We start from the raw sequence: 224,784 nt of genomic DNA on the forward strand, positions 1-224,784 counted from the left end.
TTTGTGTTCGTCACCGGCGGTGTGGTGTCCTCCTTAGGCAAGGGCATTGCTTCTGCGTCACTGGCTGCGATTCTTGAATCGCGCGGCCTCAAAGTCACCCTCATCAAGCTCGACCCGTACATCAACGTGGATCCGGGCACCATGTCGCCCTTCCAGCACGGCGAGGTCTTCGTCACCGACGACGGCGCCGAAACCGATCTGGACCTGGGTCACTACGAGCGTTTCATCGAAACGCGCATGAAGAAGACCAACAACTTCACCACCGGCAAGATCTACCAGTCGGTGCTGGAAAAAGAACGCCGCGGGGACTACCTCGGCAAGACCGTGCAGGTGATCCCGCACGTGACCAACGAAATCCAGGAATTCATCAAGCGCGGCGCCGGCCTTGTCGCCCCGCAGGGCGTTGATCCGAAATCGTTCACGCCCGACCCCGTGGACGTGGCCATCGTGGAAATCGGCGGCACGGTGGGCGACATCGAATCCCTGCCCTTCCTCGAAGCGGTGCGCCAGATGAGCCTGCGCATGGGCCCGAACAACTCGGCCTTCGTGCACCTGACCTACCTGCCCTGGATCGCCGCGGCCGGCGAGCTGAAAACCAAGCCCACACAGCACACGGTGCAGAAGCTGCGCGAGATCGGCATCCAGGCCGACGCCCTGCTCTGCCGCGCCGACCGCCGCATCCCCGAAGAAGAGCGCGCCAAGATTTCGCTGTTCACCAACGTGCCCGAATGGGGTGTGATCTCCATGTGGGACGTGGACACCATCTACAAGGTGCCGCGCATGCTGCACGAGCAGGGCCTGGACGGCCTGATCTGCGACAAGCTGCGCCTGAACACGCCACCCACCAGCCTCAAGCGCTGGGACGAACTGGTGCACGAAACCGAGCACCCGCAGGGTGAAGTCAAGATCGCCATGGTCGGCAAGTACGTCGACCTGTCGGACAGCTACAAGTCGGTCAACGAGGCCCTGCGCCACGCCGGCATGCGCAACCACGTGCGCGTGAAGATCGACCACGTGGATTCCGAGACCATGGAAGGCGCCGATGCCGCGGACAAGCTCGCGCAGTACGACGCGATTCTCGTGCCCGGCGGCTTTGGCCTGCGTGGTGTGGAGGGCAAGATCAACACCGCCCGCTTTGCCCGCGAGCACAAGGTGCCCTACCTGGGCATCTGCCTGGGCATGCAGGTCGCGACCATCGAATACGCGCGCCACGTGGCCGGCCTCGAAGGCGCCAACAGCACCGAGTTCGACCCGGCCACCCCGCACCCGGTGATCGCGCTGATCACCGAATGGAAAGACGCCGACGGCAGCATCCAGACGCGCAGCGCCAGCTCCGACCTGGGCGGCACCATGCGCCTGGGCGCGCAGAGCTCCGACGTGCAGGCCGGCACCCTCGCCCACAGCATCTATGGCGACGTGGTGACCGAGCGCCACCGCCACCGCTACGAAGCGAACGTCAACTACCTCGACCAGCTGCGCCAGGCCGGTCTGGTGATCTCGGCGCTGACCCAGCGCGAGCAGTTGACCGAAATCGTCGAGCTGCCCAAGGCCGTGCACCCCTGGTTCATCGGTGTGCAGTTCCACCCCGAGTTCAAGTCCACGCCCTGGGCCGGCCACCCGCTGTTCAACGCCTTCATCAAGGCGGCCGTGGAACAGCACGGTCGCCAGAAGCTCAAGGCCGTGGCCTGATCGGACGCTCCATGAAACTCTGCGGATTCGATGCCGGTCTGGACCAGCGCTTCTTTCTGATCGCCGGTACCTGCTCGATCGAGGGCTTGCAGATGTCCCTCGACGTGGCCGGCCAGCTCAAGGAGGCCTGCACCGCGCTCGGCATTCCCCTGATCTACAAGGGCTCGTTCGACAAGGCCAACCGGTCCTCCGGCACCACCCAGCGCGGGCTGGGCCTGGACGCGGGCCTGAAGATCCTGGACGAGGTGCGCCGCCAGCTCGGCCTGCCCGTGCTCACCGACGTGCACGAAGCGTCCCAGGTGGCCGAGGTCGCCAGCGTGGTGGACGTGCTGCAGACCCCCGCCTTCCTGTGCCGCCAGACCGATTTCATCCGCGCCGTGGCCCAGTCCGGCAAGCCGGTGAACATCAAGAAGGGCCAGTTCCTCGCGCCCTGGGACATGAAGAACGTGATCGACAAGGCACGCGCTGCCGCCAAGGAAGTGGGGCTGTCCGAAGACCGCTTTCTGGCCTGCGAACGCGGCGTGAGCTTTGGCTACAACAACCTCGTGGCCGACATGACCAGCCTGGCCGAGATGCGCAAGTCCGGCGCGCCGGTGGTGTTTGATGTGACCCACTCGGTGCAGAAGCCGGGCGGCCTGGGTGGCGCCAGCGGCGGTGCCCGCGAGATGGTGCCGGTGCTGGCGCGAGCGGGTGTGGCGGCGGGTGTCGCCGGCCTGTTCATGGAAACCCACCCCAAGCCCGCCGAAGCCTGGTCGGACGGCCCGAACGCCGTGCCGCTGAAACACATGAAGGCGTTGCTGGAGACGCTGGTGGCGCTCGATACCGTCACCAAAAAGACGCCTTTCCTGGAAGACCATTTCAACTGAGCTGCTTCGCGCTTCAACGGAAGCCCCTGCAACCGCGAGACCCCATGACCGCCGCCTACATCATCGTCAACATGCAGATCTCCAACATGGAGCAGTACCAGCAGTACATGGCGGCGGCGCCCGCCGCGGTGGCGGCTGCCGGTGGTGAATACCTGGTCCGGGGCGGCCGCTTCGAAGTTCTTGAAGGCGATTGGCAGCCGGCGCGCATCGCCATGCTGCGCTTTCCCAGCTACGAGCAGGCCAAAGCCTTCTACGACAGCGAGATGTACCGGCAAGCGCGCGCCAAGCGGGCCGGTGCCACCGAATTTTTCAACCTCGTCCTGGTGGAGGGCGTGAGCGCCCCCGTCATCTGAATATCCACATCGAAAGGAAACCATGAGCGCAATCGTTGACATCGTCGGCCGCGAAATTCTCGACAGCCGCGGCAACCCCACCGTCGAATGCGACGTGCTGCTGGAAAGCGGCGTGATGGGCCGCGCGGCCGTGCCCTCGGGCGCCTCCACGGGCAGCCGCGAAGCCATCGAGCTGCGCGACGGCGACAAGAGCCGTTACCTCGGCAAGGGCGTGCTCAAGGCCGTCGAACACATCAACACCGAGATCAGCGAAGCCGTGCTGGGCCTGGACGCCTCCGAGCAGGCCTTTCTGGACAAGACCCTGATCGACCTGGACGGCACCGAGAACAAGAGCCGCCTGGGCGCCAACGCCATGCTCGCCGTGTCCATGGCCGTGGCGCGTGCCGCCGCCGAAGAAGCCGGCCTGCCGCTCTACCGCTACTTCGGTGGCATGAGCGCGGTGCAGATGCCGGTGCCGATGATGAACGTGGTCAATGGTGGCGCGCACGCCAACAACAATCTGGACCTGCAGGAGCTGATGATCATCCCCGTGGGCGCGCCGAGCTTTCGCGAAGCCCTGCGCTGGGGTGCCGAGGTGTTCCACGCGCTCAAGAAGATCATCCACGACAAGGGCATGAGCATCGCCGTGGGCGACGAAGGCGGCTTCGCGCCCAACGTGGCCAACCACGAAGCGGCGATCCAGATGATTCTGGAAGCCATCGGCAACGCGGGCTACACCGCTGGCGAGCAGATCGCCCTGGGCCTGGACTGCGCCGCCAGCGAGTTCTACAAGGACGGCAAGTACCACCTGGGCGCCGAAGGCTTGGTGCTGTCCGCCGAGGAGTGGACCAACATGCTGGCCACCTGGGTGGACAAGTACCCCATCATCAGCATCGAAGACGCCATGGCCGAAGGCGACTGGGACGGCTGGAAGCACCTGACCGAGCGCCTGGGCAAACAAGTCCAGCTGGTGGGCGACGACCTGTACGTCACCAACACCAAGATCCTGAAGGAAGGCATCGACAAGGGCATCGCCAACTCGATCCTGATCAAGATCAACCAGATCGGGACCCTGACCGAAACCTTCGCCGCCATCGAGATGGCCAAGCGCGCAGGCTACACCGCCGTCATCAGCCACCGCTCGGGCGAGACCGAAGACAGCACCATCGCCGACATCGCCGTGGGCACCAACGCCGGCCAGATCAAGACCGGTTCGCTGTCTCGCTCGGACCGCATGGCCAAGTACAACCAGCTGCTGCGCATCGAGGAAGACCTGGGCGAAGTGGCCGTGTACCCGGGCCGCGCGGCTTTTTACAACTTGAAGTGAAGCCTCTGGCGCCTGCCGCCCTGGGCGCTCACTAAACTCGCGCCATGGCCAACCGCTTCATCCCTGCCCTGCTGATCGGACTGCTGCTGGTGCTGCACGCCCAGCTGTGGTTCGGGCGGGGCAGCGTGCCGAAGGTGGCGAGCATGAAGCTGCAGCTGACCGAGCAGGAATACCGCAACCACGAGGCCCAGCAGCGCAACGACCGGCTGGCCAGCGAGGTGAGCGATTTGCAGGAAGGTCTGGACATGGTCGAGGAACTCGCCCGGCAGGACCTGGGCATGGTCAAGCCCAACGAGATCTTCGTCCAGATCGCGCAGAGCAAGCGCTGAGCGCGTGCCAGCCGGCCTGCCCAGCATTTGACCGTCTCCCCCCGCCTTGCGCTGACACCGCCCGTGGCCCTCACGATCACGCTGCTGGGCGGCGAATCCTCCGGCAAGACCGCCCTGGCGCGGGCGCTGCACCAACACCTCAACCAACAGCTCCAGATCCGCACGGCGCTGGTGCCCGAGCAGCTGCGGCTCTGGTGCGAGGGCATGGGCCGCGCACCCCGCGCCGAAGAGCAGGCCGCGCGCGCCGCCGAGCAGAGCCGCTGCATCGAAGAGGCCGCGCGCCAGGGCGGCGTGGAACTGGTGATCGCCGACACCTCGGCGCTCGTGATCGCCGCCTACAGCGAACTCTATTTCCAGGACACCTCGCTGTACCCCGAGGCCCGGGCCGCGCAACAGCGCTACGACCTCACGCTGCTGATGGGGCTGGACCTGCCCTGGGTGCCCGACGGCCTGTTCCGCGACAGCCCGGCCGTGCGCGAAGCCACCGACACGCTGCTGCGCCGCGAGCTGCGCACCGCCAGCGTGGCATTCCAGACGGTGTATGGCCAGGGCGAGGCGCGCCTGCGGCAGGCGCTGCAGGCGATCGCAACCCGCCTGGGCCGCCCCCTGGTGGCCGACGACCCGGTGCTGCGCCAGGGCCGGGGGCGCTGGGTCTGCGACAGTTGCAGCGACCCGGACTGTGAACACCGATTGTTCAGCCAGCTTCTGACCCCCGACCACTCCAAGGACCCGCCACCATGATCCCGGCACAACCCCTGCCCGACTTCCGCTCACCCGATTTCCTGCGCGCCCACATCCGCGACAGCATGGCCTTCTACCACCCACGGGCCATCGACCCCAGCGGCGGTCTGTTCCATTTCTTCCGCGACGACGGTGAGGTCTACGACCGCCACAACCGCCACCTGGTCAGCAGCACCCGCTTCGTCTACACCTACGCCATGGCCGTGCGCTCGGGCGCCGATGCCTCGCACCGCCAGGCACTGTCCCACGCCTTCGACTTCCTGCGCCGCGTGCACCGCGACCCGGCCACCGGTGGCTACACCTGGCTGCTGGACTGGCGCGACGGGAAAAGGACCGTGCTCGACGGCACCCAGCACGCCTACGGTCTGGCCTTCGTCCTGCTGGCGCACGCCCACGCCTTCATGGCCGGGCTGCCCGAGGCACACGCCGGCATCGCCGAGACCTTCGAGCTGCTGGAGCGGCGCTTCTGGGAGCCCAACCACGGTCTCTACGCCGACGAGATCGGCCCCGACGGGGTGCTCAGCGGCTACCGCGGCCAGAACGCCAATATGCACCTGTGCGAGGCGCTGCTCGCCGCCTTCGACGCCACCGGCGAGACCCGCTACCTGGTCCGCGCCGAGCGGCTGGCCGACCACATCTGCATCCGCCAGGCGGCGTTGGCCGATGGCCTGGTGTGGGAGCACTACCGTGCCGACTGGTCGGTCGACTGGGACTACAACAAGGACGACAAGAGCAACATCTTCCGCCCCTGGGGCTTCCAGCCCGGCCACCTGACCGAATGGGCCAAGCTGTTGCTGCTGCTCGATCAGCGCCGCCCACGCGCCGACCACCTGCCGCGCGCCCGGTTGTTTTTCGACACCGCGATGGCGAAGTCGTGGGACGCGCAACACGGAGGCCTGTTCTACGGCTTTGCGCCCGACGGCAGCGTGTGCGACAGCGACAAGTATTTCTGGGTCCAGGCCGAGTCGCTGGCCACGGCGGCGCGCCTGGCCCAGGCCACCGGCGAGGCGCGCTACTGGGCCGACTACGACCGCCTATGGGCCTACGCCTGGCAGCATTTCGTGGACCACCAACACGGCGCCTGGTGGCGCATCCTGCGCGCCGACAACACCAAGATCAGCGACGAAAAGAGCCCCGCTGGCAAGGTGGACTACCACACCATGGGGGCTTGTTACGACGTGCTGGACACGCTGGGCCAGGGCGCGCGGCGGATGCTCGTGCCGGCCTGACCCTGCCCGCCGCTCACTGGAGATTGGGCGTGGCGGGCGGCTGCGTGTGCGGCTGCAGAAAGACCTGCGCAGCGTCCACCGGATCGAACCGGTACTGCGCGCCGCAGAAGTCGCAGCCCACCTCCACCTGGCCCTGCTCGGCGATGATGGATTCGATCTCGTCGCGCCCCAGGCTGCGCAGCATGTTGCCCACGCGCTCGCGCGAGCAGGTGCAGGCAAAGCGCGGCCCTTCGTCGCCCACCAGCGGGTCGAAGCGGCGCACGTCCTCTTCCCAGAACAGGCGCCGCAGGATGGTTTCGGCGTCCAGCTCCAGCAGTTCCTCGCGCTTGAGGCTGGCCGCCAGGATGGCGATGCGGTTGTAGTCCTCGTTCAAGCCGATCTGGTCTTCGTCCTTGGCCACCGCGCCCGCACCGGCCAGGTTGGCCTCGCCCTGCAGCGGCAGGCGCTGGATCAGGAGGCCCGCGGCCACCTTGTCGTTGGCGGCGAGCACCAGGCGCGTGTCGAGCTGCTCACTTTGCAGCATGTAGTGCTCGATCACTTCGCTGAGCTTCTCCAGCTTTTCGCGCCGGTCGCCAAACAGCGGCACCACGCCCTGGTAGGGCTGCTGGCCGGGCAGGCGGTCTTTCGGGTCCAGCGTGATCGCGCAGCGGCCCGCGTTGTTCACGTTGACCATGTGCGACAGCGGCGCATCGGCCGCCACCTCGCCCACCACGGTGGCGGTGGCGCGCAGGCTCAGGTCGGGCTGCACCTCGGTCACGGCGAGTTTCACCGGGCCGTCGCCCATGATCTGCATGATCAGCGCGCCGTTGAACTTGATGTTGGCCTGCATCAGCGTGGCCGCCGCCGTCATCTCGCCCAGCAGTTCCTGCACCGCCGCCGGATAGCCGCCGGCTTGCTCCCGCCGGTGCAGGATGTCGGTCCAGGCGTCGGTCAGGCGCACCAGCATGCCGCGCACCGGCAGGCCTTCAAACATGAATTTGTGGAGTTCGGACAAGGGGTTCTTTCGGTTCGGTCAACGCTGGCAGATCGGGATCAGGCGACTTTTTTCAAGCCGTTCCGGAAGCGCTGCGCGTTCGCCACGTAATGTTTCGCGCTCTGGCGCAGGCCTTCGATCTGCTCGGGCGTGAGCTGGCGCACCGCCTTGGCCGGGCTGCCGATGATCATGGAGCCGTCGGGAAACTCCTTGCCCTCGGTCACCAGCGCGCCCGCGCCCACCAGGCAGTTCTTGCCGATCTTCGCGCCGTTGAGCACGATGGCGCCAATGCCGATCAGCGACTCGTCGCCGATGGTGCAGCCGTGCAGCATGACCTGGTGGCCCACGGTCACGTGTTCGCCAACGGTCAGCGGCAGGCCCATGTCGGCGTGCAGCACGCTGCCGTCCTGGATGTTGCTGCCGCGCCCGATGCGGATCGTGTCGGTGTCGCCGCGCACAGTCACGCCGAACCACACGCTGCAGTCTTCGCCGAGCTCCACATCGCCCATGACCTGGGCGTTGTCGGCCACCCAGGCCGACGCGGCCAGGCGCGGCGCGGCACCATCGAGTTCGTAGATCGCCATCGGGGAAGTCTCCTGGGGTTCGGGGTCGGTGGCCGGCGGCTGGCGCCGACGCGAAACCTAGAATTGTAGGGATGCAAGCCCGCGCCGACCGTCCCACGCCACCCATGCCCCGCCCCAGCCTTCGGGCTCAGGCGCTGCAGGCGCTGGGCATCACCGACCCGGCCACCAAGGCGCAGGCGGCGCACCGCCTGCTGGACGCCCTGCGCGAGATGCCGCCCGGGGACGAAGGCTTGCACTGGCTGGAGCCGGCCGCCGAGCTGAGCGCGGCCCCCGACATCCCCCTGCCCGGCCGCCCGGCGCGGCCCCCGCTCATCGCCCCCGCCGACGTGCCGCAGCGCTCACCCTTCACCCCGGAGGGCATGGCCGCGCTGCTGCACGCCATCGCGCACATCGAGTTCAACGCCATCAATCTCGCGCTCGACGCGGTCTGGCGTTTTGCCGGCATGCCGATGGACTTCTACCGCGACTGGCTGCGGGTGGCGGCCGAAGAAGCCACCCACTTCGGCCTGCTGCGCAGCCACCTGCAAAGCCTGGGCCACGACTACGGCGACTTTCCCGCGCACGACGGCCTGTGGGAGATGTGCGTGAAGACGCAGCACGACATCACCGCGCGCATGGCGCTGGTGCCGCGCACGCTCGAAGCGCGCGGGCTCGACGCCACGCCGCTGATCCAGGCCCGGCTGCGCAAGGTCAACACCCCGGCCGCGCTGTGCACCATCGAGATCCTGGACGTGATTCTGCGCGACGAGATCGGCCACGTGGCCATCGGCAACCGCTGGTACGGCTGGTTGTGCGCGCAGCAGGGGCTGGACCCGCTGGCCCACTACCGGGTGCTCGCGCGCCGGCACGAAGCCCCGCGCCTGCGGCCCCCGTTCAACGACGCGGCCCGCCTCGCGGCGGGGTTCAGCCAGCAGGAGCTGGACTATCTGCTGGGCGCCTGACCCCGCCCGCGGTGCGCCAAAACCGCAATGGATCACATACATCTGGTGACAAACCGCTTAGTATTTGCCAATGCCTCACAAGCAAATACGACTCGACGAGTACCTGGGCCAGGCGTTTGACCGCATCCCGGTGGCGATGGTGGTGGTCAACCAGCAGGGTCTGATCACGCGCCTGAACCGCCTGGCCGAAACCACCTTTGGCTACGCGAGCGAGGAGCTGCTGGGCCAGGCGGTGGAGATCCTGGTGCCGGTGCGCTACCGCCATGCCCACCCGGGCTACCGCCAAGGTTTCGTGGCCGAGACGGTGGCGCGGCCCATGGGCGCCGGGCGCGACCTCGCGGGCCTGCGCAAGGACGGTAGCGAATTCCCGGTCGAGATCGGCATCAACCCGGTCGAGACCGGCGAGGGGCCGATGGTGCTGTCTGTGATCCTGGACCTGAGCGAGCGCAAGGAGAGCGAGAAACTCGTGCACGCCGCATTGCAGGAAAAAGAGCTGCTGCTCGAAGAGGTGCATCACCGCGTGAAGAACAACCTGCAGGTGATCCACAGCCTGCTCGACCTGCAGGCGCTGAAGATCGACGACCCCCAGGTGGTGGGCATGCTGCGCGACAGCCAGAACCGGATCCGCTCCATGTCGATGATCCACCAGACGCTGTACCAGTCGCACGACTTTGCGCAGGTCGATTTCCAGCAGTTCCTGGGCGAGCTGCTGCCCACGATGATGGAGTCCTACGGCACCTCGCCGGGCCAGGTCGACGTCCAGATCGACGCCAACCACGTCAAGCTGCCGATCAACGAAGCCATCCCCTGTGGCCTGATCGTCAACGAACTGGTCAGCAACGCCCTGAAACACGGCTTCCCGGACCGTCGCCGCGGCACCGTGCAGGTGGGGCTGCTCCAGGATGCAGAGGGCAACGTCGAGCTGTCCATCGGCGACGACGGCGTCGGCTTCGCATCCGAGCAAAGCCTCGAACGCCCGGGCTCTCTGGGCCTGCAGCTGGTGAATTTGCTGACCCGGCAGTTGCACGGCACCCTGCAGGTGCAACGCGAAGCCCCCACCCGTTTCACCCTGCGATTTCCACTGGCGCGAAAACCATGAACAAAGCAGCACGCATCCTCGTGGTCGAAGACGAAAGCATCGTCGCCTTCAACCTGCAGCAACGCCTGGAGCAGATGGGCTACGACGTGCCCGCCGTGGCGGTCTCGGGCCCCGAGAGCATGGAAATGGTGTCTCGGCTGATGCCCGACCTGGTGTTGATGGACATCCACATCCAGGGCGACATGGACGGCATCGAAGTGGCGGCCCGGCTGCAGGAAACGCATGCGATCCCCGTCATCTACCTGACCGCGTATTCGGAAGACTCGACCCTGGAGCGCGCGCGCAAGACCCGGCCGTACGGCTACCTGCTCAAACCATTTTCCGAGCGCGAGCTGCACGCCACCATCCAGATGGCTTTTGAACGCCACAAACTGGAAACCGAGCTCACGCACAACCAGCGGTTGCTGCAGCATGCCCTGGACGCCGCCAGCATGGGCGTGATCGAGCTCGACACCACCACCTGCACCATCACCGCCTCGGCCCGCACGGCCGACCTGCTGGGCTGGCCCGGGCAACAGACCCTGTCGGTCCAGGAACTGCTGTCGCGGGTGGACGCGAGCGACCGCGCCGCCATCGAAGCCCGGTTGACCGAAAACCTGAACGACCTGAAACAGTTCAGCGAAGAGTTCCGCGTGCTCACCCAGGGCAACGGGGCGCGCTGGCTCCGGGTCGAAGCCGCGCGCTGGCCCAGCCAGCGCTTCACCGGCGTGGTGCAGGACGTTTCGGACCGCAAACACAGCGAAATCCGGCTCAAGATGCTCAACGACGGTCTGGAAAAACTGGTCACCGAACGCACCGCCGAACTGAACCTGAGCATCAAGGAGCTGGAGGCCTTCAGCTACTCGGTGGCGCACGATCTGCGCGCGCCCATCCGGGCCATCGTGGGCTTCAGCAAGGAACTGATGCTGCAGCACCCCGCGGATCTGGGCGAGGACACCCTGGCGCTGGTCGAGCGCATCTCGGCCGCGGGCCAGCGCATGGGTGCGCTGATCGACGCCCTGCTGAACATGTCCCGCCTGACCCAGGCGCCCCTGCAGTTGGGCGTGGTCCCCATCAGCGAGATCGCCAGCGACATCGCCGACCAGCTCATGCGCGCGGAGCCCGACCGGGTGGCCCAGGTCCGCGTGGCCCCGGGCCTCACGGCCATGGCCGACCTCGCACTGGTGCGCAGCGTGGTCGACAACCTGCTGCGCAACGCCTGGAAATTCACCGCCCGGTGCGAAGTCACCCGGATCGACGTCGGCTCGGAAACCCGGAACGGCGAAACGGTCTTTTTCGTGCGGGACAACGGCTGCGGCTTCGACATGGTCCACGCCACCCGCCTGTTCGGCCCGTTCCAGCGCCTGCACCGGGAGCAGGAATACGCCGGCACCGGCATCGGCCTGACCATCGTGCAGCGCATCGTGATGCGCCACGGCGGCCGGGTCTGGGCGGTGGCCGCGCCCAACCAGGGCGCCACCTTCTACTTCACGCTCACGGCCTGAATCCGCTGGCGGCAACCCCGGTCGCCCGCTGAAACCGGGCGCGTGCCGATAATCGGGGATGACCCATTCCGCCCCGACCCCTTCCGCCGCCTCGCCCACCGGCGATTTCAGCACGCTGCCCCTCTCGCCCGCCACGCTGGCCAACCTGCAGCAGCTCGGCTACCTGGCCATGACGCCCATCCAGGCCGCCAGCCTGCCGCCCGCCCTGCTGGGCAAGGACATCATTGCCCAGGCCAAGACCGGCAGCGGCAAGACCGCCGCCTTTGCCCTCACCCTGCTGGCCAACCTGAACCCGCGCCGCTTCGCGGTGCAGACGCTGGTGCTCTGCCCCACGCGCGAGCTGGCCGATCAGGTGACCACCGAAATCCGCCGACTGGCGCGCGCCGAGGACAACATCAAGGTCGTCACGCTGTGTGGCGGCGTACCGCTGCGCGGCCAGCTCGCCACGCTGGAACACGGCGCCCACATCGTGGTCGGCACACCCGGCCGCCTCATGGACCACCTGGAGCGCCAGAGCCTGCAGCTCGATGCGCTCAACACCCTGGTGCTCGACGAAGCCGATCGCATGCTCGACATGGGCTTCTTCGACGACATCGTGAAGGTGGCGCGCCAGTGCCCGAAGGAGCGCCAGACCCTGCTGTTCTCGGCCACCTACCCCGAAGGCATTGCCAAGCTCGCCGCGCAGTTCATGCGCGAGCCGGTCACGGTGAAAGTCGAGGCGCAGCACGCCGGTGGCCAGATCGAACAGCGCTGGTACCAGGTGAAAGACAGCGAGCGCCTGCACGCGGTGAGCCAGCTTCTGCTGCACTTCCGCCCGGCCAGCACGCTGGCGTTCTGCAACACCAAGGCCCAGTGCCGCGACCTCGTGGGCGTGCTGCAGGCGCAGGGCTTCAGCGCACTGGCGCTGTTCGGTGAACTGGAGCAGCGCGAGCGCGACCAGGTGCTGGTGCGCTTCGCCAACAAGAGCTGCTCGGTGCTGGTGGCCACCGACGTGGCCGCGCGCGGGCTCGACATCGCCAGCCTGGCCGCCGTGATCAACGTGGACGTGACGCCCGACCCCGAGGTGCACATCCACCGCATCGGCCGCACCGGACGCGCCGGCGAAAGCGGCCTGGCGCTGAACCTGGCCAGCATGGACGAGATGGGTTATGTGGGCCGCATTGAGCAGCTGCAGGGCCGCGAATCCGAGTGGCACGAAATCGCCGAGCTCACCCCCACCGGCCAAGGCCCCCTGGTGCCACCCATGGTGACGCTGCACATCCAGGGCGGGCGCAAGGAAAAGATCCGCCCCGGCGACGTGCTGGGCGCACTCACCGCCGACCTCGGCTACACCCGCGAACAGGTCGGCAAGATCAACGTCAACGAATGGTCCACCTACGTCGCGGTGGACCGAGACATCGCCCAGCAGGCCGCCAGCCGGCTGAACGACGGCCGCATCAAAGGCAAGAGCGTGAAGGTGCGGGTGCTGGAGGACTGAAAAGCGGAGCGCCCGAAGCCGCGCTCAGGTTTCTTCCCGGACCTCGATGCACAGCTGCTGAACGCTGGCGCCGTGCACCCCGGCCACGGCGCGCACACGCAGTGCCCGGCCCGCCTCCAGCGGGATGCGGCGGTGGTAGTCCAGGCCGTCGGTGAAGCCGGGGCTGGCGCTGGGGATGCGGCGCGACCACTGGCGTTTGCCGTCGATCTCCACCGTGAGTTCGTGCCAGGGCCCGTCAAAGCCGGCGGGCACGCGCACGATCAGGGTGACGTCCACGTCGAACACGCGGCGCCGGTCCAGCGCGTCGGGAACGTCGATCACCGCGACCGAGCCGCTGCCCACGTCGCAACGCCAGTGTTCGGGTGCCGTATTGTTCGATGAAAAGCGTTGTTTCATGGGCCGATTCTGGCAAAACCTGGGCAGGCCCTGACCGCGCAGGGGCACAAGTGCGCTACCGCACAGACCGGCACCCGCCGCGCTTTCGATACTTGCCCCGGTACGCCAACAGGGCCGGGAGGGCGGCCTGCCCCACAGGGCCGGCAGCGGCCTGTCCGGGCGGCTTGGGCGCGCCTGTCCAGCATCACCCGGCCATCGGTGGGCAACAACACAACGATGACACACAAAAACGCTCGAATGCCCATACCATGGTGCACGGTCGCATCTGGATTTCTTCATGTCTGAAGAGCGCATCAGCGAGGCTTCTCCCACCGCGTCGATCGGCAACACGCCCGATCAGCGGCGCTGGGCGGTTTTGCGCCGCCACCCGCGCCGCGCGGCGGCCCTGACCCTGGTGCTGCTGTGCGGAGCGTCGGTCCTCTTCGTGTGGCATGAGGCGCAGACTTCCGACCTGCAGGCCAAAAAGCTGAGCCGCTACGCCGCCGCGCTGGGGTATGAAATGGCCCCCGGCCCGGCCGAGGCCATCCGCTTTCCCACCCACGGCCCGTTTGACCAGCGGATGGGCTACACCCGCATTCCGGCCTTCGTGGCCAGCCTCCAGTCGCATGGGTTCGAGGTCACCGAGCAGGCCCGCCAGAACGACGCCTTGCAGGCCCACCTGGAACGCGGCCTGTTCGCCCCCTATGTGGAGAAAACCCACACCGGCCTGACGGTGCTGGACTGCGGACGCACCGCGCTGCACCGCTTCCGCTACCCCTACCGGCGCTTCGAGCACTTTGAGAGCGTGCCGCCGCTGGTGGTCCAGGCGCTGCTGTTCATCGAAAACCGCGATCTGCTCGACCCCGAGCGCCCGCACCTGAACCCGGCGGTCGACTGGCCACGTTTTACCCGCGCGGTGCTCGGGCAACTGGGCAACAAGATCAACGACGACATCGACACCCAGGGCGGCAGCACGCTGGCCACGCAGATCGAGAAATACCGCCACTCGCCCGACGGCATCACGCACGACGCGCGCGAAAAACTGCGGCAGATGGCCTCGGCCGCGGTGCGCGCCTACCGGGCCGGCGAAGACACCCTGGCCGCGCGCCACCAGCTGGTGCTGGACTACCTGAACACGGTGCCGCTGTCGGCCGCGCCGCGCCACGGCGAGGTGCACGGTCTGGGCGACGGTCTGTGGGTGTGGTTCGGCACCGACCTGGAGCAGGTCCGCACCCTGCTGCAGCCCACTCCCGGCCCGGTGGAGCAGCCGACGGCACGGGCCCAGGTGTTGCGCCAGGTGGTGGCCCTGCTGATCGCGCACCGCCGGCCGTCGTGGTACCTGGCCCAGGGGCGCGAAGACCTGAACCAGGCGACCGACGCCCACCTGCGCCTGCTGGCCGCGCAGGGCATCATCGAGCCCGCCTGGCGCGACGCCGCCCTGCAGCAGAAGCTGCGGTTTCGCAACATGGCGAGCAGCCCGCCGCTGCCGCCGCCCCACCCGGACAAGGGCAGCGCCGTCCTGCGGGTCCGTCTGGCCAGCATGCTGGGCACCTCCCTGTACGAGCTGGACCGGCTGGACGCGCGCGTGGGCACCACGCTCAACGGCAAGCTGCAGGACACGGTCGACGACTACCTGGCCCGTTTGACCGACCCCGCGTTCGCCCGCTCGCAGGAGCTCATCGGCGAGCGCCTGCTGCAGCCCGCCACGTTGGGCGCGGTCCGCTACAGCTTCACGCTGCTGGAGAGCACCGACCAGGGCAACATGATCCGGGTACAGACCGACACCACCCGCCAGCCCCTGGACATCAACGAAGGCAGCAAGCTGGAGCTGGGCTCCACCGCCAAGCTGCGCGTGCTGGCGACCTACCTGGAGCTGGTGGCCCAGTTGCACGACAAGCTCGCGCCACTGGAGCCGGCGCAACTGAAGGCCACCCCGATCAGCCGCCAGGACAGCCTCTCGCGCTGGGCGGTCCAGTACCTGTCCGCCAGCAGCGACCGCAGCCTGAGCGCCATGCTCGACGCGTCCATGGAGCGCCGCTTCTCGGCCAACCCGGGTGAACAGTTCTTCACCGGCGGCGGCCTGCACAGCTTCCACAACTTCAACGACGACGACGACCCCCGCGAGTTTTCCGTGCGCGAGGCCATGCAGGCCTCCATCAACCTGCCCTTCGTGCGGCTGCTGCGCGAGGTGGTGCGCCACACCATGTACCAGGTGCCCGGCAGCACCGCCCGCCTGCTGGAGGACGACAGCGACCCCCGCCGGGAAGCCTACCTGGCGCTGTTCGCCGACCGCGAGGGCCAGACCTTCCTGCGCCGCTTCTGGCGCAAGACCGACCAGCGCACCCCCGACGAGCTGCAGGCCGTGCTGCTCGACGGACTGCGCCCCAGCGCCGACCGGCTGGCCGCCGTGTTCCGTTACCTGAATCCACAGGCACCGCCCGAGGCCCTGGGCGCCTACCTGGCGACGCGCCTGGGCGAGCGGGCGCCCGACGCGCGCCGGGTGGCAAAGCTGCACCAGCGCTACGCGCCCGAGGCCTTCGACCTGCCCGACCGCGGCTACGTGGCCCGCGTCCACCCGCTGGAACTCTGGCTGGTGGCCTACCGGGTGCAGCACCCCCAGGCCACCCTCAGCGACGCGATCGCCGCCAGCGCCGCCGAGCGCCAGGCGGTCTACCGCTGGCTGTTCCGAACGCGCGCCAAGGATGCGCAGGACTCCCGCATCTACACCATGCTGGAGGTGGAGGCCTTTCTGGACATCCACCGCCGCTGGACCCGCCTGGGCTACCCCTTCAGCCACCTGGTGCCCTCGCTGGCCACGGCCCTGGGCAGCTCGGGCGACCGGCCCGCCGCGCTGGCGGAGCTGATGGGCATCATCGTCAACAACGGCGTGCGCCTGCCCACGCACCGCCTGTCGGACCTGCGCCTGGCCGAAGGCACGCCCTGGGAAACCGCGCTGAAGCAGACGCAGGCCCAGGGCGAGCGGGTGATGGCGCCCGAGGTGGCCCAGGCGCTGCGGCGCGCGCTCTCCGAGGTGGTGGAACGGGGCACCGCCCGGCGCCTGGCGGGCAGCTTCCGCACGGACTCCGGGGAAGACCTGTCGCCCGGCGGCAAGACCGGCACCGGCGACAACCGCGTGGTGGTGCGCGGGCGCAGCACCACCGCCCTGAACCGCACCGCCACCTTCGTGTTCTACCTGGGGCCGCGGCACTTCGGCACCGTGACCGCCTACGTGGTGGGGCCCAACGCCGCCCAATACCGATTCACCTCGGGCCTGCCGGTGCAGATCCTGCGCTCCATGGGCCCGCTGCTGATGCCCCATCTGGACAGCACACCCGAGGGCGGCTGCCCTCAGGCCCCTTGAAGGACAACACCCCCGCCGCGCTGCGCGCGACCCCCTCAAAGGGGGCGGCACTGGCCGTCCGGCAAAGCCGGCCCGGCGGTGCCCTGGGCTGGACCGTTTCACGCGTTGCGGATCGCGCTCCGGTGCCATGAAAGACGGGAAACGTTCTGCCCATACGCTTGGTTGGGAAGTGGTCGAAAATAGCCCCATGAACGAACCCCAAGCCCTCACCCAACCACCCCTGCCCGACCACCTGTCCATCGACCCGCGCAGCCCGCACCACGTGGCGGCCGTGTTCCAGCACGACATCGGCATCCGCTTCAACGACCAGGAGCGCTTTGATGTCGCCGAGTACTGCATCAGCGAAGGCTGGGTCAAAGTGCCCGCCGGCAAGACGCTGGACCGCAAGGGCCAGCCGCTGATGATCCGGCTCAAGGGCAAGGTCGAGGTGTTCTACAAATAGTCGGACACACCGCCCCGGACCTCCCCCACATACAAAGACACGCCATGCAACTCATCGGAATGCTGGACTCCCCCTACGTGCGCCGCGTCGCCATTTCCCTGCACCTGCTGGAGCTGCCGTTCGAACACCAGCCCCTGTCCGTGTTCAGCACCTTTGAGCAGTTCCGGGCCATCAACCCGGTGGTGAAAGCGCCCACCCTGGTGTGCGACGACGGCTCGGTGCTGATGGACTCGTCGCTGATCCTGGAATACGTCGAATCGCTCGGTGGCCGCAGCCTGATGCCGAACGATCTGGCCGCGCGCCGCGAAGTCCTGCGCCTGACGGGGCTTGCGCTGGCCGCGTGCGAGAAGTCGGTGCAGATCGTCTACGAGCAGCGGCTGCGGCCGGCCGAAAAACAGCACCAGCCCTGGCTGGACCGGGTGCAGGGTCAGTTGCTGTCGGCCTATGGGTTGCTGGAGCAGGCCGTGGAAAGCGCCCCGCCGCCGCTGGCGCCACAGCAGATCAGCCAGGCGGGTGTGAGCGTGGCCGTGGCCTGGGCCTTCACCCAACACGTGTTGCCCGGTGTGGTGTCGCCCGAGCGCCATCCCGCGCTGCAGGCCTTCAGCGAACAGGCCGAGCAACTGGCGGCGTTCCGGGCCTGCCCGCAATGAGCGCTGCCCCGGCCCCGCGGGTGCGGCGGCAGAGCCACTGAAGGAGAGCACGGATGCGCCGCCGATTTTTTCTGCCCACCGTCCTTTGCGGGGCACTGAGCCCGCGGGCCTGGGCCGCGCCAGCCGACGCCGAACCGCAACCCCCGACCGCGCCCCGCTACACGGTGTCGCCCGATCAATTGCAGAGCGCAGTGGCGCAGCGTTTTCCCTTGCGTTACCCGATACCCGGTCTGCTGAACCTGGACCTGCGCACGCCGCGCCTGCGCCTGCTGTCCGCGCAGAATCGCCTGGGCGCCGAGATGACGGTGGACGCCGCCGGCCCGGCCCTGAACCGCAGCCACCGGGGCACCTTCGAGGTCGATTTCGCGCTGCGCTACGAGGCCAGCGACCGCACGATCCGCGCCCACCAGCTGCGCTTTTACCGCCTGCGTTTTCCCAGCCTGCAACCGGGCGTGGTGGACATGCTCAACACCTACGGCCCCACCCTGGCCGAGCAGTCGCTGCAGGAACTGGTGCTGCACCAGCTGCGCCCCCAAGACCTGGCCATGGCCGACGTGCTGGGCCTGCGCCCGGGCAGCATCACGGTCACGGACGAAGGCCTGGTGATCGGCTTCGTGGTGAAACCGCTGTAGGCGCCCGGCGCCAAGCCCCAGCGTCTGCGCGGGCGGCCGCCCTGCGGACGTGGTCCCGGGTGCGATACTTCGCCCCATTCAAGAACTCGACATGGAACAGGGACGACGGATGCGCACGACCACATGGACCTTGCGGCGGATTCTGAAATGGGCCGGGTTCGGGTTGCTGGGGCTGATCGTGGGTCTGCCCACCGTGCTCTACCTCGCCTTCCTGGGCATTCAGGAAGCCAGTGAACGGCAGTGGCTGGGCAAAGCCCCCACGCACGAAGCCATCGACGCGCGTTCGCGCGAGCCCCACCCGGTGGCCCTGCTCGACGTGGGGTTCGACTCGCTCGCCGCGCGCATGCGGATGATCGAGGAAGCCCGGGAATCCATCGAACTCGAGTTCTTCATCTACGAGATCGACACCGCCAGCCGACTGGTCACGCAGGCGCTGGCGCGCAAGGCGCAGCAGGGTGTGCGGGTGCGCATTCTGGTGGACTTCGCGCTGCCCATCTTCAAACTGGCGCCGCAGTACGCCGAGACCCTGAAGGCCGCGGGCGTGGAGGTGCGGTACTACAACACCGCGGGCATGGCCCGGTTCTTCGCGTCGAACCACCGCACCCACCGCAAGCTGCTGGTGGTGGACCGCCAGAAGGCGATCATTGGCGGGCGAAACATCGCCAACGACTACTTCGACCTCTCGGAGGCCTACAACTTCCTCGACAGCGACATGCTCATCCACGGCCCCATCGTGGGGGCGATCGCCGACAGCTTCGAGCTGTACTGGCGCTCGGACTGGGTGGCCCGGCCCGAGGACGTGACGCCGGACGCCACCCCGGGCACGGGGCAAGGCCTGCTGGGCGGCGCGTCGCCACAGGAAGAAGCCCTGGCCGCCGAGCTCCGGCAACACCAGCCCCAGCACCAGATGTCCACCTGCAACGACATCCACTTCGTCACCGACTACCCGGGCTCCGGCGTCGAGCGGCGCAAGGTCTATCTGGAAATTGCCCGGCTGGTCCAGGAGGCGCGCCAGCAGATCATGGTGGAGAGCCCCTACCTGGTGCTGCGCGACGACGGCATGGCGCTGCTGCGCGGCGTGGTGCAGCGGGGCGTCAAGCTGCAGTTCCTGACCAACAGCCTGCATTCCACCGACGCCTACTACACCGTCGCCAGCCTGGCCCATTCGCTGGACGCGCTGAAGATGCCCAACCTGGAGGTCTGGGCTTACCAGGGCAACCCGCTCGCCAGCGGGCTGCGACCCTCGGCCTCCCGACGCTGGGGCGTGCACGCCAAACGCGCGGTGTTCGACGACCACACCGTGGTGGTCGGCACCTACAACATGGACCCGCGCTCGGCCAACCTGAATTCCGAACTGATCGTGGTCTGCCGCAACAACGCGTTTCTCGCGAAGACCATGATCCAGGACATGCAGGCCCGCATGGCGCAGTCCCGCGCGATCGTGGGCACGGCCGATGCCGGCGGGCTCGACGCCCTGACCGACGGCGCCGACGACGAGGCCATCTCCCGCATGCGCCGCATCGCGCCGATCGCCAACTGGCTGGATTTCCTGATGTGACGCCCGGCGCCGCTCAGCCCCGCGGGTGGTGCTGGGCCACGATGCTCTTGAGGCGTTCGCGCGCCACGTGGGTGTAGATCGTGGTGGTGGAAATGTCGGCGTGGCCCAGCAGCATCTGCACCGCGCGCAGGTCGGCGCCGTGGTTGAGCAGGTGGGTGGCGAAGGCGTGGCGCAGGGTGTGGGGCGAGAGCGGCGTGGTGATGCCGGCCTGCTGGGCGTAGCGCTTCACCAGGTTCCAGAACATCACCCGGCTCATGGCCTCGCCCGCGCGGGTGCCGCGCGAGGTCACGAACAGGTCTTCGCTCTGTTGCCCGCCCAGGATCTCCTTGCGCCCCTGCGCCAGATAGCGCTGCAGCCACTGGCCGGCGATCTGGCCGAACGGCACCAGGCGCTCCTTGTTGCCCTTGCCGGTGATGCGCAGCACGTGTTCGTTGTGGCCCACGTGAAAGGTCTTGAGCTGCACCAGCTCGCTCACGCGCAGGCCGCTGGCGTACATCAGCTCCAGCATGGCACGGTCGCGCTGGCCCAGCGGGGTGCCGGTGTCGGGCGCGTTGAGCAGGGCCTCCACCTGGGCCTCCGACAGGGTCTTGGGCACCCGCATGGGCTGGCGCGCGGCCACCAGGCGCAGCGTGGGGTCGGCGCTGATGAGGCGCTCGCGCAACGCCCAACGGAAGTAGCGCTTGAACACGGTGAGCCGCCGGTTCGCGGTGGTGGCGCGGGTCTGGGCGTGGCGCGCGGCGAAATAGGCGTTGATGTCGGCCTCCGCGGTCTGCGGCAGGGCCTTGCCGTGTCCGGCCAGCCACTGGCCGTAGAGCGTGAGGTCGCGCCGGTAGGCGTCGAGCGTGTTGCGCGAGAGACCTTCTTCGAGCCAGAGGGCGTCGACAAAGGCCCCGACGCTCGCCTCGCTGCTGGCCACCAGGGCGAGGTCCATCAATCGAGCTTGAGCTTCTGTTTGGTCACCACGTCCTTGTAGACCTCGAACTCGGCCTTGATCTGAGCGGCAAACTGATCGGGCGTGTTGGCCACGATCAGCGAACCCGTGTCTTCAATGCGCTTTTTCACCGCTGGGTCGGTCAGCGCCTGCTTGGTGGCGTTGTAGATTTTGTCAACCACGTCCTTGGGCAGGCCCTTGGGAGCGATGATGCCGTAATAGGCCATGCGATTCACCGGCTCCAGGCCCACTTCCTTGAAGGTGGGGACGTCCGGCAGCGAGGCCACCCGTTGGGGCGCGGCCACCACCAGCGGGATCAGGCGGCCGGCCTTGATGTGAGGCAGTGCCGACGGCAGGTTGTCGAAAATGATCGCGACCTGCCCACCCACGGTGTCGTTGAGCGCTGGGCCCGCCCCCCGGTAGGGAATGTGCGTCATGAACACACCCGCCAGGTTCTTGAACAACTCGGTCTGCAGATGCCCGATGCCACCCGTGCCCGAGCTGGCGTAGCTGTATTTGCCCGGGTTCTTCTTGAGCTCGGCCAGAAAGGTCTTGTAGTCCTTGGCAGGAAAACTGGGGTGCACCGCGATCACGTTGGGCGTGGCCGCGATATTGATGATGGGCGTGAAGTCGGTGAGCGTGTTGTAGGGGATCTTGGGATTGATGGCGGGGTTGGCGGCGGTGGTCGACACCGTGGCCATGCCCAGGATGTGACCATCGGGCACCGCGCGCGCAAGCTCGCTGGCACCGATCACGCCACCGCCACCGGCCTTGTTCTCCACGATCACGCTCTGCCCCAGCGCCTTGCCCAGCGGCTCGGACATGACCCGGGCGATGATGTCGGTGGTCCCTCCGGCGGCAAATGGCACCTGCAGCCGGATCGGCTTGCCAGGAAATGCCTGGGCCCAGGCGCCCCCCGCCACCGTTACAGAAGCGGCAACCAAGCCCATGGACAACAGCTGACGACGACAAACCATAACGCGTACTCCTCAAGTGGATGGAACAGAACGGGGAACCGATTGGACGGCGCAGGTCATGCTTCCCACGCTTTTTTTGGGCTTCCGATACCCGAGCCAGTGACAACAAACGGCACCGCCCGGTTCAGGCCCTCACTGTAGACAACGAAAAGTCCCCTGACCATGGGGAGATTACATAAGTACAAACCCCCGGACTTCTTCCGCTCAAACGCTATGCTCCCCCGGTGAACTTCGCCCAACTCCTCTTCCCCGACTTCTCGCTCATCCTCTGTGGCTACCTGGTCTGCCGCTTCACCGCACTCAACCGCAAAGTGTGGGAACAGGTGGAAAGCCTGGTCTATTTCTTCCTGTTCCCGGTGCTGCTGTTTCACTCCATCGTGAAAAGCCCGCTCGATCTCTCGGCCGCGTCCAGCCTCATGGGTGCCGGTCTGGCGCTGGGGGTGGGCGGCATCGCGCTGGCCTATTCGCTGCCGCACTGGCCCTGGCTCGGCCAACGGATCGACGTGCGCCTGCACGCGGCCAGCGCCCAGGTCGGGTTCCGTTTCAACTCCTTCATCGCGCTGGCGCTGGCCGAGAAACTGGCCGGGCCGCCCGGCCTGCTCATGATCGCGGTGCTCATCGGCGTGTGCGTGCCCCTGTTCAACGTGGGCGCCGTCTGGCCCATGGCCCACCACGCGGGCAAAGGCTTTGCCCGCGAGCTGCTGCGCAACCCGCTGATCATCGGCACCGCCAGTGGCCTCGTCGCCAACCTGCTGGGCTTTTCCATGCCGGTCTGGCTGGAACCCACCGTCAACCGCATCGGCCAGGCCTCGCTCGCACTGGGCCTCATGGCCGCGGGCGCCGGCATGCAGTTCGGCAGCCTGGCGTCGGCCAAGACGCTGGGCGCCGGGGTACTGGCGGCGAAACACCTGGGCATGCCGCTGCTGGCCTTCGGCCTGGCCCGGCTGTTCCGGCTGGACCCCACGCAAACCACCGTGCTGCTCATGTTTTCGGCCGTGCCCACCGCATCGAGCTGCTACGTGCTGGCCGCGCGCATGGGCTACAACGGCCCCTACGTGGCCGGGCTGGTCACGCTCTCCACGCTGCTGGGCATGCTGAGTCTGCCGTTCGCGCTCGGTTTGTTGAACTGAGTTGCGGGCCGTCGCGGCAAGGGCGTCGGGGCGCCGACCCGGCCGGGCGACGGGTGGCGTTGTGGCAAAATTAGCCGGTTTGTAGCACTGGAGCGGCCCGCCCCAGCCCCGTGTCGTCATCGCAGCACGGGGTGTTTTTTTGCTCCGTCGGGCCGTCCTGGCGCATCCAACCTTCCCCATGTTCGGCACGTGGCGGTGATGGCACGGAGCGTCAGCGCTGCTCATGCCGATGCAACACACTTTCCTCACCGCCCATTGCGCTGCGGTGAATCAGGGATTCGTTTATGAAAATCGCGGTCGCAGGCACCGGGTACGTGGGACTTTCAAACGCGGTTCTGCTCGCGCAGAACCACGAGGTGGTGGCGCTGGACATCCTCCCGGAAAAAGTCCGGATGATCAACGCCCGGCAGAGTCCGATCGCCGACGCCGAAATCGAGGACTTCCTGGCGCACCAGCCACTGAACCTGCGGGCCACGCTGGACAAGCACGAGGCCTATGTCGGCGCCGACTTCGTCATCATCGCGACGCCGACCGACTACGACGCCGAGACCAATTACTTCAACACCGGTTCGGTCGAGGCGGTCATCCGTGACGTGATGCGCATCAACCCAGACGCCGTGATGGTGATCAAGTCCACGGTGCCGGTGGGCTACACGGCGCGCATCAGCGCCGAAATGGGTTGCCACAACCTGATGTTCTCGCCCGAGTTCCTGCGCGAAGGCAAGGCGCTGCACGACAACCTCTACCCCTCCCGCATCATCGTCGGTGAGCGTTCGGCGCGGGCCGAGGTGTTTGCCGGCCTGCTCCAACAAGGGGCGCGCAAGAAGGACGTCAAGGTCCTGTTCGTGGATTCCACCGAAGCCGAGGCCGTCAAGCTTTTCTCGAACACCTACCTGGCAATGCGGGTGGCCTATTTCAACGAGCTCGACACCTACGCGGCCACGCACAACCTGGACTCGCGCCAGATCATCGAAGGCGTCGGGCTCGATCCCCGCATCGGCGACCACTACAACAACCCGTCGTTCGGCTACGGAGGCTACTGCCTGCCCAAGGACACCAAGCAGATGCTGGCCAACTACCGGGAAGTGCCGCAGAACCTGATCCAGGCGATCGTGCAGTCGAACACCACGCGCAAGGACTTCATCGCCGAGAGCATCCTGCGCAAGCACCCCAAGACCGTGGGCGTGTACCGCCTGATCATGAAGGCCGGCTCCGACAATTTCCGCTCGTCGAGCATCCAGGGCATCATGAAACGCCTGAAAGCCAAGGGCGTGCACGTCATCATTTACGAGCCCGGACTGAGCGAGCCTGAGTTCTTCCGTTCGCCCATCGTCAACGACCTCGACACCTTCAAGCGCGAGGCGGATGTCATCATCAGCAACCGCATGACCGAGACCCTCGCCGACGTGCGGGACAAGGTCTACACGCGCGATCTGTTCGGCAGCGACTGACCCCGGCTCCCGCCCACTTTCGATTCTTTCACCCAGCATCAACCCGTTCCCGGCCACGCCATGAAACCTGCATCCACCCTGTCATTGACCGTGATCTGTGCCAGCCTGATTCTCGCTGGCTGCGCCAGCTCGGGCTCATCCGCCCCCGGCGTGGCCAACCCCTTCAGCACCGACAACAGCAGCAGCCTGGCCAGCATCAAGGTCAACACCATGCGGGTGTTCGGCGACAGCTACTCCGACCCGAACTTCACCAGCTCCATCGGCACCATCAACTGGGCCCAGCAGCTGCAGGCCCGTGGCACGGTCACCCAGTCCAGCATCTACGCCATCGGTGGCGCCCGGGCACAGTCGGGCGAACTGCGGGCCTTCGATCAACAGATCAACAAGGCGCTCAACAGTGGCAACCCCATCGTCGACCGCGACCTGACGGTGGTCTACCTGGGGCACAACGACATCGGGCGCACGGGCAGCCCCGACGGCCTGACCCGCTCCACCACGGGCTACAAGACCGGCGTGGACCGTCTGATCGAGGCAGGCGCCGCCAACGAAAACCGCCGCCTGTTCGTGACCCAGCTGCACGCCTGGGGTCGTGGCCCCGGCGTGTCGGACGGCGTCGATCACCAGGTCCGCGCCTGGAACACCATGCTCGCCGGCATCGCCAACAGCAACCCCAACATCATTGCGGTGGACATGTACACGGCGTTTGAACGGGTCTTCAAGGACCCGCAGGCGTACGGTTTCACCAACGTCACCACCGCCGACAGCTCGCGCTCGTCCGTCGATGCGCTCTACCACGACGCCACCCACTTCGGCAACCGCGGCCAGGAGATCATCACGCGGGTGTACCAGCACTACCTGAGCCGGGGCTGGGACTGGGCCAACAGCGTGAGCGCCGGCGCGGGCGCGGCGGAGCAGCTCAACAAGGACATCGACAATGGCACGCTCGTGCTGAGCATGGCGGGCCAGAAACGGCTGCAACCGGGCTTCAGGCTGGTGGCGCTGGGCATGGACCAGAGCAAGCCGTTCAGCTTCAAGCCACTCAACGGCAAGGTGTTCCAGCCCTTCGCCGCGACCCGGCAGCAGGACCAGCAGTCTCCGAGGGGCCTGGCCCTGGACATGAACCTGGGCTCCGAGGACAACCCGAGCAACAGCCGGCTGGGCGTGGCCGTGTTCCAGCACGAGCAGCCCGAACTGCTCGAAACGGCGGCCCAGCGCAATTCCCGCCGGTTCACCTCGGACGCCGTGTCGCTGTACTGGCACAAGCCGGTGTCGGGTTTTCTGCTGAGCAGCCAGCTCTCGCACATGGCCCTGAATTTCAACAGCTATGCCCAGGACAGCATGGTCAACCTGACGCTGGAGAACACCAGCAAGGGCGACACCTGGTCGCTGGAGAACAAGCTGCGTTACCCGCTGCGCAGTGGCGCCATGAACGTGACGCCCTGGGTATCGCTGACCAGCCAGTCCCACAGCATGGACCCCGCGCTGACCCGGACCCTCTACACCACCGACGTGTTGTTCAGCTCTTCCCGCATGAACGAGCTGCTCTCGGGCCTGGGCCTGGACTTTCAGGCCGACCCGATCCACCTCGCTGGCAACAAGCAGCTGCGCCTGGGTGGCAGCCTGTCCCACGTGCAAAGCCTGCACCGCGACTCGGTCATGGTGTCGATGCAGGAAGCGGGCACACCGGGTGTGGTGCAGCGCGAGCTGTTCCCCTCCGCCAAGATCAGCCGCACCCGGCTGGGCCTGCAGGCCGCGCTGGACGTGGCGAAGAACCTGCGTTTCAGCGCCACCTACGGCACCCAACTGCAGGACGTCAAGAACACCTCGAGCCTGCTGCTGCTGGCCAACATCCAGTACTGATCACGCCATTCATGAAAATTCTGTATGTCGCCGGGCGCGAAGAGGCCTATTCACGCACCCGCATCGTGCTCAACGCCCTGCGACACAACGGCTACGAGGTCGTGGCCTGCCTGCCTCCCGACAAATCGTTCAAACACTACCCCCGCCTGCTGCTGCAGACACTGCTGAAGGCCCCCGGCTGTGATCTGGTGCTGGTGGGTTTCTACGGCCAGCTGCTGACCCCGCTGATCCGCTTGCTGACCTGGAAGCCGATCGTGTTTGACATGTACATCACGACCTACGACACCATGGTGTTCGACCGCGAGAAGGCCGCACCGGGTTCGTTGAAGGCGCATATTTACGGTCTGAGCGACTGGCTGTCCTACAAGGCCGCCAGCCTTTCCATCCTGGACAGCCACCACGTGATCGGGCACTTCGGCCGTGTCATCCACACCGAAACCAGCAAGTTCCGACGCCTGTTCCTGGCGGTGGACGACGCGGTCATCCGCCCGGGCTCGGCGCGCGAGCCCGATGGCCGCTTCCTGGTCCACTTCCATGGCGAATACATCCCGTTCCACGGCGTGCGGCACATCCTGAAAGCCGCCAAGCTGCTGGAAGACCAGAACGTTTCGTTCCAGATCGTCGGCAAGGGCATCACCTACGACGAAGACATGCGGCTCGCGCGCGAGCTGGACCTGAAAAACGTCAGCTTTCACGCACCGGTGCCCTACGCCGAACTCGCGCGCTTCATGGCGCGCGCCGACGTCTGCCTCGGCATCTTTGGCGACAACGCGCGGGCCGATCTGGTGCTGACCAACAAGGTGATCGAAGCCATCGGCGTGGGCAAGCCGCTCATCACCCGGCGCAACGCGCCGGTGCAGGAGCTGCTCCAACACGAAGAGAGCGTCTATCTGGTGGACCCGGCCAATCCGCAGGCCCTGGCCGACGCGATCCTGCGGCTCAAGAACGACGATGTGCTGCGCGAAAAGATCGCGCGCAACGGGCACGCGATCTTCCAGCGGTTCTGCACCATCAAGAACTTCGGCGCCGAGCTCAAGGCGCTGCTGGACGGTGTGATGGGTCGCAAACCCGCGCCCTAGACACGGCAGGACGCGCCCGCGATCCCTCGCGGGTCCGCTCTTCCGGTCGATTCCTTTCCTTTTGCCGCACCGCACCCCATGACGCCTCGCAAGCTGCTCAAGCCCATGGCCTACGCCCTGGTCGCTCTGGCGTTCTATTACTTCTTGAGCGAGCTCTACAAGCGGCTCGGTGACATCCCGCCGATCCACTGGGATGCCTACGGCGTGCTGGCCGCGCTCGCCTCGGTGCTTGGCGTGGCCGCCACCATTGCCCTCAACGGCTACATGTGGCGCGCCCTGCTGCTCGACCAGGGCGTCGCCCCCTCCTTGCCCAAAGCCATGCAGATCATCGCGATTGCACAGTTCGGCAAGTACCTGCCTGGCAACGTGGGCCATTACGCCGGGCGCGCGGCGCTGGGCAGCGCCGTGGGCATCCCGGTGGCCGTGACCCTGAGCACCATCCTGGTCGAAACCGTCTGGAACCTCGCGGTGGGTGCGGGTTTCGCCGCACTCGCCCTGTTGCTTTTTTCGAGGGCGCTGCTGCCGATGCTGCCGTATTCGCTCGGTCCACTCGGGTTGGGCCTGCTCACGGCCGGCCTGCTGGTGGTGCCGGCCATCGCCATTCGCCTCTTCAACCACTTCTTCCCCGCGTTGAGCCAACGCCTGGGTGGGGGCAAACCGCTGGCCACCAGCTCGTTCAAGACCTCGCTCATGGTGGGCGCCGTGGTGCTGCTGGGCTTTCTCATCCTCGGCGGCGTGCTCAAGCTGCAGGCGATGTGGCTGTTTGGCATCGACGCGGGCCACTACCCGACCATGACCATCCTGTTCGCTGCCTCCTGGCTGGTCGGCTATGTGGTGCCGGGCGCACCCGGCGGCGTGGGGGTGCGCGAGGCCATGATGGTGCTGCTGTTCACCCCGGTGGTGGGCGCGGGCGCTGCCGTGGGCCTGGGGGTGAGCATGCGGCTGGCCACGATGCTGGGCGACAGCCTGGCTTTCGGGCTGGGTCTGATGAGCCGCAAAGTCTTGTGACGCCGCGCTAAACGCCATGCACGACCTGCCACCACCCCGTATCCACATCCTGCTGGCGAGCTACCAGGGCGCCGCCCACATCGGCGCGCAGCTCGACTCCATCGCGGCGCAGGAGCACCCGAACTGGACCCTGAGCATCAGCGACGACGGATCGAGCGACGACACGGTGGCGATCTGCCAGGCTTTTGCCGCTCGGCACAGCAGCCACACCGTGCGCCTGCTGCAAGGCCCCCGGCAACGCTCCACCGCCAACTTCTTCCATCTGCTGCAAGCGGTGCAACCCTTGAGCGAACACGACCTGATCGCCTTCAGCGACCAGGACGATGTCTGGCTGCCCCAAAAGCTCGGCCGGGCCGCGCAAGCCCTGGCGCAACTGCGGCCGGCGCCCGGCCAGCCCGCGCTGTATGCTGCGCGCACCCGGCTGGTCAACGAGCAGCTGCAACCCATCGGGCTGAGCCCCCTGCCCGAACGCCCCCTCGGTTTTGGCAACGCCTTGCTGCAAAACGTGTGCAGCGGCAACACCATGGTTTTCAACACCGAACTGCTGCGCTTGCTGCGCCTGATCCAGCCCTTGCACTCGGTCTGGCACGACTGGTCGGCCTACCAGGCGGTCACCGGCTGCGGCGGCACGATGCGCTTCGATCCCGAACCCTGCCTGCTGTACCGCCAGCACGCCGGCAACCTGATCGGCTCGCAGGGCCGTTCCTGGGACAAGCTGCAGCGCGTGCGCCTGCTGCTGCAGGGCCAGTACCGCGCCTGGGGCGACCAGACCGAAGCCGCGATGAACGACCTGTCGCCCCATCTGAGCGTCGAGGCGCTGCGCCAGTTCGACAACTACAAGGCCATGCGCCGATGCCCCGGCGCCCTGGCGCGACTGCGCGCCTACCGCTCCAGCGGCCTGTGGCGCCAGACGCGCGCAGGGCGCGCATCGCTCTGGCTCGGCCTCCTGCTCAACCAGATCTGAACCCGATGACCGACGCCACCTCCCCAACGCTCCCGCCTGGCACCGTGCTGGTGCTGCTGCCGGTCTACAACGGCGAACGCTTCCTGGCCAACCAGATCGACTCCATCCTGAGCCAGGAGCGGGTCCAGGTTCTCCTGCTGTGCCGCGACGACGCTTCTTCGGACCGGTCGCTGGACATCCTGCGTGACTATGTGGCGCGCTATCCCGGGCAGGTCCGGCTGCTGGAGGACCAGCGCGGCAATCTGGGCGCCAGCGCCAACTTCTCGGTGCTGATGCAGGCCGCCCTGGCCTTCGAGGCCCCCGCCGCCTTGCAGGGCCAGCCGGTGTATGTGGCCCTGGCCGACCAGGACGACCACTGGCACGGCGACAAGCTGGCCACCGGTGTGGCGCGCATCCGCGAGCTCGAAGCGCAACACCCCGGTCTGCCGGCGCTGGTGCACAGCGACCTGCGCGTGATCAACGAGGACGGCGGCGAGATCGCCCCCTCCATGGCCCGCTACCAGGGCCTGCAGGTCCAGCGCAGCGGATTTGCCGCCCAACTGCTCAGCAACACCCTCACCGGCTGCACCAGCTTGATGAACCGCGCGCTGCTGCACAAGAGCCTGCCGGTGCCACCGCAGGCCATCATGCACGACTGGTGGTTGTCCCTGGTGGCCAGCGCGCTGGGCAGCCGCGACTACCTGGACCAGGCCCTGATCGACTACCGGCAGCACGCCCACAACGCCATCGGCGCCAAAGCGCAAACCGAACCGGTGGTGTTCCGCAGCTACTTTCACCGCCTGTTCGATGACCGCCATGGCGAGATCTTCCAGCTCAACGCCCGGCAAGCCCGCGCCTTCCTGGAACGCTACCGCGCCGAGCTGACGCTGCGCCAGAAGTTCTGCCTGTGGCTGGCCAGCGGCCTGTCGCTGCGCCTTCCGCCCCTACAGCGCACGATCTACCGTGTGCTGAGGTTGTTATGAGCGCAACACCGGGCCGGTCCCAAGCCAGCTCGCACCACAACCCGCAGGGCGAAGGCACCCCAGCGGGCATCCGCCTGTCCGTGGTGAGCCATCAGCAGGTGGCGCTGGCCAACCGCTTTCTGGCCGATCTCCAGGGCCTGGGCAGCGTGACGGAGCTGGTGTTCACCCACAACCTGCCCGAATCCGGCCTGCGCCTGCCGGAAGGCATCCCCGCGCGCGAGCTCACCAATGCGCAGCCTTTGGGCTTCGCCGGCAACCACAACCAGGCCTTTGAAGGCAACGAGCAGACCTTCTATTGCGTCGCCAACCCGGACATCCGCCTGATCGGCGACCCCTTCCCCGGCCTGCTGGCCTGCATGCAGGACCCGCGCGTGGGCGTGGTCGCTCCGCTGGTGCTCAGCCCCGCGGGTCGGCCCGAAGACAACGCGCGGCACTTCCCCACCCCCTGGAACCTGGGACGAAAACTCCTGGGGCAGGACGACGGCCGCTACCACCTCCAGCCCACGGAGCGTTCCGACCCGCAAGACGTGGAGTGGGTGGCGGGCATGTTCCTGCTGTTTCGCGCGGCGGCATTTCGGGATGTGGGAGGCTTTGATGCTAAATTCCACCTGTATTACGAGGATGTCGACATCTGCGCCCGGCTGTGGAAATCGGGCTGGAAGGTGGTGTGCGATCCCGGGGTCACCGTGATTCACGAAGCCCAGCGCGCCAGCAGACGCAACCCCCGGTACATGCGCTGGCATGCCGCGAGCATGGCCCGCTACTTCTTCAAGCACCTGGGCCGCCTGCAACGCCCTGACCAGACCGGTGGCGCCCCACCTGGCCGATGATGCACAGACACCCTTGCCCCGATTGCCCGCCAAGCCCCACACGGGCCGGGCGAGCGGCTCACCCTCACGCTGAAACGACCCTCTAGGAGACTTGGATGATTCTCGTAACCGGTGCCGCCGGCTTCATCGGCTCGAACTTCGTGCTCGACTGGCTGGAGCAACACGATGAACCCGTGCTGAACCTGGACAAGCTCACCTACGCGGGCAACCCCGAAAACCTGGCCAGCCTGCGCGACGACCACCGACATGTCTTTGTGCAAGGCGACATCGGCGACCGCGCCTTGCTCGACCGGCTGCTGGCCGAGCACAGCCCCCGCGCGGTGATCAACTTCGCCGCCGAAAGCCATGTCGACCGATCCATCCACGGCCCGGAAGACTTCATCCAGACCAACGTGGTCGGCACCTTCCACCTGCTCGAAGCGGTGCGTGCCCACTGGGGCTCGCTCGACGGCGAGGCCAAGAGTGCCTTTCGCTTCCTGCACGTGTCGACCGACGAGGTCTATGGCACGCTCGGCCCGGGCGATGCGCCCTTCACCGAAACCACGCCCTACACCCCCAACAGCCCGTATTCGGCCAGCAAGGCGGCCAGCGACCACCTGGTGCGCGCCTACCACCACACCTACGGTCTGCCGGTGCTCACCACCAACTGCTCGAACAACTACGGGCCCTACCACTTCCCGGAAAAGCTCATCCCGCTGATGATCGTCAACGCGCTGGCCGGCAAGCCTCTGCCGGTCTATGGCGACGGCATGCAGGTGCGTGACTGGCTGTATGTGAAGGACCACTGCAGCGCCATCCGCCGCGTGCTCGAAGCCGGCGCCCCCGGCGAGACCTACAACGTGGGCGGCTGGAACGAAAAACCCAACATCGAGATCGTGCGCACGGTCTGCACCCTGCTCGACGAACTGCAACCGCGCGCCGACGGCCAGCCCTACAGCAGCCAAGTCAGCTACGTGAAAGACCGGCCAGGCCACGACCGCCGCTACGCCATCGACGCCAGCAAGATCCACCGCGAACTGGGCTGGAAGCCCGCCGAAACCTTCGACAGCGGCATCCGCAAGACGGTGATGTGGTACCTGGAGCACTCGGACTGGGTGGCGCACGTGCAGAGCGGCGACTACCGCCACTGGATCGGCCAGCAGTACGGGGCGCTTGCATGAACATCCTCCTGACCGGCAAGAACGGGCAGGTCGGGTTTGAATTGCAGCGCTCCCTGGCCCCTCTGGGCAGCGTGCATGCCGTGGACTCGGGTGACTGCGATCTGGCCGATGCCGATGCGTTGCGCGCGCTCATCCGCGATGTTCGCCCTGGGCTGATCGTCAACCCCGCGGCCTACACGGCCGTGGACCGCGCCGAGAGCGAGACCGCGACTGCCATGGCGGTCAATGCCCGGGCGCCGGGCATCATGGGTGAAGAGGCCGAACGCCTGGGCGCGAGTGTCGTTCACTTCTCCACCGACTACGTGTTTGACGGGCGCAAGCCCGCCCCCTACAACGAACAGGACCCCACCGGGCCGCTGGGCGTCTACGGGCAAAGCAAGCTCGAAGGCGAGCGGGCGCTGGCGCGCGCAACACGCCGCCACCTGATTTTCCGCACCAGCTGGGTGGTGGGCGCGCACGGCCACAACTTCGCCAAAACCATGCTGCGGCTCGCCACCGAACGGACACACCTGAACGTGGTGAACGATCAGCTGGGCGCACCCACCTCCGCCGCCCTGCTGGCCGACCTAACCGCCCACGTGGTGCGCCAGCTGCAAACCGATGGACCGCAAGAGTTCCCCTTCGGTGTCTACCACCTGGCCGCCAGTGGCGAAACCAGCTGGCACGACTACGCCTGCCACGTCGTCGCCGAGGCCCAGGCGGCCGGCCTGGCGCTGAAACTCACGCCCGACAACATCCAGGCCATTGCAACAGATGCTTACCCGACGGCCGCCCGGCGTCCCCTGAACTCCCGTCTCGATACTTCACAATTCCAGGCCACGTTCGGTCTGCGCCTGCCCTCCTGGCGGCAAGGCCTGGACCACATCCTGCAACAGATCCTGTGAGCACCATGCAAAGAAAAGGCATCATCCTGGCCGGCGGTTCCGGCACCCGGCTCTACCCCGTGACCCAGGCGGTGAGCAAACAGCTCATGCCGGTGTACGACAAGCCGATGATCTACTACCCGCTGAGCACCCTGATGCTCGCCGGCATCCGCGACATCCTGATCATCTCCACACCGCACGACACGCCGCGCTTCAGCGAACTGCTGGGCGACGGCAGCCAGTGGGGACTGAACCTGCAGTACGCCGTGCAGCCCAGCCCGGACGGCCTGGCGCAGGCCTTCATCATTGGTGAAGACTTCATCGGCAACGACCCTTCGGCCCTGGTGCTGGGCGACAACATCTTCTACGGCCACGACTTCGCGGCCCTGCTGCACAACGCCACCGAACGCGCCGACGGCGCCACCGTCTTCGCCTACCACGTCAACGACCCGCACCGCTATGGCGTGGCCGAGTTCGATCCGACGGGGCGGGTGTTGAGCCTGGAAGAAAAACCGGCCCAGCCCAAGAGCAACTACGCCGTGACCGGCCTCTATTTCTACGACCAGCAGGTGGCCGCACTGGCCAAGGACCTCAAGCCCTCGCCGCGTGGCGAGCTCGAGATCACCGACCTGAACCGCCTGTACCTCGAAGCCAACCAGCTGCACGTCGAAGTCATGGGCCGGGGCTACGCCTGGCTCGACACCGGCACACACGACAGCCTGCTCGAAGCCGGCCAGTTCATCGCCACACTGGAAAAGCGCCAGGGCCTGAAGGTGGCCTGCCCGGAAGAGATCGCCTTCCGCAGCGGCTGGATCAACGTCGAACAGGTGCAAGCCCTGATCCAGCCACTGGCCAAGAACGGCTACGGCCAGTACCTGCAACAGATCCTCAAAGAAGCGCTGCGCTGACCCATGAAAGCCACACCCCTCGCCATTCCCGAAGTCATCCTGTTCGAGCCCAAGGTCTTTGGCGACGACCGTGGTTTCTTCTACGAGAGCTTCAACCAGGCCCGCTTCGAGGAAGCCGTGGGCTACCAAGTCGATTTCGTGCAGGACAACCACTCCAAGTCCCGCCAGGGTGTGCTGCGTGGCCTGCACTACCAGATCCAGCAGGCCCAGGGCAAGCTGGTGCGCGTGGCGCAGGGCGAGGTGTTCGACGTGGCGGTAGACATCCGCCGCAGTTCGCCCACCTTCGGCCAATGGGTGGGCGCCATCCTGAGCGCAGAAAACAAGCACCAGCTCTGGGTACCCAAGGGCTTTGCCCACGGCTTCGTGGTGCTCAGTGAAACCGCCGAATTCCTCTACAAAACCAGCGACTACTACGCGCCGGCCCACGAGCGCTGCATCGTCTGGGACGACCCCGATCTGGCGATCGACTGGCACACCCCTGTCACCCCATTGCTATCGGCCAAGGACCAGGCTGGCGCCTCTTTCCAACAAGCCGAGGTCTTCGCCTGATACCCATGAAACTGATCTCAGTCGTCCTTTCAGGCGGCGCCGGCACCCGCCTGTGGCCGGCCTCACGCCAAGCCTACCCCAAGCCCTTCATGAAGCTCGGCGGCAGCGCCTTGCTGGAACAAGCCATCACCCGCGGCCAGGCTTGCGGCACCGACGATCTGCTCATCGTCACCAACCAGGACCACCTGTTCCTCACCCAGGGGCTGCTGTCGGACATGGCCGACCCGCCGCGGGTGCGCTACCTGCTGGAACCCAAAGGCCGCAACACCGCCCCCGCCATTGCACTGGCGGCACTGGACTGCCAGGCCACCCACGGCGACGACGCGGTCATGCTGGTGCTGCCCGCCGACCACCTGATTCCCGACACCGAAGCTTTCGTGGCCAATGCGCTCGAAGCCGTGCGCCAGGCCCAGAAAGGCCAGTTGGTGGTGTTCGGCATCCAGCCCACCAGCCCGGAAACCGGCTTCGGCTATATCGAAGTGGCCAAGCTGGGGCGGGACGTGCAGCCGGTGCTCAAGTTCGTGGAAAAGCCCGATCTGGCCACGGCGCAGGAGTATCTGGCCACCGGGCGCTTTTACTGGAACAGCGGCATGTTCTGCTTCACAGCCGGCGCCATGCTGGCGGCGCTGACCCAGCATGCGCCCGACGTGCTGCAGGCTGCGGGCAAGGCCCTGGCCCAGTCCACCACCCAGGCGATGTCGTTGCCCGACGAACCCAACCCGCCCCACGTCACCCGCTTTCAGGCGCACAGCTTCGGCCTGCAGCCCGACATCAGCATCGACTACGCCGTGATGGAGCGCGCCAACAACGTGACCCTTGTGCCGGCCCGCTTCGGCTGGAGCGATGTGGGGGCCTGGCCCGCCGTGGCGCAAGCCCACACGCCCGACGCCAGCGGCAACACCTTGGGTGCCGCCGACGGCGCCGACTGGGTCGCCGTCAACACCACCGGAACCCATGTGCACGTTGACAGCCACTGCCACAAGGTCGTGGCCACGGTGGGGGTGCAAGACCTGGTGGTGGTTGACACCCCCGACGCCCTTCTCGTCACCACCAAACGCGAGGCACAAAACGTCAAACGCGTGGTGGACGCACTCAAGGAACGCCACATCAACAGCCCGCACCACCAGAGCACCCTGCTGCCGCCCGCGGTGCACCGCCCCTGGGGCACCTACGCGACCCTGAAGGAAGAAGATGGCTACAAGGTCAAGCGCATCACCGTCAAGCCCGGCCAGAGCCTGAGCCTGCAGTACCACCACCAGCGCGCCGAACACTGGATGCTGGTGCACGGCCGCGGCATCGTGCAGATTGGCGATGTGGAGTACCCCACCGTGCCCGGTGAATACCGCTACATCCCGTTGAAAGAAAAGCACCGCTTGACCAACACCGGCCCCGATGAACTGGTGCTGATCGAAGTCCAGTGCGGCGACTACCTGGGCGAAGACGACATTGTTCGTCTGTCCGACACCTACGGGCGGTTGTGATGGACATGATCCGGGCCCTGTGGGCTTACCGGGGTTTCATTCTCGGCAGCGTCAAACGCGAGTTCCAGACCAAATACCGCAACTCCCTGCTGGGCGCGGCGTGGAACATCATCAACCCGCTGTCGATGATCGTGGTCTACACGCTCATCTTTTCGCAGCTGATGAAAGCCCGGCTGCCGGGCGTTGAGAGCACCTACGGATTCAGCATCTACCTCTGCACCGGCATCCTGACCTGGGGCCTGTTCGCCGAGATCACCACCCGCGCCACCGGCATGTTTCTCGAACATGCCAACCTGCTGAAGAAACTGAGCTTTCCCCGACTGTGCCTGCCAGTCACAGTGGTCAGCAACGCAGTGCTCAACTTCGGCATCGTCTTCGGCCTCTTCACCCTCTTCCTGCTGCTGTCCGGCAACTTCCCTGGTTGGGCCGTCCTGGCGCTGGTGCCTCTGCTGCTGCTGCTGGTGCTGTTTGCCATCGGCATCGGCATCACCCTGGGCGTGCTCAACGTCTTCTTCCGCGACGTGGGCCAGTTCTTCGGCATCTTCCTGTCCTTCTGGTTCTGGTTCACCCCAATCGTTTACCCCATCAGCATCCTGCCCGACTCGGTGAAGTTCCTCATGAACTTCAACCCGATGGCGCGGCTGATGGCCGCCTTTCAGACCGTGCTGATGACTGGCGAGTGGCCGAACTGGACCAGCCTGTGGCCCGTGGTCGTTCTGGCCACCGCTCTGTGCATCTTCGGTCTGCGCCTGTTCCGCAAGCGCTCGGGCGAGATGGTCGACGAACTCTGAACAAGCACCGAGCATGGGTACCATCACCGTCTCCAACCTGGGCAAGGCCTACAAACAGTACCCGACACGCTGGGCGCGTCTGGCCGAATGGCTCATTCCGTTCCACCCCCAACGGCACACCCTCAAGTGGGTGTTGCAAGGCATCAACTTCACCGTCACCCCGGGTGAAGCCGTCGGCATCATCGGCATCAACGGGGCGGGCAAGAGCACCCTGCTCAAGATGATCACCGGCACGACCCAGCCCACCACCGGCAGCGTGCGCATGACCGGCCGCGTGGCCGCCATGCTGGAACTCGGCATGGGCTTCCACCCGGACTTCACCGGGCGGCAAAACGCCTTCATGGCCGGCCAGCTGCTGGGCTACACGGTCGAGGAAATCGCGCGGCTGATGCCTGGGATCGAAGCCTTCGCCGAAATCGGTGACTACATCGACCAGCCCGTGCGGGTCTACAGCAGTGGCATGCAGATGCGGCTGGCCTTCAGCGTGGCAACCGCGCACCGGCCCGACATCCTCATTGTGGATGAAGCGCTTTCGGTCGGCGACGCGTATTTCGTGCACAAGAGCTTTGCGCGCATCAAGCAGTTTCGCGAAGAAGGTACGACCCTGCTCATCGTCAGCCATGACAAGCAGGCCATTCAGAGCATTTGCGACCGTGCCATCCTGTTAAATGCTGGGCAACTGGTCATGCAGGGTGAACCCGAGGCGGTGATGGACTACTACAACGCCTTGCTCGCCGACCATCAGAACCAGCAAGTCACGCAAGAGGTAAGAGAAGACGGCAAGGTGCAAACCATCTCGGGTACCGGTGAGGCCACAGTTACCGCCATTGCACTGGTTGATGAAGCAAACCGGCCTCTAGAGGTGGTTGACGTTGGGCAGGCCGTGCGTTTACGCATCGAAGTCACCTCGCACCGAGCCATTGACCGCTTGGTGCTGGGCTACGGCATCAAAGACCGCTTGGGTCAAGTTATTTACGGTACCAACACCCACCTGAAAAATCAGCCGCTGCTCAACGTTGCGGCTGGGGAGCGGTGCTTGTTTGACATTGCTTTCCCAGCCAACCTTGGGCCTGGTACTTACTCGGTGCAAACCGCCATTGTGAGTACCGACACCCATTTGTCCAACAACTACGAATGGCGGGACTTGGCCTTGGTCTTCAATGTGGTCAACATGAACAAGTCGCATTTTGCCGGCTGTGCTTGGATAGACCCAGTCATCGGAATCTCCCGTACATGAGCATTATTTCCTACGCCCAGAACTTCGAAGACGTCATGCTGTGGCGGGCACTCGGACATGTTTGTGACGGCTTCTACATAGATGTCGGCGCTCAGGATCCATACCTGCATTCGGTCAGTCTCGCCTTCTATCAACAGGGATGGCGAGGTGTGCATGTTGAACCGACGCAGCAGTACTCGGACAAGCTACGCTCGGCACGTCCCGATGAGTTGGTGCTGCAGGTAGCGCTGGGCAAGGCAGAAGGAATCCTGACATTCTTCGAGTTCGCGGACACCGGACTTTCCACTGCAAGCGCCGAAATTGCCGAGCAACACCGATCCAAAGGCTTCAACTCCAAGAAGACCTCTGTACCCGTCTTGACCCTGGACACGGTGCTGACGTCCCAGGGAGACCGAGACGTGCACTGGTTAAAGGTAGACGTGGAGGGGGCCGAGAAGGATGTGCTTGCGGGCTGGAAGTCTTCACTGGTCCGCCCATGGGTTGTGGTCATCGAAGCGACCCGGCCCTTGTCGGCCACCACAACCCATGAAGAGTGGGAACACCTGATCCTCCAAAAGGGATACACATTCGCATACTTTGACGGACTCAACAGGTTTTACGTATCCAGCGCGCACAGTGAGCTGATTGAAAAATTCAGATCTCCGCCCAACGTATTTGACCCGTTTGCCCTGGCTGCGGACCATCACCTGTGCCGGCTGGCAGTCCACGAGACCCACAAGGCGCGCGAAGAAACCCTTCGCAGCGCCAGCCTGGTTCGTCAGTACTCGGAAAGCACTCGGACGCTTGAATCCAAGCTAGCTGAACGCAATGGGTACATACGTCAGTTGGAGGCGGCCCACGCCAGATTGAGCAATGATTTGCTCGCGGCACAGAACACCTGGCGGGAGCTTGCCCAATCGATGATCGCCATGCGGACCAGCGCTTCCTGGCGCCTCACGGCCCCGATGCGCTGGCTGAGCATCCAGATGCGCTTGCTTCTGATCCACGGCTTTCGGCGGCGGTTGACGATGGCGATCATCAAGCTCCGGGGCGGGGAGCCGCCGCACACCGAACGGAGCCATGCCAGTGCACCGGCCGCTGAACATCAGACAGCCACAGGGAATGCGGGGAGCGACGCCGATCCAACCCCCCGGACCCGACAGATACACCAGATTCTGATCAACGCGAAGAACCAAGAATAGGCTCAACACACGATGCGAATCGTCATTGATCTCCAAGGTTATCAAAGCACGGGCTCCAGAAGCCGAGGCATTGGGCGATATTCCAGTTCCCTCACCACCTCCTTGCTGAAGCACTCGAACGGGCATGAGATCGTTTTGCTCCTGAGCGGGCTGTTTCCAGACACAATCAAACCTATTCGGGACCAGTTCAGCCAACTGGTGCCGCCGCAAAACATCAAAGTCTGGCACTTTGATGGCCCGGTATCGAGCGACGATTCGCAGAACGGGGACCGAAAGGAACTTGCCGAGCTCACGAGACTGGCCTTCCTTCATGCACTAAAGCCGGACATTGTCCTCGTAACGAGCCTGATTGAAGGACTGGGAGATGACGCCGTTACGAGCATTGCCAAGCCGTCCCCGTTCCCGACCGCCGTCGTGCTGTATGACCTCATTCCGCTCATTCATCATGAGGTCTACTTGGCCAATCCGGTTGTGGACAACTGGTACAGGGAGAAACTCGGACACCTGAAGCAAGCCGACCTGCTCCTATCAATATCCTCATCATCTGGAAGAGAGGCCATCGATTGGCTGGGGTTTTTAGCAAACCAAGTGGTCAATATTTCCACTGCGAGCGAAGTACAGTTCTCACCCCATCCACTTTTAATATCCGACCAAGAACGCCTGGTAGAACAGTATGGGTTGGTTCGTCCATACATCATGTATACCGGCGGGATAGACCATCGCAAGAACATTGAGGGCCTGATCAAAGCCTACGCAAGACTCCCGGCATCCTTGCGTGAATTTCATCAACTGGCCATCGTCTGTTCCGCAAAAAAAACAGACCGTGATCGACTCCATGAATTGGCGCGCAGCCAAGGGCTTTTGCCTGACGAAATGATCATGACTGGATTTGTGTCCGAAGATGATCTCGTCAGGTTGTACAACGGCTGCAAACTCTTCATATTTCCGAGCCTGCACGAAGGCTTTGGCCTGCCGGCGTTGGAGGCCATGCAATGCGGCAAGGCAGTCATCGCATCAAACACCTCCAGCATCCCTGAAGTAGTCGGGCTGGACGACGCATTGTTTGACCCCTACAGCATCGAATCCATCACGGACAAGCTGATTCAGGCCCTGACGGACCAGGGGTTTCATCAAAGGCTTGAGGCGCACAGCGCACAGCAATGCAAGAGGTTCAGCTGGGACACAACAGCACAGCGGGCCATCGTTGCCATGGAGAACTGTATCGCCCAGCATGAGGCGCCAGCGCCCCTGCCCGCCGAACGCCCCCGGCTGGCGTACATCTCCCCGCTCCCACCAGCCCGCAGCGGCATCAGCTATTACAGCGCGGAACTGCTCCGTGTGCTGACGCACTGGTACGCCGTGGACGTTGTGATAGACCAGGGTGAGCTGGACGACGCATGGATCAACACCCATTGCGGCGTGCACAACATCGAATGGTTTCAATCGAACCACAACAGCTACGACCGTGTGATCTACCACTTCGGCAACTCACACTTTCATGCCCACATGTTCGATCTGCTGGAGAAGTTCCCCGGCGTTGTGGTGTTGCACGACTTCTTCCTATCGGGGGCGCTAGCCCACCGGGACCTCACGGGATTGAAGCCTGGTGTGTTTGCCCAGGCTCTGCACGCAAGCCATGGTTATCGCGCGGTTCAACAACGTTTTCAGCAACCCGACATCGACGTCGTCATGTGGGATTACCCCTGTAATCTGACGGTTCTGCAGGCCTCACTGGGCGTCATTGTGCACAGCGAATGCTCCAGACGACTCGCTGACCAGCACTATGGCAAGGGAAGTGCAGCCGAATGGGCGGTCATCCCGCTGTTGAGAGCGCTACCTGCGGGTATCTCGCGAGAGCACGCCAGGAGCCGCTTGGGGATTTCAAACTCGGATTTTGTGGTTTGTTCGTTTGGACTGCTTGGACCGTCCAAACTGAACCACCGACTGCTGACCGCATTCATGGAATCTTCGTTGGCGAAGTCAGCGACCGCACATTTGATATTTGTAGGCGAAAACCACGATGGCGGGTATGGCAGCGCGCTGCTGGCAGGCCTCGAAAACAGTGGACTCGCCGATAGGATCCGAATCACGGGCTGGACCGATGCAGAGGAGTTCCAATGCTATCTCGCTGCTGCAGACGTGGCGGTTCAGTTGCGTGCACGTTCGCGCGGCGAGACATCTGCGGCCGTCCTGGACTGTATGAGTCACGGATTGCCGACAGTGATCAATGCCCACGGGAGCATGGCAGACATCGACCCCCAGGGGGTCTGGATGCTGCCCGATGAATTCGAGGATAGTGAACTCGTCAATGCACTTGAAACACTCTGGGCACACCCCGAAAAACGCACGACCTTGAGTAGAGATGCGCGACGAATCATTGAAAACCATCACGCACCCGAGAACTGCGCGAATCGGTATTTCACGGCAATCGAACATTTTTACTGTCAATCAAAGACCGGGCTGCAAGGCGTATTGAACCATTTCTCAAAATCGGCCAGGGGCGGGCAAGAGCTAATGGCATTTGCCAGCATCATGGCCAGGAATTTCCCGCCGGAACCAAGAAAGCGACAGCTGCTGCTGGACATATCGAGCCTGTATCAACCACATCTATCCCGAACAGCCAGACAGGCCATTCTGTCCTTGATCCAACATTGGTCAACCGAAGCACATTCGGAATGGCAAATCGAGCCGATTTATGCCCCCCCCGGTCAGCGAGTGTTCCGTTACGCACGACAACTTGTCTGTCAGACCTTGGGAATTGTCGATACCTGGACGCAGGATGAACCAGTCGATGCCTGGAGCGGCGACAGGGTCCTTCGCCTGTTTCCGCCAACGGAGAGCACGGTTGAGCAAGAGGCCGTCTTAAGCGCCTGGCGCAACAGCGGTGTATTCGTGCAATGTCTGGCCATGGCAGCCCCGACTCCGGCGGGAGATGCGCCCACCAGCTCAGAAAGAGACATTGGCCACGTCGATTGGCTGGTCTTCGATCCAGACGCCGACGACATTCATTCGCACGCTTGGAAACACAAGTCTGACCAAATACCCGACTTGTTTGGAATCACCATGACCAGCTCACCCGAGAAAGGACTGACAGCATGAAAACCGCAATCATCACCGGCATCACCGGTCAAGACGGTGCCTACCTCACCGAACTGCTGCTGAACAAAGGCTACGTTGTCTACGGCACCTACCGCCGCACCAGCTCGGTCAACTTCTGGCGCATTGAGGAACTGGGCGTCCAGAACCACCCCAACCTGCACCTGGTGGAATACGACTTGACCGACCTGGGCGCGAGCATCGCCATGGTGCAAAAGGTCCAGCCGGACGAGATCTACAACCTGGCGGCGCAGAGCTTTGTGGGCGTGAGCTTCGAGCAACCCAGCACCACGGCGCAGATCACCGGCATCGGAGCCCTGAACCTGCTGGAGGCCATTCGCCTGGTCAACCCCAAGATCCGCTTCTACCAAGCCAGCACGTCCGAGATGTTTGGCAAGGTACAGGCCATCCCGCAGGTGGAAGACACGCCCTTCTATCCCCGCAGCCCTTATGGCGTGGCCAAGCTGTATGCGCATTGGATGACGGTGAACTACCGCGAGAGCTACGGCATCTTCGGCAGCAGCGGGATCTTGTTTAACCACGAAAGCCCGCTGCGTGGGCGCGAGTTCGTCACCCGGAAAATCACCGACAGCGTGGCCAAGATCCAGCTGGGTCAGCTGGATTGCCTGGAGCTGGGCAACCTGGACGCCAAACGCGACTGGGGCTACGCCAAGGAGTACGTGGAAGGCATGTGGCGCATGCTGCAGGCCGACGAACCCGACACCTTTGTGCTGGCCACCAACCGCACGGAAACCGTGCGCGACTTTGTTCGCATGGCGTTCAAGGGCGCTGGCATCGCTGTGGACTTCCGTGGGCAGGCCGAAAACGAAACCGCAGTGAACAGCGCCACCGGCAAGACCGTGATGCGCATCAACCCGAAGTTTTACCGCCCCGCAGAGGTTGAATTGTTGATCGGCAACCCGGCCAAGGCCAAAGCCAAACTGGGTTGGGAACCCGCGACCACGCTGGAGCAACTGTGCCAGATGATGGTGGAGGCTGATCTGCGCCGCAATCGGGCAGGTTTTTCGTTTTGAGCGTCGCTATTTGCAGGAGGCTCCAGGTTTGAAAATTTCGCATGGCTTGCAGGAAAACGGGGTGATCGTCGGCAACGTGTTCGACAAATATGAATCCCGCAACCCTCTGGTGCGCGAGATCATGCGCGGGTTCAACAATGGTCTGGCATATCTGGTGTCCAGAGCGGCTCCGGCCAACGTCCATGAGTTGGGCTGCGGAGAGGGCCACTGGGTGCTGGAGTGGGCCCAACAAGGCATAGCCGCGCGAGGCAGTGATTTCTCTGAAAAGGTGATCGCCATGGCGCGTGACAATGCCGTCAGCGCCCAGTTGGACCCGGGCATGTTTTCTGTGCGCAGCATCTACGATATTGCGCCAGACACCGACAGCGCCGATCTGATCGTTTGCAGCGAGGTGCTGGAGCACCTGACCGATCCCGTGGCTGGTTTGGCCGCGATCCAGAAAGTGGCCAGTCGCCACGTCATCCTGACGGTGCCGCGCGAGCCCATATGGTGTGCCATGAACATGGCGCGCGGAGCCTACCTGCGACACTGGGGGAACACACCGGGCCATCTGCAGCACTGGTCCACCCGGCAGTTCATTGCGCTCGTCGAGCGCTATTTTGAGGTGGTTGCTGTCAAGACCCCACTGCCCTGGACCATGCTGCTGTGTCGGGTGAAAGACTAGGCGAGTGATCCAACGCCCTCACCTCAAACGCTGGTTTCACACCGCCAGTACCCTGCTGGCTCTGGCTGGGGCCGCCTTTGTGGTCTTGAAGATTGCAGAGCACTCGGCACAGATAGATGTATCGCATTTCGGGACCTCCGCTTGGGCGGCTCTGACCCTTTTGGTGGTGGCCTACGGTGCATCCAATGCCTTGTTGGCCAGGGCCTGGTGGCAACTGCTGAATTATTTCGAGCTCCAGGCGACATGGCCTTGGACGCTGAAGACCTACGGTGTGTCGCAGATCAACAAATACATCCCGGGCAACATCTTTCACTTGGCAGGGCGCCAGGCACTGGGTATGTCTGCTGGCATGGCGGCCCGCCCACTGGCACAGTCTGCCCTGTGGGAACTGGTCATGCTCGCCATGCTAGGCCTTCTGTATGGTGCGCTGGCTACCCCTCTGGGTTGGCCCCAGATGTCAGTCACCGCCGCCACCGTTTTGTGGGCATCGCTGCTGGCGTGTGGATACGCAACCCTCCACCGCCTTGGCGCCAGGCCGCTTGCCCTGGCCATGTTCTGGCAAGCCAGCTTTCTGATGGTGTCGGGAGTGGTGTTCATCGCGGTGCTTCTGGCAAGCAGTGGCACATCGGCTGTGGCCTACTCCGCGCTGCCTGCCGTGTGTGGTGCCTATGTGCTGGCCTGGCTGGCGGGCCTCGTGACTCCAGGGGCTCCGGCCGGAGTGGGTGTGCGCGAGGCCGTGTTGTTGCTCTTGCTGGGCGGACTGTTCGCGCCGGCAGACCTGCTCGTGGCGGTGGTCCTGGGGCGAGCGGTGACGGCCTCGGGTGACCTGTTGTTTTACCTGTACGCACTTTCCATCAGGACGAAAGCCCATGGCCAAGTTTGAGCACCCACTCACCTCCCGTCGGGCCTTCACACCACTGCTACTGCTCAGCGCCTGGTGCCTCATGCTGGTGATGCATGGAGCCGTGCCGTTTCTGCTGACCCCCACGCTGGGCCAGGCCATCTGGTCCACTGGTTTTTCCCAGTCGTTCGTCAACCAGTCGCTATGGACGGTGTACGCAACCAATTTCGGCGCCCCCGAGCCCGCAGCCATGGCATTCGGTTTGCCCGGCGCTTGGCTGACCGCCCTCTATATCCAACTGGGCTTGCAACCACCCGATGCCTACAGCGCCATGGTGGCCAGCTGGATGACGCTGGCCATGGGTTCGGCCTACGCAATGGCCCGGCACTTTTCGGCCAAACCCGCGCTGGCGGTTTTGGCAGCCCTGGGATGGATGAGCATGCCTGCCACTTGGGCACACGCTGGCTATTCCATGTTATCCATCGGCATAGCCTTGCTGCCGCTGTACTTCCTCTGCTCGTTGAAATTGCTGCAGCAATGCGCGCCAGCCGATGGTGATCCGGTTGGCAACCACTTTTGGTGGAAGCTTACCTATCCGCTGGTGTGCATCCTCGCCGTGTTCATGGACGGCTACAGCTTCATGTTTTTTGCGGTTGGAGCAGGTCTGCTCGGTGGTTGGTGGTGGCTGAAGACCGACTCCATTGGACGAAGGCGTCTCGCCTTGGTGGCATTGCCACTTCATGTACTCAGCCTGCTGGCAGGCTACCTGCTCTACAGCACTTTCGTGGGTAAATCGAGCTATTCGGCCGCATCTCTGGATTTCTTCCGAGGCTGGGGTGCCGATCTGACGTTTTTCGCCCGCCCCACACTGGGCATGCACTGGTTACCGGATGTATTGGGCTGGAGTGTGGCCCGTTCCGATCAACAGTATTTTGGTGACGCCTCGGTCTGGATCACGACCTTCTGCATCCCTGTGACCGTTGGAGGCATCTGGGCGGCGTGGCGCATGGCGCGCGTACAGAGAGCAGCGCTGGGGCTGCTGTTGGTAGCGGGCTTTGGCTTCTATATGGCCATGGGGCCATCCATCAAACTGAACTCGGTGAAGCCAGAAGGAGCGACCTTGGGGCCACTCATGCCCGCTGAAGCCGCTTTGGCGCCCACTGGCTCGGGCTTCCTGTCCGAGAAACTGCCGGGCTTCAATGGTATGCGCGCCAGCTACCGCTGGACAGCCCTGGGCGTGTTCGGTGCCTGGGGCGTGCTACTGCTTGCCCTGTCAACTCGGAATCAACGAGATACACAACTGTTCGCAGCTTCACTAATGGCGGGCGTGATTCTGCTCAATCTGCCCGATTTGCCGAAAAAATGGGCAGAAGACGTACAGAACCGTGCAATGTTCTTTCAGATTGAGACGGATCTGGTTGACGACATGCGCCTGGTGTTGAATGCAAAGGAGCGGGTGGCTTTTCTACCCTGGCGCAACGATTTCCTGGTGAACTATCTTGCCTCCCGCCTGAACGTCGTCAGCTTCAACATTGGCGGAGATAAAAACCTGGAAAGTGCCAGGGTCCGCTGGCCCACTTGGATGCGTGGGTTTCAATATGGGCAGATTGACGCGCAATTTGCCAACCGCATCGTGATGTTGCTCACCAGCAAACAAGCCGACGCCGTGGTACTCCCCTACAGCGACATGCTGTGGGCCGCACACAGGTGGCCATATCTACAAGAGTTCAGGGACCAGATGCTTTCCATAGCACAGACTCTTGAGCACCTGGACATGTTCGAAATCACCGCACGTGAACACTACATAGTCGTGCGCCTGAATCCCGAATATCGAAACGCACCAAGTTCAACCAATACATCGAAGCTGCAGAAACACGCCTGCCTATCTCCACTTTGCCTGAAGCAAGAAGGATTCAATCAAACCGTCCAGACACAATCCGGCACCCTCTCAGGCAAGCGTCTGGTCACCCGCGGTCAACAAGGCTTCCTGCTGTACGGCCCGAATGTGGAAATGAACCCCGGTGAATATATCCTTACGGTGTATGGCAGCAGCTCGGTGCATACGGGCACATGGATTGATGTCGCGTCAAACCAGGGGAAGACCCAACACGGACGGTATGCACTGATGCCCCACGGCGAGCACCTGCTATTGGAAGCCCGCGTAACGCTGCCCGCAGCAGTACAAGATCTGGAGGTTCGGGTTTTTGCTGGCCCGCAAGATCAAGTGCAGCTGGACGGCTACAAGTTGCAACCCGTCACGCCAACCTCATCAAGCGGTCCACCCTGAACCGTTTCACGGCCACACCGAGCCATCGGTGCAGCCAACCTCACGCGACCTCGAACCGGGAGGCGGCTGAGGCGAAAACCCCAATCATTCTTTTACGCTGAAATCGACACGATGCAATGCCGTCTTCGCTTCGGCAGACTGATTTGACAAAAACTGCGTATAAGCCGCTTCAAGAGCAACCAGGCGCTTTTCGACCTCGGCAGCATTTGCCATGGTGGTTTGACGCTTGATTTTTTCCAACTCAATCTTCTGCCGATGAATTTCTTCATCCTGCTGCTTCACCGCCTCCAGCAGCACCGCCACCATGGCAGAGTAATTCACAGCACCGGGGACTGCGCCGTCCATCTCCACCAACTCGGGATAGACCTTCACCACCTCCTCAGCGATAAGACCGATCGAAGGGGCTCCGGTTTCTTTCCAGTTGAATTTGACGCCACGCAATTGCTTCAAACTCTCAATGGGGTTTGCCAGAGTAAGAACATCACTCTTGAATCTAATGGAACTGGTTTGCGCAAAAGCGGGCGCACGCACCACGCCGGTAAAATGTGTTTCCCCACCTGAAGTAATGGTCATCCTTCTCGCCGAAGCACCACTTGTGGATGCACCGAGATCGCTGATCATGAATTCCCCGTTTCCCGGCGCCGAAGCATTCACACCCACCACGTAAACCTTCATGGGGTTGTAACTCGAATCGGTACGCGCAATGATGAAAGCCGCCGTATCCGCAGGACGGTCCATGCGAAAAACGGCGTTGGGGCCGCGAAGGTGCAGCAGCCGATCGGGTGTCGCGACACCGATGCCGACCCCGGTGGGCTCCACATAAAGCTCATTGGCATGAACGCTGGCCATCGCGGCACCAGCCAACGACAAAGCGACCAAACCTTTTTGGGTGATTCCAGCAATTTTCATAAGACCTCCTGAGTGTCCAGTTAGATGATGTTCAATGTGTATGAGTTAAATGGAGCGGGCGAGGATGCCCGTCATTGCATGTCTGGGTAAACGCGGGCCCAGAGGCGCCCGCCAGCGGAAAGGCGGAAACCGGTTCGAAGCTGGATGCCGGTACCAGCATTCAGCTGCAGCACCCCCGTGGACGACACGGCCGTGCTGGTGGCATTCGACAGGATGGTGCCGCAGGTTGAATGTTCAGCCGCCCCCCCCACGGAGCTGGGCAGCACGATGTTGGACGAACTGGCGCAACCCACATCGAAGTCTGCGCTCACGGTGACACCGGAGTAGGTGGACGGCGCGTGCAACATCACGTGGTAGGTACCCGCTGTGGGTGATGCAAAGGAGCAGGCTTCCGTGGTTCCGGCATTTGCGGAACTGCAGTCAAAAGACGCTTGGGTAGGGCGGCTGCCCCGTTTGACATACATGTTGGGGTTGCCGGTTCCGCCGGTGGTTTGAATGCTCAGATTGCTCGCCCCCGATGGCACAACCACCGTGTAATAGCTGAACTGACCGGTCGTACCGGATTGGCCTGCATGACTCCCTCCGTTGGAGATTCGCGTCAGGCTGTCCAAGCCCGACATGGCCTGATCCACACGGATGCGGGATCGAAGCAGTTGGTTGCGGCTGTCCACCACGCCAAGCCCTGTGTTTTTGAGCATCGCAAGCAGGGTATCCACGCTGGCCTGCGGGTGCTGCTCCTTCAGAGCGGCGATGGCGCCCGCGACCATGGGTGTTGCAAATGATGTGCCGTCGCCAGTCAGGTACGAACCGGAGAGGTACGTGGAGGTGATGTCATCTCCCGGTGCCAGCAGTTGCAGCATCGAAGCGCTGTTGGAGAAGGCCGAGACGGTATCCCCATCCGTGGTGCTGCCCACGCTGATCACATTCGACAAACATGCTGGAGCAGAAAGCCTGGAGCTTTGATACTCATTGCCGCTCGCCACCACCGTCGCAATGCCGGCCAGCCGCAAACTGGCGACGATCGGAAACTCAGGTTCAGAGTCACAGTGAGAGGAATAGGCCCCGCCCCCCAGGCTCATGTTCACTGCCGCGATGCGGTAGCTGGAACGCAAAGCGTAGACACGCTCAAGGCCCTGTATCTCATCAGACAGCCACGTAAGAATGCACGGCGGCGCCCCACCACACATCGTCGAATCGTCAATACGGCTGTAGATCTGGATCGAAATCAGCTCCGCAGACCGAGCCATGCCGCCGCCATAGCTGGGGTGGGTGTTCCCAGCCACAATTCCCCCCACCATGGTTCCATGGCCACAACCATTGATGGACGATGAGCAATCCAGACCCGAATTGACTGCAGTGGACGAAGACGCGCCACCCGGGCACAACGAAGTGCTTGCGTCGCCGGCATCGGTCGTCGAGTAACAAGCCTCCGAAACCACGCGACCAGACATGTAGGGGTGGGTCTTCTCGATACCCGAGTCCAGGACGGCAACCACTTGCCCAGCGCCGGTACGCCCTTGAAACGCACCAGACACCATGCCCACCCGTGCCGTGGCGTCGAGCATCACGGGCTTTCGAAGCACGTCCTCGTGCACACGGAGAACCTCGGGGTCGGCCAGCAGCGCCTGCACGTCTTGTGCCGAAGCGCGCAGCGACATACCCGGGAAATAGCTGAATCGCTTGAAACGGGCCACGTCCTGCGCCGATCTCAGGCCCGCATTGGAGCGCGCAGCCACCAGGCGCGACAGCACCCGATCCTGGGCCACACGAAGGTCTGCGACCTGCGCCGGTGTACCCTGCTGAACGCGTAGACTCTCGCCAGCAGCCCTTTGCGGGGCCAGTTCAACGATCACAGGCACCGAGCCTCGCGCCGAAGCGGTTTGAACCAGGGCGCTGTGACGCTGATGGTCTGCGGCACTGCGCGACACCGGACCAGACTGCGCCAGCGCCGCCCCCGCAACCAACACCGTGACCGGAAAAAGACGGCGAACCCAAACGAGCGGAGACACCCGTTTTCGCGCCGCGCTTTGCGTGCCAAGCACACGCTTCCTACCAACCAATAGATTGAACATGTTGACCTCTCCCAACTTGTTTGCGTTCAACACGCCGGATGCTGCATCCAGCGGGGGCCGTATCATCGCACAACCCCAGTGAGTCCCCCGGCGCCATATTGACCAATGGCATGAAAGCACCTCCTGGTGGTCGCCTGACCCCAGAGGTATCGCGTATCAAAAATCCAAAACTGCAACGGATTTTCATTCTTGCCGCGAATGCAACCGTTTGTCTTTTCCGCACAACAAACACCCCTTATGTCTTCCATTTTGCTAACGGGCGCCGCCGGCTTCACCGGCCAACACTTCACGAAAATGGCCGAATCGCGTGGTCACCGCGTTCTGGCGCTTCAATCCGACCTGAACGATGTGCATGCAATGGAAGACGAGTTGAATGGCCAACGCATAGATAAAGTTGTTCACTTGGCCGGCATCAGCTTTGTCGGTCACGCGGACGAAACTGCGTTCTACAAGGTCAACGTCATTGGCACGGTCAATTTGTTGAAGGCGCTGAAAAACCATCAAAAGCACTTGACCGGCATCCTGATCGCCAGCAGCGCCAACGTGTACGGCAATTGCGACGCATCACCCATTGCCGAAGATCAACCCCCGGCCCCCGTCAACCATTACGCCATGAGCAAACTGGCCATGGAACACATGGCGCGGACCTACTCGGACTGCCTGCCTCTGTTTCTGGCCCGGCCCTTCAACTACACCGGCCCGGGTCAATCGCCCAGCTTCCTGATCCCGAAGCTGGTGGACCACTTTGCCCGCCGGGTTCCCCAAATCGAATTGGGCAACCTGCACGTGGAGCGCGAGTTCAATGACGTGCGCTTGGTCTGCGATGCCTATCTGGCGCTGTTGCACAAAGGCGTGCCGGGTGAGGTGTACAACGTGTGCTCGGGTCAACCCTATACCTTGCAGGCGGTGATAACGGCTCTGGAAGAGCTGACGGGCCACCACATGCAGGTGAACGTGAACCCGGCCTTCGTGCGCGCCAACGAGGTACACCGCCTCTGCGGCAACCCGGACAAGCTCAGGGCCTGTACCGGGCCGCTGCCGGCCTACGCTCTGAAGGACACCTTGAGCAGCATGCTGGCGGCCGCGCGCGCCAGCTAAAGGCGCCACCCGGTGCGCAAGGGGTCGCGCTGGCGGCAAATCTTATAATGCGGGGTGGCAGGACATGCTGACCTGCCACCTGGACCGCCGGACGGTACACGCCCAGAACACTGGCAACGGGCCCGATCAGCAGACATCACCGCAGGACGCCCGTGATCCCCCACACCGACTGGCTGAAACAGGCCCCCGAGAATCCGGCCGACAGGGCCTTTGCCGTTCCGGCAGGCATTCGCCTGCTGCTGGGCATTCGCCCCGACATTGCCCACCTCAAGACCGACAGCTTGCTCGACCGGATCGCCGTCTACGCCTGGTGGGAATCGGACAGCCGCAAAGACTACGCCGAGATGGAGTGGACGCTCACCCCTGCGGACCTGGACACGCTCCGGGGTCTGGATGCCGATGAACTGTTCGCCCAAGGCGGCCGTGGCTTCACCCGCATGCTGCGCGGCAACTGGCCCAGCGTGTTGGACCTGGTGCCCCGCTTCACGGCCCGGACGCGCGAGGTGGTGGTGGACGAAGCCTCGATCACCCAGGCCCTGCCTCAGCCCTTGCGCCTGATCTGGGCCGACCGGCCCGATCTGCAGGCCAGCTACGACATTGCCCACGTGTCCGGCCGCATCGGTTTGCTGATGTGGTGGTTCGGCTTTGGCCACCAGGAATACGTGCGCGTGGCCTGGCGTGTGGACGCCTCGCTGCGCCAGCTGCGCGCCCATGGCCCGCAGGGTGCATTCCCTCTTCCACTGTTCCTCTCGCTCATCGTTCAGGGGCGCGACGATCTGCGGAACCTGTACCCGCTGGACAGCGAAACGGGCTGTCTGGCCGCCCTTATCTGGTGGGAACAGAACGGTTTTCACGAATTCGCCGTGCCGTCCTGGTCGCTGCGCAACCACATGGAGCTGCGCAGCCAACTGGCACAAAAAAGCGCTGCGTTCGATACCACGCGCCACATGGCGCCCACCTCCTGCGCCCGGCCACTGCCATATCTGCCCTGCCTGATCTGGAGCGCGCGCGCCGATCTGAAAGCGGCGTTCGACCTGGGCAGCGCTGCGGGCTGCAACGGGCTGGAGGCCTGGTGGAAGGCCAATGGGCCAACCGAATACGCGGCCGTGGCCGGCCTGTTTGAGGACCCGGCAGAACAACTGCCGGGGCTGAACATCGTCGGGTACGCCCAGTCCGTCATCGGCATTGCGGAGGATGTGCGCATGGCCGCACGCTCGGCCCAGATCGCCGGCCTGCCGTACTGCGTGATCGACGCCCCCATGCCAGGCCCGGCCCGGCTGGACCACACGCTGGACGCCCAGCTGGTGGCCGCGCCGGTGCATCCGGTCTCCCTGTATTGCCTGCCCCCCACGGAAATGATCCGCCTGGGGATGGAGGGCGGGCGCTCACTGCTGACGGCTGGCACCTACAACATCGGGGCCTGGCACTGGGAACTGCCCGCCTGGCCCGGTTACCTGGCGGGTGTGCACCAGATGGTCGACGAGATCTGGGTGTTCAGCGAATACGTGGGCACCGCCTTCGCCAGCCTGGGCGACAAGCCGGTGCGGCGCATGCCGCTGGCGGTGGAACTGCCCGCCATCACGGGCCCCGACCGGCGCGCGTTGGGTCTGCCGTCCGACAAGTTTTTGTTTCTGGTGATGTTCGACGGCAATTCCTGGCTGTCGCGCAAGAACCCGGTAGGCGCGGTGCGCGCCTTCAAGACCGCCTTCCCCACCGACCCCGGGGTCGGTCTGGTGATCAAGGCCATGGGCCAGGGAAGCAACTCCGCGGGCTGGCAAGCCATGCTTGCCGAAATCGAGGGCGATGACCGGGTGGTGGTGATCGACCAGACCCTCTCCCGCCCCGATGTGACCCGGCTGATGGCGTCGTGCGATGCCTATGTTTCGCTGCACCGCTCCGAAGGCTTCGGCCGCATCATCGCCGAGGCCATGCTGCTGGGGATTCCCACCGTGGTGACGGACTTTTCGGGCAACGTCGACTTCTGCACGGAGGACACCAGCTATCTGGTGAGCGGCGAGCGGATTCCGCTGGACAAGAACGAATACCTGTTCGCCGATGGGCAGTTCTGGTGCGACCCCGACATTTCGCTGGCGAGCCGGCAGATGGTCCGGCTGCGAGAAGACAAGACCGAACGGGCGCGGCTGGCTGCCAATGCCCGGAAGAACATCACCGAAAATTACTCGATTGAGGCCGTGGCCCGGGCCTACAAGACCCGCCTGCAGCAACTGCGCCAAGACAACCGGATTTGAGATCGAACTTTGAACATGCCCATCACCACAGACCCGGCCCATGCCGTTGCCGCGCCCGCGGACACCAGCGCCCAGCAACTCAACGAGCTGACCGAGGCCGTCAAGGACCGCGACCAACAGCTGGTCGAACTGCTGCAGGACTACACCGAGCGCAACTTCCAGTTGATCTCGGCCTACCAGGTCATCTCCTGCCAGAACCAGGAAATCCTGTCGCAGCAGGCGTCCGTGAAGGAGACCCAGGCCCAGATCGACCGCATGTACCGGTCGACCAGCTGGCGTGTGACGGCGCCGCTGCGCGCGGTCAGCGTCGCCATCCAGAACCTCAAGCACGCCCTGCGCGTGTTCAAGGACGGTCTGCGTTCGGGCCGTGGCGCGGGCCTGGCCACCCGGCAGGCGCTGCACGCGTACGCGCCCGGTGAAGGCGTGGACGCGCAGGCCGCCGACCACGCGCCCAAGGTGCTGGACCTGCGCGACTACCAGGAGTGGGTGCGCCGCTACGACACACCCGACGCGGCCGCCCTGGAGGTGATGCGTCAGCAGGTGGCGGCGCTGACAGCGTCGCCCAAGGTGTCGGTGGTCATGCCCACCTACAACGCCAACCTGGTCTGGCTGGGTGAGGCCATCCAGTCGGTGAAGGACCAGCTCTATCCCCACTGGGAACTGTGCATCGCCGACGACGCCTCCACCGACCCCGCCGTGCGGCCGTTCCTGGAAAAGCTCGCGGCCGAAGATGCCCGCATCAAGCTGGTCTTCAGGGCAACGAACGGCCACATTTCGGCCGCGACCAACAGCGCGCTGGAAGCCGCCACGGGTGACTGGATCACCTTCCTCGACCACGACGACCTGCTGCCCCCACACGCCCTCTTCTACATGGTGCGCGCGATCGCGGCGAACCCCGATGCCCGGATGCTCTACTCCGACGAGGACAAGCTCGACGAGCAGGGCCGGCGCTACGACCCCTACTTCAAGAGCGACTGGAACCTGGACCTGTTCTATTCGCACAACCTGGTCACGCACCTGGCCTTCTACCGCCGCGACCTGATCGCCCGCACCGGGGGCCTGCGCGACGCCTACGCGGGCGCCCAGGACTACGATCTGGTGCTGCGCGCCATCGAGCACATCGAGCCGGCCCAGATCGTGCACGTGCCGTTCATCCTGTACCACTGGCGCGCCCACGCGGGCAGCACCGCCACGGCCGATCTCAACATCAAGCCCTACGCCATGCTGGCGGGCGAGCGCGCCCTGAACGACCACTTCAAGCGCATCGGTGCCCGCGCACGGGCCCAGTTCGTGGGGCACGGCTACCGGGCGCGCTACAAGCTGCCCGACGTGCCACCCCTGGTCAGCATCATCATTCCCACGCGCAACATGGTGCACCTGGTGAAGGTGTGCATCGAGAGCATCAAGGCCAAGACGCGCTACAAGAACTACGAAATCATCCTGATGGACAACGGGTCGGACGATCCGGCGGCGCTGGCCTACTTCGCCGAACAGGCCCAGGCCGACAACTTCCGCGTGATCCGCGACGACTCGCCGTTCTGCTATTCCGCCATCAACAACCTGGGCGCCCGCGAAGCCCGGGGCGAGGTGCTGGTGTTCCTCAACAACGACATCGAGATCATCACGCACGAATGGCTGGACGAACTGGTCAGCCAGGCCTGCCGTCCCGGCGTGGGCGCCGTGGGCGCGCGGCTGCTCTACCCCAACGGCATGCTGCAGCACGCCGGCATCGTGCTCGGCATCGGTGGCTGGGCTGGCCACTCGCACAAAGGCTTCTCGTCGCTGGCCCACGGCTATGTCGGCCGCGCCTCGCTGATCAGCTCGTTCAGCGCCGTCACCGGGGCCTGTCTGGCGGTGCAGAAACAGCATTTCATGAAAGTGGGCGGCTTTGACGAGGTGAACCTGCGCGTGGCCTGCAACGACGTGGACCTGTGCCTGAAGTTCACCGAGATCGGCCTGCGCAACATCTACACGCCGTTTGCTTCCCTGTTCCACCACGAGTCGGCCACGCGCGGCTACGAGGACACGCCGGAGAAGATGGCGCGTTTCCAGAAGGAAGTGAGCTACATGCGTTCACGCTGGCCCACGCTCATGGCCAACGACCCGGCCTACAGCCCCAACCTCACGCTCGACCACGAGGACTTCGGCCTCGCCTGGCCGCCCCGTGTGGCCCATGCGTACGCCAACGCCAACACCAACGCATGAAACAGTTCGTGACAGTGCAACGGATTTTCATCGAGGCGGTATGGCCCCATTTCTGAACGGCATGGACCGCAAGAAGGACCTGCTGCCCGCCTTGCTGCTGATCGTCTTCTTGATGCTGCAGGCGGTGGTGTTCGCCCGCAACACGCCGCTGAGCTACCCGCCCGACGAAATGTCGCACCTGTCGTACGTGTGGGACAGCATGCATTCGGCGTTCCTGCTGCCCAACTACGGCAGTGGCACCATCCTCGGCTTTGGCAGTCCCAACTACCTGAGCCACCCACCGCTGTACTACTCGCTCCTGGGAGCCGCAGGCAAGCTGTTTTCGCTCGACCCCAAGCCGGACTACCTCACCTTCCGGCTGTTCAGCGTGGCGCTTTATGGCCTGGCGCTTTTGTTCTCGGTCCTGACGGCGGACCGGCTGGGCGTTGAACGCAGCGCCACCTGCATCAGCCTGTTGGCCTGCTCGGCCATCCCGATGATGGGGTACCTGGCGGGCAGCGTGAACAACGACACCCTGCTCTACCTGGGCTTTGCCATCACCTTCTACGGCATGGCCCGGATCGCGAACGACCCCCATCAGAAGCTGCCCCGCTCGCTCGCATGGGTGGTGCTGGGCCTGCTGATCGTCTTCCTGACCAAGGCGACTGGCATGGCCATGCTGGTGTTTTTCGGGCTGGTCTACGCAGCCCTCAACGGGCAGCACCTGCGCAGCGCGCTCGCCACCCGCCCAGCCTGGATCGCATTCGCCGTGTTTCTCGGGGTCACGGGCGCCTACTACGCGTTCACCTACCTGACCCATGGGGCGTTCTTCCCCAAGGCGGGAAACCTGTATCAGGTGACCGCTGTTGAAAACCCGATCAGTCTGTCGGCCTATGCCATGGATTTCTACCATTCCATGGCCCGCAGACTGCCGATCATCTTTTCGCACCTGAGCGTGGCCCCCATCCCCGAGGAACTGACCGCCGTCTTCTTCGCCATGCTGGGCCTGCCTTTGGCCGGCTGGATCGTGGTCCGGTTCTCACCCGACATCGCTGCCGCGAAAAAGCCCTTCGTCAAGCTCTTCGACGCGCTGGCGATTTCGATCGTGCTGATGCTGGCGATCCACATCTATCTGGGATACAGGGCTTACACCCAGACGGGTGTGCTCTCCGGTTTCCAGCCCCGGTACTACCTCTTCCTGATTCCGCTGGTGTGGTTTCCCTTCTTCTCCTTGTGCCGGCCGGGCTGGTTCAAGCAGCTCATGACCGGGGTGTTCGCGCTGTTGACCGTGGTGGTGTTCTGGTCCTCGGTGCCCTTCACGCAGCAGAAACAATACGAGGCGCTGCAGGAACTGGGGCCGACCTTCGAATACACCGAGCGCACCTATGAGAACTTTGGACCGCTGCGCATCGCCCGGCGCAACGAGGTGGTCGGCAGCATCGACGGGCTCACGCTCGAAGACGGCCTGCTGAAGGCCCGCGGCTGGGTGTTTGACACCGTGCACCGTGCCCGCGTCCAGCGGCTCTGGGTGCTGGCGCGCGAGGACTACATCACGTCGGTCAAACCCGGCGCCCAACGACCCGACGTGGCCAAGGCGCTGGGCATCGGCGCGGCGGCCAGCTCGGGCTTTGCCTTCGCCATCAGGAACCTGCCGAAGGACCTCCAGCCTTGCGACATCCGTTTGCTGGTGGAGTTTCACGACGAAACCCTGGGATACCTGAAGTCCGCTCAGTGCAATCACTGAAGCCCACCACAGCCCCCGTCCAGTCACCCATTTCCCGTCTTGTCTTTTTTTTGTCCGGAGCGCCAGATTGAAACTCATCATCCAGATCCCCTGCTTCAACGAAGCAGACACCTTGGGCATTGCCCTTGCGGCCCTGCCGCGCGAGGTTCCCGGTTTTGACAAGGTCGAATGGCTCATCATCGACGACGGCAGTTCGGACAAGACCGTTGAAGTGGCTCTGGCCCATGGGGTGGACCACGTGGTCCGGCACACCCGCAACCAGGGCCTGGCCCGCGGGTTCATGAACGGGCTTCGGGCCTGCCTGGAACAGGGCGCCGACGTCATCGTCAACACCGACGCCGACAACCAGTACAACGCCGACGACATCCCGCAGCTGACCCGCCCCATCCTGGACGGCAAGGCCGACATCGTGGTGGGCGCGCGCCCGATCGAGGCGATCGAGCACTTCAGCCCGGTCAAGAAGCTGCTGCAGAAGCTGGGCAGCTGGGTGGTCCGGGTGGCCAGCAAGACCGACATCCCCGACGCGCCCAGCGGCTTCAGGGCCATGAGCCGCTCGGCCGCACGGCGCCTGACGGTGTTCAGCGACTACACCTACACACTGGAAACCATCATCCAGGCGGGCCAGAAGAACATGGCCATCACCTCGGTGCCCATCCGCGTCAACGGCGATCTGCGGCCCTCTCGCCTGGTCAAGAGCATTTCCTCGTACATCCGCCGCAGCATCGTCACCATCGTCCGGGTTTTCGTCATCTACCGGCCGTTCCGCTTTTTCGGCTCGATTGGCCTCACCCTGTTCGCCATCGGGTTCGCCATCGGCCTGCGGTTTCTCTACAAGTGGTTCACCACGGAAGCCGGATACGACGGTCACATCCAGTCACTGATTCTGGCCAGTTCCCTGCTCATCATCGGGTTCCACACCATCCTGATCGCCTTCGTGACCGATCTGCTGTCGGCCAACCGGAAACTGCTGGAAGAGATTCGCACCATGACCCTGGAAAACCGGGACCTGGGCAAATAAGCCTTGACCATCGGCCCCGGCAACCCCATCGCAAGCATGACCCGCACCCCTGTGTCCGACCAGGCATCCGCGACCCGGATCCAATGGATCGACGCGGCCAAAGGGCTGGGCATCATCCTGATCGTGATCGGGCACCTCTATTCGGTGGCCGAGCCCTCGGCGTTTTACGTCTTCCTCTACGCCTTTCACGTCCCGCTGTTCTTCTTTCTCTCGGGCTGGACCTTCAAACCGGGTGCCGAACCTCTCCAGGGGTTTTTCCAGAAGAAAGTGCGGACCTTGCTGGTGCCGTACTTCTGTTACGCCATGTTGGGGTTCCTGTTCTACCTGGCCGGTTTTCTGGCGGCCAGGCAGATGCACCTGCAGATCGAACAGTTCAACTACGGCCTGCTGCCGCCGCTGATCGGCGTTTTCTATGGCTCGCTGGGCGACGGCCATCTGGTCAACACACCGGTCTGGTTCGTGATCGCCCTGTTCTGCACCGTCATGGTCGGGTACGGGGTCAACCGGCTGGTGGCATCGGACGCGGCGCGCATGGGGGTCGTGCTGTTGCTGGCCGCGGCGGGTTATGAAGCGGCACGCTTCGTCAAGCTGCCGTTCAGCCTGTCTTCCGCGTTGATCGGGCTGGTGTTTTTCCAGGCGGGTTACTGGTTGTCGCGCCACCGGCCGCAAACGACCATGTCTCCTCTGCGGCAGGTGGCCTTGTTCGCCCTGCTGCTGGCCGTGAGCCTGCTCAGCCAGGTCAACGGCTTCGTCACCGTGGCGGAAGCCCGCCTGGGCCATCCCGCGCTGTTTCTGGTGTTCGCTTTCAGCGGCACCTTCATGCTCATCCTCCTGGTTCAGCTGCTGGGGAAGAACGCGCGCTGGCTGGCCTGGATCGGCCAATACAGCCTGTCGATCATGCTGATCCACATGCTGGTCATCAAATCGGTCAAGGTCTTGCTGGTGGCGGCGCTGTCTCTGAGCCTGCAGGCCATCGACCACGACGTGGCGCTCGGCCTGCTGGTGCTGGCCGTGACCGCGGTCCTGCTGGTGCCCACCGTGTACGTGATGGAGCGCTTCCTGCCTCAGAGCCTGGGGAAGCCCGCTCGCACGCGTGCGCTGATGCCCGTTCGAGGGCTTCCATGATTGCGGTCACCGGCGCCAACGGCTTTGTCGGGCAGGCCCTGTGCAGCAGCCTGCTGGCCCAGGGCCGGGCGGTGCGGCCGCTGATGCGCACGGCAACGCCGGCCGCCCGAGCCATCGCCGTGGCCGACATCGGCCCGCAAACCGACTGGTCCGCCGCGCTGTCGGGGGTGTCGGCCGTGGTCCACTGCGCGGCGCGCGTGCACGTGATGCGGGACAGTTCCGGGGACCCGATGGCGGCGTTTCGGCATGTCAACGTGGCGGGCACACGCCGGCTGGCGCAGCAGGCAGCTGCCCTGGGCGTGCGCCGGCTGGTGTATCTGAGTTCGCTCAAGGTGCATGGGGAACACACCCCACCCGGCACCCGGTTCAGCGTGCAGGACGCGCCCCACCCGCTCGATGCCTACGGCCTTTCCAAATGGGAGGCGGAGCAGGCCCTGTGGGAGGTGGCCCGCGACACCGGCCTGGAGGTCGTCGTGGTGCGCCCCCCACTGGTGTACGGGCGGGGGGTGAAAGCCAACTTCCTGAGCCTGATGCAGCTGGTGGCGCGGGGCGTGCCACTGCCGCTGGGCCGGGTGGACAACCGCCGCTCGCTGCTGGCGCTGGACAACCTGACCGACCTGCTCACGCGCTGCCTGGATCAACCCGAGGCCGCCGGCCAGACGTTTCTCGCCTCCGACAACCACGATCTCTCCACCGCCGAGCTGATCCGCTTGCTCGCTTTGGCCATGGGCCGGCCGACGCGGCTGCTGCCGGTGCCTGTGGCGTGGCTGCACACCGCCGGCCGACTGACGGGGCGCCAGGGGCAGATCGAGCGCCTGACCGGCTCGCTTCAGGTGGACATAGGGCATACTACGAAGGTTTTGGACTGGACCCCGAGGCTGACGGTGGAGCAAGGCCTGAGGATGGCGGTGCAGGATGTCGTGAAATGAAGCGCTTGTTCGATATCTGCCTCGCCGTCGTTGCCAGCCTGGTTCTTCTGCTGCCCATCGGCTTGTTGGCGCTGCTCGTGCGATTGACGTCGAAGGGGCCCGCGCTGTACTGGAGTGATCGAGTGGGGCGTGACAACCATGTTTTCAGAATGCCAAAATTCCGCAGCATGCGACTGGACACCCCGGCGGTGGCCACGCACCTGCTGCAGGATCCCCAAGCGTATCTGACCCCCATGGGAGCCTTTCTGCGCAAGACCAGTCTCGACGAACTGCCGCAGCTGTGGTGCATCCTCAAGGGCGACATGAGTTTCGTCGGGCCACGACCCGCGCTGTTCAACCAGGACGACCTGATCGAACTGCGCACACAACACGGCGTGCACCGCGTGGTGCCCGGCCTGACGGGCTGGGCCCAGGTCAATGGCCGTGACGAGTTGCCCATCCCTGAAAAAGTCGAACTCGACCGGGAGTACCTGCGTCGGCGTTCGTTCTGGTTCGACCTGCAGATCGTGCTCATGACCGCGTGGCGAGTGCTGCGTCGGGACGGTGTTTCGCACTGAGCCCTGAAACAACGGAGAAGCGTTCAAATGTTGAATCGTTTTGCCCTGCCCATCCTGGCCATGCCCCGCCCCGCCAAGCGCGTGGTGGTGCTGGCGGTCGATGCCTCGCTGTGCGTGCTCACGGTCTGGCTGGCCTACTACCTGCGTCTGGGCGACTGGGTCAAGCTGTCGGGCGACGCCTACTGGCAACCCATGTGGGCGGTGCTGGTCTCGCTGGTCATTGCCTTGCCCATCTTCGTGGTCAACGGTTTCTACCGCGCCATCTTCCGTTACTCTGGCCTCTCGGCCCTGATGACGGTGATGAAGGCCATCGCCGTCTACGGCCTGCTGTTCGCGACCGTGTTCACCGCCATCGGCATCGACGGGGTCCCCCGCACCGTGGGCCTGATTCAGCCCATGCTGTTGCTGCTGACCGTGGGCGCCTCGCGCATGCTGGCGCGCTTCTGGCTCGGCGGCCTGTACCAGAACCAGCTCAAGATGGGCTCCCTGCCCCGGGTCTTGATCTATGGCGCGGGCAACGCGGGCCGGCAGCTGGCCGCGGCCATGTCGAACAGCCACGAGATGCGGGTGGTGGGTTTTCTTGACGACGACGACCGCCTGCATGGGCACGTGCTCAACGGCTTGTCGATCTACAGCCCGGCGGATCTGCCGGGTCTGGTGAACTCCCTGCAGATCTGCACCGTGCTGCTGGCGATCCCGTCGGCCAGCCGGCATCGCCGCAACGAGATGATCGAGCAGATGCTGAGCGCCCACGTCCAGGTGCGCACGCTGCCCAGCGTGAGCGAGCTGGCGCAAGGCACCGTCAGCACCTCGGACCTGCGCGAACTCGACATCGACGACCTGCTGGGCCGCGATGCGGTCAGCCCCAACCACATCCTGCTGGGCAAGAACATCAAGGACAAGGTGGTGATGGTGACCGGCGCTGGCGGCTCCATCGGGCGCGAGCTGTGCCGCCAGATCCTGGCCGTGGGCCCGGACACCCTGCTGCTGATCGAGCAGAGCGAATTTGCGCTGTACGAAATCCACCAGGAGCTGCAGGACAAGCTTGACGGATCCGAGACCATTCTGGTCCCGCTGCTCGCCTCGGTGCGCGACCCGCAGCGGCTGCGCGAGATCATGTCGACCTGGAAGCCGGACACCGTGTACCACGCGGCGGCCTACAAGCATGTGCCGCTGGTGGAACACAACCCGGTCGAAGGCATCAAGAACAACACCCTGGGCACCCTCACGGCGGCCCAGGTCGCCGCCGAAGAAGGCGTGTCGGACTTCGTGCTCATCAGCACCGACAAGGCGGTGCGCCCCACCAACATCATGGGCGCAAGCAAACGGTTGGCCGAAATGGCACTGCAGGCCCTGGCGGTCACCCGCCCGCACACCCGGTTTTCCATGGTGCGCTTTGGCAATGTGCTGGGCTCCTCGGGTTCGGTGGTGCCCAAGTTCCGGCGCCAGATCCGGGATGGCGGTCCGCTCACGGTGACCCACCCGGAGATGACACGGTATTTCATGACCATCCCCGAAGCGGCGCAACTGGTGATCCAGGCCGGCGCCATGGCCAAGGGGGGCGACGTGTTCGTGCTGGACATGGGCGATCCGGTCAAGATCCTGGATCTGGCCACGCGCATGATCGAACTCTCGGGCCTGTCGGTGCGCGACGAGGACAACCCGACCGGTGACATCGCGATCGAGATCACCGGCCTGCGCCCGGGCGAAAAACTGTACGAAGAACTGCTGATCGGCAACAACCCCCAGCCCACCTCCCATGCGCGCATCATGAAGGCCACCGAGGACTTCCTGCCCTGGGCGGTGCTGCGTGAGAAACTGGTGGTACTGGAGAAAATCCTCGACGACAACGACGCCGAAGGCATGAAGGTCCTGCTGACCGAGCTGGTGTCGGGTTATCAGGCCCACCACGAGTCGGTCGATCTGGTCAACATGGACAATCTGGGAGCCGCGCGCTACTGCAGCTGACCGCCCGGCCCACGGGCGCTCTGACCCACCAGGCCCGGTCGCAGGACCGCAGGCCCTTTTCGAGAACCGTCACACAAGAGCTCGACACCACATGAACACCGTCAAGAAACACCGCATCGGCCTGTCCGGCACCGGCTTCATCGCCAGTGGCTTCGCACGCCTGATCCACAACCACGCGCCCGACCTGAGCCTGACCTCGGTGCTGACACGCCGCCCGCTGGAGCAGGCCGGGAGCTTTCCCTTTCCCGAGCGACTGACCCACTCGGTGCAGCAACTGATCGACACCTGCGACATCATCGTCGAGTGCAGTGGCGACGTGCTGCACTCCACCGATGTCATCGACCAGGCGCTGCGCGCCGGCAAGCCCGTGGTCACGATGAACTCCGAGTTCCACATCACCACTGGTTCCTGGTTCGCCGACAAGGGCCTGCTCACCGAAGCCGAGGGCGACCAGCCGGGCTGCATCGCCGCGCTGCACGAAGAGGCGGTGATGATGGGCTTCAAACCCATCGTCTACGGCAACATGAAGGGCTTTCTCAACCACCTGCCCAAGCCCGAGGAAATGGCCTACTGGGCCGGCAAGCAGGGCATCAGCATCGAACAGACCACGTCGTTCACCGATGGCACCAAGATCCAGATCGAGCAGGCCTTCGTGGCCAACGGGTTTGGCGCGACCATCACCCGCCAGGGCATGGAAGGCCCGAGCGCGGTGGACGTCAACAAGACCGCCATCGAGCTGGCGCGCTTCGCGGCCGAGCTGGGCCAGCCGATCGCGGACTACATGCTCGCCCCGGGCAAGGCGGGCGTGTTCGTGGTGGGCACGCACGACGCCGATGAGTGGAAGGCGCTCAACTACCTCAAGCTGGGCGACGGGCCCTACTACGTCCTGGTCAAGAACTTCCACCTCTGCCAGTACGAGATCGTCAAGACCGTGCGCCGCGTCATCAACGGGGGTGGTGTGCTGCTCAACAACTCCACCCACCCCACGCTGTCCATCGTCGGCATCGCCAAGACCGCATTGCCGGTGGGGACCCGCATCGACCGCGCCATCGGCGGCTTCCAGGTGCGCGGCGAAGCCGCCCGCATCCAGGATGTGCCGGGCCACGTGCCCATGGGGCTGATCCAGAACGCGGTCATCACACGTCCGGTGGAAGCGGGCCAGATCCTGAGCTTCGACGACGTGGAGCTGCCCGATTCGCTGGCGCTGGACATCTCCCGCAAGCTCTACGCCTGAAACCCGGTGCCCCGCCCGTGGCGGCCGGCGCAAAGCCGCCGCCCGGCACCCGGTTGACCCGCCCTTGGCACGCCCGCGCATGTGGGCCCAGTGTTCCCCTGCATGACATCGAGCCCCCACACCGCCCACTACCGACCTGACATCGACGGTTTGCGAGCCATCGCCGTGGTCGCGGTGGTTTTGCACCACGCCTTCCCGGAGCACATCCAGGGCGGTTTTGTGGGTGTGGACATCTTTTTCGTCATCTCGGGCTACCTCATCAGCTCGATCATCCTGTCGGGGCTGCAAAAAGGCCGGTTTGGTTTCGCCGATTTCTACGCCAAACGGGTCAAGCGCATTTTCCCCGCCCTCTTCCTGGTGTTGGCCACCGTCATCACCCTGGGCTGGTTCAACCTGACGCCGGTGGACTACAAGCAGCTGGGCAAACACGTTTTCGCCGGCAGTGCCTTCATCTCCAACTTTGCCTTCTGGCGTGAAGCGGGCTACTTCGACGCCGCCTCGGCCAACAAACCCCTGCTGCACCTGTGGTCGCTGGCGATCGAAGAGCAGTTCTACATGTTGTGGCCGCTCACCCTGTACGCGCTGCACCGCTGGCGCGTCAATGCACTGCGCTGGATCCTCATCCTCTTGCTGCTGTCCTTCGCGCTGAACCTGTCGCTGGTCAAAGGCCAGCCCACCGCCGCGTTCTACAACCCGGCGGCACGTTTCTGGGAACTCATGGTGGGCGCCATGCTGGCGGCCATGCACGTTCACCGCGTGGGCTGGACAGCGGTGTTCCTGCGCGACCGCTGGCACAGCCCGCCCAACACCACGCCACACCACAGCGGCCGGCACGGCAATGTCTACGGCTGGGTCGGCTTGGCGCTGGTGCTGTTGGTCCTGGTGCGGATCGACCCGGAGCGCAGTTTTCCCGGCTGGTGGGCACTGGCGACCACGCTGGGCAGCGTGCTGATGATCGCCGCGGGGCCCCATGCCTGGGTCAACCGACACGTGCTGGCCAGCAAGCCCTTCGTCTGGATCGGCCTGATCAGCTACCCGCTCTACCTCTGGCACTGGCCGCTGCTCTCTTTCGCGCACATCCACGCTGGCGAACTGCCGCCCGTGGCCACCCAGCTCGGCTGGGTCGCACTGAGCGTGTTGCTCGCCTGGCTGACCTACCAAGCGGTGGAAAAGCCGATCCGTTTTGGTCGCTTGAACCGGGGCGGCATCACGGTGGCCCTGTGCAGTGGCATCGCGCTGGCGGCGGGTCTGGGCTTCACCACCTACCAGCGCGACGGATTCGATGCGCGCTTCCCGGAAATCGTGCGCAACATGATGAACAAGGGCGGCAAGGACGCCGTCATCGAAGGCTGGCGCGACAAGGACTGCATGCTGGACTACAAGTACCCGGCTTCCAGCTACAAGGACTTCTGCATCGAGAAGAAGCGCCCCCTGGTTTTCCTCTGGGGAGACTCCCACGCAAGTTCGCTCTACCCGGGATTCAAGGCGTTGCAGGACAGCGGCAAGTACCCGTTCGGTCTGGGTGAGCGCGGTGGCGCCATTTGCCCGCCCATTCTGGGCATCGAGCCCCGCCCGCTGTGCAAAAGCCTGAACGACGACACCATCCGCGCCATCCGCGCGGCCAAACCGGATGTGGTCATCCTCTACGCCTGGTGGCACCACCGCCGCTACGACCTGACGAACCTGGAAGCCACGGTCGCTGAACTCAAGAAGGCGGGCGTCCCCCGCATCATCATGCTGGGGGCCGTGCCGTACTGGCAGAAGCCGCTGCCTCAGTTGCTGATGGACGAGTGGAAGAAGGGCCCACCGCTCAAGCGCCCGCCCCTGCGCTTGAAAGAGGGTCTGGACCCGCAATTGCGCGACGTCACGGAGAAGATGCGTGCCCGCGCCAAGGCCATGAACATCGAGTTCATTTCAGGCATGGACTACTTCTGCAACCCGGACGGCTGCCTGACACGGCTGAACGAGAACGCCACGCAACCTCTGTCCTACGACTACGGCCATCTGTCCACCGGCGCGGCCGTCTACTACGTCGAGCAACTGGCACCGCTGATTTTCAAGCCACGCTGAACCGTCGCGGGCCTGCGCGTCAATGGAGGCAAGGGAGTTCCTAGGTCCCCCCGCCGCCGGATGCGGTGTCACCTGGAAAAGGGATAAGGGCCCCATCGGGCCCGGTGGTCACTGCAGCGTTTCCTTGAGCATGGGCAGGTACGGCAGCGCCATCACATCGATGCCCTCCTCGATCAGCTCCTGGGCCACCTCGGGGCTGGTGCTGCCCCGGATGTTGCGCTGATCCGCTTCGCCGCTGTGCATGGCCCTGGCCTCGTCGGCAAAACGCTCGCCCACGTCTTCGGTGTTGGCCATCAGCTCGCGCAAAGCCCGCAGCCACCGGGCTTGCGGTGGCAAGCCTGTCGCCGTGACGCCCGACTCCGGACCGGATTCGAGAGATGCGGTAGACACTCCCAGGTCGGTTGTGGCGGTGTCGTTCCGGCCCGTGCGCAGGTTCAGACGCGGCGCGGACAGCATCTTCTGGATCTGCGTGTCGCCACAGAGCGGGCAACTCACCAGCCCGCGCTCAAGCTGGCCGGTGAAATCTTCTTCCGAAGCAAACCAGCCTTCAAACCCGTGCTGGTGGGCGCATTGCAGGTTGAGGACCTTCATATCGCCAATTATCCCGCAGCGACCCCATCCGTGCTGGCGCCCGGCTCCCCCGACCAGTCAAGCGACCAGATGCCGTCCTGCACGTTTTGCAGCCACATCGTGCCCACCAGCGTCTTGCCGTCGATCACCTCACCCCCGCGGCACCAGGCCTGCAGCTCGGGCAGCGTCGCGGTGAACACGTCCAGGTGTTCGCCCTCGTCCAGCTCGCGCTCACCCAGCGTGAGACCGCGCGCAAACCAGATGTCGATGATCTCGGTGGAGTAGGAAATCGTCGGAGCGAGCCGACCCGCAAAAGCCCATTCGCGCGCGCTGTAGCCGGTCTCTTCGTGCAGTTCACGCCGCGCGCAGGCCAGACTGGCCTCGCCCGCGTCGAGCTTGCCGGCCGGGAACTCGATCATCACCTGCTGCAGGGGATGGCGGTACTGGCGCTCCAGCACCACCCGTGCGTCGTCGAGCAGCGCGATCACCATCACGGCGCCAGGGTGCAAGACATATTCACGCGTGGCTTGCGCGCTCGACGGCAAACGCACGGTATCGCGCACCACATGCAACAGCTGACCACGCAGCAACTCGGTGCGGGACACCGTGGTTTCACGCAAATGGCGGTCGTCGTCCATGTCCAGCTCCCTCGGGGGATGGATTGCTACCTGCGGCGCAGGAAAAGGTAGCGGTACACGAAGCCGGGAAACGCGAGCGTGAGGAACAGAGCCCCGGTGGCGGCATAGAACTCCCAGCCCTGGGGTGCGATCTGGCCGGCCGCCTGCTCCAGGCCCAGGCCCAACGCGCCCACCAGCAGGTAACACACCACCAGTTCACCCATACGCATCCACAAGGTCTTGGGTTCCTTGCGGGGAATCACGCCCAGCCAGCGATCGTTGACAAAGGGCAGGTTGGCGGCGATCAGTGCGGTCACCAGCACCAGCCAGACAGAAACGGTATGGGTCATGGGGGGAGGATGGGGCCCGGGTGACCGGCCAGTTGCAACCGACCGGTTGAATACCCGGGCTTCAGGCGAGCAAGGCCGCCACGGCCTGCGCGCACAGTGTCATCAGGCCACCGGGCACGATGCCCAGCACCAGCACCAGCGCACCGTTGAGGGAGAGCACCGAGCGCGCATCGGCGCCAGCGGCGATGTCGGCGGTTTGTGTGGGCGCATCAAAGTACATGACTTTGACCAGGCGCAGGTAATAGAACGCGCCGATGAGCGACATCATCACCGCGAACACCGCCAGCCCGATGTAGAAGGCACCGCTGGACGCCAGCAGCGCCTGCAGCACGGACAGCTTGGCGTAGAAACCCACCAGCGGGGGCACGCCCGCCAGCGAGAACATGCAGATCGCCATCACGCCCGCGTACAACGGACTGCGCTGGTTCAGACCAGCGAGGTCGCTGATGTTTTCCGACTCGAAGCCGCTGCGCGAGAGCAGCAGAATGACACCGAAGGTGCCCAGCGTGGTCAGCACATAGGTGATGACGTAGAACATGGACGAACCGTACGCATTCGCAGCGTTGCTGCTGTCGCCCGCCACCACACCCGCCAGCAGGCCCAGCAGCATGAAACCCATCTGCGAAATGGTGGAAAACGCCAGCATGCGCTTGAGATTGGTCTGCGCGATGGCGGCCAGGTTGCCCACCAGCAGCGACGCCACGGCCAGCACGGCCAGCATCTGTTGCCAGTCCACCGCCAGTGGCTGCAGACCTTCCACGAGCAGGCGGATCACGATGGCGAACGCCGCCAGCTTGGGCGCGCCACCGATCATGAGCGTGACGGCCGTGGGTGCACCGTGGTACACGTCGGGCACCCACATGTGGAACGGCACCACGCCCAGCTTGAACGCCAGACCGGCCACCACGAACACCAGACCCAGCGTGAGCACCTGCGGTGAGCCCTTGAGCGTGGCCTCACCGCCCGCGATGGCCTTGACCACCTCGGCCAAGTCCAGCGAGCCGGTGGCGCCGTACACCATGGACAGACCATAGAGCAGGAAACCGCTGGCCAGCGCCCCCAGCACGAAATACTTCATGGCGGCTTCGGTGGCCTGCACGTCGTCGCGGCGCAAGGCAACCAACGCGTAGCTGGACAAGGTGAGCAGCTCCAGGCCGAGGTAGATCATCAGGAAGTTGTGGCCCGAGATCATGACGAACATGCCCAGCAGCGCGAACAGCGCCAGCGTGAACAGCTCACCGCCCCGCAGCATGCCGCGATCTCCCGCGTACACGCGGCCATAGACCAGGGTGACCATCATGGCCAACGCGGCGAAACACTTGAGCCAGTTGCCCATGGGGTCGCTCACGACCATGCCGCCCCAGGCCAGGGTGGCCTGGCCGGTGCTCGCGTACATGCCCTGCAGCAGGGCCACCACGGCCAGCGTGAGCAGGGTGAGCAGGTAGGTGGCCCCACGCAGCGGGGTCTTGACGCCGAGGTCCACCAGCGCGATCACGCAGGCCATCACCAGCAACAGGATTTCAGGGTAAGCCGCGACCCAGCTGAGGTTGTCAATCATGTAAACGCTCTCTTGTGTTTTTGGCCGGTCACGGGATCAGTTCAGTTTGGAGATGGCAACGTGGCGCAGCAGTTCGGCCACGGAGGCGTCCATCACGTCGGTGAAGGGCTTGGGGTACACGCCCATGAACAGCACCGCGATGCCCAGCGACGCCATCACGAGGAATTCGCGGGGGTTGATGTCGATCAGCGCCTTGACATGGCCATTGCCCGGTGCGCCCAGGTACACCCGCTTGAACATCCAAAGCGAATAGGCTGCGCCGAAGATCAAGGCCGTGGCAGCGGCGGCGCCGATCCAGAAGTTGGCCTTGACGGCGGCCAGGATCACCATCCACTCACCGACGAAACCAGCGGTGCCCGGCAGACCGCAGTTGGCCATGACGAAGAGCAGCGCGAACGCGGTGAAATTGGGCATGGTGTTGACGACACCGCCGTAAGAGGCGATTTCCCGCGAATGCACGCGGTCGTACAACACACCGATGGCCAGGAACATCGCGGCAGACACGAAGCCGTGCGCGATCATCTGCACGATTGCCCCCGACACGCCAAGGTCGCTGAACACGAAGAAGCCCAGGGTGACAAAACCCATGTGCGCCACCGACGAATAGGCGACCAGTTTTTTCATGTCCTGCTGGACCATGGCCACCAGACCCACATAGACCACCGCCACCAGGGACAGCGCGATCATGAGCCAGGCCCACTCGTGGGAGGCATCGGGCAGGATGGGCAGGGAGAAGCGCAGGAAGCCGTAGGCGCCGAGCTTGAGCATGATGGCCGCCAGCACAGCCGAACCACCGGTAGGCGCCTCGACGTGCACGTCGGGCAGCCAGGTGTGCACCGGCCACATCGGCACCTTCACCGCGAACGCGAAGAAGAACGCGAAGAACAGCAGGGTCTGGGCGGTGCCACCCAGCGGCAGCTTGTACCAGTCGGACAACGAAAAGCTGCCGCCGGCCTGTGTGTACAGGTAGATCAGTGCCACCAGCATGAGCAGCGAGCCCAGCAGCGTGTAGAGGAAGAACTTGAAGGCGGCGTAGATCTTGTTCGGACCACCCCAGATACCGATGATGAGGTACATCGGAATCAGCGTGGCTTCGAAGAACACGTAGAACAGCATCGCGTCCTGCGCGGCGAACACGCCGATCATCAGACCCGACAGGATCATGAAGGCGCCCATGTACTGGTTGACGCGGCTGGTGATCGACTCCCAACTGGCCACCACCACCACCACGTTGATGAACGCGGTCAGCAGCACCAGCCAGAGCGAAATGCCATCCACGCCCAGGTGGTAGTTGACATGGAAGCGCTCGATCCAGGGCCTGATTTCCACGAATTGCATCGCGGCCGTGCCCAGTTCAAAACCGCTGTACAACGGCACCGTCACCGCCAGACTCAACACCGCACCCACCAGAGCGATCCAGCGCACCACGTGCGCCTGATCGTCGCGGCCCAGGGCCAGCAGCACGACGCCAAAGGCAATTGGCGTCCAGATCGCAAGGCTCAGCAAACCCATCTTGTTCTTCCTCTTAGTGGGCGAGCCACACGAAATACGTCATGAACATCAACACGCCCACGATCATCATCAGCGCGTAGTGGTACAGGTACCCGGTCTGTGCCTGACGCACCACCGCGGACACCACACCCACCAGCTTCCAGCTGGCGTTGACCACACCCGCCTCGATCACGCCGCGATCGCCGCCCTTCCACAGACCGATGCCCAGACCACGCGCGCCACGGGCGAGCACGTTTTCGTTGAACCAGTCCATGTAGTACTTGTTTTCCAGGATGGTCACAATGGGTTTGAAGGTGCGCGCAATGCCTGCCGGCAAGGCCGGGTTGACCATGTACATGTACCAGGCCACCACGGCGCCACCCAGCGCCAGGTAGAACGGCGCAGTGGAGAAGGCGTGCAGCGCCATCGCCAGCGGGCCATGGAACTCTTCGGCAAACTTCTCCATGGCCGGGTGCAGTTCGAGGTTGATGTGGATCGCGTCCTTGAGGAACTCGCCGAACAGCATCGGCTGAATCGTCATGAAGCCAATCACCACCGACGGAATCGCCAGCAGCAGCAGCGGCACGGTGACCACCCAGGGGGTTTCGTGCGGCTTGTGATCGCCATGCCCATGGCCGTGATCGTCGTGGTGGTCGTCATGCCCATGGTGCGCATCCGGGTTCTGGTCGTAGCGTTCCTTGCCGTGGAACACCAGGAAGTAGAGGCGGAACGAGTAGAACGAGGTCACGAACACACCGGCCAGCACCGCGAAGTAGGCGAAGCCGGAGGCCGGCAGGTGGCTGAAGTGCACCGCTTCGATGATGCTGTCCTTGGAGTAGAAGCCCGCGAACAGCGGCGTGCCGATCAGGGCCAGCGTGCCCAGCAGCGAGGTGATCCAGGTGATGGGCATGTACTTGCGCACGCCGCCCATCCAGCGGATGTCCTGGTTGTGGTGCATGCCGATGATCACCGAGCCGGCCGCGAGGAACAGCAAGGCCTTGAAGAAGGCGTGTGTCATCAGGTGGAACACCGCCACCGAGTAGGCCGAGGCACCGAGCGCCACCGTCATGTAGCCGAGCTGGGACAGCGTGGAATAGGCAACCACACGCTTGATGTCGTTCTGGATGATGCCCAGGAAGCCCATGAACAGGGCCGTGATGGCGCCGATCACCATGATGAAGTTGAGCGCGGTGTCCGACAGCTCGAACAGCGGCGACATGCGCGCGACCATGAAGATGCCGGCCGTCACCATGGTGGCGGCGTGGATCAGGGCGGAGATCGGGGTCGGGCCTTCCATCGAGTCGGGCAGCCAGACGTGCAGCGGGAACTGGGCCGACTTGCCCATGGCGCCGATGAACAGGCAGATGCAGATCACGGTGATCAACAGCCAGTCGGTGCCTGGGAAGCCCAGTTGGCCCAACTCGGGCGCCTTGGCGAACAACTCGGTGTAGCTCAGCGTGCCGGTGTAGGCCACGATCAGGCCAATGCCCAGGATGAAGCCAAAGTCGCCCACGCGGTTGACCAGGAAGGCCTTCATGTTGGCAAAGATCGCCGTCGGTTTGTTGAACCAGAACCCGATCAGCAGGTAGGACACCAGACCCACCGCCTCCCAGCCGAAGAACAGCTGCAGCAGGTTGTTGCTCATCACCAGCATGAGCATGGAGAAGGTGAAGAGCGAGATGTAGGCGAAGAAGCGGTTGTAACCGTCGTCCTCTTCCATGTAGCCGATGGTGTAGATGTGCACCATCAGCGAGACGAAGGTCACCACGCACATCATCATGGCGGTGAGGCCATCGACCAGGAAACCGATCTCCATCTTCAGGCCACCGACCACCATCCACTCGTAGACGGTCTGATTGAAGCGCGCCCCATCGACCGCCACGCTCTTGAGCGTCATGGCCGAGAGGATGAAGGCGATCAGCACGCCCAGGATCGTGAGGGAGTGCGAAGTGCGCCGACCAATGACGTTGCCGCCAAACGTGGTTCCAAGGATGCCGGCCAGCACGGCGCCCGCCAGCGGGGCCAGCGGAACAGCCAGGAGTGTGCTTGCAGAAAGGGTTGTGCTCATGGTGTGAAAGGCCTTAAACCGACCGCCGGGCCGCCCCAGGGGCGGTTTGTGCCCCCTCGGAGGGTTGCGAATGCATGAAATGACGAGCGTGCGGGCACATGGTCATCAACCCTTGAGGGTGTTGAGTTCTTCGACGCTGATGGATGCCTTGTTGCGGAACAACAGAACCAGGATGGCCAGACCAATCGCCGACTCGGCAGCCGCCACGGTCAGGATGAAGAACACGAAGACCTGGCCGTGCATGTCACCCAGGAAATGGGAGAACGCCACGAAATTCATGTTCACGGCCAGCAGCATCAGCTCGATGGCCATGAGCAGCACGATGAGGTTCTTGCGGTTCAGGAAGATGCCGATCACCGAGAGGGCGAACAGGACCGCGCCCACGGACAGAAAGTGACCCAGTGTGATGCTCATGCCTTGCCCTCCTCGATGGCGGCCGCGTCAACCAGGGGCGCGGATTGGGTGGCGGCCATGGGCAGCACCACCAGACGGTCGCTGGCGCGCACGTGCACCTGCAATCCGGGGTTGATGGCCTTGCTGTCCTTGCGCTGGCGCAGCGTCAGCGCGATCGCGGCGACCATCGCCACCAGCAGGATCACCGCCGCCACCTGGATCGGGTACAGGTAGTCGCTGTACAGCAGGCGACCGAGCTCCCCGGTGTTCGAATAACTCGCAGGCATCGGTGCAGAAGACGCCATAACGATGGACGGGAAACCGGCCCACAAAACGGCGATGATCTCGGCCGCCACCAGGGCGCCCAGCGCGGCGGCGAGCGGGAAGTGTTGCCAGAAACTCCAGCGACCGCCTTCGAGCTTGATGTCGAGCATCATCACCACGAACAGAAACAGCACCATGACGGCACCGAGGTACACCAGCACCAGCGTCAGGCCCAGGAACTCGGCCTTGAGCAGCAGCCACAGGGCCGCTGCCTGGGAAAACGACAGCATCAGATAAAGCACCGCATGCACGGGGTTGCGCGCGGTGATCACGCGGAAGGCCGCAAACAGCAGCACCGCCGCGAACAGGTAGAAAAAGCCGGTCTGGTAGTCCATGGAATGGTTCTTCGGTCGAGGGGCAACCCAGGGTCAGCGGTAGGGCGCATCGGCCGCCTTGGCCGCGGCGATCTCGGTTTCGTAGCGATCGCCCACGGCCAGCAGCATCTCTTTGGTGAAATAGAGATCGCCGCGCTTTTCACCGTGGTATTCGAGGATGTGGGTCTCGACGATCGCGTCCACCGGGCAGGCCTCTTCGCAGAAACCGCAGAAGATGCACTTGGTCAGGTCGATGTCGTAGCGGGTCGTGCGGCGGGTGCCGTCTTCGCGTTCACCGGCCTCGATGGTGATGGCCAGGGCCGGACACACCGCCTCGCACAGCTTGCAGGCGATGCAGCGCTCTTCGCCGTTCTCATACCGGCGCTGCGCATGCAGGCCGCGAAAACGCGGCGACAGCGGGGTCTTTTCTTCCGGAAACTGCACCGTCACCTTGCGGCGCAGCGCGTAGCGTCCGGTCAGGGCCAGGCCCTTGAACAGCTCGACCAGCAGGAAACTCTTGAAGAAATCGCGCAGGGAAAACGGCGCGACAACGGCCGTGGTGGCAGAGGTGGTAGACATGGTGGTTCGCCCTGCTTATTTCCAGATGTTCCACGGCGTCTGCATCAGACCGCCCACGAGGAGCAGCCAGATCAGCGTCACGGGAATGAAAATCTTCCAGCCCAGACGCATGATCTGGTCGTAGCGGAAGCGCGGGAAGGTGGCCCGGATCCAGATGAACATGGACACGACCAGGAAGGTCTTGAGGCCCAGCCAGATCCAGCCGGGAATCCAGTTGAAGAGCGCGCTGTCGATCGGGGGCAGCCAGCCCCCCAGGAACATCAGCACACCCAGGATGGACACCAGCCACATGCTGGCGTATTCGGCCAGGAAGAAGATGGCGAAACCCATGCCCGAGTACTCGACCATGTGGCCAGCCACGATCTCGGCTTCGCCTTCGACCACGTCGAAGGGGTGGCGGTTGGTTTCGGCCACACCCGAGATCAGGTAGACGAAGAAGATCGGCAGCAAAGGCAACCAGTTCCAGGACAGGAAGTTCAGCCCCATGCCGGCGGCCATGCCGCGGCTTTGCGAAGCCACGATCTCGCCCAGGTGCAAGCTGCCGGCGGTCATGATGACCACCAGGAAACAGAAACCGATGGCGATTTCGTAGCTCACCATCTGGGCCGAGGCGCGCAGCGCGCCCAGAAAGGCGTACTTGGAGTTCGACGCCCAGCCGGCAATGATCACGCCATAGACCTCGATCGAGGTGATGGCCAGAATCACCAGCAGGCCGGCGTTCACGTTGGCCAACACCGTATCCGGTCCGAAGGGCACCGCCACCCACGCGGCCAGCGCCGGCATGATGGCCATGATCGGACCCAGGCGGAACAGCCCGCTGGCGGCGGCGCTGGGGCTGATGATTTCCTTGGTCAGCAACTTGATCGCATCGGCGATCGGTTGCAGCAGACCGAACGGGCCGACCCGGTTGGGGCCCAGGCGCACCTGCATGAACCCCAGCAGCTTGCGCTCCCACAGCGTGAGGTAGGCGACCGCGCCCATCAAGGGCGCCAGCACCACCACGATCTTGATCAGGATCCAGAGCACCGGCCAGGCCGCCGTGGTCCACCACGGCGCGGCGATCAGGCCCATGCCACCGTTGTACATCGCGTCGATCATGCACTTGCTCCTTCGACCTGGGCGTTGCCCGTCCGTGCATCGTTCGTGAGTTGCAGCGAGGTGGCGCGACGCACCAGCGAATCGAGCTGGTAGATCGAGGCCACGCAGGGCCGGGACTGGGCAGGTCCGAGATCGGCAGCGGCCGGGCCAACGCCCGCGTCGGCATTCGACAAACGGGCAGTGGCCACCAACGCCCCGGAAGCCACACCGGGCAGCACCGAAGCCAGCACCGCCTGCGAGGAGTCGGCATCGAAACCCGACAGGCCCAGCAGATTGCCCAGCACGCGCAACACTTTCCAGGCCGGGCGCGTATCGCCCAGCGGACGCACGACGGCATGGAAACTCTGCAGCCGGCCTTCGGCGTTGACGAAGGAACCCGAGGTCTCGGTGAACGGCGCGATGGGCAGCAGCACATCGCTCAGGTCCAGGTTGGCCTTGAACGGACTGAGCGTGACGACCATGCCACCACACGAACGCAGCCCCTGGGCGCCGACCGCGCTGTCGAACGCCGGCTCGGTGTTGAGCAACAGCGTGGCCTTGAGCGCACCACCCAGCATCTGGCCCGCATGCAGACCACCCTGCCCCGGCACCGCACGCGCCAGCTGGGCACCCACGGTATTCGCGGCCTCGGTGAGGTAGCCGACCGTCGCACCGGTTTGCTGAGCGATCCAGTTGGCCAGGGAGAGCAGGCTGGAAGCCTTCTCGTGGTGGGCCGCGGCATTGCCCAGCAGGATGGCTTTCTGTTCACCACCCAACAAGGACCGGGCCACGGCGCGGGTCGTGTCATTGACTTCGCCCGCGATGGGCGTCTGCACACCGGTTTCGGCGGCCACGGCGGCGGCGATGCCCGCGAGCGCCATCACCCAATGATCGCTATCAACCGTCACGGCGTTCGCGATCGGCATCGCCCAGTCCTGCGCCTGGTCGTTGACCACGTTCACCTGGGCGCCTTTGCGGGCGGCCTGGCGAATGCGCTGCGCGAACAGCGGATGGTCTTTGCGCAGGTTGGAGCCGACGACCAGCACGCGCTGGAGCGAGGACAGCGCGGCGATGGGCATGCCCAACCAGCGAGCCGACCCGGCTGCGGCGGTATTGCCGAAGTCCGTCTGGCGCAAGCGGCTGTCGATGTTTTCACTGCCCAGGCCACGCACCAGGGCACCGGCCAGCGCCAGTTCTTCCAGCGTGCTGTGGGGGCTCGCGAGCAGGCCGATGGCGCCAGCGCCGTGTTCGGCCTTGAGCTGCTTGAGGCCGTTGGCCACGTATTCGAGCGCGGTCTGCCAGTCCACCGTCTTCCACTCGCCGCCCTGTTTGATCATGGGCGCGGTCAGACGGTCTTCGCTGTTGACGGCTTCGTAGGAGAAACGGTCACGGTCGGCGATCCAGCACTCGTTGACGGCATCGTTCTCGAACGGCACGACACGCATCACCTTGTGGTTCTTCACCTGGACGATCAGGTTGGCCCCGGTGCCATCGTGCGGACTCACGCTCTTGCGGCGCGAGAGTTCCCAAGTGCGGGCGCTGTAGCGGAAAGGCTTGCTGGTGATCGCACCCACGGGGCAGATGTCGATCATGTTGCCCGACAGCTCGGAATCCACCGTGCTGCCGACGAAGGTCTCGATTTCGGCATGCTCACCGCGGTGCGACATGCCCAGCTCCATCACACCTGCAATCTCCTGGCCGAAGCGCACACAGCGGGTGCAGTGGATGCAGCGGCTCATCTCCTCCATGGAAATCAGCGGCCCCACCTCCTTGTGGAACACCACGCGTTTTTCTTCTTCGTAGCGCGAACCCGAACCGCCATAGCCCACCGCCAGATCCTGCAACTGACACTCACCGCCCTGATCGCAGATCGGGCAGTCCAGCGGGTGGTTGATGAGCAGGAATTCCATCACCGACTGCTGGGCCTTGATGGCCTTGTCGCTCTTGGTGCGGACGATCATGCCCTGCGTGACCGGCGTGGCGCACGCGGGCATGGGCTTGGGCGCCTTCTCCACGTCCACCAGACACATGCGGCAGTTGGCCGCGATGGAGAGCTTCTTGTGGTAGCAGAAATGCGGAATGTAAGTGCCCGCCTTTTCGGCGGCATGCATGACCATGCTGCCCGGTGGCACTGCGACCTTCTGGCCGTCGAGTTCGATTTCAACCATGGTGTGTCCCGCTATCAGACCGTGGCCGGGGCCGACTGCGAAGCAGCGGCATCGGCTTTGATCATGGCCTCGAACTCGGGCCGGAAATGTTTGATCATGGCGCGCACCGGCATGGCGGCCGCGTCGCCCAGGGCGCAGATGGTGCGGCCCATGATGTTCTCGGCCACGTTGTCCAGCAACGCCATGTCGGCCGGCCGGCCTTCGCCGCGGTGGATGCGGTCCACCAGGCGCCAGAGCCAGCCCGTGCCTTCGCGGCAGGGTGTGCACTGACCGCAGCTCTCGTGCATGTAGAAGTAGGACAAGCGCTTGAGCGATTCGACCATGCAACGCGAGTCGTCCATCACGATCACGGCGCCCGAGCCGAGCATGGAGCCGGCCTTGGCAATGGAGTCGTAGTCCATCGTGCATTCCATGATGATGGATGCGGGCAGCACGGGCGACGACGAGCCACCGGGGATCACGGCCTTGAGCTGGCGACCGGTGCGCACACCGCCAGCGAGCTCCAGCAGCGTGGCAAACGGCGTGCCCATGGGAACTTCATAGTTGCCCGGGCGCTCCACGTCACCACTGACCGAATAGATCTTGGTACCGCCGTTGTTGGGTTTGCCGCATTCGAGGTAGGCCTGGCCGCCGTTGCGGATGATCCAGGGCACGGCCGCGAAGGTCTCGGTGTTGTTGATGGTGGTGGGCTTGCCGTACAGACCGAAGCTGGCCGGGAACGGCGGTTTGAAGCGCGGCTGGCCCTTCTTGCCTTCCAACGATTCGAGCAGCGCGGTCTCTTCACCGCAGATGTAGGCGCCGAACCCGTGGAACGCGTGCAACTGGAAACTGAAGTTGCTGCCCAGAATCTTGTCACCCAGGAAGCCCGCAGCGCGCGCTTCTTCCAGAGCGGCCTCGAAGCGGTCGTAGACCTCGAAGATCTCGCCGTGGATGTAGTTGTAGCCCACGCTGATGCCCATGGCATACGCCGCGATGGCCATGCCCTCGATGACGATGTGCGGGTTGAACATCAGGATGTCGCGGTCCTTGCAGGTCCCCGGCTCGCCTTCGTCCGAATTGCACACGAGGTACTTCTGACCCGGGAACTGACGCGGCATGAAGCTCCACTTCAGACCGGTCGGGAAACCCGCACCACCGCGTCCACGCAGCGCGGACTCTTTCACGGTGGCGATCACCTGATCCTGCGTGAGGCCCTCGGCGCCGTCCTGGCCCAGCACCTTGCGCAGGGCCTGGTAGCCGCCACGCGCCACGTAGTCCTGCAGCGACCAGTTGTTGCCGTTGAGCCCGGCATAGATCTGCGGATTGATGTGGCGGTCGTGGAAACAGGTCTGCACGCCGGTGGCGCGGAACTGCGAAATCACCTGTTCTGCATTCATGCCTTGGCCTCCGCGGCCTTCAGACCGTCGATCAGCTGGTCGAGTTTCTCGTTGCTCATGAAGCTGCACATGTGGCGGTCGTTGACCAGCATCACCGGCGAGTCGGCGCACGCGCCCAGGCATTCGCTCTGCTGCAGGGTGAACAGGCCGTCGACCGTGGTTTCGCCCATGGCAATGCCCAGCTTGTGCTCCAGATGGGCCAGCGCCTTGTTGCCGTCGCGCAGTTGGCACGGCAGGTTGGTGCAGACGTTGAGCTTGTACTTGCCCACCGGCCGCTGGTTGTACATGTTGTAGAAGGTCGTGACCTCGTGCACCGCCATAGGCGCCATGTCGAGGTAGGCGGCGATCGCCTTTTCAGCGGCCAGGCTCACGTGGCCCTGCTCCTGCTGCACGATGGCCAGACAGGCCATGACGGCCGACTGCTTCTGGTCCGCGGGGTACTTGGCCACTTCGCGCGCAAAGCGCTGCAGCGTGGCGTCGGCGAGCGTCGCGGCGCTCACGGCTTGGGTCTCAGAGATCATCGGTCAATCTCTCCAAAAACGATGTCCATGGTGCCGATGATGGCGACCGCGTCGGCCAGCATGTGACCTTTGGCCATCTCGTCCATGGTGGACAGGTGGGCAAAACCGGGGGCGCGGATCTTCAGGCGGTACGGCTTGTTGGCGCCGTCGCTCACGAGGTAGATACCGAACTCGCCCTTGGGATGTTCGACGGCCGCATAAGCCTCGCCTTCAGGCACGTGAAAACCTTCGGTGAAGAGCTTGAAGTGGTGGATCAGCTCTTCCATGCTCGACTTCATCGCTTCGCGAGAAGGCGGTGCCACCTTGTGGTTGTCGGTGATGACCGGACCCGGGTTCACGCGCAGCCAGTCCACACACTGCTTGATGATGCGGTTGGACTGCTTCATCTCTTCCATGCGGACGAGGTAGCGGTCGTAGGTATCACCGGTCTTGCCGACCGGGATGTCGAAGTCCATGCGGTCGTACACGTCGTACGGCTGCTTCTTGCGCAGGTCCCAGGCGATGCCGGAGCCGCGCAGCATGGGGCCGGTCATACCGAGGTTGAGCGCACGCTCTGGCGTCACCACACCGATGCCGACGGTGCGCTGTTTCCAGATGCGGTTGTCGGTCAGCAGCGTGTGGTATTCGGCCAGGTAGGTCGGGAAACGCTGCGTGAAGTCGTCGATGAAGTCGAGCAGCGAACCCTGGCGGTTCGTGTTGAGCTCGGCCATGGCCTTGGCATTGCGGATCTTGCTGTGCTTGTACTGCGGCATCGTGTCCGGCAGGTCGCGGTACACACCGCCCGGACGGAAGTAGGCCGCGTGCATGCGCGCGCCCGACACCGCTTCGTACATGTCGAACAGGTCTTCGCGCTCGCGGAACGCATAGATCAGGATGGTCGAGCTGCCGCAGTCGTTGCCGTGCGAGCCCAGCCACATCAGGTGGTTGAGCAGACGGGTGATCTCGCTGAACATCACGCGGATGTACTGCGCGCGGATCGGCACTTCGATGCCCAGCAGCTTCTCGATGGCCAGGCAGTAAGCGTGCTCGTTGCACATCATCGAGACGTAGTCCAACCGGTCCATGTAGGGCAGCGACTGGATGAAGGTCTTGTGTTCGGCCAGCTTTTCGGTGGCGCGGTGCAACAGGCCGATGTGCGGGTCGGCGCGCTGCACGACCTCACCATCGAGCTCCAGCACCAGGCGCAACACGCCGTGCGCGGCCGGGTGCTGCGGACCGAAGTTCAGTGTGTAGTTCTTGATTTCAGCCATGACAGGGCTCCCGCCGGGCCGCCCCAAGGGCGCCCTGCGCCCCCATGGGGGGCAGCGAATACATGAAGTGATGAGCGTGGGGGCGGTTCATGTCAGTGAAGTCCGCCGTAGTTGTCTTCGCGAATCACACGCGGTGTGACCTCACGCGGCTCGATCGTGACCGGCTCGTAGACCACCCGCGCGCGCTCGGCGTCGTAGCGCATCTCGACGTGGCCCGACAGCGGGAAGTCCTTGCGGAAGGGGTGGCCGATGAATCCGTAGTCGGTCAGGATGCGCCGCAGGTCGTTGTGACCTTCGAACACGATGCCATAAAGATCGAAAGCCTCGCGCTCGTACCAGTTGGCCGAAGCCCAAAGTTCCGACACCGATGCCACGACGGGGAAATCGTCTTCGGGACAGAACACGCGAACCCGCACCCGATGGTTGAGGCTGACGGACAGCAGATGCACCACGACAGCGAAACGCGGCCCCTCCCAGCGGCCGTCGCCATAGGTGGAGTAGTCCATGCCACACAGATCGATCAGTTGCTCGAACCGGGTTTGCGGCGCGTCACGCAGCGTCTGCATCACCGCCTGGTAGTCGGCAGCGGCCACCACCAGCGTGACCTCACCGCGTTCAACGTCGATCGACTGCGCCCGCTCGCCCAGCAAAGCGGTCAGTGAAGCCTGGATGGCCTCGGGGCTGGTTGTGTAGGTCGTGGCTGTCTCGCTCATGAACCGTCTTTCTGGACTTGAACCCGTGGACCGCAGCCGCTCAGGCACGCGCGATGGTGTTGGTGCGGCGGATCTTCTGCTGCAGCTGGATGATTCCGTACAACAGCGCTTCGGCCGTGGGCGGACAGCCCGGCACATAGACGTCAACCGGCACGATCCGGTCGCAACCGCGCACCACCGAGTAGCTGTAGTGGTAATAGCCACCGCCATTGGCGCACGACCCCATGGAGAGCACCCAGCGCGGCTCGGCCATCTGGTCGTAGACCTTGCGCAGCGCCGGCGCCATCTTGTTGCACAGGGTGCCGGCCACGATCATCAAGTCGGACTGGCGCGGACTGGCACGAAACACCTCGGCGCCGAAACGCCCCAGGTCGTAACGCGCGGTGGCCGCATGCATCATCTCCACCGCGCAACAGGCCAGACCGAAAGTCATGGGCCACAGCGATCCGGTCTTGGCCCAGTTCACCACCGAGTCATAACTCGTGGTGACAAAACCTTCCTTGAAAACGCCTTCAATCATGAGCTGCTCCGGTGATCCCGCACGTGTTGCTATTCATCATTCCCAATCCAGCGCACCTTTTTTCCACTCATAAGCAAAGCCTACGGTCAGAATGGCCAGGAAGACCACCCCCGCCAGAAAACCGGTGACGCCGATGTCGGAAAAGGCCACGGCCCAGGGGATGAGAAACGCGATTTCGAGATCGAACAGAATGAAGAGAATGGCCACCAGGTAGTAGCGCACATCGAACTTCATGCGGGCATCTTCGAAAGCCTCGAAGCCGCATTCGTAAGGAGAGTTCTTTTCCGCGTCCGGGCGGTTGGGGCCTAGGATGTAGCCCAGGACCTGGGGGATGATCCCGATAGCGATACCCACCAAAATGAACAAGAGCACGGGAAGGTATTGTTCGAGACTCATCTTGGGTAAGTTCCGCTGACATGGCTCACGGGCCATGTTGTCCAAAGATTGGTGCCGACGGCGAGACTCGAACTCGCACAGCTTTCGCCACTACCCCCTCAAGATAGCGTGTCTACCAATTTCACCACGTCGGCTGGGTCTGCATTGTCTGGCTCACGAGGGTCGGTGTGAGCCTTGCTGACAACCCATAGAGTTTACCCTGAATCCACCTTGATTTTCGGGGGCACACCATGGTTTTTCAAACCGTATCGGTAGAGTGGCGCGGCGGGAAAGCCGCCCTATACCACCGATCGATTTCGCAAGAATTACTTGCCTGGAATCTGCGCGGCGCCAGTGCCCGCGGGTTGCGCATCCGCAGCAGGAGCCGGGGCCGCTGGCTGACCCGGCTTGGAGTCGGGAATCTGGGCCGCGGCCGGCTGCTGCGCGGGCACGGCTGCCCCCTCCAGCACGCTGCCCGAACTCGGCGCCTCACGCAGGTTGCCGAAGTAGGCCAACCCCAGTGTGCAGGAAAGGAAGATGCCAGCCAGCACGGCCGTGCTGCGGGACAGGAAGTTCGCCCCTCCGGAGGCGCCGAACAGGCTGGCCGAACCGGCGCCACCACCAAAGGCCGCGCCCGCATCGGCACCTTTGCCGTGCTGCATCAGGATCAGGCCGATCATGCCGAGCGCGGAAAGAACCTGCACCGCGAGGAGGATGGTCAACAAAACATTCATTTATTTCTCCGGAATGGTGGGAAACGTGTCCAGGGCTCAACGCGCCGCGGCCACGATCTGCAAAAAGTCCGCGGCCTTGAGCGACGCACCGCCGATCAGACCGCCATCGATGTCGGGCTGCGCCAGCAGGCTCGCCGCATTGGCCGCATTCATGCTGCCGCCGTAGAGGATGTGCACGCGCTCGGGGTGTTGCGTGGCCGCCGAAAGCTGGGCCCGCAGCACGGCGTGCACTTGCTGGGCCATCTCGGGCGTGGCGGTCTTGCCGGTGCCGATGGCCCACACGGGTTCGTAGGCCACCACGATTTCGCTGATGCAGTGGGCCACCGTGTGGATCACCGCCGCCAGCTGCCGCTTGACCACGAGCTCGGTCTGGCCCGCTTCACGCTCGTCCAGGGTTTCACCCACGCACACGATGGGCGTGACGCCGGCCGCCAGCGCGCGCTGCGCCTTCGCCGCCACCAGGGCATCGGTCTCGCCGTGGTACTGGCGGCGCTCGGAGTGGCCGACGATGGCGTAGCGGCAACCGAAGTCCTTGAGCATGGCCACGCTCACCTCGCCGGTGTACGCACCTTGCTCATGGGCCGAAACGTCTTGTGCACCCCAGGCCACGGGGCTGCCCTGCAGCAACGACTGCAGCTGTGCCAGATAGGGAGCGGGGGCGCACAAGGCCATGTCGGCCGCGGGCTCAGAGCCCTGCAGACCGTCGAGCATGGCCTTGACCAAGGCTTCGTTGGCGGCCAGCGAGCCGTTCATCTTCCAGTTGCCAGCGATCAGTTTTTTCATGGGATTCACTCCAGCTTGACGACGCACACCGGTCACGCCCAGGTCAGGACGAGCTTGCCGATGTGGCGGTTGGATTCCATCAGTTCGTGCGCGGCCGCAGCGTCACCGGCGTCAAACACCCGGTAGATCACGGGCTTGATGCGACCACTGGCCAGCAACGGCCAGACGTGTTCACGCAAGGCACTCGCGATCGCCGCCTTGAAGACCACCGGACGCGGACGCAGGGTCGAGCCGGTGATGGTCAGCCGGCGCCGCAGCACCGTGCCAGCGTTGATCTCGGCTTTGACGCCACCCTGCACCGCGATGAAGACCAGCCGGCCATCCTCGGCCAGGCAGTCCAGCTCACGCGCCACGTAGCTGCCGGCCACCATGTCGAGCACCACGTTGACGCCGCGTCCTTCGGTGAAGTCAGCCACGGCGCGCACGAAGTCCTGCGTCTTGTAATTGATGGCGTGGTCGGCCCCCAGCGCCAGACAGGCCGCGCACTTGTCGTCGCTGCCCGCGGTGGCGATCACGCGTGCGCCCAGGGCCTTGGCCATCTGGATGGCGGTCACGCCGATGCCGCTGGTGCCGCCTTGGATCAACAGGGTTTCACCGGCCTGCAAACGGGCGCGATCAAACACATTGCTCCAGACGGTGAAGAAGGTCTCGGGCAAGGAGGCCGCAGCCACATCGTCCAGACCTTCAGGGACCGGCAGGCACTGCGCCACCGGTGCCACGCAGTACTGGGCATAACCGCCGCCCGCCACCAGCGCACAGACGCGGTCGCCGACCCGGAATCCGGCCGCCGCCATGGCCGCGGCGTCGCCCGACTCGATCACGCCCGCCACTTCGAGGCCGGGAATGTCGGACGCACCGGGTGGCACGGGGTAGTTGCCGGTGCGTTGCAGCACGTCGGGCCGGTTGACCCCCGATGCAGCGACGCGGATGAGCAGCTCGCCCTCGCCCGCTTCGGGCATGGGACGATCGCACAGGCGCAGCACCTCGGGCGCGCCAAAGGCGCTGATTTCAACGGCTTTCATGACCAGACGTGCGCGCGACTCACTGTTGCTGTTGCTGTTGCTGCTGGGCCTGCTCGCCGCTGTTGCGGTCGATCAGCGCCTTCATGGACAGCTTGACGCGCCCCTTTTCGTCGGTCTCGAGCACCTTGACCTTGACGATCTGGCCTTCGCTCAGGTAGTCGGTCACTTTTTCCACGCGCTCGTGGGCGATCTGGCTGATGTGCAGCAGGCCGTCCTTGCCGGGCAGCAGGTTGATCAGGGCACCGAAGTCCAGGATCTTGGTGACCGGGCCTTCGTAGACCTTGCCGATTTCGACTTCGGCGGTGATCTGCTCGATGCGGCGCTTGGCTTCGTCGGCCTTGGCGCTGTCGGTCGACGCGATGGTGATGGTGCCGTCTTCGTCGATGTTGATCTGGGTGCCGGTCTCTTCGGTCAGCGCGCGGATCACGGCGCCGCCCTTGCCGATCACGTCACGGATCTTCTCGGGGTTGATCTTCATGGTGAAGAGCTTGGGCGCGAAGTTCGACACTTCGGTCTTGGCTTCGCCCATGGCTTCCTGCATCTTGCCCAGGATGTGCATGCGGGCTTCCTTGGCCTGGGCCAGTGCGACCTGCATGATTTCCTTGGTGATGCCCTGGATCTTGATGTCCATCTGCAGCGCCGAGATGCCGTTGGTGGTGCCAGCGACCTTGAAGTCCATGTCGCCCAGATGATCTTCGTCACCCAGGATGTCGGTCAGCACCGCAAAGCGGTTGCCTTCCTTGATCAGGCCCATGGCGATGCCGGCCACGTGCGCCTTCATGGGCACGCCGGCGTCCATCAGCGCCAGGCAGCCGCCGCAGACCGAAGCCATCGACGAGGAGCCGTTGGACTCGGTGATTTCCGAGACCACACGCATGGTGTAGGGGAAGTCTTCCTTGCTCGGCAGCGCGGCAATCAGCGCGCGCTTGGCCAGGCGGCCGTGGCCAATTTCGCGGCGCTTGGGGGTGCCGAAACGCCCGGCTTCGCCGGTGGCGAAGGGAGGCATGTTGTAGTGCAGCATGAAGCGGTCTTCGAACTCGCCGGCCAGTGCGTCGATGCGCTGGGCGTCGCGGTCGGTGCCGAGCGTGGCCACCACCAGCGCCTGGGTTTCACCGCGGGTGAACAGGGCCGAGCCGTGGGTGCGGGGCAGCACGCCGTTGCGGATTTCGATGGCGCGCACGGTGCGCGTGTCGCGGCCGTCGATGCGGGGCTCGCCGGCCAGGATCTGGCCACGCACGATCTTGGCTTCGATCTCGAACAGCAGGGCTTCGATGGCCACGCTGTCGAAGGCCACGCCCTCTTCTTTCAGGGCCGCCATCACGTCGGCGTAGGCGGCGCGGCAGGCCTGGGTGCGGGCCTGCTTGTTGCGGATCTGGTAAGCGGTTTCGAGCTTGGCTTTGGCCAGGGCATCGATCTTGGCGATCAGCGCCTCGTCCTTGGCCGGCGGCTGCCAGTCCCAGGCCGGCTTGCCGGCGTCGCGCACCAGTTCGTTGATGGCGGCGATGGCGATGTTGCCCTGCTCGTGGCCGAACACCACGGCGCCGAGCATGATTTCTTCGCTCAGCTGCTGGGCTTCGGATTCCACCATCAGCACGGCGGCCTGCGTGCCGGCGACCACGAGGTCGAGCTGGCTGTCTTTCAACTGGGTCTGGCCCGGGTTGAGCACGTACTCGCCGTTGACGTAGCCCACGCGAGCGGCACCGATGGGGCCATTGAACGGAATGCCACTGACGGCCAGCGCGGCGCTGGTGGCGATCATGGCGGCGATGTCGGCCTGCACTTCGGGGTTCAGGCTGACCACGTGCACGATGACCTGGACTTCGTTGTAGAAGCCTTCGGGGAACAGCGGACGGATCGGGCGGTCGATCAGGCGGCAGGTCAGCGTTTCGAGTTCGCTGGGGCGGCCTTCGCGCTTGAAGAAGCTGCCGGGGATCTTGCCGGCCGCGTACGATTTTTCGGTGTAGTCCACCGTCAGGGGGAAGAAGTCCTGACCGGCCTTGGCTTCGGTCTTGGCGACCACGGTGGCGAGCACCACGGTGTCATCGATGTTGACCAGCACGGCGCCGGTGGCCTGGCGGGCGATTTCGCCGGTTTCCATGGTGACCGTGTGCGGGCCCCACTGGAAGGTCTTGGTGACTTTGTTGAAAAGGCTCATGGAGTTTCTCCTTTGCGTGGCCACCCGTTGAAAGTTGGGTGGCAAACCGTGCAGATGTACTGCACACAACCCGGAAAAACAACCCAGAACACGATGCCATTCCAGAGAGTCTGGTCACCCGCCTCACGGCGACCAATCCCTTTGGAATGACACAGCTTCGCTCTGTTGCGGCTTTTCCGGAATCAAAAAACGGCATGCACAAACAAAAATCGCCCGAGCCAGCGAACCAACTCAGGCGTTTTGCGTGTCATGCCGGGTCCAAAATTACTTGCGCAGACCCAGTTTCGCGATCAGGGCGACGTAACGGTCGGCGTCCTTGGACTTCAGGTAGTCGAGCAGCTTGCGGCGGCGGCTCACCATGCGCAGCAGGCCACGGCGACCGTGGTGGTCCTTGGCATGGGTCTTGAAGTGGGGGGTCAGCTCGTTGATGCGGGCGGTCAGAATGGCGACCTGCACTTCGGGGCTGCCGGTGTCGTTGGCAGCGCGGGCGTTGTCGGCAACAACAGCTGCCTTGATGGATTTTTCGATCATGTCGGATTCCTGGGGGTTACATGCGTCCCGCCGCAGCCTGCCGGCCTCTGAACGAAGGGTTCAGACCCGACCGCCGCAACGGGCGTGAATCGCCATCCAGAAGATGGCAACCGCGAATTATAGCCTACCGCACCTTCCCCGGCAGGGCCATGGCCATGGGCCCGTGTCTGCGGGAGCACCGCCCGGGAACCGTCGTCGAATGGCCGCCCTCAGGCGCGGGTGAGCCACTTCGCCAAGCGCTGCACGCCCTCTTCCAGGCGCCACGGGTCGCGGCTGGCGAAGCACCAGCGCAACCAGCCGGCCGCTTCGGGGCCGAAGGCGCTGCCGGGTGCCAGCCCCAGGCCGGCTTCGCGCACCAGGCGCTTGGCGGTGTCCAGGCAGTCGTCGTGCCCCGCCAGGTGGAAAAAGGCGTACATGCCGCCCCGAGGCTCGGCCAGGGTGACGCCGGGCACGGCCTGCAGCAGCGGCACCAGGGTGTCGCGGCAGTGCTTCAGGTGTGCCACCAGCGCGGGTGTCACGTCCTGGTGGCGTTCGATGGCCACCACGGCCGCGCGCTGGGTGAAGACCGGGGCGCACGAGGTGTTGAACTCGATCAGCTTGCCCACGGCGTGGGTCAGCGACTTGGGCAGCACCAGCCAGCCCAGACGCCAGCCGGTCATGAGGAAGCTCTTGGAAAAACTGTGGGCGACGATGAGCCGGTCTTTGGGTTCGGACACATCGAGAAAGCTCGGCGCCGAAACGGTTCCCCCCTGCGCGGCTGCGCCGCTTCCCCCAGAGGACACCTCCGGCCTGGGGCGGCCCGGCGCCAGAACGTTGCCCGAGTCGCCAGCGAAATACAGGCGCTCGTACACCTCGTCGGCCAGGATCCAGGTGCCGGTGCGGCGGCAGTGCGCGAGGATGGCGGACTGCTCGTCGCGGGTGAGCGTCCAGCCGGTGGGGTTGTTGGGGGCGTTGACGATCAGCAGCCGCGTGGCCGGGGTGATGGCGGCGAGCAGGGCGTCCATGTCCAGCGTCCAGGCACCGGCGCGTTCGCCCTGCGCGATCACCTTGAGCGGCACCGTCTTCACCGTGGCGCCCATGATCTGCGGCTGCGCCACGAGGTTGGGCCAGGCCGGCGTGACCACCACCACCTCGTCGCCCGCCTCCACCAGTGCCTGCGAAGCCAGCATCAGCCCATTGACGCCGCCCGAGGTGACGGCGACGCGGTCGAACCATTGGTCGGTGCTTTGCTGGGGATGCAGGCCATGGGTGTAACCGGCAATGGCGTGACGCAGCTCGGGCAGGCCGAGGTTGTGAGCGTAGAAGGTTTCGCCCGCCTGCAGCGAGGCGATGGCGGCCTCCCGGATGAAGGCCGGCGTGACCTCGTCGCTCTCGCCAAACCAGAACTTGAGCACACCCTCGCGACCCAGGCCTTCGTTGGCCACCTCGCGAATGCGCGATTCTTCAAGACTCTCCACCACGGCTCGCATCGGGTATTTCCTTTTTCATATCGGTTGATCCACCGCGCCGGAGCGTGACCCGCGCCGCATGAAACGGTCCAGCCCAGGGCACCGCCGGTCCGGCTTTGCCGGACGGCCAGTGCCGCCCCCTGGGGGTTCGCGCGAAGCGCGGCGGGGGGGGCCTCTACCGGACCATGTTACAGCTGTGGGGCTGCTCGGCTTGCTGGGGCATCAGGTTGCGCACCACACGGAAGCCGTAGCCCGAACCTTCGACGTCGAATTTCACGCCCGGGGCGCCCTGGCGGTCCATCACCGCCACCGCCAGCGGCTGCTGGAACTGGTGATCGGCGGCGCGCATGTGGGCGCTCTGGCCGGCGAGTTTGACCTCGGCCTTTTCCAGCTGCGCCGCCACGGCGGCCGCGTTGACCGAGCCCGCGCGTTCGATGGCCTGCGCCAGCGACTCGATCATGAGCTGCATGCGCATGTGCACATAGTCGTCGGCCGGGTTGGGAAAGCGCTGGCGGAACGACTGGTAGAACGCTTCGGATTCTTTCGTCGGAACGTTGGGGAACCAGTCCGCCACTGCGACCACCTTGCCGATGCCGGCGTCGCCGATGGCCGCGGGCGCGCCCATGGCGTTGCCGTAGAAGGTGTAGAACGAGCCATCGAAACCGGCCTCGCGGGCCGCCTTGACCAGCAGCGTCAGGTCGTTGCCCCAGTTGCCGGTCAGCACGGCCTGCGCGCCACTGGCCTTGATCTTGGCCGCATAGGGCGCGAAGTCCTTCACGCGCGCCATCGGGTGCAGCTCGTCGCCCACGATCTTCACGTCCGGGCGTTTGGCGGCCAGCTGGCTGCGGGCTTCGCGCAGCACCGCCTGGCCAAAGCTGTAGTCCTGGCCGATCAGGTAGATGTTCTTCAGGTCCTTGTCATCGCGCAGCACGCTCATGAGCGCGCTCATGCGCATGTCGGCGTGGGCGTCGAAGCGGAAGTGCCAGTAGCTGCACTTCTGATTGGTCAGCACCGGGTCCACCGCCGAGTAGTTCAGGAACAGCACCTGCTTTGTGGTGTCGCGTTCGTTGTGCTTGTTGATGGCGTCGATCAGGCCGGCGGCCGCGGCCGAAGAGTTGCCCTGGGTCACGATGGTGATGTCGCCGTCGATCGCCGAGCGCAGGGCCGACAGCGCCTCTTCGGTCTGGCCCTTGCTGTCGAAACGCTCGATGACGAGCGGGCGGTTGCCGCCGGGCAGTTTCACGCCGCCGCGGGCGTTGACGCGCTCGGTGGCCCACACCAGGTTGCGGTACACCGCTTCACCGGTGTTGGCGAACGGGCCCGAGAGGCCTTCGATCATGCCGATGCGCACGGGAGCGGCGCTGGCGGCGGGTGCGGCCGGGCTCTGGGCCCAGGCGCTCGTGACGCTGGCGGCGCCCAACAGCAGGGCCGCCAGGGCGCGGCGGCGCGGAAAATTCGGTCGGTTCATGGAATGCACTCCGTGGTTCAAAACCCGCCGGCAGGGCACCGGCGGCGTCAGGCCTGTCACCAAGGCGACAGGCCTGCGCAGTCTAATTCATAATTACAGAGACTACCCCACCCGGGTATTTCGGGCATTTTTCAGAGGGCGGTGATGGCGAGTTCCGACAGCGGCCAGCGGGGCCGGACGTCGAAGCGGTAGGCCGCAGCGCCGCCACCCGGCGCCAGCAGCCCGGCCTGCACACGCAGGCCGGCGGCCAGCGCGATCATGGCGCCGTTGTCGGTGCACAGGTGCAGCTCCGGGTAGTGCACGCGCACGTTCTGGCGCTGGCAGGTGGCGTTGAGCTGCTCGCGCAGCAGCGCGTTGGCGCCCACCCCACCGGCCACCACCAGACGGCGCAGGCCGGTGGATCCGATCGCCGAGAGCGACTTCTTCACCAGCACGTCCACGATGGCGGCCTGCACGCTGGCGGCCACGTCGGCCTTTTGCGCCACGTCGAGTGCCTGCGCCAGCTGCGGCGTGGCCGGCCCCTCGGGCCGCGCGTGGGCCAGCCGCTTCACCTGGGTCAGCACCGCCGTTTTCAGGCCCGCGAACGAAAAGTCCAGGTCGCCGCTGTGCAGCAGGGGGCGCGGGAACTTGTAGGCCAGCGGGTTGCCCTCCAGGGCCAGCCGGGCCAGCGCCGGCCCGCCCGGGTAACCCAGCCCCAGCAGCTTGGCCGATTTGTCAAAAGCCTCGCCCGCGGCGTCGTCAATGGTTTCGCCCAGCAGCTCGTAGCGGCCCACGCCGTCCACCCGCATCAGCTGGGTGTGGCCGCCAGACACCAGCAGGGCCACGAACGGGAACCGCGGTGGATCGGCGCTGAGAAACGGCGACAGCAGATGGCCTTCGAGGTGGTGCACGCCCATCACCGGCTTGCCCAGCGCCATGCCCATGGCACACGCCACGCCCGAGCCCACCAGCAAGGCGCCGGCCAGACCCGGCCCGCGGGTGTAGGCCACCGCGTCCACCGCCGACAGCGGCAGGCCGGCCTGCGCCAGCACCTCGTCGGTGAGCGGCAGCACGCGGCGGATGTGGTCGCGGCTGGCGAGTTCGGGCACCACGCCGCCATAGGCCTGGTGCATCTCGATCTGGCTGTGCAGCGCGTGGCCGAGCAGGCGCGGTGTGTCGTGGCCGCTGGCGTCGACCAGGGCCACGCCGGTTTCGTCGCAGGACGATTCGATTCCCAAAATCAGCATGGCGGAAGTGTACGGGGCGGGCTCCGAGGCGGGCCGTTCAGGGGCGCGGCAACAGGCTGGCCAGCAGCACCAGCGCGATCACCACCGCCAGCCAGCCCAGCACCGCGCGCCGCCACAGGGCGGGCGCGTGGCGCAGCTCCATGTAGTCGAGCGCGATCAGCGCACCCTTGAGCACGGCCAGCGCCAGCACCGCCAGCGTGGCGGCCTGCCCGAGATGGCCCTGCGTCAGGGCGGCGCCCTCCCCCAGCCACCAGCTCAGGCCGGTGGCCAGCACGAGCACGAGGGCGATGAAGTCGACGCGGGTGGGTTTCATCTTTGCGGCCATCAACGGATCACGTACACCAGCGGAAACAGCACCATCCACAGCAGGTCCACCATGTGCCAGAACACAGCGCCCGAGGCCGGCGCCACGTGGTTGGCCGGGCCGTACACGCCCGAGCGCGCGTTCCACCACAGCAGCGCGAAGATCACGGCGCCCACCACCACGTGCAGGAAATGAAAGCCGGTCAGCAGGGTGTACAGCACGGTGAAACTGTCCGTGGCCCAGTCGAACCCGGCGCCCAGCTTGCCGGCGAACTCGTGGCCCTTGACGACCAGAAACCCCAGCGCGCCGCCCAGGGCCACCAGCAGCCAGCGCGCACCGGCCACACGGTGGTCTCGCTGGAACGCACCCACGGCCCGCACCGCGGCCCAGCTCGCCGCCACCAGCAAGACCGTGTTGAGCGCCCCGGTGGACAGGTCCAAGCCCGCCTGCCCCTGCGCGAACACCACCGGCTCACGCCAGCGCGCCATGGCGAACGAGACGAACAGCAGGCCAAAGGCCAGCAACTCGGCCAGCACCAGCAGCCAGACCATGCCGTCACCGGCCAGGCGGGGTTCATCCAATCTCAGGGATGGCGCAGCCGACCCCGTCAGCGGACACGCTTCCGAAGCGCGTGCCCCGCCCAGGGCAGCCGTGGAACCGGCTTCGCCGGGCCACAGGCTGCTTCCCCCTCCCGCAGGAGAGGGGGAAGCCGCGCAGCGGCGCAGGGGGTGCTTCCTCCCGTTCAATGCGACGTGCCTTCCGAGCGCGTGATCTTGTTCCATACGTTGTACTTGCCCACCGGCTTGCTCATGGGCAGGCGCTTGATTTCCTTGAACGTCGCCGCGTCGTAGACGATGAGCGCGCCGTCCATCTCCCACACGCTGGCCAGCGCGTACTTGCCGTCTTTCGTGAACTCGATGTGGGCCAGTGTGTTGCCGGGCTCCTTCACGGTGGCCACGGGTTGCAGCGTGGTCTTGTCGATGATGGTCATGGTGTCCTTGGCGGTCGGGCTCATCATCGAATCGGTCCAGGCGAAGCGGCTGTTTTCGTGGCTGCGCATGAAGAAGCCGGGGCCGGGCGTGGGGATGGTGGCGACCGGTTTCCAGGTCTTCATGTCGATCACGTCGATGGCGCCACCCTTGAGGTTGGGACTCGCCAGCACCGTGCTGCCGTTCCAGGCGAAGGTGATGCCCGAGCCCAGGTGGGGCATGCCGGCGATGGGGAGGTCGGCGATCTTGCGGCGCGCGTCGAGGTTGACGATCTGCGCGGTGGCGGCGCCATCGCCGGCTTTCGGCCGCGTGGCGCCCAGCGCGTGGCGGTAGCTCTGGTCGAAGAAGAAGTCGTCCAGCGGTTCGTCCAGCGGGGTGCGGCGCACGCCCAGGAAGCCCGGCTTGGCAATGCCCTCGCCCATCTTGTAGTCGTGCACGTAGCCGTCGTAGATCGGCGCGGCCTTGGGGTCGTAGGAAATTTCCCAGAGTTCTGGGATGTCCTTCAACGCGACCACGAAGCTGTTGCGCGGCGTGGCGTCGTACACGGCCGAGACGCGCGAGGTCTGCTTGCCGTCCAGCGTGGCCGCCGCGTAGGTCTTCTGCAGGTTCAGGTCGGCGTCGAACAGCGCCACGCTGTGCGGCAGGTAGTTGGCGGCCATGACCCACTTCCCGTCGCCGCTCACCGCGACGTTGCGCATGTTGAGCCCCGCGCGCACCTCGGCCACCACGCGCAGGCGCCAGAGGTCGTATTTGGTGATCCAGCCGTCGCGCGAACCGAAGAACACGTAGCGGCCGTCGGGCGTGAATTTGGGGCCGCCGTGCAACGCGAAGCGGCTGGGGAAGCGGGTGATGACCTCGAACCTGTCGCCGTCGAGCAGGCTGATGTGGTGGTCACCGCCCTCCACCACCACGAACAGGTTCATGGGGTCGGCGCTCCACAGCGGCTTCGCTGGCTCGCCCGCAGGCGCGGGGTTGAAGCTGCGCGAGGCGCGGATGTCCGCCTCGGCCCACACGGGCGCGGGCGACACCGGGGTGCGAATGTGCGCGGCGAGCGCGGCGATGTCGGCGGCACTCAGTTGGTCGGCAAAGCCCGGCATCTGCGTGGCAGCGCGGCCCTGCGTGATGACTTTCAGCGCTTCGGCCGGGCGCAGGCGCTCCAGGCTTTCGGGCAACAGCGCCGGGCCCATGGCGCCGGTGCGCTGCTCGCCGTGGCAGGTGGCGCAGTGCTGGGTGTAAAGCGCGGCGGGGTTGGGCACCGTCTGCGCGCCGGCGATGTCCAGGCCCATCCAGAACAGGCCCAGCACCAGCGTGGCGCGGGCGAGGTTGGCCAAGGCCTCGCGCGATGAGCGCTTCGGGGTATCAGGCATGGTTGGCCCCCTGATGCAGGATGTGCACTTTGCGGAACGGCGTGAGCGCGAGGCGGCCCACGTCGCTGCCGGCCATGGCGCCGATCTCTTCGTCGGTGAGGTAACAGCCCGGGTCTTCGGCCCAGGGGTTGCCGGTGAGCTGCTGGGCGCGCGTGCGGGTGTTGCCGCCGCAGAGGGCGAAGTGCTGGCAGGTCGCGCAGCGGCCTTGCACCGGGCGGGGAAACGCCTTCAGGCCCGCCATCAGCGGTTCGCTGGTGTCGCTCCATATCTGCGAGAACGGGCGCTGGCGCACGTCGCCGATGGTGTGGTGCCACCACATGGTGTCGGGGTGCACATGGCCAAGGTTGTCGATGTTGGCCACGTTGACGCCGCTGCTGTTGCCACCCCAGGCCACCAGGCGTTCGCGCAGCGCGTCGGCCCAACGCGGGTAGCGGGCCTGCACCCACTGCAGCAGGTAGGGGCCGTCGGCGTCGTTGTTGCCGGTCACGTACTCCTCGTCCAGACACCGACAGGCGGCGTCCCAGGCGCGCTCGAAGAGCCGATCCAGCGCCTCGCGCGTGGCGAGGTGCTGCGCATCCTGGCCGCGGTGGATGTTGCCGCGGCCGGCGTAGTTGAGGTGTGAGAAGTAGAACTTGTCCACCCGCTCGCTGCGCATCAGGTCCAGCAAGGGCGCGAAGTCGTGCGCGTTGAGCGCGGTCATGGTGTAGCGCAGGCCCACCTTCACGCCGCGCGCGCGCAGCAGGCGCACGGCGGCGAGGCTGCGGTCGAAGGCGCCGTCGAGTCGGCGGAACTTGTCGTGCGTTTCGCGCAGGCCGTCCAGGCTGATGCCCACGTAGTCGAAGCCCGTCGCGGCGATGCGGTCGGCCATGGGGGCGTCGATCAGCGTGCCGTTGGTGGACAGGCCGGTGTAGAAGCCCATGGCGCGCGAGCGGTTGGCGATGTCGAAGATGTCGGGCCGCATCAGCGGCTCGCCACCGGAGAGGATGAGCACCGGCACGCGAAAGGCCTTGAGGTCGTCCATCACGGTCACGACTTCGTTCCAGCTCAGCTCACCGGCGTATTCGTGGTCGGCGGAGAGCGCGTAGCAGTGCTTGCAGGTGAGGTTGCAACGGCGGATGAGGTTCCAAATGACCACTGGCCCCACCCCCGCCGGGCTTCGCCCGACCCCCTCAAGGGGGCGGCGCTGGCCGTCTGGCGAAGCCAGCCCGGCGGCGCCCTGGGCAGTGCTGCCTTTCGCGTCGGATGTGTTTCTCCCGGGTTGCTGCCGCACGCGCGGCGCGGGCTTCGGGTAGCGGCCGGTGTGTTCGGCTTCGGCGATCTCGCGCATGTACTGGCTGATGCGAAACATGGTGAGGCTTTCGTTTCAGGAGTCGGTCAACCGCAGGCCTGTCTTTTTCAGGATCGCGGTCGAATAAAGGATGTCGCGCGCACGGCAGGCATCGCCCAGCAGGGCGGCGATCTCTTGCGCCTGCTGTTCCACCTCGTCGCGCGAGCGGCCGTGCAGCATGGCGAACAGGTTGTAGGGCCAGACCGGAAGACGGCGCGGGCGGCGGTAGCAGTGGCTCACGCCGGGCAGCAGACCGATGCGTTCGCCGAGGGCATCGACCACGTCGTCGGCCACGTCCCACACGCTCATGCCGTTGGCGGTGAAACCCAGGCGGTAGTGGTTGGGCACGGCGCCGATGCGGCGGATCAGGCCAGCTTCCAGCATGGCCTGCAGGCGCTCGCGCACCTGCTCGCCGCTGATGCCCAGCGTGGCACCAATCGCTTCGTAGGGCCGCGGCACCAGCGGCAGGCCGGACTGCGTGGCGCGGATCAGGCGGCGGTCGAGTTCATCGAGGGCCATGCGCGCCTCCCGCCAGCAAGGGCAGTTTGAGTTCCACAAAGAACTCGCGCTCCTTGGGGAAGGCATACACAGGCAGCGCGGTCGCTGTTTCGATCTCCGCGATCACCCGCTCGATGCCATCCGCCGCCTCGACCGCCAGCACGAACCACATGTTGAGCGGCGTGGCGCCGGGCTGGCCTGGGTGGGCCGATTCGCGGCGGTAGTTGTGCGCCAACTCGGCCATGCCGTCCAGTTGCTTCGTCACGGCATCGAAGCGCTCTTCGGGCACGGCCATGGCGGCCAGCACGAAGCGGCCACCGGCGCGTTCGATCTGGAACAGCGGGCCGAAGCGGGTCAGGTCGCCCTGCGACAGCAGGCGCTGCAGGCGCTGAATCACTTCGTCTTCGCTGCTGCCGAGCTCGGCGGCCACGTCGGCAAAGGGCCGGTCGCTGAGCGGGAAACCGCCGTGCAGGAAGCCGACCAGGCGGGCGTCATCCTGCGACAGCATGGGGCACCTCCTGTGGGGCCAACGGCAGGGCGCGAAAGCGGTGCGCGCCGGTCTGCTTGAAACGGCGCGTTGAAAACAGCACAGCGTGCCGGTGACCGGCCAGCCCCGCGGCGGGCACCACGCGGTCGATCACGCGCTGCACCACGGCGCGATCGGTGCCGTGCACCATGCCGTACAGGTTGTAGGGCCACTGCGGCGCGCGCTCGCGCCGGTAGGCCAGGGTCACGCCGGGCTGGCGCGCCAGCGCCTCGCCGCAGGCGTCCACCAGCGCGTCGGGCACGTCGAACACGGTCATGGCGTTGGCCGCGAAACCCAGCTCGTGGTGCCGCACCACGACGCCGAAGCGCTTGAGGGTGCCGGCGTCCAGCCAGTGCTGCAGCGTGTAGAGCACGTCCACCACGGAACGGCCGGTGGCTTCGGCCCAGGCGTCGAACGGGCGGTCGGTGATGGGCAGGCCCGCTTCCACCCGCGCGGCCAGCGCTTGGTCGGCCGCCGCGATGGGCTCGGCGTGGGCCACGCGCTGCACCCGCATGGGCATCAAGGCGGTGGTGTGGCGCAGATCGAAGCCAAGGTCGATGCGGTAGGCGCGCTGCATGCGCAGGCGCAGCGCGGGCAGGCCGGTGGCGCGCTCCAGCGACAACATGGCCGCTTCCACGGCGGCAGCGTCGCGCCCGGTCATGACGAACCAGAGGTTGAACGCATGCTCGCGCGCGTAGTTGTGGTTCACGCCCGGGTGGGCCGACACGGTGGCCGCGACCTCGTGCAACCGGTCGTGGGGCACCGCCATCGCCGCCAGCAGGGCCGCGCCGCCGGCTCCGGGCGCGAACACGCCGCCGATGCGGCTGATGGCGCCCGCGCACTGCAAGCGCTCGCAGGCCGCGAGCACGTCCGCCTCGCGCAGGTCCAGCGCCTGGGCCATGTGCGCAAACGGATCGCGCACCAGCGGGAAGCCGTGTTGCCAGGGGTTGAGCAGAGCGAGGTCACCCGCGTTCACTGGACTACCCTCCGTGCTGCGCACTGCGGGGCTGAGCGCCTTCGGAACGGCCGGGCGGCGCTCATGGATCTAGAACCCCACCCGCGCGGCGCGCGCGGTGAAGAAGATGCCGCTGGGCGCGGGCACGTCGAGCCGGGCGCGGGTGGCGAAGCTCTGTGTGTCGATGACGCTCACGCGGTTGTCGTCGCGGCTGCTGATCCACACCGCTTCACCGCGCGGTGTGAACTCCATGTGCAGCACCGCCTTGCCGGGCTCCAGCGTCCGCACGATCTGCTGGCTCTGGGTGTCGATGACCTGAACGCGGTGGTAGTCGGGCACGGCGAAATTCACCCACACCTGGCGCCCGTCGGGCCGCGCCATCACGAACACCGGTTGACCGGCCACGGGTATGCGGCCCACCTCGGCCCAGGTCTCGGTGTCCACCACCAGCACCTCGTGGCGACCGATGGCGGGCAGGTAGGCGCGGCGCCCGGCCACGGCCCAGCCGCGCAGGTGCGGCATCTTGTAGACCGGCAGCGGCTCCTGGCCCTTGCCGTAGCCGCCGAGGATGCGCCGGACCTTGGGCTGACAAGGAAACGCCGGGCCGCCCCAAGTTTCCTTGCCCCCCTCGGGGGGCGGGCTGGGCGCAGCCCTGACCTGGGGGCAATCTTCTGCCCACAGGTCCAACTGGGCCAGCCCGTCTTCGCCGAACAGGCCGGCGATGTAGTGGCGGCCGTTGGGCGTGACCAGCGCGTCGTAGGGCTGGCGGCCGATGTTGTCGAACTTCAGTGTCTTGGGATGGCGCGGGTCCGAACAGTCGGTGACCCAGATCGCGTGGGCGTCGAACAGGCTGTAGGCGAAACGGCGGCCGGGCAGATCGACCAGCCCCACGACCCGCGACAGCTTGCCCGGTTCGTACTCGGCCGGGATGTGTGCCAGCAGCTCCAGCGTGCGCGCGTCGAACACCTTCACGCCACCGGGCGTGTAGTTCTGTGCCGCCACCAGCGTGCCGTCGGCGCTGATCGCGCCCCCGATGGAATTGCCCGCCTGCATGACGCGGCGGGTGATGCGCCGCTCCAGCAGGTGGACCTGCGTGAGGCCGCCGTCACGCCCGAACACATAGGCGAACAGGCCGTCGCGCGAGAACACCACCGAGGCGTGCGACAGGTCGCCCAGGCCGGGCACCTCGCCGATCAGCGCCTGCGCCGTGGTGTCCACCAGGTAGAGCGTGCCGTTGGCGCGGCCGATGACCACGCCGAGGTCGCCGGTGCCACGCAAGACGGGCGTGGCGCAACCCGCCAGACCGCCGAGCGCTGCGAAAGAAGACAGGGTGGCCGCAGCGGCCAACCATTCACGGCGCTTCATGGTGTTGTCACCGCTTCTTCAGGAAAGCCCTGGAGCAGGCGTTGTGCGATCCAGCGCGCCTCGGGCTCGCTGAGCATCGCCCGCCAGGGCGGCATGGGGGTACCCGGCCGGCCGTGAAAGATCACGGCCGCCAGGCTGTCCAGAGGAACATCGGCCAAGGCCTCGCGCGTCAGCGCCGGTCCCAGACCACCGGTCAGGCGCATGCCGTGGCACGAGCCGCAGTCCTGCCGCACCATGCGCACCAGCTCGCGCGAACGCGATGCATCGGGTGTGGTCTGTGCCAGGGCCAGCACAGGCCCCAGCAGCAGTGCGGACAGGACAACGGCGAAGCGCACGGTCATGCCTTCCGCATCAGGACTTCAGGATCACCGCGATGGCGTCCTTCAGGTCGCCATCGCCGATCTTGTCCGCCCCGTTGGGCGACATGGGAATCGGACCAAACACCCCCGAGCCGCCCTTGCGGACCTTCTCGAACAGCTTGGCCGCCACGTCCTGCCCCTTGTACTTGGCCGCAATGTCCTTGAACGCAGGACCGACCAGCTTCTTGTCCTTGGCATGGCAGGCCATGCAGCCGGACTTGGTCAGAGCCGCCTCGCCGTCAGCAAAAGCAGCGCCGGACGTCAGCGCGAACGCCGCAATCACAGCAGCAGAAAGAAGAGATTTCATGGAATTCTCCAGATGAAAGAGGAAACAACCCAACAACGAAGTGACTTCACCCAGGGGCCCCGTGGAACCGGCTTTGCCGGGCCACCAGGGCCTTCCCCCCTCCGGGGGGAAGCCGCGTCAGCGGCGCAGGGGGGAGTCAATACACGTCGTGCTGGGTGTTATGCACGTTGAAGTGCCCCGTCGGCGTGATCAGGCGCGGGTCCTTGATCACGGCCTTGAGCTTGAGCGTCTTGTCGTCGACGATGACCAGCGCGCTCTCCTTGTTCTTGGCGCTCCACACCGAGAACCACACCTCGTCGCCCGCCTTGTTGAACTCGGGTTGCACGACGCGCTTGGCGCCGTCGTCCTTGATGCCCGCCCACTCGGCGATCGGCAGCACGACAAAACCCTTCTCCAGGTTGTTGATGTCGTACACCGCGACCGATTGCGAGAGCTTCGGATCGGGGTTCAGCGGCGTGTCCGAATACAGGTGCTGGCTCTTCGGGTGGCTCTTGATGAACAGCGCACCGCCGCCCTGGCCGGCGAGCGTCTGCACCACCTTCCAGGCGTTCTTCGGGTGCTTGACCGGGTCGGTGCCGATGAGCGAGATGGTCTCGTCGCCCAGGTGGCCGGTGGACCACACGGGGCCGAACTTCGGGTGCACGAAGTTCGCACCACGGCCGGGGTGCGGGATCTTGCCCACGTCGATCAGCTGGGTGAGCTTGCCTTCTTTCAGGTCGACCGCCGCGATCTTGTTGCTGTTGTTGGCCGCCACCATGAAGTAGCGCTTGGTGGAGTCCAGGCCGCCGTCGTGCAGGAAGCGCGCGGTGCCGATGGTGGTGACCTTGAGCGCGTCGATGTTCGAGTAATCCACCAGCAGGGTCTGCCCGGTTTCCTTCACGTTCACGACGAACTCGGGCTTGTAATGGCTGCCGACGATGGAGGCCACGCGCGGTTCGGGGTGGTATTCCTGTTTGTCGACCGTCATGCCACGGGTGGCCACGATCTTCAGCGGCTCCAGCGTGTCGCCGTTCATGATCACGAACTGGGGCGGCCAGTACGAACCGGCGATGGCGTACTTGTCTTCAAAGCCCTTGTACTTGCTGGTTTCCACCGAGCGCGCTTCCAGGCCGGTGCGGATCTCGGCCACGTTGTCGGGCAGCTCCATCCACAGGTCGATCATGTTGATCTTGGCGTCGCGCCCGATCACGAACAAATAGCGGCCCGAGGCCGACAGGCGCGAGATGTGCACCGCGTAGCCGGTCTTGACGATGTTGATGATCTTCTTGGTGTCGCCGTCGATCAGCGCCACTTCACCCGTGTCCCGCAGCGTGGTGCTGAAGATGTTGGTGATGTTGAAGTTGTTCATCTTCTTGGTCGGCCGCTTCTCCGGCGGCACGATCACCTTCCAGGTCGCCTTCATCTGCTCCATGCCGAACTCGGGCGGGGTTGGCGGCTCGTGCTGGATGTAGCGCGCCATCATGTCCACCTCTTTTTCGCTCATCTCGCCGCTGGTCTGCCAGTTCGGCATGCCGGCGGGCGAGCCGTAGGCGATGAAGACCTTGAGGTAGTCGGTGCCCTTGCCCACCGTGATGTCGGGCGTGAGCGGCTTGCCGGTGGCGCCCTTGCGCAGCACGCCGTGGCAGCCCGCGCAGCGCTCGAAATACACCTTGCGCGCCACATCGAACTCGGCCTGCGTCATCGGCGGCGCCTTGGGGTTCACGCTCTGCACCATGGGCTCGGCGCCCATGGGCGAGCTGCCCGCCTGGTAGTTGGCCTCGGGCTGGCTGACGCCCTTTTTGTCCTGCGCGTGCAGGGCGCCGGCAACCAGCATGGCCGCCATCGCGAGCGAGCTCAGGATGATCTTGGTGGGTTTCATGGGTTTTTTCTCTCCGTCTCGGATCAGCTGTGGATGTGGCCCTCTGCCCTCCAGGGGTGTCAGACCCGCTCGCCTGGCTGCTGTCCATCGCCGGTCAACGAGCTGCATGCATCGTCGGACGGTGTGCGCGCCTTGTCCTTGAACTGGTTCAAGGACTCAGGGTTTACCCCCAAGAACAATGGGTGGCACACACAGAACAAGGAGAGAACCCCATGAGCGTGATGGAACACGGCCACTGGCTGGCCCCGGGCTGGCCCGGGGACGGCGCCGCCGACAACGACCGCCCCCCCGGCCCGGTGACGCTGGTGGGCGCCGGCCCCGGCGACCCCGAGCTGCTCACCCTGAAAGCGGTGAAGGCCCTGCAGGCCGCGAAGCTGGTGCTGTACGACCACCTGGTCAGCCCGGCCGTGCTGGACTTCCTGCCGCCCGACGCCGACCGCGTGTACGTGGGCAAGGAGTCGTCGCACCACACCCTGCCCCAGGCCTCGATCATCGAACTCATGCTGCGGCTCGCGCGCAGCGGGCGCGCGGTGCTGCGCCTCAAGGGCGGCGACGGCTACATCTTCGGCCGCGGTGGCGAAGAGGCCCAGGCGCTGGCCGCGGCCGGCATCCCCTTCACCGTGGTGCCCGGCCTCACCGCCGCGCAGGGCGCCGCCGCCTCGGTGGGCATACCGCTCACCCACCGCGACCACGCCTGCGCGCTCGTGCTGGCCACCGGCCACACCCGCGACGCGCGCGGCCTCGACATGGACTGGCCCATGCTCGCCCGTCCCCGCCAGACCGTGGTGCTTTATATGGGCGTCCACAACCTGCCCGAGATCTGCCGCCAGCTGATCGCCCACGGGCTGCCGGCGCACACCCCGGCCGCGCTGGTGGAAAAAGCCACCCTGCCCGAGGAGCGCTGCATCACCGGCACCCTGGCCAACCTGCCCCAGCTCGCGCTGACCCATGGCGTGAAGCCGCCGGCCCTCATCGTGGTGGGTGGCGTGGTGGGCCTGCGCGCCCAGCTCGCGCCCCAACCCGCCCGCCAGCAGGCGCCCCTGGCCACGGCCTTGGGCTGACAAACCTGGCGCCCGCACCGGGGCGCGAACGGTCCGCACCGCGGTGGGGCACGAATATTGCTGCACCCCGCTTTGCATGACCCCCACCGCCCTGCCCCTGAAATCGGGCCTCAATTTCCTCATCGCCGCCAAGCGCTGCGAGATCGACGCCCTGCGCCAGCTCTCGCTCACCAGCGCGCTGGTGAACGTGACCGGCCGGCTGATCCACGGCCTGCAGCGCGAGCGTGGGCTGTCCAACCTGTTTCTGGGCTCGCAGGGCACCCGCTTCGCCGAGCCGCGCCAGCAGCAGATCGCCGACTGTGAGGCCACCGAAGCCGAGCTGCGCCGCTGCTTCGACAGCCTGGACACCCAGGCCGCGCACCTGGGCCACGGCGCGCGCCTGTTCAGCCGCATCGCCTACGCGCTGCAGGGGCTGGACGCCCTGCCCGCCCTGCGCGAGCGCATCGACACCCAGGCCTGGACGGCGCGCGAATCCACCGAAGCCCTGGTGCGCCTGATCGCCGCCCTGCTGGCGGTGGTGTTCGAAGCCGCCGACAGCGCCAGCGACCCCGCCATCTCGCGCCAGCTGGTGGCCCTGTTCAACTTCATGCAGGGCAAGGAATTCGCCGGCCAGGAGCGCGCCACGGGCTCGGCCCTGTTCGCCAGCGGCCTGGCCAGCGGTGCCGAGCAGCAGCGCCTGCTGCACCTGATCGACTCGCAGGAGCGCTGCCTGCAGGTGTTCAAGGAATTCGCCAGCGACGAGCTGGCCACGCTCTGGGCCAGCGCCGACCGCGACACCGTGTCCGCCCGCGCCGAACTCGAGCGCATGCGCCGCGTGCTGTGCACCGCCCCCCACGGCAGCGCGCTCGACGCCAATCAGAGCCAGCCCTGGTTCGACTGCTGCAGCCTGCGCATGGACCGCATGAAAACGGTGGAAGACCGGCTCGCCGACAGCCTGCAGCGCCTGTGCGAGCACAAGACCCAGGCCGCCCTGGCCGAGTTGCTGGCCTTCCAGAGCCTGCACCCCGCCGCCACCGAGCCGGCCGACGCGCTCTCGTTCTTTCACGACCCGGTGCCCGAGCACGTGAGCGGGCCCGGCCCGGCGCAGGGCTACGGCGCGCAGCTCGACCGCTCCATCCTCGACCTGGTGCAGGACCAGGCGCGCCGCCTGCAGGCCATCAGCGACGAGCTCGACACCGTGCGCGCCAGCCTCAACGAACGCAAGCTGGTGGAGCGCGCCAAGGGTCTGCTGATGGCGCACCGCAACCTGAGCGAGACCGAAGCCCACAAGACCCTGCGCCAGATGGCCATGAACCAGAACCGCCGCCTCATCGACGTGGCCGAAGCGGTGCTGTCCATGGCCGAGGTGCTGCCCGAACGGCGGCGCTGAAACCGGTGCGCACGGCGCTGCCATGCTGCGGCGCACAAAACCCGTGCCCCCGCAGGGCCGATGCACCAAGCTGAAGCCCCCCGCACCGGGTCCCCGCCCATTCCAGCCCCGTTTCGCCGACATCCGGTGACGCCGAGAATCTCTTTTTTCCTTCAATAACAAAGATCTTTCCCTCGAACCGGGGCAGAAACCGAGACCTGGCACGGTCTCTGCTTAGTACTCAGCAACGGGATCTGCGCCAACGGCGGCGCAAACCCCGAAGTCTTCCCAGACACAGGACAACGGCGTCCATTTCCAGCCAGCGCAGCGCAGGCCAGGAAATGGGCGCCGTTTTGTTTTTGGCCACCGATTTTTTTCATCAGCAAGGAGTTGGACATGACCGCAGACACCACCACCCCGATCGCGGCCGCCAGCCCGGCCGACGCCGGCACCCCGGCCCAGGCCTCGCGCCGCGACTTCATCAAGAAGGGTGCGGCCACCGCCACCTTCTTCTCCACCCTGGGCCACAGCGGCGTCTGGGCCGCCGGCTCCGACGCGCCGGAAAAGACCGAGGTCAAGATCGGCTTCATCCCCCTGACCGACTGCGCCAGCGTGGTGATGGCGGCCGAACTCGGCCTGGACAAGAAATACGGCGTGAAGATCATCCCCACCAAGGAAGCCAGCTGGGCCGGTGTGCGCGACAAGCTGGTCAACGGTGAGCTGGACTTCGCCCACGTGCTCTACGGCCTGATCTACGGCCTGCAGCTCGGCACCGCCGGGCCCAAGAAGGACATGGCCATCCTGATGAACCTGAACCACAACGGCCAGGCCATCACGCTGTCGAAGAAGCTGGCCGAAAAAGGCGCCGTGGACGGCCCCTCGCTGGCCAAGCTGATGGCCGCCGAAAAGCGCGAATACACCTTCGCCCAGACCTTCCCCACCGGCACCCACGCCATGTGGCTCTACTACTGGCTGGCCAGCGCCGGCATCGATCCCTTCAAGGACGCGCGTGCCATCGTGGTGCCCCCGCCCCAGATGGTGGCCAACATGCGCGTGGGCAACATGGACGGCTTCTGCGTGGGCGAACCCTGGAACCACCGCGCCATCGTGGACGGCATCGGCATCACCGCCAACACCACGCAGGACATCTGGAAAGACCACCCCGAAAAGGTGCTGGGCACCACGGCCGAGTTCGTCGCCAAGAACCCCAACACCGCGCGCGCCGTGACCGCCGCCATCCTCGAAGCCGGCAAGTGGATCGACGCCGGCCTGCAGAACAAAAACAAGATGGCCGAAACCATCGCCCAGCGCTCGTACGTGAACACCGGCGTGGACGCGATCAACCAGCGCATCCTGGGCCGCTACCAGAACGGCCTGGGCAAGACCTGGGACGACCCCAACCACATGAAGTTCTTCAACGACGGTGCGGTCAACTTCCCCTACCTGTCAGACGGCATGTGGTTCCTCACCCAACACAAGCGCTGGGGCCTGCTCAAGAGCCACCCCGACTACCTGGCCGTGGCCAAGCAGGTCAACCGCATCGACATCTACAAGCAGGCCGCCGCCGCCACCAAGACGCCGCTGCCCAAGTCCGAGATGCGCAGCGCCAAGTTCATCGACGGCGTGGTGTGGGACGGCAAGGACCCAGCGAAGTACGCCGACTCATTCAAGATCAAAGCTTGAGCTTTGATGCCCCCCGCGCCGGCCGTTGGCCGTCACCCCCCGGAGGGGGGCAACGCTGGCGGCCCGGCGAAGCCGGTTCCGCGGCGTTCTTGGATTGATGAAGGCACCTCTCTCGCCGCATTGCACTGAAAGGACATCCACCATGGTCAGCGCCGTATTTCATTCACCGCTGGAGGCCATCGCGCCGCCCGCCAACTCCCATGCCAGCCCCATTGGAAGAGCCATGAGCGCACCCCACGCCAATGCCCCCGTCGCCGACACCGTGACGCCCGCCGCGGTCAGCGCCCGCCCTTCGGCCGCAAGCCGTGATTTCCGCGGTTTCTGGATGGCGGTGTTGCCGCCCATCATGGGCCTGGCCTGCCTGGTGCTGATCTGGCAACTGATCGCCAGCACCAGCAACAGCGGCATCCCCAAACCCGCCGAAACCTGGGCGCAGGCGGTGCAGGTGTTTTCCGACCCGTTCTACAGCGAAGGTCCGAACGACCAGGGCATTGGCTGGAACGTGCTGGCCTCGCTGCAGCGCGTGGCCATCGGCTTCGGCATGGCGGCGCTGGTGGGCATTCCCGCCGGTTTCGCCATCGGCCGCTTCGAGTTTCTGAGCCGCATGTTCAACCCGCTCATCAGCCTGCTGCGCCCGGTGTCGCCGCTGGCCTGGCTGCCGATCGGCCTGCTGGTGTTCAAGGGCGCCAACCCGGCCGCCATCTGGACCATCTTCATCTGCTCCATCTGGCCCATGATCATCAACACCGCAGTGGGCGTGCAGCGCGTGCCGCAGGACTACATGAACGTGGCCCGCGTGCTCAACCTGAGCGAATGGAAGATCTTCACCAAGATCCTGTTCCCCGCCGTGCTGCCCTACCTGCTGACCGGCGTGCGCCTGGCGGTGGGCACGGCCTGGCTGGTGATCGTCGCTGCCGAGATGCTGACCGGCGGCGTGGGCATCGGCTTCTGGGTCTGGGACGAGTGGAACAATCTCAACGTCTCCAGCATCATCATCGCGATCTTCGTCATCGGTATCGTCGGCCTGATGCTCGAATTCGCCCTGATCAAACTCGCGACCCTGTTTACGTTTGAAGAGGTAAAGGCCTGACCCACCCCCGCGCCGCGCCCAAAGGCGCGTCACCCCCTCAAGGGGGCGCCACCAGCGGCCCGGCAAAGCCGGTTCCGCGGTGGCCCCCGAACAAGGAGCTTCCCATGAGCAACAACCTGACGACCAAGTACATCGACATCCAGCACGTCGAACAAACCTTCAAGACCAAGAAAGGTCTGTTCCCCGCGCTCAAGGACATCAACCTGACCGTGGCCAAGGGCGAGTTCGTCACGCTCATCGGCCACTCGGGTTGCGGCAAGTCCACCTTGCTCAACCTGATCGCCGGCCTGACCACGCCCACCCATGGCGTGCTGCTCTGCGCCGACCGCGAGATCGCCGGCCCCGGCCCCGAGCGTGCGGTGGTGTTCCAGAACCATTCGCTGCTGCCCTGGCTGACCTGCTTCGAAAACGTCTATCTCGCCGTGGAGCGCGTGTTCGCCGCCACCGAAAGCAAGGCCCAGCTCAAAGCCCGCACCGAGTCCGCGCTGGCCCTGGTGGGCCTGACCGCCGCGGCGCAGAAGCGCCCCGGTGAAATTTCCGGCGGCATGAAGCAGCGCGTGGGCATTGCCCGGGCGCTGTCGATGGAGCCCAAGGTGCTGCTGATGGACGAACCCTTCGGCGCGCTCGACGCGCTGACCCGCGCCAAGCTGCAGGACGAGCTGCTGGAGATCGTGGCCGCCACGCAGGCCACCGTGGTCATGGTGACGCACGACGTGGACGAGGCCGTGCTGCTATCGGACAAGATCGTGATGCTGACCAACGGCCCGGCCGCCACCATCGGCGAAGTGCTGGCGGTGGACCTGCCGCGCCCGCGCAACCGCGTGGCCCTGGCCGACGACCCGCAGTACCAGCAGTACCGCAAGGCCGTGATCGACTTCCTCTACACGCGCCAGGCCCACGTGGAGAAGGTAGCCTGAATTGCCCCACCCCCGCCGCGCTTCGCGCGACCCCCTCCAGGGGGCGATGCGTGTGGCCCGGCGAAGCCGGTTCCACCGCATCCTGGGCCAGGCATTTCACGCCGGAAGGGCGTCTTTCGCCAACCCAAAAAGGGGCATGCTTTCGGGCATGCCCCTTTTTTCACGCATGGCGGGACGGGTATCACCGCCATGGTGCAAAAACCCGCATCCACCGCCTGGCCAACGCCCACGAGACGGGCATGGAATTTGCTGAACAGTGCACAAGGCTAACGAAGGCCTTGCTCGATGCTCCGATTCGCCCGCCCTGGGCGATCTGCAGCGCCCCATCCATGGCACCTTGCCGCCTGGCACGGGGCCGCGGCATGGGTTTCAATTCCCCACCCCTCTCTCACAAAAGGTCCAAGCCATGGCGGGCTTCCGTACGTTCCTGAAAAGCGGGCACACACCCACCCTGTTTGCCGCGTTCTTCTACCTCACGTTCTCGTTCGTGATCTGGGTTATGAACGGCGCGATGGCGCCCTTCATCAGCGAAGAGTTCAACCTCACGCCGGCCCAGAAGGGTCTGCTGCTGTCCATCCCCATCGTGGCCGGCGCGATCATGCGGTTTCCGCTCGGCCTGCTCGCGCAGTACGTGGGCCGCAAGACGGCCACCCTGGTCGAGCTGGCGCTGATCTGCTTCACCATGTCGTACGGCTACTTCTTCGTGAGCAGCTACGACGACATGCTCAAGATGGCCCTGCTGCTGGGCGTGGCGGGCGCCAGTTTCGGCGTGGCCATGTCGCTGGGCTCGGGCTGGTACCCGCCCAAATACAAAGGGCTGGCCATGGGCCTGGTGGGTGCGGGCAACGGCGGCACCGCCATCGCCGCGCTGCTGGCCCCGCCGCTGGCGCAGGCCTACGGCTGGCAGACGGTGTACGGCTTCGCGGCCATCGCCTCGCTGGTGCCCATGCTGGTGGTGGCCTTCATGGCCAAGGAGCCGCCCGACCGCGACCAGCACGCCGGCCTGCGCCAGCACCTGGACTGCCTGCTGGAAAAAGACGGCTGGGTGTTCAGCATGATCTACATCGTCACCTTCGGCGGCTTCATCGGCATCACCACCTTTTTGCCCACCTACTATTACGACCAGTTCGGCGTGAGCAAGGTGCAAGCCGGCCAGCTCACCATGCTGGCCGCGCTGATGGGTTCGGTGGTGCGCGTCTTCGGCGGCTGGATTTCCGACCACTGGGGCGGCGTGAACACGCTCACCGTGGTGCTGGTGGTGGTGTCGGTGGCGCTGGTGGGCGTGGGCCTGTCGGCGCACTCCATCGTGCTGACCACGCTGCTGCTGATCGTCTGCTTCGCCGCGCTGGGCGCGGGCAATGGTGCGCTGTTCCAGCTGGTGCCGCTGCGCTGGCCCACCTCCACGGCCGTGGCCGGCTCCATGATCGGCGAAATCGGCGCCCTGGGTGGCGGCCTGGTGCCGGCCATGATGGGCCAGTCCAAACAGCACACCGACAGCTTCCTCACCGGCTTCATCGTGATGGCAGTGTTCTCGCTGCTGATGCTCGCCGTGATGCGCAAGATGCAAGTGCGCTGGACACGGACCTGGGCTGAGAAAGGTGGGCGCGCGCGCAGCGCGTGATTCGGCGGAGCAGACAAGGGGCGCCAGCACCTGGCCCCCCTTCAGCGCCATCCACGAACATAGGGAGTTCACATGAATCCAGCCACGCTCCAATTGCTCGCCAAGTTCCGCAAACTGTCCGGGCGGCAAGGCAAACCCTTCGACGTGATGCAATTCGTGACCGACGCGGCCTACGCCCGCCAGTGCTTGGCCCTCACGCTGGACACCGAAGACGAAGAGTTGCTGCTGGTGGGACTGCAGCTGCAACAAGCCATGGGCCTGAACACACCCACCGCCACGCCGCCGGCGCCCGCAAACGCCAGCCCCCCGCCCGCTGAAGAGCCGCCCGCCTCCTCACGGAACAACTACATCGGCCGGCTGCGCTGAACCGCAGCGCCATCGCCGAGCGACCCAAGCGGGAACCGCACACCGACAGCTTCCCCACAGGTGGGCGCGCGCAGCGCCTGACTCAGATCGGGTCGCCCAGCAGCTTGGACAACGCCGCGATGTTCGCCGCGCTGGGGACTTGCGGCTTCATCTCGTCTTCCAGGGCCGTGGCGTTTTCGTGCGCCTGGATGGTGTTGACCATCTCATACTGGCTTTCCCAGGTGATGGTCTTGCCCGGCGGGCAGAGGTCGCGCAGGGTGCCGAACCAGTAGTAGCCATCGGTGCCACCAAAGAGCTTGTCGATGCCGCCGGCATCACCGGGTTTGAGCCCGTGGGCCGACAGCACCAGGTTGAGCTTGTGGTGGGAGACCGAATAACGCATGGAATTTCCTGTGGTGGTGGCAAGAGACGGGCGCTGCACACGCAGACGGATCGTCGGGGCCGGCGATTTTACGGGCACCGCCCGCGAGGCATCGGGGCGCACGGCCCCGGGCCTGGCCGGCGCCCCGCGCGAAAGGCCGGCGAAAACCTCAAAGGACCCAGTGCTTTGGCCCGGCGCTTTAATCCGACTATATTTGTCAACCATGAACGACGCCACCACGACCCCCACCCCGCCCGGTCCCAAGACATCGACCGACAAGAACAAGATCCGCTTCCTGCTGCTGGAAGGGATTCACCCCTCGGCCGTGGCGGTGCTGCGCGCGGCGGGCTACAGCCAGATCGAAAGCCTGCCCGGCGCCCTGCCCGACGACCAGCTGCTGGCCAAGATCGCCGACGCGCATTTCGTCGGCATCCGCTCGCGCACCCAGCTCAGCGCCGAGGTACTGAGCCACGCCCAGCGCCTCACCGCCGTGGGCTGCTTCTGCATCGGCACCAACCAGGTGGACCTGGCCGCGGCACGCGAGCGTGGCGTGGCGGTGTTCAACGCGCCGTTTTCCAACACCCGCTCGGTGGCCGAGCTGGTGCTGGCCGAGGCCATTCTGCTGATGCGCGGCATCCCCGAGAAGAACGCCGTGGCGCACCGGGGCGGCTGGCTGAAGTCGGCCAGCAATTCGTTTGAAATCCGCGGCAAGACGCTGGGCATCGTGGGCTACGGCGCCATCGGCACGCAGCTCTCGGTGCTGGCCGAAGCGCTGGGCATGAAAGTGGTGTTTTTCGACACCGCCACCAAGCTGCCGCTGGGCAATGCCAGGCCGCTCACCAGCCTGGACGAACTCATGGCCACCGCCGACGTGGTGAGCCTGCACGTGCCCGAAACCCCCGCCACGCAGTGGATGATCGGCGCGGCGCAGATCGCGCGCATGAAACCCAGCGCCGTGCTCATCAACGCCTCGCGCGGCACCGTGGTGCAGGTGGACGCACTGGCCAGCGCGCTGAAGAGCCAGGCCCTGCTCGGCGCCGCCATCGACGTGTTCCCCGAAGAGCCGCACAGCAACAAAGACGTGTTCGAGTCGCCCCTGCGTGGCCTGGACAACGTGATCCTCACGCCCCACATCGGCGGCTCCACGCTGGAGGCGCAGGAAAACATCGGCATCGAGGTGGCGGAAAAACTGGTGAAGTACAGCGACAACGGCACCACCACATCGGCCGTCAACTTCCCCGAAGTGGCCCTGCCCGCGCACCCCGGCAAACACCGCCTGCTGCACATCCACCGCAACGTGCCCGGCGTGCTCTCCAGCATCAACCGCATCTTTTCCGACCACCAGATCAACATCGCCGCGCAGTACCTGCAGACGCGCGAAGACGTGGGCTACGTGGTGATGGACATCGACGCCGCGCACTCCGAGCTGGCGCTGGCCGAACTCGCGCGCGTGCCCGGCACCCTGCGCAGCCGCGTGCTGTTTTGAAAGCGGCCGGCACGGCGCCCACGCGCCCGCCGGCCAGCCAACAACAAAAAGCCCCAGGAGCGCCAGCGCACAGACCCGGGTTGCACCGCAACCGCACGATCCGACAATGACCCTGGCGCCACACCGCGCACCCACCAGCAGGAGCCACCCATGTCCGAGCCCATGCACCCCACCGCCGCCCCCGGCACCGCGCCGGGCGATGAACCCGACCTGACCAACACCGAGCTGGTGCAACTGCGCATGCGCGTGATTGCCCTGGAAAACATGGTTGTCGCCCTGCTGGCCGACGCGACACCCCGGCAGCAGGCCCTGGCCCGCGAAATGGCCAGCTACATCTCACCCCGGCCAGGCTACACGCCCCACACGCTCACCATCCACGCGGCCGACCAGATGCGCAGCCTGGTGGACCGCGCGGACCGGTTTCAGCCGATGCAGGGGAATTGAGCGGGGTTGTTGGCCGAGGCCGCAGGGCGGGGGGGGTCACGGCGGGTGAATGGAGAGGCCCCCCGCTTTCACGGCCGGCTACCGGGGCCGAAAGAGCCGGTACGGTGACTTGGCGCGGGGGCTGGCCGTGACGATGGCAACGGCCCGCTGGACGTGAGGGAGCATTCGGATGAAGGCCTCGATCTCGGCAGCTTGCGCCGCATGGGACACGCAACCTTCGACGTAGACCACGCGCCCCTGAACGGTGACCCAGAGCGACGTGTTCGGAAACGGCAAACGCTCTCGAACGGCAGCCTGAATGCTCTCGGCGATGTCGCGGTCATAGGCGTAGGCGTTCGGGCGCTCGCACTCCTTGGCCAGCCAGCAAGTGGTGCCCTTCTCGGCGCGGCGATGCGATTGCGCCTGGCGCTCAGCTTCCGTGACGCGAGGGCCAGCGGGTTCCGGGCAATCTGCGACGGCACTCGAAATCTTGAAGAACGGATCGCCGAACCAATTGCGCAAGTCGTGTTCGTGTGTGGACGCGCCCAAGGCGACCGGGAAGGCCAGCATCGCTGCTGCGGCGGTTGAGCGCAACGAGCGAGCCAATCGAGGTCTAACGAAGCTGCGCAAAAGCCCCATGGCCAGCCACGGGCTGGCACATGAGAGCGGTCTTCTGGGTGGCCATGGCGTTGAGCCCAACACAGTCTCCACTGCACGCCCACCTTGTGCTGACCGTTTTGGCCACCCACTGCGGGCCGAAAAACCGGGGCGGTTCTGTCCACGAAACGGAACAACTCCGGTCGCTCAAAAGTCGCATGCAAGTCGATCAATTCAGAGAAGTGACCTGAGAGGCGTCTTGGTACTCTTGCTCAAGGGCCAGCAACTTTTTGGGCAATTTGACTCCATCGCGGCGGGCGATGGCAAACATGGCTCTTTGGGTGAAGCCTCCGAGAATCTTTCCCTGATCGTCGAGCGCTTGCCAGTCTTCGACGTCGTCGACGCTGCAACGGTAGATGCGATCGAGATGCCCGGCATGTGTCACCGGCTTTGTGACCAGACGAACCCTGAGTTCCTCGTCGTCGAGGGCTTCCAGCACTTCCGCCCAAAGGTGTTCAACCTGGTTGGAGTTGCTGACGAACCGAAGCTTGACGACCAAACTCTCGTTGGCGGCGCGGGCGAGGCCGAGGAACTGTCCCCGGGTCTGCTTCGCCTTTTCAAGCGCGTCGATCATCAATGGGTCATCCGGGCTGGTGTGCATGGGCGGGAACTCTGACCGGGACGCGCGCCAACGCACAAACAGCCAGACGGCCACGACACAGCCGATGGCGATGAGGATGCCAGGATCAACGAGCATGAAGGAGCCCACCGTTTGACGTCCGGTTGGCGGCCGTTTTATACATTCGTACTTCCTCTTGGGCGCATCTCTCGACCCGTTGGGTCGGTTGCCAGTACGGACTCATAGAGACTTCCAATGCGGGGTGGAATCGGGTTGTCGTTTTCGTCAACTTCAAAAAGCCCCCATGCGAAGCCTTCAAGCTCCGGCTCTGAAAATCCAGGGTCGTCGAGGAGGCTGCAGAACTGAAACAACAATTCCGCCTGGGCACCGCGAGCAATATCGATCAGATCTTGTGTTGAGGTTCCGTTGGCAACTGCGCGTTTCAACGCGGCTCCAACACCTGCGTATGGCCCCGTTGGGTAGCGTTCCGACTCCTGGATTTGACTGCCTACCCAGACTCCGTCATTTTCCTGGAGAACATGTTTCCATGCTTGTCGCAGAAATAGATATCGCTGAAGCTGTGGAATGCCCTCTCTGATTTGTGATTTGGCCCACGACTCTGAATCTTGCGCCCCAAGTTTATGAAATAACTTCGTCAGTTCAGCGGTATCGTTTGGGATATCCATTTATGACTCCAAAGATGAATAGTGTGAAGATGACCGACCCGCGACAACTTTCGGCGAAGCCACTTCTTTCTATTGTGGGTCCGTGTCGATTGACACGTTAAACCTCACGGCGCCCCTACTTTGAAGCTGGCGCCCGAACATAAGAATTCTTGAAGAGCTTGCCATAGTCAAGGCTCCTGATACCCACCTGACCATTCGGACAACGTGAGTATCGAGTCGGTTCATTTTCAATCAGCCATTCCAGAACTTCCGCGCTGGGAACCGGCCGGCATTCAATCTTCACTTCAGGCTTGAAATCTTCAGGACGAACCCAAAAATCGAAGGGCGTCGACTTCACCAACTGAGACTTTAGGCTGGCGGGAATAGTCACAGGGGAGTTTTTGTCAAGAACGGCAATGGCCCATTGGCGAAGTTGCTCGTTCTCTTTCGTGGGCTGTTCCTTCAGAACTCCAAGCGCCATCTGCACGTAGTCCTTCTTGAGGCCAGCATCGGCCAAAGAGCTCTGAACAGAATAGCCAATCAGCGCCAGTATGACAGGAATGGCAACGGCCGATAGGATCTGAGCAATCTGCTTCAAAACCTCTAGGCGATCATTGATCGGCGACATGATGAATTAGGTCTAACATAATGTAGTTGGTCTAATCTGGAAAAACCAGGCCGGACGACTGGATAAACACGAGCCAGCGCAAGCCCACGGCAGGCCGAAGCGCATCTTTCACCTCTTGACGCGAGCAGTTCTTTGAAGGAACTGTATTTCCGCACATATCTTTGCCACCCCATAAAGCCAGTCGCCGATCCCGCCCCGTCGCCGCGCCAGTGGAATCGGCAGCGGGAATTGATTCGTTGCAAACACTATAGCCTCCAATTCGCTGCCCATCACGCAACGAGCAGCAGCCGCCCAGCCAACGCGCCACCCGCGCGCAGCACGGCCTTATCCATCTCTTCGCCCCCCGCCCAGCCCGGTGATCACCCTGGCCAGGGTGCGAACCCCTTGCTGGATCTGGTCGAGGCCAAGACTCGCGTAGCCCAGGGTCAGGCCCGCTGGCCGATCCGGTCCGTGCGCCGTTGGCCGGGCATACAGCGCAGACACCGGGTAGATCCCCACGCCTTCGGCGCGCGCGGCCGCCACCAGCGCGGGCTCGTCCTGCGGCCGCAGAAAGGGCAGCCACAGCACCACGTGCAGCCCGGCCGCGGCGCCTGACACGTGGGCCTCGGCGGGCAGGTGGCGCGCGATGGCGTCGAGCAGGGCGGTGCGGCGCCGCTCGTTCTCGCGCCGCACCCGCCGCACGTGGCGCTCGTAGGCCCCGCTCTCGATCAAGGCCGCGAGCACGCGTTGTTCCAGCAAGGGCGCGTGGCGGTCGGCCAGCCGCTTGGCTTGGCGGAACACGGGCACCAGCTCGGGTGGCAACACCAGGTAGCCGAGCCGCAGTTGCGGCGACAGGGCCTTGGAGAAGGTGCCGACGTAGATCACGCGGCCATCGGTGTCGATGGATTGCAGCGCGTCGATCGGGCGCTGGCCGTAGCGGAACTCGCCGTCGTAGTCGTCCTCGACGATCCAGGCCTGTTGCCGTTGCGCCCATTGCAGCAGCTCGACACGCCGGCCGATGGGCAACACGCCGCCCAGCGGAAACTGGTGCGAGGGCGTCACGTAGGCCAGGCGGGCGACGCCATCCCCGGGCAGGCTGGCGGTCTGCAGGCCGTGTTCGTCCACCGGGGTGGGCAGCGCTTTGGCGCCGGTGGCCTCGAAGCAATGCCGTGCCATCGGGTAACCGGGCTCCTCGAAGACGAAGGCGTCGCCCGGGTCGAGCAGCAGCCGGGCGCACAGGTCGATGGCCTGCTGCGAGCCGTGCACCACCAGAATCTGTTCGGGGTCGCAGGCGAGCCCTCGCGCCCGCCGCAGGTAGCCCTGCAGGGCGCGGCGCAGCGCCGGGTCGCCCTCGGGCGCGCCGTAGCACAGGCTGGGCTGTCGGCGCAGCAGCTCGGCCTGGTAGGCGCGCCGCCAGACCAGGGCGGGAAAGTCGCGCGAGGCCACGGCGCCGTACAGGAAGTCGATGCGGGCCGGCTCGGCGGGCGGCGGTGCCGGCTGGACCATGCCCGCCACGCGGCGGCCGAACCCGGACAGGTCGGGCGCACGCCGGGCGTGCCGGCCCGGCGCGGGCGCCGCCGGTGGCGCCAGCGGGCCGGTGATGCGGGCCGCCCGCCCAGTGGCGGTGAGCAGGAAACCTTCGGCCGCGAGCTGCTCGTAGGCGGCGGTGACGGTGGTGCGCGAGACGCCCAGATCGGCCGCCAGCGCCCGCGTGGACGGCGCCCGGGCGCCGGGTGGCAGCGTGCCGTCGGCGATCTGGGCGCGCAGCAGGTTGTAGATGCGGCGCCCGGCCCCGGTGGCGCCGCTGCGGTGGGTCGAAGGGCTGGCTGGCGGGTTGGAAATCTGGCCCATATAAATCGCAGAAAACTGGTTCTTCTCATTGTGCCGGTTGCGCGCCACAGTGGTGCCCGATCAACCACACACTGCCCCACCGATTCACCATGTACATCCCACCGCACTTTGCACAGACCCGGCCCGAGGAACTGCAACGCATCGTCCGAGAACACCCGCTGGGCGTGCTGGTCACGCAGAGCGACGCAGGCCTGGACGCCGACCACCTTCCGTTCGAGTTCGACCCGGCCGCGGGCACGCACGGTGCGCTGCTGGCGCATGTGGCCCGCGCCAACACGCTGTGGCAGCGCTGCCCCACCGGGTCTGCGGTGATGGTGGTCTTTCGCGGCGCCGAGGCCTACATCTCCCCCAACTGGTACCCGAGCAAACACGAGGCGCACCGCCAGGTGCCGACCTGGAACTACGAGGTGGTGCACGCCCACGGCATCCTCACCGTGCGCGACGACGAGCGCTTCGTGCGTGGCCTGGTGGCGCGCCTGACGCGCAAGCACGAGACGGCCGAACCCCGGCCCTGGAAGATGGGCGACTCCGAGCCTGGGTTCATCGACGGCCTGCTGCGCCACATCGTGGGCATCGAGATCGCCATCACCTCGCTGGTGGGCAAGTCCAAGCTCAGCCAGAACAAGGACACCCGCGACCGCCTCCAGGCCGCCGACACCCTGGCCGAACGCGGCCACGGCGAGCTGGCGCAGTTGATGCGTTCAAGCGGCTGAGACGCGCCGCAGCATGCCGTTCATCGCCTACCGGTTCACCGCAAGGAGACGAACGCTTTGCCCTACTTCGGCAAGAACAGCAGCCAGTACACCAGCAGCAGGTTGAACAGCACGCTGAAGCCCAGCAGCAGTTTCCACAGCATGGTCGGGTCGCGCTGCAGCAACGCCGAAGCCGGGGGCACGGTGAGCGGGCGTGAGGCGCCACGCTCCAGCGCGAGCAGGAATTCCTCCGCAGTCTCGAAGCGCAGCGACTTGTCGCGCGCCACGGCCTTCTGCAGCACGTGGTCGAGCCAGATGGGCACTTCGGGGTTGTGGCGGCTGGGGGCGGTGGGGTCGCGGTAGTAGCGGCCCACCTGGTAGGGCAGCACCTCGCCGTAGGGCAACTTCCCGGTGAGCAACTGGTAGAGCGTGACGCCGAGCGCGAACAGGTCGCTCTGGGCGTCGGGCAGTTCGGGCTCGCCTTCGGTGGCGCTGCCGCCCGCGGCCTTGCCGTGGTGGCCCCACTGCTCGGGGTTGACGAAGCTGGGGGTGCCGGCGTGCAGCCGGCGCATGCTCTCGGGCTCGCGCCCGGTGAGGGCCACGCCGAGGTCGAGCACGCGCAGCACGCCGTCGTCGCCCTGGTGCAGGTTAGCGGGTTTGATGTCGCGGTGGATCACGCCCTGGCGGTGCAGCAGGCCGAGCACGCGCAGGGTCTGCATGGCGACGCTGACGGCCTGCCCCGGCCCGAGCTTTTGCTGGCGGTCCAGCAGTTGCTGCAGGGTTTCGCCGCTGTGCCAGTCGTACAGCAGGTAGCAGGCGCTGCGCGGCAGGCGGTTGGGCAGGTGGTCGTGGATGGCCACCAGGTGGCCGGCCGCGCGCGAGGACATCATGCGTTTGGCGAGCCAGGCTTCGTGCGCGAGCATGGCGCGCTCGTCCTGGTCGTGGGCGCGCGCGGGGTGCAGTGTTTTCAGGGCGTAGAGCGTCTGGGTCTGCGGGTCGCGCACCTGGTAGAGCAGGTTGATGCCGTTGTCGGCCACGGTGGCGGTGACGGTCAGACCGTCGATGCTCTCGCCCACTTTGAGTTTGTGCGGCACGGGCAGACTCTGGGCGGCGCGGCCGGCGTCTTGCAGGTTGGGGCCTTGCAGACCCCGCACGCGCACCACCATGGCGGTGACGTTGTCGTCGCTGCCGGCGGCCAGGGCCTCGGCCACCAGGCGCTCGGCGGCGGGCTGGGCGCCTGCGGCCTGCCCGGCGGGGGCGGCGCACTCGGCGATCCGGCGCTCGGAGAGCTTGCCGTGCACGCCGTCGGTGAGCATGACGAAGGTGTCGCCCACCTGCAGGTCGCCCTGCAGGTAGTCCACCACGAGGTGGTCTTCCAGGCCCACGGCGCGCAGCAGCTGGTGGCGCATGTCGGGGTGGTTCACGACGTGGTCGTGCGTGAGCAGCAGGGTCTGGCCTTCGCGCAGCAGGTAGCAGCGCGAGTCGCCCACGTGGGCCACGGTGTACGACTGACCGCGCAGCACCAGCGCCGTGAGCGTGGTCAGGCCCATGGCGGGCTGGCGGCGGTGGTTGGTGCCGGTGAGCCAGGTGTTCTGCGCGCCGATGATGCGGTCGAGCGCGACGGTGGTGTCCCAGGTTTCGGGCGTGTCGTGGTAGCTGCGCACCAGACTGGTGACCGTCGTCTGCGCCGCCTCGCCGCCCATGCCACCGGTGCTCACGCCGTCGGCGATGGCGACGATGGAGCCCATGTCTTCCTGCCCTGCGGGCGGCAGCATGGCGGCGCAGAAGTCTTCGTTCTTCTCTTTGCGGCCGGTCTGGCAGACAAAGCCAATATCTATATGAAAGGCCATGCGTTCAGCCCATGAGCATTTGCATGCTGCGTTCGTACTGGGCCGACAGCTGCTCGAAATCGTCGAGCAGGCTTTCGCTGGCCGCCGCCAGGCCTTCCAGGCGCAGCAGGCGGTCGCGCCCGGCCGGGCGGCGCACGTGGTCGGCGCCGGTCACCACCTGTTGCCAGCCCTGGGCGGCGGACTCCAGCGTGCGGCGGATCTCGGGCGTGGACAGGGGCAGGCCGTTCAGGTAGGCCAGGCCCTGCTCGAAGGCCTGGCGCGCGGCTTCCATGTCGGCCTGGTGCTGCCGCTGGGGCGCGTCGGGCTCCAGCACCCCGAGCAGCGCCGCTTTGGCAAAACGCTGCGAGAGCATGCGCTGGCGCCCGGCCATGTTGAGCATGCGCAGCGGCGCCACGCTGCCGGCGCTCTCCAGGCTGGCGGTGAGGCGGTCGGCGTCTTGCAGCAGGCGCTCAGCCAGGGCGTTGATGGGCGCGAGCTGGTCCAGCGCGGGCTCGGCTTTCAGGGCTTTCTTGAGCGCCTTCCAGGTGGCCACCACCTGGGCCAGCAGGTCGCCGAAGGTGGGCTGCGAGAGGTTTTTTCCGAGCAGCGCGAGGTTGGCGTCGATGCGCTGGGCCGAGTCGGTCTGCAGCGCCAGGTGCTGCGCCACCTGCACGCCCGCCAGCCGCAGCAGCCAGTGTTTGACGAGGCGCTGCGAGAGCATGCGCAGCTGGCCAGAGCGGTTCACGCCTTCGGCGAAATGGGCCGACTGGATGATGTGCTGCGCCACCTGGCCCAGGCGCTGGTTGCTGTGCATGGACGCGGTGCGCAGGATCTCGAAGGCGCCGTCGTCTGACACTTGGCGCGCGCTCATGAGGATGCCCTTGGCGCGCTCCACGGCCTTGCGTTCTTCGAAGCGGGTGGACACGTCGCGCAGCTCTTCGAGCAGGGCCTGCTCGCGTTTGAAGCGCGCCTGCGCGAGCTGCATGAGCGGGCGCAGGCGTTGCGCGCCGTAGCCGCCGACCACGTAGGCGTGCACGCCCGATTCGGTGGCGCGCACGATGTGCGCGGCATCGCCGTCGTTGGTGAACACCAGCACCGGCAGCGGCGACACCTCGGCCAGGGTCTGCGTGGCCTTGAACAAGGCGTCGTCGGGCTGGGGGGCCTGCACCACCACCAAATTTGGTGCATGGCGCACCACGCTCTGCACCAGCTGGCTGCAGGCATCCACCACCGCCAGCACTTGGGCGCCCGCGGCCTCCAGGTCGTTCACCAGCGGCTGGCGGGCCAGCCCATCACACAACAAAACCACAGAAACATGCATATGAATCAAAGACTTGGGTAAACAGCGTGCGCCCCGAAAGGCGGCACAGACCAGGCGCCAAGAATGCCTGAAAAAGAGGGGCCTGGGCACGCTTCGTTGCGTGGCACAGGTATTGCTTAAATCACCTCGGACGTAACGACGCGTCCACCCCAGCCAATGCGCTGCGGGTTCCACGCACAACGACGTGCGTAGCTTGTCCAGGCGGCCACGAAGGCCTGTCTGGCGCCGACTGCTCGGTCGGCCCGATCGTATCCCTACCCCAATTCGTGTCCTGGCATGCGTGCGCGTTGTCGCCCGTCTCCTCGCCTGGACGCACCTCAGTTATTCACACATGAATGGAGTCCCCGCGATGAAAAAAGCAAAACTGGTGATGGTCGGCAACGGCATGGCCGGTGTGCGCACGCTTGAAGAGCTGCTCAAGATCGCCCCGGACCTCTACGACATCACGGTCTTCGGCGCCGAGCCGCACCCGAACTACAACCGCATCCTGCTCTCGCCGGTGCTGGCGGGCGAGCAGACGCTGGACGAGATCGTGCTCAACGACTGGTCCTGGTACAGCGACAACGGCATCACCCTGCACGCGGGCGTCAAGGTCACCGAGGTGGACCGCATCCGGCGCGTGGTGCACGGTGTGAACGCCGCGGGCGAGCCCGTGAGCGCGCCCTACGACCGCCTGATCATGGCGACCGGCTCCAACCCCTTCATCCTGCCGATCCCCGGCAAGGACCTCAAGGGCGTGCTGGCCTACCGCGACATCGCCGACACGCAGGCCATGATCGACGCGGCCGCCACCTACAAACACGCGGTGGTCATCGGCGGCGGCCTGCTGGGCCTGGAAGCGGCCAACGGCCTGATGAAGCGCGGCATGACGGTGAGCGTGGTGCACGTCGCGCCCTGGCTGATGGAGCGCCAGCTGGACGACGTGGCCGGCAAGATGCTGCAGGCCTCGCTGGAACAGCGCGGCATGAAGTTCCTGATCGGTGCGCAGACGCAGGAACTGGTGGGCGGTGAAGACGGACGCGTGAAGGCGATCCGCTTCAAGGACGGGACCGAGGTGCCGGCCGACCTGCTGGTGATGGCCGTGGGCATCCGCCCCAACACCGCGCTGGCCGAAACCATGCGCCTGTATGTGAACAAGGGCATCGTGGTGAGCGACACCATGCAGACCGTGACCGACCCGCGCATCTACGCGGTGGGCGAGTGCGCGGCGCACCGCGGCATCGCCTACGGCCTGGTGGCCCCGCTGTTCGAGCAGGGCAAGGTGCTGGCCACGCACCTGGCCGAGTTCGGCATTGGCCGCTACACCGGCTCGCTCACCTCCACCAAGCTCAAGGTGACGGGCATCGACCTGTTTTCCGCCGGCAACTTCATGGGCGACGACAGCACCGAAGAGATCGTGATGAGCGACCCCTCGGGCGGCGTCTACAAGAAACTGGTGATCCAGGGCGACAAGCTGGTCGGCGCCTGCCTGTACGGCGACACGGTGGACGGCAGCTGGTACTTCAAGCTGCTGCGCGAAGGCCGCACGGTCAACGACATCCGCGACAAGCTGATGTTTGGCGAGAGCCACCTGGGCGACGCCGGCCACCAGGGCCAGAGCAAGGCCGCGGCCATGGCCGACTCCGACGAGGTCTGCGGCTGCAACGGCGTGACCAAGGGCACCATCTGCAAGGCCATCAAGGACAAAGGCCTGTTCACGCTGGACGAGGTGCGCAAGCACACCAAGGCCAGCGCCAGCTGCGGCTCGTGCACCGGCCTGGTCGAGCAGATCCTGATGTTCACCGCCGGCGGCGACTACTCGGCCACGCCGAAGATGAAAGCCATGTGCGGCTGCACCGAACACGGCCACGCAGCGGTGCGCGAAGCCATCCGAACGCCGCTGCCCGACGGCAGCAAGCTGCTGACCACGGCCCAGGTGTTTGCCCACCTGAACTGGAAGACGCCCAACGGCTGCGCGAGCTGCCGCCCGGCCGTCAACTACTACCTGATCAGCACCTGGCCCAAGGAGGCGAAAGACGACCCGCAATCGCGCTTCATCAACGAGCGCTCGCACGCCAACATCCAGAAAGACGGCACCTACAGCGTGATCCCGCGCATGTGGGGCGGCGAGACCACCGCCGACGAACTGCGCCGCATCGCCGACGCGGTGGACAAGTACAAGATCCCCACCGTCAAGGTCACGGGCGGCCAGCGCATCGACCTGCTGGGCGTGAAGAAGGAAGACCTGGTCAACGTCTGGAAAGACATCGGCATGCCCTCGGGCCACGCCTACGCCAAGGCCCTGCGCACGGTCAAAACCTGCGTGGGCAGCGAGTGGTGCCGCATGGGCACGCAGGACTCGACCCAGATGGGCAAGGACCTGGAGCGCGCGATGTGGCGCATGTACGCGCCGCACAAGGTGAAGTTCGCCGTCTCGGGCTGCCCGCGCAACTGCGCCGAGGCCGGCATCAAGGACGTCGGCATCATCGGCGTGGACTCGGGCTGGGAGATGTACATCGCCGGCAACGGCGGCATCAAGACCGAGGTGGCGCACTTCCTCGTCAAGCTCAAGACCGCCGCCGAGGTGCTGGAGTACACCGGCGCTTTCTGCGAGCTGTACCGCCAGGAGGGCTGGTACCTGGAGCGCACGGTGCACTTCGTGAACCGCGTCGGCCTGGACTACGTGAAGAAACGCATTCTGGAAGACCACGAAGGCCGCAAGGCCCTGTGGGAACAGCTGCAGTTCGCGCTGGACGGCGAGCCCGACCCCTGGTTCGACTTCAAGGAAGCCGCGGTGGACACGCGCCAGTTCGAGGCCGTGAGCGCCCTTTCGTGAAATTCTTCAACTGCGCCATTTTTCTGAAAACCAGCGCGCCAGACACTGTGGTTTTTTTGGAAAGAAAATGCCATGAACGCCCATTTGTTTAATCGCAGAACCCTGATCGTCGCCGCCGCTGCCGGCCTCCCGCTGTTGAACGCACAGGCCCAGGTGCTGGACCTCAACGACGCCATCAACAAGGCCGGCCGCCAGCGCATGCTGTCGCAGCGCATGGGCAAGGCCTGGCTGGCGCTGGTGCACAAGACCGAAAGCGGCAGCGCGCAGGCGGTGCTCGACAAGTCGATGGCCCTGTTCGACCGCCAGCTCGTCGAGCTCAAGGCCTACGCGCCCTCGCCCGACATCCGCGACACCTACGTGAAACTCGAAGCGGCCTGGAGCGACTACAAGACCGCGCTCATCGGCACCGCGCCGGGCAAGCCGGGCGCGGGCGCCGTGCTGCAGGCCGATGCGCGGGTGCTGGCGCTGGCGCACCAGGGCACGGTGCAATACGAAGCGGCATCGGGACGCCCGGTGGGCAAGCTGGTCAACGTGGCCGGGCGCCAGCGCATGCTCTCGCAGCGCATGGCCAAGTTCTACTTCGCCGCCACGCTGCCCGTGGACGCGGCCACCGCCACGGCCGAAATCGGCAAGGCGCGCACCGAGTTCCTGAGCGCCATGGAACTGCTGCGCAACGCCCCCGAGGCCACCGACCGCATCCGCGCGGAACTGCAGCTGGCCGATGGCCAGTGGTTCTTTTTCGACCAGGCGCTGCAGCGCATGCAGACCGCGGGCGCCGCCGCCAAACCCCTGTCCGACGTGTTCGTGACGAGTGAAAACCTGCTCAGCGTGATGGACCGGGTGACCGGTCTGTACGCCGCCATCAAAACCTGAGGACTGGAAGCATCATGAGTGAATGGAAGCCCATCTGTCGCGTCGACGACATCCCCGTGCTGGGTTCGCGCCGCGTGGCGCGCGAGCAAGGCCTGGACGTGGCGGTGTTCCGCAACGACCAGAACGAGGTGTTCGCCCTGCTCGACCGCTGCCCGCACAAGGGCGGCCCGCTCTCGCAGGGCATCGTGTTCGGTACCAGCGTGGCCTGCCCGCTGCACAACTGGACCATCGGCCTGTGCACCGGCCAGGCCGCCGCGCCCGACGAGGGCTGCACACCGAAGTTCGCGGTGAAGGTGGAAGACGGCCAGGTGTTCCTGGACGCGAACGAGCTGGCCACCCAGGCCACCGATCTGACCCGCCCCATCGCCGGCCCGGCACGACGCACCACCTGCGCATGACCATGAGCACGTCCATCACCCGCTCCACCTGCCCGTATTGCGGCGTCGGCTGCGGCGTGCTCATCGAAAGCCAGGGTCACCAGATCACCGGTGTGCGCGGCGACCCGGACCACCCGGCCAATTTCGGCAAGCTCTGCACCAAGGGCACCACGCTGCACCTGACGGCCACGCCAACCATCGCCCGGCAAACCCGGTTGCTGCAGCCCATGCAGCGCCTGGCCCGCGGGACCGCACCCACGCCCGTCAGCTGGGACGCGGCGCTGGATCTGGCGACCGAGCGCTTCGCCCACACCATCGCGAAACACGGCCCCGACGCCGTGGGCTTCTACATCAGCGGCCAGCTGCTGACCGAGGACTACTACGTCTTCAACAAGCTGGCCAAGGGCCTGATCGGCACCAACAACGTGGACACCAACTCGCGCCTGTGCATGAGCAGCGCAGTGGCGGGCTACAAGCTCACGCTGGGCGCCGACGCGCCGCCCGCCTGCTACGACGACGTGAACCACGCCGACTGCCTGTTCATCGTGGGCAGCAACGCCGCCTTTGCCCACCCGGTGCTGTTCCGCCGCATCGAGGAAGCGAAGAAGAACCACCCCGGCATGCGGGTGATTGTGGCCGACCCACGCCGCACCGACACCGCCGATCTGGCCGACCTGTTCCTGCCGCTGCAACCGGGCAGCGACGTGATGCTGTTCCACGGCCTGCTGCACATCATGCTGTGGGAGGGCTGGATCGACCCCGCCTACATCGCCGCGCACACCACCGGCTTCGACGCGCTGCGGGCGCTGGTGCGCGAATGCACGCCCGAGCACGTGGCGCAGGTCTGCGGCCTGAACAAGGAAGACCTGTTCACCGCCGCCAAATGGTTCGCCACCTCGCCGGCCACGCTCAGCCTGTACTGCCAGGGCCTGAACCAGAGCAGCAGCGGCACCGCGAAAAACGCCACGCTCATCAACCTGCACCTGGCCACGGGCCAGATCGGCAAACCCGGCGCCGGCCCCTTCAGCCTGACCGGCCAGCCCAACGCCATGGGCGGGCGCGAAGTGGGCGGCCTGGCCAACCTGCTGAGCGCCCACCGCGACCTCGCCAACCCCGAGCACCGCGCCGAAGTGGCCGCGCTCTGGGGGGTGGCCGACGTGCCTTCGAAGCCGGGCAAGACCGCGGTGGAAATGTTCCAGGCCGCGGCCGACGGGGAGATCAAGGCGCTGTGGATTGCGTGCACCAACCCGGCGCAGTCCATGCCCGACCAGGCCACCGTGCGCCAGGCGCTCAAGCGCGCCGAGTTCGTCGTGGTGCAAGAGGCCTACGCCACCGCCACCACCTGCGACTGGGCCGACCTGCTGCTGCCCGCCACCACCTGGGGCGAAAAGGAAGGCACCGTCACCAACAGCGAGCGCCGCATCAGCCGCGTGCGCGCCGCCGTGCCCGCGCCCGGCGAGGCCCGGCACGACTGGCGCATCGTGGTGGACTTCGCGCAGCGGCTGGAAAAAGCCCTCCCCGTTCGGACCGAATCCAACACCGTTCGAGCAAACGGGGTCAGAGCAAATGGGGTCAGATCCGAATTCCGGACAGAAACCTCCGAGGCAGTCAACAACGCCGATCGAAATTCGGCTCTGACCCCGATTGCGGAGCAGCCGGAGAAAAATGCTGCACCAACCAACACGCTCTTCCCCTACCAAACCCCCGAACAGATCTGGCTCGAACACCGCGAGTCCACCCGCGGCCGCGACCTTGACATCACCGGTCTCTCCTACGAAACGCTGGAGAGCGAAGGCCCGCAGCAATGGCCGATGCGCGAAGGCGAGACCACGGGCCAGACCCGGTTGTACGAAGACGGCCACTTCCCCACCCCCGACGGCAAGGCCCGCTTCGCCGCCCTGCCCTGGCAGCCGCTGGCCGAGCCGCGCGAATCGCGCTACCCGTTCTCGCTCAGCACCGGGCGCCTGCGCGACCAGTGGCACGGCATGACGCGCACCGGCACGCTCGGCCGCCTGTTTGGCCACGTGCCCGAGCCGGTGGTGCAGCTGCACCCGCAGGACATCGAACGCCGCGGCCTGAAAGACGGCGATCTGGTGCACGTGACCAGCAAGCGCGGCTCCATCCTGGTGCCGCTGCAGGCCAGCCGCGACATCGGTCTGTCGCAGGCCTTCATCGCCATGCACTGGGGGCCGGAGTACCTGAGCGGGCGCAGCAGCACGGGCGAGCCGCTGGCCGGCGTCAACGCGCTCACAACCTCGGCCTATTGCCCCACCTCGAAACAGCCCGAGCTCAAGCACGCGGCGGTCAAGATCCTCAAGGCCGAACTGCCCTGGAACCTGCTGGCCATGGCCTGGCTGCCCGCCGACCGCGCGCTGGCGGTGCAGGCCGAGCTGCGCGCGCTCATGCCCTCGTTCCCCTTCGCCTCCTGCGTGCCCTTCGGCCGCGACCGCGCCGGCGTGCTGCTGCGTGCCAGCGCGCACGACGCGCCCGACACCGCCCTGATCGAGCGCATCGAAACCCTGCTGGGGCTGAACACCGCCGACACGCTGCGTTACGTGGACAAACGCCTGGGCCAGCGGCGCACCGCGCGGCTGCTGCGCGAGGGCGGGTCCACACAGCTCGAAGCCTTCGTGCTGGCGGGCGACACCCGCGCCGAGGTCTGGATCAAACCCCTGCTCGCGGACGAGCTGCCCGCCGAGGGCTATGGCCGGCTGCTGCTGATGCCCGGCGCCAAAGCCCCGGTCGCCATCGTGGCCAGAAGCCGCCAGGTCTGCACCTGCTTCAACGTCAGCGAAGATGACATCGGCACCCACCTGCGGGCCTGCGATGGCAACGACGACCAGCGCCTGGCCGCGCTGCAGGGTGGGCTGAAGTGCGGCACCAACTGCGGCTCGTGCATCCCCGAGCTGCGCCGCTTGGTGCGTGCGACGCCCCACGGGCTGCAGGCCGCCTGACCCGCGGCCGGCGGCCACTTTCCATATAACGCCAAGTCATCAAGATTCCCGGACAATCGCGCACCATGGGTATCAGCCATTACATCAAGGTCATCGGTCGCGGCAAGGACGGCGCCCGCGCGATCACGCGCGAGCAGGCCACCGACCTGCTGGGCCAGGTGCTCGACGGCAGCGTGACCGACCTGGAAATCGGCGGTTTCTGCCTGGCCATGCGCATCAAGGGTGAAACCCCCGAAGAAATGGCGGGCTTCCTCGACGCGGCCCACGCCCGCTTGCGGCGCGTGCCCGACAACGGCCTCACCACCGTGGTGCTGCCCAGCTACAACGGTGCGCGCAAGCTGCCGGTGCTCACGCCCTTGCTCGGCCTGCTGCTGGCGCGCCACGGCGTGCCGGTGCTGGTGCACGGAACGGCCACCGAAGACAAGCGCGTGTTCGCCTCCAGCGTGTTCGCCGAACTGGGCATCACGCCCTCGCCCGGCGTGTCCTCGCTCGCCGCGGGCGAAATCGCTTTTGCGCCCACCGAGGTGCTGAGCCCGGGCCTCAAGCGCCTGCTCGACGTGCGCCGCGCGGTGGGCCTGCGCAACCCGGCGCACAGCCTGGTCAAGCTCATGAACCCCTGCGCCGGCCGCGCCTTCATCGTCAGCAGCTACACGCACCCCGAATACGCGCTCTCCATGGCCGCCACTTTCGCCCTGACCGGCGCGCACGCCATGCTGCTGCGCGGCACCGAGGGCGAACCGGTGGCCGACGCGCGGCGCACCCCGAAGATGGCGGTGTTTCGCGATGGCGCCACCCACACCGTGCAGCCCGCGCAGGAAGGGCCGCTGGTCAGCCTGCCCGAGCTGCCGACCACGGTCGACATCGACGGCACCGCGCGCTACATCCGCGCCGTGCTCGACGGCGAACTGCCCGTGCCCACCCCCATCGCCCTGCAGGTGGAACACATCTTGCGAGAAATGCAGCGCCAGCCCGCGCTGGAGACCACGCTCGCTCAGGAGGTCACCACACCATGAATATGCCCGCCACCGTCAACGTTTCTTCCGCCACCCAGTTCAACCCGGGCACCGTCACCCTCGTCGGCGCCGGCCCGGGCGACCCGGAACTGCTCACCATCAAGGCCGCGCGCGCCATCGCCGCGGCCACCGTGCTGCTGGTGGACGACCTCGTGAGCGACGGTGTGCTGGCCCACGCCTCGCCCCGCGCGCGCATCGTGCACGTGGGCAAACGCGGCGGTTGCAAGAGCACGCCGCAGGCCTTCATCGAAAAACTCATGCTCATGGCCGCGCGCGAAGGCGAGGTGGTGGTGCGCCTGAAGGGCGGCGACCCCTTCATCTTCGGGCGCGGTGGTGAAGAGGTGGAACACCTGCGCGCCGCCGGCATCGAGGTGCAGATCATCAACGGCATCACCGCCGGCTTGGCCGGCCTGACCTCGCTCGGCGCCCCGCTCACGCACCGCGATCATGCGCACGGCGTGGTCTTCATCACCGGCCACGCCAAGCCCGGCGACAGCGGCACCGACTGGCAGGCCCTGGCCGCCACCGCGCGCGACGCCAAGCTCACGCTGGTGATCTACATGGGCGTGTCCAGCGCCGAGCAGATCCAGGCCGATCTGCTCACCGGCCTGCCGGCCGACACACCGCTGGCCATCATCCAGCACGCCAGCCTGCCCCAGCAGCGCCACGCGATCACCACGCTGGGCGATCTGCGCGCCACCATCGCCCGCGAACAGTTGGGCAGCCCGGCCGTGATCGTGGTCGGTGACGTGGTGCGCGGCGTGGCCGCGATGGATCTGCCACAGCCGCTGTCACTGTCGCGCGCCGCCTGAGCGCCAGTGCGGGCAGCACCCGCCGCTCGGGCTGGGCCTGCCACTCCGTTCGGCCTGAGCCTGTCGAAGCAAGCCCTTCGACGGGCTCAACCGTTGGGCGCACCCGCCGCGCGCCATGCTGGTGCGCCGCACACCGCCCGGGCAGATGTAACCATGGCCCGGCGATTGCTTGGTGTCGGCCATGACACCCCTCGCCACCCGAAGCACCACCCCATCGCGCCAGGACACGCCGGACCACATCGCGGGCCTGTCGCTGGTCAACCTCGCCGCGCGCCAGCGCATGCTCTCGCAGCGCATGATCCTGCAGACCGTGCTCGCCGCCAGCGGTGACGCCGGGTGGCACCACGCCGCCCAGCGCAGCCTGCGCATGTTCACCGAGAGCCAGCAACACCTGCAGGCCACCACCGCGCAGCTCGATCCCGCCAGCGCCCGCAAGATCACCGAAACCTACCAGGGCCCGCGCGGGGTCGGCCCCGTGGTGCAGGCCTTCATGCAGCTCATGCGCAGCGCGCTCGACCAGATCGAGGCGCGCAGCCCGCGCGCGTCCGCCACCACCGCTGAGCTGGTCGGGCACACCGATCGCATCCTCGAAGCCCTCAACACCGCGACCACCGCGTTCGACGAAGTCGCCAAGGCGCACTCGGACGCCATGATGAAAGAACTGGTGGGCATCGTGGACGACATCCAGAGCGTGGCCAAGGAGGCCAAGGTGGTGAGCTTCAACGCACAGGTCATGGCCGCGCGGGCCGGGCAACATGGCCGCGAGTTCGCCGTGGTGGCCAACGTGCTGTCGGACATCACCAGCGAGATCGACCGGCTCACGCGCAAGGCGGCGGTGCTGGCCGAGCGCAGCAGAGGACGGTGAAGCACCCCCGCCGTGCTTCGCACGTCCCCCCTCAAGGGGGCGGCACCTGCGGCCCGGCGAAGCCGGTTCCGCGGTACCCCTGGGCTTGGTCACCTCGTTCGAGTCGAATCGCCCACCGGTCCGTGCGCCTACACTGCCCGCCATGCAAGATTTCGACGCCATCGTCATCGGCGCGGGTGCGGCCGGTCTTTTCTGTGCTGGTGTCGCGGGCCAGCGCGGCCTGCGTGTGCTGCTGCTCGACCACAGCGAGAAGGTGGCGGAGAAGATCCGCATCTCGGGCGGCGGCCGGGCCAACTTCACCAACCGCGACATCGATCCGCGCGCGCCGCACAAACACTTCCTGAGCGAGAACCCGAACTTCTGCCGCTCGGCGCTCTCTCGCTACACGCCGGCCGACTTCATCGCGCTGCTGCAGAAATACGGCATCGCCTTCCACGAGAAGCACAAGGGTCAGCTGTTCTGCGACCGCTCGGCCGAGGACCTGATCGCCCTGCTGCTGGCCGAGTGCGAGGCCGGCGGCGTGATGCGCTGGCAACCCTGCGGCGTCAAAGCCATCCGCGTGACCGGCGACGGCCGCTACGAACTCGATACCGAGCGCGGCACCGTGGCCAGCCGCGCGGTGGTGGTCGCCACCGGCGGCCTGTCCATCCCGAAGATCGGGGCCACCGATTTCGGCTACCGCGTCGCGAAGCAGTTCGGCCTGCGCAGCGTCGAACCCCGCCCTGGCCTCGTCCCACTCACCTTTGACGGTGAGGCTTGGGCGCCGTATGCGGGCCTGTCTGGCCTTTCGCTGTCGGTACTGATCGAGACCGGCGACAAGAAAAACCGGATCAGCTTCGCCGAAGACCTGCTGTTCACCCACCGCGGTCTCTCGGGCCCGGCGGTGCTGCAGATCTCCAGCTACTGGCGCGAGGGCACGCCGATCCGCCTCAACCTGGCGCCCGAAGTGGACCTGCCCGCGGCCCTGGCGCGCGCCAAGGCCACGTCCCGCAAGCTGATCGCCAACGAACTGGCCACGCTCGTGCCCAGCCGTCTGGCGGATGCCTGGGTGGCGCAAGACACCGATTGGCAACGCCCCATCAGCGAAGCGTCGGACAAGGCCCTGGCCCGGCTGGCCGAGCGCCTCTCGCGCTGGGAGCTCACGCCCACCGGCAGCGAGGGCTACCGCAAGGCCGAGGTCACGCTCGGCGGCGTGGACACGCGCGAGCTCTCGTCCCAGACCATGGAATCGAAACAGCCCGGCTTGTATTTCATCGGCGAGGTGGTGGACGTGACCGGCTGGCTCGGCGGCTACAACTTCCAGTGGGCCTGGGCCAGCGCCCACGCCTGCGCGATGGCCCTGCCCGGCGCCTGACCCCGGTTCTCTCAGTCATCCACGACGTCGCGCCAGCGCGCGGTGCCCAGCCAGTCGCGCAGGGCCAACGCGCCCGGCGGCGTGATGGTGAGCGCGCGCGTTCCCGTCCCCCGCAGCAGCCAGCCCCGCTCCAGGCAGTGGCGGCAGATCAGTGCACCCAGGTGGCCGGCCAGATGCATGCGGCGTTCGCTCCAGTCCAGGCACGGGCGGCAATGCGGCCGCCGCCCCTGGCCGCCGGCCAGCAGCGCCCCACCGGCGCCCAGCCCCAAACCGCGCAAGGCATCCCCCGCACGATCGGTCACGTGGCCCGCCGTGTCGTCGCCGTCGAACACCACCGCCCCCGACGCCAGCAAATGGCCGGCGATGGCCACGCCCAGACGACCGGCCAGGTGGTCGTAGCAGGTGCGCGCCATGCGCAGCGCGGCATCGCGCGGGCCGACGGCCAGGCGACGGGGCACCGCATCCCGAGGCGGCGCGGCGAGCTGCATCAGGCCTTCGAGCACCCGCGCCACCTCGGGCGATGCCAGCCGGTGGTAACGGTGCCGCCCCTGGTGCGCCACGTGCAGCAGCTGCGCCTCCACCAGCAGGCCCAGATGGCGACTGGCCGTGGCCGGCGTGATGCCGGCCACGTCGGCCAGTTCGCGGGCGGTGAGCGCACGCCCGTCCATCAAGGCCATCAGCATGGCGGTGCGTGCGGGCTCGCCGACCAGGGCGGCGACGTGCGCGATGCGGTTCGTTTGCATGGCCCGAGTGTGCGGCAAACCCGCGCTGCGACGCTTCGCTCCACAGCGAAGCATCCTGGTCGAGCCCCGCGACACCATGAGGTCCCATGTCGGACCCATCGCTTCCGATCCCTCGTCCCCACTGTGAAGGAGAACCCTCCATGACCATCACCTGCTTCATCCGCTACGAAATCGACCCCTTTCAGCGCGAGGCCTTCCGGGCCTACGCCGAAAACTGGGGCCGCATCATCCCCCGCTGCGGGGGCCACCTGCTGGGCTACTTTCTGCCCCACGAGGGCAGCAACGTCGAAGCTTGGGGCCTGATCGCCTTTGACAGCCTGGCCGCCTACGAGGCCTACCGCGCCCGCCTGCGCGCCGACCCCGAAGGCCAGGCCAACTTCGCCCTGGCGCAGCAGCAGCGTTTCATCCTGCGCGAAGAGCGCCGTTTCACCGAGGTCGTTGCGGGCACGTTCGAGCGCGCCGCCGGGCCGGTCGATACCGCGGAGGTGCCCGCATGATCGCCGTGATCTTCGAGCTGCAGCCGAACGACGGGCAGCGCCAGGCCTACCTGGACACCGCCGCCGCCCTGAGCCAGGAACTGCAGGGCATGGACGGTTTCATGGGTGTGGAGCGGTTTGAAAGCCTGCTCCACCCCGGCAAGCTGCTGTCGCTGTCGTTTTGGCGCGACGAAGAGGCCGTGCGGCGGTGGCGGGGTCTGGAACACCACCGCCAGGCCCAGGCGGCAGGGCGCGCGCAGCTGTTCGCGGACTACCGCCTGAGGGTGGCCGAGGTGCTGCGCGACTACGGTTTGCACGACCGGGCGCAGGCGCCCGTCGATTCAAGGAGCTTTCACGCCCCCGGTCTCTCCTCCGGCCACCGCATGGACAAATCCCGCGCTGACGGGGAGTTGCCTGCACGCCGCGAAGGGCTATAATCCAAGGCTTTGCTGGCAGACCCCCGTCGGCCAATACTAGTTAACAGGCGGGGGAACTTTGCAGAAACGACGCTCGGGCCCGATCTTCCCGGTCATCCTCTTTCTGTGCATTCTGGAATTTCTTCTTCAATGACGACCATCCGTGTAAAAGACAACGAGCCCTTTGACGTCGCTCTGCGTCGCTTCAAGCGCACCATCGAAAAGCTCGGCCTGCTGACCGACCTGCGCGCCCGCGAGTTCTACGAAAAGCCCACCGCCGAACGCAAGCGCAAGAAGGCCGCCGCCGTCAAGCGCCACTACAAGCGCGTGCGCTCCATGCAGTTGCCCAAGAAGCTGTACTGAAGTCGAGCCGCCGGTCTGCCCGGCAGCCGAAAAAGCCCGCTGGAGGACGCTCAGGCGGGCTTTTTTCATTCCAGCAACCCTCTCACCCCCACCCCAGGAGCCCCACCATGAGCCTCAAAGAACGCATCACCGAAGACATGAAAGCCGCCATGCGCGCCAAGGACAGCGAGCGCCTGGGCACCATCCGCCTGCTGACCGCGGCCATGAAGCAAAAGGAAGTGGACGAGCGCGTGGAGCTGGACGACACCATGGTCATCGCCATCGTCGACAAACTGATCAAGCAGCGCAAGGACAGCATCGAGGCCTTCACCAAGGCCGACCGCATGGACCTGGCCGACAAGGAGTCCGCCGAGATGAAGGTGCTGCAGGCCTACCTGCCGGCGCGCCTGTCGGCCGAGGAAGTGGCCACCGAGGTCAGGGCCATCGTCGAAGAACTCGGCGCAAAAGGTCCGGGCGACATGGGCAAGGTCATGGGTGCGGTGAAGACCCGCCTGGCCGGCAAGGCCGACATGGGCCAAGTGTCGGCGGCTGTCAAGGCCGCACTGGCGGGATAACGCCACAGCGCCCGCCCTGGTGGCGCTGCAAGCTGACGGATTGCTGACCTCCACCGCTCGACTCAGGGAAAACCGCGTTCCGCCGGCCACGCCGGTCTTCATAGACTCTGGGCACTTTCAAGAGGTGTCCCATGCAGCGACTGCGTTTGTTTGTTCCCCGGGCCATCGGAATGCTGGCCACCGTGATCGCATTGTCGACCGCTGCCCAGACACCGCCCACCGTCAAAGTCGGCGTCATCGGCCCCTTCAGTGGCCCTTCCTCGGATTTCGGCAACCCGATGCTGCACGGCATACAGCTGGCGGTGGACGAGATCAACGCCGTCGGCGGCTACCTGGGGCGCCCGCTGGAACTGGTGATCAAGGACGACCAGGGCAATCCGGATGTGGGACTGAAGGGCTCACAGGAACTCGTCAGCGCGGGCGTTGTGGCCACCATTGGCTTTTGCAACACCGGCGTGGCGGCCCTGTCGCTGGACGTGTTCCAGAGCAACCAGTCGCCTCTGATCATTCCCTGCTCGACCGGCACGCCGCTGACCACCAAGTTTCCCGCGCCCCAAAGCTACATCTTCCGCACCTCGGCGCGGGACTCGATTCAGGCGCCATTCGTGGTGGACGATCTGGTCAAACGCGGCTGGACCCAGGTCGCGATCTTTGCCGACACCACAGGCTATGGCGAGGCGGGCCTGAAGGACGTGGAAGCCGCACTGGCCGCCAAGGGCCTCAAAGCCGTGCACGTCGCGCGCTTTCCGCTCGGCGTGAAAGACCTGAAGGAGCCGTTGAAAGCGGCACAGGCCGCGGGTGCCAACGTGGTGTTCAGCTACACCGTGGGCCCGGAGAACGCGGCCATTGCCAATGGCCGGCGTGAGCTCAAGTGGGATGTGCCCCAGGTGGGCGCGTGGCCCCTGTCCTTCCCCTTCTTCATCGATGGCGCCAAACAGGCCGCCGAAGGCGCGTTGATGGCGCAGACCTTCATCGCGGAGCCCAGCAACGAGCGGCGAGCAGCGTTCCTGAGCGCGTATGCACGCAAGTACAAACACAAGATCGCCGTGCCGATGGCCGCGGCCCAGGCCTACGACAGCACCTACCTGCTGACCTACGCGCTGTTCGGCATCCGCAACGGCAAGTTCGGCGGCCCGGCCGTCAAGGCCGCGCTGGAGAACATTCCGCGCGTCTATTACGGCGTGGTGGCCACCTACGAACGCCCCTTCACGCTCGAAGACAAGGACGCCATCAGCCAGAACATGCTGGTCATGGGCAAGGTGCGCAACGGCGCCGTGACCTTTGCCTACCCCGAGGACGCCAAACGCAACCTGTTCGTGCAACGCAAGCAATAACGCACACCCGACCAAGCGATGCAACGGGGCTTTCCCACTAGAATTTGCCCTCCTTCACTTGCACCACACAGGGCCATGGCGTTCGGAAACCAGAATCACAGCTCCTTGCGAGCCTCCATCGTCCTTTTTCTGGCTGCGTGCAGCGCGCCAGCGTGGGCGGAAACGACCTACGCCTGCAAGACCGAAGGCGGCACGGCTTACCGATCGCGGCAGCCCTGTCCGAGACTGCCCACACCGGGCATGGTCTATTACGGTCCGGCCCGTGAGGCACCGAAACCGTATGAGCGCCCCGTGCAACGGATCGAACGGGCAGGTGAAGAACAGGCCTACATGAGCGCCCGATGCGTCACGATGCAGGACGGCATCCGCACCGCGCCCAACCGCGGCCTGAGCCACGAGACGGTGCGCGAGATGCAGCAGAACTTCGAGCGGGAGTGTTCAGACGAACGCTCGAAGGCCTATCGCCAACTGCGTCAGGATCAGCGCAGCAAGGAAAAGCAGGCCGAGGAACAACAGGAACTGGCCCAGCAGCGCCGGTTCGAATCCCAGGAAGCGGAAACCCGCTTTCGCAACCAGTGTGCGGAAATGCGCATGTCGATCCACCGTCGCAAACAACGCCCCAACCCGAGCGAAGGCGATCTGCGGGATCTGGCGCTGTTCGAAGAGCGCTACAGCGAGCGCTGCCTCTGAACCGGGCCTTCGCGCTCAGCTGCCCGCGACCTTCATGCGGTTGACCAGGATCGAACCCACGGTCTTGGCGCCGTAGTTGTAGGCGTCGGCGCCCACGGCTTCGATGCCTTGGAACATGTCCTTCAGATTGCCGGCGATGGTGATCTCGTGCACCGGGTAGGCGATGTCGCCGTTTTCCACCCAGTAACCCGAGGCGCCGCGTGAGTAGTCGCCGGTCACGTAGTTCACGCCCTGGCCCATGAGTTCGGTGACGAACAGGCCACGCCCGAGCTTTTTGAGCATGGCCTTGAGATCGTCACCGGGCTGGGTCAGGCGGCTGGTGAGCGTGAGGTTGTGCGAACCACCAGCGTTACCGGTGGTGCGCATGCCGAGCTTGCGCGCCGAGTAGGTGGAGAGGAAATAGCCCTGCACACGGCCCGCGCTGAGCACTTTGCGCTTCTGCGTGCGCACACCTTCGTCGTCAAAGGGTGAACTGCCTTTGCCGTTGCGCACGTGCGGGTCTTCCACGATGTCGAGGTGTTTGGCCAGTACCCGTTTGCCCAGGCTGTCGTTCAGGAACGTGGTCTTGCGGTAGAGCGCGCCGCCGCTGGTGGCCTGCACATAGGCCCCCAGCAGGCCCGCGGCCAGCGGCGACTCGAACAGCACCGGGCACTCGGTGGTGGCGATCTTGCGGCCATTCAGGCGCGCCAGTGCGCGCTCGGCGGCATAACGGCCGATGGCCTGCGGGCTGGCCAGGTCTTCGGGCGAGCGCATTGAGCTGTACCAGTGGTCGCGCTGCATGTTGGCGCCCTTGCCGGCGATGGGTGCCACCGACAGGCTGTGGCGCGAGCTGGCGTAGCCGCCGCTGAAGATGCCGGGTTTGCCGCGTTCGCCGCCGCGCATGTGGGCCGAGAAAAAGTGCGACTGCTGGGCCGAGACACCGGCGCCTTCGCTATTTCGGATCTGTTTGCTGGTGGCAAAGGCCGCGGCTTCACAGGCCAGGGCGATGCGCAGCGCCTCTTCGGAAGTGATGGACCAGGGGTGAAACAGGTCCAGATCGGGGTAGCTGTCGGCCACGTCCTGCGGGTCGGGCAGGCCGGCCACCGGGTCCTCGGCGGTGAAGCGGGCGATGTCGTAGGCAGCCTGCACCGTCTGGCGGATCGCGTCGGGGGAGAAGTCGGAGGTGGAGGCGTTGCCGCGCTTCTGTCCCAGGTAGATGGTCACGCCGAGCGACTTGTCGCGGTTGCGCTCCACGTTCTCCAGCTCGCCCTTGCGCACCGACACGCTCAGGCCCGCGCCCTCGGACACCTCGGCCGCCGCGTCGACCGCGCCCAGTTGCCGAGCGTGGCCCAGCGCCAGGTCCACCAGGTCTTCGAACTGGCCCCGCGCGTACTGGAAACCCGTCAACGGGGTCCGCCCGTTGGCCGCGGTGGCGGCGGCGGGGTTGGTTGCGGGGACTGGGGCCGGGGTATTGGGAGCTTTTTTCATGTGGACGGCTATGATACTTGCCGGTCCCCTTTTTGTTCTCTCACCCATCCCCTTTCCCGCAACGCCAGAGGCACGGCCGTCCTGGCCAGCGCGGATCCACCCTTCGTCAAGCCCAGGGCGGACCGCAGCTGGCGCCCTTTGAGGGGTGAGGCCGCAGGCGGTGCAGGGGATTCATACCAACATGTCCCGCAAACCCACCAAAGGCTATTTCGTCCGTGGCCAGTTCGTCGCCGAAGGCAGTGAACTGGACCTGGAGCTCAAACGCGAGCTCAAGGGCTCGGCCGACATGAGCAAGACGGACCTGAAAAAAGAGAGCGACCGGCTGCAGGCACTGGGCGAAAGCATGCTCACGCTCAGCGCCACGGTCATGGCCCGACTCGCGGACGCGCACAGCCTGTCGGACAAGCTGACCGACGCGCTGGCCGAGGCCAAACGCATCACCAACTTCGAAGGCCGGCGCCGCCAGATGCAGTTCATCGGCAAGCTGATGCGCAAGCTCGACGAAGACGCCATCGCCGCCATCGAGGCCGCGCTGGAAGAACAGCGCAAGCCCTCGGCGCAGGCCACGCTGGCCTTGCACCAGGCCGAACAATGGCGCGACAAGCTGATCGCCGACGACGACGCGCTCACGCGCTGGCTGCAGTTCGACGCCGGCGCCGACGTGCAGCAGCTGCGCGCGCTCATCCGCCAGGCGCGCAAGGACGCGCAGGCCCTGAAAGAACGCCCGGGTGAGGCCGCGCGCCACGCCAAGGCCTACCGGGAAATTTTCCAGATCGTCAAAGCCGTGCTCACGCAGAGCAGCGATGAAGCCGGCGGCGGCGAACCTCCCGCCGAAGACAGCGAACAGCCATGAACCCAACCTCCCCCACCAGCCCCCCAGCCGCCGCGCCGGTGCGCATCGGCATCGTGTCCATCAGCGACCGCGCGAGCAGCGGCGTCTATGAAGACAAGGGCCTGCCCGCGCTGCAGGACTGGCTCACGCGCGCGCTGAAAAACCCCATCACTTTCGAGCCGCGCCTGATCCCCGACGAGCAGGCCACGATCAGCGCCACGCTGATCGAGCTGGTGGACGCGGGTTGCGCCCTGGTACTCACCACCGGCGGCACCGGACCGGCCAAACGCGACGTGACCCCCGAAGCCACGCTGGCCGTGGCGCACAAGGAAATGCCCGGTTTTGGCGAGCAGATGCGCCAGATCAGCCTGGCCTTCGTGCCCACGGCCATCCTCTCGCGCCAGGTGGCCGTGATCCGCGACCAGAGCCTCATCATCAACCTGCCGGGCCAGCCCAAGGCCATCGCCGAAACGCTGGAAGGCCTGAAAAACGCCGACGGCAGCCAAAAGGTCAACGGCATCTTCACCGCTGTGCCTTATTGCATCGACCTGATCGAAGGGCCCTACCTGGAAACCAACGACGCGGTCTGCAAGGCCTGGCGGCCGAAACGGTAACCCCCCCTGCGCCGCTTCGCGGCTTCCCCCCGGTGGGGGGACGCACCTGGTGGCCCGGCTAAGCCGGTTCCACGGGTGCCCTTGATAAGACACTTCACTCGAATATCCCCCCATGAAAATCACCAAAGACACCATCGTCACCATCACCTTCCGCGCCACCGATGCGCAGGGCAAATTGCTGGAGGACGGCAAGGAGCCGCGGGCCTACTTGCATGGCGGCTACAACAACACCCTGCCCGGCATCGAGAAGGCGCTGGACGGCCAGGAAAAGGGTTTTTCGGCCCAGTTGGTGCTGCAGCCCGAAGACGCCTTCGGCGCGCGCGACGAGAGCCTGGTGCACAGCATTCCCAAAAGCGAATTCCCGCCCGGCGTGAAGGTGGGTGGCCAGTTGCAGGGCACCGACGACCAGGGCCGTGAGCAGGTTTTCACCGTCAAGAAGATCAAGGGCGACACGGTGCACCTGGACGGCAACCACCCGCTGGCCGGGCAGGTGCTGCGCTTTGCGGTGAAGGTGGTGGACGTGCAGGCCGCGTCGGCCGAAGAGGTCGCCCACGGCCACGCGCACGGTGCGCACGGCCATCACCACTGAGAGACCGAGCGCCGCCAGACTGGCCCTTTCCATCTTGCGCGCTGTCATCGATTTTCCCGACACCGCCCCCCAGGCCGTGTCGGGAGGCCGTTTGCGGGCCTGCTTCGACCAGCCCACCGAGGTCATCGAGGCCTGGTCTCTGGCCGAGGTGTTCGGCGCGATTGAACGGGTGCAGGCCCATGCGGATGCGGGCCGCTGGTGCGTGGGCGGTCTGGCCTACGAGGCCGCGCCGGCCTTTGACGCCTCGCTGCCCGTGCAGGCGCCCGATCCCGAATGGCCGCTGGTCTGGTTCGGGGTGTACGAGGCCCCGCTGACCACCCCCATCCTTTCATCGGACCGGCCCCGGGCGGCGCACTGGACCCTGCCCGAGTCGCGCGCGCACTACCTGGCCCAGGTGGAGCGCGCGCAGCGGGCCATGGCCGCGGGCGACTGCTACCAGATCAACCTGACCACGGCCCTGGTGGGCACGCTCAACGGCGAACCCTCGGCCTGGATGCATGCCCTGCGCGCGCGGCAACCCGATGGCTACCTGTTGTGGCTGGACGGAGGGCGCCGCCACGTGTTGAGCGCCTCGCCCGAGCTGTTTTTCGACTGGCAACCCGACGGGCAAGGCGGCCGCTTGCAGTGCCGCCCCATGAAGGGCACCGCCGGTCGGGAGGGCGACCCGGCCCTGGACGCCGCCGCCCGCGAGCGACTGCTGGCCAGCCCCAAGGAGCGCGCCGAGAACGTGATGATCGTGGACCTGCTGCGCAACGACCTGAACCGGATCGCGCGGCCGGGCTCGGTGCGGGTGGACCGGCTGATGGAGGCCGAGGCATGGCCTTCGGTCTGGCAGATGACCTCCAGCCTCTCGGCCCGGGCCCGTGGGGGCACCACGCTCACCGACGTGTTCCGCGCCCTCTTTCCCTGCGGCAGCATCACCGGCGCCCCCAAGCGGCGGGCCATGCACTGGATCACCCGGCTGGAGTCCGGGCCCCGCGGCTTCTACTGCGGTGCGCTGGGCGTGGTCCGCCCCGGTGGGCATGCCACCTTCAACGTGCCGATCCGCACCCTGACACTGCACCACGACCCGGTCACGCCCCCGACGTGGCAGGCCCGCTACGGCGTGGGCAGCGGGCTGACCGTCTACGCCGACCCCGCCTCCGAATGGGATGAACTGATGACCAAGAGCCACCTCCTGCACCGGGTGAGCGAACCCTTCTCGCTGCTGGAAACCCTGCGCCTGGAAGGCGGCGTCTACTGGCTGCTGGAGCGCCACCTGCAGCGCCTGCAGGACAGCGCCCGCCACTTCGGCTACCCCTGCGATCTGCCGGCGCTGCGCGAGCAGTTGTCCCGACTGGCCGGCGCAGGACACGCGCAGGGGCTGTGGCGCGTGCGCCTGACCCTGGACGCCCAGGGCGCGATCGAGCTGCAGGCCTTTCCCATGGCCGACACCGCCCAGCCGGTGCGCGTGGCGCTGGCGCCCGCGCCCCTGACCACGGGCGGCGCGTTGCAGGAGTTCATCCGCTACAAGACCACGCGGCGTGCGCACTACGACGTGCTGGCCCCCACCGACCCGGCGGTGTTCGACCACCTGCTGGTCAACGAGCGCGGCGAACTCACCGAGTTCACCCGGGGCAACGTGGCACTTCGGCTCGACGGCGTGTGGCTCACGCCCGCGCTCTCCAGTGGACTGCTGGCGGGCACCTACCGGGCCGCGTTGCTGGCCGAAGGCCGACTGGGCCAGGCGGTGCTCACCACCGGGGATCTGGCCCGTGCGCAGGGCCTGGCGTTCTACAACAGCCTCAGGGGCTGGCTGGACGCGGAGCTGGTGGCGCGTGCGGACGCGCCACCGCAGGCCGCCGCCGCGCCGGGCAGCAGGTGATTCACTTGCCCACCAGCTGATTCAGCTTCTCGGCCTCGAAGCACTCGCTGCGGGCCGCATCCGAAGGCACGCAGTCGCCGCTGGCCTTGTTGGCCGAGAGCTTCTCGATCGCCTGCCACAGCAGCGCGATCTGGTGTTCCTGCCCGGCGGCGCTGTCGATCAGGCCGCGCATCGCCTGCGACAGCGGGTCGTCTTCCTGCGTGATGCCATAGGCCTGGAACTTCGGATGGGCCTCGGTCACGTCGGCGCTCTCGCCCTGCTTGCTCGGGATGATGCGCGCCGGGATGCCCACCGCGGTGGCGCCCGGCGGTACCGGCTTGATCACCACCGCGTTGCTGCCGATCTTGGCGCCATCACCCACCACGAAACCGCCCAGCACCTTCGCGCCCGCACTGACCACCACGTCCTTGCCCAGTGTCGGGTGGCGTTTCGCGCCCTTGTAGAGCGAGGTGCCGCCCAGCGTCACGCCTTGGTAGATCGTGCAGCCGTCGCCGATCTCGGCCGTCTCGCCCACCACCGTGCCCATGGCGTGGTCGAAGAAAACGCGCTCCCCCAGAACGGCGCCCGGGTGGATCTCGATGCCGGTCAGCCAGCGTGCGATGTGCGAGGTGAAACGCCCCAGCCACTTGAACCCGTGCGTCCAGCACCAGTGCGCCGGGCGGTGCAGCCAGACGGCATGCAGGCCGGGGTAACAGGTGATGACCTCCCAGGTGCTGCGCGCCGCAGGATCGCGATCGAGGATGCACTGGATGTCGGAGTGGAGTCGGGCAAACATGCGCTCAGTCTATCGCTTTGCCTTCGCAGCGGTCTGCAACATGGCCTTGGCCACACCACGCAGGATGTGGATTTCTTCTTCGGTCGGTGCAGCCCGGTTGAAAAGCTGGTTCAGGCGCGGCATGAGCTTCTTGGGCGCCTCCGGATCCAGGAAGTCCACCGCCACCAGCGCCTGCTCCAGGTGCTGCAGCATGCCGGCCAGGGCCTTGGCGTCGGCCAGCGGGCGTTCGGGCGTGCTGGCGGGTGGCAGGGCATAACCGCCCAGCGCCTGGCGCCAGTCGTAGGCGATCAGCTGCACCGCCGCGGCCAGGTTGAGCGAGCCGAACTGCGGGTCGGTCGGAATGCTTAAGCAGGTGTGGCAGCGGTACACGTCCTCGTTGCGCATGCCAAAGCGCTCCGAACCGAACAGGAAAGCCACGCCCTGCGGCGCGGCACGGTCTGGTTCGTCGCCGGCGTGGCCCGCCGGCGCGGGGGCACCGTGGCCCAGCAGCGCGGCGAAGTGTTCGCGTGGGTGCCGCGTGGGCGGACCGAAGTCGCGCGGGGTCATGGCGGTGGCGCACAGATGGTCCATGCCGTCCAGCGCTTCGTCCAGCGTGTCCACGACGCGGGCCTTGTCCAGCACGTCGTTGGCACCACTGGCGCGCTGGATGGTTTCCTCGCGCCGCAACACGTTGGCCCAGCGCGGCGCCACCAGCACCAGGTCGTCAAAGCCCATGACTTTCATGGCGCGGGCGGTGCCACCCACATTGCCGGCGTGGCTGGTCTGGATCAGGATGAAACGCGTGTGCATGAGGTCCCCCCGCGCCGCTGTGCGTCACCCCCAGGAGGCCCACACCAGCAGCCCGGCAAAGCCTGTTCTGCGGTGTGTGCTGGGCGGGGCTCGCGCTTCGGTGAGGTGTTTGGTGTGTTGAAACGGTAAAATCCCCGATTGTCGCCGCCCCGCATCGCCTGGGGCCCAGCCTTCCCGCTCTTCCACTGTCACGCGAGCAGCCCGCTGCCGCGCAAAGGTTCACAATTCATGTCGTCCACACTCCACCCCATGCTCAACGTGGCCATCAAGGCCGCTCGCCTTGCCGGCACCATCATCAACCGTGCCGCGCTGGACGTGGAGTCGGTCCGGGTCTCCGCCAAGCAGACCAACGATTTCGTGACCGAAGTCGATCACGCGGCCGAAGCCGCGATCATCGACACCCTGCTCACCGCCTACCCCGATCACGCCATCTGGGCCGAAGAATCGGGCAAGCGCCCGGGCAAACACGGCGGCGCAGACCACGTCTGGATCATCGACCCGCTGGACGGCACTACCAACTTCATCCACGGCTTCCCGGTCTACTGCGTGAGCATCGCGCTCATGGTGGGCAACAAGCTGGAACAGGCCGTGGTCTACGACCCGAGCCGCAACGACCTGTTCTGCGCCACGCGCGGACGCGGCGCCTACATGAACGACCGCCGCATCCGCGTGGCCAAACGCATCGCCATGCGTGAGTGCCTGCTCTCCACCGGTTTCCCATTCCGCCCGGGGGACGCCCTCCAGACCTACATGCAGATGCTGGGCGACGTGATGCCCAGGTGCGCCGGTGTGCGCCGCCCCGGCTCGGCCGCGCTGGACCTGGCCTATGTGGCCGCGGGCTTCACCGACGGCTTCTTTGAAACGGGCCTGTCGCCCTGGGACGTGGCCGCGGGCGCCCTGCTGGTGACCGAGGCCGGGGGCTTGGTGGGCAACTTCACCGGCGAAGCCAATTTCCTGGAACAGAAGGAATGCCTGGCGGCCAACCCGAAGATCTACGGCCAGATGGTGGGCGTGATCGGCAAATACAGCAAGTTCGCCAGCGCGGGCGACAAGGCCGCCCTGCGCCAGTCGCTGCCCAGCTCGGCGGCGCCCGCCGACGGTGCCACCCCGCCGGCCAGCGACGAACTCCCCCCGTCGGAACAACCCGCCGCACCGTTCTGACCACCTGACATCCGGGACGCCCGGACCTGCCGGCTTTTTTCAGGCCGGCGGCAGGGTCCACCAGAAGGTGGCGCCGGTGTCGGGCGTGGACTCGGCCCAGATGCGCCCGCCGTGGCGCTCGATGATGCGCGCCACGATCGCCAGCCCCACCCCGGTGCCGGGCACGTCGGAGGCCGCGTGCAGGCGCTGGAACAGGCCAAACAGCTTTTGCGCGCGGGCCATGTCAAAGCCCATGCCGTTGTCGCGCAGGAAAAACGCCTGCTGCACCTGGTCAAAACCGAGCACCAGTTCGGGCTGGGCGCGGTGGCGCGAGTACTTCAGGGCGTTGTCCATCAGGTTGACCAGCACCTGGCGCAGCAGGACGGCGTCGCCCATCACCTCGGGCAAGGACTGCCGTTCGATGCGGGCGTGCGGCACCCCCGGTCCCAGGTCGTCGGCCGCGCCCAGTGCCAGCAGGTTCATGTCCACCGGCACCGGCGCCAGCTCCACCCGCACCACCCGCAGCAGCTCCAGCATGTCGGTGATCATCTGGCCCATGCTGCGCGAAGCGCGGGCGATGCGACCGAACATGTCGCTGGCCAGCGGGCTCAGACGCCCGCCCTCTTCCTCCAGGATCAGCGCGGCGAAGCCGTTGACCGAGCGCAGCGGCGCGCGCAGGTCGTGGGCGATGGAATAGGAGATGGCCTCCATGTCTTTCATGGAACGCTCCAGCTCGGCGGTGCGCTCGGCCACGCGCCGCTCCAGGCTGGCGTTGAGGGCGCGCACCTCCTCCTGCGCGGCCACCCGCTCGTGGATGTCCAGGTGGGTGCCCGAGATGTACAGCGCCCGCCCGTGCTCATCGCGCCGGTGCACCCGTCCGCGGTCGTTGACCCAGATCCAGCGGCCGTCCTTGTGCCGCATGCGGATGTCGCATTCGTAGTAGGGGATCTCGCCACGCCAGTGCCGGTGCAGCACCTCCTGCGCGCGCTCCAGGTCCTGCGGCTGCACCAGCCGGCGCCAGGTGTCGAAAGTGACGGGTTGCAGCTCTTCGACGGTGTACCCCAGCATCTCGGCCCAGCGGTCGTTGATCTTCATGTCCCAGGTTTCGAGGCTGGTTTCCCAGATGCCCGGGCGCGTGCCCTCCAGCACCCACGCCAGGCGCTGGCGCTCCTCGCGCAGGGCTTCCTGGCCGCGGAAATAGGAGGTGACGTCGGTGTAGGTCCGCACCATGCCGCCGTCGGGCAGCAGGCGCGTGAACACCTCCAGCGCGCGTCCATCGCGGGTCTTGCGCACATAGGTCTCGGGTGGCTGCGCGTCGGGAAAGCGTGCGACCGAGCGGCGCGTGACCAGGTCCAGCAGTTCCAGGTTTTCACCAAAATCGCCTCGTTCGGTCTGGAACCGCACCACCTCCCGGTGGGTCGGCTGGCTCGCCAGCAGCGACTCCGGCAGCTCCAGCAGCTCCAGCATGCGCTGGTTGTAGAAGCGCACGCGCCCCGCACTGTCCACCATGGTCAGGCCCTGGCTCATGCTGTCGAATGTGAGCTGCAGCGCCGCGCTCTTTTCGGCCAACAAGGCGCTGGTGGCCTGGAACTGCTGCCGCGCGCGCTGGCGCTCGGCGTGGGCGCGCCAGGCCAGCACCAGCTGACGCACCGTGCCCAGCAGGGGCTGCAGGAACTCGACGTCGGCCTCGCTGTAGCCGCCGGGCTGGTTGGCCAGCCCCACCATGGCCACCAGCCGGCCCCCCACGGCGAGCGGAATGCCCAGAAAGGCCGACATGCCCGGATGGCCCGACGGACGACCACCCGCTCGTGGGTCGTTCAGGGGATCGTTGGCAATGACGATCTCGCCCGTGGTCAGGGCATGGCCAAACAGGGTGGCGGGATTGCGGAACTCCAGGCCGGCCTCGGACTGCTCGTCGTACTGGCGCCGGGTCTGCTCGTTCCAGGCGATGTTGGTGATCGCATGGGTCTTGAGGTAGGGCTGGTCGCGCAGGTCGTACAGCACCTCGCCCACGAAACCATATTCGCTGTCGGTGACGGCCAGCAGCGAGGCCAACAGACCCTCGAAGGCCTGTCGCTTGTCTTCGGTCTCGATGAACAACGCCTGCGCCTGGCGCACGGCGTCGAGCAGGCGGTGCTGCCGCTCCAGCGCCTGGGCGGCCAGCCGGGACTCGGTGACGTCGAAGGTGAAGCCGTGCCAGAGCACCGAGCCATCGGCCTCGCGCTGCGGCACCGCCTCCGCGCTGTACCAGCGCAGCCCCCGACGGGGCAACTGGATGCGGTAGACCTGCCGCCACAGCGTGAGATCGCGCGCGGACGCCGCCAGGGACGAGACCATCTGGGGAAGATCGTCCGGGTGCACCCGGGCATAGAAGAGCCTGGCGTCGCGCGCGAGATCGCTCGCGTCCAGTTCCACCATCTCGCGCACCGCGTCGTTCACGTAGGGAATCGTGCTGCTGCCGTCGGGATACAGACGTATCTGATACACCATGCCCGGCACCCGGGCCGCGATGTTCTGGATGAAACGCAGCTGGCCCGCCAGTGCCTGGGTGGCTTCGCGCTCGGCCGTGATGTCCTGCACCACACCGAAGTCGGTCTGCGGATTGCCCGCCACCGCGGTCTGGCCGATGCGGGTGCGCAACCAGCGCTGCTGACCGTCGGGCCGCCGCCAGCGGTACTCCAGCTCGCGACCGTCCTTGGCCTCGCGCGCGCTCTGCCAGGCCGGCATGTCCTCGGGGTGGATGCCGGAGCGGCCCTCGCGGCGGCTCAACACGGGGCTGGGCTCCAAGCCGGCGATGGCGAACAGCCCGGGTGACCAGAGCACGTCCTGGTCGTTGCGGGCGTTGGTCCAGTGGCCGACGCGCGCAAGCTTCTCGATCACGCCGTGCAGCTCCACCTGTTGCTGCAGCTCCCGGTGCGCCTGCTGCAAGGCCTGCTCGGCCTCGAACTCCTTGGTCACGTCGGACAGGAACACCAGCAACATGGGCTCGGGCCGCACCGCCAGCAACGAGGTGTGCAGCCGGACCCGCCGCTGCTGGCCATTGCTGTGCACCAGACACATCGAAGCGACCGAGGGCAGCGGCGCCTGCAGGTAATGCTCCCGCGCGGCCTCGTCGGGCCAGTGCCCCAGCTCCACCGTGGTGCGTCCGATGGCCTGCTCGCGCGACAGCCCGGTCAGGGCCACCCAGGCGTCGTTGATGGCGAGCAGGCGCCCGTCCGACACCCGGCTCAGGCTGCCCGCCAGCGGCGCGCTCAGGAACATCGCCTCGTACGGCAGCTCCGTCTCCATCGGCCATGGCCCCGGCTCCGAGGGCGTCTGACCGGTTTCGGATGGGGCTGCGGGCTCTGGGACGGCGTTGACCATGCGTGCGGACGGGAGCGGCGGGTGAAGGTGGGAAGATTGTGAGGCAAAGCCCATTGGGGGAAAACCCGAACTGCTACAGTCTTGGGCCGACCCGAAACCGCCCCCCACGAGCACGCTTTGAACGCCCCGCTGGACAAACACACCCCCATGATGCAACAGTACCTCGGCCTCAAGGCGGGGTACCCGAACACGCTGCTGTTCTACCGCATGGGCGACTTCTACGAGCTGTTCTTCGCCGACGCGGAAAAAGCCGCCCGCCTGCTCGACATCACGCTCACGCAGCGCGGCCAGTCGGCCGGCGAGCCGGTGGTGATGGCCGGCGTGCCCTTCCATTCGGTGGACAACTACCTCGCGCGCCTCATCAAGCTCGGTGAATCGGCCGCCATCTGCGAGCAGGTGGGCGACGTGGCCACCGCCAAGGGGCCGGTGGAGCGCAAGGTGGTGCGCGTGGTCACGCCCGGCACGCTGACCGACAGCGAGCTGCTGTCCGACAAGACCGAAGCCGTGCTCATGGCCGTGCACGCGGGCGCGCGCACCGGCGTCGGCCTGGCCTGGATGTCGGTCACGCAGGGCATCGTGTTCCTGGCCCAGTGCGCCAGCGACGAGCTGGCCGACTGGATCGCGCGCACCGCGCCGGGCGAGCTGCTGTACAGCGCCGAGGTCACGCCCGCGTTTGAAAAGAACGTGCAGGCGCTCGCGGCCCAGCCGCTGGCCAATGGCCAACGCACCGTGGCCGTGCTGCGCCCGGCCTGGGCGTTTGACGGCGCTCTGGGCGAACGCAAGCTGCTCGAACAACTGGGCGCCGCCAGCCTGGCCGCCTGGGACGCGCAGGGCCTGAGCGACGCCCACGCGGCCGCCGCCGCCCTGCTCGACTACGCCGAACACACCCAGGGCCGCGCGCTCAGCCACGTGAAGAGCCTGCGCGTGGCGCGCAGCGACGAACTGATCGACCTGCCGATCACCACCCGCCGCAACCTCGAACTCACCCACACCCTGCGCGGCGAGACCAGTCCCACGCTGCTCTCCCTGCTCGACGTCTGCCAGACCGGCATGGGCAGCCGCGCGCTGCGCAGCTGGCTGCTGGAACCGAAACGCGAGCGCACGGAAGCCCGCGCGCGGCTCGACGCCATCGGCCTGCTGCGCAACGGTCTGGGCCACACGCTGCGCAACGCACTCAAGGGCGCCAGCGACGTGGAGCGCATCACCGCGCGCACCGCGCTGCGCCAGGTGCGCCCGCGCGAACTGGTCGGCCTGGGGCAGACGCTGGGCCGCGCGCAGCAGCTCGCCCAGGCCCTGCAACAGGGCCTGCCCGAAGACGGACCGACCCTGCTGCAGCGGATCGCCGCCGACCTCACGCCCCCCGCCGGCTGCGCCGAATTGCTGCGGGCCGCGCTGCTGCCCGAGCCGGCCGCGCTGGTGCGCGACGGTGGTGTCATCAACGACGGCTTCGACGCCGATCTGGACGAACTGCGCGGCATCCAGACCAACTGCGACGGCTTCCTGATCGACCTCGAAACGCGCGAACGCGCTCGCACCGGCATCGCCAACCTGCGCGTGCAGTTCAACAAGGTGCACGGTTTCTACATCGAGGTCACGCAGGGCCAGATCGACAAGGTGCCCGACGACTACCGCCGCCGCCAGACGCTGAAGAACGCCGAGCGCTTCATCACGCCCGAACTCAAGGCCTTCGAAGACAAGGCGCTGAGCGCGCAGGAGCGCGCGCTGGCGCGCGAGAAACACCTGTTTGAACAGCTGCTCGATCAGTTGCAGGCGCACATCGACCCGCTCACCCGCCTGGCCCGCGCGCTCGCCGCGCTGGACGCGCTCTGCGCGCTGGCCGAACGTTCGCTCACGCTGAACTGGAGCGCACCCCAGTTCGTGGCCGAGCCCTGCATCGAGATCCGCGGCGGGCGCCACCCGGTGGTGGAAGCGCGGCTGAACGAAACCAGCGGCGGCAGCTTCATCGCCAACGACACGGTGATGGGCCCCAAGCAGCGCATGCAGGTCATCACCGGCCCCAACATGGGCGGCAAGAGCACCTACATGCGCCAGGTCGCGGTGATAGCTCTGCTCGCCAGCATGGGCAGCTACGTGCCGGCGCTGGCCTGCCGCCTCGGCCCGATCGACGCCATCCACACCCGCATCGGCGCGGCCGACGACCTGGCCAACGCGCAGTCCACCTTCATGGTCGAGATGACCGAGGCCGCGCAGATCCTGAACGCCGCCACACCACAGAGTCTGGTGCTGATGGACGAGATCGGTCGCGGCACCTCCACCTTCGACGGCTTGGCGCTGGCCGGCGGCATCGCGGCCCACCTGCACGACAAAGCCAAGGCTTTCACCCTGTTCGCGACGCACTATTTCGAACTCACCGAATTCCCGGCCGGCCACCACGCCGCGGTGAACGTGCATGTGAGCGCGGTCGAAGGCGGTGGAAAATCGGGCATCGTGTTCCTGCACCAGATCGAACCCGGCCCGGCCAGCCGCAGCTACGGCATACAAGTTGCAAGGCTCGCCGGCGTGCCGGCCGCGGTGGTGCAGCACGCGCGCCACGCCCTGGCCGCGCTGGAGAACCACAGCGAGCAAAGCCGCAGCCAGGTCGATCTGTTCGCCCCGCCGCCACCGAGCGCCGAGCCCGAAGCCCACCCTTTGCAGACCGCCCTGCAAGGCATCGACCCCGATGCGCTGTCCCCGCGCGAAGCCCTGGAACAGCTCTACGTCCTCAAGAAACTGGCTGAAAAATCATGACCTACTGTGTCGCCGTCAAACTCAACGCCGGGCTGGTGTTTCTCTCCGACTCGCGCACCAACGCGGGCCTGGACCAGATCAGCACCTTCCGCAAGATGATCGTCTACGAGAAGCCGGGCGAGCGCTTCATGTGCCTGCTCTCGGCGGGCAACCTGAGCATTTCGCAATCGGTGCGCGAGATCCTGCAGGTGGAGCAAGTGAAGGACATTGATGGCGGCGAGCCCATCACCATCTGGAACGCCAAGAGCATGTTCGACGCCGCGCGCGTGCTGGGCTCGGCGGTGCGCCACGTGTACGAGCGCGACGGCGAATCGCTCAAACGCGCCGGGGTGGAGTTCAACGTCTCCATGATCTTCGGCGGCCAGATCCAGGGCGAGGGCATGCGCCTGTTCCAGGTCTATTCGGCCGGCAACTTCATCGAGGCCACGGCCGAGACCCCGTTCTTCCAGATCGGCGAGTCCAAATACGGCAAACCGGTGCTCGACCGCGTGATCACGCCCGAGACCCCGCTGGACGAGGCCGCCAAATGCGTGCTCGTGTCCATGGACTCCACGCTCAAGTCCAACCTCTCGGTGGGCCTGCCGCTGGACCTGGCGGTGTACGAGGTCGACCAGATGCAGAGCGACAAGATCACCTGCATCGACGACAACAACCCCTACTTCCGCATGGTGCACAACACCTGGGGCCAGAAGCTGCGCGAGGTGTTCGACAGCATCGAACACCCGACCTGGGACGGCGCCCACACCGAGGTGCCGCTGCTGTGCAGCGGCCCGCGCAACCAGCCGCTGAAGAAAATCTCGAACGCCAAAGAGAAGTTGATCTGATGGCAACCATGGCTCCTGCCGTGCGGGCGTGCGCCATCCTCCGGCGCGAAGTGTTCCAACACAGGGGTGCGGTGGAACCGGCTTTGCCGGGCCACTCGCATCGCCCCCTTGAGGGGGTGACGCGCCAACGGCGCGGCGCAGGGGTGGGCTGATGTCCCTCATCATTTTTTCCCACGCCAACGGCTTCCCCGCCGGCACCTATGGCGTTTTGTTCCGGTCGCTGCGGGCGCGGGGCTTTTCGGTGCGGGCGCTGGAGAAATACGGTCACGAACCGCAGTACCCCGTCACCAGCAACTGGCCGCATCTGGTGCAGCAGCTGGCCGATTTCGCGGCGCCGGAGATGGAGCGCCATGGCCAGGGCGCCTGGCTGGTCGGTCACTCCATGGGGGGATTCATCAGCCTGATGTGCGCGGCGCGCCACCCCGAGCTGGGAGGGCACCAGGTCAAGGGCGTGCTGCTGATCGATTCGCCCGTGCTCGGCGGCTGGCGCGCGCGCACGCTGGAGCTGGTCAAACGCACCCAGCTCGTGGGCTCGGTCTCGCCCGGCAAGGTCAGCCGCAAGCGCCGCGACAGCTGGCCCGACGCCGACAGCGCCTGGGAACACTTCGCCCACAAGAAGGCCTTTGCGCGCTGGGAGCCGCAGGTGCTGCGCGACTACATCGACCACGGCACCCACGAGACGGGCCATGGCCCCGGCGCCCAGCGGGTGCTGAGCTTTCGGCGCGAGGTCGAGACCGCGGTCTACAACACCCTGCCCCACAACCTGGACCGCCTGCTGCGCCGCCACCCCCTGCAATGCCCGATCGGGTTCATCGGTGGCACGGAGTCGCTGGAGATGAAACAGGTGGGCATGGCCATGACGCACAGGCTGGTGGGCCGGGACCACCCCGAGCGCCTGCTCATGGTGGAAGGCAGCCACCTGTTTCCGATGGAAAAACCCCAGGAAACGGCCGCGGCCATCGAGCGCGCGCTGCACGCCCTGTCGCGCTGAGCGGCCACGGCGCCCGGCTGCGGGCACCGAAGGGCAAGACATGCAGGGAATCCGGTATTTGTTCGCACGGCCGGCCCAAGGCGTCCTCCGGTATAACGGAGAGCACTGGCACACTGTTCCCCTACCGGACCCGCCCAGCACCCATGCCCTACTCCGACCCGCCGTCGAGCCCGATCCATCGCCTCTGGCGGGAGATCGCGGGTTGGCAGCCCGAGCGCCACAGCGCCTGGAGCCGTTATGCCGTCGCCGTGGCCATCACGCTGGCGGCGGTCGGGCTGCGCCTGGCCGTGGCACCGCCCGAATCGGGCGGGCGCTTCATCACCCTGTCCCTGGCCGTAGCCCTTTCGGCGCTGTACGGCGGTTTTCGGGCCGGCATGCTCAGCACCGTTCTGGGCATGGTGGTGGTCAATTTTTTCATGGTCAAACCCTATGGCTCGCTGGCGTTTCACGATCTGCGCGAAGCGTTCTGGCTCAACCTGTGGCACTTCATCACCGAGCTGGTGGTGGTGGGCGCCATCGCGCTCATGCAGCGGCAAAACCGCCTCTGGCGCGAAGCCGGCGAAGCGGTGCGGCGCAGCACCCGGCAACTGGAAGACACCTTTGAACACAGCGCCACCGGCATGACCCACAGCCGGCTGGACGGGGGCTGGATCCGCGTCAACCAGACCTATTGCGATCTGCTCGGCTACACCCGGCAGGAAATCGAGACCATGAGCTTCCGGGATTTCACCCATCCCGACGACCTGGAGCTGGACCTGAGCCTGCAGGCGCGCACCCTGGCGGGCGAGATCGACCACTACAGCATCGAAAAACGCTACATCCACAAACAGGGCCACACCGTCTGGGTGCACCTGACGCTGTCCCTGGTGCGCACGCCCGCGGGAGATCCCGACTACCTGATCGCGGTGGTGCAGGACGTGAGCGACCGCAAGGCGACGGAGGTGGCCTTGCGCGTCAGCGAACAGCTGTTGCGCCAGGCGCAGCACATGGCGCGGCTGGCCCCCTGGCAAGCCAACCTGACCACGGGGCGATTCACCACCCTGTCCGAAGCGCCCGAGTTTCTCGACATGCCCTTCACCGACTACAGCGCCGAAGACCTGCTGGCCATCATCCACCCCGAAGACCGCCCGCTGGTGCAGCGGCAATGGCCGCTGGCACTGCGGGGCAAGGTGGCCTACAACGTCGAATACCGTGTATTGATCGGCGGTCAGGAACGTTGGCATTCGGTACAGGCGGAATTCGAACGCGACGCACAGGGCCGCGCGGTGCGCGCGCTGGGCGTCACGCAGGACGTGACCGAGCGCAAACGGACCGAGCTCGAAATCCAGCGCCTCAACGCCTCGCTGGAGCAGCGCATCCAGCAACGCACCCAGGCCCTGCGGGGCGCCTACGACGAGCTGGAGAGCTATTCCTACGCGGTGGCGCACGACCTGCGCTCACCGCTGCGCATCATCAACGGATTCGCCCAGGCCCTGCAGGAAGACAACCCGGCGCTGGACGCCGCCAGCCACACCCACCTGCAGCGCATCATGGGCGCCAGCAAGAAGATGGGCGAGCTGATCGACGGCCTGCTCAAGCTCTCGCAGTTCGCGCGCGGCGAGGTGCGGCGCGAGCCGGTCAACCTCAGCGCCATGGCCACGCGTCTGTTCGAAGAGCTGGCCGGCGAGCATCCGCAGCGCGAGGTGGCCTGGTCGGTCGAACCCGGGCTGCAGGCCCTGGCCGACCCGTCCCTGGTGGAAGCCCTGATGCAGAACCTGCTGCACAACGCCTGGAAGTACACCGCCACCACGGCCCAGCCCTGCATCCGGGTGTACGCCCGCACACTGGACGGCCAGACGCACTACTGCATCAGCGACAACGGCGCGGGTTTCGACATGGCCCGCTCCGACAAGCTGTTCCAGCCGTTTCAGCGGCTGCACATGCCCAACGAGTTCGCCGGCCTCGGCATCGGCCTGGCGACCTCGCGGCGCATCGTGCAGCGCCACGGCGGCACGCTGCAGGCCTGGGGCGCCCCGGGCGAAGGCGCCACCTTCTGCTTCACCCTGCCCGCCGCCACCGACGCCCCGGGCGGGTGAAGGGTCCTGCCCCTCAGGCGGCCCAGTTCACCCAGCCGAAATGGGCGGTCAGCAGGATCAGCGCACCGAAGGCGATGCGGTACCAGGCAAACGGCACGAAGCTGTGGCTGGCCACGTAGCGCAGCAGCCAGCGAATGCAGACCCAGGCGCTGAGAAACGCGAACACCAGACCCACGGCAAACAGCGGCAGATCGGCCATCGAGAGCATGTCGCGCGCCTTGTAGAGGCTGTAGGCGCCGGCGCCGATCAGGATCGGGATGCCCAGAAAGAAGCTGAAGTCGGTGGCCACCTTGCGCGACAGGCCGAACAGCATGCCGCCGATGATGGTGGAGCCCGAGCGGCTGGTGCCGGGAATCAGCCCGAAACACTGCGCCAGACCCACCTTCAGCGCGTCCAGCGGGGTCAGATCGTCCAGATCGTGCACGCGCACACTGGCCTGCTGGCGCCGCTCCGCCCAGAGGATGACGAAGGCCCCCACGATGAACGCCGTGGCCACCACCGTCGGGGTGAACAGGTGGGCCTTGATGACCTTGCCAAGCAACAGGCCCAGAACGACCGCGGGCAGGCAACCGATGACCACGTTCAGGGTGAAGCGCTGCGCCGTGGGCTGCGAGGCCAGACCCAGCAGCGTGGCGCGCAGGCGCTGCGCGTACACGATGATCACCGCGAAGATCGCGCCGGTCTGGATCGCGATCTCGAACACCTTGGCCCGCTCGTCGTGAAAACCCAGCAGGCTGCCGGCCAGGATCAGGTGACCGGTGGAAGAAATCGGCAAAAACTCGGTCAGGCCCTCCACCACGCCCATGATGGCGGCCTTGATCAGCAACACAAGATCCATACAACAGTGTCCGGCACGCGGCGCGGTTCGCAAAAAAGACAACAGGCCAACCGCTGGCCTGTTTGAGCACCGCCTATCCTAAGGCAACGCTGAACAAGTCCCTCGCGGCGCGCTATTCCTGTTGAACCGGATCCAGTCGCAGTTGCAGCCCCCCGGGCACCACCTGCAGCCCGCCGGGCTGGTAGCCCCAGCCTTGCGCCGTCTCCAGGTCTTTGGGCTTGAGGCGGTAGACCACCAGATCGGGCAACAGGTTTTCCACCAGATCGGTGCCCAGCCGCCGGAAACGCGCCGCATGGGCCGGCGACATGCCGGGCAGGTCCAGCCCTTCCATGCGCACCCCGGTGAGCCGCACCGTGTTGTCCACGGGCTCCAGGCGCAGGCCGTAGCTCAGGGTCAGCGTGCCGCGCTGCGTGCGCGTCTCCACCAGCGGGGTACCCACCGTGAAATCGAGCTGGGTGCCGATGCGGTTCTCCGCCGGGATCAGGCGCACCCGGGGCGAGGTGAGGGACACGTCGAACAGGTCGAGAAGGCGGCTGTTGTGCGGAAACTGCCGCGTCACGGCTTCGACCAGTTTCGCCTCCGGGATGTCCACCGTGCGGGGCCCGGGCCGCAGCGAGGCGCAGCCCGGCAGCGCCAGCACCAGCAGCGCGCCGGCCCCCAGGGCACAGGCGGTGAACAGTTGTCGTCGGGTGGTGGGGTGGGTCATGCGGTGTTCCTCTGAGGGGACGACGGCACCGCGCACGCCGCCCAAGCGCTGGCGGTCTGGCGCGGTGGGGCCAGTGTTCCATTGTAGGAACCGCCGTTCACGCGACCCGGTGGCGTTTCACACCCCCGCCACGGCATTTCATCGCAACCCGCTCGCGCCGGCTCTGCGCCCGCGGCACAGTCGCGCCACGTCCCCGCACTGCTCCACCTGGCAGTCCCCTCCCGCCCCACCACAAGGAGTCCCCATGCCCACATTTCAAACCCCGTTGTCCCCCGAACTGGAGCGCCAGGCGCGCCGCCGGGCGGGCCAGCAGACCGGCTGGCTGGTCCACGCCACCGTGTTCGCCCTGGTCAACGCCGCGCTGTGGCTGGCCGGCCACCGCGGCGGATGGCTGGGCCTGCCCACCGGTGGCTGGCTCATCGGCCTGCTGATCCATGGCGCCGTGGTGTGGCTGCGCCCGCAGGGTCAGCACCTGCACCAGCACCTGCTGACCCGCGAACGCCGTCGGTTGGCCGGGCAAGAGGCCAGGCGCCTCCCATGAAGGCGCCGCCGGTTTCAGGGCGGCGCCAGCCCACCGCCTGGCTCGCGGCGCTGGCCCTGGCGGGCCTGGGCCTGCTGCTGGCCACCCCGGCCCGGGCCGCGACCGGTCTCACCGAGTTGCCGGGGCAGGCGGGCGACGGCCCGGTGACGGTGTTCTACCCCTCCAGTGCCAGCGAGCAACCGCTCCAGCGCGGGCCCTTCACGCTGAAACTGGCCTGGCAGGGTGAACCGGTGCGCGGCAATGCGCGGCTGGTGGTGATCTCGCACGGTTCCGGTGGCAACCCGTGGGTGCACGCCGACCTGGCGGGCGCTCTGGTGAAGGCGGGCTTCGTGGTGGCCGTGCCCCAGCACCGGGGCGACCACACCGGCGGGTTCACCGACCCCGGCCCCACCAGCTGGAAACGGCGCCCGGGCGAAGTCTCGCGCGCCATCGACGCGCTGGCCCAAAGCCCCCGCTTCGCCCCCTTGCTGGCACTGGACTGGGTGGGCGTGTACGGTGGCTCGGCCGGTGGCCACACGGCGCTGACCCTGGCGGGTGGGCGCTGGTCGGCGACCCGTTTTCGCGACCACTGTGAAGCCCACATCGCGGAGGACTTCCCATCCTGCGTGGGCTTCACCACCCGGCTGCGCGGCGATGTGCTCGACCCCCTCAAACTGTCGCTGGCGCGTGCCGTGATCCGCTGGCGCTTTGACGACGTCAGCTGGCACAGCCACCACGACCCGCGCATCCAGGCCGCCGTGGCCAGCGTGCCGTTCGCGGCCGATTTCGACCTGGACTCGCTGCGTGCGCCCCGCATTGCGCTCGGTCTGGTGGTGGCGGGCCGCGACGTCAACCAGCTGCCCCGCTTCCACGTGGGCGCGGTGCGCGCGGCCTGCGGCCCCTGCGTGGTGATCGCCGACCTGCCCGAGGCCGGCCACGGCGCGATGCTGTCGCCGCTGCCACCGTTCCCACCCGGCAGCCTGGAACACGACCTGCTGGGCGACCCGCCCGGCTTCGATCGCGCCGTGCTGCCCGAGGTCGACCGCCAGATCGCCGGTTTCTTCCGGCAGCACCTGCTGGCACCCCCGTGAACCGCACGCCCCGGCTCGCCCTAGAATGCCCCGCACACCCATGAACACCCCCTTGTCCCCCGACGAAATCGAACACCTGGCGCGCCGGCGTGCCGGCGCCAAACTGGGCTGGTACATCCACGCCACGGTGTACCTGCTGGTCAACCTGTGCTGGTTCATGCTCTGGCAGTTCGGCCCCGAGTTCGGCCTCGGCGCGCGCCGCTGGTCGATCTTTCCGGTGCTGGGCTGGGGTCTGGGCCTTGCTCTGCACGGCATCTCGGTCTTCGTGCTGGGCAACGGCAGCGGGCTGCGCGAACGGCTGGTGCAGAAAGAACGCGAACGGCTGCAGCGTGGGCGCGGCCCAGGCGGCAGCTGAGCGCCAGAGACCATGAAGCCCGACGGCATCACCCTGCTGCGGCACCTCCTGCAGGTGTGGGCCTTTGCGCTGGTGATCGCCACGCTCCAGTACGCCTTCATGCCCGAGCGCCCCTATGGCCCACCGGTGGCGTACTCGCTGATCATCAGCACGCTTGCCTGGGCCATCATCGATCTGGGGCGCCGACTCATGCCGTCGGCCGCCGAAACCGGCTGGCCACCGGGCTGGGCCGGCGTGCTGCTGGTGCTCACGGGCATCACCGTCGGCTACCTGCTGGGCACCTTTCTGGCCGACCAGCTGTGCCGCCACTACGGCTGGTACCTGGCCGGGGGCGGCGCCAACACGGCCACGCCACTGCGCACCTCGATCCTGATCACGGCCCTGGCCGGCGTGGTGGTTTCCTACTATTTCTACAGCGCCAACAAAGGCGCCTACCTCGAACGCAAGATGCGCGAGGCGCGCCAGCACGCCAACGAAGCGCGGCTGAAACTGCTGGAGGCCCAGCTCGAACCCCACATGCTGTTCAACACCCTGGCCAACCTGCGCGCGCTGATCGGCACCGACGCGGCCCGCGCGCAAACCATGCTGGACCACATGATCGCCTACCTGCGCGCCACGCTGGCCGCCTCGCGCAACAGCGACAGCACGCACACGCTGCAGGCCGAATTCGACCGGCTGCGCGACTACCTCGCGCTGATGAGCATCCGCATGGGCCCGCGCCTGAGCTGCACCCTGGACCTGCCGGCCCCGCTCGCCGCCCAGCCCGTGCCCGCGCTGCTGCTGCAGCCGCTGGTGGAAAACAGCATCCAGCACGGACTGGAGCCCAAGGTGGAGGGCGGCAGCATCCGCGTGAGCGCCCGCCAGGAGGGCCCCGACCTGGTGCTCGAAGTGGCCGACACCGGCGTCGGTCTGGCGCCCCCGGCCGGCGCCACCGGCACCACCACCGGACCGGGCTTTGGCGTGGCCCAGGTGCGCGAGCGCCTGGCCACCGTGTACGGCAGCCGCTCCACCGTGGCACTGTGCGCCGGGGCCGACGGCGGCACGCGCGCCACCCTGCGTCTGCCCCTGCGGCCATGAACGCCAGCGCCCTGATCGCCGAAGACGAACCGCTGCTGGCCGCCGCCCTGCGGGCCGAGCTGGCGCGCGCCTGGCCGGCGCTGCGCATCGCGGCCGTGGTCGGCGACGGCCGGTCGGCCGTGGCCGAGGCCCTGCGGCTGAAACCCGACCTGCTGTTCCTCGACATCCGCATGCCCGGCCAGAGCGGCCTGGACGCCGCCGCCGAACTCGCCGACGAGTGGCCCGCCGACACCCCGTTTCCCGCCATCGTGTTCGTCACCGCCTACGACCAGTACGCCGTGCAGGCCTTCGAGGCGCAGGCGGTGGACTACCTGCTCAAGCCGGTGCAGCCCGAGCGCCTGGCGCGCACGGTGCAGCGCGTGCAGCAGGTGCTGGCGCAGCGCAGCCCCGCCAACGTGGCCGCACCGCTGGAACACACGCTGAACCAGCTGCGCGCCCTGCTCGCGCCCGCGCTGGCGGCCACGCCAAGCGAGCCGCTGCGCGTGATCCAGGCCAGCGTGGGCCAGCAGATCCGGCTGGTGCCGATCGACGAGGTGCTGGTGTTCGAGGCCGCCGACAAATACGTGCGCGTGCTCACCGCAGACACCGAGCTGCTGATCCGCACCCCCCTCAAGGAGCTCATTCCCCAGCTGGACGCCAGCCTGTTCTGGCAGGTGCATCGGAGCACCGTGGTGCGCGCCACCGCCATCCACAGCGTGCACCGCGACGAAGCCGGCAAGCTCAGCCTTGACCTGCGCGGCCTGAAGGAACGCCTGCCCGTCAGCCGCCTCTACGCCGGGCGCTTCAAGGCGATGTAGGCACAGCGACGCACGCAGCGGCGGAGCGTGGAGGCATGGTCCGAAGCGCGTGCCTTCACCCAGGGCAGCCGTGGAACCGGCTCCGCCGGGCCACAGGGCTGCGTCTCCCCTCCCGCCGAAGGCGACAGAGAGGTGGGGGAAGCCGCGCAGCGGCGCAGGGGGGCGTTCCTAGAAACTGCCGGTGAACCGGTAACGCGCCGCCGGGTGCCACATCGCCGCCACCGACGCCACCTGGCCCTGCGAATGGGTCTGCCGGCGCAACACCAGGCAGGGTTCTTCGGGCGCCATGTGCAGCATCTCGGCCACGTCGCGCGGCGGCAGGCAGGCCTCGATCACGAAGCGCACGCCCTGCAGCGGCGCCACCCGCATCAGGTAGGCGTTAGGCGTCTGGCTGTTGAAGTCCATCTGCAGGTAGTCCGGCGCCACCGTCGGGTTGACGTAGCGGTCTTCCACCTGGATCGGCTCGCCGTTCTCGAAGTGCACCACCACCGAATGGAACAGCGGCTGCTCGGCCTTCAGCCCGAACTGCCGCCCCAGCGCCTCGCCGGCCTTGGTGCGTTCGAGCTTGTGCAACTCGCTGCGGTGCACGTGGCCGCGCGCGGCGATCTCTTCGGCGATGTTGCGGATCTCGACCAGCGTGGCCTGGTACTTCTGCTGCGCCACGTAGGTGCCCGAGCCCTGCACCCGTTCCACGATCTGCTCGTCGCTCAGCTCGCGGATCGCGCGGTTCACCGTCATGCGCGACACGCCGAAGGTGCGCGCCAGCGCCTCTTCGCCCGGGATCGCCTCGCCCTCCTGCCAGATGCCACTCTGGATCTGCGCCAGCACATGCTGCTTCACCCGCAGGTAGGCGGGCGTGCGGTCGTCGGCGGTCGGGGCTGGCAATGGGGTGGAACCGTTGTTCACAGGGTTTCTACCGGGGTGCAAACCGATGAAGTGGTATTGACAGGAGGGATTATGGCCAGATAAAGTTGTATATACATATTGAAGATGTGTGTTTCTATATGTATAGCCATACCATCGTGACCGACCCGAGGAAACCGCCCATGAACACCCACACCGACCCCCGCCTCGACCCCACCCGCGTCATCCGCGCCCCGCGCGGCACCACGCTGAACTGCAAGAACTGGATCGCCGAGGCCGCCTACCGCATGATCCAGAACAACCTCGACCCCGAGGTGGCCGAGAACCCGCAGCACCTGGTCGTCTACGGCGGCATCGGCCGCGCCGCGCGCGACTGGGCCTGCTTCGACCAGATCCTCGCCTCGCTCAAAGACCTGAACGACGACGAGACCCTGCTGGTGCAATCCGGCAAGCCGGTCGGCGTGTTCAAGACCCACGCCAACGCGCCGCGCGTGCTGATCGCCAACAGCAACCTGGTGCCCAAGTGGGCCAACTGGGAACACTTCAACGAGCTCGACCGCAAGGGCCTGTTCATGTATGGCCAGATGACCGCCGGCAGCTGGATTTACATCGGCAGCCAGGGCATCGTGCAGGGCACGTTCGAGACCTTCGTGGAAGCCGGCAAGCAGCACTACAAGAACGATTTGTCCGGCCGCTGGATCCTCACCGCCGGTCTCGGCGGCATGGGCGGCGCGCAGCCCCTGGCCGCCACGCTGGCCGGCGCCTGCTCGCTCAACATCGAATGCCAGCAGAGCAGCATCGACTTCCGCCTGCGCACGCGCTACGTGGACAAACAGGCGCGCGACATTGACCACGCGCTGGAACTCATCCAGGAACACACGGCGAAGAAAGAAGCCGTGTCCATCGCTCTGCTGGGCAACGCGGCCGAGGTGCTGCCCGAGCTGGTCAAGCGCGCGAAGGCCGGCGCCATCAAGCCCGATCTGGTGACCGATCAGACCTCGGCGCACGACCTCATCAACGGCTACCTGCCCATCGGTTGGAGCGTGGCGCAGTGGAAGGCCGCGCAGAAAGACCCGGCGCAGCACAAGCGGCTGACAGATGAAGCCGCACATGGCTGCGCGGTGCACGTGCAGGCCATGCTGGACTTCCAGGCCATGGGCATCCCCACGGTGGACTACGGCAACAACATCCGCCAGGTCGCGTTCGACCAGGGCGTGAAGAACGCGTTTGATTTCCCCGGCTTCGTGCCGGCCTACATCCGCCCCATGTTCTGCGAGGGCAAGGGCCCGTTCCGCTGGGTCGCGCTCTCCGGCGACCCGGAAGACATCTACAAGACCGACGCGAAGATCAAGGAACTGTTCCCGAACAACCACCACACCCACCGCTGGCTCGACATGGCGCGCGAGCGCATCGCCTTCCAGGGCCTGCCCGCGCGCATCTGCTGGCTGGGCCTGGGCGAGCGCCACATCGCCGGTCTGGCCTTCAACGAGATGGTGAAGAACGGCGAGTTGAAAGCCCCGATCGTGATCGGCCGCGACCACCTGGACACCGGCTCGGTCGCCAGCCCCAACCGCGAAACCGAGGCCATGAAAGACGGCACCGATGCCGTCTCCGACTGGCCGCTGCTCAACGCCCTGCTCAACACCGCCGGCGGCGCCAGCTGGGTCAGCCTGCACCACGGTGGCGGGGTCGGCATGGGTTACTCGCAGCACGCGGGCATGGTGATCGTGGCCGACGGCACGGATGCCGCCGCCGAACGCCTGGCGCGCGTGCTGGTGAACGACTGCGGTTCGGGCGTGATGCGCCATGCGGATGCGGGTTATGAACTGGCGATTGCCACCGCAAAGAAGCAAGGCTTGAAACTCCCGATGGTGGCTTGAACACAAATGCGAGACATTCACCATATGACCCCCACCCTCACCCTCCACCCCGGCCAGATGAGCCTGGCCGACCTGCGCACCGTCTGGCAGCAACCGGTCGCGGTGCAGCTGGACGCCAGCGCCCACGCCGGCATCGCGGCCTCGGCCGCGGCGATCCACGCCATCGTGCACAAAGGCGACGCGGCCTACGGCATCAACACCGGCTTTGGCAAGCTCGCCAAGACGCGCATCCCCGACGACCAGCTGGAGCTGCTGCAGCGCAACCTGATCCTGTCGCACTCGGTGGGTACCGGCGAGCCCATGAGCGACGCCACGGTGCGCCTCGTGGTGCTGATGAAGGCGGCGAGCCTCGCGCGCGGTTATTCGGGCGTGCGCCCGGTGGTCATCGACACCCTGCTCGCGCTGCTCAACGCCGGCATCACGCCGCGCATCCCGGTCAAGGGCTCGGTCGGCGCTTCGGGCGACCTCGCGCCGCTCTCGCACATGACGCTGGCCCTGATGGGCGAAGGCGAGGTACGCGTGAACGGCGAATGGCTGCCCGCCGCCGCCGCGCTCAAGGCCGCCGGCATTGCGCCGCTCACGCTCGCGGCCAAGGAAGGCTTGGCGCTGATCAACGGCACCCAGGTGTCCACCGCGCTCGCGCTGCACGGCCTCTTCATGGCCGAGCGCCTGCTCGAAGCCGGCACCGTGACCGGCGCGCTCAGCGTGGACGCGGCCAAGGGCAGCGACGCGCCGTTCGACCCGCGCATCCACGCCGTGCGTGGCCAGCCCGGCCAGATCGCCGTGGCCGCCGCCACGCGCGCCCTGCTCGCGGGCAGCCAGATCCGCCTCTCGCACGTGGTGGACGACGAGCGCGTGCAGGACCCCTACAGCCTGCGCTGCCAGCCGCAGGTCATGGGCGCCTGCCGCGACCTCATCGCCAACGCCGCGCGCACCCTGCTCACCGAAGCCAACGCCGTCACCGACAACCCGCTGGTGTTCACCGACACCAACGAGGTGCTCTCGGGCGGCAACTTCCACGCCGAGCCGGTGGCCTTCGCCGCCGACACGCTGGCCCTGGCCATCGCCGAGATCGGCGCGATCTCCGAGCGCCGCATCGCGCTGCTGATCGACAGCACGCTCTCGGGCCTGCCGCCCTTCCTGGTGGACAACCCCGGCCTCAACAGCGGCTTCATGATCGCGCACGTCACGGCCGCCGCGCTGGCCTCGGAAAACAAGTCGCACGCCCACCCCGCCAGTGTCGACAGCCTGCCCACCAGCGCCAACCAGGAAGACCACGTGAGCATGGCCACCTACGCCGGGCGCCGCCTGGCCGAGATGGCCGACAACGCCGCCACCATCCTCGGCATCGAGTGGCTGGCCGCCGCGCAGGGCGTGGACTTCCACCGCCCGCTCGCCACCTCGCCGCGCCTGGCCCAGGCCCACGCCACGCTGCGCGCCCAGGTGCCGTTCTACGACAAGGACCGCCTGTTCGCGCCGGACATCGAAGCCGCGCGCCGGCTGGTGCTGGAGGGTGCGGCCGGTGCCGCGCACCAGGACCTGTTTGCCTCCGTGTGGGCGGGCTGAGCGCGCCGTGAACACCGCCTCCATCGTCACCGTCGACAGCACCCCGGCCACGCCGTGGCGCAACGGTGGTGGTGTCACGCTCGAGCTGTTGGCCTGGCCCGGCCCGGCGGACTGGCGGCTGCGCATCAGCGTGGCCGACATCGCCGTTGACGGCCCTTTCTCGGCCTTCCCCGGCGTGCGGCGCTGGTTCACGCTGTTGTCGGGCGAGGGCGTGGCGCTGGACTTCGCCGACCACCCGCTGACGCTGCGCCCCGGCGATGCGCCGCTGGCCTTCGACGGTGCCGCCACGCCCGGCTGCCGCCTGACCGGCGGCCCGGTGCGCGACCTCAACCTCATGGTTCGCGGCGGCACGGGCGGCATGGCCGCCGTATCGCCCGGCGCTGCATGGTCAGCCCCCGCCAGCGCCCAGGCCGGCCTGTTCGCGCGGGTGCCCGGCCGCTGGCGCAACGGCGACCAGCAGCGCCCCCTGCCCGCCCTCAGCCTGCTCTGGTTCGATGCACCGCCGCCGGGCGGCTGGCGCTTCGAACCGGACGTCCCCGCACCAGCCGTCGGCTGGTGGCTGCACCACATCCCCGAAGGCACAAGACCATGACCACCACCCTCTGGCACAACGCCCGCATCGCCACGCTGGACCTCAGCCACGGCGCCGACGGCTGGGGCCTGGTCGAAGACGGCGCTCTGCTCACCGAAGGCGAGCGCATCACCTGGGTCGGCCCGAACCGCGGCCTGCCGGCCCACGCCCGACCGGCGCACGAGGTGGACCTCGGCGGCGCACTGCTCACCCCCGGCCTGGTGGACTGCCACACCCACCTGGTCTACGGCGGCCAGCGCGCGGCCGAGTTCGAGCAGCGCCTGCAGGGCGCGAGCTACGAAGCCATCGCGCGAGCCGGTGGCGGCATCCGCTCCAGCGTCGCGGCCACCCGCGCCGCCAGCGAAGACGCGCTGCTGGCCAGCGCCACGCAGCGCGCCCGCTGCCTCATGGCCGAAGGCGTGACCACGCTGGAAATCAAATCGGGCTACGGGCTCTCGCTGGAGGCCGAAGCGCGCTGCCTGCGCGTGGCGCGCCGGCTCGGCACCGAGCAACGCCTGGATGTGCGAACCACCTTCCTCGGCGCCCACGCCCTGCCGCCCGAATTCGACGGCCGACCCGACGACTACATCGCCGCCGTCTGCGCCTGGCTGCCCGAACTGCACGCGCAGGGCCTGGTGGACGCGGTCGATGCCTTCTGTGAAAACATCGGCTTCAGCCCCGCACAAACGCGCCGCGTCTTTGAAGCGGCCAAAGCCCTGGGCCTGCCCGTCAAGCTGCACGCCGAGCAACTCTCCGACCAGGGCGGCGCGGCGCTCGCGGCCTCGTTCGGCGCGCTCTCGTGCGACCACCTCGAACACCTGAGCGACGACGGCATCGCCGCCATGCAAGCCGCCGGCACCGTGGCCGTGCTGCTGCCCGGCGCGTATTACTTCCTGCGCGAAACCAAGCTGCCGCCGATCGCGGCGCTGCGCGCGGCCGGCGTGCCCATGGCCGTGTCCACCGACCACAACCCCGGCACCTCGCCAGGCCTCTCGCTGCTGCTCATGGCCAGCATGGCCTGCACGCTGTTCCGCCTCACGCCGCTGGAAGCGGTGCAGGGCATCACGCTGCACGCCGCGCGGGCGCTGGGCCTGCACGACCGCGGCCAGCTCACCGCCGGCCAGCGCGCCGACTTCGTGGCCTGGGAGCTGGAGCACCCGAACGAACTGGCCTACTGGTTTGGCCGCAACCCCTGCCGCCGCGTGATCGCGGCGGGTCTGGAGCACCCATGAACCCGACAGAAACCTTTGAATGGCGCGGCCGTGAAGACGCCGAAGAAACCGGCGTCAGCACCCGCTGGCACCATCGCGTTCGGCCCGCCGCCGCCGACAGCACCGGCGGTGTCACGCTAATCGGCTTTGGCGTGGACGAAGGCGTGCGCCGCAACGCCGGGCGCACCGGCGCCGCCCTCGGGCCGCTGGCACTGCGTGGTGCGCTGGCCAACCTGCCGGTGCTGGGCGAGCCGGCGCTGTGGGACGCGGGCGATGTGAGCTGCGCCGACGGCGCGCTCGAAACCGCGCAGGCGCAACTGGGCGAGCGCGTGGCCGGGGCCCTGGCGCGCGGCAGCCTGCCGCTCGTGCTCGGTGGTGGCCACGAAATGGCCTGGGGCACTTTTCAGGGCATCGTGCAGGCCCGGCCCGACGCCAGCCGCCTGCTGGTGGTCAACCTCGACGCCCACTTCGACCTGCGCGTGGCCGCCCAGGGCAATTCGGGCACGCCGTTTCGCCAGATGCACGACTGGTGCGCCGAACGCGGCCAGCCCTTCAACTACCGCGTTTTTGGCATCAGCCGATTCGCCAACACCCAGGCCCTGTTCGACCGCGCCCATGCCATGGACGTGCGCTACTGGCTCGACGACGGCCTGCAGGACGCCGCAGGCCTGCGCGACGCGCAGCAGGCGCTGGCCACCGACCTCGCGCGCTGCGATGCGGTGTATCTCACGGTGTGTCTGGATGTGCTGCCCGGGGCGCAGGCCCCGGGGGTGTCGGCACCCGCCCCGCTGGGCATGCCGCTGGCGCAGGTGGAGCGGCTGATTGATCAGGTGCTGGCGTCGGGCCGCCTGGTGGCGGCCGACATTGCCGAACTCAACCCGGCGCTGGACCGCGATGGCCTGACAGCCCGGGTGGCGGCACGGGTGGCGGCGCGCATTGCGCGCAGCCGCGCCTGAGGCTTCACTCAGCGGCGGTAGTAATCGCGGCGGTCGTCATCGTCCCAGCGGTTGTCGCGGCGGTCATCGTCCCAATCGCGGCCGTGGCCGTGGCGGTGCCCCCAACGGTGGCCGTGGCCCCGGCCGGGGTGGTAATACACCGGCGCCGGCGCCACCACCACGGGGCGCACGTAGCGGTACGGGCGGTGCACCACCACCGGTTCTTCATAGACCACCACCGGGCGGCCGTAGGAATACACCGGCGGCGGGTAATACACCACCGGCGGCGCGTTCGACACGCCCACGGACACGCCGGGTGAATTCACGCCAACGGACCAGTAGACGTCTCCCCTGGCGTGAGCCTGGGTGGCCACGCCAGACATGGCCCAGCCCCCAGCGGCCAGTGCGGCGATCGCGAGACCGCGGGCCCAGGCGGAGCTGCGGCTCCAGTGGGTGCTCAAAGACATCGTGTTCATGGTTATCTCCTGGTTGCAGAGCTATTGTGGCCCCGTACGCGTATTACAAACAAATCCCCTGTAACCTGTACCGCATGCTCGGTCAAAGACGTTGCCAGACGTAACCAGCCGCCGAGCCCCCAGAAAAAGACCGCCATGAACGCCAACACCCCACCGACCACCCCGACTCCCGTGTCCATGGCGCTGGAGGTGCTGGACTTCTGGTTCGGCGACGCCCTGCAAAGCGACTGGCCCGCCGACGACCGCAACGCCCTGTGGTTTGGCGGCGACAGCGCGCTGGACCAGCAGATCACCGAGCGCTTCGGCCCGCTGGTGAACGCCGCGCTGGACGGCGGCTGCCAGGCCTGGGAAGCCAGCCCGGAAACGCGGCTGGCGCTCATCGTGTTGCTGGACCAGTTCCCCCGCAACGTGTTTCGCGGCCAGCCGCGCGCGTTCGCGGGCGACGCCCGGGCGCAGCAGCTGGTGTTGCGGACCCTGGCGCTGGGGCAGGACGCCGCCTTGCCCCGCGTGGGCCGGGTGTTTCTCTACATGCCGCTCATGCACGCCGAACACCTGGACCTGCAAGACGAATGCGTCTCGCGCTTCAGCGCACTGCTCGAAGGCGCCACGCCCGAGCTGCGCGACACCCTGGCGGGCAACCTGCGCTTTGCCCACCTGCACCGCGACATCATCGCCACCTACGGGCGCTTCCCCCACCGCAACGCGGCGCTGGGCCGCGCCAACACCTCGGCCGAAGAAGCCTTCCTGACGAACGGCCCGCGCTTCGGGCAGTGACGGCGCCGGGCCTCAGGACCAGGTGCGCAGCGCCAGCGCCGACAGCACAGCGCCCACGGCGACCAGGCCCAGGGCCGTGACCAGCCGGCGCGCCAGGCCCGGCCCATCCTGGCCGGCGGCCTGGAAAGAAGGCTCGACCGGCGGCGCCGCCTCGACCATGCGCGGCATGGGGCTGATCAAGGTGGACTCCAGCGGCAGCTCGGCCGGCTCCGAGCGGGGTTTTGGCACCGGGGCGGTGCTCGGCGCGACCACGCGCGTGGGGCTGCCGGGCATGGCCCAGCTCGCCCACAGCGCATGCGCCTCCGACGGCACGATGGCACCCCGCTCCACAGCGGCTTCCACATCGCGCCACGCCAGTTGCACCCGCACCGAGGGCAGGAACACGTCGTCGGCGTGGGTCTCGAGCCAGCGCGTGTCCTCGGCGTCGGGCATGGTGTCGGGGTCGTCGGTGATCATGGCGTAGGGTCGGATGGCAGGGAACGGTTCATCCCACCATATACGAAAGCGCGAACCGCTGAGCCCCCTGGCCCCGCCCCTTGTCGCCCGGCCCGCGGCGGCCGGTACAAACGCACACCCTGCGGTGCACCCGGCTCGGGCCGGAGCCAGCCCGGCCCGATGTTCATCTTGCATACCCACCCTCGCAGCCCGGCATACGGGCCTTTGCGGGCCGCACACCGCCCCTAGAATGCGCGCCATGCCCCGCCGCCACCTGCCCGCCCTCCTGGACCAGATCCACACCGAAGCCCAGGCCCTGTTTGGCCAGGGCCGCGTGGCCGACTACATCCCCGCCCTGGGCGAGGTGCCGCCGCGCCAGTTCGGCATGGCGGTGGCGCTGTGCAATGGCGAAACCCACGCCGTCGGCGACGCCCACACGCCCTTTTCCCTGCAGAGCATCACCAAGCTCTTCACCTTCGTGCTGGCGCTCAAGCTCGTGGGCGACGAACTCTGGCAACGCGTGGGCCGCGAGCCCTCGGGCGCCGCGTTCAACTCCATCGTGCAGCTGGAAACGGAAAACGGCATCCCGCGCAACCCCTTCATCAACGCGGGCGCGCTCGTCATCACCGACATCCTCACCACCCGCTACGCCCACCTCGACTACGCCCTGCTCGGCGCCCTGCGCCGCCTGGCCGACGACCCCGGGCTGCACTGGAACGCCCGCATCGCCAAAAGCGAGCGCGACACCGCCCACCGCAACATGGCCATGGCCTACTTCATGAAGAGCCACGGCAATTTCCACAACCCGCCCGAGCTGGTGCTGGACAACTACTGCCGCCAGTGCGCCACCGAAATGAGCTGCGCCCAGCTCGCGCAGGCCACCATGTTCCTCGCCAACGGCGGCCGCGATCTTGGCCACCAGGGCCAGCCCGACGAGCAGTTTCTGAGCGCCGACGACACCCGCCGCGTCAACGCCCTGCTGCTCACCTGCGGCGCCTACGACGCCGCGGGCGACTTCGCCTACCGCATCGGCCTGCCGGTGAAGACCGGCGTGGGCGGCGGCATCGTGGCCATCGTGCCCGGCGTGGGCACCGTGGCGGTGTGGGCGCCCGAGCTGGACGCCAAAGGCAATTCGGTGCTCGGCGCCTTCGCGCTGGAGCGGCTGGTGCAGCTCACGGGCTGGGGGCACAACACGCTCTGAATGCATTCGGTTGAATGGGCTTGAGATGGCATGTTTTCTTGAAAACCATTGATAAACAATGGGTTTTCATTGAAAATTCAATTCAAGTATTCATTCATAAATTCATTCATGAGCCCCCAAAACCCCACCGATAGCGGGCTGCTGCAGGCCCTGCGCAGCCTGGGCGGCCAAGCCGGCGGCGCCCAGTTGCGGCAAGGCCTGGGCATCAGCCAGCCCACCCTGTCGCGCCTGCTGGCGCCGTTGGTGGCCGGCGGCCAGGTGGTGGCGGTGGGCGCGGCGCGGGCGCGGCGCTACCTGCTGCCGCGCGAGGTGGAGGGCGTGGGCCGCCAGGTGCCCATCCATGAAGTCACACCGCAAGGCGAGCTGCGCCCGTTCGGCACGCTCTACCCGCTGGCCGGCGGCGGCTTCTGGATGGACGAAGCCGACAAGGCGCACGGCAGCAGCGCCTACCACCCCAGCCTGCCCTGGTTTCTCTACGACATGCGGCCCCAGGGCTTTCTCGGTCGGGGCTTTGTCGACACGCACCCGGCCCTTCAACTGCCCGCCAACCTGCAGCACTGGAGCGACGACCACATCTTGAAAGCGCTGGTCAACGCTGGCGAAGACCTGCCCGGCAACCTCGTCGTCGGCACCGCCGCGTTCGACCGCTTCCTGAGCCTGCCCGCGCCGCAGCGCAGCCGCGCGCCCGTGGTGAACGCGCCCGCCGTGCAATACCCTGCCCTGGCCGCACAGGCGCTGGGCCAGACCCTGGCCGGTTCCAGCGCCGGCGGCGAGCAGCCCAAGTTCAGCGCGCTGCGCGAAGGGCACCCGGTGCTGGTGAAGTTCTCCCCGGCCAGCGAGAGCGCCACCGACCAGCGCTGGCGCGACCTGCTGGTCTGCGAAGCCCTGGCCCTGCACACCCTGGCGGACGCCGGCATCAGCGCCGCCCACACCGAACTCATCGAGGCCGAGGGCCGCGTCTTCCTCGAAAGCCGCCGTTTCGACCGCACGCCGCAAGGCCGTGTGGGCATGGTCTCGCTCGAGGTCTACGACCGCCAGTACATCGGCCAGGGCACCAACTGGGTCGACACCGCCCGCCGCTCCGACCAGGCCGGCTCCGAGCGCCTGAGCGCGGCCGATGTGACCACCCTCTGCCTGCTCGACGCCTTTGGCGCGCTGATCGCCAACACCGACCGCCACCACGGCAACATCTCGCTGCTGCTGCGCGACCACCGCTGGCAGCTCGCCCCCGCCTACGACATGCTGCCCATGCTCTACGCCCCCGTGGCCGGTGAACTGGTGCCGCGCGACTTCGCCGCCCAGCCGCCGCGCCCCAGCGTGCACACCCTGGCCGTGTGGCCCCAGGCGCGCGCGCTGGCCACCGGGTTCTGGCTGCTCGTGGCAGACGATGCGCGCATCAGCGCCGGGTTCCGGGCGATGGCCCAGGCCAACGCCGCGCTCGTGGCCGGGCTCTGACCACACCTTTCGCTGCCGCGTTTGAGGGATTGCAGCGCACACCGCAGACGGCACAATCGGCCACCTGTCACACATACGCACCGCCGGGACACATCGGCGGTCTGAATACCAACATGAACAAACAACAGCCACGCATTGGCGGCCTGGCCGCAGCCCCCTTGGTTCTTGGAGCGCTCGCTGCTCTGTCGCTGAGCGCCTGCGCCGCCGGCCCCGCGGTCCCCACAGGCCCCATCTCCCATCTGTGCAAGCCCCAGGAAGTCGTCGGCTTCTCCTGCGAGCTGGCTGACAAGCGCGTGCTGTCGCTGTGCGGCTCGCCGAAGTTCAACGAATTCAAAGGCGCGCCCCAGGACAACCCGGGGTATGCGTATGTCGTGGTCGGCACCCTGCGGGGCCAGGTGCAGTTCCAGTACCCGGCGCAACCGGCGGACTACAAGCAGCACATGACCTTTTCGATGTCAACGGCGGGCGCCAGTCCGCACATGTGGGTGAACACCGACAAAGGCAGCTTTCTTCACTTCAGCCTGGATATTCAGGAACCGGTCGACGCCACTCCGGAGAACGCGCCGCAGGACTGGCCTCTGGGCAACCTCAAGGACCGCACACTGTGTGCACGCAAAATCAACCGTGACCACATCGACTCGTTCATGTCGCGAATGATCGAGGATCCTGAATGGGTCAAGACCCGAGGGTGGAGCCGGTGAACAGGCCGTCTTTCGAAAGATGAGGTCGAGCGATGCCAAACCCGGACATCCCCCATCTGGACTCGGATAAACAACGCCAGCGCGCCGAATCCCTATTGGTGACGGCTTATCGCAGCGGTATCACCGAGCCCAAGGAGCTTGCCAACTTCATGGGGCAAGTCCAGCACGAGAGCCAGAATTTCTCGCGTCTTGAAGAGAACCTGAACTACAGCGGCAACCGCCTCTACGACGTGTTCAGAGACCGCAACGGGCTGACCGCCGCCAAGGCGCAGGAGCTTGCCCAGATTCCCGACCGCACCGAGCGCCAGCAAGCCATCGCAGAGCAGGTATACGGCGGGCAAGAGGGCAAAACCAAACTGGGCAACACCGAGCCCGGTGACGGGTACACCTTCCGCGGACGCGGCTACATGCAGCTGACCGGGCGATACAACTACACCGCACACGGCAAAGCGGCCGGGATCGACCTGGTCAACCACCCCGAGCTGGCCGCAGACCCAGGCAATGCCGAGAAGCTGGCGGTCCAGTACTGGAAAACCACGGTGCACGGCAACGTCCAGGCCCGTACAGACGTGGCCATGGCGGGCTCCATCATCAACACGGGAACCGCTCGCCACAAAAATCCCAAAGGCCTCCCCGACCGCCAGGCCAACGCCGCCGCCTGGGAAACCGCACTCAACAAGGGCTACTTGCAAGAAGCCCTGGCGCGCCATCCCCTGGCGCCCGACGAGCCGGCGGCCCAACGCCCCGCCGCCCCGGAGGCCCTCAACCAACCCCTGCAACTCAAGCCCGACCACCAGCTCTCGCCCCAAAGCCTGCGCCTGATCCAGGACAGCGGGCAACACGTCCGGGCGCTCGCCGACAAACACCAATTGCCCTGGGACCCCGGCATGGACAACACCGTGTACGCGCTGGCCCGGCAGGCGCGCGAACAGGGGCTGACCGGCATCACCCACCTGAAGGTCGCCGACGGGCAGATCCGCTTTGCCCAGTACGACGGCCTGACCCTCAAAGACGGCGCGCTCAACGCCCGCGCCGCCGCCAACACCGAAACCCAACAGTCCATCGCCCGGATGGCGCAGGCCGACCAGTCTCCGGCGCAGAACCAAGTCCAGGCCCACGACGCAGCGCCCGCCCAGGCCCCCACCCGCTCCATGGCATCGCCCGCGATGTCCATGTGAGACTTCGTCAGCCCCACAGCGGCGGCTTGAGCACCATCAGCGCGAACACCGCCATCATCGCCACGAAGGCCGGGTAGCCCAGCCCTTCCCACCAGCGCGCCATGCGCCAGTAGACCTCGGGCAACGCGGTGTCGCCACGCGCCTGTGCAGCCGAAGCCAGGCGCGCCATGCGAACCTGCAGCGCCACCACCGGCAGCCAGCAGGCGCCGGCCAGCGCATAGAGCGCGAGCGCCAGCGCGATCCACGGGGTGCTCAGCGGCCAGCCGGCCATCGCCGCCATCGCGAAGCCGCTGAGCGGCTGGATGATCACCGTCGGCGTGGTCATCCACAGGTCGGCCTTGACCACCAGGCGCGACACCACCGCCTGCGCCGGCACCGAGCCGCTGCGGTTGGCCATGAACAGGTAAAAAGCGGTGCCAAAGCCGGTGCCCACCAGCACCACGCTGGAGAGCACGTGCAGGGTCTTGATCCACAAGTACAGGTTCATCACGATCCAACCTCCAGAAGGTTCCACCGGCTGCCGCGCCACAGCAAGGCCAGGATCGGCAGGTTCTTGAGCAAAGGCCCCAGGGGGTGCAGCCACAGCTGCGGCACCATGGCCGTGGCCAGCGCGCTGAACACCAGCACCACGGCCACGCCAGCGCGGCAAGCCCACGCCCCGGGCCGCAGCGCCAGCCACAGGCCCATGGCCAGGTCCAGCGCGATGCCGCCGGCCACCAGGGCCGACACCCAGGCCTCGGGCACCCAGCCGGGCTGGCGCACCAGCCCGTGGCTGATGCCGCCCCAGCCCAGCCACGACACCCCCGCCGTGCCCCACCACAGGGCCACCAGGCTCCAGCGCTCGACCGCGCTCAGGCTTGCATTGGCTTCGTGTTCGTGCATCACAGCGCCTCCTGCGGCCACTGCCGCACCGACACCGGTGGTCGCCCCAGCAGCCGCTCCAGCGGTGCCGCGTCGGCCGTGTTGGGCTGGGCCAGCAGAGCCAGCGTTTCGCTGCACCAGGGCGTCAGCGGCACGGCGTCCCCCAGCCGCGCGCTCCAGCGGCTCGGCGCATCGGGCAGCAGCGCGACGCGGGCCGGCCCGTGCCCCATGGCCTCGCGCCAGTGCGCGATCAGCGCCTGCAGCGTGAACACCTCGGGGCCCGCCAGTTCGAGCCTGCCCTGCGCGTCGGACCGCAGGCTGGCCACCACCGCCGCCGCCAGGTCGTCGACGTGCAGCGGCTGCGCCAGCCCGCGCGCGACCGGCGCTGGCAGCAGCAGCAACGGCAGCCGTGCCAGCGCGCGGAACAGCCCACTCGACGCGCCGCCCTCGCCCACCACGATGCTCGGCCTCAACACCACCGCCTCCAGCGCGCCGCGAGCGGCCAACGCCAGCAGGTGCTCGTCGGCCGCTCGCTTGCTGCGGGCGTAGGCGGTGGGGTTGCCCTCGATGCCCAGGGCCGAGACCTGCACCACCCGCCGCACGCCGACCCCACCGTGTTCACCACCGCGTCCACGCCCGAGAGGTAGGGCACCCAGTCGTCGGCCGCCGTGGCCCGCGCCATGTCCACCCGCGGGCGGCTCACCAGCGTGTGCCCCGCCGCCTGCAGCGCCTGCGCCACATGCCGCCCCACAAACCCCGAAGCACCCAGCAACCAGACGTTCATGATCCGTCCCTCCGGCAGACACCATCGGCACAGGCCGGCACCGATTGGCGCGCCGCGCGCCGCAGGGCCGTCTCGAAGACCGCGTGCGCCAGCCAGCGCGGAAACAGATGCCGGTGGCCCGCCACCCAGGGGTACAGCCGGTCGGCCAGCGGCCGCAGCCGGGGCGCGCTCAGCGAGCGTGCCACCCAAGAAATGCCCACCGCCCCGTACATGGCCACAAAGGTGTCCACCCCGCGCAGCCAGGAGCCGTCGGGCGCCTGCGCGTGCAGCAGCCGCGCCAGGTCGTCCCGCGTCACGCCGGTCGGCGCCACAAAGCCCGGCGCCGCGATGTCCACGAAGCGCAGGCGCTGCGCACGCTCATTGCGCAGCATCAGGTTGCTCATCTCGGCCATGCACAGTGGGCAGGCGCCGTCGTAATACAGGGTCAAGGGGTAGAGGTTCTGGTTCATCGCATCGCTCCTTCCTTTGTGGATTCCTTGGATTCCGTTGATTCGATCGATTCCGTTTATTCTGTTATTTCTGTCAAAACAGAAATTCATAGTCAAAAAAAAGCCCGGGCGGCGGTTCAGCCGTCCGAGCGCACGAACTTCTGCACCGAAGCGCCCAGGCGCATCACCTTTTCCAGCGTGGCGGGCGACAGGCGCAGCATCTCGTCCGTCCACACGCCCAGGGTCTGCATGAAGCGCAGCGTTTCGCGCACACGGTCTTGCGCGTCGGCCGACTCGGCCTCGAATTCCGGCGTGTTCACCAGCGCCTGCAGCATCTGCACCGTGGGCTGAAACTCGCGCTCCTTGCGCTGGCGCACGATGGTGCGAAACAGCTCCCATACGTCGGACGAGGTTTCAAAATAATCGCGCCGGTCGCCCAGCACCTGCGTCGGCCGGATCAGCCCCCAACCCTGCAGCTCCTTGAGGCTGTTGCTCACGTTGGAGCGGGCCACCACCAGGGTGTTGGCGATCTCTTCGGCATGCAGCGGGCGGCCGTGGAAAAACAGCAGGGCATGGATCTGCGCCACGGTGCGGTTCACGCCCCAGGCGGTGCCCATTTCGCCCCAGTGCAGCACAAAACGGCGGGAGGTTTCGGTGAGTTCCATGGGGTGGATGTTAGGCGCCATCAGAAATTTCTGTCAAGACAGAAATTAGCTACCGCCCACCATCGCTCAGGACGGCACAGCTGTCCGCGCCAGCGCCAAAGGCCGGGCCTTGTACAGCTCCCAGGCCCACAGCCCCAGCAACACCGCCGCCACCCAGTAGCCCACCGCCAGCAACATGGCGAAAAGAACCGCCAGCGCTTTTGCGCCAAGCAGCAGGAAGAGCCACCACCACCCGCCAACCGATGAGCCGAGAAAGCCCTGCCGGCCGCGGAAACGGTAGAACACCAGCCAACCAGCCCACATCCAGATCACCAATGCCACACTGGGCAGGTCCAGCCCTTCCCTGACCAGCCCGCCGATCAGCACGATCAAGGGCACGCACAAGGCGTGCAGCCAAGCCAGACGATCCACCTCCGCCTCCGGCCGCGCCTGCCAATGCACCAGCGGCATCCACAGTCCCCGGTACATCGCAACGGCAAGACCCAAGGCCACAGCGCTCAGCTCGAAGTCCCATTCCGCGCCGGACCAGCCATCGCGATCCAGCCGGGCGACCGCCAGCGGCAAGATTCCCAGCAACAATGCCACTGTGCACTGGGCAAACACCACAGCCAGCCGCTCCTTGCTGAAGCGGGTGTGGTCGTGCGCACGGAGCCAGAAACGCACCTGGTCACCGCTCAACGGCGGTGCCAACGCGTCGCGCCATTCGTTGCTGAGCCATGCCAGCAGTTGGACCATCTGATCCATCTGTCCCCAACGCAAGGCCCGCAGCACGTTCAGCCACAGCCCGGCCGGACGGCTGACCCAGCCCAGATGCCGGCCGAGTCGGGCCAAGGCGTAGCTCACACCCACGAAACCCGGAGCCCAGGCCGCCTGCAGGCGCTGCAGATTCACCGGCAAGTTCAACCACGCCCGGTTTTCGCCGACCATCAGCCAGCGCATGCTCAGTTCGTGCCGCTTGTGCTGGTAGGCATAGGTTTGACCGACATGTGCGCCATCGCTTACCTGGTCCAGATCGAAAAAGGCCCACAAGACATCCAGGCTGTCTGCCAGCAGCGGCCCCTCGAAATCCTCCAGCACCCAAGGCAGCACGTCGGCCACCGCGTGCTTGAGGTCAAGCCGCCACAAAATCTCCTGTTCGGCCAGCCATTGCTGCACCGCCTCCGGTGTGGGTTGCTCGGCAACCCGATCCAGCAGCATACGGGCGATATCGACCGGCGTCAGGGTCACCTGCTTGCCTTCCGGCGCGGGGGCCGGCGCAGCTGCGGGCGCGGCAATTGGCCCGGAAGGCTCAACAGCCTCGACCTCAGCCGGAGGGGCCACAGCAGCGCCCGGTTCGATGGTGGTGATGGGCGGATCGACGGCAACCGGCTCCTGGAAAGCCACCTGTGCGAGCGCTGCCTCATACGACTCACGCAGACGCTGGAAACCCTCCGGGTCTTCCGCCGGCCGGGTGTCTTTCAACAGCCGCGCATAGGCGCGCTTGACGTCGCGCTCCTGCGCATCTGGCCGCAGGCCAAGGTGTTCAAAGGCCCAGCTCATCGCGCACCCTCTACGCCGTCCAGCCGTTCCCGCAAGGCCTCCCGGTGCTCCTTGACCACACGCAGGTCCTGGGTGTCCAGCGCCTGGCGGAACAGCACGATCCATTGCTGCACATCGGGCCGGTCGTGGATGTATTCCTCATACACGCGCCCGGCACGTGCCAGAAGGGCCACGTTCTCCTGCTGCTCGCGAGGGTGGACCTTCAAAGCATCCAGCGCCGCAATGCGCGCCCTCAGCTCATCGGCCGACAAGGTTGTCTCACCCTGTTGCAGCACCAGCTCGTGGCGCTCGCCGCCGGCCAGGGGCCACGCCTCAACCTGAAGAATGCCGTTCACGTCGTAGGTAAACCGCACACGGACACCTCGCTCACCGCTGTGCCCGGCGGCCCCCAGCGGCATGCTCAATTCGCCCAGTTGTATGTTGTTGCGCACCCACGGGCTCTCGCCCTGGTAGACCCCGATCTGCACCTGGGTCTGCCGGTCTGTCAGCGGGTAAAAGGTCTCTTCCCGGCTCACCGGCACCGTGCAGTTGCGCGGGATGATCGGGTGAAAGTAGCCGGTGTCGATCTTCCCGCCCTCCAGCTGGCGGCCCACGTCGGTACCCAGCGAGTAGGGACACACGTCGGTCAGCACCACCTCGCGCAGGCGCTGGTCGTTGGCCTTCATACCGGCGGCCACGGCAGCACCCAGCGCAATGGCGTGGTCCGGGTTGACGTGGCGCAAGGGCAGGCGCCCCATCATGCGTGCCACCAGCTGTGCCGCCATGGGCATGCGGCACGCCCCACCCACCAGGATCACTTCGTCGATATCGGCCGGCCGCAGTTTCGCGTCGCGGATCGCGCGCTCCAGCGGTGCGCGCATGCGCTGCAACAACGGCTCGGACAGTTGGGCAAACCTGTCCTGGGACATCTGCCACGGCGCCGTCTGCTCGCCGCACAGGCCATCCAGACTCACCTGTTCCTGAGACGACAGCGCCTTCTTGGCTTGCTCCAGCCGCCGCCGAATCTGCGCCCGCACGCCCGGAACCAGCCCCTCCATGCCTGCCGACGGCAGACAGCGCGCTGCAAAGTCCTTGACCAGCACGTCCAGAAAATCCTCGCCGCCCAGCCAGTTGTCGCCCGCGCTGGCGCTCACCTCCACCACGCCTTCGAACATCTCCAGGATTGACACGTCCAACGTACCGCCCCCGAGGTCAAAGACCAGAAAGCGGCTCTCGCGGTCCAGCTGCTGCAGGCCGTAGGCCAGGGCCGCAGCGGTGGGCTCGTTCACCAGCAGCTCCACCTTCACCCCGGCCATTTCACCGGCCTGGCGCGTGGCCTTGCGCTGCGCGTCCGAGAAATACGCCGGAACGCTGATGACCGCCTCGGTCACTTCCGTGCCCAAGTGGGCACGGGCGTCGTCCAGCAGCGAACGCAGCACCAAGGCCGACAACTGCTCGGGCCGGTAATGCCCGCTTCCCAGCGATGTCTGGCGTTCACTCCCCATCCAGCGCTTGAAGGTCGCCACCGAGGCCTGGGGATGCGTGATCAGCCGGTCCTTGGCGGCCTGCCCCACCAACACCCTGCCCTGTTCGTCCACCGCCACCACCGACGGCGTCAGTGTTTCGCCCAAGGCATTCGGTATCAACGCCGGCCCCTGCGGTCCGTAATGCGCAATCAGCGAATGGGTCGTTCCCAGGTCAATCCCTACCAACATGCAATTTCCCTCCGGGCTCAGTTCCAGCAAACGAGCGATCTTACGGTGTGCCTTTTGCCTCACACGCCGCCCTAGAATGGTCGAATGAGCTCCAACACCCCTTCCAACCCGGCCAACAAGGCCCCCAAAAACAACGCTGCCGCGGCCCCCGAGGCCGCCGGCGAGCACAAGGTCAGCAACTTCCTGCGACAGATCATTGAAAACGATCTGGACAAAGGCACCTACGCCAGCCGCCACTGGGCCGGCACCCCGGGCGACGCCGCGCACCACGCCGCCGGCCCGCTGGACCCGGCCAAGATCCGCACCCGCTTCCCCCCCGAGCCCAACGGCTACCTGCACGTGGGCCACGCCAAGAGCATCTGCCTGAACTTTGGCCTGGCGCGCGACTACGGCGGCGTCTGCCACATGCGCTTTGACGACACCAACCCCGAGAAGGAAGACACCGAGTACGTCAACTCCATCTTGGACGCGGTGCAGTGGCTCGGCTTCAACTGGGAGGCCAACGGCCAGAGCCACCTCTTCCAGGCCAGCGACTACTTCGACTTCATGTACCGCGCGGCGGAATATTTGATCGAAGCCGGCCACGCCTATGTGGACGAACAGACCGCCGAGCAGATGCGCGCCGCCCGCGGCGACTTCGGCAAACCCGGCGTGGACAGCCCCTTCCGCAGCCGCACGCCCGAGCAGAACCTGGCCCGCTTCCGCGAAATGCGCGACGGCGCGCACGAAGACGGCTCCATGGTGCTGCGCGCCAAGATCGACATGGCCTCGCCCAACATCAACCTGCGCGACCCGGCCATCTACCGCATCCGCCGCGCCACGCACCACAACACCGGCGACAAGTGGTGCATCTACCCCATGTACACCTTCGCGCACCCCATCGAAGACGCGCTGGAGCAGATCACCCACAGCATCTGCACGCTGGAGTTTGAAGACCAGCGCCCGTTTTACGACTGGCTGATGGACCGCCTGTGCGAAGGCGGCCTGCTCGCCCACCCCGCGCCACACCAGTACGAATTCGCCCGCCTCAACCTCACCTACGTCATCACCAGCAAGCGCAAGCTCGCCCAGCTCGTGTACGACCACAAAGTCAGCGGCTGGGACGACCCGCGCATGCCCACCATCGTCGGCCTGCGCCGCCGCGGCTACACGCCCGAAAGCATCCAGCTCTTTGCCGAACGCATCGGCGTCACCAAGAGCGATTCCTGGATCGACTACAGCACGCTCGAAGGCTGCCTGCGCGAAGACCTGGAAAACAAGGCCCACCGCGGCATGGCCGTGCTCGACCCCGTCAAGTTGGTGCTCACCAACTGGGCCGAGGCCTTTGGCGCTGACGACACCACCGAAGACTGCACCCAGCCTGCCCTGCCCCACAGCGCGATCGCCGAAGGCCAGACCCCGCCGCCCGACCGCGTGTTCAAGATCGGCAAAGAGGTCTGGATCGAGCGCGAAGACTTTGAAGAAGTGCCGCCCAAGGGCTACAAGCGCCTGTTCCCTGGCAACGTCGTGCGCCTCAAAGGCGGCTACGTCATCGAATGCACCGGCTGCGCCAGAGACGCAGACGGCACCGTGACCGAAGTGCACGCCAAAGTGATCCCCGGCACCAAGAGCGGCACCCCCGGCGCCGACAGCGTGAAAGCCAAAGCCGCCATCACCTGGGTGAGCGTGGCCAGCGGCGTGAGCGCCGAAGTGCGCCTGTACGACCGCCTGTTCAGCGACCCCAACCCCGACGCCGGCGGCAAAGACTTCATCGAAGCGCTGAACCCCAACAGCCTGAAGGTGGTGACCGCCTACGTTGAGCCCTCACTGGCCGCCGCGCAACCGGATCAGAAATTCCAGTTCGAGCGGTTTGGGTACTTTGTGGCGGATCGGGTGGATCACGTGGCTGGGAGCAAGCCGGTGTTCAACCGGGTTACGGGATTGAAGGATTCGTGGGCAAAGTGACGCCATGTTCACCTCGACATCTCTGCCGCCTCGAACCGCCGCCAAGCCTCTCCACCGAGCTGCAAGCCGACTCGGACTGCCCTGCAGTTAACCGGAAATGACTGTCACCTCCACGTGCGCCTCGTTAACCGCCTCGCGCGGCGCGTTGGCGCGCATCTGGATGTCGACGTTGATGAAGCAGCAGTCGGTCAAGGCAGCTACAGGCAGTAAGGGAAATGCAGAATAATGTCTCGCTGTTGCGGTACATACAGTAGTCGCACATAGCTTTCGGCAGGGAAGAAAAAGTCAAAATGGGCATGCAACTCACCCCACAACTCGTCAACCTCTCGCGCGACACGATTGCCAGTCAAAGTGGAATTGCCGCAAGATGCGAAGCCGCCAACTTCCGCTGGGAGCCCGCCATCTCCGATGAACGTGCAGCCGAGTACAGCGCCTACGTTGAGGGCGTTGCCACGCACAAGGACTGGAAGGCCGAGCACAAAGGCTATGTGAGCAGCTTTGTTCAGGTCGCAAAAGACCTGCCCCGCAGTGCCGAATGCTTCATGGCAGTCAACGCTCAGGCACACCTGAACGAGCAGTTGGACAATACCTACTTGCTTCGCCTCGAGTCCTTCGACTATTTGTTCAGCCACCCCCTGGTTGCCAATCTGGCAGAGGCTTTTTGGCAACGTTTTTTCAAGTCGCAAAAGGATCTGCGCAAAGCCAATCTCAACGATACCGATGAAGCATTGCGAAGTGACTTCATCAACCAATGGAATGCCCAGCGCATCCAAGCCCGGCCATTGTTTTCCGCCTTTTTAAACGACTTTGGTGGCAACTTGGACGCGCTGTGCAAGGAAGACTGGCCGCACCTGTTGCGCGACCGTTTGGGACTAACTCACTGGCCCAGCACTGCCGGCAAGCCTTTGCCGGTGGCGCTGATGTGCTACACGGTGGACGAGGTACGACAAGCACGGCTGCTGGCCCGAAAAAAGGGCGCTGTAGCCAGCTTGAGCCGGCCGACGGTGCTGGACGCAGAGATGTACGCGGCCTTCATCCCAGCCCCCTTCACTCCAGGTGGTGCCAGCTATGGCCACACGCTTGATTTGACCGACCCCGTACCCTCGGTCATTCCTACCGACTTCACCCCCGAACTGCTGAACTTCCCGCTGGACTACCTACCCAGGCACATCAAGGCGCTGGGCTTCATCACGCGGGCGCATGCGCTGCAAGACGATGCCGCCACCCTGACTGCCCGCAACCGCCATGTGCAGGGGCTGCAAACCCTGCCCGGCTGCGCTGGCTTTGGGGAGGTACTGGTATGAGCTGGCAGCTTTGGGCGGATGAGCTGCGCCGCGCGCCGCAGCAAGCGGTCGCCGATTTGCTGCGCGGGTTCGCCCAAGTCAGCCCTTTTGAGCGTGCCGCTCCGCATGAATTCTTGCTGGCGGTTCTGCCGCGCAGCGGCCGGCGAGTAAACCGGCAGCTGCTGGGTGAGTCTCCTTCCACCTCGCACGAAGCAGATACGGACCTTCCCGCGCTATTGGATCAAGGCTTGGTCGCTTGGCTGCAGGCCCAACGCCAAGCCCCACAGCCACCGGCCCGCAAGCTCAGCGCCTATGCTGCCCAGGTGTGTGAAGCCCTGCAATGGCCGCTGTACTTTGATTTGCCGCGCACCCTGGCTGCCCTTCGTGCCGAGCGCGCGCGTTGGCTGCCATGGCTGGGCTCACTCAGCCTTAGCGCTTACCGAGACCCGGAGTTTGACTACTGGCAGGCCCTGGCTGCCCAACAGCCGGATGACGGTTTGCAGTTCTTCTGGCAACAGTTTGTGCACGAGGCTGGCCGCACCCGCTCGGCGCGCTACCTCAATCTGGGCCTGCTGGCCTTGGCCGCCATGCCGCTGATTGAAGACGACAGCCTGCGCAACCTGCGCCTGCAAATGCAAGCCCTCGTTAGCCGTTACCAGCGCCGCAGTGCCTGGGGTGCCCCGGCCCAGCAAGAACTGGCCAATGGCTTGCGCAGCGTGATGGCGCGCAATCTCAGCATGGGCAGTGCCAACTACCGCACCTTCTTGCAAGCGCTGCTGGCCCCGCTGGGTGATGGAAAAACTCAATCGGTGTTGGCCTTGCTGGGCTTGGCGCACCCCCCACGCGGCACAGCACCGCGACCCAGTGCGATTTACAAGTTGCAGCCGCCGGGGCAAACCGAAGAAACCAACCAAGCTGTTGATGCCGTGCGCCGATCGAACAGTTTGGCACAAGCTTGGAACGCGATTCGCCCCCTACTCAGCGCCCACGAGGAGTACTTGCACAAAAGCGGCGATGCGTACTACTTCGTTCGCAATCTAGATCGTTGCGCCCGCATCTTGTTGGGAAAATACTCCCTGCGCGACCCCGAAGTTCAACCCCGCCTGTTCCAGTGGATCCACCTGGCCCTGCGCCTGGATGCCGACGATCCCCATCTATGGATGCTGTGGGAACTGGCCCTGCGCAAGGCCGAGCAGCCCCAGCGCGCCCAGTGGGTGCTGTGGGAGATGACACGTCGCTTCCCCGAGCATTTACCCTGCCGAGTAGAACTGGCGCAGCTGCTGGCCAAGTCTGCCTCGACCGAAGACCAAACCCAAGCCCATCGGCTCTTGCAACAGGTGCTGCAACTGGATCCTGACCACCTACATGCCCACTCGACTCTGGCAAAACTGGCTCGGGACCGCGGCGATTGGCCCAACGCCCTGCTCCATGCCCAAGACGGATTGAGAATAGATCCTAGCAATCCAGTATGTGCTGTGCTGCTAGCTTCAACTTGGGAGCGCCGCCAAGAGAATGGCGACTTGCCCATGGCGATTGAGTTCTTGCAGAACTTTGTGACCCGCTACCATGGAAACGTCATTGCGGAAAACTACTTGCGCACTCTGAATCAGCGCCAGCAGTCAGCCAAGCAAGGCAAGGACACTTCTTGGAAAGACGACGCTGAAGCAGCGGCGACTGAGCCACTGCCCCCTGAAACGGATTCCGGTTGGCTGGCATTTGCCAAATCGCTACGCGCTGGCACTGCGCCTGCAACCGTAGCAGATGCAGAACGCGTGCTGCCGCTGCCGCAAGCGCTCCACCGCGCTCTGACCCAGCAGCAGTGGGATGCTGAGCTGCTGGACGCCTATGACACTGCCGCGCAGCAAGAATTTCCGCTAGAAACCCGGCTGTGGCGCTACTTGCTGGCTCTGCATGCTGAGGCAAGCGGCAGCGGCAACTTGCCGGAAATCAATCGCACACGGCAAGCCGTGCGAGATTGGATAGAGACCGAACAAGCCAGCACGGCCCAGCCCGACGAGTTCTGGCTGCACTACATCAGTAAGCACTGGAATGAACTTGAGCAGGCAACCGCCGAGGTATTGCCCGCTGGCTCGGACTGGTTGGATGCACTGCTGGCTCGCCACCGGCCACTTCCGGCGCCACTGATGGCTTGACCTTTTCGGCCAACCCCGTCGACGACGGGATCCGACGACGAGGTTTTGCCTTCTGCCTATAAACGGGCAGCAAATTTCCCACTACCACTCGCCCCAATCACCAACCGCTGCGTCGCCCGCGTAGCCCCCACGTAAAACAGCTTGGCTTCTTCGCGCTCGTCTTCGCCCGGGGCGGGCATGTGGCCCGCGCCCACCAGTGCCACCACCGGGAATTCCAGCCCTTTGCTGGCGTGCATGGTGAGCACCTTGATGGTGTCGGCCGCCGGGTCGAAGCTGCCCGCGCCTTTGCGCACCTGGTGCGGCAGGCCGCGCTGGCGCAACACGCCGGCGCATTCGTCCATCTCGCTGTAGTGCCGGCAGATGATGGCCATGTCGCCCCAGGCGTGGCCTTCCTGGTGGGCGGAGCCCAGGAGCTCGGCCACGCGCGTGGCTTCGGCCCGCAGGCTGGGCAGGCGGATGATGAGCGGCGCTTCGCCGTCGCGCCCGCAGCTCACGGGCTTGAGCATGGGGATGCCGTCTTCGTCTTTGTCTTCGGCGGTCAACAGGCGATCCGGCGCCGGGCCGCCCCAAGCCGGATCAGCCCCCTCGGGGGGCAGCGACCCGCGCAGCGGCGGAGCGTGGGGGTACAAAAGTTCTGCCGCCACGAGGCTGGCGGTTTGCAGAATCTGCCGCGTGTTGCGGTAGTTGATCTTGAGGATGGTGGTGCGCCCCTGCGCCTGGATGCCCACGCTCTTGAAGCTGAACTGCTTGCTGCGGCTGCGCTCGTAGATGCTCTGCGCGTCGTCGTACAGCACGAGCAGGCTGTTGGTGGCGGGGTCCACCATCTGCGTCACGAGCTTGATCCGTAACGTTGGCCGTGTAGCACAGCATGCGGCTCGTCTCGCGCGCGCAATGCATATGCCCTTGGTTGATAACGGATGGCTCATTTGACTTGTATCTGTTTGTTCCCTGAACGACATGATGCCCGCTTTTCGCGCGAACCTGCTCGTTTTGCCGTGAACGTCTGCCTCCTACACTACGCCCATGCGCCCTTCCCAAGCCCTCAGCCTGCACCGCTCGCAGATCCGCGAGATCGCGATGCGCCACCGCGTGGCGGGTGTGAGCGTGTTTGGCTCGGCGATCCATGGTGATGACGTCGAGGGCAGCGATCTGGATGTGCTGGTGGACCCGACGCCCGCGACCACGCTGCTGGACATTGGTGCCATCCGCTACGAGCTGAAAGCGCTGCTGGGCATGGAGGTGGACGTGTTGACCCCCAATGGCCTGCCCGACAGCTTTCGCGAGCAGGTGCTGCGCGAGGCGGTGCGTCTGTGAGCCGCCAGCATCCGCTGCGCACAGCGGACTACCTGCAGCACATGGCGCAGGCGATTGACAACATCCAGAGCTACACGGCGGGCATGGACGCCGCCAGCTTCAAGGTGGACCTGGATATCGTGTGGGCGACCGTGACGGGTGACTTGCCTGGAATGAAGACCCAGTTGGCGTCACTGACTCCGTGAGGCGTTGATCACTGCACAGGCTCCCGGCGGGCTGAGCAGTGGAGATTCAGGCAGCCAAGCGCTGCCCAAACCGCCCTTCCCCACCCATGCCAATGATCAACCGCTGCGTGGCCCGCGTAGCACCCACGTAAAACAGCTTGGCTTCCCTTATGCCTCCAAGCAAACCATCAGCAACTCGCTGCTGATGCGGGAGGGAGGCGCACGACCTCAGCGTGAGTTACCCACCAAAAGGCCCAGTACACAACTGCTGCTCGCACGGAATGCCATCGTTGTCCCCGTCCATTTCCATGCCGGGGCAGTTCTGCAGAAACAGCTTCGCCTCGCTGCACGAACTCATCTGCGAGCAGTGTTTGCGGCCGTCGCACTGAAAGGCTGGTGACGGGATCTCGGGGGCCGCGGTTTGCGCCGGACTCATCACGCTTTGGGGTGCGATTTGCATTGTCTCAGCGCGCTCCGTGTAGCGGGTGTAGCCAAACCACCCAATGCCAGCGGCCAGCAGCAACGCGACAAGGACCGAACCGAACGAACCCGATCCGGTTCGCTCGGGCGCCCGGCGCGACGGACTATGGGTTGGGGTCTGCGTATGGTGGCGCGAGGTCCTCGGCTGCGGATCGCCCGGCCGCCGCACCCTCACCGCCCGTTTGCGGCCTTCCTTGTCCAGCTCCATCTCAAACGACAGCGGCTCGCCGATGGCGGGTGGCCGCCCATCGCGTGGGAAAGCGGACACATGCACAAAGAGTTCCTGTTCGCCATGGTCAGCCACCACGAAGCCAAAGCCCCGCTCAGTGTTCCATTTCTTGAGCGTGCCGTTGAATCGGGTTGCGACGGTGTTCATGGGTGATGTGGGTTGTGCGGGGCGTGTGTGGCCAGCGAATCGTTGGTGCTGGCATTCAGGATTTGGATTTGCACTGGCTGCGCCGCTCGGGCATGGAGGCAGACCTCCGCTGCACAAGCTGGGCGCCATCGGCGGGGATGCTCATGCGAAGCACTTCGGCCGGATCAACGGCCAAGTCGCCCACCTGCTGGACTTCGATCCACCACCTGGCGCCCAGGTTAGAGAGCACCTGGGCACGCACAGTGACCCATGGCGTGCCAGTTCCGCAAGGTGTCGCGGTTTGGTCCGCTGGGCCAAAACGGGCAGTGGCGGCAATCAGTTCGCAGGTGGCTTGGGGCACCTTCAGTTCAACAGCCTTGGTCGTTCGGATGCCCGCCATCTCCATGACGCGCTGCGGGAACAGATCGCCATGCCCCCGCAAGGCCGGTGCCAGCCAAAGCGCTATCGGCAACAGAAAAGGAACAACCAACGCGATCGCCCAAAGCGGCACCTCTTTGGGCAAGGCTCCCAGAAGGAAGATGAATGCCAGCCAAACCAGCAGCCAGAGCGAGTAGTCCCATTCAGACGTGGTGCCCGTAGGCATCAACAAGTCGCTAAGAACCAGCAGCGGCAGCGACGAAAACACCACCAACAGCACCAAGCTCCATGGTGTAGCCCCACGCCAGATAGCACGACTCCAACCCGCGTGCGCAACGATGGCGCCGCCTGCAACGACCAAGACGACGGCTGGGATCAATAGATAGGCAAGCCCGGGCGCGCAGTCGCGCCACAGCCCCCAAGCAACATAAGAGAACAGAAGCCCGACGCTGAGCCATTGGGCGCCGATGAGCAAGTTGTTGGCGTCCTTCAGCGGTCCTGACCATGGACGCCAGGGCGCCGATTTAAGGGACTCCACTTGCGTGAAGACGGCATGAGGAACGATTAAGGCCAACACCACCGCCAACAGGTAGGCAAACGTCACCCCGGCAATGCCCACCCCTGCACCGAGCACAGTCGCAAAGTCGGTGGGCACATGGCCTATGCCGCGGAAGTAGGCATACAGGATCAGCACACCAAGGCAGGTGCTGAGCACGCCCAACCCCACCCAGGGGAACTCGCGCACGAAAGCCAGAGCCCGGCTGCCCGTGCGCGCCACGTGGTGGATGGTCAGTTTGTCTGCTGGTTGGTCTGGCGAAATGGTTTCGCCGGTTGCCCCACTGGTGGCGGCGGTTTCGTTCATATGGCTCCCTGGTCCCGTCAGTTGCTGACCATCCCATTCTAGGAACCACCAGTTGATCCACGGCTAGGCGACCGGGGAGCCGCCCGACGCGGCCGAAATGTTGCTGAGGGCTGGTAACCCAGCCCCACCGCATTGAAACAGCGGCCCCGTTCCAATCAGTGCTTCAGCACCTGCCGGATGGTGGCGGCCAGTTCGGAGGCCACGAATTTGGCCACGTAGGCGTCGGCCCCCACGGAGCTCACGTGCGCTTCGTTGGCCGATCCCGTCAGGGACGAATGGATCACCACCGGGATCGATTTGAAGCGCTGGTCCTGCTTGATGTTGCGCGTGAGCGTGAAGCCGTCCATCACCGGCATTTCCAGATCGGTCAGCACCAGCGCCACTTTGTCGTGTGCCGTTTTGCCTTCGGCATGGGCTTCGTCTTCAAAGGCTTGCAGGCGGTCCCATGCTTCCTGGCCGGTCTTGGCCATGACGTAGGGCGTGCCCATGGCTTTGAGCCCTTGTTCGATCATCATGCGCGCCACCGCTGAGTCGTCCGCGGCGAGGATGATGGAGCCCTTGGGCAGATTCACCGCGGCGCCCACCGTCTGCGGGGTGATGTCGTCCTGCGCAGTGGGCATGACGTTGCGCAGGATCTGCTCCACGTCCAGCACCTGGGCCAGTCGGCCTTTTTCGCCGTCGCCATCAAGCTTGGCGATGCTGGTCACCAGGCCGCCGCCGTTGCCTTCTGCGGCCAGCACGTTGTTCCACTCCAGCCGCACGATTTCGTCCACTTCTTCCACGGCAAAGGCCTGGGTGGTGCGGGCGAATTCGGTCACCATCAGGATGGTGAGGCCGCGTTTGGGCACACAGCCCACCACAGCGGGCAGGTCGATCACGGGGATGATCTGCCCGCGGATGTTGGCCACGCCGATCACGTTGGCCGGTGCGTTGGCGATGGCGGTGATGATGGGCATGACCAGTATTTCGCGCACCTTGAAGACGTTGATGCCAAACAGTTCGCGGCGGTCCGTCCCCGGCGCTTCGCCCAGGCGAAACAACAGCAGTTCAAACTTGTTGTTGCCCGTGAGGTTGGTGCGCTCTTCGATGTCGTGCAACGCGGTGGTCATGTGGGAATCCTCCTGTTTTGGATTCCCACAGGATATGTGCCGAAGCCATCCGGCTAAGCGCACAAGTGCCCTGCAAAGGCTGCGCAGTTCGGGTTTTAGCCAAGGTACATCAGCAGGGCGACAATCCGTTTATCCACTGTGTGATGCATCCATGTCCCGCCCACACCACCACGTCTACGTGATCGAGCTGCACCCCGACGTGCTGCTGGAGCCCAAGTTCCGCCGGTGCAACCCCGGCTATGTGGACGGCAAACCCTGCGTCTATGTGGGCATGACCGGGCTGGACCCGGACGTTCGCTTTGACAAGCACAAGGCCGGCATTCAATCCAACGCCTATGTGCAGAAGTACGGCTTGCGGCTGCTGCCCGACCTGTACGAAGGCTTCAACCCGATGGCGTACAAGGCCGCGCAGGCGCGCGAGGTGGAGATCGGTATCGACCTGCGCTCGGCGGGGTTTGGGGTGTGGCAGGCCTGAGATGGGTGGTTGTTCCACAACCGCCCAACCCGGCTTGTCCCCGCTGGCACCCTGTGGCTACACTCGCCCACATGCACCCCGCCATCGCTCAACACCGCTCCGGCATCTCTGCCATTTGCCAGCGCTACCGCATCAGCCGGCTGGAGGTGTTTGGCTCGGCGGCGCGAGGCGATGACTTTGACCCCGCCCGCAGCGACGCGGACTTTCTGGTCGAGTTTGAGTCGGACGCACGGCCCGACCTGAACAGCTTTTACGGCGCCAAGGCCGAGCTCGAAAAGTTGCTGGGCCGCGGTGTGGACTTGGTGGAACCGGGCGCGGTGCGCAATCCCTTTGTGCTGGCCAGCATCAACCGCCACCGCGAGCCTGTGTATGCAGCGTGACCCGCGTGCTTTTCTGTGGGATGTGCGCGAGGCTGCGCAGGCGATCCAATCTTTCACGACAGGTCTGGACGCCACAGCCTATGTGGGCAACGAGCTGGTGCAGGCTGCGGTGGAGCGCAAGTTCGAAGTGATTGGTGAAGCGCTCAACCAACTCACCAAGCTTGATGCCCCCTTGGCAGCTCGCATCCCGGACGTGCCACAGGTCGTCGCCTTCAGGAACCAGCTGATCCACGGCTGCGCGACCATCAATCCGGACACGGTCTGGAACATCGCCTAGAACGCTCTGCCAGGTTTGCTGTCGGCCGTTCAGGCTTTGCTGGACGAACTCGGCAACTGATGGGAGGGGGCAGTACATGCCCGGCCCTCACCACCACGTCTACGTGATCGAGCTGCACCTCGACCTGTACGAAGGCTTCCGTACAAACGCCGCGCAGGCGCGCGAGGTGGAGATCGGCATCGACCTGCGATCGGCGGGGTTTGGGGTGTGGCAGGTCTGAGCTCCACACATGCCCCATCTCTGTACCAAGGGCATGGCTGCCGTTCTCTCGCTTGACGGTTCGCAAGGTGCATGGAACGCCAGAGGGCCATCCTGCAGGTTCCCAACCTTCAGGAGCACACCATGAAACTGTTTTGCATGGCCAGCCTGGCCGCCTTGTTCATTGCCCTGCCCGCCGCTGCCCAGCCACCGGCGCGCGCCATGGGGCCGGGCAGCATGCCCACCTTCGCCGATTTCGATGGCAACGGTGACGGCCGCATCACCGAGCCGGAGTTCACCGACGCCCGCAGCAAGCGCATCGCCGAGCGCGCCACCGAGGGCCGCGCCATGCGCGGTTTGAGTCAGGCGCTGGATTTCAAGGACATCGACACCGACGGCGACGCAGGCCTCAGCCGCGAAGAGTTTGACGCCAGCCAGAGCCGGCACGTCCAGAACCGCCCCATACCGCCAGTACGCTGAGTCACTGAGGGTTCGAAGCGCTGAATGTCACTGCCCGTGACAAGCTGAGCGCTTCAGTGCGTGGCGCCAGCCGCCAGTGGTGTGTCTTGCGGGGTCACCAGCGCAGCGCGCAGCGCCACGCGCAGGCCACGCACCACGTCGTCGAGCGCCATGCTCGGTGTGCCCTGCTCGGGCAGCCAGGGCACGTGCACGAAGCCGCCGCGCGTGTCGCGCAGCTCGGGCTGGGTGGCCAGGGTGTGCATGAGGCCGTAGAACACGTGGTTGCAGACGAAGGTGCCGGCGGTCTGCGAGACCTCGGCGGGCAGGCCTTCGCGCCGCAGCGCGGCGCGCATGGCCTTGATGGGCAGGGTGCTGAAGTAGGCGGCGGGTGCGCCGGGCGCCACGGGGGTGTCGATGGGCTGGGCGCCGGCGTTGTCGGCGATGGGGGCGTCGTCCACGTTGATGGCGATGCGCTCCAGCGAGAGGGCACTGCGGCCACCGGCCTGCCCCACGCACACCACCAGGGCCGGCCGGTGCTGCGCCAGCAACGCCAGCAGGGTGCGCAGCGAGTCGCCAAACACGGTGGGCAGCCGGGCCGCCACGAGGGTGTGGCCCAGCAACCGCCGCCCGTGCAGTGCCTGCACCGCGAGCCAGCTGGGGTTGAGCGTGGCGCCGCCGAAGGGGTCAAAGCCCGTGAGCAGCACGCGGGGCCTGGGCTGCAGCGCGCGGGCGTCGGGCGGGTGGTGGTTCGTGGACATGCGCGGTATTCTGACGCGACGCGGGCGATTCGCCCGCGACAACCGTCGGCGCAGGCCCTTGGGCCGGACGCCGACCCGACGCGAGAAGGAGCCCCCATGCCACCTCGAAAGCAGAAGACCGTCGAGTCCGATCAACCCGCGGCCGCAGGCTCGCACCTCGTCGGGCAGGCGATCCTGTCCGTGGTGGGCAGGGTGCCCGCCTCGAAAGAGCGCAAGAGCAAAACGCCGGCGGACGATGCGCGCAAGAAGGCCAACGCAGCGGCGGCCAAGGCGGCGCTGACGGCGGGTGCGCTGGCGCTGCCGCCGGGTTTCGTGGGCTGGCTGACCATCCTCCCCGAGATGGTGGGCGTGTGGAAGATCCAGAGGCAGTTGGTGGCCGACATGGCCGCCCTGTACGGCAAGCAGTCCACGCTGACGCCCGAACAGGTGGTGTATTGCCTGTTTCAGCACACGGCCGCGCAGGGCGTGCGCGACCTGGTGGTGCGCGTGGGCCAGCGCACGCTGGTGCGGCGCGCTTCGCCGCTGCTGATCCGCACCCTCACCCGGCGCATTGGCGCGAAGCTGGCGCAACGGGTGGCGGGCAAGAGCGCGGCGCGCTGGCTGCCGATCGTGGGCGCGGTGGGCGTGGGCGCTTATGCGTATGTCGACACGGCGCAGGTGGCTGCCACGGCGATCGACCTGTTCGAGGGCGTGATCGAGGTGGAGGCGCAGGTGCTGGAGACCAGCCTGTAGCGACCGGGCTCAGGGCCTGGCCAGGCGCTGACGGATGTCCTTGAGCTTGGCCTGCAGGCGCCGCTGGTGGTCCGGGCCGGTGCGCAGCAGCATCTTTCGCCCGGCCGACTGCGACTCCAGTGCCGGGTCTGCCAGCTCGTAACGCACCCAGGGGCGCGTGGACGGTACCGAGCCCTTGACCTCCACCAGGGTGACGGTCAGCGGCCCGGTGGGCACCGGTGTGGCGATCAGGTGGTCCAGCACCTCGACCAGCCGGTCGTTGAAGTAGCGGCCCGGAAAACCCAGCTCTTCGTAGGCCTGCTGAAACAGCGGGTAAAGGCCGCGGTACAGGTTCACGGCCCGGGCGGTGTCCACCGATTCGATCATCTGCACCAGCGGCGCATAGCGCTGGCTGTTGTCGGGGTGGATGGTTTCCACACCGTTTTCCCCGCGCAGCGTGGTGAAGCGCTGGGGCGTGGGGTTCACGGGCCACACCATCACGGGCGCCTGCGAGCGCGCGAGGTTGTCCACCGTGGCCACCGCGCGCCGCACGAAGCCGTCGAGCTGCAGGAAGGTGAGCACGTTCTTGCGGCCGAGCAAACCCGAGAGCAAGGTACTGACGTGTTCGTCGGACTCGGCCAGCGCGGGCAGTGGCGCGGGCTCGCCGGCGGTGTCGGCCACCGGGGCTTCGACGGGGTGTTGAATGGCAGGCGATGTGGGCTCGGGGGCCGCTGGCGCGGGCGGTGCCTCTGGCGCGGCGGCCGAGGGTGCTGCGGCCGGGGCCACCGGGGCGGGCGCGGGCTGGAAATACCGCCAGCCGAAGTAGCCTGCCACGGCGAGCGCGACCAGGGCAGCGATGAGGATGGGTCGCCGGGAAGTCTGTCGGTTCATGGCCTCGTCACCTGGAACACCTCGAAAGGGGGTTGGGAGGCTGCCCATCCTACACTGCGGTTTTTTCTCGCCCAAGCCCTGCCCGCAGCGCCAGGCGCTGCGCAACACCTCGAACCCCCATGAACTTCACCGACCGACTCAAGACCCTGCCAACCACCCACCACCTCGCCGCGCTGCAACTGTTGGACGCGCACGGCGCGGTGCTGGCCACCATCGAAAACCGACCGGGCCAGACCGGTTCGCTGGCGGTGTACGCGGCGCTGGCCGCGCAACACGGCGGCCGCATCACCCCCGAAGCCGCGGCGCTGGGGCTGGACTGGTACGCAGAACACACGGCCGACGCGCGCGCCCACCCGGGAAAGCACCCGAACATCGACCGCCTGCTGGCCTGGGCACAGGGCTCGGCGAGCTATGCGGTGCGGGCGGTGCCAGCGGTGGTCGGTTGAACAAAAAAAGCGTGCGCGGTCAGTCCGCCCAGCAGACCACGGGGCCGAGCCTGCGTTCGGCCAGGAACACGGCCTCGCGCAGCGAGAGGGCGGCGCCGCCGTCTTGCCAGGGCACGGGTGTGTGGGGTTTGTCGAAGCGGATGTAGTAACACTCCACCTCGCGGTCGCGGGCGAGTTCGGGCGGATCGTCGGCGTCGCCCGTGCCATAGAGGGTGTGGTGGCGCACGATGTGCACGTGGCAGGTGGTCACGCCCGCGAAGAACCACAGACCGTGTTTGACGGCTGGAAGTTGGTCAACGTCTTTCATGTCGCCGCCCCCGCAGAACACGCACGACGGCGGCGGCACCGCCGCGCGGCACCACCCGGATGCGCGGCCCATGATAGGAGCGGGCAGGCCCATCACGCAACGCATGCCCCGCCGCACGACACGACTTTCACGCACTGCAACATGGCGCCCGGGGGAAGAGCGCGTAGAAAGTCCGACGTCCGGTACAGGTCCTGTCGAAATCGGGGCCACTGCTTCGTCGTACCCAGGTGGACGCGTCAGAACCGTCCGCGTCACGATCACCGACCCACCGTTCAAGTTTGAAAGGACACCCACCATGAGCACCGGCACCGTCAATCTGCACCGCGTCTTCGCCGCACCGCCCGAGCGCGTCTACCGCGCCTTCCTCGACCCCGACGCCATGGCCAAGTGGCTGCCGCCGCATGGCTTCACCGGCCGGGTGCTGGAGATGGACGCGAAGGTGGGCGGCCTCTACCGCATGCAGTTCACCAACCTCGGCAACGGCCAGGTGCACGCCTTTGGCGGCAAGTACCTGGAGCTGGTGCCCAACGAGCGCATCGTGAACACCGATGTGTTCGACGACCCGAACCTGCCCGGTCAGATGATCACCACCATCACACTCAAGGCGGTGTCGGTGGGCACGGAGCTGACGGCGGTGCAGGAAGGCATCCCGGCCGCGATTCCCGTGGAAGGCTGTTATCTGGGCTGGCAGCAGTCGCTGCAGCTGCTGGCGCTGCTGGTGGAGGCGGAGATTCCGCAAGAGTAAGCCCCAGCGCCCGCAGCCGCTGGTGGGCCTCGCTCTCGCGGTCCAGCGGCTGGTGCCGTTTGACGCTGAGGTAGTGGGCGCTGAACACGTCGAGCCAGGCCGCGAGCGTGTCGGCCGCGTGGGTTTCACCGGCCAGCGCCAGGCACAGCGCCGCCACCTCGGAGGTGCAGAAATGGTGCTGGTGCGCCGAGCGGCGCAGGCGGTAGCCGGAGACCTGCTCGGGGTGCAGGCTGAGCACGGGCAGGCCATCGAGGTAGGGGCTCTTGCGAAACATCTTGCGTGCCTCGGCCCAGGTGCCGTCGAGCAGCACAAACAGCGGGCGTTTGCCGCCGGCCTCGGCTTCGTTGCCCGCGGTCATTTGCAGATCCGAGACCACGCGCTGCGGCGCCGCGTATTCGGCCGGAAACACCACGTAGGGTTGCCACTGCGGGTCGGCCAGCAGCGCGACCAGGGCCGGGTCCACCGCCGTGCGGGACCAGCCGAAGGCCCAGGTGTCGGCCACCACGTCGGCGATGAGCCAGCCGGTGTTGCTGGGCTTGAGCGCTTCGATGTCGCCCATGATCAGGCAAACGCCCGCGCGCGTGGGCACCGCCGGGCGCAGGGCGCAGATGCAGTGGCTGGCAATCAGGCGGCAGCCGGCGCAGCGCCCGCCGCCCGAGCCGCGGGCCACATAGGGTTTGCTGCTGGCGGCCAGGCGCGCGCTGCGCAGACGGGAGACGGCGTGGTCCGCGTTGGAACTGGCCGACGTGATGGAAGTGGGAGGCATGCGGGAAATGTATGCGCTGCCGCGAGACGCGGGCGGGTTGCCGGCCGGCGCTGAAATCTGCCATCATCTTTTGCATGACCCAGCCCCCCGCCCTCACCCCGTCCACCCCCGCCATCCACGGCTGGCATGCCCATGTGTATTTCAACGCCGACACGCTGGCGCAGGCGCGCGCGCTGTGCGAAGCCGCTGCGGCCAGGTTTCCGCTGAAGATGGGCCGGGTGCACGAGCAGCCCGTGGGACCGCACCCGGACTGGAGCTGCCAGCTGGCGTTCAAGGCCGCGCTGTTTGCCGAGGTGGTCCCGTGGCTCACGCTGAACCGTGGCGGCCTGGTGATCTTCATCCACCCGATCACCGGCAACGACCTGGTGGACCACCGCGACCGCGCCCTGTGGATGGGCGCGGTGCGGCCGCTGGACCTGAGCGTGTTGCCCGAGCGTTCGGTGACCTACGACCTGTGAGCGAGTCGCCCATGCACATCACCACCCTCGAATCCCTGCGCGCCCTCTACGACCCGGTGCGCGAACGCTCGGCCAAGAAGGAACTGCCGCAGCTGGACGCGCACGCCACGCGCTTCATCGGCCTGTCGCCGCTGGTGGTGCTCTCCAGCGCGGGCGCCAGCGGCGCGCAGGACGCGTCGCCGCGCGGCGGTGAGCCGGGGTTCGTGAAGGTGCTGGACGCGCACACGCTGCTGATCCCCGACGCGCCGGGCAACAACCGGCTCGACACGCTGGAAAACATCGTGCAGACCGGCCAGCTCGGCCTGCTGTTTCTGCTGCCGGGCGTGGACGAAACGCTGCGCGTGAACGGCAGCGCGCTGCTGAGCACCGACGAAGCCGACCGCGCGCTCTGCACCGACGCGCGCCGCGTGCCCAAGCTCGTGATCCGCGTGACGGTGCAGGCGTCTTACCTGCACTGCGCCAAGGCGCTGATGCGTTCGTCCCTCTGGGACGCCAACCGCCACGTGGCGCGCTCGGTGCTGCCGAGCATGGGCGAGATGCTGCGCGACCAGATCGGCGAGCGCCTGAGCGCGGGCGCGCCGGTGGAGACGCAGGAACAGATGCTGGAGCGGTACCGGCAGACCTTGTAGGCGCCAGCGCGCCGCAGCGGGCCACATGGCGCCGTTCGGCAGTCGTTTTTCCTTCCCAGCGCCGGCTTGCGGCAAGATGCTGCGGGTTCAAAAAGGGAGGAAAAACGCATGGCAAGACCATCGAACCGCAGGCGTGGCCGCAAGGGCGCATCGCCGTTTCTGGACAAAGGCCTGACGGCCACCGTGCTGGGCCTGGGCCTGTTGACGATGTCCGTGGTGCTGGGTGGCAGCCCGGTGCTCAATGCGGTGGCCACGGCGGCGCGAACGCCCGCGTGGTGGGCCATCGGGATCGGCGCGCTGCTGCTGTGTGTGCATGCGCTGCTGAGCCGCCGAAAAGACGGGCGTGGCAGTGCCTCCCCCAACGCCACCCAGCCCACAGCTCAGCCACAGAATCCACGCGGTGCAAAGCCGCCCGAACCAGCCGCGGCGCCGGTGTTATGGGAAGCCCAAGGGGTCCGCGACACGGCCACGGCCTGGAGCCCGGCGGTGTTCGCGGCCATCGAATGGCGGCGCTTTGAGGCCGTGTGCGAAGCGCTGTTCGCGCAGGCGGGCTTCGAGACGCGCTCGCAATCGCACGGCGCGGATGGCGGCGTCGACATCTGGCTGCATTCGAAGAACGCCACCGGGCCGGTGTCGGTGGTGCAGTGCAAACACTGGCAGGGCAAACCGGTGGGCGTGAAGGAACTGCGCGAGTTCTTCGGCGTGATGGCCTCGCACGGGCTCAAGCGCGGCACCTACGCCACCACGTCCACCTACACCGCGGATGCGCGGGCGTTTGCCCAGGCCAATGGCATCAACGCGCTGGACGGCGCGGGTCTGCTGGACCTGATCGCCCGGCGCACACCCGAGCAACAACACGCCCTGCTGGCTGTGGCCCACGAAGGTGAATACTGGCGCCCCACCTGCGCCAGTTGCGGGGTGAAGATGAAAGCGCGCCAGTCCGTCGGCGGCGGTGCCCCGTTCTGGGGCTGCGCCAGTTTTCCGCGCTGCCGCCGCACGCTGCCCATGACGAAGGCGGCCGCGGCCCTGATGCCCGGGACCGCAGCGTGAAATACCCCACGCGCCCGTGGACACAAGGCGCTGATAATCGCCCGCATGCCTGTGTCTGAAATCGCTGTCTGGTCCGCCATGCTCGGGGGCTTGTTGACGCTCGCCGGGCTGGCGCTGGCCGATGTGCTGGGCAACCGCAGCATCGGCTCGGCGCGCAATCTGATGTTCGTCGTGGTCACGGGCTCTGCCTGCGTGGTGATGACGGGCCTGCCCGAGGTGTTTTTCCCCGCGCTGCCCGAGCTGCTGCTGCGCGTGCTCAAGGCCGGTCTGGGGCCGCTGGCGGGGGCCATGGGCCTGTATTTCGTGGGCACCTGGCTGGGCGGTGTGCGCGAAGACGGCCTGGTGCACCGCCTCACCACCTTCTGGGGGGTGGTGCTCGCCGTGGTCGCGCTGGCGCTGGCCCTGCTGGCGAGCCAAACCGACCGCGAACACTTCCGCCCCCTGCTGATCGCCGCGGCGGCCGTCAACATGGTGCCGGTGCTGATGGCCATGGTGGCGGTGATACGGGCGGCCCAGCTGGGCGACCCGATGGCACGGTGGATGGCGCTGGCCATCGTCTGCCTGGGCGCCATGGTCAGCAGCCACTACCTGCACGGCCTCAAGGTACCGGGCCTGGGTCTGGGCACCCAGCTGTTCACGGCCACCGTCACCGTGGCCTTCTTCCTGATCGCCTCGGTGCTGGGCCTGCTGCGCAACCGGCAGAACCGGCTGCTGGCCCGGCTCTCGCGCCTGCAGGCCGGCGCCGACCCGGCCACCGCCCTGCCCACCGGCTCGGCCCTGCTCTCCCATGTGGAGCACGCCTTCTGGCGCACGGCGCGCCAGCAGAACGAATGCTCCGTGGTCTGCCTGTACCTGAGCAATCTGTACGAACTGGCCGAGTCCGCCGGGGCCGGCGTGGAGCACCAGATCCTGGTGACGGTGGCCGCGCGCATCCACCGCGCGGCCGGCTTCCGCTGCGTGGTGGGGCTGTACCACCCGCGCTGCTTCGTGGTGGTGATCTCGGCCGACCGGCACCAGCCGCCCGTGGGTGAGGTGGTGGCGCGGCTGCGCTCGATGGTGGCCCAGCCGCTCACGGTGCAGAGCGAGAAGCTGTCCCACCACGCGTTCCTGCCCCACCTCGGTATCGGCGTCGTCACCCTCGACCCCAGCAACGCCAAGCCGATGGATGTGCTCAACGAGGCCGAACGCCAGGCCCTGGCCAGGGTGCGCGGGCCCGAGCGGGCCCGCGAACACGACATCGCCACCGCGCCCGCACCGCTGGGCTGAGCCGGCACTGGGCCTGGGGCCCGGGTGCCAAAGTGGCACTGGCTTGTGTTCCGTTCACGGACAGCGGAGATGCCCTGGCACACCTTCGGCAGCGGTCGGCCCCCGCGGCCCCAGGCGGAAAAGTCCAATCAAATCAGGCGCGTTCTCACATTGAGACGCTCCGGCCCCGTGCCGGCATGGAAATTGACACGAAACTGACACCCAACCCTTGCGGGCTGGGTGTTTTTTTGTTCATTCCAACCATGAGGAGACATACATGACTTTGTTGTTTGCACTGGCCGTTGCCATCGGGCTGCTCGCCGTCGTCGCGACCTGGCTGTTTTTCGGGCCGTTGGCCGCCTTCCAGATGCAGGTGTGGCAGGCCTTCGTGGCCTGGGCCAGCTTCTTCCACAACGGCGGCAAGACCGACGGCCTGGTCAAGACCGTGGTGTGCATGTCGTTTGGCGCGCTGGTGGGCATGGCGTCGGTGCTGCTGATCGGCCCGCTGGGCGCGCTGGGCGGCCTGGCCGCGCCGGTGGCCGTGGGTCTGGGCGCGGCAGTGATCGTGCTCGCGGCTCACGTGCCGTTCCTGTCCACCATCCCGTCCAGCGTGTACGGCTTCGCCAGCGTGGCCGGCCTGATCCTGCTGGGCAAGGACATGACGCCGACCGCGGCCATCCTGCCCACCATCCTGTCCATCGCCGTGGGCGCGGCCTTCGGCTGGGCCTCTGAACAGCTGGCGGGCAAGCTGACCAAGTCGGCCTGAGCCGGTTATTTCTGGACCGGGTTGGCGGTGAGCCAGTTGGCCGGGTAGGCCCGCATGAACTCGCGGGCCTTTTCCGGGTGGGCCGTCAACCAGGCGTCGTAGGCGCCCTCGTTCAGCACCGCCGGCATGCGCTTTTCGGCGCCGGGCTGTTGGTAGCGGTGCATCAGGGCGTGGCTGTTGGCGTTCACCGTGAGCAAGGTGAAGCTGATGATGAGCTCGCCATCGGCACCGCTCCAGCGCTCCCACAGCCCCGCCACCCCCATGGGTTTGCCGTCCACGCGCGCGATGCGCGTGGGCACGGCCTTGCCGCTGCGAAAGTCGTCTTCGAAAAACGCCATCATCGGCACGATGCAGCGCTGCGCACCCAGCCAGGCGCCGCGCAGGTTGTTGGACGTGGTCACGGTTTCCGAGCGCGCGTTGACCAGCTTGGGTGAACGCAGCTTGGCGTCGGACGCGGACTTCACCCACGGCGGCACCAGACCAAACTGGCCCGCCACCAGCTCTCGCGCGTGTTCGGGTTTGGCCCCTTCTTCGGCGACCGGGTCCGCCGCTGGCTCCGCTGGCGTGGCGTCCGCGGCCACCGCCCCCCGCTTGCGGATGAACACGGCCGGTTTGCGCGGCCACACGTCGCGCCCCACGCTGCCCGCCGCAGGGGCCGCCACGTCAAAGGCATCGGGGTACAGCGCGTCGAGCTGCACGCTCTCGTAATGAACAGTCATGCGGCCATGCTATCGCACCGGCTGCGCGGGCTCGCTTCGGCAGTCGCCACGATGGGCAGCACAGTACCTCGCGTGCTGCGGCAGGCACTGTCCTGTGGGGGCTCATACTGGGACGGTCGGCGCCTTGCGCCGACTTCGCTGTGCCCACCAGCCTGGGGCCGGCGCGGCCAAACTCGCTGCGTTCGCTGCGCTCTCTCCGCTCAAACAATGGCCGCGAGTCAGAAACGATGCGCGCACTGGCGCGCCCGGCCCCAGGCTGGCGGTCACAGCCGCCCCAGAAATCGCCCCCACCGGACAGCACCTGCCGCAGCAAAGAAGCGTCTGGGTATTCCACCGGTAGTGCGCCAACACCTCTTCTGCCAAGGCGTGCGTGGGCAGGCCGCAGCGCGCCTCGTGAGGCGCCGAGAAGCACAGTGGCCGTGGCCGCGCGCGCAGCGCGCTTCGTTGTCTGACTCGTCGCACTTGTTTGAGCGGAGAGAGCGCAGCGAACGCAGCGAGTTGTGCAACGGGCCACGGCCGCGAGCATCGCAGGGAAGTCGGCGCATCGCGCCGACCGCCTCACTGAAGCGCTGCGGCCTGCCCGCGCACGCCTTGGCACGCGAGGTGCAACGAACGCCATGGCAACGCCTCACAAAACTCAGGCCATAGCCATGGCCGCCTGGCCGCGCCGCAAACCCGACCACCATTGCAGGTCGGCCAGCAGCAGCACGGTCACGGCCTGCACCGCCAGCCAGGCCTGGCCCAGCGGGGTGGGATGGATCGGGCCGGCCACCAGCAGCCACACGCAGCCGGCAACCCAAGCCAGGTTGCCCGCCACCAGCAGCATGAGCCCCGCGCGCGATGGCGTGCGCTGCAGCGCCAGGGCTCCCGCGAGCAGCACGAAGAGCACCACCACCAGCCCCGATTCGATCAGCAGGGCCGCGGGCAGGCCCAGCCACAGCACCAAGGCATCGGTGAACGCCAGGTGCAGCGCCGCGCAACCCAGGCCGGTGATGGCATCGGCCCACAGCACGCGGCGCAGGAACGAGGGAGAAGAGAGCAGAGACAGCATGGACATGGTTCACTCCTGTGAGGAAAAAACGTCGGGATCGACAGGTCGGCATGCTGGCCCTGCCGGGGCCGTGCGTCGATGACCTGCGAGGTAATGGCCACTGCGCGCGGGCCGCTCTAACATCGCCGCCATGAACCCCGCCGCCCCACTCCCGCCCCCGCCGCGCCGCGCGGCGCCGCCCTCGTTCGGCGACCACCTGCGCCAGTGGCGCCAGCGCCGCCACCTGAGCCAGCTCGACCTCGCGCAGGTGGCCGACATTTCCACGCGGCACCTGAGCTTCGTGGAAACCGGGCGCGCCAGCCCGAGCCGCGAGATGGTGTTGCGCCTGGGCGAGCGGCTGGACGTGCCGCTGCGCGAGCGCAACGCGCTGCTGGTGGCGGCCGGCTTCGCGCCGATGTACCGCGAGCGGGCGCTGAACGACCCCGAGATGGCCGAGGCCCGCGCGGCGGTGGAGCGCATCCTGCATTGCCACGAACCCTGGCCCGCGCTGGCGATGGACCGGCACTGGAACCTGGTGCTGGGCAACCGCATGGTGCCGCCACTGCTCGCGGGCGTGGCGCCGGCTTTGCTGGCAGGGCCGGTGAACGTGTTGCGCCTGAGCCTGCACCCCGAGGGCCTGGCGCCGCGCATCGCCAACCTGAACCAGTGGCGCCACCACCTGTTCGAGCGGCTGCGCCACCAGATCGCGGCCAGCGGCGACGCCGCCCTGGCCACCCTACTGGCGGAGCTGCAGGCTTACCCGGCACAGGCCGCCAGCGCGGCGCTGCGGCTCGACGGCGAGCACCCGGGCGTGCTCATGCCCTTCCTGTTCCACACGCCCCAGGGCGTGCTCAACCTCGTGAGCACCACCACGGTGTTCGGCTCGCCGGTGGACATCACGCTGCAAGAACTGGCGCTGGAAACCTTCCTGCCGGCCGACGAGGCCACGGCCCGCATCCTGCGCGAGCTTGCGGCCTCTGTGCCCTGAACGCTCAGCCGCTGCTGCGCGCCCGCTCCAGCCCCACCACCATCAACGCGGCCAGCATCACCACCACGCCCACCATCTGGCTGGCGCTGAGCACGCGGCCGTACACCATCGCGTCCACCGCGATCGCACTGGCCGGGTAGACGAACTGCAGCACCGCCATGCGCGCCGCCGGCAGGCGGGCCACGCCGGCGTACAGCAGCACGTAGGCCAGGCCGGTGTGCACCACGCCCATGCCCGCCAGCCAGCCCCAGGCCGGCCCCGGCGCCGGCCAGCCCTGGATCAACGGCCACCACAGCAACACCACGCTGCCCGCCGCGCACTGCCACCAGGCCAGGGCCAGCGGCGTGGCGCCGCGCGCGCTGCGCACCATGAGCGGCGCCGCGGCGTAGGCCAGCGCCGCGCCCAGCGCCAACGCGATGCCAGCGAAGTACTGCGGGCTGTGCGAGACCGCACCCAGGGCGCCGTCCAGCCAGCCGGTGGCCAGGCCCAGGCCAAGCAGCGCCGCCACGGCGGCCCAGCCCTGGCGGCGGCTGACGCGCTCGCGCAGCCACCAGGCGCCGAACGCCATCACCAGAAAAGGCTGCACGTGCACCACCAGCGTGGCCACCGCCATCGAGGTGCGGGTGATCGCCTCGAAGAACAGCACCCAGCTCGTCACCATCGACAAACCCGCGGCCACGGCGAGCAGCCCGTCGCGGCGCGCCAGGCGCACCTCGCCCCAGCGGCGCGACGCGCTGAACCAGACACTCAGGGCCAGGCCACCGAAGGCGCAGCGGAACCACACCGCCGTCAGCGGCGACTGGCCCGCCTCTTCCAGAAACACGCCCAGCGTGCCGAGCAGCAGGCCGCCACCCACCATGAGCCACTGGCCGCCGCGCTCGCGCGCCGAGCGGCTGGCATCGGGGGTTCCGGGGGTTGGGTGGAGGGTGGTGGAAGTGTTCATGCGCCGATGTTCGGTGGCATCAAACATCCCGTAAAGCGCATAATTTGAATGGCATTCATTCGATAAACGAATTCAAAGACAAGCATGGCCAGAACCGACCTGCAGATCGACTGGCTGCGTGCCTTCGTGGCGGTGGTGGACGCCGGCTCGCTCTCGGCCGCCGCGCCGCTGGTGCACCGCTCGCAGTCCGCCATCAGCATGCAGCTGCGCAAGCTGGAAGACGCGGTGGGCGGCGCCGTGCTGCTGCGCGGCCCGCGCCACCTGGAGCTCACCCCGCTGGGCGCCGAACTGCTGGGCTACGCGCGGCGCCTGCTGGCCCTGCACGGCGAGGCGCTGACGGCGCTGAACGGGCCGGTGCTGTCCGGGCGCGTGCGTCTGGGGGTGCCCGACGACTACGCGGTGAGCTACCTCACGCCGGTGCTGCGCAGCTACGCCGCGCGCCATGCCGGGGTGGAGATCGAACTCGACTGCGAGCAGTCCACCGCCCTGATCCCCAAGGTGCAGCGCGGCGAGCTCGACCTGGCCCTGGTCTCGCAGGACCGCCCCACGCGGGGCAGCCTGCTGTTCCACGAGCCGCTGGTGTGGGTGGGCGCGGCGCAGTTCGAGGTGTGGCGGCGCTCACCCCTGCCGATCGCCGTCTACGAGCAGACCAGCCAGGCGCGCCGCTCCACCATCGCGGCCCTCAGTGCCCAGCGCCGCGCCTACCGCGTGGTCTACAACAGCTCCAGCCTGGCGGGGCAGCTCGCCGCGGTGGAGAGCGGGCTGGCCGTGGCCGTTCTCACGCGCTGCAGCGCGCCGCCGCACCTGACGGTGCTGGGCGAGCGGCAGGGCCTGCCCGCACTCGGCTCGATGGCCGTGGCGGCCTACCGCAGCCAGGCGTCCAGGCACCTGCCCGCGGTGGACGCCCTGTTCGCGCAGATGGTGCAGACGCTCGGCAAACCGGGCTGAGCCCTCGGGTCCCGCACCCGGGGGAAGGGTCCCTCGCCCTGGGGAAAGCTGCGACACTTGCCGCGTGACACCGAACACCCCGAACCCCACCCCGCCCCGCGTGCCCCCGGCCACCGTGGACCCGCTGTTCCTGGCCGCGCCCCACGTGTCCACCTTTCTCGGCACCCAGGGGCTGACGAACGCCAGCGGTTTCTTCTTCGAGCGCGACGGGCGCCTGTACCTGGTGACCAGCCGCCATGTGGTGATCGACGAGGCCACGCAGCACCTGCCCGACCGGCTGGAGATCGAACTGCACCTGGACGCCACCGACCTCACCCGCTCCACCGGCTTGTCCGTGCTGCTGTACCACGAGGGCGTGGCGACGTGGCGCCAGGGGCGCGACAGCGGCGGCGAGATCGATGTGGCGGTGCTGGAGCTCGACCGCAGCCAGTTGCCCGCCACGGCCATCATCCGCGCCTTCTCCCCGGCGCACCTGCAGACCTCGTTCACCTCGGTGCCGGTGGACGCGCCGCTGATGGTGGTGGGCTTCCCGCTGGGCTTTCACGACGCCCTGCACCACCTGCCGGTGGTGCGCCACGCCGCGATCGCATCGCCCTACGGCATCCGCTTCCAGGGCCAGGGCTATTTCCTGACCGACGCGCGCACCCACCGCGGCACCAGCGGCGCGGCCGTGGTGATGCGCGACACGGCACCCACCGTGGAGACCGCCCTGCTGCCCTGGCGGCTGCTGGGCGTGCATTCCTCACGCATGGACATGGGCAACCGCGACCTGGTGCTCGACGAATCGCTGGGCCTGAACTGCGCCTGGTACGCCGACATCCTGCTCACCCTGACCGAGCCTGCCGAAGCGGCCAGCCCGGGCTGAGCCCATAAACTGCAGGGCATGAACCAGCCCCTGCCCCCACCGGTCCGCGCTGCGGTGCTCACCAGCCCGGACTACCCCTTCTCCCCCATCGACGCCCCGGTCAAGCTCGACCAGAACGAGTCTTTCGCCGACTTTCCGGCCCATCTGAAGGCCCTGGCGCTGGAGCGCATGCAGCAGTTGCCCTGGCACCGCTACACCGACCTGCACGCCGAGGAACTGACCGCGGCGATCGCCCGCCACGACGGCTGGAGCGCCTCGGGCACCGTGGCCACCACCGGCAGCAATGTGCTGATCGCCTTGCTGGTCCAGCTCGTCGCGCTGGGCGGGCGCGTGCTCACGGTCAAACCCAACTTCGCGCTCTATGCGCTGGACGCCAGCCTGCTCGGCGCCGCGCTTACCGAGGTGCCGCTGCGGCCGGACCACTCGCTGGACATGGACGCGCTCATCGCGGCGCTCGAAACGGACGCGGACGCAGGCACACCGGCGCAGCCGCGCGGCGTGATCTACCTCCCGCGCCCGCATGCGCCCACCGGCTCGCTCTGCGATCTGGACGAACTCGACCGCCTGGCCCGGGCCTGCCCGGGCTGGCTGCTGGTGATCGACGAGGCCTACCACCACTTCACCGACGCCGACGCGCGTGCCCTGGCGCGCCAGCACCCGCATGTGGTGCTGCTGCGCACCTTCTCCAAGGCCTGGGGGCTCGCCGGCCTGCGCCTGGGCTATGCGCTGGCCTCGGACGAGGTGGCGCGCCAGCTGCGCAAGCTGGTGCCGCCGTTTGGCGTGTCGGTGCTGCAGACGGTGAGCGCCCTGGTGGCGCTGGAACACCCGGACTACCTGCGCGAGCGCGTGGCCCACACCCGCAGCGAGCGCGAGCGCCTGTTCAACGCGCTGCGGCAGCACCCGACCTGGCAGGTCGCGCCCTCACACGCCAACTTCCTGCTGGTGCGCACCCCGGACGCGGCACGCGCGCACGCCGACCTGCTGGCGCAGGGCGTGCTGGTGCGCCGGCAGGACAGCCTGCACGGCCTGCAGGGCTGCCTGCGCGTCACCGTGGGCAGCGTGCAGGAAAACGACGCCTTCCTGCGCGCTGCGGGCCTTCATTTGGGCAGCGGCGGCGGCTCCATCGGTGTCGGGGCGGCAGGGGATGGCGGGGCCATCATCGGCGGCGGAGCGGCCATGGGTGCGGGCGCTGGCACCTGAATCTCCAGCTCCTTGATCAGACCGCCCGCGGCCACCGAGCCCGACGCGGTGCCTTCACCACGCGCCATGCGTTCGCACAGCATCTTGTTCTCGGGCGGCAGGCGCTGGCAGCGCTGCAAGGCGTTGCGCGTCAGCTCTTCCGGCGACGCCCCGGTCAGCGGGCGACCGCGCAGCGCCTCGGCCCGCGCCGCACCGGCCTCGCGCAGGCAGGCGCTGCGTTCGTGCTGCGAAGCGCTGTCCAGACAGGCCGCGCGGTCCTGCCGGTAGGTCTCGTCGATGGAGGCCCGGGAAGGTTTCCCCTGGGCCAGCACGGCGGGCGCCAGCGCGATCAGCGCGGCGGCGGCGAGCAGGCCGCGGGCAAAGGGAAGGGACAGGATGGGCATGAGAACTCCTTCGAAAGGGAACAACAACGCGGCGGCAGGCCACCACGGCTCCCCCAAAGTAGCGGTCGCACCACACCGCGTCTGTGCATCAACGCACATTGGACCGGGCTCTGAAAAAGGCGGTGAAAAAAGCGCCTAGGGCGGCACCTCAAACGGTCAACCGAGCCCGGCGCTGACATCGCCCATGTCGGGGCGGGCCGCGGGGTTCGTGTCCAGACACGCTGCGGCGAGACCGGCCAGGCTGTCCAGCTCGGGCAATACCATGGTGCCGGCGCCCTGCGCGTGGGCCACCAGCTCCTCCAACAGACAGCCAAAGGCGCGCACGTCCAGCGCCAGCAGGGCGCAGCGCAGCGCGGGCTGGTCGTCGGGCAGCAGGGTGGCGCCGCCCAGGTCGCTGAGCATGGCGTCGCCGCTGGCCGGGTTCCAGAGGATGTTGTGGGCGTAGAAGTCGCCGTGCATCACGCCGCGCTGGTGCAGGTGGGCCAGCGCGCCGGCCATGGTGCGGGCCACGCGCAGCGCGGCGCTGGCGGACAGGGCGAAGCCGGGCGCGTAGACGTCGCGCGTGCAGCTGTCGAAACTGGGCGGGCCGGCGAGGTTCACCAGCTCGGGCGGCAGCAGCGGCAGCAGCATGCCGCGCGCGCCTTCGGGGTGCCCGCCCAGCTCGGCGCTGGGGGTGCACAGCGCCGGGTGTTGCCCGGCGGCCTGGCAGGCGGCCAACTCGTGTTCGGGCAGGCCGTCGCTGGTGACCGCGCCTTTGAAGAGTTTGAGCGCCAGCGCGTCGCCCGCCGCGTCTTCGAGATGCACGCGGTGGATGTGGCCGGAAGCGCCCTCGCCCAGTCGCTCGGCCAGGCGCAGCCGGTCCCAGGCCACGCGGGGCAGCGGCGCGGGCGCGGCACGGTGCCAGCCCAGCGGGTTGCCCGCCAGCGCCAGCCAGGCCAGGCGCGGCAGTTCGGTGAGCCAGCCGGGCAGCGTGGTGAAGCGGTTGGCCGACAGGCGCAGCAGCTCCAGCCGCTGCGCGTTCGCCAGACCGGGCGGCAGCGCATCCAGCCGGTTGCCCGCGAGCATGAGTTTTTGCAGCGCCGGGCGCTGGCCCAGTTCGGCGGGCAGCTGTTCGATGGCGTTGTCGGTCAGGATGAGCCAGCGCAGCTTCGGCGGCAGCGCCGCTGCGGGCACGTGCTGAATGCGGTTGGCCTTGAAGCCCACCATCTCCAGCGCCGGGCAGTCGCCCAGCACTTCGGGCAGGTGGGTGAAGTCATTGCTGGAACAGAAAACGATTTTCAGCCGGTGCAGCCGGCCCAGGTCGGGCGGCAGCTCGCGCAGGCGGTTGCCGGTGAGGTTGAGCACCTCCAGCGTGTCGACGAGGTCGAACACCTCGGGCGGCAGTTCGGTCAGGCCGCAGCTCAGGTCGAGCCGGCGCGTGCCGGCGAGCGCGCCGCTGCGCAGTTGTTCCAGGGTGTGCATGCAGTTGGAAGGTGATGGGCCGCCCGGATGGGCCGGGCCAAGCGCTGAATTATCGGAGCCGGGCGGGCTCACGGCGCATCGCCGTCGGGCTGGTAGACCAGCAGCTCGCCGGGCTGGCACTGCAGGTACTCGCAGATCTTCTCCAGCGTCTCGAAGCGCACGCCCTTGACCTTGCCCTGCTTGAGCAGGGACATGTTGGCTTCGGTGATGCCGACGAATTCGGCCAGGTCTTTGGACTTGACCTTGCGCCGCGCGAGCATGACGTCGAGTTGAACGACGATGGCCATCAGACGAAGCGCTCGTTTTCTTCCGCCAGCGCCTGCCCCTGGCCGATGACCGCCGCCATGAGCCACACCAGGCCGGCGAAGAAGAAGGTGAACAGGTGATTGGAGCCGATGCCCAGCGCCAGGTGGCGCATGCCCGGCGGGTTGTGCAAAGTGAGCAGCACCGAGGTGGCGGCGGACGCGACGATGGCGGCCAGCGCGGCCGCGGCCACCCAGCCCGCGAAGCGGCGCAGCAGATCGGTGGCCTGCTCGGTGAACACCCGGCCCTGCGCAAACTGCTCAAAGCAGCGCTTGGCCTGCCACAGGCCCACCAGCAGCAGGGCCAGCGGCAGCCCCATGACCAGCGCACCCGCCAGCCGCTGCCAAGGCAACAGCGGCGCACCGATGGCGGAAGCCGGCAGGTTGGCGTGGCCGGCCAGTTGCTCGCCGCCCGCCACGGCCCAGTACGCCACCAGCGCCGCCGGCAGCAACACGATCAGACCCCAGCAGGCCCAGACCATGAGGCGGCTGGTGCGGCGGACGTGCCGCAACGGATCGGTCGGGCGATGGTTGGTGATGGGTCTGGTCATGGTGGGTCCTCGCGGCTGTGCAGGTGGATCAATGGGCGCTCAGAACACGGTCGATTGTGCAGATGGCTGACCGTGCCATGGAGCGTGTGTTTGACATTTAATTATTGTTTTAAGATAATTTATTCTCGTTTAACAAACTCCGTCAAGCCCCATGAAGCGATTTTTCACCTGCCTGGTCTTGTCTGCGGCGCTGGTCGGCTGCGGCGGCATTCCCCTGCGCTCCCTGCCCCGCCTGGTGCAGCTGTCGGGGCAACTGCTGGAGGCCGATCCCGCACAGTTCACGGTCGCGCTGCAGGTGGACGCGCGCGTGGTGCCACCGCCGGGCGCGGTGCCGCTGTTGCACATCCAGCTCAAGCCCAAGGTGGAAGGGGCCTTCGCGCCGGTCGACCGCAAACTGCCACTGGCGATGACCACCGCCACCAGCGCCACGCTGGGGCTGGACGCCCCCGGGCCGGGCCGCCGCTGGCTGGTCTACAGCCTGCCACCGGCCACGCAGGCCGAACTGCGGAAGGTGCAGGCGATGGTGAAACAGGCCCAGGCGCAACCGGGCTACCAGCGCGGCGGCACGCTGGCACTGGGCGTGGAACAGAAAGACCTGGCCGTCACCGACCCCGCGCTGTCCCGCACGCGCTGGGACACCTGGCTGCAGGTGCGCCAGAGCGAGGGCTTTTTCGAGGTCTGGTCCGGCACGCCGGAGCAACTGCGTCAGGCGGCGCAACAGCGCTGAGCCCCAGCGAGCATCCCGCAACACGCACCGCGACGGCCTGAACCGGGCCACGCGCAACGCCGCCAGGGTCTTGCCGCCAGCGTCCGACACGCCGCAGGGCGCCACGGATAATCGGCGCCCATGGATGCCACACTTTCCCTCTTCCCGCTGGGCTGGCAGCACTACCTGCTGGGCGGCCTTTTCATTGGCGCCGGCGTGGCGCTGCTGTACCTGTTCACCGGCCTGGTGGGTGGCATGAGCACGGTGTTCTCCAGCACCTGGTCGTTCGTGGTGCAGCGGCCGTTTTTCCAGCAGGCGCGCTTCACCGATTCGCGCGGCTGGCGCCTGGTCTACGCAGCCGGGCTGGTGCTGGGAGCACTGGTCTGGTGGCTCGCCTTCTCGGACGGCGCACCGCTGACCACCGGCGTGCCGGTGTGGATGCTGCTGCTGGGCGGCTTCTTCGTGGGCTACGGCGCGCGGCTGGGCAACGGCTGCACCTCGGGCCACGGCATCTGCGGCCTGGGTTCGCTGCAGTGGCCCTCGCTGCTGGCGGTGCTGACCTTCATGGCCACGGCCTTCATCACCGCCAACCTCGTTGCCTGGGGGCTGACATGAGCCCCATGAAATTCCTCGCCGTGCTCGCGGGCGGTGCGCTGTTCGGCTTTGGCCTGGCGCTGTCCACCATGGTGCGGCCCGAGGTGGTGCTGAGTTTTCTGCGCTTCCAGGACTTTGGGCTGATGCTGGTGATGGGTGGCGCGGTGGCGGTGACGCTGCTGGCCTACCTGCTGCTGCCCCGCCTGCTGGGCCAGCCCTTGCTGGGGGGTTATTTCCACCAGCACGTGGCCCACTGGAACCGCGACACCCTGCAGGGCTCAGCGCTGTTCGGCGTGGGCTGGGGCCTGTGCGGCGTGTGCCCGGGGCCGGCCATCGCCGGCCTGGGTACGGGCAACTGGGCCCTGCTGTGGGCGCTGGCCGGCATCGCGCTGGGCGCGCTGGTGCAAGGGTGGCGGGCCAAGGCCTGACGGCCACCGGACCCGCCACGCCATGAACACCCTGCCCTTCAGCCCCGCCGCCGAGCGCAACCAGCAGCCCATCCTGGAGGTGTTGCGCCAGGTGTTGCCAGCGCGGGGCGCCGCGCTGGAGATCGCCTCGGGCACCGGGCAACACGCGGTCTGGTTCACCGCCGGGCTGCCGGGCTGGACCTGGCAACCCACCGACTTCGATGCCAGCGCCCTGCCGGCCATTGCGGCGCGGGCCGCCGCGGCGGGCCTCGCCCGGGTACAGCCGCCCTTGCGGCTGGACGTGCTGGCGCCGCGCTGGCCCGCCGACGGCCCGGCGTTTGACGACGCACCGGCCCGGGTCTTCGACGCGGTGTACTGCGCGAACATGCTGCACATCGCGCCCTGGGCCACCTGCGCGGCCCTCATGCGGGGCGCCGCGCGGCACCTGGCGCCGGGCGGTGTGCTGATCACCTACGGCCCCTATCTGGAAGACGGCGTGCCCACCTCGCCGGGCAACCTCGATTTCGATGCCAGCCTGCGCGCCCGCGACCCCGGCTGGGGCCTGCGCCGGCTGGCCGACGTGGCGCAAGAGGCGCAAGCCGCCGGCCTGGTGCTGCGCGCACGGCACGGCATGCCGGCCAACAACCTGCTGCTGGTGTGGGCACGGGAACCCCTGGCAGCGGCGCGGCTCCATCCCGCAACGCCACCCTCCCGCTCAACGGACACACCACATGCTCAGAACCCTCAAAGACCTGTTTGACAACCTCAGCGCCAGCCTCGCCACCCCGGCCGGTGGACAGACGCGCCCCGAGCAGGAACACACGCTGCAACTGGCCACGGCGGTGCTGCTGGTGGAGGTGATGCGCGCCGAGCCCACGATGGCCGACAGCGAGCGCGACGCGGTGCTGCGCGCGCTGCGCGTCAAATTCGCATTGGCCGAGGACGAGCTGCAGCGGCTGCTGGAGCTGGCCCACGACACCGCACGCACCGCCTACGACTACCAGCGTTTCACCGGCCAGATGAACGAACACTTCACGCAGGAACAGAAGGTGCGCGTGGTGGAAGCGATGTGGCAGGTGGCCTACGCCGATGCCCACCTGGACGTGCACGAGAACCACGTCATCAGCAAGGTGGCCGGGCTGCTGCACGTGACCCACGGCGAATACATCGCGGCCAAGATGCGCGCCAAGGAAGCCGCCCTGCCAAGCTGAGAGCGCAAAAAAGGCGCGTACACCTGGCTACGTGGCTTTGCGCCCGCAGACACACAGGTTTACCGCCACGACACAAGCGGCGCGCACCATGCAGACACCCCACAACCACAGGAGTGTTTCCATGAAGACCCGTTCCGTCATCGCGGCCGCCCTGGCCGCCACGCTGGCCCTCAGCGCCCTCCCGTCTTTCGCGCAGCACAACGACCGCCGTGACAACTACCGCGAAGAACTCATCCAGAAACACGAGCGCCAGGCCGATCGGCGCGAAGACCGCCGCGATGATCGCTGGGACCGACGGGACGACCGCCGGGATGACCGCTTCGATCGGCGCGACGACCGCTTCGACCGCCGTGACGACCGCCGCGATGCGCGCAACCACTACTACCACTACCGCGACGGCCACCGCTACTACTACAGCGCGCGTGGGCCCGAGTTCCGCCGCGGCCACTACATTCCGCGCGAATACCGCCACCGCCAATACGTGGTGGTCAACCACCGCGTGCACCACCTGTACGCGCCCCCGCGCGGCCACCAGTGGGTGCAGGTGGGCACGGACTACGTGCTGATCGCCGTCGCCACCGGGCTGATCGCGCACATCATCCTGAACCATTGACGCCCCTCTCCGTGGGGGGCCTCCCGGACTCCCACGGGGCGTGACGCGGCGCAGTCTGCGATGATCCGGTGCTTTCAAACACCTCCGGCCTTCTGCCCGCCACACCCATGAACATCCGGCATCTGACCCTCCCGCTGATCGCATCGATGGCCCTGCTGCTGTCGGCCTGCTCCAAAGAAGACGCCGCCACCCAGACGGCCACCCCGGCCACCGCGATCGCCCCGGCGCAGGCCTACGAGGCCGTTGCCGCACAAGGCAAGGGGTTCACCGTGGGCGCGCTCATGAGCGCGAACCCGGTGTATGTGCTGTTCGACCCGCAGTGCCCGCACTGCGGCCACCTGTGGAACGCCTCCCTGCCCCTGCAGGGCAAGGTGAAATTCGTCTGGCTGCCGGTGGCCATCCTGGGGCCCAAGAGCGCGCCGCAGGGTGCCGCGCTGATGCAGGCGGCCAACCCGCTGGAAGCCATGACGGCGCACGAGGCCTCGGTGCTCGCGGGCCAGGGGGGCATGTCGGCCTCGGCCAGCGTGCCCGACGAGGTGCTCGCCAGCATCAAGGCCAACACCCAGTTGCTCGACAACCTGGGCGCGGACTCCGTGCCCTTCATCGTGGCCAAACACGCGCGCAGCGGCCAGTCGGTGACCAAAGCCGGTGCCCTTGACACCCGGGCCCTGGCCGAACTCCTGGGCCTTGCCGCGCCCTGAACCGCGCCACTTGTGGCTTACCATTGACGCACCAATGGCCGCACCCCGCGGCCGCCATCGGAGAGCAACATGGGCAAAGAACAGCGCAACGAAAAGATGTCGAAGAAACCGAAAAAGGACAGCTCGGCCCCCAAGGGCCCGGCCACGTCCGACCGCCCCACCCCGCCGGTCACGGCGGTGCTGCCGCGCGGCAAAGACAAGAACAAGTGAACCCGGCGGACCGCGCATGAAAGCCACCTGGAACGGCGCCGTGATCGCCGAAAGCGACGACACGGTGCTGGTGGAAGGCAACCACTACTTCCCCGAAAGCGCGCTCAACCGCGATTACATCACCTTCAGCAACCACCGCACCAGCTGCCCCTGGAAGGGCCAGGCGCACTACTACTCGCTGCTGGTCAACGGTGAGCTCAACACCGATGCGGCCTGGTACTACCCGGACCCCAAGCCCGAGGCCGAACACATCCGCGGGCGCGTGGCCTTCTGGAAGGGCGTGAAGGTCGGTTGAACCGCCTCACGCAACGCCGCGCGTCCGGTCGCGGCGCCCGATTGGCTACCATGCGGGGCATGAACACCCAGCCCCTGCCCACCGCCCTTCATCCCGTTCACTTTGGCCACCAGGGCCGCGTCGCCATCGTCACCGGTGGCGCGCAGGGCATTGGCGAGGCCTGCGCCCGGCGCTTCGCCAGCGAGGGCGCCAACGTGGTCATTGCCGACGTGGACGGCCCGCGCGGCCAGGCCCTGGCGGACCAGCTCGGCGCGCTTTATGTGCACTGCGACGTGGGCAGCGCCGCCGACGTGAAGGCCTGCGTGGCGCAGACCCTGGCCCGGCACGGCCGCATCGATGTGCTGGTCAACAACGCCGGCATCTTCAAGGCGGCCGACTTCCTGGACGTGACCGAGGAGGACTTCGACGCCGTGCTGCGCGTCAACCTCAAGGGCGCCTTCCTCATGGGTCAGGCGGTGGCGCGCGAGATGGTGGCCACCGGCGGCGGCTGCATCGTCAACATGAGCTCGGTCAACGGCGTGCTCGCCATCCCCAACATCGCCAGCTACAACGTCAGCAAGGGCGGCATCAACCAGCTCACCCGCGTGATGGCGCTGGCGCTGGCCGAGCGGGGAATCCGCGTGAACGCCGTGGCCCCGGGCACCATCGCCACCGAACTGGCGGCGCGCGCCGTGCTCACCAGCGACGAGGCCAAGCACAAGATCATGAGCCGCACGCCCATGAAACGCCTGGGCGAACCGTCGGAGATCGCCGACGTGGTGGCCTGGCTCGCCAGCGACGCGGCCAGCTACGTCACCGGTGAAATCGTGACGGTGGACGGCGGGCGCATGACGCTGAACTACACAGTTCCGGTGTGACCGGGCGAAAGGCCGCGGCCCACCCGCCACGGCCGTGACCGGGGTCGCGAGCTATTGGCGCCGCAGGTGGCGGCGAACCGTGTCCGCGGCCGGCTCCAGCCACCGCGCCTGCTGGCGCAGGGCATCCGCGTCGTTCTCGCGACCGGCGATCTCCATGGCCTCGAAGACCCGCCCCAGTCCGACGGCGCCCAGGGCGAGCGTGGAGGTCCTGAGCCGGTGGGCCACCAGACCGGCGGCGCGCCAGTCTTCGGAGGCGATGGCGCGGCCGATGTCCTCCAGGGCCTGGTCCAGGCTGTCGAGGTAGCGCTGGCACAGGTCCAGCTGGAAGGCATCGTCCGGCCCCACCAGACGCGTCAACGCGCTGTCGTCGAACCCGTGCGGCGCCGCATCGCCCCGGGGGGCCGGCACCGCAGCCGCTTCGGGCGGAGGCGGTGTGGTCATGGCGACCGGCCCGGCCCCGGTTTTCCCACGCCCCAGCCAATGCCGCAGGGTGTCGTTCAAGACGTCCAGCGCAACCGGCTTGCTCATGCAGGCGTCCATGCCCACCTCGCGGCAGCGCGCCGCGTCCATCCCCAGCACGTTGGCCGTGGAGGCGATGATCGGCAGGCGCTGGCCGGTGGGCTCTTCGCGCCGGATCGCCGCAGCGAGCGCAAACCCGTCGAGGCCCGGCATGTGCAGGTCGGTCAGCAGCAGCCCGTAGCGCCCGGGAGCGGCGCGCCAGCAGTCCAGCGCGTCCTGGCCACTGGCCACCAGCTCCGAAGCGAGCCCGAGCAATTCGAGCTGGTGCCGGATCACTTTGCGGTTGATCGCATTGTCTTCGGCCACCAGAATCAGGCACCCCTGCGCGGCCGCCTGCGCCGGGTCGGGCACCGCGGGCGCCTGGGCGTTCTGTGGGGGTTCGGCGTCCATGGGCAGGGCGCTGGCCCGTCCGGCGGCCATGGCCACGGCCAGCAGCAGTTCGTCGCGGTGCACGCCGCCGACTTCGAGTTCCACCACGGTGGGCTGCACGAAACGCGGCGCGCCCCGCTCGGCGTGGCGCACGAGCACCGTGCGCAGTCCCGGCGGCAGACTCTGCCCCTGGCTCTGCAGCAGGCGCTGGCGCTCCACCGACAGGATCAGCACCGTGGTGCCAGCGCTGGGCTCCACCGGTGCGTTCGTCACCGGCAGCGCCTCGCCCCGACTGACCACCGCACCGGCCGCGCTCAGGTAGGTGGCCCAGTCCTGCACCAGCGCCTCGTCGTCGAGCACCAGCACGCATTCCAGCCCGTCCAGATCGTGCGGCACGGGCGCCGGGCGTTCGACCCCGTGGGCAGGCAGGGGCAGCTCCACACTGAAGCTGCTGCCCACACCGGGGGTGCTCGCCACCCGGATGCGTCCGCCCATGGCATCCACCAGCCGCTGGCAGATCACCAGCCCCAGGCCGGTGCCACCGTAGGTGCGCGAGGTGGAGCTTTCCCCTTGCTCGAAGGGCTGGAAGATGCGCGCCTGCACCTCGGGCGACATGCCGATGCCGTTGTCCGACACGTCCAGCCGCAGGCCGCCACCGGCCAGCGGCAGCAGGCGCAGCGCCACCCGGCCCGGGCGGTCCTGTCCGGCGGAGAACTTGATGGCGTTGCCCACCAGGTTGATGATGACCTGGCGCACCCGGGCCGCGTCCCCGATCAGTGCCGCGGGCAGGGCCGGGTCGGCGAACACATGCAGCCGCACACCCTGCACCAGGGCCATCGGGTGCACCACGTCGCAGGCCCCCTCGGCCAGGCGCAGCAGGTTCATCGGGGCCTGCTCCAGCACCATGCGGCCCGCTTCGATCTTGGAGTAGTTGAGGATGTCGTCGATGATGGACAGCAGCGCGAAGGCCGACTCGCGGATCGTGCCGGTGAGCTCCATCTGGTGCGGGTTCAGGCTGGAGCGCATCAACACGTCGGCCACGCCGATCACCCCGTTCATGGGGGTGCGGATTTCGTGGCTCATGGTGGCCAGGAAATCGCTCTTGGCGGTGCTCGCCGCTTCCGCCGCGCGCCGGGCCCGCTCCAGCTCGTCGGTGCGCTGCGCCACCAGATCCTCCAGGTGGTGTCGGTAGCGGTTGAGGTCTTCGCCCATGCGCCGCTTCTCGGTGATGTCTTCCTTCACCGCCAGGTAGTGGGTGACCCGGCCGTCGGGCGCGCGCACCGGCGAGATGGTGGCGAACTCGATGTAGAGGCTGCCGTCCTTGCGCCGGTTGTTCAGAAACCCCCGCCAGGAGCGGCCGGCGATGAGGTGGGCCCACAGCTTGCGGTGGCGCGTCATGGGCGTGAGGCCCGACTGCAACATGCGTGAGTTGCGCCCGATCAGCTCCTCGCGCGAGTAGCCCGAGGACGTGATCGCGGCCTGGTTGACGTATTCGATGTTGGCCGCCAGATCGGTGATGACGATGGCCTCGGACGCCTGTTCGGCGGCCAGCGAGAGGCGCCGCAGCCGGGCCGATTCTTCGCGCCGGCGGCCCACGTCACGCAACACGCGGATCTGCCGGCCATCGGCCAGCGTGCGGGCGGTGTCTTCCAAATAGCGCAGGCTCCCGTCCGGGTGCAGGTAATCCCATTCAAGGCCCTGAGCGTCGCCGGCCAGCAGGTGGCGCGCGGTCTCTTCCGACACGGCGAGGTTGAACAGCTCGGCCATGGGCCGGTGGACCAAGGCGCTGCGCGGCAGGCCCAGCAGCTGTTCGGCCCGCGGGTTGGCCTCCAGCACCCGGTGCCCGGCATCGACCAGCAGCACACCGTCGGGCAGGTGCCGGAACAGCAGATCGTCCAGGCCCTGTGTCTGCGCACGGTCGGTGACGTCGAGCATCACGCCCTGGATCAGCGGAACGCTTGCGTCGCCCGAGAGCCGCACGATGCGGATCGCGTCTTCGATATGCCGCCAGCGGCCCGCGGCGTCGCGCAGGCGGTACCGCAGTTCAAACGGCTGGCCCCGCGCCACACCTCGGGCGTGTTCGCCGAGCACACGCTCGCGGTCGTCCGGGTGCAGGGCCTGCAGCCAGGCGTCGGGCCGGGCGATCCACTCTTCGGCGGTGTAGCCCAGCTCCCGGATGCGCGAGCTGACGTACAACGTGGAACTGGCTTCGTCGAGCGCGGCGCGGTAGACGATGCCGGGCATCTGCTCGGCCAGTTCGCGGAAGTCGTTCTCGCGCTCGCGCGCGTACATGCGCTGACGCAGGGTGGCCAGACGGTGCTCGACCGCCAGCGCCAGATCCACCAGCAGCGTGCGCTCGTCCGCGTTCAGGGTGCGGGGCTGGCGATCAACCACGAACAGGGTACCCACCACGTGCGCGTCGACCCGGATCGGCACGCCGGCGTAGAAACGCACCCGGTGGTGCCCGGTCACCAGGGGGTGTTCGGCGCAGTCCGGGTCCAGGGCCGCATCGGACACCACGAACACGCCGTTGTGCCGGAGGGTCTGGCCGCAAAAGACCAGGAAGTCGGTGGTCTGGCGCAGTTCCAGACCAAACGCGGCCTTGAGCCACTGGCGGTCTTCGCTCACCAGGCTGATGGCCGAGATCGGACAACGGAAGGCACGCGCGGCCATGCGCACGAGGTCGTCGAGTGTGGTGTCCGACGCGGTGTCCAGTTCGGCCAGCGAGCGCAGGGCCTGCAGGCGGGACCATTCATCGGCAGGGGCGTTGACGGTGATGACGGGGTGCTTGGGCATCGAAGGGAAGAATATCCGTCCAGGGGCTTCGATAACCGGAAAGGCTTCATCGCACCGGGGCCATGGCCCGCACTGTGCATCAAGCGCGGTGCTGTTTTTGGTGAGATATTCACGAAAAAAACGAGCCCTTGGCGCGAACCGTGCGGTTTCGCACCAAAGTGCCATTTCAGAGCGGCCGGCGCCGTCAGTCCTCTTCGCCCGGCTCGGCGTGGAACGCGGCCAGCCCCTGGTCCAGCAAGGCGTGCAGCGCGATCACGGTGGCCAGGCCGAGTTTTTGATTCAGCGCCAGCTGCGCGGCCTTCCACTGGCGCTGCGCCAGACGGCGGACCTCGCGCCCGGCGTCGGTGATGTGGATGAGGCGGCCGCGCGCGTCGGCGCCCTCGCCCATTTCCATCCAGCCCGCGGCCACCAGAGGCCGCAGGTTGCGCGTGAGCGTGGAGGCGCCCATCTCCATGCGGCGCGCCAGTTCGCCCGGTGCCAGCGGCCCGAGCTTGTCCACATGGGCCAGCAGCGAATACTGTGTGATCTTGAGGCCGGCCCGCGCCAGGTGCTGGTCGTAGTGCTGCGTGACACGGCGCGTGAGCTGGCGCAGCTTGAGGTTGGTGCAACCCAGGGGCTTGACCTCGGAAGCAACAGGGTATGACGCGGTGGCGACAGGTGACATGGTTCTGATTGTATCTACAATCGTTGCATATACAACTTTCTTGAGGAAATCCCCATGAACAAGCCCGACATGCTGGAAACCTGGCTGGCCGAAGAACAGGAGGTGCTGCGGCGCCTGGACGCCGGGCCCGGCCCTGGCGTGGCACGCCCGGACCAGGTGGCCGGCATGAGCGGCATGGACCTGATGCACGCCATGCTGCGCGGCGACCTCCCCTATGCCGCCATCGCGAAAACGCTGGACTTCCTGGTGATCGACGTCGGCGACGGCAGCGCCATCTTTCAGGGGACGCCCGGCCCGCAGCATCTCAACCCCATGGGCACGGTGCACGGTGGCTGGTTCGCCACCCTGCTCGACTCGGCGCTGGGCTGCTCGGTGCACACCCGCATGCCCGCCGGGCGCGGCTACACCACGGCCGAGCTCAGCGTGAACATCGTGCGCGCGCTCACGCCCAAAGTGCCCCGTGTGCGCGCCATCGGCCGCGTGATCCACTGTGGGCGCCAGCTCGCCACCGCCGACGCGCAACTGATCGGCCCGGACGGCACGCTCTACGCCCATGCCACGACGACCTGCCTGGTCTTCGACATGCCGTCAAAATAGCCCTCATGCGACTACTCCACACCATGCTGCGCGTGGGCAACCTCCAGCGCTCGATCGACTTCTACACCCAGGTGCTCGGCATGCAGCTGCTGCGCACGTCGGAAAACCCCGAGTACCAATACTCGCTGGCCTTCGTGGGCTACGAGGGCAACCCGGCGCAGGCCGAGATCGAACTCACCTACAACTGGGGCACCGAGAGTTACGAACTCGGCACGGCGTACGGCCACATCGCTCTGGGTGTGCCCGATGCCTACGCGGCCTGCGAAAAGATCAAGGCCGCGGGCGGCAACGTGACGCGCGAGGCCGGCCCGGTCAAGGGCGGCAGCACCGTCATTGCCTTCGTGACGGACCCCGATGGCTACAAGATCGAACTGATCCAGCGGGCGGAGCACGCCAGCGGCCAGGGCTTGCGCTGAACTGAAAAACCCAGAAAGTCAAAAGCCCGGCAATGCCGGGCCTTTGATGGGGGCCGAGCGCCCGACGTTCAGTCGGCGATCGTCACGTCCACCCGGCGCGCTTCCGCGTCGTTGCCCGAACCGGTGCTTTCTTCAGGCTTCCTGAGTTCCAGCGCCATCGAGGACACGCCCGCGCCGACCAGCGCGTCGCGCACCGCCAGCGCGCGGCGCTTGGCCAGGGCGGCGTTCGTGACGGGGTTGCCGGTGGCATCGTGGAAGCCCGACAGCACCAGGCGCTTGCCGGACTTGGCCGCGGCGATCGCGTCTTCCAGCGCGTCCAGTGCGCCCGGGGCCAGATCGGCCTGACCGGAGGCAAAGTAGAAACTGACCACGCCGTTTTCCACCACCACGCTGGCGTCATCGTTGCGGCTCATGACGGGCGCGGGGGCGGTAGCCGCGACGGGCGCAGTGGCCACGGGGGCGGCCGCCACTGCGGTGGTACCGGCCCCGGGGGATGCCACCGGCACAGCGGCGGCCACGGTCGCCGCGCTGGCACCGCGCACCTGGTGGATGGCCACGCCAACCGCCACACCCAGCGCCATCACCATGGCGACAATCAGCACCGCGGCCACCACGAGGGCGTCCTGATCGTTATCCTGGGAAGACATGGGCAACACTCCGTGAAGAATAATGGGCGACGAACAACGGACAACCCGCAGGCGACCGGTCCGAAAAGTGACTGAAAACGACCGACGCAAACAACCCCGGATTGTAGATGGCTGCCCTCGAAACCCACCCCGCCACCTTTCGTCCCCGCCACGCCCGCCCACCCACCTGGGACCCTGCCCAGCGCGATGGCGCGCAGATGATGCGCGACACGCTGGCGCAGTGGCGCGCCCAGGGACCGCGGCCCGATCTGTGGGTGTTTGGGTACGCCTCGCTGGTGTGGCGGCCCGAGTTCGACGCCGCCGAACAGCGCCTGGCCCGGGTGCACGGCTACCACCGCAGCCTGCAGATGTGGAGCCGCGTGAACCGCGGCACACCCGAGCGCCCGGGGCTGGTGTTCGCGCTGATGGCCGGCGGCAGTTGCAGCGGGCTGGCGCTGCGCGTGCCCCACGAGCGGGTGGAGGCGCTCATGCCCACGCTCTGGGCCCGTGAAATGCCCAACCCGGTGTACGACCCGAAGTGGCTGCTGTGCCAGACCGCACAGGGCCCGGTGCACGCGCTGGCGTTCACCCTCTCGCGCCACAGCCCCAACTACACCGGCGCGCTCGGCGCCGAGCGCTACCGCGAGATCTTCACCCACTCGGTGGGTCGCTACGGCAGCACGCTGGACTATGCGCGCCAGACATGGCACGGCCTGCGCGCGCACGGCATCGAAGACCGCGCACTGGAAAAACTGCTGCGGCTGGTGGACGATGATTCTTCACCCCCGCGCTCCGCCGCTGCGCGGGTCGCTGTACCCTGACCCAACTCCTATACTGGCCGCATGAACATCGCCGATCTCCGCAAAAGCTATGAAAAGGCCGAACTCAGCGAGTCGGCCTCGCACGCCGACCCGCTCAAGCAGTTCGACCAATGGCTCACCGAGGCCATCCACAGCGAAGTGCCCGAACCCAACGCCATGACGCTGGCCACCGTGGGTTCGGACCTGCGGCCGAGCACGCGCGTGGTGCTGATCAAGGGCTACGACGCACAGGGCATCGTCTGGTACACCAACTACGCCAGCCGCAAAGGCCAGGAGCTGGCGGGCAACCCGTTCGCCGCGCTGCAGTTCCACTGGGTCGAGCTGGAGCGGGTGGTGCGCATCGAGGGCGTGGTGGAAAAGGTCAGTGCCGAAGAGAGCGACGAATACTTCCGCAGCCGCCCGCTGGACAGCCGCATTGGCGCCTGGGCCAGTCCACAAAGCGAGGTGATCGAAAGCCGCACGGTGCTGGTGGCGAATGCGGCGAAATACGGCGCGCAGTTCCTGCTGAATCCACCGCGCCCGCCGCACTGGGGCGGCTACCGGCTCAAGCCCGACAACTGGCAGTTCTGGCAAGGCCGCAAAAGCCGGCTGCACGACCGGCTGCGCTACACGGCGCAGTCCGATGGAAGCTGGCTGAGGGAGCGGCTGGCGCCTTGAGGCCAGCGTGTCGGCGTGGCGCCCTCAGAAGCGCTGGATCGCCTGCCCCGACACGCCCGCCAGCGCCTTTGGCGTCACCCGGCCCGGCGCGATCTCGTGCAGCGGCACCAGCACAAACGCGCGCTGCATCATGCGCGGGTGTGGCACGGTCAGCGCCGGCGAGTCGATGCGTGCGCTGCCGTACAGCAGCAGGTCCAGGTCCAGCGTGCGCGGCGCGTTGCGGTAGGGGCGTTCGCGGCCCGCAGCGTCTTCGATGGCTTGCAGTGCCGCCAGCAGCGCGGGTGCGGTAAGCGGGGTGCTCACTTCGGCCACCGCGTTGATGTAATCGGGCCCGCTCGATTCGATGGGCGCGGTGCGGTAGAGGCTGGAGGCCTGGACGAGACGCACGGCCGGGGTGTGCGCCAGCGCGTTCAGCGCGTCGCGCACCGTCCGCGCGGCGTCCCCCAGATTGGCACCCAGGGCCACGTAGGCCGTGACGGGTTCACGGAGCGGGGTGTCGCGCGGCATGGCTGTGGGCGGGCCGGTGCGGCCCGGCTTCAGTCGATGATGGCGCCGCCACCGTCCGGGCCTTCGCCGCCTTGCCCACCATCGGCACGGCCTGCGCCACCGGGCTTGCGACGCCGCCGGCGCCGCTTCTTGGCCGGGGCCGTGCCATCGGCAGGCGCCGCGCCGTCGGTAGCATCGGAGGCCGAGCCGTCTTCTTCAACGCCGTCCCCGTCCTCGCCACCATCGGCGGCGCGAAAACGGGGGTCGGGTGCCGGGGCGTTGGCCGGATGGTCCCCGTCGCTGCGCTTCACGCGCCGGGCCTTGCCCGGACCGGGTTTGGCCAGGTTCTCGCGGCGCTGTGCGTCCACCATGTCTTCGCGCACCTCGTCGCTGGCCATGCTGAAAGTTTCCCACCAGTGGGCCAGCTCTTCCTCCACCTCGCCCACCTGCGCGCGCAGGCGCAGAAAATCGAAACCGGCGCGAAAACGCGGCTGGTCCACCAGGCTGAACGGCGAGGTGCCCACGCGCTTGTCAAAACGCGGCTGCATCATCCAGATCTCGCGCATGTCCGCGCCGAGCTTGCCGCGGCCGGAGACGTCGCCGATGCGCGCCTCGAAGGCGTCGTCCACCGCGTCCTGCAAGGCCGCCACCGGCGCCATGGGGCGCTGGCCCGGGCGGGTCTGCAGGCGCTGGCTCCAGCCTTTGCGCACGTCGGCCCACAACACGCAGGCCAGCAGGAAACTGGGCGCCACCGGTTTGCCCTCGCCCACGCGGCGGTCGGTGTCCTGCAGCGCCAGCTTGACGAACGGTTCGTCGGCGCGCTGCACCACCACGTCAAGCAGCGGGTAGATGCCGGTGCCCAGGCCAGTGGCCTTGAGCTGCTCCACGCTGGCCAGCGAGTGGCCGGTCTGCAGCAGCTTGAGCATTTCGTCGAACAAGCGGCTTTGCGGCACATCGGCCAGCAGATTGCGCGACGAGGCCAGCGGCTCCAGGGTCTTGGCGTCGAACTTGAAACCCAGACCGCTGAGCTTGGCCGCGAAACGCACGGCGCGGATGATGCGCACCGGGTCTTCGCGGTAGCGCGTGGCGGCGTCGCCGATCATGCGCAGGGTCTTCTTCTTCGCATCGCGGATGCCATGGTGAAAATCGACCACGGTCTGCGTTTCCGGATCGTAGTACATGGCGTTGATGCTGAAGTCGCGCCGGGCCGCGTCGTGCTCGATCGGGCCCCAGACGTTGTCGCGCAGCACGCGCCCGCTGGCGTCCACCGCGTGCTTCATGCCGGCGAGTTCGCCCTTGCTGGTGCGCTCGTTGCCCTTGACCTGCTCGGCATCCGCGCTGTCGAGGTAGGCGCGAAAGGTCGAGACCTCGATCATTTCGTGTTCACGACCGCGGCCGTAGATCACGTGCACGATGCGAAAGCGCCGGCCGATGATGAAGGCGCGGCGGAACAGGCCCTTGACCTGCTCGGGCGTGGCGCTGGTGGCCACGTCGAAGTCTTTCGGGCGCAGGCCCAGCAGCAGGTCGCGCACGGCGCCCCCCACGAGGTAGGCCTCGAAACCGGCCTGCTTGAGGGTGTGCACCACGTCCAGCGCGCGCTGGTCGACCAGGCTTCGGTCGATGCCGTGCACCGCCACCGGCACGTCTTCGCGTTTGCCAAAGGGGTTGGCGCGGCGCGCGGAGGTGCTGTCGGTCTTGCCCAGCAGCCTGTTGATGAATTTCTTGATCATTCGAATAGGTTCAATATGCGCCAGCCCCGTTCAAGGGCGATGGCCTGGAGCCGGGCGTCCGGGTTGGTGGCCACGGGCTCGTGCACTTTTTCCAGCAGCGGCAGGTCGTTGATGGAGTCGCTGTAGAAAGTACTGTGCGCCACGCTGGCCCAGGAAAAGCCTCGCGCGGACAGCCATTGTTCCACACGCGCCACCTTGCCCTCGCGAAACGAGGGCACACCCCGGATCTCACCGGTGGGCTCGCCCTGGGGGTCGCACTCCAGGTCGATCGCGATCAGTTCGTCCACGCCAAAGGCCTGGGCGATGGGGCGGGTGACGAATTCGTTGGTCGCGGTGACGATCACCACCGCGTCGCCCGCCGCCTGGTGCGCGCGCAGCAGGGCCAGCGCCGGCTCGCTCATCGCGGGCCGGATCACCTCCTGCATGAAACGCTGGTGCGCGGCATGGGCACGCGCCATGCCGTGCTCACGCAGGGCCCCGGTGGCAAAGCGGATGTATTCGGCGATGTCCAGCGTGCCGGCCTTGTACTGCTCGTAGAAAGCGTCGTTGGCGCGGGTGTGGCTTTCGGCGTCGCGCCAGCCCAGCGAGACCGTGAACTGGCCCCAGGCGTGGTCGGAGTCGAGCGGAATCAGCGTGTGGTCCAGGTCAAAC

At 66.7% G+C, this 224,784-nt stretch carries 218 protein-coding genes, 1 tRNA gene and 3 pseudogenes (2 of these 222 cut by a window edge); 132 read left to right on the forward strand and 90 right to left on the reverse strand.

Annotated elements, in window-relative coordinates; translation table 11 throughout:
- The 7 genes from KIH07_RS20910 to KIH07_RS20940 all read left to right on the forward strand — a co-directional run.
- Positions 1 to 1,689, forward strand: partial view of a CTP synthase gene (locus KIH07_RS20910; RefSeq protein ID WP_226493798.1) — the 3' portion only. It extends 9 nt beyond the left edge of the window; 1,689 of the gene's 1,698 nt are visible here — the last part of the coding sequence; its start codon lies off the left edge, out of view; it ends in the stop codon at positions 1,687 to 1,689.
- A gap of 11 nt (positions 1,690 to 1,700) precedes the next feature.
- The gene (gene kdsA / locus KIH07_RS20915) at positions 1,701 to 2,555 is read left to right on the forward strand and encodes a 3-deoxy-8-phosphooctulonate synthase (protein ID WP_226493799.1); all 855 of its coding nucleotides are present in this window, start codon (positions 1,701 to 1,703) and stop codon (positions 2,553 to 2,555) included.
- A 44-nt stretch (positions 2,556 to 2,599) separates the two neighbouring features.
- On the forward strand, positions 2,600 to 2,908 hold the full coding sequence (locus tag KIH07_RS20920) for a DUF1330 domain-containing protein (protein WP_226493800.1): 309 nt from the start codon (positions 2,600 to 2,602) through the stop codon (positions 2,906 to 2,908).
- Positions 2,909 to 2,930: 22 nt separating this feature from the next.
- Positions 2,931 to 4,214: a phosphopyruvate hydratase gene (eno, locus tag KIH07_RS20925; protein ID WP_226493801.1), complete on the forward strand. Its 1,284-nt coding sequence runs from the start codon at positions 2,931 to 2,933 to the stop codon at positions 4,212 to 4,214.
- 44 nt (positions 4,215 to 4,258) lie between these two features.
- Positions 4,259 to 4,543 carry an FtsB family cell division protein gene (locus tag KIH07_RS20930; protein ID WP_226493802.1) on the forward strand — a complete coding sequence of 95 codons (285 nt, stop codon included), beginning with the start codon at positions 4,259 to 4,261 and terminating at the stop codon, positions 4,541 to 4,543.
- Between the two features lie 63 nt (positions 4,544 to 4,606).
- On the forward strand, positions 4,607 to 5,284 hold the full coding sequence (locus KIH07_RS20935) for an AAA family ATPase (RefSeq protein ID WP_226493803.1): 678 nt from the start codon (positions 4,607 to 4,609) through the stop codon (positions 5,282 to 5,284).
- Positions 5,281 to 6,513: an AGE family epimerase/isomerase gene (locus tag KIH07_RS20940; RefSeq protein ID WP_226493804.1), complete on the forward strand. Its 1,233-nt coding sequence runs from the start codon at positions 5,281 to 5,283 to the stop codon at positions 6,511 to 6,513. The genes KIH07_RS20935 and KIH07_RS20940 overlap by 4 nt, the downstream gene beginning before the upstream one ends.
- 13 nt (positions 6,514 to 6,526) lie before the next feature.
- Here the strand turns inward: KIH07_RS20940 and KIH07_RS20945 are convergent, their stop codons facing one another.
- Both KIH07_RS20945 and KIH07_RS20950 read right to left on the reverse strand, forming a co-directional pair.
- Positions 6,527 to 7,507, reverse strand: a complete 981-nt coding sequence (locus KIH07_RS20945; RefSeq protein ID WP_226493805.1) for an Hsp33 family molecular chaperone HslO — start codon at positions 7,505 to 7,507, stop codon at positions 6,527 to 6,529.
- Positions 7,508 to 7,545: 38 nt separating this feature from the next.
- Positions 7,546 to 8,070 carry a gamma carbonic anhydrase family protein gene (locus KIH07_RS20950; protein WP_226493806.1) on the reverse strand — a complete coding sequence of 175 codons (525 nt, stop codon included), beginning with the start codon at positions 8,068 to 8,070 and terminating at the stop codon, positions 7,546 to 7,548.
- Between the two features lie 71 nt (positions 8,071 to 8,141).
- On the opposite strand from KIH07_RS20950, the gene KIH07_RS20955 reads away from it, so the two are divergent.
- The 4 genes from KIH07_RS20955 to dbpA all read left to right on the forward strand — a co-directional run bounded on the left by KIH07_RS20955 (position 8,142) and on the right by dbpA (position 13,071).
- The gene (locus tag KIH07_RS20955) at positions 8,142 to 9,011 is read left to right on the forward strand and encodes a ferritin-like domain-containing protein (RefSeq protein WP_226493807.1); all 870 of its coding nucleotides are present in this window, start codon (positions 8,142 to 8,144) and stop codon (positions 9,009 to 9,011) included.
- A gap of 70 nt (positions 9,012 to 9,081) precedes the next feature.
- Positions 9,082 to 10,110: a sensor histidine kinase gene (locus KIH07_RS20960; RefSeq protein ID WP_226493808.1), complete on the forward strand. Its 1,029-nt coding sequence runs from the start codon at positions 9,082 to 9,084 to the stop codon at positions 10,108 to 10,110.
- Positions 10,107 to 11,594, forward strand: a complete 1,488-nt coding sequence (locus tag KIH07_RS20965) for a sensor histidine kinase (RefSeq protein ID WP_226493809.1) — start codon at positions 10,107 to 10,109, stop codon at positions 11,592 to 11,594. The genes KIH07_RS20960 and KIH07_RS20965 overlap by 4 nt, the downstream gene beginning before the upstream one ends.
- Before the next feature lie 58 nt (positions 11,595 to 11,652).
- On the forward strand, positions 11,653 to 13,071 hold the full coding sequence (dbpA, locus tag KIH07_RS20970; protein ID WP_226493810.1) for an ATP-dependent RNA helicase DbpA: 1,419 nt from the start codon (positions 11,653 to 11,655) through the stop codon (positions 13,069 to 13,071).
- A gap of 24 nt (positions 13,072 to 13,095) precedes the next feature.
- Here the strand turns inward: dbpA and KIH07_RS20975 are convergent, their stop codons facing one another.
- Positions 13,096 to 13,467 (reverse strand): hypothetical protein, encoded by a 372-nt coding sequence (locus KIH07_RS20975; protein ID WP_226493811.1) that lies wholly within the window; start codon positions 13,465 to 13,467, stop codon positions 13,096 to 13,098.
- 277 nt (positions 13,468 to 13,744) lie between these two features.
- Here KIH07_RS20975 and KIH07_RS20980 point away from each other — a divergent pair, with 277 nt between their 5' ends.
- The 5 genes from KIH07_RS20980 (at position 13,745) to KIH07_RS21000 (ending at position 20,089) form a co-directional block, all read left to right on the forward strand.
- A complete protein-coding gene (locus KIH07_RS20980) occupies positions 13,745 to 16,807 on the forward strand; it encodes a transglycosylase domain-containing protein (protein WP_226493812.1) in 3,063 nt (1,020 codons plus the stop codon).
- A gap of 187 nt (positions 16,808 to 16,994) precedes the next feature.
- A complete protein-coding gene (locus KIH07_RS20985; RefSeq protein WP_226493813.1) occupies positions 16,995 to 17,249 on the forward strand; it encodes a DUF3297 family protein in 255 nt (84 codons plus the stop codon).
- Positions 17,250 to 17,293: 44 nt separating this feature from the next.
- Entirely contained in the window at positions 17,294 to 17,899 is a 606-nt protein-coding gene (locus KIH07_RS20990; protein ID WP_226493814.1) for a glutathione S-transferase, read from the forward strand.
- Positions 17,900 to 17,952: 53 nt separating this feature from the next.
- Entirely contained in the window at positions 17,953 to 18,531 is a 579-nt protein-coding gene (locus tag KIH07_RS20995) for a DUF1439 domain-containing protein (protein WP_226493815.1), read from the forward strand.
- 109 nt (positions 18,532 to 18,640) lie between these two features.
- Complete coding sequence (locus KIH07_RS21000; protein WP_226493816.1) at positions 18,641 to 20,089, forward strand: phospholipase D-like domain-containing protein; 1,449 nt, start codon at positions 18,641 to 18,643, stop codon at positions 20,087 to 20,089.
- A gap of 13 nt (positions 20,090 to 20,102) precedes the next feature.
- Here the strand turns inward: KIH07_RS21000 and xerD are convergent, their stop codons facing one another.
- Together xerD and KIH07_RS21010 are read right to left on the reverse strand one after the other, a co-directional pair.
- The gene (xerD, locus tag KIH07_RS21005) at positions 20,103 to 21,020 is read right to left on the reverse strand and encodes a site-specific tyrosine recombinase XerD (RefSeq protein ID WP_226493817.1); all 918 of its coding nucleotides are present in this window, start codon (positions 21,018 to 21,020) and stop codon (positions 20,103 to 20,105) included.
- Positions 21,020 to 21,997 carry a tripartite tricarboxylate transporter substrate binding protein BugE gene (locus KIH07_RS21010; RefSeq protein ID WP_226493818.1) on the reverse strand — a complete coding sequence of 326 codons (978 nt, stop codon included), beginning with the start codon at positions 21,995 to 21,997 and terminating at the stop codon, positions 21,020 to 21,022. The genes xerD and KIH07_RS21010 overlap by 1 nt, the downstream gene beginning before the upstream one ends.
- A 224-nt stretch (positions 21,998 to 22,221) precedes the next feature.
- Between KIH07_RS21010 and KIH07_RS21015 the strand changes: the two genes are divergently transcribed.
- The 21 genes from KIH07_RS21015 to KIH07_RS21115 all read left to right on the forward strand — a co-directional run bounded on the left by KIH07_RS21015 (position 22,222) and on the right by KIH07_RS21115 (position 47,373).
- Positions 22,222 to 23,127: an AEC family transporter gene (locus KIH07_RS21015; protein WP_226493819.1), complete on the forward strand. Its 906-nt coding sequence runs from the start codon at positions 22,222 to 22,224 to the stop codon at positions 23,125 to 23,127.
- A gap of 284 nt (positions 23,128 to 23,411) precedes the next feature.
- Complete coding sequence (locus KIH07_RS21020; RefSeq protein WP_226493820.1) at positions 23,412 to 24,578, forward strand: nucleotide sugar dehydrogenase; 1,167 nt, start codon at positions 23,412 to 23,414, stop codon at positions 24,576 to 24,578.
- 60 nt (positions 24,579 to 24,638) lie between these two features.
- Positions 24,639 to 26,438, forward strand: coding sequence for a GDSL-type esterase/lipase family protein (locus KIH07_RS21025; protein ID WP_226493821.1), 1,800 nt, complete (start codon positions 24,639 to 24,641; stop codon positions 26,436 to 26,438).
- 11 nt (positions 26,439 to 26,449) lie between these two features.
- Positions 26,450 to 27,517 carry a glycosyltransferase gene (locus KIH07_RS21030; protein ID WP_226493822.1) on the forward strand — a complete coding sequence of 356 codons (1,068 nt, stop codon included), beginning with the start codon at positions 26,450 to 26,452 and terminating at the stop codon, positions 27,515 to 27,517.
- A gap of 78 nt (positions 27,518 to 27,595) precedes the next feature.
- Positions 27,596 to 28,525: a lysylphosphatidylglycerol synthase domain-containing protein gene (locus KIH07_RS21035; protein ID WP_226493823.1), complete on the forward strand. Its 930-nt coding sequence runs from the start codon at positions 27,596 to 27,598 to the stop codon at positions 28,523 to 28,525.
- 16 nt (positions 28,526 to 28,541) lie between these two features.
- Positions 28,542 to 29,489 (forward strand): glycosyltransferase, encoded by a 948-nt coding sequence (locus KIH07_RS21040; RefSeq protein ID WP_226493824.1) that lies wholly within the window; start codon positions 28,542 to 28,544, stop codon positions 29,487 to 29,489.
- A 5-nt stretch (positions 29,490 to 29,494) separates the two neighbouring features.
- The gene (locus KIH07_RS21045; RefSeq protein WP_226493825.1) at positions 29,495 to 30,451 is read left to right on the forward strand and encodes a glycosyltransferase family 2 protein; all 957 of its coding nucleotides are present in this window, start codon (positions 29,495 to 29,497) and stop codon (positions 30,449 to 30,451) included.
- Positions 30,448 to 31,281 (forward strand): glycosyltransferase family 2 protein, encoded by an 834-nt coding sequence (locus KIH07_RS21050; RefSeq protein WP_226493826.1) that lies wholly within the window; start codon positions 30,448 to 30,450, stop codon positions 31,279 to 31,281. The genes KIH07_RS21045 and KIH07_RS21050 overlap by 4 nt, the downstream gene beginning before the upstream one ends.
- A gap of 95 nt (positions 31,282 to 31,376) precedes the next feature.
- A complete protein-coding gene (rfbB, locus tag KIH07_RS21055) occupies positions 31,377 to 32,441 on the forward strand; it encodes a dTDP-glucose 4,6-dehydratase (RefSeq protein ID WP_226493827.1) in 1,065 nt (354 codons plus the stop codon).
- Positions 32,438 to 33,325, forward strand: a complete 888-nt coding sequence (rfbD, locus tag KIH07_RS21060; RefSeq protein WP_226493828.1) for a dTDP-4-dehydrorhamnose reductase — start codon at positions 32,438 to 32,440, stop codon at positions 33,323 to 33,325. The genes rfbB and rfbD overlap by 4 nt, the downstream gene beginning before the upstream one ends.
- Before the next feature lie 5 nt (positions 33,326 to 33,330).
- Positions 33,331 to 34,212, forward strand: a complete 882-nt coding sequence (gene rfbA / locus KIH07_RS21065; RefSeq protein WP_226493829.1) for a glucose-1-phosphate thymidylyltransferase RfbA — start codon at positions 33,331 to 33,333, stop codon at positions 34,210 to 34,212.
- Between the two features lie 3 nt (positions 34,213 to 34,215).
- Positions 34,216 to 34,761: a dTDP-4-dehydrorhamnose 3,5-epimerase gene (gene rfbC / locus KIH07_RS21070; protein ID WP_226493830.1), complete on the forward strand. Its 546-nt coding sequence runs from the start codon at positions 34,216 to 34,218 to the stop codon at positions 34,759 to 34,761.
- 5 nt (positions 34,762 to 34,766) lie between these two features.
- Entirely contained in the window at positions 34,767 to 36,242 is a 1,476-nt protein-coding gene (locus tag KIH07_RS21075) for a mannose-1-phosphate guanylyltransferase/mannose-6-phosphate isomerase (protein WP_226493831.1), read from the forward strand.
- Positions 36,242 to 37,033 (forward strand): ABC transporter permease, encoded by a 792-nt coding sequence (locus tag KIH07_RS21080; protein ID WP_319004836.1) that lies wholly within the window; start codon positions 36,242 to 36,244, stop codon positions 37,031 to 37,033. Before KIH07_RS21075 ends, KIH07_RS21080 begins: the two co-directional genes overlap by 1 nt.
- Positions 37,034 to 37,046: 13 nt before the next feature.
- Positions 37,047 to 38,270 carry an ABC transporter ATP-binding protein gene (locus KIH07_RS21085; RefSeq protein WP_226493833.1) on the forward strand — a complete coding sequence of 408 codons (1,224 nt, stop codon included), beginning with the start codon at positions 37,047 to 37,049 and terminating at the stop codon, positions 38,268 to 38,270.
- Entirely contained in the window at positions 38,267 to 39,451 is a 1,185-nt protein-coding gene (locus KIH07_RS21090; protein ID WP_226493834.1) for an FkbM family methyltransferase, read from the forward strand. Before KIH07_RS21085 ends, KIH07_RS21090 begins: the two co-directional genes overlap by 4 nt.
- 12 nt (positions 39,452 to 39,463) lie before the next feature.
- Positions 39,464 to 42,550: a glycosyltransferase gene (locus KIH07_RS21095; protein WP_226493835.1), complete on the forward strand. Its 3,087-nt coding sequence runs from the start codon at positions 39,464 to 39,466 to the stop codon at positions 42,548 to 42,550.
- On the forward strand, positions 42,547 to 43,581 hold the full coding sequence (gene gmd, locus KIH07_RS21100) for a GDP-mannose 4,6-dehydratase (protein WP_226493836.1): 1,035 nt from the start codon (positions 42,547 to 42,549) through the stop codon (positions 43,579 to 43,581). Before KIH07_RS21095 ends, gmd begins: the two co-directional genes overlap by 4 nt.
- 28 nt (positions 43,582 to 43,609) lie before the next feature.
- Positions 43,610 to 44,245: a class I SAM-dependent methyltransferase gene (locus tag KIH07_RS21105; protein WP_226493837.1), complete on the forward strand. Its 636-nt coding sequence runs from the start codon at positions 43,610 to 43,612 to the stop codon at positions 44,243 to 44,245.
- A 4-nt stretch (positions 44,246 to 44,249) separates the two neighbouring features.
- On the forward strand, positions 44,250 to 45,128 hold the full coding sequence (locus KIH07_RS21110) for a hypothetical protein (protein ID WP_226493838.1): 879 nt from the start codon (positions 44,250 to 44,252) through the stop codon (positions 45,126 to 45,128).
- Positions 45,115 to 47,373 carry a hypothetical protein gene (locus tag KIH07_RS21115; protein ID WP_226493839.1) on the forward strand — a complete coding sequence of 753 codons (2,259 nt, stop codon included), beginning with the start codon at positions 45,115 to 45,117 and terminating at the stop codon, positions 47,371 to 47,373. The genes KIH07_RS21110 and KIH07_RS21115 overlap by 14 nt, the downstream gene beginning before the upstream one ends.
- 84 nt (positions 47,374 to 47,457) lie before the next feature.
- Here the strand turns inward: KIH07_RS21115 and KIH07_RS21120 are convergent, their stop codons facing one another.
- Together KIH07_RS21120 and KIH07_RS21125 are read right to left on the reverse strand one after the other, a co-directional pair.
- Positions 47,458 to 48,282 carry a tail fiber domain-containing protein gene (locus KIH07_RS21120; RefSeq protein ID WP_226493840.1) on the reverse strand — a complete coding sequence of 275 codons (825 nt, stop codon included), beginning with the start codon at positions 48,280 to 48,282 and terminating at the stop codon, positions 47,458 to 47,460.
- Positions 48,283 to 48,353: 71 nt separating this feature from the next.
- A complete protein-coding gene (locus KIH07_RS21125) occupies positions 48,354 to 50,354 on the reverse strand; it encodes a S8 family peptidase (protein WP_226493841.1) in 2,001 nt (666 codons plus the stop codon).
- Between the two features lie 237 nt (positions 50,355 to 50,591).
- Here KIH07_RS21125 and KIH07_RS21130 point away from each other — a divergent pair, with 237 nt between their 5' ends.
- The 11 genes from KIH07_RS21130 (at position 50,592) to KIH07_RS21180 (ending at position 66,530) form a co-directional block, all read left to right on the forward strand.
- A complete protein-coding gene (locus KIH07_RS21130; RefSeq protein WP_226493842.1) occupies positions 50,592 to 51,452 on the forward strand; it encodes an NAD-dependent epimerase/dehydratase family protein in 861 nt (286 codons plus the stop codon).
- A 152-nt stretch (positions 51,453 to 51,604) separates the two neighbouring features.
- Positions 51,605 to 53,701, forward strand: coding sequence for a glycosyltransferase family 4 protein (locus tag KIH07_RS25510; RefSeq protein WP_226493843.1), 2,097 nt, complete (start codon positions 51,605 to 51,607; stop codon positions 53,699 to 53,701).
- 15 nt (positions 53,702 to 53,716) lie between these two features.
- The gene (locus tag KIH07_RS21140) at positions 53,717 to 55,906 is read left to right on the forward strand and encodes a glycosyltransferase family 2 protein (RefSeq protein WP_226493844.1); all 2,190 of its coding nucleotides are present in this window, start codon (positions 53,717 to 53,719) and stop codon (positions 55,904 to 55,906) included.
- Between the two features lie 40 nt (positions 55,907 to 55,946).
- A complete protein-coding gene (locus KIH07_RS21145) occupies positions 55,947 to 57,629 on the forward strand; it encodes an ArnT family glycosyltransferase (RefSeq protein WP_226493845.1) in 1,683 nt (560 codons plus the stop codon).
- Between the two features lie 67 nt (positions 57,630 to 57,696).
- Entirely contained in the window at positions 57,697 to 58,647 is a 951-nt protein-coding gene (locus tag KIH07_RS21150; protein ID WP_226493846.1) for a glycosyltransferase family 2 protein, read from the forward strand.
- A gap of 36 nt (positions 58,648 to 58,683) precedes the next feature.
- Positions 58,684 to 59,772, forward strand: coding sequence for an acyltransferase family protein (locus tag KIH07_RS21155; protein WP_226493847.1), 1,089 nt, complete (start codon positions 58,684 to 58,686; stop codon positions 59,770 to 59,772).
- Positions 59,769 to 60,701 (forward strand): UDP-glucose 4-epimerase family protein, encoded by a 933-nt coding sequence (locus KIH07_RS21160; RefSeq protein WP_226493848.1) that lies wholly within the window; start codon positions 59,769 to 59,771, stop codon positions 60,699 to 60,701. Before KIH07_RS21155 ends, KIH07_RS21160 begins: the two co-directional genes overlap by 4 nt.
- Positions 60,698 to 61,258 carry a sugar transferase gene (locus KIH07_RS21165; protein ID WP_226493849.1) on the forward strand — a complete coding sequence of 187 codons (561 nt, stop codon included), beginning with the start codon at positions 60,698 to 60,700 and terminating at the stop codon, positions 61,256 to 61,258. Before KIH07_RS21160 ends, KIH07_RS21165 begins: the two co-directional genes overlap by 4 nt.
- A gap of 27 nt (positions 61,259 to 61,285) precedes the next feature.
- On the forward strand, positions 61,286 to 63,226 hold the full coding sequence (locus KIH07_RS21170) for a polysaccharide biosynthesis protein (RefSeq protein WP_226493850.1): 1,941 nt from the start codon (positions 61,286 to 61,288) through the stop codon (positions 63,224 to 63,226).
- 91 nt (positions 63,227 to 63,317) lie between these two features.
- Positions 63,318 to 64,460 carry an SAF domain-containing protein gene (locus tag KIH07_RS21175; RefSeq protein WP_226493851.1) on the forward strand — a complete coding sequence of 381 codons (1,143 nt, stop codon included), beginning with the start codon at positions 63,318 to 63,320 and terminating at the stop codon, positions 64,458 to 64,460.
- 102 nt (positions 64,461 to 64,562) lie between these two features.
- Positions 64,563 to 66,530, forward strand: coding sequence for an acyltransferase family protein (locus KIH07_RS21180; RefSeq protein ID WP_226493852.1), 1,968 nt, complete (start codon positions 64,563 to 64,565; stop codon positions 66,528 to 66,530).
- A 108-nt stretch (positions 66,531 to 66,638) separates the two neighbouring features.
- Here the strand turns inward: KIH07_RS21180 and KIH07_RS21185 are convergent, their stop codons facing one another.
- From KIH07_RS21185 to KIH07_RS21365, 37 genes are all read right to left on the reverse strand, one after another.
- Positions 66,639 to 67,121 carry a DUF1178 family protein gene (locus tag KIH07_RS21185; RefSeq protein WP_226493853.1) on the reverse strand — a complete coding sequence of 161 codons (483 nt, stop codon included), beginning with the start codon at positions 67,119 to 67,121 and terminating at the stop codon, positions 66,639 to 66,641.
- 8 nt (positions 67,122 to 67,129) lie between these two features.
- The gene (locus KIH07_RS21190) at positions 67,130 to 67,738 is read right to left on the reverse strand and encodes an NUDIX domain-containing protein (protein ID WP_226493854.1); all 609 of its coding nucleotides are present in this window, start codon (positions 67,736 to 67,738) and stop codon (positions 67,130 to 67,132) included.
- A 26-nt stretch (positions 67,739 to 67,764) separates the two neighbouring features.
- The gene (locus KIH07_RS21195) at positions 67,765 to 68,067 is read right to left on the reverse strand and encodes a DUF2818 family protein (protein WP_226493855.1); all 303 of its coding nucleotides are present in this window, start codon (positions 68,065 to 68,067) and stop codon (positions 67,765 to 67,767) included.
- A 61-nt stretch (positions 68,068 to 68,128) separates the two neighbouring features.
- Complete coding sequence (gene nuoN, locus KIH07_RS21200; RefSeq protein WP_226493856.1) at positions 68,129 to 69,625, reverse strand: NADH-quinone oxidoreductase subunit NuoN; 1,497 nt, start codon at positions 69,623 to 69,625, stop codon at positions 68,129 to 68,131.
- Between the two features lie 36 nt (positions 69,626 to 69,661).
- Positions 69,662 to 71,137: an NADH-quinone oxidoreductase subunit M gene (locus KIH07_RS21205; protein WP_226493857.1), complete on the reverse strand. Its 1,476-nt coding sequence runs from the start codon at positions 71,135 to 71,137 to the stop codon at positions 69,662 to 69,664.
- A gap of 13 nt (positions 71,138 to 71,150) precedes the next feature.
- Positions 71,151 to 73,184 carry an NADH-quinone oxidoreductase subunit L gene (gene nuoL / locus KIH07_RS21210; protein WP_226493858.1) on the reverse strand — a complete coding sequence of 678 codons (2,034 nt, stop codon included), beginning with the start codon at positions 73,182 to 73,184 and terminating at the stop codon, positions 71,151 to 71,153.
- Between the two features lie 105 nt (positions 73,185 to 73,289).
- Complete coding sequence (gene nuoK / locus KIH07_RS21215; protein ID WP_226493859.1) at positions 73,290 to 73,598, reverse strand: NADH-quinone oxidoreductase subunit NuoK; 309 nt, start codon at positions 73,596 to 73,598, stop codon at positions 73,290 to 73,292.
- Positions 73,595 to 74,236 (reverse strand): NADH-quinone oxidoreductase subunit J, encoded by a 642-nt coding sequence (locus KIH07_RS21220; RefSeq protein ID WP_226493860.1) that lies wholly within the window; start codon positions 74,234 to 74,236, stop codon positions 73,595 to 73,597. The genes nuoK and KIH07_RS21220 overlap by 4 nt, the downstream gene beginning before the upstream one ends.
- Positions 74,237 to 74,269: 33 nt before the next feature.
- Positions 74,270 to 74,794, reverse strand: a complete 525-nt coding sequence (gene nuoI / locus KIH07_RS21225; protein WP_226493861.1) for an NADH-quinone oxidoreductase subunit NuoI — start codon at positions 74,792 to 74,794, stop codon at positions 74,270 to 74,272.
- A 15-nt stretch (positions 74,795 to 74,809) separates the two neighbouring features.
- Positions 74,810 to 75,892: an NADH-quinone oxidoreductase subunit NuoH gene (gene nuoH, locus KIH07_RS21230; protein WP_226493862.1), complete on the reverse strand. Its 1,083-nt coding sequence runs from the start codon at positions 75,890 to 75,892 to the stop codon at positions 74,810 to 74,812.
- A complete protein-coding gene (gene nuoG, locus KIH07_RS21235) occupies positions 75,889 to 78,039 on the reverse strand; it encodes an NADH-quinone oxidoreductase subunit NuoG (protein WP_226493863.1) in 2,151 nt (716 codons plus the stop codon). The genes nuoH and nuoG overlap by 4 nt, the downstream gene beginning before the upstream one ends.
- A 14-nt stretch (positions 78,040 to 78,053) precedes the next feature.
- The gene (gene nuoF / locus KIH07_RS21240) at positions 78,054 to 79,415 is read right to left on the reverse strand and encodes an NADH-quinone oxidoreductase subunit NuoF (protein WP_226493864.1); all 1,362 of its coding nucleotides are present in this window, start codon (positions 79,413 to 79,415) and stop codon (positions 78,054 to 78,056) included.
- Complete coding sequence (nuoE, locus tag KIH07_RS21245) at positions 79,412 to 79,936, reverse strand: NADH-quinone oxidoreductase subunit NuoE (RefSeq protein WP_226493865.1); 525 nt, start codon at positions 79,934 to 79,936, stop codon at positions 79,412 to 79,414. Before nuoE ends, nuoF begins: the two co-directional genes overlap by 4 nt.
- On the reverse strand, positions 79,933 to 81,186 hold the full coding sequence (locus KIH07_RS21250) for an NADH-quinone oxidoreductase subunit D (RefSeq protein ID WP_226493866.1): 1,254 nt from the start codon (positions 81,184 to 81,186) through the stop codon (positions 79,933 to 79,935). The genes nuoE and KIH07_RS21250 overlap by 4 nt, the downstream gene beginning before the upstream one ends.
- Positions 81,187 to 81,278: 92 nt before the next feature.
- On the reverse strand, positions 81,279 to 81,899 hold the full coding sequence (locus KIH07_RS21255; protein WP_226493867.1) for an NADH-quinone oxidoreductase subunit C: 621 nt from the start codon (positions 81,897 to 81,899) through the stop codon (positions 81,279 to 81,281).
- A gap of 40 nt (positions 81,900 to 81,939) precedes the next feature.
- On the reverse strand, positions 81,940 to 82,419 hold the full coding sequence (locus KIH07_RS21260; protein WP_068175390.1) for a NuoB/complex I 20 kDa subunit family protein: 480 nt from the start codon (positions 82,417 to 82,419) through the stop codon (positions 81,940 to 81,942).
- 36 nt (positions 82,420 to 82,455) lie between these two features.
- Complete coding sequence (locus KIH07_RS21265; RefSeq protein WP_068175391.1) at positions 82,456 to 82,815, reverse strand: NADH-quinone oxidoreductase subunit A; 360 nt, start codon at positions 82,813 to 82,815, stop codon at positions 82,456 to 82,458.
- Positions 82,816 to 82,864: 49 nt separating this feature from the next.
- Positions 82,865 to 82,949 (reverse strand) — tRNA-Leu (locus KIH07_RS21270).
- A gap of 171 nt (positions 82,950 to 83,120) precedes the next feature.
- On the reverse strand, positions 83,121 to 83,528 hold the full coding sequence (secG, locus tag KIH07_RS21275) for a preprotein translocase subunit SecG (protein WP_226493868.1): 408 nt from the start codon (positions 83,526 to 83,528) through the stop codon (positions 83,121 to 83,123).
- 36 nt (positions 83,529 to 83,564) lie between these two features.
- Positions 83,565 to 84,311, reverse strand: coding sequence for a triose-phosphate isomerase (tpiA, locus tag KIH07_RS21280; RefSeq protein ID WP_226493869.1), 747 nt, complete (start codon positions 84,309 to 84,311; stop codon positions 83,565 to 83,567).
- A gap of 32 nt (positions 84,312 to 84,343) precedes the next feature.
- Complete coding sequence (locus KIH07_RS21285; protein ID WP_226493870.1) at positions 84,344 to 85,333, reverse strand: NAD(P)H-quinone oxidoreductase; 990 nt, start codon at positions 85,331 to 85,333, stop codon at positions 84,344 to 84,346.
- 19 nt (positions 85,334 to 85,352) lie between these two features.
- Complete coding sequence (pnp, locus tag KIH07_RS21290; protein WP_226493871.1) at positions 85,353 to 87,488, reverse strand: polyribonucleotide nucleotidyltransferase; 2,136 nt, start codon at positions 87,486 to 87,488, stop codon at positions 85,353 to 85,355.
- A 264-nt stretch (positions 87,489 to 87,752) separates the two neighbouring features.
- Complete coding sequence (rpsO, locus tag KIH07_RS21295; RefSeq protein ID WP_068175401.1) at positions 87,753 to 88,019, reverse strand: 30S ribosomal protein S15; 267 nt, start codon at positions 88,017 to 88,019, stop codon at positions 87,753 to 87,755.
- A gap of 209 nt (positions 88,020 to 88,228) precedes the next feature.
- On the reverse strand, positions 88,229 to 89,488 hold the full coding sequence (locus tag KIH07_RS21300) for a pyridoxal phosphate-dependent aminotransferase (RefSeq protein ID WP_226493872.1): 1,260 nt from the start codon (positions 89,486 to 89,488) through the stop codon (positions 88,229 to 88,231).
- Between the two features lie 154 nt (positions 89,489 to 89,642).
- Positions 89,643 to 90,935 (reverse strand): branched-chain amino acid ABC transporter substrate-binding protein, encoded by a 1,293-nt coding sequence (locus KIH07_RS21305; RefSeq protein ID WP_226493873.1) that lies wholly within the window; start codon positions 90,933 to 90,935, stop codon positions 89,643 to 89,645.
- A gap of 131 nt (positions 90,936 to 91,066) precedes the next feature.
- On the reverse strand, positions 91,067 to 92,161 hold the full coding sequence (gene tsaD, locus KIH07_RS21310) for a tRNA (adenosine(37)-N6)-threonylcarbamoyltransferase complex transferase subunit TsaD (RefSeq protein ID WP_226493874.1): 1,095 nt from the start codon (positions 92,159 to 92,161) through the stop codon (positions 91,067 to 91,069).
- Between the two features lie 37 nt (positions 92,162 to 92,198).
- Entirely contained in the window at positions 92,199 to 92,474 is a 276-nt protein-coding gene (locus KIH07_RS21315; protein WP_226493875.1) for a cytochrome C oxidase subunit IV family protein, read from the reverse strand.
- Positions 92,475 to 92,485: 11 nt separating this feature from the next.
- On the reverse strand, positions 92,486 to 93,046 hold the full coding sequence (locus KIH07_RS21320) for a cytochrome c oxidase subunit 3 (RefSeq protein WP_226493876.1): 561 nt from the start codon (positions 93,044 to 93,046) through the stop codon (positions 92,486 to 92,488).
- A gap of 161 nt (positions 93,047 to 93,207) precedes the next feature.
- Positions 93,208 to 94,821, reverse strand: a complete 1,614-nt coding sequence (locus KIH07_RS21325; RefSeq protein ID WP_413465782.1) for a cytochrome D1 domain-containing protein — start codon at positions 94,819 to 94,821, stop codon at positions 93,208 to 93,210.
- Entirely contained in the window at positions 94,814 to 96,169 is a 1,356-nt protein-coding gene (gene nirJ / locus KIH07_RS21330; RefSeq protein ID WP_226493877.1) for a heme d1 biosynthesis radical SAM protein NirJ, read from the reverse strand. The genes KIH07_RS21325 and nirJ overlap by 8 nt, the downstream gene beginning before the upstream one ends.
- Before the next feature lie 15 nt (positions 96,170 to 96,184).
- Positions 96,185 to 96,667: an AsnC family transcriptional regulator gene (locus KIH07_RS21335; protein ID WP_226493878.1), complete on the reverse strand. Its 483-nt coding sequence runs from the start codon at positions 96,665 to 96,667 to the stop codon at positions 96,185 to 96,187.
- Positions 96,654 to 97,154: an Lrp/AsnC family transcriptional regulator gene (locus KIH07_RS21340; RefSeq protein ID WP_226493879.1), complete on the reverse strand. Its 501-nt coding sequence runs from the start codon at positions 97,152 to 97,154 to the stop codon at positions 96,654 to 96,656. The genes KIH07_RS21335 and KIH07_RS21340 overlap by 14 nt, the downstream gene beginning before the upstream one ends.
- Entirely contained in the window at positions 97,138 to 98,148 is a 1,011-nt protein-coding gene (locus KIH07_RS21345; protein ID WP_226493880.1) for an Lrp/AsnC family transcriptional regulator, read from the reverse strand. The genes KIH07_RS21340 and KIH07_RS21345 overlap by 17 nt, the downstream gene beginning before the upstream one ends.
- A gap of 69 nt (positions 98,149 to 98,217) precedes the next feature.
- Positions 98,218 to 99,492 (reverse strand): cytochrome D1 domain-containing protein, encoded by a 1,275-nt coding sequence (locus KIH07_RS21350; RefSeq protein ID WP_226493881.1) that lies wholly within the window; start codon positions 99,490 to 99,492, stop codon positions 98,218 to 98,220.
- On the reverse strand, positions 99,489 to 99,833 hold the full coding sequence (locus tag KIH07_RS21355) for a c-type cytochrome (RefSeq protein ID WP_226493882.1): 345 nt from the start codon (positions 99,831 to 99,833) through the stop codon (positions 99,489 to 99,491). Before KIH07_RS21355 ends, KIH07_RS21350 begins: the two co-directional genes overlap by 4 nt.
- A gap of 10 nt (positions 99,834 to 99,843) precedes the next feature.
- Positions 99,844 to 100,158: a c-type cytochrome gene (locus KIH07_RS21360; protein ID WP_226493883.1), complete on the reverse strand. Its 315-nt coding sequence runs from the start codon at positions 100,156 to 100,158 to the stop codon at positions 99,844 to 99,846.
- Between the two features lie 136 nt (positions 100,159 to 100,294).
- Positions 100,295 to 101,980, reverse strand: a complete 1,686-nt coding sequence (locus KIH07_RS21365; RefSeq protein WP_319004858.1) for a cytochrome D1 domain-containing protein — start codon at positions 101,978 to 101,980, stop codon at positions 100,295 to 100,297.
- Positions 101,981 to 102,228: 248 nt separating this feature from the next.
- Between KIH07_RS21365 and cobA (KIH07_RS21370) the strand changes: the two genes are divergently transcribed.
- The 7 genes from cobA (KIH07_RS21370) to KIH07_RS21400 all read left to right on the forward strand — a co-directional run bounded on the left by cobA (KIH07_RS21370) (position 102,229) and on the right by KIH07_RS21400 (position 110,102).
- Positions 102,229 to 103,077 carry a uroporphyrinogen-III C-methyltransferase gene (gene cobA / locus KIH07_RS21370; protein WP_226493884.1) on the forward strand — a complete coding sequence of 283 codons (849 nt, stop codon included), beginning with the start codon at positions 102,229 to 102,231 and terminating at the stop codon, positions 103,075 to 103,077.
- A 97-nt stretch (positions 103,078 to 103,174) separates the two neighbouring features.
- Positions 103,175 to 104,446 (forward strand): nitrate regulatory protein, encoded by a 1,272-nt coding sequence (locus tag KIH07_RS21375; RefSeq protein WP_226494787.1) that lies wholly within the window; start codon positions 103,175 to 103,177, stop codon positions 104,444 to 104,446.
- Positions 104,447 to 104,821: 375 nt separating this feature from the next.
- Complete coding sequence (locus tag KIH07_RS21380) at positions 104,822 to 106,108, forward strand: CmpA/NrtA family ABC transporter substrate-binding protein (RefSeq protein ID WP_226493885.1); 1,287 nt, start codon at positions 104,822 to 104,824, stop codon at positions 106,106 to 106,108.
- Positions 106,109 to 106,250: 142 nt separating this feature from the next.
- Complete coding sequence (ntrB, locus tag KIH07_RS21385; protein WP_226493886.1) at positions 106,251 to 107,198, forward strand: nitrate ABC transporter permease; 948 nt, start codon at positions 106,251 to 106,253, stop codon at positions 107,196 to 107,198.
- A gap of 104 nt (positions 107,199 to 107,302) precedes the next feature.
- Positions 107,303 to 108,115 (forward strand): ABC transporter ATP-binding protein, encoded by an 813-nt coding sequence (locus KIH07_RS21390; protein ID WP_226493887.1) that lies wholly within the window; start codon positions 107,303 to 107,305, stop codon positions 108,113 to 108,115.
- Positions 108,116 to 108,521: 406 nt separating this feature from the next.
- Complete coding sequence (locus KIH07_RS21395; RefSeq protein ID WP_226493888.1) at positions 108,522 to 109,736, forward strand: MFS transporter; 1,215 nt, start codon at positions 108,522 to 108,524, stop codon at positions 109,734 to 109,736.
- 72 nt (positions 109,737 to 109,808) lie between these two features.
- A complete protein-coding gene (locus KIH07_RS21400) occupies positions 109,809 to 110,102 on the forward strand; it encodes a hypothetical protein (RefSeq protein ID WP_226493889.1) in 294 nt (97 codons plus the stop codon).
- A gap of 82 nt (positions 110,103 to 110,184) precedes the next feature.
- Here KIH07_RS21400 and KIH07_RS21405 read toward each other — a convergent pair whose 3' ends face one another.
- A complete protein-coding gene (locus tag KIH07_RS21405) occupies positions 110,185 to 110,484 on the reverse strand; it encodes a hypothetical protein (RefSeq protein WP_226493890.1) in 300 nt (99 codons plus the stop codon).
- A gap of 202 nt (positions 110,485 to 110,686) precedes the next feature.
- On the opposite strand from KIH07_RS21405, the gene serA reads away from it, so the two are divergent.
- Both serA and KIH07_RS21415 read left to right on the forward strand, forming a co-directional pair.
- Positions 110,687 to 111,949 carry a phosphoglycerate dehydrogenase gene (gene serA / locus KIH07_RS21410; protein ID WP_226493891.1) on the forward strand — a complete coding sequence of 421 codons (1,263 nt, stop codon included), beginning with the start codon at positions 110,687 to 110,689 and terminating at the stop codon, positions 111,947 to 111,949.
- Positions 111,950 to 112,099: 150 nt separating this feature from the next.
- Positions 112,100 to 112,393 carry a hypothetical protein gene (locus KIH07_RS21415; RefSeq protein ID WP_226493892.1) on the forward strand — a complete coding sequence of 98 codons (294 nt, stop codon included), beginning with the start codon at positions 112,100 to 112,102 and terminating at the stop codon, positions 112,391 to 112,393.
- A gap of 78 nt (positions 112,394 to 112,471) precedes the next feature.
- On the opposite strand, the gene KIH07_RS21420 is transcribed toward KIH07_RS21415, so the two are convergent.
- The 5 genes from KIH07_RS21420 to KIH07_RS21440 all read right to left on the reverse strand — a co-directional run bounded on the left by KIH07_RS21420 (position 112,472) and on the right by KIH07_RS21440 (position 116,711).
- Positions 112,472 to 112,942: a BON domain-containing protein gene (locus tag KIH07_RS21420; protein WP_226493893.1), complete on the reverse strand. Its 471-nt coding sequence runs from the start codon at positions 112,940 to 112,942 to the stop codon at positions 112,472 to 112,474.
- A gap of 256 nt (positions 112,943 to 113,198) precedes the next feature.
- Complete coding sequence (locus KIH07_RS21425; RefSeq protein WP_226493894.1) at positions 113,199 to 113,726, reverse strand: DUF2314 domain-containing protein; 528 nt, start codon at positions 113,724 to 113,726, stop codon at positions 113,199 to 113,201.
- Positions 113,727 to 113,764: 38 nt separating this feature from the next.
- Positions 113,765 to 114,274, reverse strand: a complete 510-nt coding sequence (locus KIH07_RS21430; protein ID WP_226493895.1) for a hypothetical protein — start codon at positions 114,272 to 114,274, stop codon at positions 113,765 to 113,767.
- 115 nt (positions 114,275 to 114,389) lie between these two features.
- Positions 114,390 to 114,881 carry a hypothetical protein gene (locus KIH07_RS21435; RefSeq protein ID WP_226493896.1) on the reverse strand — a complete coding sequence of 164 codons (492 nt, stop codon included), beginning with the start codon at positions 114,879 to 114,881 and terminating at the stop codon, positions 114,390 to 114,392.
- A gap of 324 nt (positions 114,882 to 115,205) precedes the next feature.
- The gene (locus tag KIH07_RS21440) at positions 115,206 to 116,711 is read right to left on the reverse strand and encodes a PLP-dependent aminotransferase family protein (protein WP_226493897.1); all 1,506 of its coding nucleotides are present in this window, start codon (positions 116,709 to 116,711) and stop codon (positions 115,206 to 115,208) included.
- Positions 116,712 to 116,800: 89 nt separating this feature from the next.
- On the opposite strand from KIH07_RS21440, the gene KIH07_RS21445 reads away from it, so the two are divergent.
- Positions 116,801 to 117,424, forward strand: coding sequence for an FMN-binding negative transcriptional regulator (locus tag KIH07_RS21445; protein ID WP_226493898.1), 624 nt, complete (start codon positions 116,801 to 116,803; stop codon positions 117,422 to 117,424).
- A 62-nt stretch (positions 117,425 to 117,486) separates the two neighbouring features.
- On the opposite strand, the gene KIH07_RS21450 is transcribed toward KIH07_RS21445, so the two are convergent.
- The gene (locus tag KIH07_RS21450) at positions 117,487 to 119,253 is read right to left on the reverse strand and encodes a bifunctional protein-serine/threonine kinase/phosphatase (protein ID WP_226493899.1); all 1,767 of its coding nucleotides are present in this window, start codon (positions 119,251 to 119,253) and stop codon (positions 117,487 to 117,489) included.
- A 4-nt stretch (positions 119,254 to 119,257) separates the two neighbouring features.
- Complete coding sequence (locus KIH07_RS21455; protein WP_226493900.1) at positions 119,258 to 120,553, reverse strand: type IV pili methyl-accepting chemotaxis transducer N-terminal domain-containing protein; 1,296 nt, start codon at positions 120,551 to 120,553, stop codon at positions 119,258 to 119,260.
- Positions 120,554 to 120,902: 349 nt separating this feature from the next.
- On the opposite strand from KIH07_RS21455, the gene nirB reads away from it, so the two are divergent.
- The 8 genes from nirB (at position 120,903) to KIH07_RS21495 (ending at position 131,616) form a co-directional block, all read left to right on the forward strand.
- Positions 120,903 to 123,368: a nitrite reductase large subunit NirB gene (nirB, locus tag KIH07_RS21460; protein ID WP_226493901.1), complete on the forward strand. Its 2,466-nt coding sequence runs from the start codon at positions 120,903 to 120,905 to the stop codon at positions 123,366 to 123,368.
- A gap of 72 nt (positions 123,369 to 123,440) precedes the next feature.
- Positions 123,441 to 124,241, forward strand: coding sequence for a type IV pili methyl-accepting chemotaxis transducer N-terminal domain-containing protein (locus KIH07_RS21465; protein WP_226493902.1), 801 nt, complete (start codon positions 123,441 to 123,443; stop codon positions 124,239 to 124,241).
- Positions 124,242 to 124,255: 14 nt separating this feature from the next.
- Positions 124,256 to 124,639 carry a nitrite reductase small subunit NirD gene (nirD, locus tag KIH07_RS21470; protein WP_226493903.1) on the forward strand — a complete coding sequence of 128 codons (384 nt, stop codon included), beginning with the start codon at positions 124,256 to 124,258 and terminating at the stop codon, positions 124,637 to 124,639.
- Positions 124,640 to 124,641: 2 nt separating this feature from the next.
- Positions 124,642 to 127,572 carry a nitrate reductase gene (locus KIH07_RS21475; protein ID WP_226493904.1) on the forward strand — a complete coding sequence of 977 codons (2,931 nt, stop codon included), beginning with the start codon at positions 124,642 to 124,644 and terminating at the stop codon, positions 127,570 to 127,572.
- A gap of 65 nt (positions 127,573 to 127,637) precedes the next feature.
- A complete protein-coding gene (gene ybiB, locus KIH07_RS21480; RefSeq protein ID WP_226493905.1) occupies positions 127,638 to 128,585 on the forward strand; it encodes a DNA-binding protein YbiB in 948 nt (315 codons plus the stop codon).
- Positions 128,582 to 129,397: a uroporphyrinogen-III C-methyltransferase gene (gene cobA / locus KIH07_RS21485; RefSeq protein WP_413465783.1), complete on the forward strand. Its 816-nt coding sequence runs from the start codon at positions 128,582 to 128,584 to the stop codon at positions 129,395 to 129,397. The genes ybiB and cobA (KIH07_RS21485) overlap by 4 nt, the downstream gene beginning before the upstream one ends.
- Before the next feature lie 181 nt (positions 129,398 to 129,578).
- Positions 129,579 to 130,262, forward strand: coding sequence for a methyl-accepting chemotaxis protein (locus tag KIH07_RS21490; RefSeq protein WP_226493906.1), 684 nt, complete (start codon positions 129,579 to 129,581; stop codon positions 130,260 to 130,262).
- 142 nt (positions 130,263 to 130,404) lie between these two features.
- Positions 130,405 to 131,616 (forward strand): NAD(P)/FAD-dependent oxidoreductase, encoded by a 1,212-nt coding sequence (locus tag KIH07_RS21495; RefSeq protein ID WP_226493907.1) that lies wholly within the window; start codon positions 130,405 to 130,407, stop codon positions 131,614 to 131,616.
- 11 nt (positions 131,617 to 131,627) lie between these two features.
- On the opposite strand, the gene KIH07_RS21500 is transcribed toward KIH07_RS21495, so the two are convergent.
- Entirely contained in the window at positions 131,628 to 132,359 is a 732-nt protein-coding gene (locus KIH07_RS21500) for an ArsR/SmtB family transcription factor (RefSeq protein WP_226493908.1), read from the reverse strand.
- Positions 132,360 to 132,499: 140 nt separating this feature from the next.
- Between KIH07_RS21500 and KIH07_RS21505 the strand changes: the two genes are divergently transcribed.
- The 6 genes from KIH07_RS21505 to KIH07_RS21530 all read left to right on the forward strand — a co-directional run bounded on the left by KIH07_RS21505 (position 132,500) and on the right by KIH07_RS21530 (position 136,192).
- Positions 132,500 to 132,856 (forward strand): NIPSNAP family protein, encoded by a 357-nt coding sequence (locus KIH07_RS21505; RefSeq protein ID WP_226493909.1) that lies wholly within the window; start codon positions 132,500 to 132,502, stop codon positions 132,854 to 132,856.
- A complete protein-coding gene (locus KIH07_RS21510) occupies positions 132,853 to 133,272 on the forward strand; it encodes an antibiotic biosynthesis monooxygenase family protein (RefSeq protein WP_226493910.1) in 420 nt (139 codons plus the stop codon). The genes KIH07_RS21505 and KIH07_RS21510 overlap by 4 nt, the downstream gene beginning before the upstream one ends.
- Before the next feature lie 129 nt (positions 133,273 to 133,401).
- The gene (gene rpsU / locus KIH07_RS21515; RefSeq protein WP_056273869.1) at positions 133,402 to 133,614 is read left to right on the forward strand and encodes a 30S ribosomal protein S21; all 213 of its coding nucleotides are present in this window, start codon (positions 133,402 to 133,404) and stop codon (positions 133,612 to 133,614) included.
- 107 nt (positions 133,615 to 133,721) lie between these two features.
- Positions 133,722 to 134,168, forward strand: coding sequence for a GatB/YqeY domain-containing protein (locus tag KIH07_RS21520; RefSeq protein ID WP_226493911.1), 447 nt, complete (start codon positions 133,722 to 133,724; stop codon positions 134,166 to 134,168).
- Positions 134,169 to 134,338: 170 nt separating this feature from the next.
- Positions 134,339 to 135,502, forward strand: a complete 1,164-nt coding sequence (locus KIH07_RS21525; protein ID WP_226494789.1) for an ABC transporter substrate-binding protein — start codon at positions 134,339 to 134,341, stop codon at positions 135,500 to 135,502.
- Positions 135,503 to 135,793: 291 nt separating this feature from the next.
- Positions 135,794 to 136,192 (forward strand): hypothetical protein, encoded by a 399-nt coding sequence (locus tag KIH07_RS21530; protein WP_226493912.1) that lies wholly within the window; start codon positions 135,794 to 135,796, stop codon positions 136,190 to 136,192.
- 15 nt (positions 136,193 to 136,207) lie between these two features.
- Here KIH07_RS21530 and pmbA read toward each other — a convergent pair whose 3' ends face one another.
- Positions 136,208 to 137,659, reverse strand: a complete 1,452-nt coding sequence (gene pmbA / locus KIH07_RS21535; RefSeq protein WP_226493913.1) for a metalloprotease PmbA — start codon at positions 137,657 to 137,659, stop codon at positions 136,208 to 136,210.
- A 181-nt stretch (positions 137,660 to 137,840) separates the two neighbouring features.
- On the opposite strand from pmbA, the gene yjgA reads away from it, so the two are divergent.
- From yjgA to KIH07_RS21555, 4 genes are all read left to right on the forward strand, one after another.
- Complete coding sequence (gene yjgA / locus KIH07_RS21540) at positions 137,841 to 138,512, forward strand: ribosome biogenesis factor YjgA (RefSeq protein ID WP_226493914.1); 672 nt, start codon at positions 137,841 to 137,843, stop codon at positions 138,510 to 138,512.
- Positions 138,509 to 139,105, forward strand: a complete 597-nt coding sequence (gene mog / locus KIH07_RS21545; protein ID WP_226493915.1) for a molybdopterin adenylyltransferase — start codon at positions 138,509 to 138,511, stop codon at positions 139,103 to 139,105. Before yjgA ends, mog begins: the two co-directional genes overlap by 4 nt.
- A gap of 112 nt (positions 139,106 to 139,217) precedes the next feature.
- Complete coding sequence (locus KIH07_RS21550) at positions 139,218 to 139,694, forward strand: FKBP-type peptidyl-prolyl cis-trans isomerase (protein WP_226493916.1); 477 nt, start codon at positions 139,218 to 139,220, stop codon at positions 139,692 to 139,694.
- Between the two features lie 34 nt (positions 139,695 to 139,728).
- Positions 139,729 to 141,558, forward strand: a complete 1,830-nt coding sequence (locus KIH07_RS21555; RefSeq protein WP_226493917.1) for a chorismate-binding protein — start codon at positions 139,729 to 139,731, stop codon at positions 141,556 to 141,558.
- A gap of 1 nt (position 141,559) precedes the next feature.
- Here KIH07_RS21555 and cysE read toward each other — a convergent pair whose 3' ends face one another.
- Positions 141,560 to 142,333 (reverse strand): serine O-acetyltransferase, encoded by a 774-nt coding sequence (gene cysE, locus KIH07_RS21560; RefSeq protein ID WP_226493918.1) that lies wholly within the window; start codon positions 142,331 to 142,333, stop codon positions 141,560 to 141,562.
- 9 nt (positions 142,334 to 142,342) lie between these two features.
- Positions 142,343 to 143,122: an RNA methyltransferase gene (locus KIH07_RS21565; protein ID WP_226493919.1), complete on the reverse strand. Its 780-nt coding sequence runs from the start codon at positions 143,120 to 143,122 to the stop codon at positions 142,343 to 142,345.
- A gap of 228 nt (positions 143,123 to 143,350) precedes the next feature.
- Here KIH07_RS21565 and KIH07_RS21570 point away from each other — a divergent pair, with 228 nt between their 5' ends.
- Positions 143,351 to 144,283: an inositol monophosphatase family protein gene (locus KIH07_RS21570; RefSeq protein ID WP_226493920.1), complete on the forward strand. Its 933-nt coding sequence runs from the start codon at positions 143,351 to 143,353 to the stop codon at positions 144,281 to 144,283.
- A 39-nt stretch (positions 144,284 to 144,322) separates the two neighbouring features.
- On the opposite strand, the gene KIH07_RS21575 is transcribed toward KIH07_RS21570, so the two are convergent.
- Positions 144,323 to 147,550 (reverse strand): PAS domain-containing protein, encoded by a 3,228-nt coding sequence (locus KIH07_RS21575; protein ID WP_226493921.1) that lies wholly within the window; start codon positions 147,548 to 147,550, stop codon positions 144,323 to 144,325.
- 222 nt (positions 147,551 to 147,772) lie between these two features.
- Here KIH07_RS21575 and mutS point away from each other — a divergent pair, with 222 nt between their 5' ends.
- From mutS to KIH07_RS21595, 4 genes are all read left to right on the forward strand, one after another.
- Positions 147,773 to 150,373, forward strand: coding sequence for a DNA mismatch repair protein MutS (gene mutS, locus KIH07_RS21580; protein ID WP_226494790.1), 2,601 nt, complete (start codon positions 147,773 to 147,775; stop codon positions 150,371 to 150,373).
- Entirely contained in the window at positions 150,370 to 151,197 is an 828-nt protein-coding gene (locus KIH07_RS21585) for a proteasome-type protease (RefSeq protein WP_226493922.1), read from the forward strand. The genes mutS and KIH07_RS21585 overlap by 4 nt, the downstream gene beginning before the upstream one ends.
- A 151-nt stretch (positions 151,198 to 151,348) precedes the next feature.
- Positions 151,349 to 152,188, forward strand: coding sequence for an alpha/beta hydrolase (locus tag KIH07_RS21590; RefSeq protein ID WP_226493923.1), 840 nt, complete (start codon positions 151,349 to 151,351; stop codon positions 152,186 to 152,188).
- 143 nt (positions 152,189 to 152,331) lie between these two features.
- Positions 152,332 to 154,263, forward strand: a complete 1,932-nt coding sequence (locus tag KIH07_RS21595; RefSeq protein WP_226493924.1) for a PAS domain S-box protein — start codon at positions 152,332 to 152,334, stop codon at positions 154,261 to 154,263.
- Positions 154,264 to 154,276: 13 nt separating this feature from the next.
- Here the strand turns inward: KIH07_RS21595 and KIH07_RS21600 are convergent, their stop codons facing one another.
- Together KIH07_RS21600 and KIH07_RS21605 are read right to left on the reverse strand one after the other, a co-directional pair.
- Positions 154,277 to 155,101: an undecaprenyl-diphosphate phosphatase gene (locus tag KIH07_RS21600; RefSeq protein ID WP_226493925.1), complete on the reverse strand. Its 825-nt coding sequence runs from the start codon at positions 155,099 to 155,101 to the stop codon at positions 154,277 to 154,279.
- Positions 155,102 to 155,213: 112 nt separating this feature from the next.
- Positions 155,214 to 155,807: a DUF1439 domain-containing protein gene (locus KIH07_RS21605; RefSeq protein ID WP_226493926.1), complete on the reverse strand. Its 594-nt coding sequence runs from the start codon at positions 155,805 to 155,807 to the stop codon at positions 155,214 to 155,216.
- Positions 155,808 to 156,051: 244 nt separating this feature from the next.
- Between KIH07_RS21605 and KIH07_RS21610 the strand changes: the two genes are divergently transcribed.
- The 5 genes from KIH07_RS21610 to KIH07_RS21630 are packed head-to-tail and all read left to right on the forward strand — an operon-like array spanning position 156,052 to position 159,647.
- Entirely contained in the window at positions 156,052 to 156,348 is a 297-nt protein-coding gene (locus KIH07_RS21610; protein WP_226493927.1) for a 2TM domain-containing protein, read from the forward strand.
- Entirely contained in the window at positions 156,345 to 157,418 is a 1,074-nt protein-coding gene (locus KIH07_RS21615) for an alpha/beta hydrolase family protein (protein ID WP_226493928.1), read from the forward strand. The genes KIH07_RS21610 and KIH07_RS21615 overlap by 4 nt, the downstream gene beginning before the upstream one ends.
- A gap of 40 nt (positions 157,419 to 157,458) precedes the next feature.
- Positions 157,459 to 157,773, forward strand: a complete 315-nt coding sequence (locus tag KIH07_RS21620; protein ID WP_226493929.1) for a 2TM domain-containing protein — start codon at positions 157,459 to 157,461, stop codon at positions 157,771 to 157,773.
- A 12-nt stretch (positions 157,774 to 157,785) separates the two neighbouring features.
- Positions 157,786 to 158,850 (forward strand): sensor histidine kinase, encoded by a 1,065-nt coding sequence (locus KIH07_RS21625; protein WP_226493930.1) that lies wholly within the window; start codon positions 157,786 to 157,788, stop codon positions 158,848 to 158,850.
- Positions 158,847 to 159,647 carry a LytR/AlgR family response regulator transcription factor gene (locus KIH07_RS21630; protein ID WP_226493931.1) on the forward strand — a complete coding sequence of 267 codons (801 nt, stop codon included), beginning with the start codon at positions 158,847 to 158,849 and terminating at the stop codon, positions 159,645 to 159,647. Before KIH07_RS21625 ends, KIH07_RS21630 begins: the two co-directional genes overlap by 4 nt.
- A gap of 168 nt (positions 159,648 to 159,815) precedes the next feature.
- Here the strand turns inward: KIH07_RS21630 and hutC are convergent, their stop codons facing one another.
- Positions 159,816 to 160,532 (reverse strand): histidine utilization repressor, encoded by a 717-nt coding sequence (gene hutC, locus KIH07_RS21635; RefSeq protein ID WP_264182060.1) that lies wholly within the window; start codon positions 160,530 to 160,532, stop codon positions 159,816 to 159,818.
- A gap of 161 nt (positions 160,533 to 160,693) precedes the next feature.
- Between hutC and hutU the strand changes: the two genes are divergently transcribed.
- From hutU to hutG, 5 genes are read left to right on the forward strand one after another with little or no spacing between them, the layout of a single operon-like run.
- Positions 160,694 to 162,391, forward strand: a complete 1,698-nt coding sequence (gene hutU / locus KIH07_RS21640) for a urocanate hydratase (protein WP_226493933.1) — start codon at positions 160,694 to 160,696, stop codon at positions 162,389 to 162,391.
- A gap of 24 nt (positions 162,392 to 162,415) precedes the next feature.
- Positions 162,416 to 163,957 carry a histidine ammonia-lyase gene (gene hutH, locus KIH07_RS21645; protein ID WP_226493934.1) on the forward strand — a complete coding sequence of 514 codons (1,542 nt, stop codon included), beginning with the start codon at positions 162,416 to 162,418 and terminating at the stop codon, positions 163,955 to 163,957.
- A 7-nt stretch (positions 163,958 to 163,964) separates the two neighbouring features.
- On the forward strand, positions 163,965 to 164,549 hold the full coding sequence (locus KIH07_RS21650; RefSeq protein WP_226493935.1) for a HutD family protein: 585 nt from the start codon (positions 163,965 to 163,967) through the stop codon (positions 164,547 to 164,549).
- Positions 164,546 to 165,760: an imidazolonepropionase gene (hutI, locus tag KIH07_RS21655; protein ID WP_226493936.1), complete on the forward strand. Its 1,215-nt coding sequence runs from the start codon at positions 164,546 to 164,548 to the stop codon at positions 165,758 to 165,760. The genes KIH07_RS21650 and hutI overlap by 4 nt, the downstream gene beginning before the upstream one ends.
- Positions 165,757 to 166,695, forward strand: coding sequence for a formimidoylglutamase (gene hutG, locus KIH07_RS21660; protein ID WP_226493937.1), 939 nt, complete (start codon positions 165,757 to 165,759; stop codon positions 166,693 to 166,695). Before hutI ends, hutG begins: the two co-directional genes overlap by 4 nt.
- Before the next feature lie 8 nt (positions 166,696 to 166,703).
- Here hutG and KIH07_RS21665 read toward each other — a convergent pair whose 3' ends face one another.
- Positions 166,704 to 167,150: a hypothetical protein gene (locus KIH07_RS21665; protein WP_226493938.1), complete on the reverse strand. Its 447-nt coding sequence runs from the start codon at positions 167,148 to 167,150 to the stop codon at positions 166,704 to 166,706.
- A 135-nt stretch (positions 167,151 to 167,285) separates the two neighbouring features.
- Between KIH07_RS21665 and KIH07_RS21670 the strand changes: the two genes are divergently transcribed.
- Positions 167,286 to 167,924 carry a DUF924 family protein gene (locus tag KIH07_RS21670; protein ID WP_226493939.1) on the forward strand — a complete coding sequence of 213 codons (639 nt, stop codon included), beginning with the start codon at positions 167,286 to 167,288 and terminating at the stop codon, positions 167,922 to 167,924.
- A 12-nt stretch (positions 167,925 to 167,936) separates the two neighbouring features.
- Here KIH07_RS21670 and KIH07_RS21675 read toward each other — a convergent pair whose 3' ends face one another.
- On the reverse strand, positions 167,937 to 168,380 hold the full coding sequence (locus KIH07_RS21675) for a hypothetical protein (RefSeq protein WP_226493940.1): 444 nt from the start codon (positions 168,378 to 168,380) through the stop codon (positions 167,937 to 167,939).
- A gap of 238 nt (positions 168,381 to 168,618) precedes the next feature.
- On the opposite strand from KIH07_RS21675, the gene KIH07_RS21680 reads away from it, so the two are divergent.
- From KIH07_RS21680 to KIH07_RS21695, 4 genes are all read left to right on the forward strand, one after another.
- Positions 168,619 to 169,560, forward strand: a complete 942-nt coding sequence (locus KIH07_RS21680; RefSeq protein WP_226493941.1) for a glutaminase — start codon at positions 168,619 to 168,621, stop codon at positions 169,558 to 169,560.
- Between the two features lie 108 nt (positions 169,561 to 169,668).
- Complete coding sequence (gene yjjJ, locus KIH07_RS21685) at positions 169,669 to 171,015, forward strand: type II toxin-antitoxin system HipA family toxin YjjJ (RefSeq protein ID WP_226493942.1); 1,347 nt, start codon at positions 169,669 to 169,671, stop codon at positions 171,013 to 171,015.
- Positions 171,016 to 171,128: 113 nt separating this feature from the next.
- Positions 171,129 to 171,716: a hypothetical protein gene (locus KIH07_RS21690; protein ID WP_226493943.1), complete on the forward strand. Its 588-nt coding sequence runs from the start codon at positions 171,129 to 171,131 to the stop codon at positions 171,714 to 171,716.
- Between the two features lie 32 nt (positions 171,717 to 171,748).
- Entirely contained in the window at positions 171,749 to 172,894 is a 1,146-nt protein-coding gene (locus KIH07_RS21695; protein WP_226493944.1) for a glycoside hydrolase family 19 protein, read from the forward strand.
- A 7-nt stretch (positions 172,895 to 172,901) separates the two neighbouring features.
- Here the strand turns inward: KIH07_RS21695 and KIH07_RS21700 are convergent, their stop codons facing one another.
- From KIH07_RS21700 to KIH07_RS21730, 7 genes and pseudogenes are all read right to left on the reverse strand, one after another.
- Positions 172,902 to 173,381 (reverse strand): DUF2269 family protein, encoded by a 480-nt coding sequence (locus KIH07_RS21700; protein ID WP_226493945.1) that lies wholly within the window; start codon positions 173,379 to 173,381, stop codon positions 172,902 to 172,904.
- The gene (locus tag KIH07_RS21705) at positions 173,381 to 173,776 is read right to left on the reverse strand and encodes a DoxX-like family protein (RefSeq protein WP_226493946.1); all 396 of its coding nucleotides are present in this window, start codon (positions 173,774 to 173,776) and stop codon (positions 173,381 to 173,383) included. Before KIH07_RS21705 ends, KIH07_RS21700 begins: the two co-directional genes overlap by 1 nt.
- Positions 173,776 to 174,539: pseudogene (locus tag KIH07_RS21710) on the reverse strand (NAD-dependent epimerase/dehydratase family protein). Before KIH07_RS21710 ends, KIH07_RS21705 begins: the two are co-directional and overlap by 1 nt.
- Complete coding sequence (locus KIH07_RS21715) at positions 174,536 to 174,988, reverse strand: thiol-disulfide oxidoreductase DCC family protein (protein ID WP_226493948.1); 453 nt, start codon at positions 174,986 to 174,988, stop codon at positions 174,536 to 174,538. Before KIH07_RS21715 ends, KIH07_RS21710 begins: the two are co-directional and overlap by 4 nt.
- Positions 174,989 to 175,104: 116 nt before the next feature.
- Positions 175,105 to 175,632, reverse strand: a complete 528-nt coding sequence (locus KIH07_RS21720) for a GbsR/MarR family transcriptional regulator (protein WP_068174079.1) — start codon at positions 175,630 to 175,632, stop codon at positions 175,105 to 175,107.
- Positions 175,633 to 175,698: 66 nt separating this feature from the next.
- A complete protein-coding gene (locus KIH07_RS21725) occupies positions 175,699 to 177,171 on the reverse strand; it encodes a hypothetical protein (RefSeq protein WP_226493949.1) in 1,473 nt (490 codons plus the stop codon).
- Complete coding sequence (locus tag KIH07_RS21730; protein ID WP_226493950.1) at positions 177,168 to 178,865, reverse strand: molecular chaperone HscC; 1,698 nt, start codon at positions 178,863 to 178,865, stop codon at positions 177,168 to 177,170. The genes KIH07_RS21725 and KIH07_RS21730 overlap by 4 nt, the downstream gene beginning before the upstream one ends.
- A gap of 84 nt (positions 178,866 to 178,949) precedes the next feature.
- Here KIH07_RS21730 and KIH07_RS21735 point away from each other — a divergent pair, with 84 nt between their 5' ends.
- The 3 genes from KIH07_RS21735 to KIH07_RS21745 all read left to right on the forward strand — a co-directional run bounded on the left by KIH07_RS21735 (position 178,950) and on the right by KIH07_RS21745 (position 184,245).
- Complete coding sequence (locus tag KIH07_RS21735; RefSeq protein WP_226493951.1) at positions 178,950 to 180,809, forward strand: glutamine--tRNA ligase/YqeY domain fusion protein; 1,860 nt, start codon at positions 178,950 to 178,952, stop codon at positions 180,807 to 180,809.
- A gap of 290 nt (positions 180,810 to 181,099) precedes the next feature.
- Positions 181,100 to 182,113 (forward strand): hypothetical protein, encoded by a 1,014-nt coding sequence (locus tag KIH07_RS21740; protein ID WP_226493952.1) that lies wholly within the window; start codon positions 181,100 to 181,102, stop codon positions 182,111 to 182,113.
- Complete coding sequence (locus KIH07_RS21745; RefSeq protein ID WP_226493953.1) at positions 182,110 to 184,245, forward strand: tetratricopeptide repeat protein; 2,136 nt, start codon at positions 182,110 to 182,112, stop codon at positions 184,243 to 184,245. Before KIH07_RS21740 ends, KIH07_RS21745 begins: the two co-directional genes overlap by 4 nt.
- A gap of 56 nt (positions 184,246 to 184,301) precedes the next feature.
- Here the strand turns inward: KIH07_RS21745 and KIH07_RS21750 are convergent.
- A pseudogene (locus KIH07_RS21750) lies at positions 184,302 to 185,087 on the reverse strand (3'-5' exonuclease); the annotation flags it as partial.
- Positions 185,088 to 185,268: 181 nt separating this feature from the next.
- On the opposite strand from KIH07_RS21750, the gene KIH07_RS21755 reads away from it, so the two are divergent.
- Positions 185,269 to 185,559, forward strand: a complete 291-nt coding sequence (locus tag KIH07_RS21755) for a nucleotidyltransferase family protein (RefSeq protein WP_226493954.1) — start codon at positions 185,269 to 185,271, stop codon at positions 185,557 to 185,559.
- Entirely contained in the window at positions 185,556 to 185,744 is a 189-nt protein-coding gene (locus tag KIH07_RS21760; RefSeq protein ID WP_226493955.1) for a hypothetical protein, read from the forward strand. Before KIH07_RS21755 ends, KIH07_RS21760 begins: the two co-directional genes overlap by 4 nt.
- 217 nt (positions 185,745 to 185,961) lie before the next feature.
- Here the strand turns inward: KIH07_RS21760 and KIH07_RS21765 are convergent, their stop codons facing one another.
- From KIH07_RS21765 to KIH07_RS21775, 3 genes are all read right to left on the reverse strand, one after another.
- Positions 185,962 to 186,579, reverse strand: a complete 618-nt coding sequence (locus tag KIH07_RS21765) for a cold shock domain-containing protein (RefSeq protein ID WP_226493956.1) — start codon at positions 186,577 to 186,579, stop codon at positions 185,962 to 185,964.
- A 55-nt stretch (positions 186,580 to 186,634) separates the two neighbouring features.
- The gene (locus KIH07_RS21770) at positions 186,635 to 187,798 is read right to left on the reverse strand and encodes a hypothetical protein (protein ID WP_226493957.1); all 1,164 of its coding nucleotides are present in this window, start codon (positions 187,796 to 187,798) and stop codon (positions 186,635 to 186,637) included.
- Between the two features lie 155 nt (positions 187,799 to 187,953).
- Positions 187,954 to 188,907 carry a chemotaxis protein gene (locus tag KIH07_RS21775; protein WP_226493958.1) on the reverse strand — a complete coding sequence of 318 codons (954 nt, stop codon included), beginning with the start codon at positions 188,905 to 188,907 and terminating at the stop codon, positions 187,954 to 187,956.
- 151 nt (positions 188,908 to 189,058) lie between these two features.
- Between KIH07_RS21775 and KIH07_RS21780 the strand changes: the two genes are divergently transcribed.
- The 5 genes from KIH07_RS21780 (at position 189,059) to KIH07_RS21800 (ending at position 190,717) form a co-directional block, all read left to right on the forward strand.
- Positions 189,059 to 189,382: a hypothetical protein gene (locus KIH07_RS21780; RefSeq protein WP_226493959.1), complete on the forward strand. Its 324-nt coding sequence runs from the start codon at positions 189,059 to 189,061 to the stop codon at positions 189,380 to 189,382.
- A 71-nt stretch (positions 189,383 to 189,453) separates the two neighbouring features.
- The gene (locus KIH07_RS21785; protein WP_226493960.1) at positions 189,454 to 189,762 is read left to right on the forward strand and encodes a nucleotidyltransferase family protein; all 309 of its coding nucleotides are present in this window, start codon (positions 189,454 to 189,456) and stop codon (positions 189,760 to 189,762) included.
- Positions 189,752 to 190,039 (forward strand): DUF86 domain-containing protein, encoded by a 288-nt coding sequence (locus tag KIH07_RS21790; RefSeq protein WP_226493961.1) that lies wholly within the window; start codon positions 189,752 to 189,754, stop codon positions 190,037 to 190,039. Before KIH07_RS21785 ends, KIH07_RS21790 begins: the two co-directional genes overlap by 11 nt.
- A gap of 76 nt (positions 190,040 to 190,115) precedes the next feature.
- Positions 190,116 to 190,259, forward strand: a complete 144-nt coding sequence (locus KIH07_RS21795; protein WP_226493962.1) for a hypothetical protein — start codon at positions 190,116 to 190,118, stop codon at positions 190,257 to 190,259.
- A 122-nt stretch (positions 190,260 to 190,381) separates the two neighbouring features.
- Positions 190,382 to 190,717: a hypothetical protein gene (locus tag KIH07_RS21800; RefSeq protein ID WP_226493963.1), complete on the forward strand. Its 336-nt coding sequence runs from the start codon at positions 190,382 to 190,384 to the stop codon at positions 190,715 to 190,717.
- A gap of 53 nt (positions 190,718 to 190,770) precedes the next feature.
- Here KIH07_RS21800 and pcp read toward each other — a convergent pair whose 3' ends face one another.
- Positions 190,771 to 191,454 carry a pyroglutamyl-peptidase I gene (gene pcp, locus KIH07_RS21805; protein ID WP_226493964.1) on the reverse strand — a complete coding sequence of 228 codons (684 nt, stop codon included), beginning with the start codon at positions 191,452 to 191,454 and terminating at the stop codon, positions 190,771 to 190,773.
- Positions 191,455 to 191,550: 96 nt separating this feature from the next.
- Between pcp and KIH07_RS21810 the strand changes: the two genes are divergently transcribed.
- Positions 191,551 to 192,186 carry a hypothetical protein gene (locus KIH07_RS21810; RefSeq protein ID WP_226493965.1) on the forward strand — a complete coding sequence of 212 codons (636 nt, stop codon included), beginning with the start codon at positions 191,551 to 191,553 and terminating at the stop codon, positions 192,184 to 192,186.
- A 9-nt stretch (positions 192,187 to 192,195) separates the two neighbouring features.
- On the opposite strand, the gene KIH07_RS21815 is transcribed toward KIH07_RS21810, so the two are convergent.
- Positions 192,196 to 193,056 (reverse strand): DUF3014 domain-containing protein, encoded by an 861-nt coding sequence (locus KIH07_RS21815; protein WP_226493966.1) that lies wholly within the window; start codon positions 193,054 to 193,056, stop codon positions 192,196 to 192,198.
- A 119-nt stretch (positions 193,057 to 193,175) separates the two neighbouring features.
- Between KIH07_RS21815 and KIH07_RS21820 the strand changes: the two genes are divergently transcribed.
- A complete protein-coding gene (locus KIH07_RS21820) occupies positions 193,176 to 193,502 on the forward strand; it encodes a DUF2322 family protein (RefSeq protein WP_226493967.1) in 327 nt (108 codons plus the stop codon).
- Positions 193,503 to 193,521: 19 nt separating this feature from the next.
- On the opposite strand, the gene KIH07_RS21825 is transcribed toward KIH07_RS21820, so the two are convergent.
- Positions 193,522 to 193,809 (reverse strand): hypothetical protein, encoded by a 288-nt coding sequence (locus KIH07_RS21825; protein WP_226493968.1) that lies wholly within the window; start codon positions 193,807 to 193,809, stop codon positions 193,522 to 193,524.
- 295 nt (positions 193,810 to 194,104) lie between these two features.
- On the opposite strand from KIH07_RS21825, the gene KIH07_RS21830 reads away from it, so the two are divergent.
- Positions 194,105 to 194,554 (forward strand): SRPBCC family protein, encoded by a 450-nt coding sequence (locus tag KIH07_RS21830; protein WP_226493969.1) that lies wholly within the window; start codon positions 194,105 to 194,107, stop codon positions 194,552 to 194,554.
- A gap of 4 nt (positions 194,555 to 194,558) precedes the next feature.
- Here KIH07_RS21830 and KIH07_RS21835 read toward each other — a convergent pair.
- Positions 194,559 to 195,320, reverse strand: a pseudogene (locus tag KIH07_RS21835) (tRNA-uridine aminocarboxypropyltransferase); the annotation flags it as partial.
- Between the two features lie 74 nt (positions 195,321 to 195,394).
- Here KIH07_RS21835 and KIH07_RS21840 point away from each other — a divergent pair.
- From KIH07_RS21840 to KIH07_RS21860, 5 genes are all read left to right on the forward strand, one after another.
- Positions 195,395 to 195,778, forward strand: a complete 384-nt coding sequence (locus tag KIH07_RS21840; protein WP_226493970.1) for a DOPA 4,5-dioxygenase family protein — start codon at positions 195,395 to 195,397, stop codon at positions 195,776 to 195,778.
- 11 nt (positions 195,779 to 195,789) lie between these two features.
- A complete protein-coding gene (locus tag KIH07_RS21845; RefSeq protein WP_226493971.1) occupies positions 195,790 to 196,407 on the forward strand; it encodes an MSMEG_1061 family FMN-dependent PPOX-type flavoprotein in 618 nt (205 codons plus the stop codon).
- A gap of 108 nt (positions 196,408 to 196,515) precedes the next feature.
- Positions 196,516 to 197,457: a restriction endonuclease gene (locus KIH07_RS21850; protein WP_226493972.1), complete on the forward strand. Its 942-nt coding sequence runs from the start codon at positions 196,516 to 196,518 to the stop codon at positions 197,455 to 197,457.
- A gap of 45 nt (positions 197,458 to 197,502) precedes the next feature.
- Positions 197,503 to 198,723, forward strand: coding sequence for a diguanylate cyclase domain-containing protein (locus KIH07_RS21855; protein ID WP_226493973.1), 1,221 nt, complete (start codon positions 197,503 to 197,505; stop codon positions 198,721 to 198,723).
- A gap of 256 nt (positions 198,724 to 198,979) precedes the next feature.
- Entirely contained in the window at positions 198,980 to 199,468 is a 489-nt protein-coding gene (locus tag KIH07_RS21860; protein WP_226493974.1) for a DUF1097 domain-containing protein, read from the forward strand.
- 5 nt (positions 199,469 to 199,473) lie between these two features.
- Here KIH07_RS21860 and KIH07_RS21865 read toward each other — a convergent pair whose 3' ends face one another.
- Entirely contained in the window at positions 199,474 to 200,187 is a 714-nt protein-coding gene (locus KIH07_RS21865; protein ID WP_226493975.1) for an SOS response-associated peptidase, read from the reverse strand.
- 637 nt (positions 200,188 to 200,824) lie between these two features.
- Positions 200,825 to 201,244 (reverse strand): hypothetical protein, encoded by a 420-nt coding sequence (locus KIH07_RS21870; RefSeq protein WP_226493976.1) that lies wholly within the window; start codon positions 201,242 to 201,244, stop codon positions 200,825 to 200,827.
- A 124-nt stretch (positions 201,245 to 201,368) separates the two neighbouring features.
- Between KIH07_RS21870 and KIH07_RS21875 the strand changes: the two genes are divergently transcribed.
- Positions 201,369 to 202,205, forward strand: coding sequence for a helix-turn-helix domain-containing protein (locus KIH07_RS21875; RefSeq protein ID WP_226493977.1), 837 nt, complete (start codon positions 201,369 to 201,371; stop codon positions 202,203 to 202,205).
- Positions 202,206 to 202,209: 4 nt separating this feature from the next.
- Here the strand turns inward: KIH07_RS21875 and KIH07_RS21880 are convergent, their stop codons facing one another.
- Entirely contained in the window at positions 202,210 to 203,148 is a 939-nt protein-coding gene (locus KIH07_RS21880; protein WP_226493978.1) for a DMT family transporter, read from the reverse strand.
- A gap of 84 nt (positions 203,149 to 203,232) precedes the next feature.
- On the opposite strand from KIH07_RS21880, the gene KIH07_RS21885 reads away from it, so the two are divergent.
- From KIH07_RS21885 to KIH07_RS21895, 3 genes are all read left to right on the forward strand, one after another.
- Entirely contained in the window at positions 203,233 to 204,096 is an 864-nt protein-coding gene (locus KIH07_RS21885; RefSeq protein ID WP_226493979.1) for a LysR family transcriptional regulator, read from the forward strand.
- A gap of 64 nt (positions 204,097 to 204,160) precedes the next feature.
- Positions 204,161 to 204,961 (forward strand): S1 family peptidase, encoded by an 801-nt coding sequence (locus KIH07_RS21890; protein ID WP_226493980.1) that lies wholly within the window; start codon positions 204,161 to 204,163, stop codon positions 204,959 to 204,961.
- A gap of 18 nt (positions 204,962 to 204,979) precedes the next feature.
- A complete protein-coding gene (locus KIH07_RS21895) occupies positions 204,980 to 206,161 on the forward strand; it encodes a pyridoxal phosphate-dependent aminotransferase (RefSeq protein WP_226493981.1) in 1,182 nt (393 codons plus the stop codon).
- On the opposite strand, the gene KIH07_RS21900 is transcribed toward KIH07_RS21895, so the two are convergent.
- The 4 genes from KIH07_RS21900 to KIH07_RS21915 form a co-directional block, all read right to left on the reverse strand.
- Positions 206,059 to 206,544 (reverse strand): hypothetical protein, encoded by a 486-nt coding sequence (locus tag KIH07_RS21900; protein WP_226493982.1) that lies wholly within the window; start codon positions 206,542 to 206,544, stop codon positions 206,059 to 206,061. The two genes, KIH07_RS21895 and KIH07_RS21900, sit on opposite strands and share 103 nt — an antisense overlap.
- Before the next feature lie 156 nt (positions 206,545 to 206,700).
- Positions 206,701 to 208,005 (reverse strand): leucine-rich repeat-containing protein kinase family protein, encoded by a 1,305-nt coding sequence (locus KIH07_RS21905; protein ID WP_226493983.1) that lies wholly within the window; start codon positions 208,003 to 208,005, stop codon positions 206,701 to 206,703.
- A 68-nt stretch (positions 208,006 to 208,073) separates the two neighbouring features.
- A complete protein-coding gene (locus tag KIH07_RS21910) occupies positions 208,074 to 208,292 on the reverse strand; it encodes a helix-turn-helix domain-containing protein (RefSeq protein WP_226493984.1) in 219 nt (72 codons plus the stop codon).
- A complete protein-coding gene (locus tag KIH07_RS21915; RefSeq protein ID WP_226493985.1) occupies positions 208,292 to 208,858 on the reverse strand; it encodes a DUF2975 domain-containing protein in 567 nt (188 codons plus the stop codon). The genes KIH07_RS21910 and KIH07_RS21915 overlap by 1 nt, the downstream gene beginning before the upstream one ends.
- 151 nt (positions 208,859 to 209,009) lie before the next feature.
- Between KIH07_RS21915 and KIH07_RS21920 the strand changes: the two genes are divergently transcribed.
- The 10 genes from KIH07_RS21920 to KIH07_RS21965 all read left to right on the forward strand — a co-directional run bounded on the left by KIH07_RS21920 (position 209,010) and on the right by KIH07_RS21965 (position 214,452).
- Positions 209,010 to 209,585 carry a hypothetical protein gene (locus KIH07_RS21920; RefSeq protein WP_226493986.1) on the forward strand — a complete coding sequence of 192 codons (576 nt, stop codon included), beginning with the start codon at positions 209,010 to 209,012 and terminating at the stop codon, positions 209,583 to 209,585.
- A gap of 120 nt (positions 209,586 to 209,705) precedes the next feature.
- Positions 209,706 to 210,179: a YeeE/YedE family protein gene (locus KIH07_RS21925; protein WP_226493987.1), complete on the forward strand. Its 474-nt coding sequence runs from the start codon at positions 209,706 to 209,708 to the stop codon at positions 210,177 to 210,179.
- Between the two features lie 5 nt (positions 210,180 to 210,184).
- Positions 210,185 to 210,586: a DUF6691 family protein gene (locus KIH07_RS21930; RefSeq protein ID WP_226493988.1), complete on the forward strand. Its 402-nt coding sequence runs from the start codon at positions 210,185 to 210,187 to the stop codon at positions 210,584 to 210,586.
- Positions 210,587 to 210,608: 22 nt separating this feature from the next.
- Positions 210,609 to 211,325: a DUF938 domain-containing protein gene (locus KIH07_RS21935; RefSeq protein WP_226493989.1), complete on the forward strand. Its 717-nt coding sequence runs from the start codon at positions 210,609 to 210,611 to the stop codon at positions 211,323 to 211,325.
- Positions 211,297 to 211,776: a TerB family tellurite resistance protein gene (locus tag KIH07_RS21940; RefSeq protein WP_226493990.1), complete on the forward strand. Its 480-nt coding sequence runs from the start codon at positions 211,297 to 211,299 to the stop codon at positions 211,774 to 211,776. Before KIH07_RS21935 ends, KIH07_RS21940 begins: the two co-directional genes overlap by 29 nt.
- Before the next feature lie 121 nt (positions 211,777 to 211,897).
- Positions 211,898 to 212,389, forward strand: a complete 492-nt coding sequence (locus KIH07_RS21945; RefSeq protein WP_226493991.1) for an RcnB family protein — start codon at positions 211,898 to 211,900, stop codon at positions 212,387 to 212,389.
- Positions 212,390 to 212,496: 107 nt separating this feature from the next.
- A complete protein-coding gene (locus KIH07_RS21950; protein ID WP_226493992.1) occupies positions 212,497 to 213,090 on the forward strand; it encodes a DsbC family protein in 594 nt (197 codons plus the stop codon).
- Between the two features lie 69 nt (positions 213,091 to 213,159).
- Positions 213,160 to 213,300: a hypothetical protein gene (locus KIH07_RS21955; RefSeq protein WP_169804790.1), complete on the forward strand. Its 141-nt coding sequence runs from the start codon at positions 213,160 to 213,162 to the stop codon at positions 213,298 to 213,300.
- 16 nt (positions 213,301 to 213,316) lie between these two features.
- Complete coding sequence (locus KIH07_RS21960) at positions 213,317 to 213,595, forward strand: DUF427 domain-containing protein (protein WP_226493993.1); 279 nt, start codon at positions 213,317 to 213,319, stop codon at positions 213,593 to 213,595.
- A gap of 59 nt (positions 213,596 to 213,654) precedes the next feature.
- Positions 213,655 to 214,452 (forward strand): SDR family NAD(P)-dependent oxidoreductase, encoded by a 798-nt coding sequence (locus tag KIH07_RS21965; protein WP_226493994.1) that lies wholly within the window; start codon positions 213,655 to 213,657, stop codon positions 214,450 to 214,452.
- Between the two features lie 51 nt (positions 214,453 to 214,503).
- Here KIH07_RS21965 and KIH07_RS21970 read toward each other — a convergent pair whose 3' ends face one another.
- Together KIH07_RS21970 and KIH07_RS21975 are read right to left on the reverse strand one after the other, a co-directional pair.
- A complete protein-coding gene (locus KIH07_RS21970; RefSeq protein ID WP_226493995.1) occupies positions 214,504 to 218,136 on the reverse strand; it encodes a PAS domain S-box protein in 3,633 nt (1,210 codons plus the stop codon).
- Positions 218,137 to 218,320: 184 nt separating this feature from the next.
- Positions 218,321 to 218,800 carry a MarR family winged helix-turn-helix transcriptional regulator gene (locus tag KIH07_RS21975; RefSeq protein WP_226493996.1) on the reverse strand — a complete coding sequence of 160 codons (480 nt, stop codon included), beginning with the start codon at positions 218,798 to 218,800 and terminating at the stop codon, positions 218,321 to 218,323.
- A 54-nt stretch (positions 218,801 to 218,854) separates the two neighbouring features.
- On the opposite strand from KIH07_RS21975, the gene KIH07_RS21980 reads away from it, so the two are divergent.
- On the forward strand, positions 218,855 to 219,397 hold the full coding sequence (locus tag KIH07_RS21980; protein ID WP_226493997.1) for a PaaI family thioesterase: 543 nt from the start codon (positions 218,855 to 218,857) through the stop codon (positions 219,395 to 219,397).
- Between the two features lie 5 nt (positions 219,398 to 219,402).
- Positions 219,403 to 219,813 carry a lactoylglutathione lyase gene (gene gloA / locus KIH07_RS21985; RefSeq protein ID WP_226493998.1) on the forward strand — a complete coding sequence of 137 codons (411 nt, stop codon included), beginning with the start codon at positions 219,403 to 219,405 and terminating at the stop codon, positions 219,811 to 219,813.
- A 68-nt stretch (positions 219,814 to 219,881) separates the two neighbouring features.
- On the opposite strand, the gene KIH07_RS21990 is transcribed toward gloA, so the two are convergent.
- Complete coding sequence (locus tag KIH07_RS21990; RefSeq protein WP_226493999.1) at positions 219,882 to 220,460, reverse strand: OmpA family protein; 579 nt, start codon at positions 220,458 to 220,460, stop codon at positions 219,882 to 219,884.
- A 107-nt stretch (positions 220,461 to 220,567) separates the two neighbouring features.
- On the opposite strand from KIH07_RS21990, the gene KIH07_RS21995 reads away from it, so the two are divergent.
- A complete protein-coding gene (locus KIH07_RS21995; protein ID WP_226494000.1) occupies positions 220,568 to 221,260 on the forward strand; it encodes a gamma-glutamylcyclotransferase in 693 nt (230 codons plus the stop codon).
- Between the two features lie 21 nt (positions 221,261 to 221,281).
- Positions 221,282 to 221,917, forward strand: coding sequence for a pyridoxamine 5'-phosphate oxidase (gene pdxH, locus KIH07_RS22000; RefSeq protein WP_226494001.1), 636 nt, complete (start codon positions 221,282 to 221,284; stop codon positions 221,915 to 221,917).
- A gap of 24 nt (positions 221,918 to 221,941) precedes the next feature.
- On the opposite strand, the gene folK is transcribed toward pdxH, so the two are convergent.
- The 3 genes in view from folK to KIH07_RS22015 are tightly spaced (at most 29 nt apart) and all read right to left on the reverse strand, a layout consistent with a single transcriptional unit that may run on beyond the window.
- Positions 221,942 to 222,424 (reverse strand): 2-amino-4-hydroxy-6-hydroxymethyldihydropteridine diphosphokinase, encoded by a 483-nt coding sequence (gene folK, locus KIH07_RS22005; RefSeq protein ID WP_226494002.1) that lies wholly within the window; start codon positions 222,422 to 222,424, stop codon positions 221,942 to 221,944.
- Between the two features lie 29 nt (positions 222,425 to 222,453).
- Positions 222,454 to 224,133 carry a polynucleotide adenylyltransferase PcnB gene (gene pcnB, locus KIH07_RS22010; RefSeq protein ID WP_226494003.1) on the reverse strand — a complete coding sequence of 560 codons (1,680 nt, stop codon included), beginning with the start codon at positions 224,131 to 224,133 and terminating at the stop codon, positions 222,454 to 222,456.
- Positions 224,130 to 224,784: the 3' portion of an HAD family hydrolase gene (locus tag KIH07_RS22015; protein WP_226494004.1), read on the reverse strand. It continues 68 nt past the right edge of the window; only the last 655 of its 723 coding nucleotides appear in the window; its start codon lies off the right edge, out of view — the gene reads right to left on this strand; its stop codon occupies positions 224,130 to 224,132. Before KIH07_RS22015 ends, pcnB begins: the two co-directional genes overlap by 4 nt.

Source organism: Hydrogenophaga taeniospiralis, from assembly GCF_020510445.1.
In the GTDB taxonomy this organism is placed as follows: domain Bacteria; phylum Pseudomonadota; class Gammaproteobacteria; order Burkholderiales; family Burkholderiaceae_C; genus Hydrogenophaga.

Coding starts and splice junctions, on each gene's coding strand:
- KIH07_RS21960 (WP_226493993.1), top strand. CDS start 213,317: ATGAAAGCCACCTGGAACGGCGCCGTGATCGCCGAAAGCGACGACACG.
- KIH07_RS21325 (WP_413465782.1), bottom strand. CDS start 94,821: ATGCCTGATACCCCGAAGCGCTCATCGCGCGAGGCCTTGGCCAACCTC.
- tpiA (WP_226493869.1), bottom strand. CDS start 84,311: ATGAAAAAACTGATCGCTGGCAACTGGAAGATGAACGGCTCGCTGGCC.
- KIH07_RS21705 (WP_226493946.1), bottom strand. CDS start 173,776: ATGCACGAACACGAAGCCAATGCAAGCCTGAGCGCGGTCGAGCGCTGG.
- KIH07_RS21695 (WP_226493944.1), top strand. CDS start 171,749: ATGCCAAACCCGGACATCCCCCATCTGGACTCGGATAAACAACGCCAG.
- KIH07_RS21755 (WP_226493954.1), top strand. CDS start 185,269: ATGCGCCCTTCCCAAGCCCTCAGCCTGCACCGCTCGCAGATCCGCGAG.
- KIH07_RS21155 (WP_226493847.1), top strand. CDS start 58,684: ATGACCCGCACCCCTGTGTCCGACCAGGCATCCGCGACCCGGATCCAA.
- hutI (WP_226493936.1), top strand. CDS start 164,546: ATGACCACCACCCTCTGGCACAACGCCCGCATCGCCACGCTGGACCTC.
- KIH07_RS21365 (WP_319004858.1), bottom strand. CDS start 101,980: ATGGCGGCCATGCTGGTTGCCGGCGCCCTGCACGCGCAGGACAAAAAG.
- KIH07_RS21465 (WP_226493902.1), top strand. CDS start 123,441: ATGAACGCCCATTTGTTTAATCGCAGAACCCTGATCGTCGCCGCCGCT.
- KIH07_RS21630 (WP_226493931.1), top strand. CDS start 158,847: ATGAACGCCAGCGCCCTGATCGCCGAAGACGAACCGCTGCTGGCCGCC.
- ybiB (WP_226493905.1), top strand. CDS start 127,638: ATGGGTATCAGCCATTACATCAAGGTCATCGGTCGCGGCAAGGACGGC.
- ntrB (WP_226493886.1), top strand. CDS start 106,251: ATGGTCAGCGCCGTATTTCATTCACCGCTGGAGGCCATCGCGCCGCCC.
- KIH07_RS21590 (WP_226493923.1), top strand. CDS start 151,349: ATGTCCCTCATCATTTTTTCCCACGCCAACGGCTTCCCCGCCGGCACC.
- KIH07_RS21305 (WP_226493873.1), bottom strand. CDS start 90,935: ATGAACCGACCGAATTTTCCGCGCCGCCGCGCCCTGGCGGCCCTGCTG.
- KIH07_RS21615 (WP_226493928.1), top strand. CDS start 156,345: ATGAAGGCGCCGCCGGTTTCAGGGCGGCGCCAGCCCACCGCCTGGCTC.
- nuoL (WP_226493858.1), bottom strand. CDS start 73,184: ATGAGCACAACCCTTTCTGCAAGCACACTCCTGGCTGTTCCGCTGGCC.
- KIH07_RS21950 (WP_226493992.1), top strand. CDS start 212,497: ATGAACATCCGGCATCTGACCCTCCCGCTGATCGCATCGATGGCCCTG.
- KIH07_RS21165 (WP_226493849.1), top strand. CDS start 60,698: ATGAAGCGCTTGTTCGATATCTGCCTCGCCGTCGTTGCCAGCCTGGTT.
- hutG (WP_226493937.1), top strand. CDS start 165,757: ATGAACCCGACAGAAACCTTTGAATGGCGCGGCCGTGAAGACGCCGAA.
- pcp (WP_226493964.1), bottom strand. CDS start 191,454: ATGTCCACGAACCACCACCCGCCCGACGCCCGCGCGCTGCAGCCCAGG.
- KIH07_RS21285 (WP_226493870.1), bottom strand. CDS start 85,333: ATGAAAGCCGTTGAAATCAGCGCCTTTGGCGCGCCCGAGGTGCTGCGC.
- KIH07_RS21300 (WP_226493872.1), bottom strand. CDS start 89,488: ATGCGAGCCGTGGTGGAGAGTCTTGAAGAATCGCGCATTCGCGAGGTG.
- KIH07_RS21220 (WP_226493860.1), bottom strand. CDS start 74,236: ATGGACTACCAGACCGGCTTTTTCTACCTGTTCGCGGCGGTGCTGCTG.
- KIH07_RS21400 (WP_226493889.1), top strand. CDS start 109,809: ATGAATCCAGCCACGCTCCAATTGCTCGCCAAGTTCCGCAAACTGTCC.
- serA (WP_226493891.1), top strand. CDS start 110,687: ATGAACGACGCCACCACGACCCCCACCCCGCCCGGTCCCAAGACATCG.
- KIH07_RS21170 (WP_226493850.1), top strand. CDS start 61,286: ATGTTGAATCGTTTTGCCCTGCCCATCCTGGCCATGCCCCGCCCCGCC.
- KIH07_RS21140 (WP_226493844.1), top strand. CDS start 53,717: ATGCCCATCACCACAGACCCGGCCCATGCCGTTGCCGCGCCCGCGGAC.
- gmd (WP_226493836.1), top strand. CDS start 42,547: ATGAAAACCGCAATCATCACCGGCATCACCGGTCAAGACGGTGCCTAC.
- KIH07_RS21115 (WP_226493839.1), top strand. CDS start 45,115: ATGGCCAAGTTTGAGCACCCACTCACCTCCCGTCGGGCCTTCACACCA.
- KIH07_RS21505 (WP_226493909.1), top strand. CDS start 132,500: ATGACCATCACCTGCTTCATCCGCTACGAAATCGACCCCTTTCAGCGC.
- KIH07_RS21360 (WP_226493883.1), bottom strand. CDS start 100,158: ATGAAATCTCTTCTTTCTGCTGCTGTGATTGCGGCGTTCGCGCTGACG.
- KIH07_RS21800 (WP_226493963.1), top strand. CDS start 190,382: ATGAAACTGTTTTGCATGGCCAGCCTGGCCGCCTTGTTCATTGCCCTG.
- KIH07_RS21790 (WP_226493961.1), top strand. CDS start 189,752: ATGCAGCGTGACCCGCGTGCTTTTCTGTGGGATGTGCGCGAGGCTGCG.
- KIH07_RS20990 (WP_226493814.1), top strand. CDS start 17,294: ATGCAACTCATCGGAATGCTGGACTCCCCCTACGTGCGCCGCGTCGCC.
- KIH07_RS21570 (WP_226493920.1), top strand. CDS start 143,351: ATGTCGTCCACACTCCACCCCATGCTCAACGTGGCCATCAAGGCCGCT.
- hutH (WP_226493934.1), top strand. CDS start 162,416: ATGACCCCCACCCTCACCCTCCACCCCGGCCAGATGAGCCTGGCCGAC.
- KIH07_RS21875 (WP_226493977.1), top strand. CDS start 201,369: ATGAACCCCGCCGCCCCACTCCCGCCCCCGCCGCGCCGCGCGGCGCCG.
- KIH07_RS21965 (WP_226493994.1), top strand. CDS start 213,655: ATGAACACCCAGCCCCTGCCCACCGCCCTTCATCCCGTTCACTTTGGC.
- KIH07_RS20995 (WP_226493815.1), top strand. CDS start 17,953: ATGCGCCGCCGATTTTTTCTGCCCACCGTCCTTTGCGGGGCACTGAGC.
- KIH07_RS21780 (WP_226493959.1), top strand. CDS start 189,059: ATGTCCCGCCCACACCACCACGTCTACGTGATCGAGCTGCACCCCGAC.
- rfbB (WP_226493827.1), top strand. CDS start 31,377: ATGATTCTCGTAACCGGTGCCGCCGGCTTCATCGGCTCGAACTTCGTG.
- KIH07_RS21810 (WP_226493965.1), top strand. CDS start 191,551: ATGCCACCTCGAAAGCAGAAGACCGTCGAGTCCGATCAACCCGCGGCC.
- KIH07_RS21000 (WP_226493816.1), top strand. CDS start 18,641: ATGCGCACGACCACATGGACCTTGCGGCGGATTCTGAAATGGGCCGGG.
- nuoH (WP_226493862.1), bottom strand. CDS start 75,892: ATGATCGACGCGATGTACAACGGTGGCATGGGCCTGATCGCCGCGCCG.
- KIH07_RS21840 (WP_226493970.1), top strand. CDS start 195,395: ATGACCCAGCCCCCCGCCCTCACCCCGTCCACCCCCGCCATCCACGGC.
- KIH07_RS21625 (WP_226493930.1), top strand. CDS start 157,786: ATGAAGCCCGACGGCATCACCCTGCTGCGGCACCTCCTGCAGGTGTGG.
- KIH07_RS21495 (WP_226493907.1), top strand. CDS start 130,405: ATGCAAGATTTCGACGCCATCGTCATCGGCGCGGGTGCGGCCGGTCTT.
- tsaD (WP_226493874.1), bottom strand. CDS start 92,161: ATGCTGATTTTGGGAATCGAATCGTCCTGCGACGAAACCGGCGTGGCC.
- KIH07_RS21980 (WP_226493997.1), top strand. CDS start 218,855: ATGAACAAGCCCGACATGCTGGAAACCTGGCTGGCCGAAGAACAGGAG.
- KIH07_RS21795 (WP_226493962.1), top strand. CDS start 190,116: ATGCCCGGCCCTCACCACCACGTCTACGTGATCGAGCTGCACCTCGAC.
- nirJ (WP_226493877.1), bottom strand. CDS start 96,169: ATGTTTCGCATCAGCCAGTACATGCGCGAGATCGCCGAAGCCGAACAC.
- KIH07_RS20920 (WP_226493800.1), top strand. CDS start 2,600: ATGACCGCCGCCTACATCATCGTCAACATGCAGATCTCCAACATGGAG.
- nuoI (WP_226493861.1), bottom strand. CDS start 74,794: ATGTCTACCACCTCTGCCACCACGGCCGTTGTCGCGCCGTTTTCCCTG.
- KIH07_RS21160 (WP_226493848.1), top strand. CDS start 59,769: ATGATTGCGGTCACCGGCGCCAACGGCTTTGTCGGGCAGGCCCTGTGC.
- KIH07_RS21900 (WP_226493982.1), bottom strand. CDS start 206,544: ATGCCCATCCTGTCCCTTCCCTTTGCCCGCGGCCTGCTCGCCGCCGCC.
- KIH07_RS21075 (WP_226493831.1), top strand. CDS start 34,767: ATGAAACTGATCTCAGTCGTCCTTTCAGGCGGCGCCGGCACCCGCCTG.
- KIH07_RS21095 (WP_226493835.1), top strand. CDS start 39,464: ATGCGAATCGTCATTGATCTCCAAGGTTATCAAAGCACGGGCTCCAGA.
- KIH07_RS20950 (WP_226493806.1), bottom strand. CDS start 8,070: ATGGCGATCTACGAACTCGATGGTGCCGCGCCGCGCCTGGCCGCGTCG.
- pnp (WP_226493871.1), bottom strand. CDS start 87,488: ATGAGCCTTTTCAACAAAGTCACCAAGACCTTCCAGTGGGGCCCGCAC.
- KIH07_RS21945 (WP_226493991.1), top strand. CDS start 211,898: ATGAAGACCCGTTCCGTCATCGCGGCCGCCCTGGCCGCCACGCTGGCC.
- KIH07_RS21880 (WP_226493978.1), bottom strand. CDS start 203,148: ATGAACACTTCCACCACCCTCCACCCAACCCCCGGAACCCCCGATGCC.
- nuoE (WP_226493865.1), bottom strand. CDS start 79,936: ATGATCTCTGAGACCCAAGCCGTGAGCGCCGCGACGCTCGCCGACGCC.
- pmbA (WP_226493913.1), bottom strand. CDS start 137,659: ATGAAAAAAGCTCCCAATACCCCGGCCCCAGTCCCCGCAACCAACCCC.
- KIH07_RS21190 (WP_226493854.1), bottom strand. CDS start 67,738: ATGGACGACGACCGCCATTTGCGTGAAACCACGGTGTCCCGCACCGAG.
- KIH07_RS20980 (WP_226493812.1), top strand. CDS start 13,745: ATGTCTGAAGAGCGCATCAGCGAGGCTTCTCCCACCGCGTCGATCGGC.
- KIH07_RS21430 (WP_226493895.1), bottom strand. CDS start 114,274: ATGGATATCCCAAACGATACCGCTGAACTGACGAAGTTATTTCATAAA.
- KIH07_RS21870 (WP_226493976.1), bottom strand. CDS start 201,244: ATGTCCATGCTGTCTCTGCTCTCTTCTCCCTCGTTCCTGCGCCGCGTG.
- KIH07_RS21025 (WP_226493821.1), top strand. CDS start 24,639: ATGAAACCTGCATCCACCCTGTCATTGACCGTGATCTGTGCCAGCCTG.
- KIH07_RS21675 (WP_226493940.1), bottom strand. CDS start 168,380: ATGATCACCGACGACCCCGACACCATGCCCGACGCCGAGGACACGCGC.
- KIH07_RS21595 (WP_226493924.1), top strand. CDS start 152,332: ATGCCCTACTCCGACCCGCCGTCGAGCCCGATCCATCGCCTCTGGCGG.
- KIH07_RS21525 (WP_226494789.1), top strand. CDS start 134,339: ATGCTGGCCACCGTGATCGCATTGTCGACCGCTGCCCAGACACCGCCC.
- KIH07_RS21355 (WP_226493882.1), bottom strand. CDS start 99,833: ATGACCGTGCGCTTCGCCGTTGTCCTGTCCGCACTGCTGCTGGGGCCT.
- eno (WP_226493801.1), top strand. CDS start 2,931: ATGAGCGCAATCGTTGACATCGTCGGCCGCGAAATTCTCGACAGCCGC.
- KIH07_RS20940 (WP_226493804.1), top strand. CDS start 5,281: ATGATCCCGGCACAACCCCTGCCCGACTTCCGCTCACCCGATTTCCTG.
- KIH07_RS21085 (WP_226493833.1), top strand. CDS start 37,047: ATGGGTACCATCACCGTCTCCAACCTGGGCAAGGCCTACAAACAGTAC.
- KIH07_RS21175 (WP_226493851.1), top strand. CDS start 63,318: ATGAACACCGTCAAGAAACACCGCATCGGCCTGTCCGGCACCGGCTTC.
- KIH07_RS21125 (WP_226493841.1), bottom strand. CDS start 50,354: ATGTTCAATCTATTGGTTGGTAGGAAGCGTGTGCTTGGCACGCAAAGC.
- KIH07_RS21605 (WP_226493926.1), bottom strand. CDS start 155,807: ATGACCCACCCCACCACCCGACGACAACTGTTCACCGCCTGTGCCCTG.
- KIH07_RS21610 (WP_226493927.1), top strand. CDS start 156,052: ATGCCCACATTTCAAACCCCGTTGTCCCCCGAACTGGAGCGCCAGGCG.
- KIH07_RS21040 (WP_226493824.1), top strand. CDS start 28,542: ATGCACGACCTGCCACCACCCCGTATCCACATCCTGCTGGCGAGCTAC.
- KIH07_RS21030 (WP_226493822.1), top strand. CDS start 26,450: ATGAAAATTCTGTATGTCGCCGGGCGCGAAGAGGCCTATTCACGCACC.
- nirD (WP_226493903.1), top strand. CDS start 124,256: ATGAGTGAATGGAAGCCCATCTGTCGCGTCGACGACATCCCCGTGCTG.
- KIH07_RS21925 (WP_226493987.1), top strand. CDS start 209,706: ATGGATGCCACACTTTCCCTCTTCCCGCTGGGCTGGCAGCACTACCTG.
- KIH07_RS21185 (WP_226493853.1), bottom strand. CDS start 67,121: ATGAAGGTCCTCAACCTGCAATGCGCCCACCAGCACGGGTTTGAAGGC.
- KIH07_RS20930 (WP_226493802.1), top strand. CDS start 4,259: ATGGCCAACCGCTTCATCCCTGCCCTGCTGATCGGACTGCTGCTGGTG.
- KIH07_RS21080 (WP_319004836.1), top strand. CDS start 36,242: ATGGACATGATCCGGGCCCTGTGGGCTTACCGGGGTTTCATTCTCGGC.
- rfbA (WP_226493829.1), top strand. CDS start 33,331: ATGCAAAGAAAAGGCATCATCCTGGCCGGCGGTTCCGGCACCCGGCTC.
- yjjJ (WP_226493942.1), top strand. CDS start 169,669: ATGAGCCCCCAAAACCCCACCGATAGCGGGCTGCTGCAGGCCCTGCGC.
- KIH07_RS21415 (WP_226493892.1), top strand. CDS start 112,100: ATGTCCGAGCCCATGCACCCCACCGCCGCCCCCGGCACCGCGCCGGGC.
- KIH07_RS20965 (WP_226493809.1), top strand. CDS start 10,107: ATGAACAAAGCAGCACGCATCCTCGTGGTCGAAGACGAAAGCATCGTC.
- KIH07_RS21600 (WP_226493925.1), bottom strand. CDS start 155,101: ATGGATCTTGTGTTGCTGATCAAGGCCGCCATCATGGGCGTGGTGGAG.
- KIH07_RS21195 (WP_226493855.1), bottom strand. CDS start 68,067: ATGACCCATACCGTTTCTGTCTGGCTGGTGCTGGTGACCGCACTGATC.
- KIH07_RS21585 (WP_226493922.1), top strand. CDS start 150,370: ATGACCTACTGTGTCGCCGTCAAACTCAACGCCGGGCTGGTGTTTCTC.
- KIH07_RS21435 (WP_226493896.1), bottom strand. CDS start 114,881: ATGTCGCCGATCAATGATCGCCTAGAGGTTTTGAAGCAGATTGCTCAG.
- rfbD (WP_226493828.1), top strand. CDS start 32,438: ATGAACATCCTCCTGACCGGCAAGAACGGGCAGGTCGGGTTTGAATTG.
- KIH07_RS20960 (WP_226493808.1), top strand. CDS start 9,082: ATGCCTCACAAGCAAATACGACTCGACGAGTACCTGGGCCAGGCGTTT.
- secG (WP_226493868.1), bottom strand. CDS start 83,528: ATGAATGTTTTGTTGACCATCCTCCTCGCGGTGCAGGTTCTTTCCGCG.
- KIH07_RS21990 (WP_226493999.1), bottom strand. CDS start 220,460: ATGTCTTCCCAGGATAACGATCAGGACGCCCTCGTGGTGGCCGCGGTG.
- KIH07_RS21180 (WP_226493852.1), top strand. CDS start 64,563: ATGACATCGAGCCCCCACACCGCCCACTACCGACCTGACATCGACGGT.
- KIH07_RS21825 (WP_226493968.1), bottom strand. CDS start 193,809: ATGAAAGACGTTGACCAACTTCCAGCCGTCAAACACGGTCTGTGGTTC.
- KIH07_RS21910 (WP_226493984.1), bottom strand. CDS start 208,292: ATGGCCATCGTCGTTCAACTCGACGTCATGCTCGCGCGGCGCAAGGTC.
- KIH07_RS21380 (WP_226493885.1), top strand. CDS start 104,822: ATGACCGCAGACACCACCACCCCGATCGCGGCCGCCAGCCCGGCCGAC.
- KIH07_RS21865 (WP_226493975.1), bottom strand. CDS start 200,187: ATGACTGTTCATTACGAGAGCGTGCAGCTCGACGCGCTGTACCCCGAT.
- KIH07_RS21440 (WP_226493897.1), bottom strand. CDS start 116,711: ATGGGCCAGATTTCCAACCCGCCAGCCAGCCCTTCGACCCACCGCAGC.
- KIH07_RS21860 (WP_226493974.1), top strand. CDS start 198,980: ATGACTTTGTTGTTTGCACTGGCCGTTGCCATCGGGCTGCTCGCCGTC.
- yjgA (WP_226493914.1), top strand. CDS start 137,841: ATGTCCCGCAAACCCACCAAAGGCTATTTCGTCCGTGGCCAGTTCGTC.
- KIH07_RS21715 (WP_226493948.1), bottom strand. CDS start 174,988: ATGAACCAGAACCTCTACCCCTTGACCCTGTATTACGACGGCGCCTGC.
- KIH07_RS21340 (WP_226493879.1), bottom strand. CDS start 97,154: ATGCTGTCGCAGGATGACGCCCGCCTGGTCGGCTTCCTGCACGGCGGT.
- gloA (WP_226493998.1), top strand. CDS start 219,403: ATGCGACTACTCCACACCATGCTGCGCGTGGGCAACCTCCAGCGCTCG.
- KIH07_RS21390 (WP_226493887.1), top strand. CDS start 107,303: ATGAGCAACAACCTGACGACCAAGTACATCGACATCCAGCACGTCGAA.
- mog (WP_226493915.1), top strand. CDS start 138,509: ATGAACCCAACCTCCCCCACCAGCCCCCCAGCCGCCGCGCCGGTGCGC.
- KIH07_RS21785 (WP_226493960.1), top strand. CDS start 189,454: ATGCACCCCGCCATCGCTCAACACCGCTCCGGCATCTCTGCCATTTGC.
- KIH07_RS21735 (WP_226493951.1), top strand. CDS start 178,950: ATGAGCTCCAACACCCCTTCCAACCCGGCCAACAAGGCCCCCAAAAAC.
- KIH07_RS21425 (WP_226493894.1), bottom strand. CDS start 113,726: ATGCTCGTTGATCCTGGCATCCTCATCGCCATCGGCTGTGTCGTGGCC.
- xerD (WP_226493817.1), bottom strand. CDS start 21,020: ATGGACCTCGCCCTGGTGGCCAGCAGCGAGGCGAGCGTCGGGGCCTTT.
- rfbC (WP_226493830.1), top strand. CDS start 34,216: ATGAAAGCCACACCCCTCGCCATTCCCGAAGTCATCCTGTTCGAGCCC.
- KIH07_RS21450 (WP_226493899.1), bottom strand. CDS start 119,253: ATGGCCTTTCATATAGATATTGGCTTTGTCTGCCAGACCGGCCGCAAA.
- KIH07_RS21260 (WP_068175390.1), bottom strand. CDS start 82,419: ATGATTGAAGGCGTTTTCAAGGAAGGTTTTGTCACCACGAGTTATGAC.
- KIH07_RS21020 (WP_226493820.1), top strand. CDS start 23,412: ATGAAAATCGCGGTCGCAGGCACCGGGTACGTGGGACTTTCAAACGCG.
- KIH07_RS21970 (WP_226493995.1), bottom strand. CDS start 218,136: ATGCCCAAGCACCCCGTCATCACCGTCAACGCCCCTGCCGATGAATGG.
- cobA (WP_413465783.1), top strand. CDS start 128,582: ATGAATATGCCCGCCACCGTCAACGTTTCTTCCGCCACCCAGTTCAAC.
- KIH07_RS21975 (WP_226493996.1), bottom strand. CDS start 218,800: ATGTCACCTGTCGCCACCGCGTCATACCCTGTTGCTTCCGAGGTCAAG.
- KIH07_RS21090 (WP_226493834.1), top strand. CDS start 38,267: ATGAGCATTATTTCCTACGCCCAGAACTTCGAAGACGTCATGCTGTGG.
- KIH07_RS20955 (WP_226493807.1), top strand. CDS start 8,142: ATGCAAGCCCGCGCCGACCGTCCCACGCCACCCATGCCCCGCCCCAGC.
- KIH07_RS21920 (WP_226493986.1), top strand. CDS start 209,010: ATGAAGCGATTTTTCACCTGCCTGGTCTTGTCTGCGGCGCTGGTCGGC.
- KIH07_RS21490 (WP_226493906.1), top strand. CDS start 129,579: ATGACACCCCTCGCCACCCGAAGCACCACCCCATCGCGCCAGGACACG.
- KIH07_RS21700 (WP_226493945.1), bottom strand. CDS start 173,381: ATGAACCTGTACTTGTGGATCAAGACCCTGCACGTGCTCTCCAGCGTG.
- KIH07_RS21915 (WP_226493985.1), bottom strand. CDS start 208,858: ATGACCAGACCCATCACCAACCATCGCCCGACCGATCCGTTGCGGCAC.
- KIH07_RS21315 (WP_226493875.1), bottom strand. CDS start 92,474: ATGAAACCCACCCGCGTCGACTTCATCGCCCTCGTGCTCGTGCTGGCC.
- KIH07_RS21395 (WP_226493888.1), top strand. CDS start 108,522: ATGGCGGGCTTCCGTACGTTCCTGAAAAGCGGGCACACACCCACCCTG.
- KIH07_RS21740 (WP_226493952.1), top strand. CDS start 181,100: ATGGGCATGCAACTCACCCCACAACTCGTCAACCTCTCGCGCGACACG.
- KIH07_RS21565 (WP_226493919.1), bottom strand. CDS start 143,122: ATGCACACGCGTTTCATCCTGATCCAGACCAGCCACGCCGGCAATGTG.
- KIH07_RS21770 (WP_226493957.1), bottom strand. CDS start 187,798: ATGAACGAAACCGCCGCCACCAGTGGGGCAACCGGCGAAACCATTTCG.
- KIH07_RS21130 (WP_226493842.1), top strand. CDS start 50,592: ATGTCTTCCATTTTGCTAACGGGCGCCGCCGGCTTCACCGGCCAACAC.
- KIH07_RS21895 (WP_226493981.1), top strand. CDS start 204,980: ATGAACCAGCCCCTGCCCCCACCGGTCCGCGCTGCGGTGCTCACCAGC.
- KIH07_RS21730 (WP_226493950.1), bottom strand. CDS start 178,865: ATGTTGGTAGGGATTGACCTGGGAACGACCCATTCGCTGATTGCGCAT.
- KIH07_RS21575 (WP_226493921.1), bottom strand. CDS start 147,550: ATGGAGACGGAGCTGCCGTACGAGGCGATGTTCCTGAGCGCGCCGCTG.
- KIH07_RS21255 (WP_226493867.1), bottom strand. CDS start 81,899: ATGAGCGAGACAGCCACGACCTACACAACCAGCCCCGAGGCCATCCAG.
- KIH07_RS21775 (WP_226493958.1), bottom strand. CDS start 188,907: ATGACCACCGCGTTGCACGACATCGAAGAGCGCACCAACCTCACGGGC.
- KIH07_RS21940 (WP_226493990.1), top strand. CDS start 211,297: ATGCTCAGAACCCTCAAAGACCTGTTTGACAACCTCAGCGCCAGCCTC.
- KIH07_RS20975 (WP_226493811.1), bottom strand. CDS start 13,467: ATGAAACAACGCTTTTCATCGAACAATACGGCACCCGAACACTGGCGT.
- KIH07_RS21405 (WP_226493890.1), bottom strand. CDS start 110,484: ATGCGTTATTCGGTCTCCCACCACAAGCTCAACCTGGTGCTGTCGGCC.
- KIH07_RS21830 (WP_226493969.1), top strand. CDS start 194,105: ATGAGCACCGGCACCGTCAATCTGCACCGCGTCTTCGCCGCACCGCCC.
- KIH07_RS21720 (WP_068174079.1), bottom strand. CDS start 175,632: ATGGAACTCACCGAAACCTCCCGCCGTTTTGTGCTGCACTGGGGCGAA.
- KIH07_RS21455 (WP_226493900.1), bottom strand. CDS start 120,553: ATGCATGTTTCTGTGGTTTTGTTGTGTGATGGGCTGGCCCGCCAGCCG.
- KIH07_RS21820 (WP_226493967.1), top strand. CDS start 193,176: ATGAACTTCACCGACCGACTCAAGACCCTGCCAACCACCCACCACCTC.
- KIH07_RS21725 (WP_226493949.1), bottom strand. CDS start 177,171: ATGAGCTGGGCCTTTGAACACCTTGGCCTGCGGCCAGATGCGCAGGAG.
- KIH07_RS21265 (WP_068175391.1), bottom strand. CDS start 82,815: ATGAGTCTCGAACAATACCTTCCCGTGCTCTTGTTCATTTTGGTGGGT.
- KIH07_RS21850 (WP_226493972.1), top strand. CDS start 196,516: ATGGCAAGACCATCGAACCGCAGGCGTGGCCGCAAGGGCGCATCGCCG.
- KIH07_RS21045 (WP_226493825.1), top strand. CDS start 29,495: ATGACCGACGCCACCTCCCCAACGCTCCCGCCTGGCACCGTGCTGGTG.
- KIH07_RS21420 (WP_226493893.1), bottom strand. CDS start 112,942: ATGCTGGCCTTCCCGGTCGCCTTGGGCGCGTCCACACACGAACACGAC.
- KIH07_RS21350 (WP_226493881.1), bottom strand. CDS start 99,492: ATGAAGCGCCGTGAATGGTTGGCCGCTGCGGCCACCCTGTCTTCTTTC.
- KIH07_RS21620 (WP_226493929.1), top strand. CDS start 157,459: ATGAACACCCCCTTGTCCCCCGACGAAATCGAACACCTGGCGCGCCGG.
- pdxH (WP_226494001.1), top strand. CDS start 221,282: ATGAACATCGCCGATCTCCGCAAAAGCTATGAAAAGGCCGAACTCAGC.
- KIH07_RS21765 (WP_226493956.1), bottom strand. CDS start 186,579: ATGAACACCGTCGCAACCCGATTCAACGGCACGCTCAAGAAATGGAAC.
- KIH07_RS21905 (WP_226493983.1), bottom strand. CDS start 208,005: ATGCACACCCTGGAACAACTGCGCAGCGGCGCGCTCGCCGGCACGCGC.
- nuoN (WP_226493856.1), bottom strand. CDS start 69,625: ATGATTGACAACCTCAGCTGGGTCGCGGCTTACCCTGAAATCCTGTTG.
- KIH07_RS21510 (WP_226493910.1), top strand. CDS start 132,853: ATGATCGCCGTGATCTTCGAGCTGCAGCCGAACGACGGGCAGCGCCAG.
- KIH07_RS21050 (WP_226493826.1), top strand. CDS start 30,448: ATGAGCGCAACACCGGGCCGGTCCCAAGCCAGCTCGCACCACAACCCG.
- KIH07_RS21010 (WP_226493818.1), bottom strand. CDS start 21,997: ATGGTTTGTCGTCGTCAGCTGTTGTCCATGGGCTTGGTTGCCGCTTCT.
- KIH07_RS21955 (WP_169804790.1), top strand. CDS start 213,160: ATGGGCAAAGAACAGCGCAACGAAAAGATGTCGAAGAAACCGAAAAAG.
- KIH07_RS21550 (WP_226493916.1), top strand. CDS start 139,218: ATGAAAATCACCAAAGACACCATCGTCACCATCACCTTCCGCGCCACC.
- kdsA (WP_226493799.1), top strand. CDS start 1,701: ATGAAACTCTGCGGATTCGATGCCGGTCTGGACCAGCGCTTCTTTCTG.
- nuoF (WP_226493864.1), bottom strand. CDS start 79,415: ATGAATGCAGAACAGGTGATTTCGCAGTTCCGCGCCACCGGCGTGCAG.
- mutS (WP_226494790.1), top strand. CDS start 147,773: ATGATGCAACAGTACCTCGGCCTCAAGGCGGGGTACCCGAACACGCTG.
- hutU (WP_226493933.1), top strand. CDS start 160,694: ATGAACACCCACACCGACCCCCGCCTCGACCCCACCCGCGTCATCCGC.
- KIH07_RS21120 (WP_226493840.1), bottom strand. CDS start 48,282: ATGAAAATTGCTGGAATCACCCAAAAAGGTTTGGTCGCTTTGTCGTTG.
- KIH07_RS21250 (WP_226493866.1), bottom strand. CDS start 81,186: ATGGCTGAAATCAAGAACTACACACTGAACTTCGGTCCGCAGCACCCG.
- KIH07_RS21520 (WP_226493911.1), top strand. CDS start 133,722: ATGAGCCTCAAAGAACGCATCACCGAAGACATGAAAGCCGCCATGCGC.
- KIH07_RS21930 (WP_226493988.1), top strand. CDS start 210,185: ATGAAATTCCTCGCCGTGCTCGCGGGCGGTGCGCTGTTCGGCTTTGGC.
- KIH07_RS21445 (WP_226493898.1), top strand. CDS start 116,801: ATGTACATCCCACCGCACTTTGCACAGACCCGGCCCGAGGAACTGCAA.
- nuoG (WP_226493863.1), bottom strand. CDS start 78,039: ATGGTTGAAATCGAACTCGACGGCCAGAAGGTCGCAGTGCCACCGGGC.
- KIH07_RS21935 (WP_226493989.1), top strand. CDS start 210,609: ATGAACACCCTGCCCTTCAGCCCCGCCGCCGAGCGCAACCAGCAGCCC.
- nuoK (WP_226493859.1), bottom strand. CDS start 73,598: ATGAGCATCACACTGGGTCACTTTCTGTCCGTGGGCGCGGTCCTGTTC.
- KIH07_RS21995 (WP_226494000.1), top strand. CDS start 220,568: ATGGCTGCCCTCGAAACCCACCCCGCCACCTTTCGTCCCCGCCACGCC.
- nirB (WP_226493901.1), top strand. CDS start 120,903: ATGAAAAAAGCAAAACTGGTGATGGTCGGCAACGGCATGGCCGGTGTG.
- KIH07_RS21205 (WP_226493857.1), bottom strand. CDS start 71,137: ATGGGTTTGCTGAGCCTTGCGATCTGGACGCCAATTGCCTTTGGCGTC.
- pcnB (WP_226494003.1), bottom strand. CDS start 224,133: ATGATCAAGAAATTCATCAACAGGCTGCTGGGCAAGACCGACAGCACC.
- KIH07_RS21670 (WP_226493939.1), top strand. CDS start 167,286: ATGAACGCCAACACCCCACCGACCACCCCGACTCCCGTGTCCATGGCG.
- KIH07_RS21335 (WP_226493878.1), bottom strand. CDS start 96,667: ATGGCCCTCGATGAACTCGACCGCCGCCTGATCCGCGCCACGCAGTCC.
- folK (WP_226494002.1), bottom strand. CDS start 222,424: ATGCCGCGCGACACCCCGCTCCGTGAACCCGTCACGGCCTACGTGGCC.
- KIH07_RS21845 (WP_226493971.1), top strand. CDS start 195,790: ATGCACATCACCACCCTCGAATCCCTGCGCGCCCTCTACGACCCGGTG.
- KIH07_RS21035 (WP_226493823.1), top strand. CDS start 27,596: ATGACGCCTCGCAAGCTGCTCAAGCCCATGGCCTACGCCCTGGTCGCT.
- rpsU (WP_056273869.1), top strand. CDS start 133,402: ATGACGACCATCCGTGTAAAAGACAACGAGCCCTTTGACGTCGCTCTG.
- KIH07_RS20985 (WP_226493813.1), top strand. CDS start 16,995: ATGAACGAACCCCAAGCCCTCACCCAACCACCCCTGCCCGACCACCTG.
- KIH07_RS21745 (WP_226493953.1), top strand. CDS start 182,110: ATGAGCTGGCAGCTTTGGGCGGATGAGCTGCGCCGCGCGCCGCAGCAA.
- KIH07_RS21815 (WP_226493966.1), bottom strand. CDS start 193,056: ATGAACCGACAGACTTCCCGGCGACCCATCCTCATCGCTGCCCTGGTC.
- KIH07_RS21885 (WP_226493979.1), top strand. CDS start 203,233: ATGGCCAGAACCGACCTGCAGATCGACTGGCTGCGTGCCTTCGTGGCG.
- KIH07_RS21145 (WP_226493845.1), top strand. CDS start 55,947: ATGGCCCCATTTCTGAACGGCATGGACCGCAAGAAGGACCTGCTGCCC.
- KIH07_RS21855 (WP_226493973.1), top strand. CDS start 197,503: ATGCCTGTGTCTGAAATCGCTGTCTGGTCCGCCATGCTCGGGGGCTTG.
- dbpA (WP_226493810.1), top strand. CDS start 11,653: ATGACCCATTCCGCCCCGACCCCTTCCGCCGCCTCGCCCACCGGCGAT.
- KIH07_RS21500 (WP_226493908.1), bottom strand. CDS start 132,359: ATGCAAACGAACCGCATCGCGCACGTCGCCGCCCTGGTCGGCGAGCCC.
- cobA (WP_226493884.1), top strand. CDS start 102,229: ATGAGCGTGATGGAACACGGCCACTGGCTGGCCCCGGGCTGGCCCGGG.
- KIH07_RS21665 (WP_226493938.1), bottom strand. CDS start 167,150: ATGAACACGATGTCTTTGAGCACCCACTGGAGCCGCAGCTCCGCCTGG.
- KIH07_RS21680 (WP_226493941.1), top strand. CDS start 168,619: ATGCCCCGCCGCCACCTGCCCGCCCTCCTGGACCAGATCCACACCGAA.
- KIH07_RS21690 (WP_226493943.1), top strand. CDS start 171,129: ATGAACAAACAACAGCCACGCATTGGCGGCCTGGCCGCAGCCCCCTTG.
- cysE (WP_226493918.1), bottom strand. CDS start 142,333: ATGTTTGCCCGACTCCACTCCGACATCCAGTGCATCCTCGATCGCGAT.
- rpsO (WP_068175401.1), bottom strand. CDS start 88,019: ATGATCGAAAAATCCATCAAGGCAGCTGTTGTTGCCGACAACGCCCGC.
- KIH07_RS21475 (WP_226493904.1), top strand. CDS start 124,642: ATGAGCACGTCCATCACCCGCTCCACCTGCCCGTATTGCGGCGTCGGC.